This is a genomic window from Roseovarius pelagicus, from assembly GCF_025639885.1.
In the GTDB taxonomy this organism is placed as follows: domain Bacteria; phylum Pseudomonadota; class Alphaproteobacteria; order Rhodobacterales; family Rhodobacteraceae; genus Roseovarius; species Roseovarius pelagicus.
Map to the genome: position 1 here is coordinate 1,316,983 of NZ_CP106738.1, position 223,269 is coordinate 1,540,251.

The following is a 223,269-nucleotide window of genomic DNA, read 5'->3' on the forward strand; positions in this document are numbered from 1 at the left end:
CAGGCAGACGCGCGGTGAACAGATCCACGGTCGCATGGCCACCACTGATCTGGCAGATCGGAAGAAAGGCAAAGATCGCAAAGGCCACGCCCGCCTCGACCAATTCAAACGCACCCAGAACCGGGCCGAAACCTGCATCCAGCAGACGCTGGGCAACCTTGGCGAACACGTCGGATGTGACCGCGTTGTGCAGCAGCCCGTTCGCCAGCCGTCCGAGGATCGAAACGCAGGTCAGCGCAATGAGCAAGGTCAGGACCGCGCCACCCAGCACGGCCATGGCGCTGGCGACAAAAGTGACAATCCGGTGCATCAATGCAGGTCCCTGACTGGGTGGGCCGACATGGCATCGGCCCACTGCTGGATCACATAGAGTTCTTTTCGATCAATGACTTGGCCTGATCAACCAGAGCCTGCCCATCAAAACCCTTGGCATCCATGTCAGCGATCCAACCCGCCTCTACCGGGTCGGCGGCCTCTTTCCATTCTGCCACCTGTTCGGGGGTGAGGTCGATGATGTTGTTACCGCGATCCTCTGCCGCCTTGCGCGCGGGACCGTCCGATTCCGCCATTGTCTTGCCTGCCAGCGCCGAAAGGTCTGCACCTGACTGGCCGTCGATGGCCGCTTTCAGATCATCGGGCAGGCTGTCGTATTTGTCCTTGTTCATCGCGAAAATGAACGCGGTGGTATACAGCGCCTCATCACCAAACGTCGTGTGGTTGGTAACCAGTTCCGGCACTTTCAGCGCCGCCGTCACCTCCCACGGGATCACGGTGGCGTTGATCACACCCTTGGACAATGCCTCTGGGACGGCCGGGACGGGCATACCGACAGGGGTTGCGCCCAACTCTCCCAGCATACCAGTGATGATCCGCGTCGGGCCGCGCACGGTTTTACCATTTAGATCGGCGATGGAATTTACCGGATCCTTGGAATGGATCACGCCGGGGCCATGCACCCATACGCCGAGGATTTTCATCTCGGCAAAATCGGCGTCCATCATGTTTGCTTCGGCAAACTGCCAGAACGCGCGGCTCGTATCCTCGGCATTGGACATAATGAACGGCAATTCGAATACTTCGGCCTGCGGAAAACGGCCCGGCGTATATCCGGCGACGGTCCAGATTATATCTGCCACACCGTCCACGACCTGAGTGGCCAGTTCGGGCGGCTTGCCACCCAGCTGCATCGACGGGAAATGGTCGATCTTGATGCGCCCGCCAGACGCCTCCATCACGCGCTCGGCCCAAGGCACGAGGATCAGTTTGGGCACGTTGGCCTGTGGCGGCAGGAACTGGTGCATTTTCAGTGTCACATCCTGAGCGGCGGCAAAGGTTGCCCAGCAAGCGGCGATCGCAGTCAACGCCCCGGCACGCGCAGCACCGGTAAGGGTAAAGTGTTTCATGGTATTTTCCTCCCTTTAACACCGGGACCGCGCGGGCGATCCCGGACAGCGGGCTCTGGCCCGTCTTATCATGTACTACACATGCATGCGTACGAGTTTGCAACCATCAAGCGGCGCAAGACATTGGTGCAACAGGATCGTATCTCAGCGAGTGATGCCCAGCTCGACCGGGGACAGCCCGTCAATCTGGCCTTTCAACGTTGCGCCGGGCGCGACCGGGCCGACGCCTGCGGGCGTCCCTGTGTAGATCAAGTCACCGGGTGACAGATGATAAAACCGCGACAGATGCGCAATGATCTCTGGCGCAGACCATATCATATCACTCAGCGTCGCATCCTGCACACGCGTGCCATCCATATCCAGCGTGATTGCCTGATCCGCGATCAGACCAAACTCCGTCGCAGGGGTGATCGCGGCCATGATAGCCGCGTTCTCGAAATCCTTGCCCAGATCCCACGGACGACGCTTGTCCTTGGCTGCGGCCTGCAAATCGCGCCGCGTCAGGTCGATACCACATGCATACCCATAGACCGCCTGCATGGCATTTTCGACTGTCGCCTCAAAGGCTGCGGCCCCGAGGGCCATCACGAATTCCATTTCATAGTGGCAGTCCGACGTGCCCGGCGGATAGGCAATATCTGTCCCGGACAGAATCAGCGCATGTGCAGACTTGGTAAAGTAAAACGGCGCCTCACGGTCGACTTCGTTGCCCATCTCGGCGGCATGCGCTGCATAGTTCCGCCCGACACAAAAGATGCGGCGAACAGGAAAAAGAGCGTCCGATCCGGTGATCGGCACGGCAGGCGCGGCGGGCAAGTCAAAGAGCATGTTGGCGGGCATGGACGCACCTGTGTTATGGGAGTTATCGTGCCTTTATGCGGGGCACAAAGGGGGCTGTCAAAGCCTTGCATACGTATCAGCACAGCAGAACTTCAGCCCGCCGCACCAGTCGTCATTGGCGCCCGCACCAACCTATGCCAAGAACGAGCCTGCCCCATACGCACTGAAATGCCAGAGGATGCCCATGTTCCGCCGCTATGCCATCTATTATACGCCCCCCGACGGCGCGCTGGCAGATTTCGGCGCTGCGTGGCTGGGCTGGGACATCGCGCGCGGGGTGAGCGTGCCGCATCTGGTGATGGACGGACTGCCTGCCCCGGTGTGGGACATCACCGAACGTCCGCGCCGGTACGGGCTGCATGCGACAATCAAGCCGCCATTCACGTTGGCGAAAGCAAGACATGTCGAGGAATTGCAGGCGGCCTTTGACGCATTTTGCGCGACGCGTGCGCCCGTCACCCTGCCCGCTCTGACACTGGCGCCGCTTGGGCGGTTTCTGGCGCTGATCCCTTCGACCCCATGCGCTGCCGTCACGGATCTGGCTGCGCACGCCGTACGTCATCTCGATGACTTTCGCGCGCCGCCAGATCGTGAAACGTTAGATCGTTACCGAACAGGCCTGCTGACCGCTGCTCAGGAGCAGAACCTGCAAAACTGGGGATACCCGCATGTGATGGATGCCTTTCGGTTCCACATCACGCTCAGTGGCAAACTGCCAAAGCGACAGGTGGCCGTACTAACCGCTGCGCTCGCCGCGCATGTAGAGCCGCTCTTACCTGCGCCGTTCGTCCTTGACGCCCTGAGCCTCGTGGGCGAGGACGAGGATGGTCGTTTTCACCTCATCCGCCGCGTTGCATTGTCGAGATAGATCGGGTCGTTACCATAGCCAGATACATATCGCGGCCATCCAACGGGTCACCCTTTGGACAATCGCAACAAGGCCACCCCGATAAGCGTAAGAAACGTCGAAAAAACCTTGGCCAGATCGAGCCGTTCCTTCAGCTTGAACACCCCGATCAATAGTGCAAAGACGATGCTGGTCTCGCGCAGCGCCGTCACCAGCGCAATGGGAGCCAATGTAAAGGCGTAGACAACCAGCGCATACGCCGCAAAAGACGCGCCGCCGCCCACCACCATCAGCGTGCCGGACCGTGGCAGCGCGCTAAGTGCGCCGCGCTCCCAAAATGGAACAAACACGGCAAAAGCCGCCGCATTGAGCAGCGCCATCCAGCCATAGAACCCCAGCGGGCTGCCCGCCAGCCGCGCGCCCAACCCGTCATTGAGCGAATAGGCCGCGATGAAACACCCCGTGATCAGCGCCAACATCGTGCCCGCGCCACCGCGCGTTCCACCTGCGCTGCGCACCAGCCCAAGACTGATGATCCCGCAGACAATCAGCCCCACCGCCAGCAATTGCGGCAGATCGAAACTGACGCCCAGAACCGTGACAGAAACCACCGTGACAAGAACCGGCGCGATACCGCGGGCGATCGGGTAGACTTGGGTAAGGTCGCCCACCTTGTAGGCCGAGATCAGAAACATCTGATAGCCCAGATGCAGCGCGACGCCGATGAGCAGATAGGACCAGCTTTCAATTGCTGGAGCAGGTACAAACGACAACATCAGACCGCCAAATGCGCCCTGTCCGATGACGACCGCCGCCATGCTGCGGGTTTTGTCCAATCCGCCCTTGACGAGCGCGTTCCAGCCCGCGTGTAAAAGAGCCGCCAGCAGGACAATTCCGAAGACGCTGACATTCATCGTGCGCGTCTCAGATGCGTGATTTCAGAGCTATATCCTTGCATTGGCCGCTCCACCTCCACGCCCGCCTGCCATGCCTATGCATAGGCTGGTTTTTACGTGACGCGCAAGCGTATGCACCTGCAAAGACGCTAGTATGGCACAGCGTGTGCAACAGGTATTTGAAGAAAGATGAAAAGGTATTGGCTGATTGCCGCCACCGCACTTGAAGCGGCACTGACCCCACTCTAGGTAGCGACGCATGAACAAGCAACGAACACAACGTCTGACCAGACAGGACTGGCTTCGCACCGGATTGAACGCGCTGGCGTCGGACGGTTCCAGTGCGTTGCAGGCTGAACCCCTCGCGCGGCGGCTGGGCACGACAAAAGGTTCATTTTATTGGCATTTCGCAGATCTTCCTGCCTTTCAAGCCGAGCTGATCGAGCGCTGGGAAGATGAAGCAATCGAGATGGTGCACGCAGCGAAATCCAGCCCCCAAGGCGACGCCGCCCGGTTGCGGCATTATGCACAGACCATCATGGATATGTCGGCAAGCGATGCCGCAGCGATATTCCCGGTCGAACCTGCGATCCGGGCATGGGGGCTGAGCCATGATGGTGCGGCCGCCGCCATCCGCCGTGTAGATGCCAAACGGCTGGACCATCTGGGTTCCCTGCTGGGTGCCATCGGTGTCAGCAATCCTGAAATGGCCCGGATCATCTACAGCGCAAGCCTCGGGATGGAGGCGCTCGGCCCAGAGGAGGCAAACCGCAACAAGGGCGCAATCGGGTCTCTCGTCGATCTGGTGCTGGCCCTGCGGTGAAGGAACTGGCAGCGATCATCGCGGCGCTACTATCCCTGAATACCTGTCAAAAAGACGAAACCGTGACCGCCTATGGCGGCATGGGCAGCTGGCAGTTGAGCAAGGTCAGCAATACGCAGGTTCAGCAAAATATCGTACTGCAACTGGGTGCGCATGGCGACGTTTCGGTAATCACCCCTTGCACCGTCATGACGGCGCGGCAAATCGCACCGTACCCTTGGTTTCAACTGGATGATGTTCGGGAATATAGTCGGAATTGCCCGCCGACCTCAGTCGATACGCGCGCGGTGTCCACCATACGACGCGCGACACTGGTCGAAGTTGTGGGGGATGTATTGATCCTATCGACAGACAACGATTTTGATCTGGAGTTTTCGCGCCGGAACTAACCGTTAGCGCGTTGTCGAGACAGCAAATCGATCCACGAAACGCTGGCGCGCCTCGGGCAGTGGCCTGTTCCCAAGCTGCGGGGCAAGATGATTTCGCAGAAAGTGACCGGTGGTTCTGAAGCCGTCTGCGATCTCTGAATCTGATGCGTTGCCATGCCCCATCAGGCAGGGTGGCAACGGCAGAAGCCGATCGGCCCATTCGCCCGCACCCGCACGCGACACCGCCCGCCCGCTGCGCGGCGAGACATAGCTGAGGTCGTTGGCCTGCACGCCCATCACCGCGCATCCACTGAGATCAAGACCGAAGCCCAGCTCTTCGAGCAGCGCCAGTTCCCATTGCAGATAGGCCAAAGGCCAGATATCGCCCTGCCCCAGCAGGTCGAGCAGCGCCTCCGTGCGTCGGTAGAGATAGGGGTGCGCCTCGCGTTCCGGCAATGAAAACAATAACAAAGCTGTCACCGCATTGAGACCTGCCAATGCCATCCGGTCCCCCAGAGAGGCCGACGCCCGCGAGCGGACCGGTTCGACCTTATAGGCACCTATGTGATCCTCCAGCCGTGCCCGCCACACCAGATCCAGCTGCGCCCCCGGTTGCAGGATCGGAGCCATTCGTCGCGACGTTCCACCGCGCACAATGCCCGCGTGGCGACCGTGCGACGGCGTAAACGTCTCGATGATCGCGGCATTTTCGCCGTGGGTGCGGACGGACAACAAGATGCCCTCTTCGCGCCATTCCATGACCGTTATCCCCATCGGTAACACGTCGGTAATACGTCGGTAATGCGTCAGTATCGCATTGGCGCACAGGCAATGCCAGCCGTGCATCCTGCGGCGCGGTAGAGAATCAGCGCAAAGTATGGTTCACTTTGCTCAACCGTTTTGATGTGAGGATTTCCATGACCCGTTTTTCCGTACTGCTTGCGAGTATCTTGACCCTTGCCGCTCCTGCCGCACACGCCGACGAGGATGTAATGGTCGTTTTTGACGGGTCCAATTCGATGTGGGGCCAGATCGATGGCGTCGCCAAGATCGAGATTGCGCGCGATGTCATGGATAACCTGCTGGGTGAATGGACAACCTCGCGACAGGTCGGGCTAATGGCCTACGGTCACCGGCGACGCGGCGATTGCACCGATATCGAGACGTTGATTGCCCCCGCAACCGGAACAGCGGGTGACATTCAGGCACAAATCAACCAGATCACACCGACGGGCAAGACACCGCTGACCGACGCGGTCGAGATGGCCGCGCAGCAACTGGCGTATACAGATCGGCCCGCGACGGTCGTGCTGATATCAGACGGGCTGGAAAGCTGCGAACGCGATCCATGTGCGTTGGCGCGTGCGTTGGAAAAGGGCGGTGTCGGCTTTACCGCGCATGTGGTGGGTTTCGGTCTCGGCGGGTCCGAGGATGCCGCATCACTGGCGTGTATTGCCGAGGAAACTGGCGGACAGTTCATTCAGGCCAGCAATGCCGACGAGCTGGGCGCGGCACTGAGCACCGTGGGCACCGCCGTTGCGGCAGCGCCCGAGCCTGAACCTGAGCCGGAATTGCCCGAAGTGACGCTCACCGTGCCCGAGACGGCCGTGATCGGATCGCTCTTTGCCGTGGCTTGGGACAAAACCAACCATCCCGAAGATTTCATCACCATCGTACCTGTCGGCGCTGATGATCAGATTTATACTGACACAGTTCTGACCGGCGACACGCTGACGGCGCTGCTGCGCGCGCAGAGCAAGCCGGGCCTCTATGAAGTGCGCTATATGGACCGTGAAAGCTATGCCGCGCTGGGTCGTGCCGATATTGAACTGGTGGATGCCAATGTCACGATCAGCGGGCCCGAGTCGGTACTGGTCGGCACCACGTTCGATGTATCCTGGACCGGTGCGGTTCATCCCGAAGATTACGTCACGATCGTGCCCGCGGGAGCAGATGAAGGCTCTTACGCCGGTTACGAGTATGTCCGCGACGCCACGGATGGCAGCGGTACACTGTCCGCAGGCGCTGAACCGGGCCTGTATGAATTGCGCTACGTTCTGGACAAGGATGCCCGCACCCTCGCAACCCAACCGATCGAAGTCACCGACGCGCAGGTTACAGTTAGTGGCCCCGAAACCGCGCTGGCAGGTAGCAAGGTCAAGGTGAACTGGACCGGGGCCGTAGATGACAACGACTTCGTCACCGTCGTGCCGATGGGCGCGGATGAGGGCAAATACACCCGCTACATCCGGGTCAAGGACAAGTCCGAGGACATGTTGCAGATGCCCGCAGAAACCGGGCTCTATGAGTTGCGTTACGTGCTGTCGGAAGGTGCCCGTACATTGGCCTCGCAACCCATCGAAATCACTGCGCCTGAAGTCACCGTCGGCGGTCCAGACACCGCGCTGGCAGGCAGCAAGGTCAAGGTGAACTGGACCGGGGCCGTGGATGGCAACGACTTCGTCACCGTCGTGCCGATGGGCGCGGATGAGGGCAAATACACCCGTTATGTCCGGGTCAAGGACAAGTCCGAGGACATGTTGCAGATGCCCGCAGAAACCGGGCTCTATGAGTTGCGTTACGTGCTGTCGGAAGGTGCCCGTACATTGGCCTCGCACCCTATCGAGGTGGTTGCACCCGAAGTAACCGTTAGCGGTCCAGACACCGCGCTGGCAGGCAGCAAGGTCAAGGTGACCTGGACGGGGACCGTCAATAGTCGTGACTTTGTCACGATCGTCCCGATGGGCAGCGAAGAGGCGACCTATGCCGCCTATGTCCGCGTACAAGAGAAAACCGAAGGCATGCTACAGATGCCTGCCGACGCGGGCATGTATGAATTGCGTTACCTATTGGACGAAGGCCGCAAAACGATGGCGCGTCAAACCATCGAAATCACCGAGCCTGAAGTGACGGTCAGCGGCCCCGCATCAGCGGTGGCTGGCAGTAACGTCAAGATCGGCTGGACCGGTGCGGTAGATCGTCGGGACTATGTCACCATTGTTCCAATGGGTGCGGATGAAGGAACCAATGGCAGCTATGTCAGGGTGCAGGAGACAACCGAAGGCATGCTGCAGATTCCTGCCGATCCGGGCCTGTACGAGTTGCGCTACATCCTCGACGAGGGTCGTAAAACAATGGCGCGTCACACAATAGAGGTCACGGAACCAGAAGTAACCGTGACAGGCCCAGAAGAAATACGCGCGGGTGATAAGCTGCGGTTTTCATGGACTGGCGCAGTCGATTCACGAGACTATATCCGCGTAGTCCCAATGGGCAGTGACGATGACTATAACAAGGGCGATTATGCCCGCGTGGGCGACAAGTCAGAGGCCGAATTGACCGCGCCCGAACAAACCGGGTTCTACGAGTTGCGTTATACGCTGGATGAAGGGCGGCGCGTGATCGCACGACACCGGTTCGAGGTGCTGGCCGCAGATGCCGCGCTGAACACCGGGGCAAGCCTGACGGCCCCCGATACGGCCAAGCCGGGCAGCATCATCGATGTGGGCTGGAGCGTCGAGAGTGCGGGCGGCGACCAACGCATCACGCTGGCGCGGGGCGATCAGGCGATCTTTACCTGGATCACCGCGATCAAGACCGGGGATGGTCCGCCTGTTAAGATGCCTCTTCCGGATGAGCCGGGCAGCTACGAGTTGCGTTTCCTTGACGTGAGCAAACAAGAGGTGCTGGCGCGCAAAGTGATCGTGGTGGAATGATCCCATGCGACAGCCGCACAAACCCGAAGGGTATCCGGATGTGTCGGCCTATCTGATCGTGGATGACGCCGAGGCAGCGCTGGCTTTCATGGTGGCGGCGTTTGACGCAGAGCATCTGAGAGTGATGCGCCGCAACACCGGTGAGATCATGCATGCCGAAGCGCAGATAGGTGACAGCGTGGTGATGGTCGGGCAGATGCCGGGCGGACCAAACGCACATATGCACCTCTATCTGTCCGATCCGCAGGCAGCGTTCGACCGTGCCATCGCAGCGGGAGCCGAAGCAGTGCAGGAGCTAGAGGTGAAAGACGACGGCGAACGGCGCGGGGGAGTACGGGACACGAACGGCACCACATGGTGGATCGCAAGTGCTGCGGGTTAGTATGGCGAGACGTCACACCAAGCGAAGGTCATCGGTTGTACAGCTTTTTAGGACTGCGCACGTTTTCAGCCGCCAAGGCCGTCTTCGTCCAGCAGGTGCCGTCCGGCGCGGTCCTCTACTTCGATCACCCACAGATCGGGGTCAAAGCCACGCTGGCGAGTTATGGCGGCGTCCACGTCTGTCTCTGCTCCCGCGGTTAACTCTGCCCAGTGCCGGGCACCGGTCATCAGATCAAAACTGCGTTGATAGGCTGTGGCGCGACCATCAAGGGTATTGAGCTTAACCAGCACCGCGCCGGCGGTGTTGTCCCCATGCGCCACCACAAAGGCAGGGATCGCGACCGAACGCAGACGCGTGAGATAGGCCTGCACCCAGAATTCTGCGGTCAGGCGCGGCATAAGGCCCGTTCGGATTGAGTATTTGTAGAAAGATGAAAAACGGGTGCGGGCATCAGTTTCCGTCTTTGAAATCGAGGCCCATTTCCTTGTAGCGCTCGGCCTCTTCCAGCCAGTTGGGGCGCACTTTGACCTGCAGGAAAAGATGGACGCGGCGATCAAGGAACGCCTCCAATTCTTCGCGCGCGGCCTTGGACACGGCCTTGGCTGTTTCGCCGCCTTTGCCCAGCACGATGCCCTTGTGGCCGTCACGCATGACATAGACGATCTGATCAATCCGGGCTGATCCGTCCTGACGTTCTTCCCAATTCTCGGTTTCGACGGTCAGTTGGTAGGGCAGTTCCTGATGCAGCCGCAGCGTCAGCTTTTCGCGGGTGATCTCGGCAGCAATCATACGCATCGGCAGGTCAGCAATCTGATCCTCGGGATAGAGCCACGGACCCTCGGGCACCATCTCGGCGAGCCATTGGCGCAATGCATCAACGCCGTGGCCCTTCTCGGCGGAGATGAGATAGGTCTCGGTAAAATCAAAGCGTTCGTTCAGGTCCTTGGTCAGCGCCAGCAGCGCCTCGGACTTGACGCGGTCGATCTTGTTGATGACCAGCGCCACCTTACGGCCGCGGGTTACATCACCAAGGCCCTCAAGAATACGCTCGACGCCTTCGGTCACGCCGCGATGGGCCTCGACCAGAAGCAGCGTGATATCGGCGTCCGCCGCCCCGCCCCATGCGGCCGCGACCATCGCGCGATCCAGACGGCGGCGCGGTTTGAAAAGGCCCGGCGTATCGACAAACACCAACTGGCTATCGCCCTCGATCGCCACGCCGCGAATGCGCGCGCGCGTGGTCTGCACCTTATGCGTGACGATGCTGACCTTGGCCCCGACCATACGGTTGAGGAGCGTGGATTTGCCTGCGTTGGGCTCTCCGATCAGGGCGATAAAACCGGCGCGGATGGTCATATAGTTCTCTTTCCTTGCGAAGCCCAAGCCATTAGCGCATCGCGCGGCACTTTGCCAGCAATCTTGGGCCGTGGCGTGCTGTTGTCTGCGGCGTGCCGTGCGTGTGCGATCACTAGCTATGCGGATCGTTTTCCAACCGTTTGAGCAGCGCCTTGGCGGCGGCCTGTTCGGCCTGACGTTTTGAACCGGCGGTCGCGGCTTCGGACTGGCCGTTTTTCAGGGCAGCCAGTATCGTGAAATGCGGCGCGTGATCAGGTCCGGAACGGGCGGTTTCGGTGTAGCTGGGTGGCGGTAAACCGCGCGCCTGCGCCCATTCCTGAAGCGCGGTTTTCGCGTCGCGGGCATCGGCCTTGACTGCGCCGATCCGATCCCCCCAGAGCCGCAGCACCATGTCGCGGGCCGCATCGAATCCGGCATCCAGATAGACAGCGGCAATCACCGCCTCCATCGCATCACCCAGAAGCGCCTGTTTGCGCCGCCCGCCCGAGAGCATTTCAGAGCGGCCCAGTTTCAACACAACCCCAAGGTCAATTTGACGGGCCACATCGGCGCAGGTTTCCTTGCGCACCAGCGCGTTGTAGCGCGGGGCCAGCATCCCTTCGCTGGCTTCTGGATCACGGTCCAGCAGGGCCTCGGCCATTACCAGCCCCAGCACCCGGTCACCCAGAAATTCCAGCCGCTGATTGTCGCGGCGGGTGGTAGAGGACATTGACGCATGGGTGATCGACTGCACCAGCAGTGCGGGCTGGTCGAACTCATGGCCCAGCCGGTTAGCGAGGGCTTTCAGATCGGCAGAGAGTTTCACTCAAGCCTCTTGAAGAAGCGATCCCCCCGCCATGTCCAGAAATAGAACATCCGGCTGCCCGCAGAAGAGAAGATCACCCGGTTCGCGCGGCCGATCAGGTTCTCGTAGGGGACGAAACCGACGCCACCCACGGCCTGCGGGAAGCGGCTGTCGGTGGAATTATCGCGGTTATCACCCATAAAGAAGTAATGCCCCGCCGGAACGGTAAAGATACCGGTGTTGTCCGAGCGTTGATTGGTGATGTTGAGGATCGAATGGCTGTGCCCGCCCGGCAAAGTCTCGGTCTGGCGCGACTTGCTACACAACGCGCCCTCACCGACGACGCCGTTTTCGCAACGCGGACGCGAGCGCAGTGGGCCTTGGGCGGCAAACATCTCGTCAAAGCTGCCGGCATCTGCCAATTCAACGGGTGCGTCGTTGATGTGCAGAACGCCTGCTTTCATCTGGACCTTGTCACCCGGCAGGCCCACCAGACGCTTGATAAAGTCGGTGCCTTGCACCGGGTGGCGGAATACGACGATATCGCCGCGCTCTGGTTCGCTGCCCAGAATACGAGAGTTGTCACCGTCGAGAAAACCGCAAAGATCGGTCGCGTCGATGTCGATGCCCAGTGCGCCAATGCGAATCGAGGGACAGGACGCGTAGGAATAGCCATAGGCCATCTTGTTGACGAAGAGAAAATCACCGATTAGCAGCGTGTCCTTCATTGATCCTGAGGGAATCCAGAAAGGTTGGAAGAACAGCGTGCGGAATATCCCTGCAATCAGCAGAGCATAGACGACAGTCTTGATCGTCTCGACGATCGAATTGCTCTTTTTTTCGTCGCTGGCCATGCATGGTCTCCGCCTGAAATCGGTCGCCTGCTTCATGGTCGCGCCCGGCGCGGGAGTCAAGGTGGGTAGGCGTGTTACATCGCCGGGTTGGTCATCGGGCGGGCCTCTATCACGACAAAGGCCTGCGCCCAAGGATGATCGTCGGTCAGGGTGACGTGAATGATTGCCTCGAACCCGGCGGGCGTCATCTCGGCCAGACGTGTCGCGGCCCAGCCAGTCACCTGCATCACGGGCTGGCCGGTGTCGAGGTTGCTGACGGCCATATCCTTCCACGCGATGCCCATGCGCAGGCCGGTGCCCAGCGCCTTGGAACATGCCTCTTTGGCGGCCCAGCGTTTTGCATAGGTGCCCGGCGTGTCTGCGCGGCGTTCCGCCTTGCGCTGCTCAACATCGGTAAAGACCCGATTGCGGAAACGGTCGCCAAAGCGGTCAAGCGTTGCGGCGATGCGATCGATATTGGCCAGATCTGTGCCGATGCCAAGGATCATTTTGATCCTTCACCCAAGCCCACAAGCTCAAGGATGGAATTGCGCCCGTTTAACATCCATTCATATGTCGCCCCTGACGACCATTCGGGTAGGTCACTGTACATTGACCGCGCGCCATCCCAGACGTCGCGCGGACTTTCGCGAACGGCACGCCAGACCTCTTCCGCAGTCGGCGGCTTCATTCCGCACACGCCGTCATCATCAATCGCATTCTCTGGGTTGAACGCTACATCAAGCTCATAAAGATCTTTCATTAGTTCACAAGAATCTTTCAATTCCCATGCTGTCGCCCCAACGATCACTGAGATGCCTACGAACGGCATCGCCTCCGCCACAGCGGAACCGGCATTTCGGGCCGACGCAATTGCCACTCGACGAGAAATCCTCTGCGCAGCATCAGAGACAGCCTTTTCAGCCCGTCGTTTCTGACCACGGTATACAACAACCTGCCCAACAATCTTTTTCTGCAGCTTAGCGTTCTGAGATTTGAGGGAAGCTAATTCTTGTCTTGAGTTTAGGATCGTATTGCGCTGCTGACTGTTCGCCAGTTCTAGTTTCAACTTCTCATCAGACAAACTGGCTTTCGCGCTTTTCAGGGTTTCTATTTCCGCCGCCTTACTCTGCAACGCCACCGTCTGCCTGCCTTTCACACCAGCCATAGAGGTCGCAGTCGATACGATTTTTGATGCTATAGAAAAAGCAAAATCAAATGAAACAATTGAAAAGTTGATCAGTAACAAAGACAAGCAAATCAGCTGCAATGCGCCCTTGGAAAGAGACTGGACCGCTCGAAACGGAAGGGCCAAAAGATATGAAATGCGCCGCCATTTATTGTCATTATCTTTGATTGTTTTGTTTCTCATTTCAAGCGTGCACCGATTACACCGGTCGCTTGGTTCAGGGTGAAGCGCAACCAGCGCGGCACGAAGTCGATGCCGTCATAGACCCGGACGTTGAGATCAAAGATCAGCCCGACAGCAGGATCATATCCGGCGTCGAGGCTGCTCCAGTCCACATCGGAAAAGCCGACATTTTCCGACGCCCCCAATGTCCGGCATTGCCGCCCACCCATTTCATCGCTCGGAGGGGACAGGATCAGGATGTGAAACGCGCCAGCGGCGGGTTCGATCACGTCCATCAACGCAAGGCGCACCTTGCCATTGGCAAAGGTGGCGGTGTTATCCTCCCACGGCTCGACAATGGCATCCGCACGCGCGACCCAATCGCACGGTACCGCCTGTTGTGCAGCGGCAGGTGTGGCCAGCAGGCATAGCATCAGGGCTGTACGCAACATCGGTCAGACCTCCAGTCTGGTGGTGAGGATTTTCAATCCGGCCGCACCAAAAAGGACGGCGAACGCAGCATCGAATCCGCGGCGCAGGCGCGTGTAGCCGCGCGCGATGCGTGGCGCGGAAAAGAGCAGGCCGTAGCCGAAGAATACGACCGCAGAGGTTGCGATCAGCATGGCAAAGAGCCACCACACCGCTGCCGGGGTCGCGCCGGGTGGCAGCGCGATGGCATAGATCGCGCCCCATGACAGGATTGCCTTGGGGTTGGTGACGTGAATGAGCGCGCCCTTAAGCCAGAGACGACGCAAGCCGGAGGCCGCACGCATCCGAGCCGCAGCGGGTGGGTGCAGGGCGCGTTTGAACGCCTTGAACGCCAACCACATCAGATAGGCCGCACCAGCGTATCGGATCACCTCGAATACCCACGCATTGGCGAGCATGACAGCACTCATTCCCGCACCTGCCGCGATCCCCCAGAAGGCCGATCCGCAGAAAATTCCGGCGGCGATGCTCAGACCTGCAACACGCCCCTCATCCATAGCCGTGCCCGAGATCGCCAATGTTGCAGGCCCCGGGCTGCCCCCCGCAACGGCCCATGCGATCAATAACAAGACCGTCTCATAGCCGCTCATTTGTTATCCTTTTGCGCCTGCCGGCCCAGTTCGGTCGATGTGCCGATACCATAGAAAAACCGGTTCGAGATCAGGTAGGCTCCGGTATAGATGCCCAGCAGGATCAAAAACTGCTGCGAGCCAAAGCTGGCGATCGTCAGCTTGCCGAATTCCGGCAGCAACCCGCCCGCCAGATAGGCCAGCGCAAGGTTAAGCGCCGTCGCCAACGCGGTGGCAATCCAGACGAATCCCCACAACTCGGCGCGCGGGACCCTCTGCCGATGGGTGCGCGCATAACGGTGCCCCTCGATCAATGCCGCGACCATCGCAGGAACGATCAGTTGCGTGGAGGCCCCCAGTTCTGACACCCGCCCTTCAAGCAAACGCACCACCACCCCCGCCCCAAGGGCCACGGCCAGAAAAACGAGAGAGTAGCGCAGATAGATCATGCCGTGGATTTCAACGCATCACCGCGCGCCGCGTCCATCAGCCCGCGCATTTCAGCGATAGCCGGTTGCAAGCCGCGAAAGATGGCCTCGCCGATCAGGAAATGCCCGATATTGAGCTCGCGCACTTCGGGGAAGGCCGCGACTGGACCGACAGTATCATATGTCAGGCCGTGCCCGGCATGCACCTCAAGCCCGAGCGAATGGGCATAGGCCGACATTTCGCGCAAGCTTTGCAATTCAGCATCTCGGGCCATGTAGCGTTCTTCGGCATGGGCATCGCAATAGGCGCCGGTATGCAATTCGATCACCTCGGCCCCGATCCGGGCGGCAGCCTCGATCTGGGCCGGTTCGGCGGCGATAAAGATCGACACGCGGCAACCTGCCTCGCGCAGCGGCGCGATGTAATGCGCCAGTCGGTTTTCCTCGCGGGCCACTTCCAGCCCACCCTCTGTGGTGCGCTCTTCGCGTTTTTCCGGCACGATGCAAACCGCGTGGGGTTTGTGCCGCAGGGCGATCTGCATCATCTCATCAGTCGCAGCCATCTCAAAATTGAGTGGCACCGTCAGACTATCCATCAGTGCGTCAATATCGCGATCAGAAATGTGGCGGCGATCCTCGCGCAGGTGGGCGGTGATGCCATCAGCGCCGGCCTCCTCGGCCAGTTTGGCGGCGCGAAGTGGGTCAGGCGTGTCACCGCCACGGGCGTTGCGAACAGTCGCAACGTGGTCAATGTTGATGCCGAGGCGGAGGCGGTCGCTGAATGACATGGTAGGTTCCTTCGGGCAGAATGACGAGTCGGTGACAGACTAAGCCCATTGCCCGGCATGCGGAAAGGCGAAAGTCCGCCGCACCACCTATCCCTCTGGTTCCTGATCCACGTCAGAGCGATCCGCATCTTTGAGTGCGGCCTTCCTCTTGAGCTCGTCCCACTTCTTCTTCAGTCGTTTTTTGCGGCGATTCTGGTAGACGATCAACAAAGGCAGGCTGAAGTAATAACAAGCAATCCCCGCGATCAGCCCCGGAATGATCCCACCGATCATGTAGGGAAAGAACACGTCGTCATAGAAAACATGCAGCTTGCTCCAATGCGCCACGTCATCGTTGAAGAGCGCAAAGAGGTTTTGTTTGAAATCGTTGCCCGCATCGATGAATTTTCCGCCCAGAGATCGGTGCGATTCCTCTGGCAACGTCCCGCCCTTGCCAAGCATGAAGTGCCCGGTCTGAAGCGAGATGGTGGCAATGGCCAGAAAGGTCAGCGGGTTGCCAAAGAACGTCGCCAATAGTGACGCCAGAATATTACCGCGCATCACCCAAGCAACGAATGCCGCAGCAAAGAAGTGAAACCCGAAGAACGGTGTGAACGAGACAAAAACACCGGCAAAGATTCCGCGCGCTATACGGTGAGGAGGATCCGGCAGACGGCGCAAGCGGTGCTTAACGTAAAGTGCAGCGCGGCCCCAGCCGCCTTTTGGCCAAAAGAAACCGCCGACGGCTTTCCAAACAGGTCGCTTGTCTCGACGTTTGAAAACCACTTGGGTCGGCTCCTAGCGTTCGGTTCGTGTTGCGGCTGCACCTTGCGCCAAATCTCGGTGACGTACCACCTCGGCGACATCGCTTTCGGCTTCCAGTGTTGAAATGACACTGTGTAGCTGTTCGGCATCGCGCAGTTCCACCTCGACCAGCAGCCGATAGAAGTCCGGTTTTCGGTCAAGGAACGTCAGGTTGGAGATATTGGCGTTGCGTTCGCCGATCAAGGTGCAAATCCGTCCCATGACGCCGGCATCGTTGCCGATGGTCACATCAAGCGACACATTATAGGCTGCCTCGTGGGTGCCCGCATGCCATTGCAGATCAACCCAACGGTTCGGCTGATCCTCAAACGCGGCCAGACCCGCGCAATCGATGGCATGCAACACCACGCCGCGGCCACGATAGGTGATCCCCACGATCCGCTCGCCGGGGAGTGGCTGACAGCAATGGGCGCGATCGAAATGCTGATCGGCCTCCAGTCCGATCACCGCACGGTCGCGGCTGACCTCGTCGCCCTCGGCCGGGATCAGATCGGGATAAACCGCGTTCAGCACTTCGCGACCGGTCAGTTCGGCGCTGCCCATCCGAGCAAGCAGTTCATTGGCGCCGCCGATGCGCAGGGTGCGCGCGGCTGCCTCAAGCGCCTTGTCGGTGGCGCGTTTGCCCACATGCTCGAAAGCGGAACGTGCCAGTTCGCGCCCCAGTTTGATGAACCGCCCACGGTCCAATTCGCGCAGCGCACGGCGAATGGCCGATTTTGCCTTGCCCGTGGTGGCAATGTCCAGCCACGTCGCCTGTGGGGTCTGGCCGTCCGCGATGATTACCTCGACCGACTGGCCGTTCTTGACCCGCGTCCAGAGTGGCACCCGCATTCCGTCAATCTTGGCCCCAACGCAGGCATTGCCGATGCGGGTGTGGATCGCGTAGGCGAAATCAATCGGTGTCGCGCCGCGCGGCAGTTTGACCACATCGCCCTTGGGGGTGAAGCAGAACACTTGGTCGGCGTACATCTCAAGCTTGACCGCCTCGAGAAAATCCTCGTGATCCTCTTCGGCGTCGAATTGTTCGGTCAACGAATTGATCCATTTCGCCGGATCAACCGCGAACGGGTTTTCGGTGCGTACACCGTCACGGTATGACCAGTGTGCGGCAACGCCGGTTTCGGCAACATCATGCATCTGGCGGGTTCTGATCTGAACTTCGACGCGTTTGCCGTCACGGCCCGACACCGTGGTGTGGATCGAGCGGTAGCCGTTCGATTTGGGCTGACTGATGTAATCCTTGAACCGGCCCGGCACCGCGCGCCAGCGCTGATGGATCGCGCCAAGGACAGCATAGCAGTCCGCCTCGGTTTCGGTCACGATGCGAAAACCGTAAATGTCGGACAGACGGGAAAACCCCATCTCCTTTTCCTGCATCTTGCGCCAGATCGAGTAAGGTTTCTTGGCGCGGCCCAGAACCTCGGCAGTGATGCCGACCTTGCGCAGTTCCTTGCGCATATCGCCGGTAATCCGGTCAATCACGTCGCCCGATTCGCGTTGCAGCGTGATGAACCGACGCATGATAGAGGCGCGCGCATCAGGGTTGATCACGCGAAAGGCCAGATCCTCCAGCTCTTCGCGCATCCATTGCATGCCCATCCGGCCCGCGAGGGGGGCAAAGATGTCCATCGTCTCACGCGCCTTTTGCACCTGCTTGTCCGGGCGCATCGCCTTGATTGTGCGCATGTTGTGCAGCCGGTCGGCGAGTTTGACCAAAATCACGCGCAAATCCCGCGACATCGCCATAAACAGCTTGCGGAAATTCTCGGCCTGTTTGGTTTCGGAACTGGACAGTTGGAGATTGGTCAGTTTGGTCACGCCATCGACCAGATCGGCAACCTCGCGACCGAATTTTTCCGTGACGCTGGCATAAGAGGCGCGGGTGTCTTCGATCGTATCATGCAGCAGAGCTGTGACAATCGTCGCATCGTCCAGCCGCTGCTCGGCCAACACGGCGGCAACAGCGACGGGGTGCGAAAAATAAGGCTCGCCTGAATGGCGCACCTGACCTTCGTGCATGTCGCGACCATAGGCATAGGCCGCGCGCAGCATGTCTTCGTCGGTCTTGGGATTATAGGTGCGGACCAGATCAATCAGATCATCAACGGCGATCATGCAGTCCGCGCCTCCGGTCGCAGGGTTTGGGCTCAGCCCTGCCCCTGCGCCTCCATCAGAGCACGCAGCAGTTTCTCTTCGGACATATCATCGTCCTGAGGTTTATCCGCTTCGCCGCCCCCCATGAGCAGCGCCATGCTGTCTTCTTCGGGTTCGTCGACTTCGATTTCCGTCTGGTTCGACTCGATCAGGCGTTCACGCAATGCGTCCGCGCCTTGGGTCTCTTCCGCGATCTCGCGCAGGGCCACGACCGGGTTCTTGTCATTGTCACGGTCCACCGTCAGCGGCGCACCTGCAGAAATCTCGCGCGCGCGGTGCGCGGCAAGCATCACAAGGTCGAAACGGTTCGGGACTTTGTCAACGCAGTCTTCGGTTGTTACGCGGGCCATGAGACCTCCGGTCTAGTCATCCATCAGAAAGCCCGTATTTACGCGCTCGAATCAGGATTTACAAGCGTCGGATCTCGGCCCGACCCAAGCGCGACAACCTCGCTGCGCGCCTGCGCCGGAAGGGCGTTCAGCATCTCGCTTACGGTGCGGCGCAGGACGGGATGGCACCAGTCGGGCGCAATATCCGCCAATGGCACCAACACAAATGCGCGATCCTGCAAACGCGGGTGCGGCACGATCAGCTGATCCGGCGTGGCGCATATCTGATCCTCGGGTGGCAGATCGTGCCAATGGGCGAAAATCAGCGCATCGGGCAGCACCAAATCGCCGACTGCAATCAGGTCCAGATCCAGCGTGCGGCGGCCCCATCGCTGTACCCGTTCGCGGCCGAACTCCGCCTCGACCCGGTGCAACACTGCCAACAGCTCTGACGGGGTGCCATCATAGTCTATTCGCGCGGCCGCATTGACGTAGTCAGGGCCTGCGCCCTGCGGAAAACAGGGTGTTTGATAAAATTCGCTGACACAGACCACACTGCAGCCCCATTTGCCGAATATCGCCAAGGCGTCCCGAAGTGTCTGCTCGGGAGGGCCTGCCGATGACGGCAAATTTCCACCCAGTGCGATCAAGAATCCACTGCCTAACCCCACGTCAGCCTCCTTCGGGTCGACCTCTGGGTCTCTTGTCGCCAAGCACGATAGTGCTTAAATTCACACATCATCCCGCCCCTGTCCCCAACCACTCACCCACTCACGCAGATCGGGCGGATATTCATTCGAAAGGAATTTCAGATGTTTTACAAGGACGAACGGCTGGCGCTGTTCATCGATGGATCGAATCTGTATGCAGCCGGAAAGTCGCTTGGTTTCGACATCGATTACAAGCTGCTCAGAACCGAGTTCATGCGGCGCGGCAAGCTGCTCCGCGCGTTTTATTACACGGCATTGCTGGAAAACGACGAATATTCGCCGATTCGGCCTCTGGTCGACTGGCTGCACTACAACGGCTTTTCCATGGTGACCAAACCAGCCAAGGAATACACCGACAGTCAGGGCCGCCGTAAGGTCAAGGGCAACATGGATATCGAGCTGGCCGTTGATGCGATGGAGCTGGCTCCGCGCGTCGATCACATTGTTTTGTTCTCCGGTGACGGCGATTTCCGCCCGTTGGTCGAGAGTCTGCAACGTCAGGGCGTGCGCGTTTCAGTCGTGTCGACCATTCGCAGCCAGCCGCCGATGATCTCGGACGAGCTGCGCCGCCAAGCCGATAACTTTATCGAGCTGGACGACCTCAAGGACGTCATCGGCCGCCCGCAGCGCGAGGCATCCCCTGACCGCGACGACTAAGACCGGACACATATGACCCACCACAACCAGTGGTGGGTCAAGCCATGGTCAGGGTCGTCCCAGAACCGTGCCGATAACACCCTGCGCCACACTCAGGCCATGGGTCATGCCCTGCCCGTTGGTCATCGTTACCACCGTCACGCCGGACTGCGGATGCAGCACCAGTGCATCGCGCCCCGGCAGATGGGCATAGCACCCGATCCAACGATCCACAGCACCCGGCGTCGGCAACGTGACCAGCGCGGCCAGTTCGGTCAGCAGAAGGTCGTCGACCTCTTCCGATCTGGGCTGCACAGGATCATCGCCGTAATGGTGCGAGATCGCCGATGGTCAGGCTGCCGTCATCCTCCTGACAGGCGATCATGTGAATGCCATTCGCCAGATATGCCTCCTGCGCCGCCTGCTGGTGCGCTTTGAGTGCGGGCAATCCCGGGCAGTCAGCAAAAACACTGTAGCGCGTCATGCTGAGGCCGCCGAGCAGGAATGGCGCCAGTTGCCATGCCCCCGGCTGCGGCGCGGTGCGTAGCATCTGGAGCCGGCAGCGCGTTACACCGCTGGCCGCAAAGGCCTCTGGCAGAAGCGTGGCGAAATCGTCGCCCGCGCACAGAATGATATGGCCGGCGTCGATCTCAAAGGTATCAGTCTGCACCGTCTGGCCCGATATCGCACGCACCTCTGTGCCAAAATGGAAGACAACACCATGTTCACGCTGCAACCAAGCGGCCATTTTCGCCATCGCCTGCCGCTGATCCACTTTCCAGGCGTCGGGGCTCCAGATGCCGCCCAACAGGCCATCCGCCAGTGGAACGCCCGCCCGGCGTTCCAGATCGGCTTGGGTGATGCGCTCGAACGCGTGCCCCTGCGATCCGGCACATTCCTCCAATACTTGCATTTCCTCGGGAACACGCGCCGCAAAGAGACACCCGGCGCGACGCATTGAAATCCCGGCCCCGGCTGCGATTTTTTGCCAATCTGCGAGGGCCCGTTGAGCGCTCTGTAGTTCCGCCCCCGGTTTTTGTGCGACGATAGCCAGCATGCCGAAATTGCGCACCGATGCGCCGTTCGCTGTGTCGGAGCGCTCCAATACGGCAACGGTTAACCCAGCCTGCGCCGCGTGGTAGGCATGGGCGAGGCCCATCACGCCAGCCCCGATGATAACCAGATCGTATTGCTGCATTTTATCCCCCCACCGTGCCGATGGCACCCTGATCCGACGTGCTTCACCGTGTCAAGCGGCGCAATGTGGGCAAGTGGTGAAATCGGTGTAGAGTGAGCCCGACAGTCCTGATCAGCGGAGCCAACCACATGATTTCCTACAAAGCCGGCGACGATGTCGGTCCCTTGCAAAGCTGGCCATTGGACAACCCCGCCAGCGCCTACGTGGTGCGCGCAGGCGATCCGCGCACCTCGGGGCGGATTGACGCCGGTGGCCGGGGGCACAAGACACGCATGGGCCTCTGGCATTGTACGGTTGGTACATTTGACTGCACCGAACAGGGCGACGAGTTGATGACCATCCTCTCTGGCAGGTGTCGTCTGACGGACCATGCGAGCAATGTGACCTACGAACTGGGTCCGAATGACAGCCACTTTGTCATCGATGGCACCCGTGTGACATGGGAGATCGTCGAGGAGCTGACCAAGGTATTTTTCGGTTACAAGCGCGAGGGGTATTGACGCGCGCGACACGTCAACTGGCGACGATGACCGATAGGGTCGATAAATACCGAGTGCGCCAAGCGAGCATAGCCGGGGAAAATCCTGTCCGCATGGTTTACCTCGACCGGGGAAAACCTTACCTCTGCCCCAACAGGAGATGAATGATGACCAAGCCGCCTCTCACGCTCTATCTGGCCGCGCCGCGCGGGTTCTGCGCCGGTGTGGATCGGGCGATCAAGATCGTCGAGATGGCGTTGGAAAAATGGGGGGCGCCAGTCTATGTGCGCCACGAGATCGTGCACAACAAATACGTGGTCGACGATCTGCGCGCCAAGGGGGCTGTCTTTGTCGAAGAGTTGGACGATTGCCCAACGGACCGTCCGGTGATCTTTTCCGCGCATGGTGTGCCCAAGGCGGTGCCAGCCGAGGCCGCGCGGCGCGAGATGATTTATGTCGATGCCACCTGTCCGCTGGTCAGCAAGGTGCATGTTGAAGCAGAACGCCACCACGAGGCAGGACTACAGATCATTATGATCGGCCATGACGGCCACCCCGAAACCATCGGCACGATGGGACAGTTGCCGGAGGGCGCCGTGCTGTTGGTGGAAACAGCAGAGGATGTGGCGAATCTGAACGTGCGTGACGAATCCGAACTGGCCTATGTCACACAAACCACGCTGTCGGTGGACGACACTGCCGGGATCGTGGCCGCGCTCAAAACGCGGTTCCCGGATATTCGCGGGCCGCACAAGGAAGACATCTGTTACGCCACCACCAATCGGCAGGAGGCGGTCAAAGCGATGGCCGCGCAAGCCGATGCGATGCTGGTGGTGGGTGCGCCCAATTCGTCCAACTCGCGCCGTCTGGTCGAGGTCGGTGCGCGGGCCGGATGCACTTATGCGCAACTGGTGCAGCGCGCGAACGATATCGACTGGCGCGCACTGGAGGGGATGCGCAGTCTCGGGCTGACCGCTGGAGCGTCGGCACCCGAAGTGCTGGTAAACGAAGTGATCGACGCATTGCAGACCCGCTACGACGTGACCATCCAACAGGTCGAAACCGCAGTGGAAAATGTCGAGTTCAAGGTGCCCCGCGTCCTGCGGGTGCCCGCGTGAGCCTGCAATTCGTGATAACGGCGCTGGTGGTGGTGCTCGCCCCCGGCACGGGTGTGATCTACACACTGGCCATCGGGCTGGGTCAGGGGCGGCGTCCCGCGCTGATCGCGGCGGCCGGATGTACGATCGGCATTGTGCCGCATTTGATGGCGGCCACGTTTGGTCTTGCGGCGCTACTACATACCTCGGCACTGCTGTTTCAGATCGTAAAATTCTGCGGGGTGGCCTATCTGCTATACCTTGCGTGGCAGGCGCTGCGCACCGATGGCGCGCTCAGCGTCACCTCCGAACGCACGACACAACCCGGCTGGCACATTGCCCGGCGCGGCATGCTGCTGAACCTGCTCAATCCGAAGCTGTCGATCTTCTTTCTGGCGTTGCTGCCGCCATTTCTGTCCGGTGATCCCACACGGGCCACAGGCGAAATGCTGTTGATGGGTGGCGTCTTTATGGTGCTGACATTTGCGGTATTCGTCCTTTATGGACTGTTTGCTGCAACTGCGCGCGACTGGGTGCTGCGGTCAGAACCGGTGATGCGCTGGCTCAATCGTGGTTTTGCCGCGATCTTTGCCGCGCTGGCTGCCCGTCTGACGATGGAGCGCGCCGCGTGAACGTTCCGCGCCCTGCCCTGTTGCTCGGCCTCGCTGGCCTGATCCCATTTCTGTGGGGGGCTATGACCGTACTGTTGCCCGATCTGGCGCTCTGGACAGCGCAGACTGTCGGCGGTCGATTTGCCGGGCCGTACGTGATGCTGTTCTACGGCGCGATCATCCTGAGCTTCATGTCCGGGGTGCTCTGGGGCTTTGCCACCCGGCTGGAAGGCGCGCAGGCTGCGACTGGATACGCATTGTCGGTTATCCCCGCGCTCTGGGCGTTTTTCATGACCGGGGGCGGCCCAACAGGGGCGGGCATGTCGCTGATGGCGGGATTCGCCGGGTTGTTAGGGCTCGACTGGTTGTTCTGGCGCTATGACGCCGCACCGCCGTGGTGGATGGCGCTGCGGGTGCCGATGACGGCAGTGGTGTTGGCATGTCTGGGCATAGGAGTGTTTTTGTGAGCGCAGATGATGAAACTCTAAGCGTCTATGGCGCGCAGGCGGCGCGATACGCGGCGTTTACCGACGGCAGTGTGGATGACCCGCACCTGAGTCGGTTCATTGCGGATGTTGTACCCGGCGGACGCGTGCTGGATCTGGGGTGTGGACCCGGCGCCGCGGCGGCACAGATGGCACAGGCCGGGCTGGTCGTGGACGCGACCGATGCTGTGCCAGAGATGGTGGATATGGCGACAGCCGCCCATCCCGGCGTGACGGCATGGATCGCGACATTCGACGACATTGCGGGTGTCGATCTATACGATGGTATCTGGGCCAATTTCAGCCTGCTGCATGCACCCCGCACCCTGATGCCTGCCCATCTGGCAGCATTGCGGACAGCGCTGAAACCCGGCGGGCGATTTCACATCGGACTAAAGACGGGCAAAGGCGAGAAGCGCGATGCGATTGGCCGCCTCTATACCTATTACGAGGCTGACGAGCTGTCCGATCTGCTGACCGCCGCCGGGTTCAGCCCACGCGATCAGTGGACCGGTGCCGATCCGGGGCTGGATGGCACTGTGGCGCCTTGGGTGGTGATTGCCGCCAATGGTTAAGCTGATTGCGTATACAGACGGTGCCTGTTCCGGCAATCCCGGCCCCGGTGGCTGGGGTGTGCTGATGCGCGCCTTGCAGGGCGATGCCGTTGTCAAGGAACGCGAGCTGTCAGGCGGCGCACCGGACACCACCAACAACCAGATGGAACTGATGGCAGCCATCAGCGCGCTCGAAGTGCTGGAGCGCGCCAGCACCCTGACGATCGTGACCGACAGCCAATACGTTAAGAACGGCGTGACCGGATGGATTCACGGCTGGAAGCGCAACGGCTGGCGCACGGCGGCGAAAAAGCCAGTTAAGAATGCCGAACTATGGCAGCGGCTCGATGCGGCGCAGGCACGCCATGACGTGACATGGGAATGGGTCAAGGGCCATGCCGGTCACCCAGAGAACGAGCGCGCGGACGAATTGGCGCGTGCTGGCATGGCCCCGTACAAACCGGATGGAAAGACCACGACATGAGCGCGCTCACGTTTCTCGACTACGCTTCGGTTCTGGTCTTTGCGCTGACGGGCGCGCTGGTGGCGAGCAGGGCACAGCTTGATCTGGTGGGGTTCGCCTTTATCGCCTGTCTGACAGCGGTAGGCGGTGGCACGCTGCGCGACGTGATGCTGGACCGCAACCCGATCTTCTGGATCGCGGACCCGACCAATATCGGCGTTGCCGTCGGCGCGGCCGCGCTGGTGTTTTTCACCGCACATCTGGTCGAGAGCCGCTATCGCTGGTTGCTATGGTTGGACAGTTTCGCACTGGCCGTGGCGGTTCCCGCAGGCGTGGCAGTCGCGCTGCTGATGGCGCAATCACCGCTGGTGGTGGTGCTGATGGGCATGGTCACAGGCTGCATGGGCGGGCTGATGCGCGATGTGGTCGTCGGCCAAGTGCCACTGGTTCTGAAACAGGGCGAGCTATATGTCAGCGCCGCCTTTGCCGGGGCTGCACTGGCGGCTGGCATGGATCATCTGGGGTTTGAGCAGAACCTCGTGCTGATCGGCTGCGCCGCGCTTACCTGGACACTGCGGGCGGGATCACTGTTGTTCGGGTGGTCCTTGCCGGTTTATCGTGGTCGCCCGCCACGGGTCTGATCAGCTATCTGCGCCAGTAGGTTTGCCACAACCAGATCAGCAGAACCGCGCCAAGGACAGCCCCGACAAAGCCGCCCAGCATCCCGAAGACCGCTGCGACAAAGCGCAGGATCACCCCGCCGATGATTGCACCGATGATGCCGATGCCGATAGTGGTGACGACATTGGTATCGAGCCGCATCAATCGGGTGGCAAGAAACCCGGCGGCAGCACCGATGATGATCAGCGCAGCGATGGGCATCAGCGGCGCCCCCGGCCGCGCCAGTGGGTCGGCACGATAATCAGTGCCCCGATCGACGACAGGATCGCGTCAACGCCGGGCGCGCCAAAACGCAGGCCGAACATGATCCGCAGGAAATAGAACAGGAACGCGCCACCCACGCAGATGATGATCGACGCGACATATCCATTGCGGGTAAAGCCGGACCTTTCCGACAGGTAGCCGACGATACCCGCGATCACCACTGTGCCGATCAATACTGGAAACATCGTCGTCCCCTCGCCTATAACCGCGTGCCGCGTGGCACTGGATGACCGCGCAGGAATGCCTCGCAATCCTGCGCCCGCCCCCCGGCCCGTTGCAAGCGCAAAAGCTGTACCGCGCCCTGCCCGCAAGCGACGCTCAGTGCATTATCCAATACTTCACCCGGCGCGCCGCAACCTCGGCCCAGCCGGGAGGCCAGCAGTTTCACGCGCGCGCCGCCGATTTCGGTCCATGCACCGGGAAAGGGCGAGAGCCCGCGGATATGCCTGTCGACCTCTGTCGCGCGCCATGCCCAATCTATGCGGGCCTCTGATTTGTCGATCTTCTCGGCGTAGGTAACGCCATCCGGCGACTGCGGCTGCGGCGTCAGGCTGTTCAACTGCGCCAGCGCATCAATGATCAGTACGGCCCCCATCCGTGACAGCCGATCATGCAACGCACCGGTTGTTTCCTCATCCCCGATGCTAGTGATGTCGCGCAGCAGCACAGGGCCAGTGTCCAGCCCGGCCTCCATCTGCATGATGCAGATGCCGGTCTCCGCGTCCCCCGCCATAATCGCGCGGTGAATGGGCGCTGCACCACGCCAGCGTGGCAACAACGAGGCATGAATATTCAGACACCCGTGCCGAGGCATATCCAGCACTGCCTGTGGCAGAATCAGGCCATAGGCGACAACCACAGCAACATCGGCACCGAGCGCCGCAAAGTCTGCCTGCACATCCGGCGATTTCAGGCTGATCGGGTGGCGCACATCCAATCCCAACTCCAGCGCACGTGCGTGCACCGGTGTCGGGCGGTCCTTCTTGCCGCGCCCGGCGGGCCGGGGCGGCTGACAATAGACTGCCGCGATTTCGTGACCGCCTGCGACCAGTGCATCCAACACAGGTACGGAAAAATCCGGCGTTCCCATAAAGATGATCCGCATCGCATCCCTTTCGATTTTCGCTCGGGTTTCTGCCGTTAGCTGTGAGAGTTTAGAGAACGGTGAAAGGCATGCATTCAACTGTCATCGTTCTTCAAACACTCAATACCCGGATCAGAACCGGGCACACCGTCAGCCCTTTTTGCGTGCCCGGCGCAACAGCATGTCGCGTTTCACCTTGCTTAGCCGGTCGAAATACATCCGCCCGTTCAGATGATCGATCTGGTGTTGCACGGATGTCGCCCAAACACTGACAAAATCGCGCTCTTCAATCTCGCCCTCGGCATTCAGAAACCGCACGGTGACAGCACGGGGGCGTTCGACCGGGGCCGAAACACCGGGCAGGTTCGGGCTTGCCTCGACATGACGCCGCAACGTCACGCTGGCGTGCAGCACTTCGGGGTTGGCCATACGCACCGCTTGGCCGCGGGCTTCGGAGGCGTCCACCACGGCAAGGCGCAACATCACACCAATTTGCGGCGCGGCGAGACCAAGCCCCGGCATCGCCTCCATCGTGTCGATCATGTCATCCCAGTGACCGCGTATGTCATCTGTGATGCTCTCAATCGGTTCGGCGGCAGTGCGCAGGCGTTTGTCCGGCCACGGAAGGCAACGACGTACAGTCATCGGCTCAAACCCGCGCCTGTTCGCGCTTGAGCTTTTGCATGCGCCGCGTGATCAGTTGCCGTTTCATCGGGCCGAGATAATCAATGAACAGTTTGCCGTTCAGATGGTCAATCTCATGTTGCACGCAGGTGGCCCACAGGCCGTCGAATGTGGCGGTCTGCTCTGCCCCGTCGCGGTCGATCCAGCGCACGTCAACTTCGGCCGGGCGGGTCACTTCGGCAAACTGGTCGGGGATGGACAGGCAGCCTTCCTCGTAAACGTTGGTTGTGTCGGAGCGGGCGATAACCTCGGGATTGAACATCACCATCGGGCGTGGTGCCTCACCCTCTTCCTTGACGCAATCAAGCACGATCAGCCGCTCGATCACACCGACCTGCGGTGCCGCGAGGCCGATACCGGGCGCATCATACATTGTCTCCAGCATGTCATCCGCCAGCGCGCGCAAGGCATCGCTGAGATCGACAACAGGAGAACAGACCTTTTTCAGGCGCGGATCGGGATGGATGAGGATCGGCATTTTCATGGTGGTTCATGTAGGACATGGCGCGCAGGTCTGCAACGGGCTTGCACCTGCCCGGCAATCGGCTAGCGTGCGCCGCGTATGTACAAGAGGACCGTTTGCAAATGAGTTTCGACCAGATCATCGACCGCCGTGGCAGCAACAGCAGCAAATGGGACCTGATGGAGACCGCCACCGGCGTCAGCCCGGATGACGGAATCGCCATGTGGGTTGCCGATATGGATTTCGCCGCGCCTGATTTTCTGCAGGACGCGGTGCGGGGTTTGCTGGACAAGGCCAACTATGGCTATTTCAGCGGCGAGCCCGAAATGAAACAGGCCGTCGCATGGTGGATGCAAGAGCGCCACGGCTGGACGGTTTCGCCCGATGCGATGTTCTCGACCTTTGGTCTGGGCAATGCGATTGCTATGTGCCTGCAGGCGTTTACCGATCCGGGTGATGAAGTCATTATCTTTACCCCTGTCTACCACGAGTTCACCAACAAGATTAACAAGTGCGAACGCGTGGTGAAGGAAAGCCCGCTGGTGATCCGCGACGGCGTCTATCGCATGGACCTTGACGCGTTGGAGGCATCGCTCAGCGGGCGCGAGCGCGTGGTATTGTTTTGCTCACCGCACAACCCTGCGGGCCGCGTCTGGTCACGCGAAGAGTTGCGGGCGCTGGCCGCCTTTTGTGCGCGTCACGATCTGCTGCTGATCTCTGACGAGATTCATCACGATCTGGTCTATCCCGGACAAAAGCACATTCCGATGGCGGTCGCGGCCCCTGACGCCGTGAACCGTGTGATCATGCTGACTTCGGCCTCAAAGACGTTCAACATCGCGGGGGCGCGGCTCGGCATTGTGTCGGTGCCGGACGAGGCCCTGCGCACGCGCTTCGCGGCAGTTTTTCGGGCGCTGGACGTATCGCCCAACCTGCTGGGCGTGGTACTGACGCAGGCAGCCTATAGCCCGCGCGGGGCCGAATGGGTCGATGCGCTGGTGCGATATCTGGACGACAATCAGCATTTCTTCGTCAACGCCGTCGACGAGATTCCCGGACTGTCGGCGATGCCGATGCAATCGACCTATCTGGCATGGGTCGATTTCACCAATACCGGCATGTCGATGGACGAGGTCACGACGCGGGTAAAGCAAACGGCGCGACTCGCCCCCAGTATGGGCGTCGTGTTCGGCTCCGGTGGTGAAAACTGCCTGCGGTTCAATCTGGGCATGCCCCAAGCACAGGTCACAACTGCCGTCGAGCGTCTGCGCGCAGCGTTTTCCGATCTGCAATAACTGACGCTACCTTGTCGCGCTATCCGCCCTTGGTGATCAGCGCGACAGGGGCATCCGGCGCGCGCACGAAATCGAGCGGCTGTTCGCCCGACACATCTGACCGCTGCTTGAAATCAAACAGGATCTCGCCCGCCTCCTCGCCGGAGGCGAAGATCAGGCAATGAGCAAGGTGGCGGGGGCCGTCGTAAAGCTCGACCAGCCCACGCTGCGGCGGTGCATCCGCGGCCGCAATCGAGAACCCGCCGGGCCATGTGCGCAGGACCCGGTAGCTGACCTCGTCGGCGACGACCCTCAGGCGTTGCGATTTCATCAGCGCCGCCTTGCGCGCGGCGTCCAGCCCGGCCTGCACATCGGCTGGCAAATGCGTAATCATGGCGCTCCCCCTTGAGAACTGCGCCAAGGGTGGAGCAATTGTGGTTCTGATCAAGTTAAGTTTTTGCGAAACCTGCCAGAGTCACCCATTTGCCACCACTTTCGGGCGCAGCACGTGCGGGATTTGCGGATCATATAACGCACTGTCCTTGAAATCGCGTACTTCACCCAACACTGGCCCGACCAGTGTCAACGCGGTGCGGGTGATCTTCTCGGCGCGCACCTTGGCCTGAATGTCGCTTAGCGTGCCACGAATGAACATCTGGTCGGGCCAGCCAACACGGTAGGCCACCACCACCGGACAGTCCGCCCCATAATAGGGCGACAGCACGCGCGATATTTCGCGCAGGTTCCGCACCCCCAGATGGATCGCCAGTGTTGCGCCGGTTCGGGCAAAATTCTCCAGCGTTTCGCCATCGGGCATTGACGTTGACTTCATCGACACGCGCGTAAGGATGATCGACTGCGCCACTTCGGGCACGGTCAGTTCCTGTCCCAGTGCCGCCGCCGCCGCCGCATAAGCCGGCACGCCGGGGATGATCTGGTAATCGATCCCATCAGTGCGCAGGCGTCTGATCTGTTCGGCAATGGCCCCATAGAGCGACGGATCGCCTGAATGCACCCGCGCCACATCCTGTCCACGCGCATGGGCCGCGACGATCTCGGCGTGGGTGTCGTCCAGCGTCATCGGCGCGGTGTCCATCACCCGCGCACCTGCGGGTGCACAATCCACCACCTCTGGCGGCACCAGACTGCCAGCATAGAGGCACACGGGGCAGGCCCCGATGATGCGCTGCGCCTTGAGCGTCAGCAATTCCGGGTCACCCGGACCAGCACCGATGAAATAGACCGTCACCGCGCCCCTCCTTCTTTTTTGTGTAAAATGCTCAAATCGTCACCCTTGCCCTGCCAAATCGCCGTCGATCTTGCGCGCATAGCCCCGCGGGGTGAACATGCGCGGTCCCTCGCCCAGTTGCGCCAGCCGCGAGTTGCTAGACCCGATCAGAACGACGGTCAGCATATCAACCTCGTCGACCTCCAGCTGGTCCAGCCTGCGATAGCGAACGTTCTCCTCAGGGCGGCCCAGCGAACTGGCCAACATAACCGGCGTATCCGCCGGGCGGTGTTGCAGCAGAATGTCACGCGCCTCTGCCAACAGCGTCCGGCGGGTCTTGCTGACCGGGTTGTAGAAGGCGATGACAAAATCACCCTCAGCGGCGGCCTTCAGCCTGCGCAGGATGTCGGCGCGAGGCGTCAGCAGATCGCTGAGAGAAATCGTACAGAAATCGTGCCCCAGTGGTGCCCCGGCCCGCGCCGCGGCCCCTTGCAGCGCCGACACGCCCGGCGAGCAGATCACGTCGACCCGGTGGGCAGCATCACTGACGCCCATTTCCTGGGGAGCGCGATCCAACAGCTCGAACACCAGTGCTCCCATGGCGTAGATCCCCGCATCCCCGGAGCATACCAGCGCCACGTTCTTACCCAGCGCGGCCTGTTCCAAAGCATAGCGGCAGCGTGCTTCTTCACCACCCAGCGGGAAATCGCTGCGCGTTTTACCCGCAGCCAGCGGTCCCAGCAGATCGATGTAAAGGCCGTACCCCACCAGTTCTTCGGCATCCGCAATCAGGCGGCTGACCTCGGGCGTGCGCCACGCCGCCTGTCCGGGGCCAATGCCAACGACACTCAGCCGTCCACGCGCGCGGCCCGGCATGGTTGTGATGACAGTGTCGCTGCGGCAAACGGCGCAGGTCGTCGTCGCGGTCTTGTGTTTCTCTACGACCAGCGCGCCGCCTGCCGCCAGTGCCGCGCCCTCGGCCACGCCGTGACAGCCCACCTCGGCAAAGACCACATCAGACGGATTCGCCAGATGCGCCGACTGCGCCTCCAGCTCTGCCGCAGTGAACAGACGCAGCGGCACACCCAGCCGGGCAGCGACCACGTTCATCGCAGGCTCGTCCGCCTTGAGGTCAATGGTGGCGACGCAGGCAATCGCACCGGGTGCGATCCCGGCCTCCGCCAGTGTATCGTTCACATGTGCCCACATCTCTTCGGGATCAGCGTTGCGCGCGCATCCCAACCCCAGAACGTGACACTGGGGATGATAAATCAGCCGCTCTTCATCGCCTGATTGGGGGGCCTCGGTGGTGATCAGTTCAACCTGTCCACCCGTGTCCGCGATGTCGAAAATATTCTCTCCTGTCACACGGACACCTGCCCCCGACAACATCGCTGCCATCGCGCCTTTGGCATGTTCCGGGTTGGCCAGCCGATAGCCCGGTGGCGGTGCATCCAGCGCCGCCCCCATTGCCACGTCACCTGCTGTCGTGACTGCCGCAACCGCACCCAGACCCGCCGCGATTTCAGTCGCCAGCCGATTGGCGCCGCGATGCCCGCCCAGAAGCGGGATCACCACCGCGCCATCATCGCTAACCGACACCACCGGCGGTTCGGTCCGCTTGTCCGACAAAAGCGGTGCCACCGCACGGATAAGGATGCCTGACGCACAGACGCCCACGATGGGTACGCCCGCCGCAAAGAGATCGCGCGCGTGATCAAGCGCATTGGCAAAGTAAGCATCCGCCTGTGCAATACGGCCCTCACGGCCATGCACGGGCGCACCAATCAGGGTGGCGATACGGTGCGCGACCGCTTCGCCAGAGGCGCTGAGCGCCAGAACTACGGGGGTTACAGCCACGGGTCGGCCCCTTTCGTGAGCAGGATCATGGAAAAATAGGGCGCGTTTGTCGGCGCCTCGGCCAGTGGGCAAACCACCTCTTGGGGCAGGCTGGCGCGTTCGATATAGACAGCATGTTCGGTCAGGCCCAGCGTATCAATGACGGCGCGTATTTTGGGCAGGTGGCGGCCAACCTTCATGATAGCCACGCTTTCGGCCCCCTCGATGCGGGCGCGCAATTCCGCTTCGGGCAGCGGGCCGGGCAACACTGTCAGACGCTCATTGCGCGCTGCCAGCGGCAAGCCTGCGCGCGCCGCACAGGCGGTAATGGATGTTACGCCGGGTATGACCTGCACATTGAACCGGTCCTTGAGACGGGCAAAGAGATACATGAACGAGCCATAGAAAAACGGATCTCCCTCGCAGAGGCAAACCACATCCTCACCGGCCTCCAACGCCACAGCGATCTCCCGCGCGCCCTTGTCATAGGCAGTCTGCGCCGGGGCCCGCGCCGTGGTCATGGGCACATCCATCACAATCTCGCGCGTGCCCGGGGCAATCGCATCCGCCGCAATCGCGCGGGCAAAACTCTCGCCGCCCGCCAGCGCCGGATAGGCGACGACCCGAGCGCCCGAAATCAACCGGTGCGCGCGCAGGGTCATCAGATCCGGATCACCGGGGCCAAGGCCCACACCATAAAGCACCCCGGTCACGCGCGGCGCTCCACGAAGGGTTTCAATATTCCAACAATACTCGTCATCGCCGTCATCATCGCTTGATCAGGCTCCATTGGGTGACCGGCATCAACGGACGCCAGCCGGTGAGATTGCCGATCGGTTCGGCTCGGTTCACCTGTAGTTTCACCAATTGCCCGCCATGCGCCTTATGCAGCGCGATCAACACCGCTTCGCTCTCCAGCGTGACCGCATTGCACACCATTCTGCCCAACGGGCGCAGCGCCGCCCAGGCGGCATCAAAGGTCTCAACACTCAGCCCGCCACCGATGAACACAGCATCCGGTGCAACCAACCCTGTCAATGCCTCCGGTACATGCCCCTCGACCAGTTGCAATTGCGGTGTTCCCAGCGCCAGCGCGTTGGCGGCTGCCATCGCGCGACGATCCGCGCGCGGCTCGATCCCGATAGCGCGCGCATATCGTGCTGCGCGCATCCATTCGACTGCAACCGAGCCGCAACCAGTTCCGATATCCCACAGCAAGGCACCGCGCATCGGCATCAGCTTGGCCAGCGTCGCAGCCCGCACGTCCTGCTTGGTCATGGTCCCGTCGTGCTGAAACATGTCATCCGGCAGCCCCGGCACCCGTGGCAGTAACGCCGCATCCGGCGCGGCGATACAGTCCACCGCCAAGGTGTTGAACGCTGGCACTGAATGGTCCCAATCCTGCGCGATCCCGTCAAAACGGGCCTCTCGGTCGCCCCCCATGGCCGCCAAAACGGTCATGCGCGATGTCCCGAATCCACGTTGGGTCAAGAACCGCGCGATCTGCGCCGGGGTCTCTGCCCCCGTGGTCAGGATTAAGAGACGCGCACCCGGCTGAATGAAGGCAATCATCTGCTCAACCGGGCGACCATGCACAGTGAGTGTTTCGACATCCGCAATGCTCCACCCCATGCGGGCGGCAGCAAGCTGAAAGGCGCTGAGCTGCGGATGATAGACGATCTGCGCGGGATCGATGGCGCGCCCGATCCGTGCACCGACCGAGAACCAGAGCGGATCGCCGGTGGCGAGAACCACAACCCGCCGCCCCTTGTACCCACGCAGTACGTCGATCAGCGCATCGAACGGCGAAGGCCATGCGACACGCTCGGCGTCGATGGCGCTGGACAGATCATGGTGGCGGTCGCCGCCTATAATCACCTCGGCGGCGTCCACGATCGCGCGGGTCGCAGGGAGTAGACCGGCAAGCCCCTCTTCACCGATACCGACAATATGCAGCCACTGTTCAGACATGATGAATCCTCGGCGAAGCGTGCAGAAAATTCGGCGAATTTTCTGGTGGGAAATTTTTCGCGAAAAGTTTTGTCACTGTGCCGTGACCTCCGGCAATCCGGCGGCAAGCGCGTTAACCGCCGCAGATGCGATGGCCGAGCCACCGCGCCGACCGCGCAGGGCGATGAAGTCGCAACCACGGGGGTTGGCGGCCAACTCTGCCTTGCTCTCGGCGGCACCGACGAAGCCCACCGGGAAACCGAGAATCACTGCCGGGCGCGGAGCGCCCTGATCAATGAGTTCGAGCAGATGGAAGAGTGCCGTTGGGGCATTGCCGATTGCCACCACCGCGCCCTCCAGATGATCGGCCCAAAGCTCGACCGCCGCCGCCGAGCGGGTGTTACCGATACCCGCTGCGATGTCCGGCACACGGGGATCGTTCAAGGTAACGATGATCCGGTTATCGCGCGGCAGATACCGACGGATAATTCCCGCACCGACCATTTCGCAATCGCACAGCACCGGCGCGCCCGCCGCAAGCGCCGCGCTTCCGGCCTGATAGGCGTCGTCGGAATACGCCAGACGGTCGGCAACCTCGATCATGCCACAGGCATGGATCAGCCGTACCGCGAGCGCCTCCATTCCGGCGTCGAACCGGTCGAGTTGCGCCTCGCGGCGGACGGTCGCAAAGCTTTGGGCGTAGATCGCCGAAGGGGATTTTTCGTAGGGGCGCACAATCGGACTTTCAGGTTTTGGGCAGCCTTTGGATGCCTCCGGCGGGGATATTTTAAGCAAGAAGAAATTTTAGGCGTTTGTTTTTCGGGCGCTTTCCGGGCCGTGCGGGTGGTTAGCATGCGGGTAGTGGGCATGCGCATGGTCATGATCATGATGGTGGTGATGATCGTGGGCATGATCGTGGTGGTGATCATGGTGATGGTGGTGATGGTGGTGGTGGCCCACATTTTCCAGACGGCAGCGGCCCGTGCAAAATGTATCGCAGAGCGCACAATCGGCAACGTTGGATCCGGGGGCAGAGGCGCCCTGCCCTTCGACGTGGTGGTGGTGGCTTTCCTGCACCGCCCCCACTTCGGCCTCGAATCCCAGTACCTGAGTGCGGTATTTGCACAAGACACAAGTGGGCGGTGGCGTGGCACCGAAGGCCGGGTGACCGGTACCGTTGTCGCGGGCAATGGCAGCGCGCTCCGCCGGGCTGATCTTGCGCACTTCTTCGCCCTCGATGGCGAGGATTTGTGTACGGTATTGGCACGTTCCGCAATTCGGCGGTGGCACGTCGCCGATCTGCTCGGTCACGCGTTCGGCGAAGGTTTCCAAAACCTTTGGGTGATCGCCCAGATAACCGGCCTTGACGAATTGCATATCCGGGTGCTGCGACGCGACCTGATCGGTGAAGCCATAGATGCGGTCAATCAGGATGCCGGAAAACAGAAAATAGGGAAAGACGATGACGCGCTTATAACCCAGTCGTGCGACGTGTTGCAGGCACGGCTCCACCAGCGGGAACGTAACGCCGGAATAGCCCACTTCGCACCAGCCAAAGCCGATACCTTCGTGCAGCATGCGCGCGATTTTCGAGACGTTGCCATTGGCGTCGGGGTCGGATGCACCACGGCCGATCACAACGAGGCAGGTGTCGTGCAGCGCCACCTCGCCCAGTTCGGCATTGGCGCGGTCCACGGCCTCTTGCACCCGCGCGCCTGCGGCGGTGATCATCTTTGGATCGACACCCAGTTCGCGCCCATAGCGGACGTCGATTCCATGTCGGGCGGCGTAGGTGTTCAGCACTGTGGGGATGTCATTTTTGGAGTGCATCGCAGCAAAGAGCATGCCGGGCACTGCGAGGATCCGATCACAGCCCGAGGCCCGCAGACGATCCAGACCATCACGGATCACCGGGTTGGCGAATTCAAGATAACCATATTCCATTTCCCAGTCATCGGGCAGATAGGCAGGCAGTTTTTCCGCCAGAACGCTGAATTCATCCACGGCATCCTGACTGCGCGATCCGTGTCCGCAGATCATCACGCCCGTCTTGGTCATTGCGCTTCTGCTTCTTGCAGTTCTTCGTCCTGTTCGGCCTCTGCCGCGCGCGCCTTTGCCTTCTCGCGCAGACCGGCCCACAGGCCAATGGCGATGGCTGCACCGATTGCTGCCGCGCCAAGCCAATGGCCATGGCCTGCGGCCTCGGCCAAGTGTCCGGGATGTGCCTGAGCCATATCTGCGCCGACGCAAAGCGCGACAATCATAAAGGTTTGTTTCATCTGCGGGTCCCTTCTCTTACACGTTTTGCGAAAAGGGGTCGCGGGACGCCATGCCTAGTGGCAGCCGCCTCATTGACGATGCGGATCATGGTTCCCGATATGGGTCAACCGTTCCTCCGCGCACCTTTCCGGCCCGTTTCCGGGCGTCGTCGCCCCTTTCTATACCCAGCATAACGCGGGCTTGCAAACCAAGAAGCGACACGACGCGGTCCCTTTGCGTAGTCCAGACCGCCGATGGGACATGATGATACGGGTCGCGCTGGAAATGCTTGTGCCGCTCGTGGAAATCCGGTTGATAAGCACGAAACCGACGACCCACCAGCCAGACAGGGACCGCCCCGATGACCACTTGGATAACGATCTGCGACACCTGCAAGCGCGACGATTGGCATGAGCAGACCCATCAGCGCCCCCATGGCGAGGATCTGGCGGAACTGGTCGAGGTGGCGGCCCAAGGACGTGGCGTGCGTACCCGCCGGGTGTCATGCCTGATGGGGTGCAAGCATGGTTGCAATATCGCGATACAGGCGCAGGGCAAGCTCGCGTATACGTTGGGCGATTTCCTACCCGATAGAGAGGCCGCAGCGGCCATCGTCGATTATGCCGAAATGCACGCGGAGAGCGACACAGGTCGGGTGCCGTTTCGGGAATGGCCACAGGGGGTCAAAGGACATTTCGTGACCCGCCATCCACCCCTGCCGGATACGGACGACGCCTGAGAGATGGACGTCGAATGAGCGTTTTCACCTGTCTTGTCGTGGCGCTGGTCCTGGACGCCATGTTGGGCGAGCCGCGCTGGCTATGGTCACGCGTGCCCCACCCTGCGGTCGTAATGGGCCGTGCGGTTTCAGTGCTGGACCAGCATTGGAACACCGGCGCGGCCCGGCGGGCCAAGGGCGTCGCGGCTGTGGCGGTGTTATGCATCGGTGCGTGGATCATCGGGACGCTGCTGGGCGCATTGGGTGGGATGATCTCTGCTCTGATCGTGGCGGTTCTCGTCGCGCAACGCTCTCTCATGGATCATGTCGATGCCGTCGCGACCGCACTGCGCGTGTCGCTGGGGGATGGGCGTCGCGCCGTGGCGCAGATTGTCGGGCGCGATACGGCACCGATGAACCGTGCGGACATCTCACGTGCCGCCATCGAATCAGCGGCGGAAAATTTCAGCGACGGGGTGATTGCGCCGATCTTCTGGTTTCTGGTCGCAGGCGTGCCGGGCATCGTTCTGTACAAAGTAGTCAACACTGCCGACAGCATGATCGGCTACCGGACCGAACGGCACCGCGATTTCGGTTGGGCGGCGGCGCGGCTGGATGACGTGCTGAACTGGATACCTGCCCGGCTGACGGCACTTTTCATCGCGGCTCTGGGCGGCGGGCTGCGATCATGGTCGCAGATCACCGCAGAAGCGCAACTGCATCGCTCGCCCAACGCCGGTTGGCCAGAGGCGGCGCTGGCACGAGCGCTGGGTGTGGCGTTGGCCGGTCCACGATCCTATGACGGCGCGTTGCGCGACTACCCTTTTGTCAATCCGGTAGGCGTACATCAGATCGGCCCCAACGAGATCGACGCAGCCACCCGCATGTTATGGCGGGTTTGGGGCGCGGTTTTGCTGGCGGCACTGTTCTGCGCGCTCGTGCTCTGAGGCCCGGCGCGCTGGTGACAGCCGGCACTGCGCGGATCGCGAAAAGAGTCCAATCGCCGAATTCGATTCAAATTTTCGCTTTGCCCGTCTAGGCTGTTGAAAACACCATATGATGAGGCCCCAATGCGTTTATTCAAATGTCTTTCGACTGCCCTTCTGATCGGGACCGGCATGCCCGCTCTGGCCGCTGGCACCTGTGGCGGTTCATTTAACGGATTCGTGCAAAGCATGGCGAACGAGGCGGTATCGCGTGGGCACGATGCCGGTACGGTAAAGCAGTTCTTTGGGTCAGTACGACAGGACGGCAAGGTTCTGAAGGCGGACCGCGCGCAGGGCGTGTTCCAGAAACCTTTTACCGAGTTTGCACAACGCCTGATCAGTTCGAACCGGTTGACCACGGGGCGCGCCAAAGCCAAGCAATACAACAGCGTATTCAAACGGATCGAGCAGGAATATGGCGTCAGCCGGGGCGTATTACTGGCCTTTTGGGCGTTTGAGACCGATTTCGGCGGCTTTCAGGGTGATTTCAACACGCTGAATGCGCTGGTCACGTTGGCGCATGATTGCCGACGCCCGCATCTGTTCCGCCCACAGGTTTTTGCCGCGCTGGAGCTATACGAGAAGGGTGACTTTGATCCGCGCCGCACCACGGGCGCGTGGGCGGGCGAGATTGGGATGGTGCAGATGTTGCCACGCGACATTCTGGTAAATGGCGTGGATGGCGATGGCGACGGACATGTATCGCTGAAAACTTCGGCCCCCGACGCATTGCTGTCGGGGGGCAAGATGCTGTCGCATCTGGGCTGGCGCAAGGGCGAGCCGTGGTTGCAGGAGGTCGCGGTGCCTGCGAACCTCGACTGGTCACAAACCGGCCTGCGCACGACGAAGCGCGCATCGGACTGGGCCGCGCTGGGCGTGAAACCGCGCCATGGCAAACTCGCGGGGCATCTGCCCGCCAGCATCATTCTGCCAGAGGGGCGCAAGGGGCCGGCGTTCATCGCCTATCCGAATTTCAGTGTCTATTTCGAATGGAACCAAAGCTTTACCTACGTTCTGACCGCCGCTTATTTCGCCAATCGGCTAGAAGGGGCGCCGGTGATGACGCGTGGCAACCCTGAACCGGGGCTGAGCAGCAGCCAGATGAAGCAACTGCAACGCAAGCTGACGGCACGAGGTTACAACGTGGGCAAAGCCGACGGAATTTTGGGGGCTGGCACCCGCGCGGCAGTGCAGGACCTGCAGCAAAAGCTGGGCTTGCCCGCCGACGCGTGGCCGACCGGAGCGTTGCTGTCAAAGCTCTGACAGAACAACATAAAATCTGATATTCTGTAGCAAATTACAGTAGCGGCCCTGCACTCGCAAAACCTGTGATGCGGGGCCGCTTCACGCTGACGTGAACGCACGTTATCGCGCCAATCCGAAACTTTCCTGACCGGACCTGCGTGGCTCTGGGCAACACGCTTGAAACGGCACTCATGCCTCAAGCGCAAAACGGAAAGCGAAATCGATGCGCGATGCGATCCAGGCCAGCCCTCTTGCCCCCGTCGAAACGGCGGGTTTGCGGGCACGGCTGGCCCCCGCCACTGTTGGCGCATTGCTGGCGTGGGGAGCAGTCCTGATCTATGCTGCATCGAATTCCATCGTCACCCTGCTGGTCGGGATCGGGGCGCAGAACACGCTGCCCGGTGGGCACAATGCGATCACCTATGCCAATCTTCTCGTGCTCGGCTCGATCATCTCGCTCGGTCCGATCGCGCTACTCTATCGCCGCGATCTGACACGCGCCAACCTACGCCGCCTGACGCGCCGCGATTGGCGCATTCTGATGTTGTCTGCCGTGTTGTCCTCGGCCCTGACACCGGGGCTGTTTTTCTACGCGTTGGAGCATACGACCGTTACCAATGTGGTCCTGATTGGCCGGATTGAACCGCCGCTGTTCCTGCTCGCGACGTGGCTATTCCTCAAAGAACGGCTGAACCCCTATGCGCTGCTCGCCGGATTGATCGCTTTGGCTGGTGCGATCGTGATCATCGGGGCAGGCCACGAGGGCGGGTTTACCTTCGGCAAGGGTGAGATCGCGACCATCGCTGCAACTTTGTCGTTCATCGCCTCGACGCTGGTTACACGGGTCGGGTTGCGCGATGTTCCGGTCGGCATCTTTTCGACCTTTCGCACGGTGATCGGTACGGCCGTCTACGTGGCATTGACGCTATGGCTGCGGGGCAGCGCACCGTTTCAGGGCATCCTGTCGCCGGTGCTCTGGAACTGGGTCTGGCTCTATGCCGGGATTGTCATTGTCGTGGGCCAATTGGTCTGGACACTGGCGCTGAAACACGCCCGCGCGGATGATGTCTCGCTCGCCACATCGTTTTCGCCGCTGGCCGCGATCTTCTTTGCGATGCTGCTGCTGGGCGAGGTGCCCGGCCCCGGCCTGCTGCCCGGCGCAATGATCATCGTGCTGGCCATCGTGATCGGTCAGTATGGTCGGCGCGGCGAACCAACCCCAGCGCATCCCCAGCTCTTTGCCTCTCTGCCGGTCACGCCCCGCCCGGCACACCGCATTGCGACACGGCAAATCGAATTTAACTCAGACGAACCGACACGGGTTGATGCATGGCCAACATGGCGGGGCGGAACCGGCGATGCGGGGGGCGCCCCGCCAACGCAGCAGGTGCGCCGCGCGCGGTGGCGGCGCAGATAGATCGGTCCGATCTGGAAATGATCGTCGGAAGAGAACTCCGACGATTGTTGCGATTGCCTTCGGCAGGAATCAGGCGACCATCGCCTCGGCCTTGCGCAGATCCACTGACACCAATTGCGACACGCCCTGTTCAGCCATCGTAACGCCAAAGAGGCGGTCCATGCGGCTCATGGTGACGGCGTTGTGGGTGATGGTGAGAAAGCGGGTTTCGGTGCGGCGGCACATTTCATCCATCAGATCGCAGAACCGCGCCACGTTGGCATCATCGAGCGGCGCATCGACCTCGTCCAGAACACAAATCGGTGCGGGATTGGCAAGGAACACCGCGAAGATCAGCGCCAGCGCGGTCAGGGTCTGTTCCCCCCCGCTGAGCAGGCTGAGCACACTGAGTTTCTTGCCCGGCGGCTGACACATGATTTCCAGCCCGGCCTCCAGCGGATCATCGCTCTCGACCAGAACCAGATTGGCCTCGCCACCGCCAAAGAGATGCTTGAACAGCAGCGAAAAGTTGCTGTTAACCTGCTCGAAGGCCGTCAAGAGCCGCTCTCGACCCTCGCGGTTGAGGCCCGAAATGCCGCCACGCAATGCCTTGATCGCCTCTTCGAGGTCGGTCTTTTCGGCAACCAGCGCGTCATGCTCTTCCTGCACCTCCTTGGCGTCTTCTTCGGCGCGCAGGTTGACCGCGCCCAGCGCGTCGCGCTGACGCTTGAGACGGTTCACATCTGATTCGAGCGTGTCAGAGGCAGGCATGTTCTCAGGATCGGCATCGAGAGTTTCAAGCAGTGCCTCAGGCGTGCATTGCTGCTCTTCTTCGATGCGGTCGGCGGCAGTCTTGCGCGCCTCGCGGGCGGCATCCGTGCGAGCCTCTGACCGGGCGCGCGCCTCTCGCGCCTCGGAAGCGGCGCGTTCGGCATCGCGTTCGGCCAGACTGGCTGCGCGAGCAGCGGATTCACCCGCCGACAGGGCATCGGCGGCAGCGGCGCGGCGTGCTTCGGCAGTGCTGATGTTACCCGACATTTCGGCGCGGCTCTCGGCAATCTGGTCGGGCACTCCGGATGCATCCAGCAGTTCTGCCCCGGCGGCGTCCTTGCGCTCTGCCAGTTCGGCGCTGCGTTTTTCAGCAGTCTCAAGGCGATGGCGCCAACCGCTGATTTCCTTGGTCACTTCTTGCGTGCGGCGCAGACGCGCCTCGCCCTCTCGGCGCAGTTCGTCATGGGCAGAGCGGCGTGACATCATGGTGATGCGCGCGGCCTCGACCGTCAGCTTGATATCCTCGACGCGCGCGCGCTCTGCGTCCAGATCCCCCAGATCGGCCAGCCCTTTCTCGGCTTCTTTCAATTGCGTGCGGGCGGCCATCGCCTCTTCTTCGTGGCGGGTCACGGCCAGTCCCAGCGATTCCAGTTTCGATGCGGCGAGGTTGCGGTCAGCCTCGGCACGGCTTAGCGCGCGGTTGGCTTCGTTTACGGCCGTATCGGCCGCACGACGCGCGTTACGCGCATCCTTGTCCGCCTGCGTTCGCTCGGCCAGTTGCGTGCCCAGCAGTTCATGGGCACCACGGGCCCCATCCGCGCGGGCACTGGCATGTTCCAAGAGTTGTTTCAGCTCTTCCAGACGGTTGAGCTGTTCCAGCCGGAGGGCAGCGGCGGTCGGTGCGTCCTCGGCCCACGCCCGGAACCCGTCCCACCGCCACAAATCCCCCGCCAGTGACACCAGACGCTGGCCGGGCAGCAGATCCGCCTGCAGGCGCGGGCCATCCTCGGCCTCGATCAGGCCAATCTGGCCCATTCTGCGGGCCAGTACGCCGGGGGCCGTGACGTGGCGCGACAGCGGCGTCACACCGCCGGGCAATGCCTGCGGTGCTACGTATCCGGGCAGAATCGCCCAGCCGGACGGGCCGCTATCATCCACCTCAGGCGCGCGCAGATCATCCGACAATGCCGCGCCCAGCGCCTTTTCAAACCCCGGCTCGACCTGAAGACGGTCGAGTATCTGACCGCCATCGCCGGTGTCGCGATCCACAAGCCGCGCCAATGCCGATACTTCGGCGCTAAGCGCGTTCACTTCGCCCTCGGCCTCGGAACGTTCAGCGCGTGCGTCGGCCTCTCTCGACTGGGTTTCGGCGCGCGCTTCATCCGCGGCGATCAGGGCGGCTTCGGCTTCTTGCGCGGCTTGTGTTGCCGCGGCCTCGGCGGCCCCTGCGGCGGCGTGGTCGGTGCCAGCCTGCTCCAACGCTGTGCGCTGGGTTGCCGCGGCGCTGCGGGCGCGCTCGGCCTCTGCTTCGCTACGGGTCAGCAGGGTGCGGCTGTCCGATAGCAATCGCTGTGCGGACTGGTGGCGCGCGGCGAGGCGTGCCACGTCTTCGGTCAAGGTGCTGAGATCGCTCTCGCGATCCTGCAAGACACCGGCCGCATCGCGCGCCTCGGCGGCAGCGGCCTCTAGCCGCTGGTCGTGGCCTTCGCTGGCGCGTGCCAGTTCGCGCGCCTCCCATTCGAGCCGCTCTATGGTCTCGCCCGCGTCACGGTTCAGGCCGCTTTCGCGATCGATGTCACGGGCCAGTTGCTCGATACGCGAGCCAAGTGTTTCGATCCGTGTGCGGGCAGCTTTTTCCTGATCATCGAGCGCGCCACGCTGCACTTCCAGCCGTTGCAGAACGGCGGCGGCGATCGCCTCTTCTTCGCGCAGGGCGGGCAGCGCATCGTCGGCAGCAGTGCGCGCCTTGGACGCCTCGCGCGCGGCCCCCTCGGCGCGGGCTGTGGCGGTCGTGCGTTCGCGCAGTTCGGCTTGTGCAGCCGCCAGCGCCTCGTCCGCCTCTTTCCAGCGCCGGTACAGCAGCAACCCCTCGGCCTGCCGCAGTTCTTCGCCGATGGCACGATACCGGGCGGCCTGACGCGCCTGCCGACCCAGTTGTGCCAGTTGCGCCGCCAGTTGCTCGATCACGTCATCGACGCGGGTCAGGTTAGTCTCGGCACCTTTCAGCTTCAGCTCGGCCTCATGCCGACGCTGGTAGAGACCGGAAATGCCAGCTGCCTCTTCGAGGATGCGTCGCCGGGCCTTTGGCTTGGCGTTGATCAGTTCGGAAATCTGACCCTGTCTGACCAACGCGGGGGAATGTGCCCCGGTGGACGCATCGGCAAAGAGCATCTGCACGTCACGCGCGCGTACATCCTTGCCATTGACCTGATAGGCGCTGCCCACGTCGCGGGTGATGCGCCGGGTGATCTCGATATGATCGGAATCGTTGAACCCGGCAGGCGCAAGACGGTCGGCATTGTCGATATGTATCGTGACTTCGGCGAAGTTGCGCGCCGGACGCGAGGCCGCCCCGGCAAAGATCACGTCCTCCATCCCGCCGCCACGCATTGCAGTCGGGCGGTTTTCGCCCATGACCCAGCGCAATGCCTCCAGCAGATTCGATTTGCCACAGCCGTTCGGACCCACGACGCCTGTCCGCCCATCGGCGATAATCAGGTCAGTGGGATCAACGAAGCTCTTGAAGCCGGTCAGTCTGAGTTTAGAGAAGCGCAAATCGCCTGCCTGTCCTTTGCTGGATGTGTTTATGTCGCGTCGGAATTGGCGCCCAATGTGGCGAGCGTTCAAAGGGCATGTCAACGCAAAACCACTGGATATACCCCAAAGCCCGCACTTATCCACAAGATATTGCGCATCATATCCCGTTCCACACGCATCGCCGCAGTCTTCAGTCGCGAGAATAGACCAAATTCGGGAAATATCAGTACCTCGCGCGGAACGTCCCAGATCACTTGTGATTGCGCGACGGAGCGCCCATGCTGAGATTAACAAATCAGGAGGCCATCGGATGAAGATCATCGTTATGGGCGCAGGCGTCATTGGGGTCACAACGGCGTATTATCTGGCCAAGCAGGGTGCCGAGGTCGTCGTGCTCGACCGTCAGGCCGGGCCGGGGTTGGAGACCAGCTATGCCAACGCGGGCGAGCTGAGCTATGGCATGACATCGCCTTGGGCCGCGCCGGGCATTCCGATGAAGGCCGTAAAGTGGATGTTTATGAAGCGGCGACCGCTCTTTATCTGGCCATTGATCAGCCCGACCATGTGGAAATGGTGCGTGCAGATGGTCCGCAACTGCAACGAGGACGCCTACCGCCTGAACAAGGGGCGCATGGTCCGCGTCTCGAACTATTCGCGCGATGTAATGCCGGATCTGATTGCCGAGACAGGCATCGATTACGAGGGGCGCGAACAGGGTACACTGCAATTGTTTCGCACGAAGAAGCAACTGAAGGGGTCGAAGGCGGATCAGGACATTCTGGCTGAATACGATTCGCCATACGAAGTGCTGGACCGGGATGGCTGTATCGCCGTTGAGCCGGCCCTGGCCGAAGTGAAGGATAAATTCGTGGGCGGGTTGCGCCTGACCGCAGATCGCACCGGCGATTGCCGCCTTTTCACCATCGCGCTGGCCGAGAAATGCGCCGAAATGGGCGTCGAGTTCCAATACGGCCAGTCGATCCGATCCATCGCCATCGAAAATGATCAGGTAGCAGGCGTCGACACCGAGATCGCCGGACGGATTACCGGCGACGCCTATGTTTGTGCGTTGGGCAGTTATGGCCCGCGCGTGTTGAACCCGATCGGGGTCAAGCTGCCGGTCTATCCGGTCAAGGGATATTCCGTGACGCTGCCCGTGACCGAGGATCAATATGCGCCACAATCGACAATCATGGACGAGACCCACAAGGTCGCGATCACCCGGCTGGGCGACCGCATCCGTGTCGCCGGCACAGCAGAGATTGCAGGATTTTCCAACCGTCTGGGCCCGCACGCAACCGACACCGTCAAGCATGTGATCAGCGATCTGTTTCCACGCGGCGGCGACATCTCGCGCGCGGAAGGCTGGACCGGCCTGCGTCCGATGACACCCGATGGCACACCAGTGCTGGGTCCGTCAAAATACAGCAACCTGTTCCTGAATACTGGCCATGGCACACTGGGCTGGACGATGGCCTGCGGGTCGGGCCGGGCCGTGGCTGACGTGGTGCTGGGCCGCACGCCCGAAATCTCCTTCGACGGACTGACGGCGGACCGCTACGCGCGCTGATCAGGGTCGCTCCACACCCGCGCCGTGTCGGAATCGTCCTTGACGCATTCGCGGGGGCGGGTCATACCAGAGGAGCTAAGGTTCCCCAAAGACGCAAAGCGTCCGGGGATGAATTGGGAATGAAGTGACGGTGGACCCATGCAGGGCGCCCAGTCTTCAGCCGCCCCCGCGACTGTCAGCGGTGAGCCCCTGCCATATGCCACTGAACCCCACTCGGGGGTTTGGGAAGGCGGCAGTCAGGTGATGACCCGCAAGCCAGGACACCAGCCCTAGCTTGGTTCAAACGCGCCTCGGGTGAGAGGCGAGAAGGAGACGACAATATGACTGCACTGGTTCAATCCGCCGCAAAATCCACTGTCCTGCCCGCGATCATGGCGCTGGGTCTTGGGCTTGGCATCATCACAATCGCTGGTCACGTTCAGGCATCTGCCCTGCATGACGCAGCCCATGATGTGCGCCACGCCACCGGCTTCCCCTGCCACTGACAGAGATCCGCATTCTATCTGACGACAGATCGAATGCTGTGTGCAGATAACGTCTGAAATCCGTGCAGCAATTTTGCTGCCGATCAGCCGTTACTGCCAGCTAATGGGACTATTGAAACTATGTTTTCCAAGATTGTAACCAGCGCATTGTTCGCTGGTTTCTGTGCTGGGCTGATTGCCGCCCTCGTGCAGATTGTATTCGTGCAGCCTGTGCTGCTACATGCCGAACTCTACGAGGGCGGCGATCTGGTGCATTTTGGTGCTGATGCCGTCAGCGCGCATCCAGACCTTGGTGGTTTTGACGTCATGCGCAACGGGCTGTCTGTGTTGTTCATGGCGCTGACCTATGTGGGCTATGCGTTCATTCTGGTCGCCGTGATGAGCCTTGCGGCAGAGCGTGGCGCAGTGATCAACACGCGCACTGGTCTGATCTGGGGTATCGCGGGCTTTGTCACATGGCATTTTGCGCCGGCCTTCTCATTGCCCCCCGAAGTGCCGGGCGTGGCCGCAGCGGATGTGTTCGTTCGTCAAATCTGGTGGTGGGGCACAGTGGCGGCAACCGGCGTTGCGCTGGCGCTCATTGCATTCGGACGTTCCGCCCTTGCGTGGGGCGCTGCGATCGCGCTGCTTGTCGCACCGCATCTGATCGGCGCACCGCATCCCGACAGCTTTACCGGGCCGGTTCCTCCCGAGATCGCCGCACTCTTTGCGTCACGCGCGCTTGGCTTCGGCTTTGCCACATGGGTGGCGCTGGGGGGCCTCTGCGGGTACTTCTGGCAGCGCGAGAACGCGAACGCCTGAGCAATTAGTGTCCCGGCGGCCAGGCTGCCGGGACATGAACTTTGAGGGAGGCAGCCATGCCCAAGACCTTCATGTTTCTGATCATCGGCCTCTTTTTCGGTGCCGGGTTCGGGTTTCTTCTGGCCGCCACGTCGGGTGCGGAGCTGACAGGGCACGCGCATGGCACGGACGCCGCGCATGACCATAACGCCCATGACCACGGCGACGGGACGGGCGACATGGATGCTGACCACGCGATGCATGGCCAGTTGGTCGAGGCCGAAGCGCCGGTGCCCGACCTGATGCTACATGTGCTGCCCGACGGTCCGCAAAGCCGCAATCTGCATATCATGGTCAGCAACTTCGTCTTTGCGCCGCAAAACGTGAATGGCGGCCATGTGCCGGGTCAGGGACACGCCCATGTCTATGTGGACGGTGTAAAACAACCACGCGCCTATAGCCCCTACGTCCACCTACAGGCATTGCCCAAGGGCACACATGAGATTCGCGTCACGCTGAATGCCAACAATCACGGGCAGCTTGCGGTAGATGGCGTAGCTTTGACTGCCGAAACCACGATCACCATCGAATGACCGTTCAGGCAGGCACCCGGCCGATCAGGCAATGGCGCAACCGCCCTGCCCCGCGCGCATCCTCGATCCAGCCATCGGCGCTGGTGGCGTACATGCGAGCAAAGGCGACGAGATCGGCCAGATCAGTAGCAGGCGCGACATCACCAAACAGATATGTCGCCTTGGCCGGAGCTTTGAACGCAACGCTAAGCGGGCGGGCGCAATTCGACATGCACTCCCAATCGCGCACGTCATATACCAACTCTGCCGTCGCCAATGCACGGCGCACGGCCCCTGCAAACCCCTTGCCATCCGCTCCGTCGCACGTAGAACAGATCACGATCTGGTGCGTCATTGCCGCCTCTCCTTTGGGGTATGGCCTAGGCGATCCCCAAAACCCACGCAAGCCCCTCTGAGGAGCCACCCCATGCAAGCCAAAATTCCCGCCACAGTCGTCACCGGTTTTCTTGGTGCGGGCAAAACCACGCTGATCCGACACATGCTGGAAAATGCCAAGGGCCGCCGCATCGCGCTCATTATCAACGAGTTTGGCGATCTCGGCGTTGATGGGGATATCCTGAAAGGCTGCGGCGACGAAACTTGCAGCGAGGATGATGTGATGGAGTTGAGCAACGGCTGCATCTGCTGCACCGTGGCGGATGATTTTATCCCAACGATGCAAAAGCTGCTGGACCGAGAGAACGCCCCTGATCATATCGTGATCGAGACGTCGGGGCTGGCGCTGCCGCAGCCGTTGGTGCGCGCCTTTAACTGGCCCGAGATTTCGACCCGCGTGACGGTCGATGGCGTCGTCACCGTGGTCGACGGCAAGGCGGTGAGCGAAGGTCGCTTTGCCCATAACGTCGCCGCCGTCGACGCACAGCGCAAGCTGGACGAGAACCTGGACCATGAAACGCCCCTGTCAGAGCTGTTCGAGGATCAGATCGCCTGTGCCGACATGATCGTGGTCAACAAATCCGACCTGCTGGGCGCGGATGAGGCTGATGCGCTGGTTGCGCGGCTTAAGGGCGAAAGCCGCAAGGGCGTGCAGGTGGTCAAATCCACGATGGGCGCGTTGCCCGTCGATGTGCTGCTGGGGCAGGGAATCGGCGCCGAGGGTGATCTGGACGCGCGCCACGAGGTACACCACCATCACCACCATGACGACGACGATCATCACGACGATGAGGATCATCATCACGACCACGAACACACACATGGCCATGATGAATTCGAAAGCTTTGTCGTCACCCGCCCCGAGATCTCCGACCCGGCTGCCTTTGCCGCGCAAGTCGCGGATGTGATCCGCGCCCATGACATTTTGCGTCTCAAGGGATTTGCCGCCGTAGAAGGCAAACCGATGCGCCTGACCCTGCAAGCGGTCGGCCCGCGCGTCGATACCTATTTCGACCAACCGTTCGGCACGGCACCGCGCCAGACCCGGCTGGTGGTGATCGGTCAGTCGGGGCTGGATCGCGCCGCGATTGAAACCGCATTGTGCGCCTGATCCGATGCTGATCGTCGAACCTGCCCACCCGCTGGACGATGGCCCCCGTGCCCTGCTGGAGCAGAGCCATGACCTGATGACCACGTTGTTTGAGCCTGAGGAAAACTATTTCCTCGGGTTTGATGCGCTCTGTGCGCCCGAGGTTCACTTTATCGTCGCGCGCGAGGGCGATGCAGTGCTCGGCACCGCCGCCGTGGTGGACAAAGGCGACTACGGCGAGGTGAAATCCATGTTCACCAGCCCCGCCGCGCGCGGCAAGGGGGTCGGCGCGGCGCTGATGCGCGCGATTGAAGATCACGCCCGCACGGCGAAGCTGTCGGCGCTGAAACTGGAGACAGCGCGCGAACTGCCCGCCGCCATCCGCCTGTATGAGCGTCATGGCTTTACCGAATGTGACCGTTTTGGCGACTATATCCCCAACAGCACATCCTATTTCATGCAAAAGCAGATCGACTGATGCACTTGCTCGCTGCCACGCCCGGTGCCATCGACGACGGCAAAGAGCCCGTTGATCTGGGTCAGACACCTGCCGATCTGGTGGTGATCTCAGCCGCCGATACCGAGTTGGCCGCCCTCAGCACCGCCCGCGCAGAGATGGACGCGGCTCCGGGTTTGCGGTTGGCCAACCTCGCATATCTGCAACATCCCATGTCCGTCGATTTGCACATCGACGATTGCGCCGCCAAATCCCGTCTGGTGATTGCCCGCGTGTTGGGCGGCACCGGCTATTGGCGCTATGGCACAGAACAATACGCGGCCCGCCTGCGCGAGGCCGGTGTGCCGCTGGCTCTGCTGCCCGGCGATGACAAGCCCGACGGCGAGCTGCGCAATCTGTCAACGGTCTCGGATACGGATTATGATGCACTCTGGTCCTATCTGGTCGAGGGCGGACCAGAAAATTCGCAGAATTTTCTGAGCTACGCTCGCATGATGCTGGAGGGCGGCGAAGCCCCCGCCGCACCCGCACCACTGCTGCGCGCCGGTGTCTACTGGCCCGGTGCGGGCCTGTCGGATCTGGCTGCGGCCCAGGCGGCTTGGACGGACGGCGCGCCAGTCGTTCCGCTGGTTTTCTACCGCGCACTGGTACAGGGCGCGGGGCTGAACCCGATCAACCGGCTGGTCAAGTCGCTCTTGCGCGAAGGGCTGAACCCGCTGCCCATCTTCGTGGCGTCGCTGAAGGACCCAGTATCCGTCGCCACGCTGGATCATCTCTTTGCCGCCGTATCACCCGCCGTGATCCTCAACTGTACCGCTTTTGCTGTCGGGTCACCGCATGATGGCGACGACAGCCCGCAAAATCCGCTGACGATGCCCACCGCCAACGCCGCACCGGTGTTTCAGGTCGTATTGTCCGGCTCTTCCGAAGAAGCATGGGAAACCGGCCTGACCGGGCTATCGGCGCGCGATATCGCGATGAACGTGGCTCTGCCCGAGGTCGATGGCCGCATCCTGAGCCGCGCGGTCAGCTTCAAGGGTGAGGCATTCTATGACGAAGCCACCGAATGTCCGATCGCCACCTACCGCGCGCAGGGCGACCGCGTGGCCTTTGTCGCCGCGCTTACTGCCAACTGGGCACGCCTGCGCACCACCCCGGAGGCCGAACGCAAAGTGGCGCTGGTCCTTGCGAACTATCCCAACAAAGACGGACGTCTGGCCAACGGGGTCGGGCTGGATACGCCGGCCGCGACGGTCCACACGCTGGATCTGCTGCATCAAGCCGGCTACCGGATCGAAAATGCGCCGACGGACAGCGACAGTCTGATGCAGGCCGTTATGTCAGGCCCAACCAACTGGTTGACCGACCGGCGTGAAAAGGCAGGCGGCGAAACCCTGCCGCTCGACGTTTATCACGCCCATTTCGATGCTCTGCCATGGGCACTCAAGGAACAGATCGCTGACAGATGGGGGGCACCCGAAGACGACCCCTTTTACGATACCACCCCCTTGGCCAAAGACGCCGAGGCAGGGTTCAAATTGTCGATCCTGCGCTACGGCAATGCCGTCGTCGGCATTCAACCCGCGCGCGGGTACAATATTGACCCCACCGACACCTATCATTCGCCCGACCTTGTGCCGCCGCATCACTATCTGGCGTTCTATTTCTGGCTACGGCACCACTATGGCGCGCAGGCCATCGTGCACATGGGCAAACACGGCAACCTCGAATGGCTACCCGGCAAGGCGCTGGCGCTGAGCGCCGAATGCTGGCCCGAGGCCGTGCTGGGGCCAATGCCGCATATCTATCCCTTTATCGTCAACGATCCCGGCGAAGGCACGCAGGCCAAGCGGCGCGCGCAGGCCGTGATCATCGATCACCTGACTCCGCCCCTGACCCGCGCCGAAACCTATGGCCCCCTGCGCGATCTCGAGGCGTTGGTGGATGAGTATTACGAGGCTGCTGGCGTGGACCCGCGCCGTATCGCCCATCTGCGGCGCGAGATCCTGTCGCTGAGTGCCGCCACTGGGCTGGACAAGGATGTGGGCTTTAGCGGCGCTGACGAAGATGGCGATCTGGCAAAGCTCGACGCCTATCTGTGCGAATTGAAAGAAGCGCAGATCAGGGACGGGCTGCATATCTTTGGGCAATCGCCGAGCGGTCAACAGGAAATCGACCTTGCCATCGCGCTGGCCCGCGTGCCGCGCGAGCAGGGCAAGGGAAGAGATGCATCACTGATCCGGGCGCTGGCGACCGATGCCGGGCTGTCGATTGACCCGCTGGATTGCGACATGGCCGCCCCTGCGACCGAGCGACCAGAGATGCTGCAAGCGCTTTCATCCGATCCGTGGCGCAGCAACGGCGACACGGTGGAACGACTGGAGTTGTTAGCGCAAAGCCTGTTGCGGGACGGCGGGCGGGGCGATGCGGGCCGTGGCCCGCACGCGGCCGCCGTCCTACACGAGATCGAGACGCGTATCCGTCCGACCCTCGCGGCCTGCGGCCCCGACGAAGGGACGGGCCTTCTCACCGCCCTCTCCGGGCAGTTCGTCGCCCCGGCGCCATCCGGCGCACCCACGCGGGGACGGCTCGACACCCTTCCCACCGGGCGCAACTTTTACTCGGTCGACAGCCGCGCTGTGCCCACACCAACCGCATGGGCGTTGGGCTGGAAATCGGCAAACCTGCTGATTGAAAAACACCTGCAAACCCACGGTGACTGGCCACGCAGCATGTTGATCACCGCATGGGGCACCGCCAACATGCGCACCGGCGGCGATGATATTGCACAGGCGTTGGCCCTGATGGGGGTAAAACCCACATGGGACGCCGCCAACCGCCGCGTAACCGGATTCGAGGTCCTGCCTCAGGGCGTGTTGGGGCGCCCGCGCGTCGATGTCACCCTGCGCATTTCCGGGTTTTTCCGCGACGCTTTTCCACAGTTGATCGCATTGGTCGACAGCGCCGCACGGGCAGTGCAGGCGCTGGACGAATCCGAGGATTTGAACCCGGCCGCCGCCCGCGCGGGCCGGGGCGAAGCGCAGACCCGCGTCTACGGCTCGAAGCCGGGCGCGTATGGTGCTGGTCTTCAGGCGATGATCGACGAACGGCTCTGGGCGGATAAATCCGATCTGGCCGATGCCTATCTGACGTGGGGCAGCTACGCCTACGGCGCCGGCAGCGACGGTACCGCAGACCGCAAAGGTTTCGAGGCCCGGCTCAGCCAGACTGAGGCCATCGTGCAAAATCAAGACAACCGCGAGCATGATATTCTGGACAGCGACGATTATTATCAATTCGAGGGCGGCGCGGCAGCAGCAGTCAGCACGCTTCAGGGCCGCGACAGACCGATCTATCACAACGACCATTCCCGCCCCGAGCGCCCGCTGATCCGCACGCTGGAGGACGAGATAGGCCGCGTCGTGCGCAGCCGCGTTGTAAACCCCAAATGGATCGACGGCATAAAACGCCACGGCTACAAAGGCGCGTTCGAGATCGCGGCGACGGTCGACTACCTCTTTGCCTTCGCCGCCACCACGGGCGCGGTCAAGGGACACCATTTCGATCTGGTCGAAGCGGCGTTTCTAGAGGACGACGACACGCGCGACTTTATCGACGAACATAACGCCCCCGCCCTGCGCGAGATCGCGGAACGCCTGCAAGAAGCGATCGACCGTGGCCTCTGGTCACCGCGCTCGAACTCCGCGCACGCGCGGATCGAGGCGGCGCGTGCGGGTGCTCCTGCGCCCTGATGGTCTCATTGGTAAACAGGCTCGCAGATCAGATCGGCATAGTCATCGCCGAGATCAAGCAATCCACAATCCAGATAGCTCGGACGCGGGACAGGCAGCGGCCTAAGCGGCCCCCCGCAATTCAAATGCGCCGTCATCATCGCCTGATCCCCGCGCAGTTTGCGTACCTTGCACCCCGAGACAACCTCGATCGCGGCAACACCGCGCGGGGCCGTCGCGGCCATCCGTGGTGCCCATTCGGTATTGATCCTGATCGCCTCGGCGCGTGTGCCGCGCACCCGCACATCAAATGTGCTCTGCGCAATCTTCACACGCATCGGTGTGACACCGCGAAACTCGGGCGACGGCATGTCGCAGGCCGTCACCAACAGCGCAATGAACAAAAACAGTATTCGGACCATCGCCACAGCATCGCCGCAACGTGGTTAACAAAGCGTTTCACTCCCCCGATCGCTTGCACCCTGCCTGCCCCACGCCCTATGCTCCACATAACGCAGAAAAGGATACTTCCATGACCGAAGATGCCGACGCAGAACGCCACGCGATGAAGATGGCCAAGAAGAAAGCCGCCCGCGACAAAATCATGGCAACCAAGACCGACAAGAAAGGTCTGATCATCGTCCATACCGGCAAGGGCAAGGGCAAATCCTCGGCTGCTTTCGGAATGATCTTCCGCTGCATCGCGCATGACATGCAATGCGCCGTGGTACAGTTCATCAAAGGCGGGATGAGCACCGGCGAACGCGATATGATCCTGTCGAAATTCCCCGATATCTGCGCCTTTCACACCATGGGCGAAGGTTTCACCTGGGAGACACAGGACAAGACCCGCGATACCGAAATGGCCCAAGCGGCTTGGGGCAAAGCCAAGGAACTGATCCGCGACCCGAGCAACACCATGGTGCTGCTGGACGAGATCAATATCGCGCTGCGCTACGACTACATCGACATCAACGATGTGGTGACGTTCCTCGTCGAAGAAAAGCCCGAGATGACCCATGTCGTCCTGACCGGACGCAACGCCAAAGATGAGCTGATCGAAATCGCCGATCTCGTTACGGAAATGGAACTGATCAAGCACCCGTTCCGCTCCGGTATCAAGGCGCAGATCGGGGTGGAATTCTAGATCATGATCACCGCTTCTTCTTGCCGGAAATATCCCGGGGGAAACGTCGGATTTTCCACGAAAATTCGACGTCGGGGGCAGAGCCCCCTGAACAAGGATTGGAACTATGCCAAAACACCGCGTCCTGACCGAATTCGGCATGGGCACATCGCTGCGTCGTCAGGATTATACGCAGGCCGCGCGGCGCGCGTTGCAGGATGCGCTGTGGCACAATTCGATCAATATGGCAGAGCTTTTCGGCCAACCCAAAGAGGCAATGCTGATCGACGTGGAAATCGCCGTACAGCACCCCGAGCGCGTCGATGTCGACAGTCTGACGGATGTGTTCCCCTACGGTCAGGTCAGCATCGCCTGCGGGCACGGCGGGCTGGACATCCAGCGACCTGACTACGAACAGGGTGGCAACCCAACGGTGATCGCCAATGCGGCCATTTCCGTCAGTTTCGATATGGAGCACAGCAATGACTGATCAGCGCTTCATCATCGAAATGGGCATGGGAAACGATCTGCATGGCATGGACTATCAAAAGGCCGCACGCCGCGCGATAGAGGACGCCATCCGCCATTCGACACTACCGATCTTTGGAACAACCGGAATCGAGCCCACCCAAATGCGGGTAGATGTTACCGTGGGTGTACAAGCGCCAGAGAAACTCGACACTGACGCGTTGGCCCAAAAGCTACCGCGCGGGCGCGCGACGGTACGTGCTGTCATGGGGGGACAGAATGTCACCAATCCCGAAACCGGTGAAACCCTGGTAATCGCCACGGCGGCTGTCGAAGCGTTCCTGCCATATCAAGGTGATCTCTGGCAGCGGAAGCGGACCTGAGCCTCTTTGACCGTCCGCAAAACAGGAGACCGTGGTTTGAAACCTCTGCTTTTCGTTGTTCTCGTTTGTACGGCGCTGCTTCCGCGATCGGTCAATGCCAAAATGACATGCACCGTTGTTCTGGACATGGACACTGCTACCGTCTTGCATCGGCAAGGCGCATGCGACAAGCGCCTCACCCCTGCCTCGACATTCAAGGTCGCGCTGGCACTAATCGGATTTGAGTCTGGTTACCTTGTGTCAACCGATGCGCCGGAAATGCCATTCAAGGAAGGCTATCCAGATTGGCGCGGCGATTTATGGCGGCAGAACATCACGCCCAAAACATGGATCGAATATTCTGTCGTCTGGTATTCGCAGTTGATCACGCGCGCTATCGGCAAGGAAACGATCACTGAATATCTGCAAAAGTTCAGTTACGGCAACGCTGATTTCTCGGGGGATGCTGGATATGACAACGCGCTAGAGCGGGCATGGATTGCCTCATCGCTGAAAATTTCCGCCGATGATCAGATTCATTTTCTGCATCGGATGCTGACCCATCAACTACCTGTTTCAGCACAAGCTGTCCGCCTAACCACGTCGCTGATCGAAAAAACAACGGCTGAAAACGGCTGGATCGTGCACGGTAAGACGGGGCTTGCCTTTCCGCGGCGTGCGGATCGCAGCTTTGACCGGGACCGGGCGATTGGTTGGTTCGTCGGATGGGCCGAAAAAGACGACCGGCGCGTAGTATTTGCCAAAGTGATACAAGACGAGCTTGAGCAGGAGCAAACGCCCTCGAACCGCGCCCGCAACAGCCTGCTGCGCGAACTGCCGACCCTCATCGCCCCTTGATTGTCACCCCTCCTGATCTCGGCAATATGTCTGGCGACCATTGCCTCGCTCGCATTGCGGTCATATCATTTGACCAATCTGCGTATCGAGGCCTGCATGCCCTTTCGACCCGTCACCCCGGAAAAGCTGTCGACTGCCGTAACCCGGCAGATCGAGCAACTGATTTTGCGCGGCATCCTGCGCCCCGGCGAGCGCCTGCCACCCGAACGCGAGTTGGCAGAGCGGCTGGGCGTGTCGCGGCCATCCCTGCGAGAGGCGGTGGCTGATCTCTCGTCCAAGGGGCTGTTATGCGCCCGCGCGGGGGCAGGAATTTTCGTGGCGGATGTTCTGGGGAATGCCTTTTCAGACGCGCTGATCCGGCTGTTTTCCGAGCATGACGAGGCGGTATTCGACTATCTGGCCTTTCGCCGCGATCTAGAGGGATTGGCTGCCGAGCGCGCAGCACGCCATGCCTCGGACACCGACCTGAAGGTTATTCAGACCCTGCTGGAGAAGATGGAGCAGGCCCACCTCAAGCCTGATCCCGATACAGAGGCACGACTGGATGCCGAATTTCACCTGTCAATCATCGAGGCCAGCCATAACGTGGTCATGCTGCACATGATGCGTTCCATGTTTCAGCTGCTGCGCGAGGGCGTATTTTACAATCGTCAGGTCATGTTCCGGCAGCGCAGCACCCGCGACCTGCTGCTGGGGCAACACCGCGCGATCAACGCGGCACTTCAGGCCCGCGATCCCGCCGCGGCCCGCGCGGCGATTGAGGCACATCTGGGTTTTGTCGAATCCGCGTTGGCCGATCACAACAAGGTCGCAGCCAACGAGGCGATCGCACAACAACGGTTCGAGCACGAAATGCACCGCTGACGGACCGGTTTTCCATCACCACATCGCCTGTGCGTATCGCAGACGATGTGGCATCGGGTCCTAGCTGGTGGGACCTTGACCCGGATTTTTGGCCTTGTTTGCTTCGGCAGTTGCCTTGGCTTTGGCCTGCATGATCTTCTTGGCATGCGCCTCTGCAATGACCTGTGCCTGCGATTGCGGCTTGGAGAAATCAGCATGCACAGGGTTTGGCATATGCTCCAGTGTCGCGCCGGTCGAGGCGTCGACCGCGATACCCACGACACCCCCCGCGATCACATTCGCAGCACCAGTTGCCACACCACCACTGCCGATCTTGCTGGCGACAGCGATTGTTCGAGTCTCACTACCCTGTTGAAAGACAGCCGAGAACGCCTTTCGGCGTTTGATGTCAATTGTGCAGGGCGTGGTACAACCGACCCCCATCGACGTCGTCATTTGCGCGCCTGTCGGATCAGAAGTGAAAACAACATCTTCGGAATTGCCGCGCGTAACGGTGGCGCAGGCAGAGAGGAAAAGTGTTGCACATGTCAGTGCAGCAGAGACAACGAAACGGGGCATTTAGAGACTCCAGTAAGAAAATCAGAATTGACAGGTGCCAGACTGTGGCAACCCAGCGCCGCCTAAGTGGCTGGGTCAGGGAAGGCCACCACTGGATGGTCTGATATCTATGGTTGTGCGCAATTGTCGCGCAGTCGAACTGAATGTTTACAAGAGGTTGGCGCTTTCAAAATTTTACCAATTGATAAAATTTTTTTCTGTGTGATACTGATTCTCACTTATCCAGTAGCCAGAGGATCGCTCCCGTGACAGATAATGCCCTTACCCCCGGGATCATCTCGGGGCGTCTGACCTCCGAAGATTACGTCGAGAATTTTTCAGACCTGCATCCGCGCCTTGACGATCACGAGGCTCTGGTGGCCGCCGATCGGTGCTATTTCTGCCACGACGCACCATGCATCACTGCCTGCCCCACCGATATCGACATTCCGTTGTTCATCCGGCAGATCGCCACCGGCACGCCCGAGGCCGCCGCCAAGACGATCCTCAGCCAGAACATCATGGGCGGCATGTGCGCACGGGTCTGCCCCACCGAGACACTGTGCGAAGAAGTCTGCGTACGCGAGGTCGCCGAGGGCAAGCCCGTGCTGATCGGCCAATTGCAGCGCTATGCGACCGACACCCTGATGGAAGAAGGTGTGCACCCGTTCACCCGCGCGCCCGCCACGGGGAAAACCATCGCTGTCGTGGGCGCCGGACCGTCCGGCCTGTCATGCGCGCACCGTCTGGCGATGCGCGGCCATGATGTGACCCTCTATGATGCGCGCGCCAAGGCAGGTGGATTGAACGAATACGGTATCGCGACCTACAAAACGGTCGATGATTTCGCCGAGCGCGAAGTCGATTGGCTGCTACAGATCGGCGGCATCACCGTTGAAACCGGCAAAACGTTGGGCGCTGATCTGACCCTTGATGCGCTGCGCGACACCCATGACGCCGTTTTTCTGGGCATCGGTCTGGGCGGCGTGAATGCGCTGGGTCTGGAGGGCGAGGATAAAGACGGCCTGAGCGATGCAGTCGATTTCATTGCCGATCTGCGACAGGCCAGTGACGTGGCCGCCGTGCCTGTTGGACGCGATGTGGTGGTGATCGGGGGCGGCATGACCGCAGTAGACGCCGCTGTGCAGGCCAAACTGCTGGGCGCGCTCAATGTCAGCCTCGTCTATCGCCGAGGTCGCGACCGGATGAACGCCAGCGTGTTCGAACAGGATCTGGCGGCGTCCAAGGGCGTGCGGATCATCACCAATGCCAGCCCGCGTGCCGTCATCGGCAACGGTGCCGTGCGCGAGATCGAGTTTGAGTACACCGACGACGATCTAAAACCCACTGGCCAGAGCTTTCGACTGGCTGCCGATCAGGTGTTCAAGGCCATCGGCCAGACATTGGAGGGCACGGAACTGCCCGCGCTTGAGGGTCGCAAGATCGCCGTGACCGGTGCGGGCCGCACCAGCCTGACGGGTGTCTGGGCAGGCGGTGACTGCGCCGCAGGTGGCGACGACCTGACCGTAACTGCCGTCGCAGAAGGACGTGACGCCGCCGAAGATATTCATGCCAGCCTGACGGATGCGGCGGGCTAAAGCCCGCCCTACGCAGTACGCAAGGGAGCAAATACATGGCCGACCTGACCAGTACCTTCATCGGGATCAAATCCCCAAATCCATTCTGGCTGGCCTCTGCGCCGCCAACGGACAAAGAGTATAACGTGCGCCGGGCATTTGACGCGGGCTGGGGCGGCGTGGTGTGGAAGACGCTCGGCGAGGCCGGCCCACCCGTGGTCAATGTAAATGGACCGCGCTACGGCGCGATCTGGGGGGCCGATCGACGGCTTCTGGGATTGAACAACATCGAGTTGATCACCGACCGACCGTTGGAAGTGAATCTGGAGGAAATGAAGCGAGTCAAACGCGACTACCCTGATCGCGCACTGATCGCATCGCTGATGGTGCCGGTCAACGAAGACGCGTGGAAGGAAATCCTGCACCGGGTCGAGGATACCGGCTGCGACGGTGTTGAGTTGAACTTTGGCTGCCCCCACGGGATGAGCGAGCGCGGCATGGGCAGCGCCGTGGGGCAAGTCCCGGAATATGTGGGTCAGGTCGCGCATTGGTGCAAAAAACACAGTGACCTGCCGGTGATCGTAAAACTGACACCGAACATCACCGATGTCCGCAAACCGGCGCTGGCGGCCAAAGAAGGCGGTGCCGACGCGGTCAGTCTGATCAACACGATCAACTCGATCACAAGCGTGGATCTGGACATCTTTGCCCCGGAGCCGACGATTGACGGACTGGGTGCACATGGCGGCTATTGCGGCCCGGCAGTCAAACCGATCGCATTGAACATGGTGGCCGAGATTGCCCGCGACCCGGCCACACACGGCCTGCCAATCAGCGGCATAGGTGGCATCACTACATGGCGCGACGCGGCCGAGTTTATGACACTAGGGGCCGGCAACGTACAAGTCTGTACAGCGGCGATGACCTACGGCTTTAAGATCGTGCAAGAGATGATTTCCGGCCTGAGCCAGTGGATGGACGAAAAGGGCATGCAAAGCACCAGCGAGATCGTCGGTCGTGCAGTGCCCAATGTGGTCAACTGGCAAGACCTGAATCTGAACTACGTGGCCAAGGCGGTGATTGATCAGGATGCCTGCATCAACTGCGGTCGCTGCTATGCGGCCTGCGAGGACACATCCCATCAGGCGATTTCCATGTCCGAAGACCGGGTTTTTGAAGTGATCGATGAGGAATGCGTGGCCTGCAATCTCTGTGTGAATGTCTGCCCGGTGGAGGGCTGCATCACCATGGAACAGATGGCACCGGGCACCACCGATCCACGCACCGGCAAAGTGGTCGACAAGGAATATGCCAACTGGACCACACATCCCAACAATCCCGGAGCGTGCGCGGCGGAGTAACGCGGTAGATTTTTCGCGACAATCCTTACCTTGTGACATCTCGCGAATTTTCTCAGAACAGTATTCGGATCGGCCCATTGTGGCAGACCATGATCATTTGGTCTGCCTATCCAATCACGCGAAATCCGCGGCGGCGCACCTCCACCCCGAACCGCCGCTATGCTCCGCCGGTCTGCGCCGCTCGCGGCGCGAACGTTTGGCCAAGCTAGAATCCCGCATCGCGGTGGCGCGTAAGGGACTGCATGTTCGCAACGGAACCGCCCCTTGATTAACACGAACTTAGGGTGTGAGCAGCCGTCGGAACAGGACATCCAGATGCGCTTTTGCGCCGCTGTGAACCTGTGCGCTGTCCATCAGCACCCCGACCTGCGTCTCGAAATCGGCGTAATGCTGCGTGGTGGCCCAGATCGAAAAAATCAAATGCCGAGGGTCGACCGGAGCCAACGCACCTGCATCAACCCAACGCTGGATCAGAGCGGACGCCCAATCGACCAATGGTTGCAGATCACGTTCCAGATGAGGACCAATGCGCGGCGCGCCTTGCAGGATTTCATTCGCGAAGAGTCGGCTTTCACGCGGGAATTCCTGACTCATCTCCAGCTTGCGATGGACGTAACACATCAATTCCTCCAGCGGTTCCCCATCCGGATCAATTTCGCGCAGAGGGGCCAGCCAGCGATCCATCAACTGATCCAGCAGCGTGACGTGAATATCTTCCTTGCCGTCAAAGTAGTATAGGATATTCGGCTTGCTCAGCCCTGCCTCGACTGCAATCTGATCCAGCGTGGCCCCACGAAACCCCTGTTTCGAGAATACCTCGAGGGCAGCCTCTAGTATGAGTCCGCGATTGCGCAGTTGTATGCGGCTCATTGTCGTGTCTTCCTCGGGCGGTGCGTCGCCCGGTGCCTGCCGCATCTCAGCGCCTCCCCGGCTCTTGCGTGGGCCGAGGCCCGGAAACGGCCAAAAAACGGGCCGCTAGATTTAGCCTAGCCAGAAGCCCGGCAATCCCCAAGACTATTCTTGACACTGCTGGGCTGCTCCGCAATCGTATCTTTACCAAATGGTAAAAAAGCGGACCACCGCTCGAGCGACGCCGCGACGAGGATAGCAAGGGGAATTGGCATGGCTGCACCGGGTGAAAATCTGAGGATCAATGGCGATCGGCTATGGGACAGCCTGATGGAGATGGCCAAGATTGGACCGGGTATTGCAGGCGGGAACAACCGGCAGACGCTGACCGATGAGGATGCAGAAGGGCGCGCGCTGTTCCAACGCTGGTGCGAGGCTGCTGGCATGACGATGGGTCTGGATACCATGGGTAACATGTTCGCACGGCGCGAGGGCACCGACCCTGACGCCCTACCCGTCTACGTCGGCAGCCATCTCGATACACAGCCGACGGGCGGCAAATATGACGGCGTACTGGGTGTGCTCGCCGGGCTGGAACTGATCCGCACGCTGAACGATCTGGACATTAAGACCAAGCACCCAATCGTCGTCACCAACTGGACCAACGAAGAGGGTACGCGTTTTGCCCCTGCGATGCTGGCCTCCGGCGTGTTTGCCGGTGTCCACGAAGAGGATTGGGCCAAGGACCGCGAAGATGCGACGGGCAAGACATTCGGCAGCGAGCTGGATCGTATCGGCTGGAAGGGTGACGAGCCTGTGGGCGCGCGTAAGATGCATGCATTTTTCGAGCTGCACATCGAACAGGGGCCCATTCTGGAGGCCGAAGGCAAGGATATCGGCGTCGTCACCCATGGGCAGGGCCTGTCTTGGACCCAAGTGACCATCACCGGCAATGACAGCCACACCGGGTCGACCCCCATGCCAATGCGCAAAAACGCCGGGCTGGGCATGGCGCGCGTCTTGGAAAAGGTCGAGGAAATCGCGCTGAGCCACGCCCCGGATGCGGTGGGCGCGGCGGGTCATATCGACATCTACCCGAACTCGCGCAACGTGATCCCCGGCAAGGCGGTTTTTACCGTCGATTTCCGGTCGCCCAACCTTGATGTGATCGAGGATATGGTGCGCCGCATGAAAGCCGCCGCGCAGCAGATTTGCGATGACATGGGGCTGGGAATAGAATTCGAAGTGGCTGGCGGGTTCGATCCTGTCACCTTTGACGAGGGCTGCGTGACAGCCGTGCGCAACGCCGCCGAACGGCTGGGTTATTCCCACCGCAACCTGATTTCGGGCGCGGGGCATGATGCCTGCTGGATTAACCGCGTCGCCCCCACGGCGATGGTGATGTGCCCCTGCGTGGACGGGCTGAGCCACAACGAGGCAGAGGAAATTTCCAAGGAGTGGGCCACGGCGGGCACGGATGTATTGATGCATGCGGTGGTGGAGACGGCGGGAATCGTGGAATAAAGGGGGCCAGCCCCCAAACCCCCGGGATATTTCCAGCAAGAAGATGAAACCGGGACCAGCAATAAAGGGAGAGGCTCCATGACCACCAAAGTCATCAAGAACGGCACCGTCTGCACAGCCGATCGCACGTGGAAGGCCGATGTGCTGATCGAGGGCGAGACGATCAAGCAGATCGGCGAGGACCTGAAGGGCGATGAGTACATCGACGCCGAGGGTGCCTATGTCATCCCCGGCGGGATCGACCCGCATACCCATCTGGAAATGCCCTTTATGGGCACCACGGCGGCCGAGACGTTCGAGACCGGCACATGGGCAGCGGCCTGTGGCGGCACCACGATGTTGGTGGATTTCTGCCTGCCCGGCGCAGATGGCAGCATCAAGAACGCGATCAATGAGTGGCACCGAAAGTCCGCACCGCAGATTTGCAGCGATATCGGTTACCACATGGCGATCACCGGCTGGAATGAGAACATCTTTGACGAGATGAAAGACGCTGTCGATATGGGCGTCAATTCCTTCAAGCACTTTATGGCCTACAAGGGCGCGCTGATGATTGAGGACGACGAGATGTTTGCGTCGTTCAAGCGCTGCGCCGAATTGGGCGCGCTGCCGATGGTTCATGCCGAAAACGGCGATCTGGTCGCCGATATGCAGCAAAAGTATTTCGACGAGGGTATCACCGGGCCAGAGGGCCACGCCTATTCCCGGCCACCCGAGTTTGAGGGCGAAGCGGCGAACCGCGCGATCTGTATCGCCGATGCGGCGGGTGTGCCGCTGTATATTGTGCATGTCAGTTGCGAACAGGCGCACGAGGCGATCCGACGCGCGCGGCAAAAGGGCATGCGCGTTTATGGAGAGCCGCTGGCGCAGTTCCTGACACTGGATGAGAGCGTCTATTTCAACACCGACTGGGACTATGCCGCGCAGCGCGTCATGTCTCCACCCTTCCGCGATAAATCGCATCAGGACAGCCTGTGGGCGGGGCTGCAATCGGGATCACTGCAAGTGGTCGCGACCGATCATGCCGCATTTTCCACCGCGCAGAAACGCGCGGGCAAGGATGATTTCCGTATCATCCCCAACGGCTCGAACGGGTTGGAGGAACGGATGCCGGTGCTGTGGACGCATGGCGTGGAAACCGGCCGCCTGACACCTAATGAATTCGTTGCTGTCACCTCGACCAATGTGGCGAAAATCCTGAATATCTATCCCCGTAAGGGTGCCATCGTCGAAGGCGCGGATGCCGATATCGTTGTCTGGGACCCCAAGATCACCAAGACGATCTCGCATTCCAACCACCACTCGATCCTCGACTATAATGTGTTCGAAGGATTCGAAGTTACGGCCAACAGCCGCTACACGATCAGCCGAGGCGAAGTGATCTGGGGCTGGGGCCAGAACAGCCAGCCACAGCCCGGCCGCGGCAAGTTCGTCCCCCGTCCGGCATTCCCGTCGGCAATGACCGCGCTGAGCAAATGGAAGGCACTGACCGCGCCCAAGATGATCCAGCGCGACCCGCTGAATATTCCGGCGGGGATTTGATGGGGGAGCGCGCGCGCAAGCAATCCCACGTCCATACCGCGAAATGGAGAGCTAGGCATTGACCCAGGAAACCGTGATCAGCGCCCAAAACCTCTCGTTGACGTTCCAGACCAACGATGGCCCGGTCCACGCGCTCAAGGACGTGAGTCTTGACGTCGAGAAAGGCGACTTCGTCAGCTTCATCGGTCCGTCGGGCTGTGGCAAGACGACGTTCCTGCGGGTCATGGCCGACCTAGAACAACAAACCGCCGGGACGATCACGGTGAACGGCGTCAGCCCGGCTGAGGCGCGCCGCGCCCGCGCCTATGGGTATGTGTTTCAGGCGGCAGGCCTCTATCCGTGGCGCACCATCGGCGGCAATATTCGTCTGCCGCTGGAAATCATGGGTTATGACAAATCCGATCAGGCCAAGCGGGTGAAGCGCGTGCTGGAACTGGTTGAACTTGCCGGGTTTGAGAAGAAATTCCCATGGCAGTTATCGGGCGGGATGCAGCAGCGCGCGTCCATCGCCCGTGCGCTGGCATTCGATGCCGATATCCTGCTGATGGACGAGCCCTTTGGCGCGCTGGACGAGATCGTGCGCGATCACCTGAACGAACAGCTACTGCATCTTTGGGCCAGTACGCAAAAGACGATCTGCTTTGTCACCCACTCGATCCCCGAAGCGGTGTATCTGAGCACCAAGATCGTCGTCATGTCGCCACGCCCAGGACGGATTGCAGATGTGATCGACAGCCCCTTGCCCCGGGAACGGCCCCTCGACATTCGCGACACGCCGGAATTCATCGACATCGCCCACCGCGTACGCGACGGGTTGCGTGCGGGGCACGACGATGACTGATCACCGGTTTGGCCCGCCTGCCCCTGCCCTTTCAATCGGGCTGGGGCCTATCACCGTTCACGATCATCGGATCCTCAGCCTGTACCGTTCGCTCAAGAGACTCCAATATCCTTTCGCCTTTCTTAAAATACCTGAAAACTTCGCCCGCTATCGGCCCAGCAATTCAGGTATTTGTGGAAAGATGAAATCAGGGAGCCGGTGATGCGCAATGTCCTGCCCATACTTACAGTCGTGGCCGCGATCTTTGCGCTTTGGTATGGTGCGGCAGTGTCGCTGAACGCGCCTTGGGCCAAGGACAAGGCTGCACGCGCAGGCATAGAGCTGAGTTTCTCAGAACTGGTGGCAGATACGTGGAGCCAGAAAAAACCCAAGCTGCCCGCGCCGCATCAGGTTGGGGCGGAAATATGGAAAACAACCGGTGCGATGATCCTGAGCGGTCGGGGGTTTTCCAAGAGATCCTTGATTTACCACAGCTGGATCACCTTCAGCGCGACTGCGTTGGGGTTCGTGCTGGGCACCGCTCTGGGCACGTTGCTGGCCATCGGGATCGTCTACAACCGGACAATGGACATGAGCGTGATGCCATGGGTCATTGCCAGCCAGACCATTCCGATCATTGCCATTGCTCCGATGATCATCGTGGTGCTGAACGCTGTTGGTGTTTCCGGGTTGCTGCCCAAGGCGATGATTTCGATGTACCTGTCATTTTTCCCGGTCGTCGTGGGCATGGTCAAAGGGTTGCGCAGTCCCAGTGCCATACAACTGGACCAGATGCGCACGTGGAATGCCAGCGCGGCGCAGACCTTTTGGTGTCTGCGTTTGCCATCGTCGATGCCGTATCTGTTTACCTCGCTCAAGATCGGGATTGCCGCCAGTCTGGTGGGGGCCATCGTGGGTGAATTGCCGACCGGCGCCGTGGCTGGTCTGGGGGCGCGACTGCTGGCTGGCAGCTACTATGGGCAGACCATCCAGATCTGGAGCGCACTGCTGACAGCCGCCGCGTTGGCCGCGTTGATGGTCGGCCTCATCGGGCTGGTTCAGCGCTATACTCTGCGCCGTATGGGGATCGCGTGATGGGTTGGTTGCTTGCAGGGCTCACCACATGGATCGGTGGCTGGCTGTTAAACGTCTGGCTCGCTCGCCAACCGGCGACCCGCATGGTGCAGATCGCAGTTCCAATCATTTTTGGCCTGACACTGATCATTGTCTGGGAATGTGTGGTGCGGGGGTTTGGTATATCAAAGGTTCTGTTACCGGCGCCGTCGCTGATCGCACAGACATTTGTTGCCTCCTTAGGTCTCTTGTGGCGCGACTTTGTGCAGACCGTCGTCAAAGGGGCGTTGTCCGGCTATATCATGGGTTGCGGTTCCGCATTTCTGATGGCGATTGCGGTGGACCGGTTTGAGTTTCTGAAACGTGGATTGCTGCCGGTTGGAAATTTTGCAGCGGCATTGCCGATCATCGGGATGGCACCGATCATGGTCATGTGGTTCGGCTTTGGCTGGGAGTCCAAGGCTGCGGTGGTCGTGATGATGGTTTTTTTCCCGATGCTGGTAAACACCGTTCAGGGTTTGGATGACACCGATGCCATGCAGCGTGACCTGATGCGCACCTATGCCGCGGGCTACTGGAAAACCCTGCTGAAGCTGCGGCTGCCTGCCGCGATGCCGTTTATCTTTAACGGCCTGAAGATTGGCACAACGCTGGCCCTGATCGGCGCGATCATCGCGGAATTTTTCGGCTCGCCGACGCTGGGTATGGGCTTTCGCATCTCGATCTCGGTCGGGCAACTGGCGATAGATCTGGTCTGGGCCGAGATCGTTGTCGCCGCCCTTGCGGGCAGCGCGTTCTACGGCGGGGTTGCCATGCTGGAGAAAGCAGTGACATTCTGGCACCCATCACAACGGGGCCGATAATCAACCGTTCAAAAAACCGTAACAGGGAGAAAACACGATGAACAAACTTACAACCACATTCGGGGTCGCTGCACTGGGCGTCTGGGGGGCTGCCGCTGCGCAGGCCGCCGATGATGTCACATTGCAACTGAAATGGGTCACGCAGTCACAGTTTGCTGGCTATTATGTCGCGCAAGACAAAGGGTTCTATGACGAAGAAGATCTGAACGTCACGATCAAACCCGGCGGACCGGACATTGCCCCTGCACAGGTGATCGCGGGTGGCGGCGCTGATGTCGTTCTCGACTGGATGCCGTCGGCCATGGCGAGCCGTGAAAAGGGCCTGCCGCTGGTGAATATTGCGCAGCCCTATAAATCTTCGGGCATGATGCTGACCTGCCGCAAGGATGCCGGTGTGGAAACCCCGGCTGATTTCGCGGGCAAAACACTGGGCGTCTGGTTCGGAGGCAACGAGTATCCGTTCCTGAGCTGGATGAACAAACTGGGCTTGGCCACCGACGGCTCTGACGGGGGCGTGACCGTGCTCAAACAAGGATTCAACGTCGATCCGATCCTGCAGGGCCAGGCCGCCTGTGTGTCGACCATGACCTACAACGAATATTGGCAAATCATTGACGCCGGCCTGACGCCAGAAGAACTGGTGGTGTTCAAGTATGAGGATCAGGGCGTCGCGACGCTTGAAGACGGCATGTATGTGCTTGAGGAAAACCTCAATGATCCTGAATTCGTCGACCGCATGGTTCGTTTCGTCCGCGCCTCGATGAAAGGCTGGAAGTGGGCCGAGGAGAACCCCGAAGACGCCGCAATGATCGTTCTGGACAACGACGCCACAGGCGCACAGACCGAAGAACATCAAATCCGCATGATGAGCGAAGTGGCCAAACTGACCGCAGGCAGCAACGGCACGCTTGATCCCGCAGATTACGAGCGGACGATTGAATCGCTTCTGTCGGGCGGGTCGGATCCGGTCATCACGGCACATCCGGGTGATGCCGCGTGGACCCACGCGATCACCGACAAGGCGCTGAACTAACTCGGCATCGACCAAACGGCTGGGGGCCGCGCATCTGCAATGGATGTGCGGCCTCTTCATGTTTGCGACGTTCATCGACTGCCTACCCGGTAGCAGGCCACCCCGCATCAAACTTGCCAACTCATTATGTGTCCACCTAAGATAAAGGGTGTTCCTGCTCCTTTTATCGGTGACAGCCATGGTTATTGCATTGCCTGCCTTCATTCGGCGTATCAGTGTTGCTATTGCACTGACGCTTTGCTGCACATTGACTACGTCCTTTGCCGCAGGTGCCGACGACCAAGAGCAACCGATTGTACTGTGTGGGACTGACGCCGGGTTCGATCTGCAATCCCTCAACATTCTCAGCGGAACGGGCACGCTGGCCATTGATCGGGCGTTGGTGCAAGAGCTTATGGCGCAATCCCGTTTTTTCCGGGTGCGCCCCGCATTCTTTGTTTACTCGGGCGGCATACAGAACGCGCTGGCCACGCCGGAGGTGTTCCCACAGACGCCGGGCACGGATGGCACGATACTGTATCAACTGGACCTTTTGACCGAACATCTGAATTCGGCCTATTTCGGCGGCTCCATCGTCGCGGGCGTCATCGCGCATGAATTCACCCACATCATCCAGTTCTCTGATCGTGACCTCTATTCTCGATTGTCCAAGGCGCATTCGACTGTGAAGTTTCTAGAGCTGCATGCCGATTTCGTGGCAGGGTATTACATGGGAACCAAGTTCAGCCACAGGTCCGAGGATCTGGAGACGCTCGCGCGCAAAATCTTTGAGCTGGGCGACAACAATTTTACCAATATCGGCCATCACGGCACCCCGCAGGAGCGTCACGTCGCCTTGCGCGCCGGATTTCGGTACTACGTCAACAACCCAAACAGCAATATTACCGCCGCTCTGGTCGAAGGCGAAGCCTTCGTGACCAGCGTTTTCCCTGACTTTTAGAATGTGAACGTTATGAAATATCTCATCATACTGACCGCTGCCCTGTTTATGTCTGCTGCCGCCGCGCAAACCGGAGATGACTGTTATCCCGGTCTTGGGCTTTGCGAGGACGACGTGACCGCGCAAATGCCATTGCCCAGCAGGATCAACATCGGCACTCCCGATGAGAATGCCACATCGACCCAAAGCGGCCAGTCTTCGCAAAGCCAATCAACGCAACAACCCGCCGCGCCTGCGAACCCGATCTGTATCGTCTATGATGTGCGCCCGCCTGATGCGTGGCTTGCCCTGCGGACCGAACCCAGTTCTCGGACGGGCACCCGGCTATATAAGCTGCCATCGGGGACGCGGATCGAAATGATGGGGCCCAGAGACGGCGCGTGGCATCTCGTCCGGGTGCCGGATGGCACCATAGGCTGGGTATCGTGGCAACGGCAACGTTGGATCGCGTGCTAGTCGCGATTACGCGTCGCGGCTGATTTTTGCGCCCAAGCCTGCCATCAGCGGCTCGAAAATCGGGAACGATGTGGCGATCGGGCTGCCGTCATCGACGCGGACGGGCGCGTTGGTGCCCATACCCAACACCATAAAAGCCATTGCGATGCGGTGGTCCAAATGGCTGGCGCAAATGGCCCCGCCGGGCACATTGCCATGACCGCGTCCGTGAACGATCCACCAATCGTCTCCGTCCTCGACCTCGATCCCGTTGGCGCGCAGACCCGTGGCCATCGCATCAATCCGGTCGCTTTCCTTGACGCGAAGTTCCTTGACCCCGCGCATCACGGTTGGACCGTCGGCAAATGCGGCAACGACGGACAGCACCGGGTATTCGTCGATCATGCTGGCGGCGCGGGCGGGATCGACCTCGATCCCCTTGAGGTTCGGCGAAAAGCGTGCGCGCAGATCGGCGACCGGCTCTCCGCCTTCGAGGCGTTCGTTTTCATAGGTCAGGTCCGCGCCCATCTCGCGCAGCGTTGTAAAGAGACCTGCGCGCGTCGGGTTAAGGCCGATACCCGGCACCAGCACGTCGGATCCATCAGTAATCAGCGCCGCACAGACCGGAAACGCCGCAGAAGACGGATCACGCGGCACGGCAATGGTCTGCGGTTGCAGTTCCGGCTGACCGGTCAGGGTGATGATACGACCCTCGTCCGTGTCCTCGGTGGTAATCTGTGCGCCGAACCCCGCGAGCATCCGCTCGCTATGGTCGCGCGTTGCCTCGCGTTCGATCACGACGGTCTGGCCGGGGGCGTTCAGCCCTGCCAACAATACCGCCGATTTGACCTGTGCCGACGGCACCGGGACCGCGTAGCGGACCGGCACAGGGTTGTCGGCCCCAACGATGGTCATCGGCAGCCGCCCGCCACTGCGCCCGACTGTACGCGCCCCAAAGAGGGCAAGCGGATCAGTCACTCGCGCCATCGGGCGGCCATTCAGCGAGGCATCACCGGTAAAGGTCACAGTGATCGGTGAGGTCGCCATCGCTCCCATGATCAGCCGCACACCGGTACCGGAATTGCCGCAATCGATCACGCGGTCCGGTTCGGCAAACCCGCCGGTGCCGACACCGTGGACCGACCACGTACCGCCGCCATGATCGGTGACCTCTGCTCCAAAGGCGCGCATGGCGCGGGCCGTGTCCAGCACATCCTCGCCCTCCAGCAGGCCAGTGATGCGTGTCTCACCCACAGCCATTGCGCCCAGAATAAGCGATCGGTGCGAGATGGATTTGTCACCCGGAACCTCTGCTGTGCCGCTGAGTGGGCCGCATTTTGCAGACGTCATAGGGATGGGGATGCCGTGGCCGGACATATGCACGCACCTTTCAGAGAAACGGGAGGAGACAGGCCGGGACGCGCGCACCCCGACCGTTGATATGCGTGCGCTCAGCGACCGCTGGCTTGCGGGCCGTCACAGGCAGCGATGACCAGCACTTCTACTTTGTATTCGGGGGTGGCCAGCTTGGCCTCGCCACAGGCGCGGGCCGGGGCATGTCCCTCGGGCACCCACGCATCCCACACTTCGTTCATTTCTGCGAAATCGGCCATGTCGGCCATCCAGATGGTCGTTTGCAGGATGCGGGTGTTGTCGGTGCCAGCCTCAGCCAGCAGCGCATCCACGTTCGCCAGACAGGTGCGCGTCTGATCGGCGACACTCTCCCCGGGCTTGCCGACCTGACCGGCAAGATAGACAACCTCGCCATGCTTTACGCTCTGGCTCATGCGTTGGTTGGTTTGGCTACGGATGATCTTGGTCATGTCATGTATCCTTGGTTGAGGCCGGGTCATCGTCGCCCAGCGATAAAGTATGTTCACGCAGCCACGTCATAAAGCCGCGCGGATCGCTTTCCAGCATCTTCATGCGTTCGTCGCTGATCGGCGCGCCGACGACCGGCTTTTGCGGACGTTTGCAGCTGTGCACGACCTCGTGCAACAAAAGCCCCTGCCGCAGCGTTGCGGAAATACGGTTGGCCATCTGATACCAGCGACTGTTGGCGCCGGGGAAATAGATCGGCACCACAGCAGCGCCTGACCGACGTATCATCTGCGCAGTAAAGACGTTCCATTCCCGTTCGATCGCGGGGCCCATGAGAGTGTCCGAGTTGGCCACGACCCCCGAGGGAAAGACGCTGATCAATCCGCCTTCCTTGAGATGTGCCATCGCCTTGGCGCGCATTTCAACCGACTTGCGCTGCGCATCAGGTTCGTGCGGAAATGGCACCGAGATCATATAGCTGGCTGCCACCTCGTCGATCCCGGTCAACAAGGCGCGGGTGAGTATCTTGTAATCAGTCCGGCGGCGACCGATCAGATCGGCCAAAATCATTCCGTCCACCAACCCATGAGGATGGTTCGCCACTGCCACGACCGGCCCCTCAAGCGGAATATTCAGCAATTCCTCGTCCGGCGTCAGCAGATCAATACCCATCGTCCCCAACGCCGCGCGCCAGAACGGCTGTCCCATCGGCGCGCCACGTTTCTCGAATGCGCGGATCATGCGCAGGATCGTGATCTTGCCGGTGAACATCTCGATCGTACGGATGATGAAAGCAGTCAGGGGTTTGTCAAAGGAATTGGCATAGGTCAGGCTACGGCGGTCATACTTGGTGAAGTTGACCATCTCCGCGGGCGTCTCATCGCCCCGATCATCATGTTGCTTCACCAATTGGACAGTCCCACTTTGTCCGGCGCTCTGCTGGCGCTTACATGTCTTCGCCGAACCGGTTCGCGACGAGTGCCGTGATAGCATCCGTCAGCGCCTCGGCATCGGGGCCGCGCGTTTCAACGTCAATAGTGGTTCCATTGGCGGCTGCCAACATCAAAAGGCCCATTATACTGTCGCCACTCGCCGATTGGCCATCATGGGAAACCTCGGCACTGGCGTCAAATCCTTCGACCACTTCTACAAGTTTGGCAGCCGCGCGGGCATGCAATCCCTTCACATTCACGATTTCCAGCTGACGCCTGGTTGCACTCGTCATGGTCATTTCACCGATATGTTTTGGCTGTCTATATATTTGCGCCCCGCATCCAGCGCATAGCGTACCGCATCAGGCAGGGGCTTACCCCGGCTTTTGGCCAGTTTTATCAGCATTGGCAAGTTGGCACCGTAGAGGATCCGGCGATCATCCGGCTGACAGGCCTTCAGCGACAGGTTCGAGGGTGAGCCGCCAAACATATCCGTCACCACGACCACGCCCGCTCCGGTATCCACCTCATCGGCAGCCGCGCATATCTCGGCTTGCTTGGCGCCACGATCATGGTCGCCTTCGATGGTGATCGCACGGATTCCGGGTTGTGCGCCGACGACGTGCTCTATTGCGGCCAAATACTCGCGCGCGAGGCCGCCGTGTGCCACGATGACGATCCCGATCACGCCTACTTCCCCTTATCGCGCGTCCGCGACATCCATCTGGCCCGTTGGCCCGGCGGCGCGACGCTCCAGTTCCCGATGTCTAGTTGACACCTGCCACCCCCGCTCTGCAAGGGTCGCGGTCAAAGATTCTGCCATCGCCACCGACCGGTGTTGCCCCCCGGTACATCCCAGAGCGATAGACAGGTACGATTTGCCCTCATCTTCGTAGGCGGGCAACAACAAAAACGCCAGTTCACTCAATTGCCGCTGGAATGACGCGTATAACGGGTCTTCGGCCACATAGGCCGCAACCTCAGGGGCGCGTCCGTCGAGTGACCGCAATGACGGCTCCCAGTACGGATTTCGAAGGAAACGGCAATCCAGAACGATGTCGGCACTGCGTGGCAGACCACGTTTGTATGAAAACGACTGCACGGATACTGCCAGACGGCGTCCGGTCTTGGGTCCGAACCAATGCGCCAGTTCCGCGCGCAGATCATGCGGGCTGAAGCTGGAGGTATCGATCAGCAGATCGGCCCTAGCGCGGATCGGGCCCAGCAGATCCAGTTCACGCTCGATCCCTGCGCGCGGGCTTTCGTCCGGGGCCATAGGGTGACGCCGTCGCGTTTCGGAAAAACGCCGCAGCAACACATCAGCATTGCAGTCGATATAGAGCAGTTGAACCGGTACGCCGCTAAGCTTGTCCAAGCTGTCGATCGCTTCGATCAGTGCATGAGTGGAAAATTCTCGGTTGCGGGTGTCGACACCCAGCACCAGCGATTGCGTAGGCGCAGGTTCACCGATCAGGCGCGGCAACAGCGATAGCGGCAGGTTATCAATCGCCTCGTAACCCATATCCTCTAACGTGCGGATTGCTGTGGTTCTGCCTGCCCCCGATGGCCCGGTGACCAGAACGATGGTCCGTGCGTTCTGCATGTCAGACATTTGTCAGGCTCCACCAACAGAATTCTTTGGGCAGGTTGACCACACTCTGATGGCATGGGCAATCGTTTGCCAGTGCGTGTCAGTCCGTTCGACCATACTTTAGATAGAGTGTCAGTGCCGCAGCAAAATGGGCCTCGGTGATTTTCTTTACCAAAGGCAGCGTGATCCCGAGAATGTGATCGGTATGAAACGGCGGCAGACGCTCGGATTCCGTGCCATCCATATCCGCAATCAGCGCCAGTGGGCTGGGGGCAGCGACGGGTGCAGCCAGAATTCCCACGCCGCGCGCCTCGATCCTCCCCAGAATCGTCGGTGGGGATGCCGCCATCACCATATTACCCGCGCGCCACAGACAGGTTCTGTCATCAGCAACCAATTCGGCCCCAAGCGCGATCATTTGCAGGGCCAGCCCGGATTTACCGCTGCCGGCCTGCCCTCGGATCAACACCGCCAGACCGTCAAGGGCGACACAACTGGCATGTATCGTTACTGCATCATGCGGGATCGTAACAACGGACACGTCCCTGCCTAGACGGGCAGACCGACGACGAACCGCGCACCCAAAGGATCAGAGGTGATGTCGGCATCGGTAGGACGAATATTCTCGGCCCAGATCACGCCGCCATGCGCCTCGACAATCTGTTTCGAGATCGCAAGGCCAAGGCCGGAATTATTGCCGAAATCGCTGGCATCGCGTTGCGAATAGAACCGCTGGAAGATTTTGCTAAGCGCCTGATCGGGGATGCCGGGGCCGGTATCCTCGACCACCACCAACACGCGATTTTCGCGGCGGCGCGCCCAGATGCGGATCGCGTCGCCATCCTCGCAAAAGCTGGTTGCGTTCGAGATCAGGTTGACAAAGACCTGCGCCAGCCGCGCCTCCAACCCGTTGATCACGATCGAGTCTTTTGGCAAATCGGTGATAAAGTCGATACCCTTGCCTTTGGCCTCTTCGCCCAGATACTGACCAAGATTGCGCAGCATTGTCAGCAGATCGAAGGGTTCTTCCTCTTCCTTGACCAGTTCGCTGTCCAGCCGCGACGCATTCGAAATATCGCTCACCAGCCGGTCGAGGCGCCGCACGTCATGCTCGATGACATCCAGCAGCTTCTCGCGCTGGTCGTCGCGCTTGGCCACCCGCATGGTGCCCACGGCAGAGCGGAGCGAGGCCAATGGGTTCTTGATCTCGTGCGCCACGTCTGCGGCGAATTGTTCGTTGCCATCAATCCGGTTGTAAAGCGCGCCCACCATACCACGCAGCGCACCACTGAGACGTCCGATTTCATCGGGGCGTGCGGTAAGGTCTGGTATGCGGATACGACCATTGCCATGTTTTCCGCGGTTACGCGCGCCGCCAACCTCGGCGGCAGCCGCCAGATCAGCCAACGGATGTGCAATAGTCGAGGCCAGAATCAGGCTGAGGCCGATGGATACCAGCGTCGCGATGATAAACATCTGCAACACGCGCTCGCGTTCGGCCATCACCAGCTTGTCAATCTCGCCTGACGCGCTGACCAACGCCACGACCGCGATGGCACGCCCGTTATGTTCAATCGGCGTGGCGACGGAAAATACTGCACCATCGGCGACTTCGCCCGATGTAATCTGCGTGCCCGCCTTTAGAACCTTTGGCACCTGCGCGCGCACCGTGTCCTCGACACTGCGCGACACGGCAGGAGATTGCGAAATGAATGGTTTCGAGACCCAACCCCAAAGCACACTCAGCGCGTCAGTGATTAGCGTGGGTTGATCCTTTGAGCCGTTTTCGTTGCGCGACATCTGGCCAACAACATGCCCAGCGAGCGTACCGTTTTCGTCGAACACGAACACTTCGGCACCCTTGAGGATATCAAGCCCGGCCAATGTCTGTTCCACATCAATACCGTCGCCAGTCATCAGATTGACCGGTGCCGCTGTCGGCAACTGTGCCTCGAACACATCTGCCACCAGCTCTGCCTCGCCTACCAGACCGTTGGCACGTTGCAGCACCAGCCCGTCGCGCGAGGAGTTGAGATACAGAATTCCTGCAACAAGAATGTTGAGGGCGATCAGATTAAACGTGATAATCTTGCGCGTCAGAGGTGACGATCGTAGCGAAGAAATGCCGCGCCGCGCACGCCGTGCGCGAACTTCTTCTTCGACAACACCCTCCGGGGCGACAAAGTCATCGCCCAGAACTACATCGCCATCCTGCCCCTCGGCAGGCCCGTGTGCCGTGTCACGCACGCTGATCCCCTCGACCAAAGCCACGGTTATTCTTCGTTATATCTGTAGCCTATCCCGTAAAGCGTCTCAATCGCAGAGAATTCACTGTCGACCGAGCGCAGCTTCTTGCGTAGGCGCTTGATGTGGCTGTCGATGGTGCGGTCATCCACATACACCTGATCGTCGTAGGCTACATCCATCAGCTGATCACGCGACTTAACAAAACCGGGCCGCTGCGCAAGCGCCTGAAGCAGCAGGAATTCGGTCACGGTCAATGAAACGTCCTGCCCCTTCCACGCGACAGCGTGGCGGAGCGGGTCCATCCGCAATTCACCCCGTTCGATCACCTTGCCATCTTCGGACTCGGTTTCGGGCACGTTGCCCTCAATCGCGTCCTGTCGACGCAGAAGCGCGCGAATACGTTCCACTAAGAGACGCTGCGAGAACGGTTTTTTCACATAGTCGTCCGCGCCCATCCGCAGGCCGAGAACTTCGTCGATCTCATCATCTTTGGAAGTGAGGAAGATAACCGGCATGGATGATTTTTGCCGCAGACGTTGCAACAGATCCATCCCATCCATGCGCGGCATCTTGATATCCAAGACCGCCATATCGGGGAGTTTCTTGTTAAAAGCGTCAAAGGCCTGCTGGCCATCGTTGTAGGTTTCGACCTCGAAGCCTTCGGCCTCGAGTGTCATGGACACAGATGTCAGAATATTCCTGTCATCGTCCACAAGGGCGATTTTAGACATTATTGCTGTCCTTGTACTGCTCGTGTTGCCTGCTTTTTTCACCTTTATGCGCCCCTTTCTTCTTTACAATCAATCCTAAACTGCGAATCGGCCCATTTTCCCGTCTCATTTGGGCAAAAAAACCATGATGAATGGCTAAAATGCCGCGCCTTAATAGTTCGCATTTGTTCCATTCCGGCGCGGCGCCGCCTATGCAGGTGGCTGATTGCGCTAACGTTCTCTTGGTTGCGCTAACTGCGTAAAAGTGACCTGTTCATTTGCGGAAACGTCATGCTAAGACGCCGCTAATCGGGCATCGGCGGGCTGCGCATACCGGCATACCACCCGCGCCCATTACAGCCGCCGAACTCGGCGATGATCCAAATTGGAGAATATACGCGATGACAATGGGACGGGTAAATCCGAGCTTCCAGCTTGAAGATCAAGGCATCAGCGGACTTGGCGAAGTGCACTACAACCTGATCGAACCGGCGTTGATCGAGGCCGCATTGAAGAACGGCGAAGGCACGCTGGGGCGCGGCGGCGCGTTTCTCGTCTCGACCGGTAAATTCACTGGACGGTCCCCCAAGGACAAGCATGTGGTCAAGACTGACAGCGTTGCCGACAACATCTGGTGGGACAACAACGCCGAAATGTCACCCGAAGGTTTCGACGCGCTCTATGACGACATGATCGCCCATATGCAGGGCGGCAACTACTATGTGCAGGATTTGATCGGTGGCGCGGACCCGGCACATTCGATCAAGGTACGCATGGTGACGGAACTGGCTTGGCATGGTCTCTTTATTCGCCATTTGCTGCGCCGTCCCGAGCGCGACACGCTGGAACACTTCATCGCTGATTTCACGGTCATCAACTGCCCCAGCTTTCAGGCGGACCCGAAAAAGCACGATTGCCGCTCTGAAACTGTGATCGCGATGAACTTTGATCGCAAGATCATCCTGATCGGCGGCACCGAGTATGCAGGCGAGAACAAGAAATCGGTCTTTAGCTTGCTGAACTACCTGCTGCCGGAAAAGAACATCATGCCAATGCACTGTTCTGCCAACCACGCCAAGGGCAACCCCATCGACACCGCCGTGTTCTTTGGCCTCAGCGGTACCGGCAAAACCACCCTGTCGGCAGACCCGGACCGCACGCTGATCGGTGATGACGAACATGGCTGGTCTGATCGTGGCACCTTCAACTTTGAAGGCGGCTGCTATGCCAAGACGATCAACCTCAACGCCGAGGCCGAGCCGGAAATCTATGCCACGACCAGCAAATTCGGCACCGTAATCGAAAACATGGTCTACGACGAAGAGACCCGGAAACTGGATTTCGACGACGACAGCCTGACCGCGAACATGCGCTGCGCCTATCCGTTGGAATACATCTCGAACGCGTCGGCGACCGCAATCGGCGGCCACCCCAAGAACATCATCATGCTGACCTGCGATGCGTTCGGCGTGCTGCCCCCCATCGCACGGCTGACACCGGCGCAGGCGATGTATCATTTCCTGTCCGGCTTCACCTCCAAGGTGGCGGGCACCGAGCGCGGCATCACCGAACCAGAGCCAACCTTTTCCACCTGCTTTGGCGCACCGTTCATGCCGCGCCGCCCCGAGGTTTACGGCAACCTGCTTAAAGCCAAGATCGCCAAGCACGGAGCGACCTGCTGGTTGGTAAACACCGGCTGGACAGGCGGCGCCTACGGCACCGGTGCGCGGATGCCGATCAAGGCCACACGCGCGCTGCTGACGGCGGCTCTCGACGGGTCGCTCAGCAATGTGGAATTCCGCAAAGATCCGAACTTTGGCTTTGACGTGCCAAAGGACGCTCCGGGCGTACCAACCGTACTACTGGATCCGCGGCGCACATGGGACAACCCAGAGGCCTATGACCGTCAGGCGGCCAAATTGGTCGAAATGTTCTCGTCGAACTTCGAGCAATACGTGCCGTTTATTGACGACGACGTGAAAGCGGCCGCCATCGGCTAAACGTCGCACGACGTTAAGACAAAGAGCCCGCCGAAGAAGAAATCGGCGGGTTTTCGGATGAGCAGAACGCCTGAATGTCTCTGCCGATCTACATGTTTGCCGGATCTGCACTTGGGGGCATGCGTGGCATGTTGTCGCCACCTATTCCGAAAGCATTGATCTGTCATCGACGCTTGGGGCCGCCTTGGATCAAGCCTCCGCAGTGTTTTCGATGTGTTAGCGGTTGCACTCGGACGTGACCGCCGCTCCGGGACCAGACAAAATCAGAGATTCAACCCAGCCAGCCACAGCCCCAGATAGAGCGTCCCGCCCCCGGCGAGCACGGACCCGATCACACTGCGCGTTTTCCACGCGACGATAATCGCTGCCAACGCAGCAGCAAGCCGCGGCAGATCGATCTGCCCGCCCGTCGCAGGAGGCCACAGCACCATCGGCGCAATCAGCGCAGGCAGAACCGCCACGGCCGTGTAGCGCAGATGCCGCAGCAACCATGCGGGCAAAGGGCGGTCACCGACCAGTCCGATGAATACGAAGCGCAACAGATAGCTGCCCCCGCCCAGCGCCAGAATCACAAGCCAAAGGGTCGTCTTGTCTATCATGCCCTGTCTCCGCGCCGCTCAACCTCGGCCCCGACCATCATGCCAATCATTCCGGCCACGATGATGCCCAGCGAATATGGCAACCATGTCAGCATCAGTGACGCCACGATGCCCGCCAGCGCCGCAGCCCGGTGCGCGCCCGTGCGCATCATCGGCACGACCAGCGCGATAAAGGTGATCGGGATTGCGAAGTCGAGCGCGGCTTCCTCTGGAATCGCCTCGCCGACCAGCGCGCCAACGCAGGTGAATACCATCCAGTTCGGCATGATCGGTGTGGCGACCCCCCAAAAGAATGCCAGCCGCTGGCGCAGGGTCCAGTCCGGATTTTCTTCATAGGCTGCAATCGAACAGGCGCTGGTCTGATCAACGATGCAATAGGCCACGGATGCCCGCATCCACGGTGATGCCTGTCCCAGATGCGGTGTCAACGCGGCGGAATACATCGCCAGCCGCAAGTTCACCGTCAATGCGGCCAAGATCACGATCAGCGTCGGAACCTGCTCGTTCAGCAGTTGCAGCGCCGTGAACTGCGACGCGCCCGCGATGGTCAGCACGGACATAACCAGTGCTTCGAACAGATTCAGCCCCGACTCGGCGGCCACCACACCAAAGAGTGTGCCGAACGGCGCGAGAATCAGGATAAACGGCAGACCCGCGCGCACACCTTGCCAGTAGGGGGATTTGGTGCTTTGCATGGTTCCGACATTCCATTCCCTCAGTTCAGCTTTCCGACTACCGGGAAACGACAGGAGACACAATTGCCCCGTAGCACCCTGCCCGCCTCTGGTTACTTGATCGCTCCCAACCCTGCCGCGCCGGGGCTGACGCGGGCAGTGACAGGCACCGATCACAACGGCCAAGCCCAGACGATCAACGTGGTAGAAGAACGCCCGCTGACCATTTTCCTGAACGCGCAGGAAATCGTGACGGCGATGACCATCGGGGATTACCCCGAATATCTGGCGCTGGGATTCCTGCGCAATCAGGGCATGTTGCAGGACGGTGAAACCGTGCTGCGGGTCGACTATGACGACGATCTGGAAACCGTGGTGGTGCGCACAGACGGGCAGACCACCTACGAGGACAAGCTGCGCAAGAAGACCCGCACCAGCGGCTGCGCTGTCGGAACCGTCTTTGGCGATATGATGGAAGGGCTCGAGGGCGTGCAACTGCCGGGCAGTCAGGTGAAAACATCTGACCTCTATGCGTTGGCGCATCTGATCACCCTCACCCCGTCGCTCTACCTGGAGGCCGGTGCGATCCACGGCACTGTCCTGTGTGAGGGAGCACAGCCATTGGTCTATATGGAAGATGTCGGGCGTCATAACGCCGTGGACAAGATCGCCGGCTGGATGCTGTCGGAAAACATCAGCGCCGAGGGCAAGCTGCTCTATACCACCGGGCGGCTGACCTCGGAAATGGTGATTAAAACCGCATTGATGGGCATTCCGGTGCTGGCCTCACGCTCGGGCTTTACCGCTTGGGGGGTCGAGATCGCGCAGCAGGTCGGTCTGACATTGATCGGACGGATGCGCGGGCAGCGTTTCATCTGCCTCAGCGGCGAAGAACGGCTGGTACGGGACGCGGATCCGGCCGCCGTGCCCGCCGAATCGCCCAAGCATCGGCGCAAGGGGGCACCGGAATGAGCGCGCGACAGGTAACAGTGCGCTACACCTTGACCGAAGACTGGGAGAAGGAAATGCGCAACTACCGTAAGAACATGGGGTGGGATGCGTGGCTAATCAGATGCCTCGCCAGCATCGCGACCGCGACCTTTGCGCTTTTGGTCGGGTGGTTTGGTGCGGTGTCCGTGTCCAGATATTTCGGCTTGGGATTTGGTGCCGAAACCAGCCTCGGGATTGTGGGCGCGATCCTTGGGTTTTCAGCACTCTATCTGATCAACCAAAGAGTGAACCGGCGCATGGGCCTTGGCGAGCGTGATATATTCGGTGTCGGCTCTGAAGTGATCTACGATTTCGATGCGGCCGGGTTCCGAATGGTGACGTATGCGCAGGACTGGCGAACGCCATGGACGGTGGTACACGACATATCCATGACCGATCGCGCTGTCATTTTTCGCACGCCGTTTTTCGTGTCGGTTGTCCCGATTTCAGAGGTGCCGGAACCGCGCGATGAAACGCTGGCACGCCTCAGGGCGTGGCGTGATGACGCGAGGCGTGCGCGATGAAACAGCCGCTCGGCATCATCCTTGCCGGTGGGCGGGCGACGCGTATGGGTGGCGGCGACAAAGGGTTGCTGCCGCTGGGCGCTGGCACGCTGATCAGCCATGTCATCGACCGGATTGCGCCGCAGGTTGCCTCCGTCGCGCTCAACGCTAACGGCGATCCGGCGCGATTTTCCGCGTTCGGCCTACCCGTTCTGCCCGATCCGGTGGAAGGATTCGTCGGCCCATTGGCCGGTGTGCTGGCCGGGCTTGACTGGGCCGCCGCGCAAGGTGCGGAAACCGTGGTAAGCGTCGCCGCGGACACGCCGTTTTTCCCTTGCGATCTGGTGCCACGCCTGATGCTGGCCGCCGATGGCATGGACGCGCCACTGGCGCTGTCGGCCACGCCGGATGGCCGACAGCCGACATTCGGCATCTGGCCCGTCGCGCTACGCAACGATCTGCGCACTGCATTACAGGATGGGTTGCGCAAGGTGGTGATGTGGACGGAGCAGCACGGCGCACAGACCGCACTATTTGAAGAATGCGGCGATCCCTTTTTCAACGTCAACACGCCCGCGGATCTGAATCGCGCCCGCACCATGCTTGAGGGCGCGACATGAAGCTATTTGGCGTCACCGGGTGGAAAAACGCCGGCAAGACCGGACTGATGGAACGGCTGGTGGCAGAGATCACATCACGCGGCCTGAGTGTATCGACGGTCAAGCACGCGCATCACAGTTTTGACGTCGATCAGCCCGGCAAGGACAGCCATCGCCACCGGATCGCCGGCGCGACCGAAGTATTGCTGGCATCGCACAGCCGGATCGCGTTGATGCAGGAATTACGCGGCGCGGACGAGCCCCCCTCTCCGCACTGTTGGCACGGCTCTCTCCGGTCGATTTGGTGCTGGTAGAAGGTTACAAACGTGACGCCCACCCCAAGATCGAAGCATTTCGTGCGGTCACTGGCAATGCGCTGATTGCGCGCGACGACCCGACGATCCTTGCCGTGGCCAGCGATACGCCGCTCGATCTTGATCGTCCGGTGTTCAATCTGGATGACACCATCGCCATCGCTGACTTTATCCTTTCCGAGGTTGGATTGTGACCGGGTTCGACAGTTTTCTGGTGGTGGACTGGTCCGCCGCCAAACGCGCGCCCGTGAACCCATCCAAAGATGCGATATGGCTGGGATTCGTGCAGGACGGCGTAGCGCAAGAACCTATCTATTGCCGCAACCGGATCGATGCTGAAACGCGCCTCACAGAAATCATCCGCACCGAACAAGACGCCGGGCGACGTATGCTGATCGGGTTTGATTTTCCGTTTGGCTATCCAAAAGGATTTGCCCGGATCGTGACCGGAAAGGATGATCCTCTGGCGCTGTGGGACTGGCTCGCGGCGCAGATTACCGACACGCCCGAAGGGGTAAACAACCGGTTCGAGGTCGCCGAAACGATCAATGCGCTGTTTGCCGGACCGGGACCATTCTGGGGCAAGAGTCATCAGGACAGGTGGCCGGGTGTCCCATATCGTAAAATCGGCATCCCATTTGACCGGGTCGCCGAGAAACGCAGCTGCGACAGGGGGGCCAATACACCATCAAGCTGCTTTCAGCTCTTTTTCAATCCAACTGTGGGCAGCCAAGCCCTGATGGGCCTGCCGATGTTGTCACGCCTGCGCCGAATGAACGGCGTGGCGGTCTGGCCATTCGGGGCGTGGCACGATGCGCCTGTTGTGCTGGCGGAAATCTGGCCCGGTCTGATCGAGGCTGCCGTCAAAGCCCAGATCGCCCGCGATGGGACCGAGATACGTGACCGGGTGCAGGTTCGCCTGTTGGCAGGCGCGCTATCACGGCTGGCACCCGAGGCGCTGACCACAATGATGAAAGACATCCCCGCCGAGGCCCGCGAAGAGGCGTGGGTGTTGGGCACGGGTCACGCATCCGCGCTCTGCGCTCTGGCCCAAGGATCCCCGCTCGCGCCGCCGCCCCTGCGCGACGATTGCTTCGCCCTGCCTGCCGGTGTGGACTGGACCCCGGTGAATGATGCGCTCGAGGCGTTACGCGCACGACTGCATCCGGTGGTGGGACAAGGTCAAGTGGCGCTGAAGGCCGCCCTTGGTCGGGTGCTGGCCACGCCTGTCACTGCACGTCGGTCGAACCCACCTGCCCCGAATTCGGCTGTGGACGGTTATGGTTTTGCATTCGATAGCCTCGGCACCGGCGATCAAGTTTTGCCGCTCTGCGACGGCAGAGCCGCCGCAGGGGTGCCGTACGGTGGGAACGTGCCCCCCGGAACAGCAATCCGCATCCTGACGGGCGCAATCCTGCCTGATGGCGTCGACACCGTCATACTGCAAGAGGACGTACAGTGCGATGGTCGCCAGATCGCCTTTCGGGGCGGGGTCAAGCCCGGATCCAACGCTCGGAAGGCGGGCGAGGACGTATGCGGGGGCATGGAGATATTGCCCGCTGGCCGCGTACTAACCCCCGCCGATCTGGCCCTGCTGGCTGCAACGGGCACCGACCGCGTACCGGTCTATGATCGGTTGCAGGTCGCGATCCTGTCCACCGGCGATGAGTTACGCGAACCCGGAGAACCCGCAACGCCCGGCCAGATCTATGACGCGAACCGCCCGATGCTGCACGCGCTGATGACGCAGATGGGGTTCGCGTGCAATGATATGGGGCGCGCACCGGATGATCGCGACGCGCTGCGCGCAGCACTGGATCGCGCCGCCGATACCAGCGATGCAATCCTGACCTCCGGCGGCGCATCGGCGGGTGATGAGGACCATGTTTCGGCGTTACTGAAGGAAAGCGGCGCTCTTAGCCACTGGCGCATCGCGCTGAAGCCCGGCCGACCGCTGGCTTTGGGCATATGGCGGGGCACGCCAGTTTTTGGCCTGCCCGGCAATCCGGTTGCCGCGTTGGTCTGTACCTTGATTTTTGCGCGACCCGCGCTGGGACTGATGGCCGGGACAGGCTGGACGTTGCCGCAAGGCTTTGATGTGCCTGCCGGGTTTACCAAGCGCAAGAAACCCGGGCGGCGCGAATATCTGCGCGCACGCATACGCGACGGGCGCGCCGAGGTTTTTGCTTCAGAGGGATCGGGGCGGATCAGTGGGCTAAGCTGGGCGGAAGGGCTGGTTGAGCTGCCGGACGGCGCGGCAGAGATCGCGCCGGGGGATATGGTGCGCTACATCCCCTACGGCAGTTTCGGGCTGTAGCCATCTGCCATTGCAGTATTTGGGGCCTTTTGCATCAAATCTGTGGATCAGATTAAATACAAAACGCTTTAGAGAGCGATGAAAGTGGGGTGGTTTTTGCCCCTTAGTCGAAAGTACCTGCGATCCGTCCCAGCAACATAAAGGCGCGGGCAGTGCGCGTGTCTGACAGTTCCGATATTTCGGCATCGCTGGCGGTTTCGGCAAAACTGGCGAACATCCGGTCAAAGCGGCGCAGGAAGTGGTGCGCCGCATCGCGGAAGATCGGATCTTTCTTCATCCGCGCGGCGCTGAGCGCCAAAGACGATCGATCACGGATACCACCCAGTGCCGCAATTTCGCGGCCGCGCGCACCCGCACCGAAACGGCGCCATATTTCAGGGCGCGCCATGTCGGGGCGCAGGTCGTCCATATAGATGCCATCCTGACTGAGCAGCGTCAGAATATCCTGTGCCGCCTGTATCAGCAGGGCCGTTGGCCGGTCTTTCAGCGCCTTGCGCAGGGCGTCAAAGCCAACTTTGTCTTCGACGGTTTCGGGAAAATTAAGCGCACGAATGAAATCGTCGGTCGAGAGCGGCGGACGTATTTCTTCGGCTGATGTGCCCAAAGGCAGCGCGACCTGATCGCCGTCGGCGGCCGGTGGTGTGACGGCCCGTGCAGCAGCGCGCGGTGTCGCAGGCTGCCGCGACGTCGAGAACGTCGCGAGCGCGGTTTCCGTCTTGCGCTGTGCCGCTGCGATCTCGTCCAGTTTACGGGACACCGAGGCCCCCTCTGGGGTGCGTGTCCCGGACTGATTCTGGACCACATAGGCCTGACGGATCGCATCGATGGCGGCCTGCAAGCGTCGACTCTCTTCTCGCATGACCTTGGTCGAGCGCGCCGCCGTTGCGGCCACCCAGATCATCGCCACGGGCAGGAAAACCGCCAGCATCGTCAGCAGGAAATCGAACGCCCCCCCAGGGCCGCCCAACGCACCACGCGGGACCAGCACCAGAAAGAAAACCGCAGACCCGACCAACCACAGACCCGACAGCACAATCGCCGCCACCTCGATACCAGTGATCGGCGTTTGCGGTGTCTTGTCGTATATCCCCAGCGACGTGGGGCGGGTCGACTTGGGGTCAGGCATGATTAGCCACCTTGATCAGACGTATGCGATTTTCAGCACTTCATAGGCACGATCCCCACCCGGCGTACGCACCTCGACGCTGTCGCCCTCCTCCTTGCCGATGAGGGCACGGGCGATGGGGGATTTGATATTCAACAGGCCTTTTTCGATACTGGCCTCGTATTCACCGACGATCTGATAGGTTTTTTCTTCATCAGTATCTTCGTCCACCAGCGTCACTGTGGCTCCGAATTTGATCGTGCCGGACAATTTGGCCGGATCGATCACTTCGGCAAGGCCGAGCGCGCCTTCCAGTTCCTTGATGCGCCCTTCGATAAAGCTCTGCTTTTCCTTGGCGGAATGATATTCGGCGTTTTCCGACAGGTCGCCATGTTCGCGCGCCTCGGCGATGGCACGAATGATCGCCGGGCGTTCAACCGATTTCAGGTGTTTCAGCTCTGTTTCCAGCGCCGCGTGGCCCGCACGTGTCATCGGGATTTTTTCCATTTTCGCATCCCCCTAGTCGCAGACGCCATATGCGCACCTGCCCAAGCTTTTCAAGGTCGCATCAGACTGCCCTGACCTACCACGCATTTGCAATAGACGAAGCGGCAGAGCGGCGCAATCGCGCTGCACCTAGTAGAGATTTTGCCGTTTTCCAACCGGTTTAACGTCGTGTTTCAATTGACGCCTGCCCGCCCGCCGCGCTACGCACATGCGCAACTTTGTTGCTGGCCCGATCTACATGATCCGAGCCCATTTTTGAAAGGATGACCCGATGTCCGACACGGCGCGCGAAACGATGGAATACGATGTAGTGATCGTGGGCGCAGGCCCCGCCGGGCTGAGCGCCGCGATCCATCTCAAGCAATTGAACCCCGAACGCGAAGTCGTGGTGCTGGAAAAAGGCAGCGAGGTCGGTGCCCATATCCTATCGGGCGCGGTGCTGGATACCTGTGGTCTGGACAAGCTGATCCCGGACTGGAAGGAAAAGGGCGCGCCGGTGAATGTGCCTGTTAAGGATGACAACTTTTATATGCTGGGCGAAGCAGGTCAGATCCGCATTCCCAATTTCCCTATGCCGCCGCTGATGAACAACCACGGCAATTACATCGTTTCGATGGGTAATGTTTGTCGCTGGATGGCCGAACAGGCCGAGGCGCTGGGCGTCGAGATTTTCCCCGGCATGGCCTGCTCTGAACTGGTTTATGGCGACAATGGCGAGATCAAGGGCGTGGTCGCCGGCGAGTTTGGCATTGCCCCAGACGGCAGCAAGGGACCGAACTATGAGCCGGGCATGGAGTTGCATGGCAAGTATGTCTTTCTCTCCGAGGGCGTGCGCGGATCACTGGCCAAGGAAGTGATCGCAAAATACGACCTCAGCCAAGGCAAAGAGCCGCAAAAATTCGGGCTCGGCATGAAGGAAATCTGGGAAATCGACCCGGACAAGCACCGCGAGGGCAGTGTCACGCACACGATGGGCTGGCCATTGGGCGGCAATGCGGGTGGCGGCAGCTTTATTTATCATCTGGAGAATAATCAGGTCTATGTCGGCTTTGTCGTGCACCTGAACTATAAGAACCCGCACCTCTATCCCTATATGGAATTCCAACGGTTCAAGCATCATCCGATGGTCGCAGAGCTGCTGAAAGGCGGCAAACGTGTGGCCTACGGTGCGCGCGCCATCTCGGAGGGTGGATATCAGTCGATGCCCAAGATGGTGGCGCCCGGCGTGGCACTGCTGGGATGTTCGGTAGGCATGGTCAACGTGCCGCGTATCAAGGGCAACCATAACGCCATGCTCAGTGGGATGGCCGCAGCTCAGGCAGCGCATACCGCTATTGAGGGCGGGCGCACTGGTGACGAACTGAATGATTACGAGACCGAAGTGCGCACAGGCGCGATCGGCAAAGACCTGAAGAAAGTTCGCAACGTCAAACCTCTGTGGTCCAAATACGGCCTGCTGGCGTCGCTGGCTCTGGGCGGCATGGACATGTGGACGAACACGCTGGGCTTTTCACTGTTTGGGACGATCAAGCACGGCAAGAACGACGCCGATGCAACCGAACCCGCCGATAAGCACAAGCAAATCAGCTATCCCAAACCTGATGGTAAGCTCAGCTTTGATCGGCTGACCAATGTCAGCTTTTCGATGACCAACCACGACGAAAACCAGCCAGCGCATCTCAAGCTGAAGGACCCGAGTATTCCGGTCGCGGTAAACTTGCCGAAATTTGCCGGTCCTTCGGCACGTTACTGTCCGGCTGGTGTTTATGAATTTGTCGAGGAGGATGGCAAGGAGCCACGCTTTCAGATCAACTTTCAGAACTGCGTGCATTGCAAGACCTGCGACATCAAGGATCCTGCCCAGAATATCAACTGGACCACACCACAGGGCGGCGACGGGCCGAACTATCCCAATATGTAAAACTCCCGTGAATTTCATGCATCTGGTGGGCGGCGTATTGCCGCCCGGCATTGCCCTTGCGTGCCGCGCGGTCTAGGTTATGCGGCACTGAGGCAATCAAAACAGGCAAACCCGAGCGTGATTTTCCGATCCATGACCCTATTCGCTCTGGCTGCGGCGCTCGCGCTTCCGCCAGCACCCGCGCGTGCGGACGAGCCTTCGGGCGCATATCTGGCCGCCCGGCAGGCGCGCTATCAAAACGATTACGAGAACGCCGCGTTCTATTTCACGCGCGCTCTGGCCGAAGACCCCTCGAACCCCAGCATTCTAGAACATACCGTCGCGGCACAGTTGTCGCTGGGCTACGTTGATCGCGCCCTGCCGATCGCCCGCCGGATGGAGGACGGTGATATCCGCAGTCAGGTGGCGCAGATGGTTCTGCTCGCCGAAGAGGTTGAGCGCGGTGATTACGATGCCGTGCTGAAACGGATCGCGGATGAACGTGGCGTCGGCCCGCTGGCCGATGGTCTGATTGCAGCGTGGGCAACACTGGGACAGGGCGACATGGCCAGCGCGCTGGATCTGTTTGACGAGGTCGCAGGCGAACGTGGACTGCGCAGCTTTGCCATCTATCACAAGGCGCTGGCACTGGCCTCTGTGGGTGACTACGAATCCGCCGATGCGATCTATGCTGGTGAAACTGACGGTCCGATGCAGGCAACCCGGCGTGGCGCGATTGCATGGGCTGAAGTGCTGAGCCAACTGGAACGCAACGAAGACGCCATCAAGGTGATCGACGAGGCATTCGGTGGCGATCTTGATCCACAGATTGCCGCCCTGCGCGCCCGACTGGTCGCTGGAGAAAGATTGAACTTCAGCCGCATTGAAAGTGCTCGCGAAGGTGTCGCTGAAGTTTTTTATTCACTGGGACGTGCGCTGCTGGCGGATACCAGCGAGGACTACGTTCTGTTTTACACGCGCCTTGCCGAATATCTCAGCAAAGGTCACATTGACGCACGTATCATGGCCGCGGAACTGCTGGATGCGCTGGGTCAGTTTGAATTGGCGACAGACGCTTACAAGCGTGTGCCGCGGGATCATCCGGCCTTTCACGCCGCCGAACTGGGTCGCGCCGAGGCGTTGCGACGCGCAGGCAAGACAGATGCCGCCGTCGAAGTGCTGGAACAGTTGACCGAAAGCCATCCTGACTTGCCCATCGCACATGCGTCGCTGGGCGATCTGTTCCGTCAGATGGAACAGTTTGAAAAGGCCACGGCCGCCTATGATGCCGCGATCACGCTCTATGATGCGCGCGACAGCGCGCAATGGTTCGTCCATTACGCCCGCGCCATCACCCTAGAGCGCCAAGGCCTGTGGGATCAGGCCGAGGCAGATTTTCGCCGCGCGCTGGAGCTGAACCCGGAACAGCCGCAAGTGCTGAATTATCTGGGTTATTCGCTGGTCGAGAAAAAGACCAAGCTGGACGAGGCGCTGGACATGATCGAGCGCGCCGTTGCCGCGCAACCCGACAGTGGTTTCATCGTCGATTCACTGGGTTGGGGGCTATACCGTCTGGGCCGCTATGACGAGGCCATCGGCCATATGGAACGGGCGGCAGAACTGATGCCAGTCGATCCGGTGGTCAATGATCATCTGGGCGATGTCCTGTGGGCCGTAGGCCGCGTCATCGAGGCAAAATTTCAGTGGCGCCGTGCGTTGTCATTCGTGGACGAAGAAAACCCGGCCCCGGACGTGGATCCGGACCGTATCCGACGCAAGCTGGAAGTGGGTCTGGACAAGGTGCTTGCAGAAGAAGGCGCTCCGCCTCTTCGTGTAGCGGATGACGAGGGATAAAACACATGGGCGATACTATGCATCACGCGACTATGAGCCGGGTTGTCGAATCCTTTGCCCCTGCCAAGATTAACCTGACACTGCATGTGACGGGACAGCGGTCGGATGGCTATCACACGCTGGATTCGCTGGTCATGTTTGCCGATGTGGGCGATCATGTGCGCGCCAGTGCAGCAGAGCAGACCAGCCTGCGCGTCGTTGGGCCGACAGCGCATCGCGTGCCTAAAGGCGCCGATAACCTTGTTTACAGGGCAGCCACGCTGATGGGGGTGTCGGCGGCACTGACGCTGGAAAAACACCTGCCGATTGCCGCAGGCATCGGTGGTGGTTCTTCTGACGCTGCCGCCACCATTCGCGCACTTGCCGAACTCAGCGGGCGACCCATTCCTGCCGATGTGTTGGCTTTGGGTGCCGATGCTCCGGTATGTGCGGCTGGCGTTGGTGCGGCCCGGATGAGCGGCATTGGTGATCTGGTCACGCCTGTACGCGGTATGCCGACGCTTCATGCAGTGCTGGTGAACCCCAAGATTCCCGTACTGACGGCAGAAGTATTTCAAAGGTTGCGCAATCGGAACAATCCAGCGATGCCTGACGATCTTCCGATTGGAACAGATGCATCCGGTCTGATTGCATGGCTGGCTGGCATGCGAAACGATCTACAGGACGCCGCCATCGAATGCGAACCCGTCATCAGTCAGGTCTTTGCCTCGCTCGAAGTGACACCGGGGTGCCTGCTAACGCGGATGTCTGGCTCTGGTGGCACATGTTTCGGCCTCTATGGCGACGAAGAAACTGCTGCCTCTGCTGCTGGCCGCCTCAGCGAGGCATTCCCCAGTTGGTGGATCACGGCGACTCAGCTGAACAGCTGAAACACCTCAAAATCGGCGCAATGGTATTTACTTCAGCCGTCACGGAAGCCGCCTGTCTGAAAATGGCGTGTCAGGACACCCGCGCGACGACGTAATCCGCAAGGTCGGCCAGCATTTGGCGTACCGGATGATCGGGCAGAGGTGCCAACGCATCCTTGGCCCGCGCGATCCATGCCAGCGCATCGGCCTGCGTCGCATCCAATGTGCGGTGCGCGTGCATCAACGCGATGGCCTGTTCCAGATCACCGTCGCGCTGATCACCTTTCTCGATGGTGCGCTGCCAGAACGCGCGCTCGGTCGCGTCTGCGGCCGCGACCGCCTTGATGATTGGCAAGGTCAGCTTGCGCTCGCGAAAATCGTCACCGATATTTTTGCCCGTTGCCGCCGTATCGCCGCGAAAATCCAGCAGGTCGTCAACAATCTGAAACCCGATCCCCAGCGCATCGCCATAGTCGAATAGCGCGCGGGTCTGAACCTCTGGCGCAGCGGCGATCACACCGCCCACCTCGGTCGCCGCAGAAAAAAGGGCTGCCGTTTTGCCCCGCACCACCTGCAGGTAAATATCCTCGGTCGTGGCCAGATCGCGCGCGGCAGTCAACTGCAGCACTTCGCCCTCTGCGATCGTGGCAGAAGCATTCGCGAGAATGTCCAGCACCCGCAGGCTGCCGGTTTCGACCATCAACTGAAATGCGCGCGAAAACAGGTAGTCACCCACCAGAACGCTGGATTTATTGTCCCACAGCAGGTTCGCCGTGGCCCTGCCCCGCCGCTGTGCGCTTTCGTCCACGACGTCGTCATGCAAGAGCGTCGCAGTGTGAATGAACTCGACCGTGGCGGCCAATCGCACGTCGTGATCGCCCACATACCCGCTCAGGTCGGCGGCGGCGAGGGTCAGCATCGGGCGCAGACGCTTGCCGCCCGCTTCAACCAGATGCGCAGTCACTTGAGGGATCCGCGGCGCATGACGTGACGCCATCCGCTCGGCGATCAGCGCATTGACAGCCGTCAGCTTGCCGTCGAAACGCTCGGCCATCTGTTCATGCGGTTTTATGGCGGCGTGATCCAGTCCCATCCCAATCCTCGCGGGCGGCTCGACATTGCGGGCCGCGATCCCTAAATCAATCCCATGAAACAATTGCTACGTACCACGGATATGGCCACAATAGCGTTTGCTCAGGCTCTGCTTCAGGGCGAGGGTATAGACTGCTTTGAAATGGACGTAAATATGAGCGTTCTCGAAGGCGGCATCGGCATTTTCCCCCGTCGCCTGATGGTGCATCCGGATGATTTCACACCCGCCGCAAGGGCACTGCGTGACAATGGGATCGAGGTGCATGACGGCCCTTGATCTAAGCCATGATGCGTTTCTAGGGGGGCAACTGCACCTCTATCAGCCGCGCACCGGTTATCGTGCAGGCGTCGATCCGGTGCTCTTGGCCGCATCGGTCACCGCCAAACCCGGCCAATCCGTGCTGGAACTGGGCTGTGGCGCTGGGGCCGCGATCCTGTGCCTTGGCGCTCGGGTGCCGGGGCTACAGTTGACCGGGCTAGAGATGCAAGAGAACTACGCAGATCTGGCACGGCGCAACGCCACCGAGAACGACATCGCGCTAGACGTGGTCACCGGGGATCTGGCCGATATGCCGGGCGAAATCACGCAGCACCGTTTTGATCATGTGATTGCCAACCCCCCTATTTCGACCGGACCGCGGGTTTATCAGCCCGCGATCCCGGTCGCGAGGCGGCCTTGGGTGAGGTGACGCCACTCGCGCAATGGCTGCGCGCCGCGTCCCGCCGCGCCGCGCCGGGGGGCTTTGTGCATGTGATCCACCGCGCCGACAAGCTACCTGACTTGCTGGCCCATGCGATGGGCCATCTAGGCAGTATTGAGGTACAGCCGTTGGCCGCACGTACCGGACGCCCGGCGAGTTTGGTCCTGATGCGCGGGCGCAAAGGAGGCAGAGCGGCATTTCGCCTGTACGCCCCATGGATCCTACACGCGGGCGACAGCCATGACGGCGACCGTGAAAATTACTCTGATCGGACGGCACTGATCCTCCGCCACGGAGCGTCATTGCCCTTTGGCGGCTGAATTCAGATAAATTATCGGCAGTTTGCCACCGATATGCTGCGCGCGCGGCGTGACAGCATGACAGTTTTGTGATGCACTCGAATTGTTAGATGAAGCCAACCAACAAGGAGAACACGCATGAGCTTGAGTTCGCATGTCGAGGAGTTGAAGAAAAAACACCAGGTTCTCTCAAACCAAGTCGATGAGGCGCAGCGCGCGCCAGGGACCAATAACCTGCAAATCGCTGAGTTGAAGAAGCAAAAGCTGCGACTCAAGGAAGAAATCGCCCGCCTTTCAGCAGAGGCCTGAATTTTTCGTTTCGCGGATGGCTGAACATCGGTTTTTCGCGAAACGCCTTAGGCGCATGTGATGCGCTCAGGACCGCCCCGCGTCACATGCTGGGCGGCAGGGTTTATGCGGATCGGACCAGCCTTGGTTCAATTCGCCCCGCCCGCTTTGGCCGCCAGTAATGCTCCACCAGCAATCAACACTGCTGCGATCAGGAGGCTAGCACTCGGCGCGGCCACGCCAGCGAGGATCAGCACCAGCGTCGACAGCAGCGGTGCGGCATAGGATGCCACGCCGAGCAGTTGGATATCGCCCCGCTTGACCCCGATATCCCACACGTAGAAGGCTAGCCCGACAGGCCCGAGACCCAGAGCGAGAACTGACGCCCAGCCCAGTGCACCCACCGGCCAAACCGTCACTTCGAACAGCAAATGTGCAACCAGCGACAGTAACGCTGTGCCGGCGCAGAACACCGCCACACTGTTGGTTGGCACGTCGCCCAACCGTCGCGAAAGCACCGAATAGCTGGCCCATGTCAGCGCACAGAGCGCCGCCGCACCATATCCGGGCAGCGCATCCGCATCAAAGCTGGTGCCGCCACGGGCTATAATCAATGCCGCCCCGGCAAACGCAACCACCGCGCCGATCAGATGCCCTGCTCGCAACCGTTCGCCGGGCAGCAATCCCGAGAACAGCACGATCAGCAACGGCCATAGATAGGCAATCAGCCCGGCCTCGGCGGCCGGGGCTAGGCGCAATGCAGTAAAATAGAGCAGATGATACCCGAACAGCCCGGCGGTGCCGAAAGCATAAACTTTCCACGACACCTTGCGCAGATCACCCAGCCCACCACTGCGCCCGACCCAGATCAGGCCGATTAGCGTGGCGATGCCAAAGCACATCGCATTCAGTTGCAAGGGGGGTACCGGCGCAGATCCCACAGTAAAGAGCGCCAAAAGCGCCCACAGCAGAACCGCCGCAAACCCGATTCCCGTCGCTTTACCCCGTGACATCCCACACTCCAAAACGGAAACGGCTGCCCCGATTGGACAGCCGTCGAACGCTATGGCGTAAAACTATTTTTGCGTCAAACGAAGAATTGCGCACCGTTCGCCGAGATGGTCGATCCGTTAACAAAGCCCGCATCATCCGAGGCCAGAAAGGCCACACAGCGCGCGATCTCTTCCGGCTCGCCCAGACGGCCCGCCGGGATTTGGCTGATGATGGATTCGCGAACTTTTTCCGGCACGGCCATGACCATTTCGGTGGCGATGTAACCGGGGCAAACAGCGTTCGCAGTGATGCCCGCGCGCGCGCCCTCCTGGGCCAGCGATTTCACGATGCCCAGATCGCCCGCCTTGGTCGCGGCATAGTTGACTTGGGCGAACTGGCCCTTTTGTCCGTTGATCGAGCTGATGACGATCACGCGGCCGAATTTGCGTTCACGCATTCCCGGCCAGACAGGATGTACAGTGTTAAAAACGCCGGTCAGGTTGGTGTCGATGACCTGATGCCATTGCTCTGGCGTCATCTTGTGGAACGGGGCGTCGCGGGTGATGCCCGCGTTTGCGACCACGATATCAATCGGACCGACTTCTTCTTCGACTTGCGCGATGCCTGCCTTGCTGGCGTCGTAGTCAGCGGCGTTCCATTTGTAAGTCTTGATGCCGGTTTCGGCAGTAAAGGCAGCGGCGGCCTCGTCGTTGCCTGCATAGGTCGCGGCAACGTTGCAGCCTTGCGCCTTGAGGGCCTTGGAAATCGCCGCGCCAATACCACGCGAGCCGCCGGTGACGAGTGCTGTTCGTGCCATGATGTCTCTCCTTGATGTCAATGTCTTGTGTCAGTGTTGCAGATCGGACTGGTAACTCTGTTACTGTTTCGGTCAGTGATACGCAATATTATTGCGCGACAAAATCTTCGATTATCAAAGGTATCTTGCCAGCCGCACCATGTGCCAAAAAAAGGGCGCCGATTCGGGCGCCCTTTGAATATTATGCGGGCCGCAATCGTCAGGTCAGTCCCGCTCGACACACATGGCAACACCCATGCCGCCACCGATGCAGAGCGTGGCGAGACCTTTCTTGGCCCCCCGGCGCTTCATCTCGAAGAGCAGCGTGTTCAGTACCCGGCAACCCGACGCGCCAATCGGGTGGCCGATCGCGATCGCGCCGCCGTTGACGTTCACGATGCTGGGATCCCAGCCCATGTCCTTGTTCACGGCACAGGCCTGCGCGGCGAAAGCTTCGTTTGCCTCGACCAGATCCAGATCGCCGACGGACCAACCCGCCTTTTCCAGCGCCTTGCGGCTGGCATGGATTGGACCGACGCCCATGATCGAGGGGTCCAGACCCGCAGTCGCGTAGCTGGCAATGCGCGCCAGCGGCTCGATGCCACGTTTGTTGGCGTCATCGGCGCTCATCAGCAGGGTGGCTGCTGCACCATCATTCAGGCCTGACGCATTGGCGGCTGTTACGCTGCCATCCTTGGTAAAGGCCGGGCGCATCTTCTGCATTGCCTCGATATTCGCGCCGTGGCGGATATACTCATCCTTGTCCACGACGATATCACCCTTGCGTCCCTTGACGGTGAACGCGATCACCTCGTCGTCGAACTTGCCTGCCTTTTGCGCGGCTTCGGCCTTGTTCTGGCTGGCAACGGCGAATTCATCCTGCATATCACGGCTGATCTGCCACTGCTCGGCTACGTTTTCGGCGGTTTGGCCCATGTGGTAGCCATTAAATGCATCCCACAGACCATCGCGGATCATCGTGTCGATATACTTCATATCGCCCATCTTGTGACCTGCACGCAAATGCGCGGCATGAGGGCTAAGCGTCATGTTCTCCTGTCCACCCGCACAGATGATGGCGGCATCGCCCAATTGGATATGCTGCGCACCCAGCGCGACGGCCCGCAGACCAGAACCGCAAACCTGATTCAGACCCCAAGCCGAGCTTTCGATCGGCAGGCCAGCATTCACATGCGCCTGACGCGCAGGGTTCTGCCCTTGCGCGGCGGTCAAAACCTGACCAAGGATCGTTTCGGACACTTCGGATTTGTCGATCCCGGCACGTTCTACGACAGCCTCCAGCACTGCGGCGCCCAGATCATGTGCGGGCGTGTTTGCGAATGCGCCCCCGAACGAGCCAACAGCCGTGCGGGCTGCGGATGCGATAACGACATTGGTCATGTATGTGTCTCTCCACCAGAAAAAATTTCCAGATGGGGCATGATCCCAGTGTGCAACACTCCAGTGTTGCGCGCGACAACATCCCCACCATTTGCCACCCAGACATATCGCATGCACGGGGTCGCCACAACGGTTGCGTTGTCACATGCCGCGATGTCCGGTCACACAGCGACGCGCGCGACGCTCGTACTCAACCAAGCCGGTTTGACGGTTGGCGCGCCATAATAATAACCTTGAAGGCAATCAATTCCGATGGCGGTGAGATAGGCGGCATCCTCGGCCCGCTCGACGCTTTCCGCGACCGTGAACATATCGAACTGCCGCCCGATGGTCGCCAGCGCCGTGGTCATCACCTGATTGTCAGGGTCCTGCGCAATGCCCCGAATGAATTGCCCGTCGATCTTCAGGATGTCGAAATAGAATTGCTTGAGATAGCGAAACGACGTGAACCCCGCCCCGAAATCATCAAGCGCAAAGCTGACCTCCTGTTTTTGCAGATCCTTCATAAAATTGACGACCAGTTCCGGCACGATCATGGCCGAGCTTTCGGTAATCTCGAGGATCAGACGTTCGCCCACGGTTGGGCCCGCCTTCAACCCCTTGCGCAATGTGCGCATCCACGGCTCGTACCCGATAGAGCGCGCCGACATGTTGATCGACAGGCGCAAGTCGGGATGCCGCAAGAGTGCGCGCAGTCCCTTCTCCAGAGCCAGACAATCGATCACCCGACCCGTTTCGGTTGTCTCGATCACCTCGATGAAGTCCTTGGCCGGTATGATTCGCCCCGTTTCGTCCAGCACACGGATGAGCCCCTCATAGAAGGCCACACGCGTCGCCTGCCCTGCGGGCACAACCGGCTGGTAGGCCAACATGACCTGCTTGTGCCGCACAGCCTGCTGTACCATGGAAATCACCGACTGATCCCGCTTCGTTACTGCGTAGGATAGCGGGTCATGGTGGCCAGCCGGCACGTCAGCCCATATGCTTTTGTCGCGCGTGCCCATCGCACCCTCCGAATAGTCCTCGCTCAACCTCGGTGTTTGAGGATAAAGATTCCTTAAAGGAACAATTTGAATAATCCGGCGGGGTTCAGAATGAGCGAGCGATGTGACTGGGTAGGACATGAAGAGATCTACAAAACCTACCACGACACCGAATGGGGTGTACCCGAATATGACAGCCGCGCGTTGTGGGAAAAGCTGATCCTCGACGGGTTTCAAGCTGGGCTGAGCTGGATCACCATATTGAAAAAGCGCGATAATTTTCGCGCCGCATTCGAGGGCTTCGACCCCAACATTATCGCCGAATGGGGCGAGGCGGACGTCACGCGCCTGCTCGAGGATCCCGGCATTGTGCGCCATCGCGGAAAAATCGCCGCAACCATAAAAAATGCCCGCGCGTGGCAGCGGATTGAGGCCGAACAGGGGTTCGACACTTATCTGTGGGATTATCTGGGCGGTGTGCCGTTGCAAAATACCTGGGCCAGCATGGCCGACGTGCCCGCACATACGCCATTGTCCAATGCGATCTCAAAGGATCTCAAGAAACGCGGCTTCACCTTTTGCGGGCCGACCATTGTTTATGCCTTCATGCAGGCCTGCGGATTGGTCAACGATCATTTGATCACCTGCCCCCGCCACAGTGACGTTGCGAAACTTGTTAGACCAGCATCCTGAAATTCGGTCGCGAGGCCGCTCAACGCGGTCGAATATGTCAAATCACCGCTGCCATATTATCGCCCGGATTCGCCACATTTCTGCCACATTAGACAGTGTTGTGGTTGCAAATTCACCCTCCCCAACATGTGGATGTCGGAGTGTGTGAAAAGACATAAATTCTATTAAAATGAGACCTTTATCGGAAATGTATCATGTGTTAGCCTTTTAGCCATAATAAAAGCCAGTCGGATAACCGGCGGCACGAGGCAGTAAAAAAGAGTAGTTCCATGAAGGCTCGGAAAGCGCAGCCGATCAGGTGGGGTCTGTTGGCCCTAGCCACGGTCTGGATGTTCGTCATTGTCCCGCTCAGCGCAGCGGCGGCCCCCTACGCGGCACTGGTGATGGATGCGAGATCGGGCAAGGTCGTACATGCCGAGAACGCCGACACCCGCCTGCACCCAGCCTCTCTGACCAAGATGATGACGCTCTATATTGCGTTTGAAGCGATTGAGAACGGTGAAATCAGCCTTGACGACGACGTGTTGATTTCCAGCCACGCGGCGAGTGAACCACCCTCCAAGCTGGGACTTAAATCCGGGCAGCGGATCAAGCTGCGGTATCTGATCCGTGCAGCAGCGGTGAAATCCGCCAATGATGCTGCCACCGCGATCGGCGAAGCGATTGAGGGATCCGAAGCAAAGTTCGCGCGCCGGATGAACCGCACGGCCAAGGCGATGGGCATGACCCGTACCACGTTCAAAAACGCGCACGGTCTGACGGAGTCCGGTCACCTCAGCACCGCACGGGACATGACCAATCTGGGGCGGCACCTGTTCTATGACTACCCCGATTACTACAATCTGTTTTCCCGCCGCGAGGCCTATGCCGGCGTCCGTACAGTGCAACATACCAACCGGCGATTGCTGAACAGCTATCGTGGCGCGGACGGGATCAAAACCGGCTATACCCGCGCCGCAGGCTTCAATCTGGTGGCAAGTGCCGAACGCGGGCAGGAGCGGGTCATCGCCACAGTCTTTGGCGGGCGCTCTACCCATACCCGCAATGCACGGGTGGCCGAGTTGCTTGATCTCGGCTTTCGCCGTTCCCCCACCCGCGTGGCCGTCGCAAAACCCAAGGTTCCACCCTACATGGGCAAGGCAGGCTCCGGCACACCCGGCGGTGTCGGAAAAACCGTCCGTCTGGCCAGTGCCGCAGCGGTCAAGAAGAGCCTGCGACCACAGTCGCGACCCATCCCCGACGCGCCATCGGTCACGGCAGAGCCGGTGCTGGTCGCATCACAGGATGACATAGAAAAGGCGCTGATGGCCGCGCAGGCGACTGCCCTCGCCGCCAAGAGCGCCCCCGCCACTCAGCCGAAGGTCGCAGTCCAGACTGTGCTGGCCTCCGCATTGCCGACAGATACCGTAAAGCCAGTGAAGCGCCCTGCGGAACTGGTGGCAGCCGTTCAGACCGAGCCAGTACAAGAAGACCCCGTCCAAGAAGTTGTTACCCGTATTTCCACTTCTGGCGGTCGCAACTGGGGCATCAACGTAGGCCGCTATCCCAGCCAGTACAAAGCACGCAAGGTACTGCTAAAAACAGCATTGAGCGAAATCAGCACTCTGGACGGATCATTGCGCAAGGTTGTTCAGCGTTCCAATGGTTTCGACGCCAACTTCATGGGACTGTCGCGCGAAACAGCCGATCTGGCCTGCCGCCGCCTGCAGGCCAAGAAATTCACCTGCTTCATGGTCGAACCGGGCTGAACCAATTGGCCAGAGCCGGATATACACCGGCAACGAGCAACGACTACGGCTTGGGCCGGTCGTCCCATTCATCCGATAGAATGCGGCGGCTGTCGCCCTCTGGGTCGTCATACTGATTGCTGCGCACAGTGTAGATAAACGCAACCAGACCTACAGCCCCCAGAAACAGCGAAATCGGGATCAGGTAGACGAGGATATTCATCGTTGCCCCCCACGTAGCCTTAGTGCGTTCAGCGAAACCGTGATCGAACTGGTGGACATTGCCAGCGCCGCGATCAGTGGCGTCGCCAGTCCCGCCACCGCCAACGGCACCGCGATGATGTTATAGAGCGTGGCAATGCGGAAATTCTCGCGAATACGTTTGGTGGCGGACTTGGCGATTGTGCACGCCTCCGCCAAAACACTCAGATCCGATCCCAGCAATACCATGTCCGACGCCACACGCGCCGCATCCAGCGCGCTGGCGGGCGAGATCGACACATGCGCTGCCGCCAACGCAGCGGTATCGTTCAGACCGTCCCCGACCATCAGCACGTGCGCGCCGGACGCGCGCAATTCCTCGACCCTTGCAGCCTTGTCCGCAGGGAGTGTTTCGGCCATCCAACGGGTGATGCCCAATTTTTCGGCCATCGCTTCGACGCTGGGCGCACTGTCGCCCGAGAACAGGTACACCTTGAAGCCACGTGCTATGAACTGCGCGACCGTCTCTGCCGCGCCGTCCCGCAACCGATCCTCGAATGGCAGCGCGACCGGCGCATCCTCTCCCACTTGCAGGTAGCTTGCTGTCACCGCCAGCGGCGCGGCTCCGACCCAGGAGGCACGCCCCAGCCGGACCGTTTGCCCCTTCCAGACGCCCTTGGCCCCGTATCCCGGCACCTCCGTGATCTCACTCACCGATGCGGGCGTTATCTCCGCCGCCTGTCCCGCTTCCACGATCGCCCGCGACAGCGGATGCGATGACCCCAGCGCCAACGCCATAGCGATGCCTGCCTCGCGGTCGCCCAGCGCATCCAGCCCGGTCAGAGCCGGCGTGCCTGTGGTTAGAGTGCCGGTCTTGTCAAACACCACGGTATCGACCTCTGCCAACCGTTCCAGCGCCGTGGCGTGTTTGATCAGCATGCCCCGCCGAAACAGCCGCCCGCTGGCCGCTGTCGTCACCGCCGGCACCGCTAGGCCCAACGCGCAGGGGCAGGTGATAATCAGAACCGCCGCTGCGATGTTGATCGCGGTGCGCATGTCATAGGTCGCTAGATACCAGCCCAGAAACGCCAGCGCCGACAGGATATGTACACCCGGCGCGTATAGCTTGGCCGCCCGGTCCGCCAGTGAGGTGTAATTGGCGCGTCCGGCCTCGGCCACGGCCACCAGATCAGCCATGCGGTGCAGCGACGTGTCGCGCCCTACCGCCGTGGCGCGGATGGTCAACGGTCCGGTCAAGTTCATCTCGCCCGCTGATACCGTCTGCCCCGGCCCGGCAAAGACCGGCAGCGTCTCGCCCGTCAGCAGCGCGCGATCCAGTTCGGACACACCATCAGTGATCTCACCATCGACCGGCAGTCGTCCGCCGGGACGCACCACGACCCGATCACCCACCCGCAACTGCGCGATCGGTACCTCGCGTTCGGTTCCGCCCTCGGATAGCCATGCGCGCGGCACTTCGAGTGCGGTCAACTCTTCGGCGGCAGAGCGTGCAATCGCGCGTGTACGATGATCCAGATAGCGCCCCGCCAGCAGGAAGAATGTCAATGTCAGCGCGGCGTCAAAATAGGCGTGTTCACCACGCAATGCGGTTTCCCACAGCGATGTGCCGACGGCCAGCAGGATGGCCAGCGTGATCGGGACATCCATGTTCAACTGCCCCGCCCGCAGCGCGCGCCACGCATTGCGGAAAAACGGCTGCCCGGCAAAGACGATGGCGGGCAATGCGATCGCCGCCGATATCCAATGGAACAGGTCGCGTGTCGCATCCGTCGCCCCGGACCAGACCGCGACTGACAGCAGCATGACATTCATGCTGGCAAACCCCGCAACCGCCAACCGCATCAACAGCTCACGCCCTGCCCGATCCGCCGCCGTGGCACTCAGCGCGCTTGGGTCCAGTTCATGCGCCTCATAGCCCAGCGCAGTCACTGCCGCGATCATATCTGCCGCAGTTATGTCCGGCGCAGCATCAATGGTAGCGCGCTTCAGGGTCAGGTTCACGCGCGCAGTCTTGACCCCGTCATGCGCGGCCAGCCCTGCCTCGATCCGTGCAATACAGGCGGCACAGTGGATCGTCGGCAGAGACAAGACGATCTCGCCGGTCCGTGGTTCTGATGCGCCCGCCAGTTCCAACGCCGCCGGTGCGGCAGCGCAGGCCGGGCAGGCCGAGGCCGGAGGGCGCAGCACGGCGGTCATTTCTTGATCAGAACGACGCGCTGACGAAACTCGGTGCCGTCCGCAGCAGTGGCCACCATGCGAATGTTCCAGTTGCCAGCACCTAATGCCACAGGGGCAGTATAAGCCTGCCCATCATAGGTAAAATCCGGCGCCATATCGTCGCGTACATTCGTCGCACGGCCCAGCACCGCATCCAGCGATGCGACCTCTACCGATGTTCCGTCCTGCCCGGTGATGGACAATGTCAGCAGGCCGGCATGATGCGACGCCGCAACGTGCCACCCTAACGACTGTTGCGCCGCGCGACGTTCATCGAACTCTTGGCTGGCTATGTAGGAATTCTTAACCTCGAGGCCCGGAAATGTGCGGACCGCGTTGTAAGCCAGCAATAAATTTACGGCGATGATCACACCGAACGCCGCGACAAAGCCGACCAGCACGTGACGACCGGTGATTTGCCGCACCGTGGGGGACTGATCGGCATCCATCTGTTCGTTCATGACACTACTCTGCCTTCCCGTTGAAAACGGTTCCCTTACTGGCCCGTTCGCCATTCGCCGTATCCTCGACCCAGAGCCGCACATCGGTGCGTGCGCTCTGTGCAGCCTGCGACCCGGCAGGGGCCTCCAGATAGACACGCTGGTTGGTCGTGTCATCCGCCGGCACGACCAGTGTATCACCCTCAATGCCTTCCAGCGACAGACGAATCGCGGGATCGCCCTTGACCGTCAGGACAAACGGTCGCGCCTCTCCATGCTTGTTCAGCAGCCGCACTTCGTAGGTGTTACGAGATCGTGCCGTCCGACATAGTGACAAAGGTCGGGTTGCGCACCGGCGCCACAGTCATCTCGATCTCAGCACGGATAAAGAGCGCAAAGATCAGGCCGATGCCCACCAGCGCCCAGAGCGAGGTATAGAGGATCGTCCGGGGCCGCAGGATATGCTTGATAATCGGACGAGGTGCCATACCCGCACGTTCATTCTGCTCATCCGTCAGCGCCATATAGTCAATCAGGCCGCGGGGTTTGCCGATCTTGGCCATGATGTCATCACAGGCGTCAATACACAGCGCACAGGTGATACATTCCATCTGCTGACCATCGCGAATGTCGATGCCCATCGGACAAACATTGACACAGGCCATGCAGTCGATGCAGTCGCCCGGTTCGTCCTGCGCCGCCGCCGCGCCGAGATCGTTGAGCGGCACACCGGGATAGGGCGTGGGTGCATATTTTGCCGCCCCCGGCCCTGCGGCACGCGACGTTGCTTCGGCCGCAGCTGCCTTTGCCGCATCCCTGCGGCGCACGTTGCTCTTGCCGCGCGGTTCACCGCGCCACTCGCGATAGGCAACAGTAAGCGTGTCCTCGTCCAGCATCGCCGCCTGAATGCGCGGCCACGGGCAGGCATAGATGCAAATCTGCTCACGCGCGAAACCGCCAAAGACAAATGTCGTCGCAGTCAGGATCGCCACAGTCGTGTAGGCTATGGGATGCGCGTTCAGGGTGAAGAGATCGACAAACAAGGTCGGCGCATCGGCGAAGTAAAAGACCCACGCGCCCCCGGTGGCACCGGCGATCACCAGCCATGTAATCCACTTGGTTAACCGCAGTCGGGCCTTGCGCAAGTCCCATTTCTTTTGCCTGTGCAGCCGCAGCCGAGCATTCCTGTCGCCTTCGATCCAGCGCTCCACCAGAATGAAAAGATCCGTCCACACTGTCTGTGGGCAGGCATAGCCACACCAGACCCGTCCCAGCGCAGAGGTAAACAGAAACAGGCCCAGCCCTGCCATCACCAGCAGACCGGCAACGAAATAGAACTCATGCGGCCAGATTTCGATCCAGAAGAAATAGAACCGCCGGTTTGCCAGATCAATCAGCACCGCCTGATCCGGCAGGTTCGGCCCACGATCCCAGCGCAGCCATGGCGTCAGGTAATAGATACCCAGCGCAACCACCATGATCCCCCATTTGAGGTTTCGAAACTTGCCATAGACTTTCTTGGGGAAAATCGGCTCTTGGGCGGCATATAGGCTAGGCGGTGTGTCTTTGACGGAATCGGCCACGGGGAATCACTCCGATCTTGCGGCTATTTCTGAGTCACTTGTTGCAGCACACGCGCCAAGCAACTTTGACCTGCATCAATTTCCGAGTCTGAGAGTGATATTTATCAGAGTCAAACCGACATCTTGTCGCTCAACCGTGCAAACCCACGTCGTGACCGATCTCCAGCGCCCCGTCGTCACGATGGCGCCGCAACCAGCGGACAAAGGTTCTGGCGGGTGGGCGCATCACGCCGGGGCGCGTGACGATGAAGTAACCGGTATCGCCCTTGTCGCGAAAGAGGATGCGCAGCGTACCGGCGGCCACATCGCGCTCCACCCATTTGGCCGTCAACACGGCGATCCCCTGCCCGTCGCGTGCGCCCTCCAGCATCAGGTTACCGGGCAACATCGTCACCGACTTCGCGCGCCCCTCTGTCACTCCCGCGCTATAGAGCCAATCCTGCGCTTGCAGTGCTTCCAATTCGTCCAACCACGGAAACTCCAGCAGATCGCTGGCCCGCTCGAACACCCGGTCCCCCACCAGAGACGGTGCCGCCACCACGACGATATCCGTAGGCACCAACAGCTCGGCATCCAGTCCGGACCAGACACCCTTGCCAAATCGCACCCCAAGGTCGATTCCGCCGGGCGTCGGATCGGCCCGCACCGGTGACGGATTGACCATCAGATCAATCCCCGGATGCCGGGTCTGAAAGTCGCGCAAGCGCGGCATCAGCCAGTTGGCGGCAAATTGCGGCGTGGTGGACACCTGTAAAGGCCGTTCCGCATCTGCACCTGTTAGTTGCGCCACGGTTTGCGCGATGACGCCGAACCCGTCGGCCAGCGATACCGCCAGCGCCTCACCCTCGGCAGTCAGGGCCAGTGCGCGACCGGATCGATCCACCAGCGCCAGCCCGATATGTGATTCTAGAGCCTTAACTTGCTGGCTTATCGCCGCATGGCTGACATTCAGTCGCGCCCCTGCCGCACTGGCTGATCCGGCTTCTGCCAATGCTGCAAAAGCGCGCAGTGCCGTAAGAGGAGGAAGAGAGTGCCAGTCCATTATGTTAGATTTCCTTACACGTTGGAAATGTTCCTGTGTGGCATCATGGCAGGGTTCGTCCCATATTCAAGTCATCAACAGCGCAGCGGAAAGGACATCCCATGCTGAATATCTTCGCAAACTCCTTTTTGACCGCAACCCGGTCGGAACCCGTCAACCACTGGGGCGATCGCCAACGCTTCGATGCCCGCAAAGACGCAGAGATCGAAGCACACACAGTCGCGCGTCGTCGTGATTGATCCCGCAACCCGGCGGGCATGTGTCAGGACCGGCGGTCTCTCCCGCCGCTGGCCCTGGCGCGGCCAACGCTGGGCACGCCCGATATCGGATGACGCACGCCGGTAGACACAAGAAGGCTCAGCACCCCAGTGCTGAGCCTTTGGCGTGATACGGATACCGCATCCAGTTGAAGCGATCACAGAGGCGAACCCGTATGCACCCTCAAACGGCCTCCTCATCTGATGTTGGTCGCGCCAGGGTCCGGCCAACCTGATAGCTTCTTTCCAACAGGGATTGCCGCCTCTTTGCTGACCCCGTCGCGCCGTGGAGAACCTCGAGCCGGCGCGGGGAAAGCCCGAAATAGCCAAATGTTCCTTTTATCCACGCGGTGTCCAATGCGGCGCTATAACCCGCATCCGCCATTTCGTCCGACCGCGCACCGGCAGGTATCAACAGAACACCGGAGCGGGATCGTTGAAGGGATCGTTCCGGGTCATCCAGCTGATCGTAGGCCCATCCCCACGACCACACACGATCAACCCAGCCCTTCATCATGGACGGCATGCCCCACCAGAACAGCGGAAAAACAAGACATATCGCATCAGCACGCGCGATCCGCTCCTGCTCTTTCGCCACATCTGCCACTGCGGTTGCACCGCTATCTGCTGCAATATCTGCCAGCGACCAACGCGGATCGAAACCTTCTGCGTGCAGATCGGCAAGCTCGACCGAATGACCCGCCGATTCAGCGCCATCCATGAATTTTCGGGCAACAGCCGCGCTAAAAGAGGATGGGTCAGGGTGATCGAGAACAGTCAAGACATGCATAAACAAATTCCATAAAAATGACTGCGCCGCGTACAGGCAAGGTATCATATTCGCCAAGTGAGATTGATCTCTCGGCGCGGCAAAGAATCCCTCTGATCCTTGTCAAAAGTGTTTCTAAAGGTTCAAGGTAACTTGAGGTCAAGAAGAATTGTGTCACATCGCGCTGTCAACATTCGACCGAGACGTGGTTCTTGCACTGAGAATTTTCTTGTGTTGCGAGAAAATTGGCATCGACCCTCCCGGAAACGCGCGAACAGGACGGGAGGTCGATGCCTCCCCGCGGGCCGAGAACGGCCTGCGGGTATCTTGGTGTTCGGGTGTGGCTACTCGCCGCCGCCCAACTGATGAACATAGGCTGCGACTGCGCGCACTTCGGCCTCGGTCAGGCGCTGGTTCCACGATGGCATGACGCCATAACGGCTGTAGGTCACTGTCGCCTTCACCGCGTCATAATCCCCACCATAGAGCCAGATCGCGTCTTTCAGGTTTGGCGCGCCTTGGGTTTGGTCGCCCGACGCATCCTCGGCGTGACACGCCGTGCAGTTGTCGACAAAGACGGTCTCGCCCGCACTTACTAGACTTGCATCTTTTGGCGTGCCGGACAGAGACATCACATAGTTGACGACTTGCTCGATCTCTGCACGTTCCAGAATGTCGCCAAAGGCAGGCATCTCTGAATACCGCGCATCGTCATCCTCTTCGTTGCGGATACCATGCGCAATCGTGGTATGAATCGCCTCGATGTCGCCCCCCCACAGCCAATCGTTGTCCAGCAGGTTGGGATACCCCTTGGCCCCTGCCGCGCCAGAACCGTGGCATTGCGCGCACCACGTCTTGAACACCGCCGCGCCTGCCTTTGACGCATAGTTGTTCAACTCCGGGTCTTCCGCGAGACGCGTCAGGTCGACCGCAGCCAGCTGTGCCCAGTTTTCGGCGTTGGCTTCTTCGACGCGGGCGATTTCGGTGATCACGTCGCCGCGTGTCGACCAGCCCAGAACCCCGGCAGTGGCCCCATTGATCATCGGCCATGCCGGGTAGGCGATGACATAACCGATCCCCCAGATGATCGTGGCGTAAAAGGACCACAGCCACCAGCGCGGCATGGGATTATCAAATTCCTCGATCCCATCCCATGAATGGCCGGTGGTGTTGGGATCATCGTCCAGCTTTTTAGGTGTTTTCTTGGCCATGATCTCAGCCCTCCTTGGTATCGGCCCCGACGCGGCGCGGCGCGGGCTTATCTTCGTGGCGGAAGGGGATATTGCGTTGGTCTTCGTAGCTCTTTGTGCCGCCCGGCCGGAAGACCCACAGGATCATGCCGACAAAGAAGATAAAAAGCGCCAGAAGCATCCAGCTATCGGCAAATTCCCTGAGTAGCGAATAGGTGTCCATATCGCGATCCTCCCTCAGCGGCTGGCGTCAGGGGTGAAGGTCGAGAAATCGACCAGCGTGCCCAGCATTTGCAGATAGGCGATCAGCGCATCCATCTCGGAAATGCCCGCCTGTCCGTCGAAGTTACGCACCTGTGCGCCCGGATACCTCTCCACCATCGCGTCATAATCGCCGAACGGGTCGATCTGCACCTTGAAATCGGCCGCTGCGTTTTCGATCATCTCGTCGGTGTATGGCACCCCAACCAGCTTGTGCGTTTTCAGCAGATCGCCGATATACGTCGGCTCAATCATCGCCTTTTCAAGGTAGCCATAGGTCGGCATGATCGATTCCGGCACGACCGATTGCGGGTTGCGCAGGTGGTCCAGATGCCACTCGTCCGAATAACGCCCCCCGACACGCGCCAGATCAGGTCCCGTGCGCTTGGAACCCCATTGGAACGGGTGGTCGTACTTGCTCTCTGCGGCCAGCGAATAGTGCCCATAACGTTCGACCTCGTCGCGCATCGGACGGATCATCTGACTGTGGCAGGTGTAGCAGCCTTCGCGCACGTAGATGTCGCGCCCGGTCAGCTCCAGCGGGGTGTAGGGGCGCATGCCCTCTACGTCCTCGATGGTGTTTTCCAGCCAGAAAAGCGGAGCGATCTGCACGATGCCCCCAATCGTGACCACGAGGAAGGCAAAGATTGCCAGCAGCGTCACGTTTTTTTCGAGGATTGCGTGTTTGTCCAAGATTGCCATTTAACCGGTCCCTCTCTCTTATTCAGCCGGGACAGCGGAGTTGTCTGCAGTCACAGCAGGGCTCCGTCTGACGGTCATGTAAAGGTTGTAACACATGATGACGCCCCCCAGCAGGAACAGCACTCCGCCCAGTCCACGCACCACCAGCATCGGGAACTTGGCCGCCACGGTATCGGCGAAGGAGTTCACGAGGAAACCGTTGGCATCCACTTCGCGCCACATCAGCCCCTCCATGATGCCGGTCACCCACATGGACGCGGCGTAGAGGATGATCCCGATCGTGGCCAACCAGAAGTGCCAGCTGACCAAGCTCAGACTGTATAGCCTTTCACGATTCCACAGCTTCGGCACCAGGAAGTAGAGTGCGCCAAAGGTGATCATACCGTTCCAGCCCAATGCGCCGGAATGAACGTGCCCGATGGTCCAGTCAGTATAATGCGACAGCGCGTTCACCGCACGGATCGACATCATTGGACCCTCGAATGTGGACATACCGTAGAACCCGATGGAAATGACCATCATGCGGATGATCGGATCGGTCCGCAGTTTGTCCCAGGCACCGCTCAGCGTCATCAGACCGTTGATCATGCCACCCCAGCTGGGCATCCACAGAATAACCGAGAACACCATGCCCAGCGTCGTCGCCCAATCGGGCAGCGCAGTGTAGTGCAGGTGGTGCGGGCCGGCCCAGATATAGAGGAAGATCAGCGCCCAGAAGTGAATGATCGACAGCTTGTAACTAAACACTGGGCGTTCGGCCTGCTTTGGCACAAAGTAATACATCATGCCCAGAAACCCTGCGGTCAGGAAGAAGCCCACCGCGTTATGGCCGTACCACCATTGCACCATGGCATCCTGCACCCCCGAAAAGACCTGAACGGATTTGGATCCGAAAATGCTGACTGGAATGCTGAGGTTGTTGAACACATGCAGCATCGCAACCGTGATGATGAACGACAGGTAGAACCAGTTGGCCACATAGATGTGCGGTTCTTTACGTTTGACCAGCGTGCCGATAAAAATTGCCAGATATGCCAGCCAGACAACCGTCAGCCACAAATCCACATACCACTCGGGCTCGGCGTATTCCTTGGACTGGGTCGCGCCCAACAGGTATCCGGTCGCGGCCAGAACGATGAACAGCTGATAGCCCCAGAATACGAACCACGCCAGATTGCCACCCCACAGGCGCGCTGCACTCGTACGCTGCACCACATAGAGGGACGTCGCGATCAAGGCATTGCCACCAAAGGCAAAAATCACCGCCGACGTATGCAGCGGCCGCAACCGGCCAAAGTTCGCATAGCCTTCAGCCCAATCGAAATTAAGTTGGGGAAAGGCTAACTGGAATGCGATGAACGTGCCGGCCAGAAATCCGACCACCCCCCAGAATGCCGTTGCGATCACGCCGGCGCGAATGACGCCATCCATGTATTCGCCTGACATATCAACCGCTTCGTATGGTTCATCGGTATTGCGCAGCACCCACAGGAACGTTCCCGCAGAGGCCAGCGCAATGGTCAGAGCATTTACCAGATAGGCCAGATCGCGAGCATAGTTGGCTGCGATCAACGCAAATAGCGTAATCAGACCAAGCGTGAGAAGCTTGATATAGTTCGACATGGTATGTCCCTTCGTCCTGTTCCACGCGATTCGACCAGAATCGCGCGTGCGCGTTTAGGCTTTGCCCCTTGATGCCGCAGTGCAGCGGCATACACTTTGATCTGCATCAAGGATTCAAATTGCTTTCCTTGACTCGCATCAAGGTCGGAAGGGTAGATTCCCGCCAACCTGCGGGAGAAAAACCCGGTCGGGGTAGTTTTCCCGACCTGTAACCACACTGCAAGGAGCTTATCATGGCTTACAAAACGATCGCCTCAGTTCTAACCGATGAAAGTCTCATGTTTCCGGCGCTCGAATGTGCGATTGACGCATCGCGCGCACATGATGCGCATCTTGATGTTCTTGCACTCGGCGTTGATCGGTCCTCCGTCGGGTATTATTACTCTGGTGCTTCGGCGATGATGTTGGAGCAATCAATTGGCCGCACAGAGGAAGAGTCCCGGCAAATCGAGGCGGCGGCCCGATCGCAGTTGACCAAAAGCGATTTGCGCTGGTCCTGCGAATCCGATGTGGCACAGCTTGTCGATCTGGCGCGTAGGGTTGCCCAGAGGGTGCGATTTTCCGATTTGGCCATCCTGCCACAGCCCTACGGAAAAGAACGCGGCGCAGAGTTGGAACCCGTGACCGAAGCGTGCCTGTTTGATGCACAGGTTCCGGTGATGATCATACCCGACGATGCACAATCTGTTGCACGCCCCAAGAGGATCGCGATCGGCTGGAATGACAGTGCCGAGGCGATGACAGCGGCGCGTGCGGCATTGCCACTGCTGAAAGAGGCGGAAAAGGTACATGTGGTGATCATTGATCCCCCCGCCCACAGCGCCAGCCGCTCAGACCCCGGCGGATTGCTGTCGCAGTTTCTGGCCCGTCACGGTGTCCGGGTTGAAATTGACGTTTTGTCCAAGACATTGCCGCGCGTATCGGACGTGTTGATGCGCCACTGCGCGGACATGGATGCCGATCTGATGGTGCTCGGGGCCTACGGTCATTCGCGATTCCGCGAGGCGGTCTTTGGTGGGGCGACGCGCGACTTGCTGGAACAAACGACTGTTCCATTGCTGATGGCGCATTAGGGGGTTTTTTCACGGCGCGCAGCTTTGACTTGACCCAACGGCCATACCTCTCGCACGCTCACTGCGGGAGGCATGGCAATGCAGATAGCAGCAGGGCTGAGTGGCATGGCCATGGGTATGGGCATGGTCGCCATGCTTTTTCTGACCATGCCAGTTTTTCAGCGGTCACCCACTGCGCAAACCCTGCCCGAGCTTGAGTTGCATCTGGTGCTGGCCTTCGATGTGTCGGCCAGCGTGAACGATGTGGAGTTTGCCCGCCAGCGCCGAGGCACTGCCGCCGCACTGCGAGCCCCCTCTGTCATGCGCGCGATCCGCAACGCACCCGGCGGCGTCGCAATGTCTGTCGTGCAATGGTCCAGTATCAGACGGCAGGCGTCCGGTCTGGGCTGGGCATGGATACAAACGGACGAGGAGACCGTGGCATTTGCCCGCGCGGTCGACGCGATGCCGCGCCGACTGGAAGGTGGCGGAACGATGATCCACGCGGGCCTTAGCTATGCGGCAGAGCAATTCGACACCGCACCGCATGTAGCCCGGCGGCAGGTGATCGATTTGTCGGGCAATGGCCAGACAGATGACGCGATCAAACTGCGCGAAGTGCGAGACAGCCTCTTGCGGCGCGGTATCGTGATCAACGCGCTCGCGATCGAAGAGGACACCGACGATCTGACCGATTACTTTCATGCCGAGGTCATAGGCGGGCGGCAGTCCTTTGTTATCACGGCAGATGATTGGAACGATTTCAGCCGCGCCATGCAGATCAAACTGTTACGTGAGATCCGCGGCGCGGTATTTTCCAGTACCCCCACGGTAACACAACGGGCATCACGTTGAGCGCCCCGCAGATCAGACCAGCATGCCGCCGTCGCTGTCATCCCCGGCGATGGCCTGCAGCCCGTCGAAATCCGGGACCGTAACGCGACGCTTGCCTTCGAGATGGATAATCCCCTCGCGTTTAAGCGCCGAAATCTGGCGGCTGACCGTCTCCAGCGTCAGACCCAGATAATCGGCCATTGCCTCTCGGGTCAGCGGCAGGTCGAACACCATCGGACCAGACCCGGCGACCAGTTTCAGCGTTGCATTGCGCCGCCCGATGATCAGCAGAAGTGATGCGATCTTTTCACGTGCAGTCTTGCGCCCCAGTACCAGCATCCATTCACGCGCGGCATCCAGTTCATCCAACGTCATTTCCAGCAGCCGCTGCGAGACGGCAGGCGTTTCACGCAGCAACTCCTCGAAGGGTTTCTTGCGAAAACAGCACATCACCAGATCACTGGTCGCAACCACGTCATACGCCGCGGCACTGCGTCCCGGACGACCGACGAAATCGCTGGGCAACAGCAAACCGACCATCTGCCGGCGGCCATCCTCCATCGTCTGGGTCAACGTGGCGATACCCGATACGACCGAGCCAACAAAATCCATCCGGTCCCCGGACCAGACGACGGTCTGCCCAGCCTGAAAGCTGCGATAGTATTTGATCCCATCGAGACGCTCCAACTCTTCGGCCTCGCACCGAGCACAAACGGCACGGTGTCGGATTGGGCATCCGTCGCAATCTTGTGGAAGCACCGGAGGGGAAGTGGAAGTCATTGCCATTTCTGGTCTGTGCCCTTCGCTCTTGATCTGGGTCAAAGTTGACGCCATCGGCACTCCATAAACTATGCGCATGGATAGCAAAGCACAACTGGCCAGGTTTGGGCTCTTTGATGCCGACGTGCCCCGTTACACCAGCTATCCCACAACCGCGCAGTTCACTGATACGATCGGCCCGGATGATCACTCAGCATGGGTCAGGGCCATCCCGGATGGCAATAAAATCTCGATATATGTGCACGTTCCCTTCTGTCGGCGGTTGTGCTGGTTCTGCGCGTACCGGACCCAAGGCACCCGGAACGATCACCCCATCGCCGCTTATCTGAACGTGATAAAAGCTGAACTGGCATTGCTCAGTGCGGATTTGCCGCAGGGCGTCACACTTTCGCGGCTCTACTGGGGCGGGGGCACGCCGACCCTGCTGACACCATCGATGATTGCCGATTTGACGGAGACTATTCGCGCGGTTGTACCCTTTGCCGAAGATACAGAATTCTCGGTGGAAATTGACCCGACCGAAATCGACTCTACACGTCTGGACGCGTTGATGCATGCGGGCCTAAGCCATGCTGTGATCGGAATTCAGGATTTTGATCCGTTGGTTCAGGCCGCCATTGGCCGCATCCAAAGCTTTGATGCCACCCGCGATGTCGTCGCGGAGTTACGGGCGCGCAGCATCGAACACATCAGCGTGGGCATCCTCTACGGCCTACCACACCAGACGCCGGTTCGAATTGCGCAGAGCGTGCAACATCTGCTGTCTCTCAATCCCGATCGTATCGCACTATATGGCTATGCCCATGTGCCGGGGATTGCCAAACGTCAGCAACTCATCCCTTCAGCGGACTTGCCAACGCCCCAAGAACGCCTCGCTCTCTTTCAGGCCGCACAGGAACTTCTTGTGTGGGATGGATATAGTCAGATCGGCATCGACCATTTCTGTGGTGTTGCCGACGGCCTGCCACAGGCACAGCAGACGGGGCAACTGCGGCGCAGCTTTCAGGGGTATACTGACGATCCCGCGGACGTGCTGATCGGCATCGGCGCGTCGGCCATTTCGCATTTTCCACAGGGTTATACGCAAAACGCGCCAGCAACCGGAGCATACGCCGCCGCCATTCAGGCCGGGCAATATGCAACGCAGCGCGGCCATGCCTACCGGGGCGACGACCTGATGCGCGCCCGGGTCATTCAGGCGCTAATGTGTGATTTCACCGTATGCCGCGCCAGATTGTGCAGGGACTTAGACATCTCGGCAGATGCATTGCACCGCCTGTTGGCCGAGGTCGCAGCCCGTTTCCCCAACCTGTTGCAGCTGGACGAAGAGGGCCTGACCATCCCGACAGAGGCACGATTGCTGACGCGGGTGATCGCGCGAGCGTTCGACGGCTATGCCGTCGACATGTCCGGGCACTGGTCGCCATTTTGACCCGTAGCCCAGCGAACGCCAGACAGGATCAAATGTCGCGCGCCAACTCTGCCTGCAATGCTGCGTAATCAGCCAACCCGAATTCGGCCCCCATCACCGCATCCCATTTGTCAGCAAAGGCCCCGCGCACCGCGTTCGGCAGGGCAACGCGCCCCTGCCCGGTCTTGCCCGACGACACTTTGGTCGCCTCTCCATCGGGCGGCAGCCCCATCGCACGATCTGTAACGCGTCGCAGGAAATGATCGTCGAAATGACCTGCATGCGTCTTCATAAATGCAAAATTCGCCTGTTCGATGGCAATACGGCGCGCCTCTGGATCATCGACACCGATGAAATCCGCGACACGGGTGACGACGCCCGGCAAATCCCGCTTCAATCCCTCGAAACTGAGCAGCAACACATTGTCATCAGAGCGCCGCCGCCACCACGAGCGCGCGTGCTCCCAATAGCTGTCACTCGCATCGCGTTGCAGAAAATACGCCGCGAAGTCCTCTACCGAAATCGCGCCACGCTCGATCATCCAACCGTCCATGAAACGATAGAGCGACAGCATCGCATCCACCGGATCGCGCATCACCACGATATAGCGGCCCCCCTTGGGAATTTCGTCCCAACGCTGATGGCTCTTGAATGCGCGCGGCCGCGCTACCTGCGGCGCATCCAAGGTCTGGCCCAGATCATGTGCCAGTTCCAGCCAAGGCATGACTTCGGTGATTTCTCCAAACGCCATCGACCCGCCCGTGCGCAGTCCATGGACGATCTGCTGCATCCAGGTGGTGCCGCATTTGGAATAGGGGGTGATGATCACATCCGATGGCCGCGGCCTGAACCGCGCGGCCATCTCCAGCGATGCATCTGTCACGAAATAACGTAACCGCGCCTGCAATTCGCCAATCGTGGTTGGCCTGCTGCCTGTCACCCCGCGCGCTCCGCCTTCAGGTCGAGCGCGGCGCGCAGCAGGGTTTGCGCGTATTCCGTCCGCGGTGCGTCAAAGAGCGTCTGCGCCTCACCCGTCTCGATGATATCTCCATGGCGCATCACCACGACGCGGTGACTCATCGCGCGCACCACGTTGAGGTCATGGCTGATAAAGAGATAGGCCAGCCCGTACTTGACCTGCAACCGGCGCAACAGATCCACGATCTGCACCTGCACCGTCATGTCCAGCGCACTGGTCGGTTCGTCCAGAACCAGCAGGCGCGGGCGCAGGATCATCGCCCGGGCAATAGCGATCCGCTGGCGTTGCCCACCCGAAAACTCGTGCGGATAGCGATCCATCGCGCTGGCGGGCAATTCGACCTCTTCCAGTACCTCGGCCACCAGATCGCGCACCGGCCGCCCCTCGGGATTGCCATGCACACCCAGCCCCTCGGCGATGATCTGCCCGCAGGTCATGCGTGGGCTCAGGCTGCCGAACGGATCCTGAAACACGATCTGCATATCGGCGCGGTGACGCCGCAGCGCACGGGTGGACCAGCCATGCACATCCTCTCCCATGAAGGTGATTTTGCCCTCGGAACCGATCAACCGCATGATTGCCAGTGCCAGAGTAGTCTTGCCCGACCCGCTTTCGCCGACGATGCCTAGCGTCTCACCTGCGCGGACCTCTATGCTGGCGTCATTCACCGCCTTCACATGGCCAACCGTGCGCTTCAAAAACCCCTTGGTGATCGGGAACCAGACCCGCAGGTTTTCGGTCTTGACCACCACGGGCGCGTCGTGGGGCACCGGGGCAGGCACACCTGCGGCACGCGCGCCCAGCAGCTTGCGGGTGTACTCGTGTTGCGGATTGCCGAAAATCCGCGTTGTCGGCCCGGCCTCGACGATCTGGCCATCCTTCATCACACAGACTTTGTCAGCAATGCGCTGCACCACCCCCAGATCATGGGTGATGAACAACAGCCCCATATTCTCGCGTGCTTTCAGATCGGCCAACAGCTCGAGGATTTGCGCCTGAATGGTGACATCCAGCGCCGTCGTCGGCTCGTCCGCGATCAGGATATCCGGCCTGTTGGCCAGTGCCATGGCGATCATCACGCGCTGGCGCTGCCCACCGGACAACTCGTGCGGATAGGCACTCAGTCGGGATTCCGCGTCGCGGATACCGACCTTTTCCATCAGTTCCAGCACCGTCCCACGGGCCGGGCTCGACATGATCCAGCCGCGCGATGTGCCCCCCAGAACCACACGCCCCAGCCATAGCGCCAGCGTCAGTCCCGCCGCCCAGATCAACGCCCGGGTGGCACGCGGCACCAGATCAGCCAGATACGCCTCCATGAAATTCAGGCTCGGCTTGTCCGGTGCAGTGACGACGAATGACGCATAGGCAGCAATCGCGACAAAAACCACCGCACACCAGATCAGACATTTCACCGGATTGAAATTCAGCCAGCTTTCCAACAGCCGCTTTGTTCCACTGCGCCCCTTCAGGTTCTGATGCAACTCCAGCGATTCCGACAACTGCTTTTCGATCGTATGCAGCGGGTTGAGCGACGTCATCGGCTCCTGAAAGATAAAGCTGATGTCATTGCCGCGCACCTTGCGCAGCATTTTTTCATCCGCCCCGATCATCTGCTGCCCGTCATAGGTCACGCTACCGCCGACCTCGGCAGAACTGCCTAGCAGCGATACGGTACTCAACGCCGTGATAGATTTGCCCGAGCCGGATTCACCAACCAGCGCCACCGTTTCGCCCCGATCGACGGTAAAGCTGACGCCGTGGACACAAGGCACAATCTGCCCATCCTGCCGAAACGCTATCTTCAGGTCCTTGACGTCCAGCAGGCTCATTCAAACGTCTTTCTGGGATCAAACGCGTCGCGCACGCCCTCAAAGATAAAGACCAGCAGCGACAGCATGATGGCAAAGGCGAAAAACGCGGTAAACGCCAGCCACGGTGCCTGCAAGTTGCGCTTGGCCTGCAATGTCAGTTCGCCCAGTGACGGAGCCGAGGATGGAAGGCCAAAGCCCAGAAAATCCAACTGTGCCAGCAAAGAAATCGTGCCGGTAATCAAAAACGGCAGCATCGTTAGCGTCGCCACCATCGCGTTGGGCAGCATGTGGCGGAACATGATCTTAAGGTTACTCACGCCCAGCGCCTTGGCCGCGCGGACATATTCCAGATTGCGCGCCCGCAGGAACTCGGCCCGCACCACGCCCACCAAAGCCATCCAGCCGAAGAAGACTGTGATGGCCACCAGCAGCCAGAAACTGCGCGGTAGCACCGCGAACAGGATGATGATCACATATAGCTGCGGGGTCGCACTCCAAATCTCAATGATGCGCTGGAAAATCAGATCAGTCAGCCCACCGAAATACCCCTGCACAGCACCTGCGACAATTCCGATGATCGACGCCGACGCGGTCACTATCAGCGTAAACAATACCGACAGGCGAAAGCCGTAAATCACCCGCGCCATCACGTCGCGCTTGGTATCGTCCGTGCCCAGCCAGTTCTGCGGATTGGGCGGCAACGGCGCCGCGCCGGGCCGGTCCACGGCAGTGTCATAGCTATAGGGGATGATCGGCCACAGCGCCCAGCCGGCCTCGATCGCTTCGCCCTCCACGACACCATCCTCAGCATCGGCGATCACGCCTTCGGGATCGTCAAAGCAGATGTCCAGCCCCCCCGACACGATCAGGCAGTGCACTTCCGGGTCGCGGTAGACGGCTTCGGTTTCGAAATCACCGCCAAAGGCTGTCTCAGGATAAAAGCGGAAAATCGGCATGTAATACCCGCCCCGATATTCGATCAGGATTGGCTTGTCGTTGGCCACAAATTCTGCGCAAGCGGTGACGCCAAACACGATCGTAAACAGGATCAACGACCAGAACGCACGCCGATTGCGTCGAAAATTGTGCCACCGGCGCTGATTAAGCGGCGACATCGCCATCAGACATGTCCCCTTGCATCTTCTGGCCCCAAATACTCTGCGAGGGGCAGCATTCCCATTCCGAAAAGAGTACCAAAGCTGAAAGCAGAGATGTTGATACGCACCCTCACCCCTCCCGCTTTTCAAAATCAATGCGCGGATCGACCAGCACATACATCAGATCCGATATGATCCCGACCACCAGCCCAATGAGGCCAAACAGAAAGAGCGTTCCGAACATCACCGGGTAATCGCGCCCGACGGCGGCCTCGAACCCAAGCCGTCCCAGCCCGTCGAGCGAGAAAATCGTCTCGATCAACACCGATCCGCCAAAGAACACGCCGATGAATACCGCAGGAAACCCCGCGATCACGATCAGCATCGCATTGCGGAACACGTGGCCATAGAGCACGCGTTTTTCGCTCAGTCCCTTGGCGCGGGCGGTCATAACGTAGTGCTTCTTGATCTCATCGAGAAAACTGTTCTTGGTTAGCAGCGTCAGCGTTGCAAAGGCTGAAATCGTGCTGGCTAGAACCGGCAGCGTGATGTGCCACAAATAATCGCCGACTTTGCCCAGTGCGCTCAGCTGGTCGAAATCATCCGATGTGAGACCGCGCAACGGGAACCATTTCCAGTATGAGCCCCCCGCAAACAGCACCAGCAGCATGATCGCAAACAGGAATGCAGGGATCGCATAGGCGATGATGATCGCCCCGCTGGTCCAAGTGTCGAAGGGGCTGCCGTCGCGCACTGCTTTGGAAATGCCCAGTGGGATCGAAATCAGATAGGCGATCACCGTCGACCACAGACCCAGAGTGATCGACACCGGCATTTTCTCCAGCACCAGATCGGTCACGTCGATCTTGCGAAAATAGCTTTCGCCGAAATCGAACCGCGCATAGTTCCACATCATCCCGATGAAGCGTTCCACCGGAGGCTTATCAAGGCCGAACTGCTCTTCCAGTTCTTTGATCAATTCCGGCGGCAGGCCGCGCGCGCCGACATATTTCTCGCTGCCCTGACTCAGCATTTCGCCGCCCGCATCGGCCCCGCCGCCCGAGAACCCCTCGAACACGTCGCCCTCGCCCTGCATCTTGGCGATGATCTGCTCGACCGGTCCACCCGGCACGAACTGCACCAGCGCAAAGTTGATGATCATAATCCCCAGAAGCGTCGGAATGATCAGCAACAGCCGCCGCAGGATATAGGCACCCATACGCGGTTTACCTCAATGCACCCGCCGCCTTGAGCGCGGCGGCCTTTTCCGCATCGAACCACCAGAAATCCAGCACACCCAACTGATAGGGCGGCTGATCCTTGGGGTGATCGAACACATCCCAATAGGCGACCCAATGCTTGTCATTATACCACACTGGCACCATGGCGAACTCGTAACGCAATGCGCGATCCAGCGCGCGCATGGCTGCGTCCTCTTCTGCTTGGCTTTGTGTCTCCAGCGACGCGTCGATGATCGCATCAATCAACGGGCTGGCGATCCCGGCGGGGTTAAAGACAGAGTAGGACGCCGCCTCTGACCCATACATCTGGCGCAGTCCGGTGCCCGCACCGGTCAGCGGGTAGTAAGAGGCAAACAGCATGTCATAATCACGCTCGCGTCGCCGCAGGGTGAATTGCGACACATCAATCGTCTCATATCTCGGCGTGATTCCCAGCTGTTCGATATTGCTCATAAAGTTTTCGATGATCCCGCCCAGCGTCGCCGCACTTGGTGCCGGGATCGGAAAGTTCAGCGTCAGCAACTCGCCCTTGGCATTGCGGCGTTTGCCGTCATCGCCCACGGGCCAACCCGCGTCGTCCAGCAGTTTCATCGCCTGCCGGCGGTTGCGCCGATCCGACAGCCCGTCTGCGCGCGAACTGTGCGCCATAACCGCAGGATCACTCAGCATCTCGGCGGGCACCACATCGCCCAGCGATTTCAACAGATCCAGCTCCAGTCCCTCAGGTGGTCCCTTGGCTTCTAAGTCGGTGTCCTGTGTGTAGGAATGGCGCTGCTTGAACAGCCCGTATTGCAGTGACTCGTTGGTCCATTCAAAGTTGAACGCCAACGCAATCGCCTGCCGCACACGCTTGTCCTGTAGTTTTTCCCGGCCAAGGTTGAACACAAAACCAGAGGCACCGGGCGGCAGCCCGTCCGGCAGTTCTTCCAGCTTGACCCAATCGTTTTGCACGGCAGGGAAATCATACGACCGTGCCCATTTTTTCGAACTGGTCTCGGACCGGAACAGGTATTCGCCCGCCTTGAACGACTCGAAGGTGGCCGCGTCGTCCAGAAAATACTCGATACGGATGCGGTCAAAGTTGAACCGCCCCTGATTGACCGGCAAATCCCAGCCCCAATAATCGGGGTTGCGTCGATAGACGATCCGGCGGCCCACATCAAAACTGTCCAGAACATACGGGCCCGACCCGATCGCGGGATCAAGCCGCGATTCGTTCAGCTTGGCCCCAGTGCGTTCGTACCACGCCTTAGAGAACACCGGGGTCGATCCGACCTGATCAATCATCGACCGCCGTGACGGATCATCGGCAAAGGTGAACTTTACCCGGTGATCATCCAGCGCCTCGGCCGTCAGAATGCGTTTTTTCACGGCCTCGGCGTAGGACGGAATCCCCTGTGTGATGAACAGGTTATGTGAAAACACCACATCATGCGCGGTCACTGGCGTTCCGTCGGAGAATCGCGCTTCGGGGCGCATGTGGAAAATGACCCAAGTTTTGCCCTCGTCATATTCCAGTCGCTCGGCCAGCAATCCGTAACTCTCGCCATAGGCGTCGGCAGGCACCCAGTTGGTGTTGCTCAACGGATCCTCGGCCAGCAGCGACTCGTATAGTATCGGGGTGCCCGACCCCGGCACACCCTTCAGCGCATAAGGGTTGAGCGTATCGAAAGTGCCGGATGCCGCCAGCGAGATTTCTCCGCCCTTGGGCGCGTCGGGATTCACATAGTTGAAATGCGGAAAATCGGCAGGGTAGCTCAGGTCGCCGAAATAGGAATATCCGTGGGTGCTGATGATCTTGTCTTCAGCCAGAGCGGCCTGCGCCATCAACGCGGCGATGCCAAGGCCCAGCATTGCGGTCCAGAACGACCGGCGTCTGCTGCGGTGCGGTGCCCGCGCGATAGCGCGACCTTGCGCGGTGCGTGCCTTCTGGTGATCTGTGCGTACGATCATCCTGACCTCCCTGTTGCTGCCCCATTTATCTGGGGCGCGTTTTGCCTGCTGCAAGCTAATGGAGGCTCACTGCGAGTTTCAAGCGTTGATCGGCGGTCATTCCGTGAAACCCGGCCCGCCAAATGCACCGCGCAGCAAAAAGCCGCCAGACCCTGCTGATCTGGCGGCTATTTGTAATCAAAACGACCCAGTATCAATTGTCGAGGCTGTCGAGATACGCAATCACATTCGCGCGATCTTCTGCCTTGCCAAGCCCGGAAAAGCCCATCGACGTGCCCGGTGCGTAGCTGGCCGGTTTCGTCAGGAACCCGTCCAGATGCTCGGGCGTCCAGACATCGGCAACGGCTTTGAGGCTGCCGGAATACCCGAAACCCTCGGCTGCGCCCACATCGCGACCCACAACGCCATAGAGCGAAGGACCAGTTGAATTCTCACCTGCCTCCAGCTTGTGACAAGCCTTGCATTTGTTAAAGACGCGTTCGCCCTTGCCGATATCAGCCGACGCAAGAAGCTCTTCGATGGACGGGCCTTCTTCTTCCACCGCATCGGTGTCGCCACCTGTTTCAATCACATAGCCTTGGGCGTGATCGCCGCCATGGCTGCCGCCACCGTGATAGATGGTTTCAGCCGCAAATTTTCCCAGAAGGAACACCAGAAAGGCCCCGCAAAAGCCGCCCAGAATCTTGGTCAGTGTCATCGTGTCGAACATAGGCCCGTTTCCATTTGAGTTTTAGAAGTCTCTTGGCCGCGTATCTATCCGCTTCCCCTAGGCGGGCGCAAGGTATAGTTTCCGCGACCAAATGCCCAAGGGCCGAGCAAGGTGACAGGATAACAACACCATGACCAATCGTATTGCCTTTCAAGGCGAACCCGGTGCCTATTCACATCAGGCCTGCGTCGACACCTATCCGGACCTTGATCCGCTGCCCTGCCGCACATTCGAGGACGCGATGGAGGCCGTCCGCGCGGGGGCGGCCGTATTGGCGATGTTACCGGTCGAAAATTCGACCTTTGGCCGGGTTGCGGACATCCACCATCTGATGCCCAACAGTGGACTGCACATCATCAACGAGGCGTTCGTGCGCGTGCATATCAACCTGTTGGCGCTGCCCGGAACGGCGCTGGCTGATGTAAAACAGGCGATGAGCCATACCATGCTGCTGGGCCAGTGCCGCGCCTATCTTGAGGCGCACAACATCGCTCGCGTGACCGGTGCGGACACCGCCGGGTCCGCCCGGCAGGTCGCGCAGGACGGCGATCCAACGACTGCCGCTCTGGCCAGCGAACTGGCGGGACAGATCTATGGCCTCGACGTTTTGGCGCGCCATATCGAGGATGAAGGCAACAACACCACCCGTTTTCTAGTTATGTCGCCCGAACCGGACATGTCGCGGCGTGGCGATGATGGGATGATCACCAGTTTCGTCTTTACCGTCCGCAACATTCCTGCGGCTCTGTACAAGGCGATGGGCGGGTTCGCCACCAACGGCGTGAATATGACCAAGCTGGAATCCTACATGGTGGGCGGGTCGTTTTCGGCCACGCAATTCTATGCCGATATCGAAGGCCACCCCAAGGATCCCGGTGTCGCGCTGGCGTTGGAAGAGTTGCGGTATTTCACCTCGCAGCTCGATATTCTGGGGGTCTACCCGCGCGACCCTGCACGCGAATAGCACGGCCGCCCGCCGCCTCGCGTCGGTGGGGCATGGCCGATCACGATACCATCATGCCCAGATCACAGCGCCGTGCGGCGCAGTGACCGGTTTTTCACGTCGCGGCGACTGCCCATTTCCATTACGTTGCGCGCCCCCACTTCAGGGTCATGCAAGGCAGGCATACCGCCCGCCCCAGCACCAACTGACACCTGACGTGAAAGGATCACAATATGCGACTGTTCAGCCTTATCGCCCTCATCACCGCCACCGCATCCCCCGCGCTGGCCAACACGCCGCCGATCAACATTGCGACCGATAGCACATACAGCGCCCGTGACACGGGCGATCGTCTGGAGCGGGCCAAAATATTCGAGACCAGCGAACTCTTTGGTAGCGAGCGGGCGGGCGATCCACGCACCCGTGCTCGCGACACTGGCGACCGCAAGGAAAACGCAAAAACCTTCGACCTGAGCGAACTGAGCGCGCAAGAGCGCCACGGCCTCACATAAGCGCAACCGAACGCCTGTCGCGGCGCAGTTTCACTTCGTCTTCTCCATGCACCGCGCAGACGAGAGGCGTCCGGGCCAGTCAGCCGGGCGCCTCGCTATATCGTCACAAAGTATCAAAATGGCTCAGCCGCAGCGAGAATATTTATCTTCCATGTCGCGCGCAAAAGATGCCGCGCGCGCCTCGAAACGCTTAGTCATGTTCGATTTCGCCAGCTTAAGCGACTGAACCATCAGCCGTGATGACAGGGTCTGCGGTTTCAGCTCCATCTCCATCGACATTCGTGTGCGTCCACGCGACAGCGCCACCAGATCCAGCACCATTTCGCAGTTCAGAGCCGATGACGTTGCAACAAAGCACATCCCGCTCGGCGGGTCGTACTCGGTCAGTTCCAACTGCATTTTCCTGCGTTTTCCGCGCAATTCGAACGCAGTATTCCACAACATGCCGGCACCATTCTGCGGCTTGTCGTCGACGCGCTGCACTTCGGCTCCACGCCGCAGCGCCAAGCGTTCCAACATTGCGAAATCTGACACCTGATCAAAAACAAACTCAATAGGTGCTTCGACGTCTTCTCTGGTCGAGAATTTCATTGCTCAGCCTCTTTCGTGCTTTTCCGCCTATTGTCACCTCAATCCAGCGTATCCGCAAGCCAGTTGCGCAGCAAAAAATGCGCAATCGCACCCTTTCGTGCCGGGGCAATATCCGGGTGCTGCCCGGCAAAGACTTGCGCCATCTCTTCACGCGTGACCCATATCGCGTCCTCAATCTCGACCGGATCGACAGTGATTTCCGTGCTGGTGGCGATTCCTTCGCATCCTATCATCAACGACGTGGGAAAGGCCCAAGGCTGACTGGCCAGATACCGGACAGCACCGACCTGCACCTGTGTCTCTTCCATAACTTCACGCCGTACCGCGGCCTCGATCGTCTCGCCCGGCTCGACAAAGCCGGCCAGCAGCGAGTACATCCCATCCGGCCACCCCGGAGATCGTCCCATCAGAACCGAATTGCCATTCAGGATCAGCATGATAACCACAGGATCGGTGCGCGGAAAATGTTGCGCGTTGCAGCTGGGACAGCCCCGCTGCCATCCCGCCTGCGCGATCTCGCTAGCAACGCCACAACAGGCACAGAACCCGTGGCTCGCGTGCCAAGAATAGAGCGCCTTCGCCGTCGCCGCCAGTTCGGCATCCCGCGCGTTCAGGCTGGTCATGATCCGGCGCAGCTCGGCAAAAACCGCATCCTGCGGCAGGTCCGGGTGTTGCTGTTCAGAGGCATCAAGGAACGTGTTCAGCGATGTCGCCTCCAGCCCTGCAGGTAGCCAACTCGACATGTCATGAGCAAAGACCAGCGTGCCATCCGCTTCACGACCGAGCAGAATCTCGCTATCTGCATCAACGTGTCGGCCGCTCTTAATAATCGGATGATCCATCGGCAATCGCACCAGTTGATCCAGACTGCCCGCCTGCACCAACGGCTTGCCGCGCCACAAAAGAATGCTCAGCGCGGTGCCTTCACGTCTGGCGCGATCCATCAGGTCCGGCATGCTGCGCAATGCGGCCGCCCGATCCAGCCCAGAACCGCCAAACGTCACCGTTTCTGCGTGCCGCATTGTTCTCTCCTTAGATTTGTTGCTCAGGTGCCACGATCTTTGATCAAGGACAAGCCGGGGCCGTCCGGAACGCCGCATTTCTTGCGAACCTCGAGAAAGGCAACTTAGGGTTGATGGTATAGAAGCTATTAAATTTTAAGGCGTTCTCCTTCGCCAACCCAAATATTTTGATCATGCCCACGCCAGTAATGACCCCACATAGAACATCCGCAGCGCGCACCAAGCAGATCCAAACTCCGGCCATACAGGCGACACTTCGTCTGTTGTCCACCACTGACCTGCACGCCAATCTGCTGCCTTATGACTATTATGCGGACAAAGGCGATCAGCCTTACGGGCTGGCTCGTACTGCCACCCTGATCCGCGCCGCGCGGGCCGAGGCGTCCAACGTCATGCTGTTCGACAATGGCGATGCATGCAGGGCACGCCACTTAGCGACATCACTGCGCAGGCCGACAGCGGCTGGACCGGGGACCACCCGATGATTACGGCGATGAATCATCTGGGGTATGACGCGGCAGGATTGGGCAACCATGAATTCAATTTCGGCCTTGATTGGCTGACGCAGACGCTTTCCGCCGCCCGGTTCCCCATCACCTGCGCAAATGTGACCATCGGACCGGGCCCGATGGGCGCCCCTTTGCTGCCGCCTTATCTGTTGCTTCCACGACAGATCATCGACACCCAAGGGCAATCCCATACGCTGATATTAGGTGTGATCGGTCTGGTGCCAACCCAGATCACGGTTTGGGACACCTGTCACCTGAGCGGACAGGCAACGGCGCAGGATATGGTTCAAACCGCCCGCCGCCTGATCCCGCAGATGCGGCACCAAGGGGCCGATCTGGTGCTGATGCTGGCCCATACCGGGATAGAGTCGGGGCCCTATCGCCCCGGGATGGAAAATGCGGCCCTATCGCTTGCTGCGGTGCCGGGAGTTGATGCGCTGATAGCCGGCCACAGCCACCAAGTCTTTCCGCAGACGGGCGGAATAACGCAGTCCGGGGTCGACCCGGACGCCGGAACATTTAGCGGCACACCAGCCGTCATGGCAGGTTTTCGCGGTTCCCATCTGGGGGTGCTGGATTTGAACCTAGAGCGGCAGGCGGGGACATGGCGGATTCAAAACCACCACGCCGAAGCCCGGCCCGTCGCGCCCGCTTCAGATCGGCCCGCGGTCACTCCGGATCGCTCACTCGGCGCAGCAATTGACGCGGCTCACAATGCCACACTCACGCTTGTCGCGCGACCCGCAGGCCATAGCGCCGCGCCGCTTCATACATTTCTGGCGTTGGCTGAATGCTCTGCCGCCGTCCGCGTCGTCACTCAGGCGCAACGCGCCGCACTGCGTTGTGCGATGACCGGAACGGCCTATGAAACGCTACCAATCCTGTCGGCCTCGGCCCCGTTCAAGACCGGAGGGCGCGGCGGACCGCTTCATTTCACCGACATCCCTGCAGGCCCGCTCAGCCTGCGCCACATCGCCGATCTTTGCGGATTTCCCAACACGCTTTGCGGGCTCCATCTCAGCGGCGCCGACCTGCGCGACTGGCTCGAACGCGCGGCCATCTGCTTTCGCCAGATCAGACCCGGCGGTGCCGACCAACCGTTGTGCGACCCCGATGTGCCCGGCCATAATTTCGACCTGATCGACGGGCTCAGCTACTGCATCGACCTCAGTGTACCGCCTCGCTACTCCATGGCCGGTGCCCTCGCCAATCCGGGCGCACACCGCATTCGCGACCTGCTCCACGCCGGGCAACCCGTCGAGGATGAGGCAATGTTCCTGCTGGCCACGAACAGCTATCGCGCCGCAGGTTCCGGCCCCTATCGCAGTTGGCCCGCTTCGGTCTATGTGCATCAGGGTAGGACCATCATGCGCGATCTGGTCGCCGACCACCTGCGCAGCACCGGCACCACCTCACCCACGACAGAACCCGTCTGGCGTTTCGCGCCTTTGCCCGGCACGTCGGTCTTGCTGAACACCGGGCCGGGGGTGCGCCATGTGCCCGGGGCGCTCGAACAAATACAGGCCGAAGATCTGGGCCAGACCCCCCTGGGGTTTGCGCGGTTGCGCCTCGGACTCTGATCCCGTGTAAACGGCATAACGCGCAACCCGCCTTTCAATGTTCTGAAAATGCCCATTCTACCCTGCGCGCGACGTATCTCCGCCAACGCGCGTAATCCAACCTCGCGCCTTGCGAATCCTCCGTTGGCGACCTATATCAACATTCGAGAGGTTGGCGCGGGCAGGCACCTCGCCAACCCGGTCAGATCCGGAAGGAAGCAGCCGTAACGAGCCCCGCTTGGGTCGTTGTCCAGCCTCTCACCCTCCACACCCCATCACAATCGTTGGCGCAACCCACTGTATGGCAGGGGTGTTCTCATTTCTTGACTGCAAGCTATCCGCCACGGCCGCCGATCAGGATGCGGCTACCCGCCTCTGCCAATAGGCAAATCCATGTTGACGTGATCCGCGAACCTATTCGAAACCGCCCTTTGCCATGAGGAAACGGGTCAGCCCACCATGCGACAGCATTTCGAGCATGAAAGCTGGCATAGTGCCCGCCTTGATCCGCTCGTCTGCATTTGTGTCGATAGTGAGTGTTCCGTTTTCCAACCCTACCGTCACAGCGTCGTTATCGTTGAGGTGCGTGGCATCCGCCTGACACAGCAACAATCCATTGTTCAGTGCATTCCGCCGAAACGTACGGGAAAAGCTCTTGGCAATGACAGCCTTGACCCCGGCCGCTTGCAGAACGGTTACGGCGACCTCCATGGCCGAACCGCAACCGAAATTCGTGCCTGCAACCAGAATTGTCTCGGCGCCCATCGCTTCATAGAATCCGGGATGGATATCCTCAAAGACAAACGCACGCAGAACCTGCGGGTCTATCGTTTCCTTCTTGCGGTGCGAGGGAACGATGTAATCGGTATTGATATCGTCACCGAGAAGCCGTGCGCTGCCCGAGGCAAGAACTTCGTTCATCTCAACATCCTTTAGTTTATTGGCCAAAGCCGCCGCGTACAGCGGCGTGAGCGCATGATAGGGACGAAGCAAGGTAAATTTCCGCCGTAGCATTTCCCATCCGACCCCGGAAATTTCGATTGGCGCTCGAAATGATCTTCTGCCCATTCGCTGGTATCGTTCCGCATGTGCCACAGCACGCACCGCATCCGGGCAGTTCAACCTGTGCCCCCAACGCACGAAAGCGGCCCAGCATACCAGTGCTCTGCATCTCGGTATAAATTTGCCCCGACGCGGGTGTGACAACGACCTGAACCTCGTCGCTGATCCGGCCCGCTCGGGTGATAACCTCCAGTGCCTCGTGATAGTCGCGCATCCGCCCGCCGGTACATGTGCCCAGATAGACGACATCGACCGGCGTAAAGGGCTGTGCCTCCAGATCAGTAACGTTGTCCACACGGTGCGGAAGTGCGATTTGTGGCCTCAAAGCGGAAAGATCGACCTCGACCACCTGCTCGATCTGCGCGCCTTCATCCGCCGCAATAGGGGTGTAGTCGCCAACACCCACCCTTTGCAGCCAGTCCTCAAGAACGCTGTCGCATGGGAAAATCCCGGCTTTCGCACCGATCTCTACCGCCATGTTGGACAACACAATCCGGTCATCCATATCCAGTGTTGCAACACCCGGCCCTGCGAATTCAAGGGCCATGTAATTTGCGCCATCTGCCCCCATCCGTCGGGCAAGAACCAGCGCAATATCTTTTGCCGACACGCCCTCCGGCAACCGGCCCAGCAGGTGGACGCGAATGGTACGCGGCACCTCTAACCACATCTGTCCGCAGAACATCACCCCCGCCAGATCAGACGATCCGATCCCCGTGCCAAAGCAATTCAACGCCCCATAAGAAGTAGCATGAGAATCCGCACCGACGACAAGCCGCCCTGGTGCGGCGATACCCTTCTCGATCAACAACTGATGACCGATGCCATCGCCCACATCAAAAAGCTGAATGTCGTTCTCATGAGCGAACTTGCGCGCTTTCGCCTGTAGTGCCAGCGCATTCGGGCCGGAACTTATACCATAATGATCCATCGCAAAGAGCAGCTGTCCGGCGTCTGCAACCCTGGTGCGCCCCATTCCCGCCAGATAATCAATCGCCATTGGTATCGATCCATCGGTCCCCATGGCATAGCTTGGCCGGCAGACGGCAATATCACCGGCCCGCACGTTTGCATCTGCAGCCCGACTTAACAATTTCTCTGCGATCGTTTTGGGATTATCCAAGGCCGTGCCTTTCACGTCTGGTTGCGGCGCAATGCCAATCAGGTGGCGACTGCGCGCCCTATGAGGGTGACAATACTATAACACTATTATACGAGTTTGACCGAGCAAGATGACCCAGTTGGAGTAAGCACGAAAATGGCCAAGAAATTGGACGCCGAGCAGGTTGAAAGACCGGTTGCCGCCGCCGAACGGTCCCTTCGCATTCTCGATGCTTTTGCTGCCGCGCATCATCCGCTCACGCTGGGCGATCTCGCCGAGGCGACCGGATTGTTCAAAAGCGTAATCCTGCGTTACATGATTTCCTTCGAGAAGCTTTCGTATGTGCGCAAGCTGCCGGATGGCAGATACCAGCTGTCGGTCAAGGCGTTTCAACTGGGCCGCGCATTTGAAAGCTCGCTGGATCAGCGCGAGTTGATCGAAACCACGATGACGCAGCTTCGGGATTCGACCAACGAGAGCGTTTTCTTTTATGTCCGCGAGGGCGACAACCGCATGTGCATGATGGGCGTGGATTCGCCCCAATCCTTGCGGGTTAATCGCAAGATCGGGATGCCGATTCCCATGGACACCACGTCGATTTGTCAGGTGTTGCGCGACTACGAGGATGGTGCGCCGCAAGCTGTGGAGAATACCGCCGATTTGGCACGGTTTTCCGTCGGGGTATTTGACCCTTTGACCGCATCTGTCTCGGCTCCGGTTTTTGACCGCAACGGCGCGCTGATCGGCGTGATTGCCGTGTCGGGACCGATCGGCCGGTTCGACGCGCAAAATCCAGAGGTTCTGGACCATATCGCATCGAAGGTGCATCGGTTGTCGACCATGCTGGGATATGGAGGAGGAGCCTGACATCCGGCCAGCTGTCATCTCAGCTATGCGGCTTGGTGGGATGGTTTTGCCGCATGATAGGCGACGACACCAGATCGCTGATGTGAAAATCCCAGAGCGCACTGCCAGAACCTTCGTTGAATTGCTTCAGGTCGTCTGCCAAGGTTGAAAGATCGCCAAAAACCTTACCGCCCAGACCAAAACCCCGCGCAACCGCCCCCAGATCACCCCGGCCATGCACAGCCCCGCCATCGCGCAATCCCTCGCTGCGCAGTTTGTGAATCTCGGACCCATAGGCCCCGTCATTCAGGATACAGATCAGGATCTTCAATCCATGGCGGCGGATTGTCTCTAATTCCTGCGCATGCATGAGCAGGCTTCCGTCCCCGTCGATCAGAACGACCGTGTTGTCGGGCCGCGCGGCAGCAACACCGATGGCATAGGACAGACCGTTGCCAATGGCACCGAACTCTCTGATGACGTGAAAGTTTTGCGCGTGCCAGCCACGCATCTGGGCAGAGAAATACGAACAATGGCCCGAGGAGTTAACCATCTCCCAGCTCTTGGGAAGCACCTCTTGCAAACCTGCGATGACATCCCTCGGATCAAGGTATCCATCATCAGGAAATTCTGTGCTGTCCGCAGGGGCGCTGGCGATACGGGTGCGCAGGTCGTCACTGCGCCAGTTGGATTTTTCCGCAATATGTTCAGCCAGCCGTTCGGCGCAGACCTTGGCATCGCCCCGTAGGAAGTGTTCGGCGACGACGGCACCTTGATTGATCCCAGTGGGCGCGAGGTCGATCTGTAGCACCTTGGCCTGTCCAAAGAGCTTGTCAGCGTCGCGCATGTGCTGCGTGAGACTAGCGCCGACAGCGATGACCAGATCGGCCTCGGCAAAAAGTTCTCTTGCCAGTGGCGAGGAGAAGCCTCCCGCCACGCCCAGATCAAAGGGGTGATCCAGAAACAGGCCGCGCACCGGAAGCGTTGTCGCCAGTAACGCGCCACACCGATCGGCGAGTTGCATACAGGCGTCCGCGGCTCCGGCCTTCATTGCACCTTTTCCTGCGACCAGAACGATCTTGTTGGCGTTCCGGATAAGTTGCGCAGCCTCGGCGATGGCCTCTGGCGCGGGATGCAGCGGTGCGGTTTTCGGAATTATACGATGCGACGGTGCATAGTCGTCACCCCCTGTCCATTCCATATGCTGCAAATCCATCGGGATGCCGACGACCACAGGTTTTTGATGCAATCGTGCCGACAAGAACGCCTCGCGCAACTTGCCAGCGATCTGGCTCCGGGTATGGATCGGGATGTAATCAACGCCCAAGGCACGTACCAACGGCGCTTGTTCCAGTTGCTGGTTGTACCATGCCTTGTTCAGAGGACTCTCGCCTGCAAATACGACCATCGGGATTGATGCCCGCACGGCTGCGGGCAGTGCGGTCGCAAGCTGCGTCAGGCCCGGCCCGCAAGTAACCGAACAAAAACCGATATCGCCCGTGGCCCGCGCATAGGACATCGCCATGGAGCAGGCACAATGTTCGTGTCGGACGTGGATCGACCTGACGCCGAGTGTATCAAGACTGTCGGCAAAATACATATTGGCATCGCCAAGCAGCGTGAAGTGGCACGATACCTCTTCGGCAGCGACCATCCGCGCAAGCTGTTCATGAATCAGCATGGTATTCCCTTTCTGGGTGCGTATTCCGGTTATTCAGTCCAGCTTGGGATCGATCCGCGCACGCCGTCCCATCATCATCCGCACAACCGGCAAGAGAAGCACGACACAGATCAGCGCAATCAGGATCATCGACACGGTGCTGCTGGCAATCACCGCAACATCCCCACGCGATATGATGAGCGCAAGGCGCAACTGCTGCTCGGCCATCGGGCCAAGGATAACGCCCAACACGATCGGAGCGAGCGGAAAGCCCGTACGCTGCAACAGATACCCCAGCAGACCGAACCCGATGAGTGCGTAAATATCAAAAATGCTGTTCTGGATCGAATAGACGCCGATCACTGACAGACTGACTACGATGGGCGCGATCAACGATTGTGGCAACCGCAATACAGGCGCAAATATCCGCACAGCGATCGAACCACCAAGGATCGGCAGAATAGCGGCGGTCAGGATCATCTGAAGTATGAAGGCATAGACCAGCACAGGTTCTGACCGAAAAAGCCCCGGCCCCGGCTGCAAACCATGAACCAGAAAGGCCCCCATGATCACCGCTGCGACAGCATTCCCCGGCACGCCAAGCGTCAGCGTCGGAATGAGAGCCGAGGCGTTATCGGCGTTGTTACCACATTCAGAGGCGGCCACCCCCTTGTAGTTGCCCTTGCCGAAGCTCTCGGGGTCCTTATCCGCGCGCTTGGTCTCGTTATAGCTGAGGAATGCGGCCATCGTGCCCCCGACACCCGGCAGGATGCCGATGACGATACCGATCAACGAGGATCGCGCCCATGTCGGATACAGGCTGCGCCAATCGGTAAAACGGTTTCCCGATTTGCGGATCGCCGTGCGCGCCGCGTCGATCTGGTGCGAAATCGCCGTTTGGGCCAGATCAATGGCAGGCGGCAGACCATATAGCCCGGCCAGCAGGACGATGAAGTTGAACCCGCCTGTCAGGTAGTAGATATCGAGTGTAAATCGTTCGTGCCCGGAAACGCTGTCAATGCCGATCGTTCCGATCAGCAGGCCGAGACCGCTGGAAATAAGCCCCTTTAACGGGTCCGCTCCCAGCAGGATGGCGATGCTGCACATGCCAAACAATGCGACCCAGAAATACTCTGCCGGGCCGAATAGAAGCGTGACGGTCGCCAACGGCGGCGCCAGCAGCAGCAGCGAAAACCCACTTGCCACGCCCCCCACAGCCGAGGACCATGCAGAGATCCGCAGCGCGTTTTCCGCCTCGCCACGTTTCGCGAGAGGAACACCGTCAAAGGTCGTCGGGATCGAAGACGATGTGCCGGGAATGCCTAGCAGGATTGCCGGGATCGCTCCGCCATAGATGCCGCCGTTGTAAATGCCCGCGACCATGCCGAGGGCGACCATCGGCTCCATCGTAAAGGTCAGCGGGATCAGGATGGCGATGCCCATCGTGGCGGTCAGCCCCGGTAACGCTCCGATCAGAATGCCGCCCGCAACGCCAACCACCATGGCAAGGACGTTCTGCCACATGAGGACTTCGCGGATCGCAGCAAACAGAATTTCAATGATCGACATCGCTAACCCCAGAAAATTTCTTGTGGGAGGGGACGCGCAAAGAGCGCGACAAAGACAAGCCATGTGGCAAGAAGAAATATAAGCGTTACCAATGCGTTGAGCCAATGCTGTCGCAAACCGATCAGGAAAGCGACGAGCGGAATATAGAAGATACTGGAGGTAAAGAACCCGATCGTACCGACGGCCACGGCATAAATAATGGTCGGGATGAGAAAGGCCAGAAATGCGACCCAGGAGGTGATGACAGGCGCGGTCGCCATCTGGCTACCCAGCCGTATGCCACGAATGAACAGAAGCACGGACAAAGCACCGAGAACCCCCAGAACGAGACGCGGGTACATCTGCGCCTCAACAGCATTGATCGCGTTGGCATCCCACCAGAACACCGCGACCACGGCCATCAATAGACAAGCCGAAACCTGATCCCTCAGGCCTTCGCGCCCCCCGGATTCTACCTCCGGGGGGGTGTTGGTTTGTTCTTCGGTCATACCAGGGTTACCGCCACGGGTTGGTTTCCCAAAGGTTGCCGATCCGCGTGTTCAGATCCTTGAGGTATGCCGTGTAGTCAGCTTGGTTCATGTAGTTCAGGGGCAACTTCTGCTCTTCCGCTGCCTTCAGGAACTCGGGATCTTCCAGCGTCTTTTCGATGGCGGATCCGATGGTCGCAATGATGTCCTCGGATGTGCCTTTGGGGGCGGCAAAACCGCGATCCGATCCGCTATAGATTTCATAACCCTGCTCGGCAAAGGTCGGGATATCAGGGAAAAGCTCCATGCGTTCGCGTGACATGACACCGAGAATGCTGATCGGGTTATCATCCGAGCCGATGTTCGACGCCTCGCCAGCACCGACGACCAGACCCGCGATATGGCCACCCAGTAGCGCCGTCGCCGCCGGTGGAATGCCCGGGAATGGCACTTGGGTCACTTCGGTTTCGGTCATGTCCAGGAAACCCTCGAGGCTAAGGTGCATTGACCCGCCATAACCCTGATGACCGATGGTCAGCGCATTGGGCGCGGCCTTGGCCTCGGCAACGAATTCATCCAACGACTCGATCGAACTGCCATCCGGCACGCTCAGCGTTGCGGGCGCGGTGACGAGGTTGGCGATCGGCGCGAACATGTCGAAATTATACCGCGTCTCGCGCTCGTAGGGCAGCGTGATGAAGGCGGGCGCGTTCATAAAGCCGATCGTATACCCGTCCGGGTCCGCGTTGGCAGTTTCGGTAAATCCATATTCACCACCCGGTCCCGGCTTGTTGATCACAACAAAGCTGGCCCCTTCGATGTATTTCTCCAGAAACGGTGCCATCGTCCGCGCCAGAATGTCTGTGCCGCCTCCGGCAGAGTAGCCGACAACCAGCGTGATTGGCTTGTCCGACGGCCACTCAGCCAGTGCGACGCTCGGTGCCAGCGCAAGCGCGGCAGCAAGTACATATGTCTTTTTCATTTCCTTAACTTCCTGTTGTTGTGGTTCAAGAGTCGACTTCGATGATGCACCCCTTGTCGCGGAGCGTCTTATCCACCCACGATCGGTCCATCGCGCCGATCAGGGTCTGCTGCATCTGCTTATCTTCGGCGGCGGCTTTTTTTATGGCCGCATCGTGGATGGCCTGCGCATCGCTTTTGGGGACAGCGACGATACCATCTTCATCCCCAAGGATCAGATCACCGGGCGCGATAATCATACCACTCAGCGCAATCTGTGCGTTCACGGTGCCCGGCCCGTCCTTGTAAGGTCCGCGATGGCTGATTCCGGTCGAAAAAATCGGGAAGTCGCCTGCGCGGATGGCGGCCGCATCCCGGATCGCGCCATAGATTACCATGCCTGCGATACGTCGGTATCGAGCATGGGCGACCATCAGTTCGCCGACCACCGCGTTCGTGGTGTCGCCATCGGCATCAACCACGATGACATCGCCCGGCTCTGCGATATCAAGCGCCTTGTGGATCATCAGATTGTCACCGGGCCGTGTCTTGACAGTTACCGCCGGCCCAGACAGCACTCCGCCACCGTGGCGTTGCTGAAGCAGTGGTCCGCCGCCCGGCAGGCGGCTCATCACGTCAGAGACATTCGCCACCGGCAACGCTCTGAACGCCTCGACCAGCGCCGGGGTGACGCGACCGGGATGGGCATGAACATGAAAACCAATCATCTCGTTGCGTCCTCTATGCCAGACCGTTGCAGAATGTCTGAATACGGGCGCAGGCGTCTCGCAGCTGCGATTCCGATGCCGCATAGGACACACGGAAATGTCCGGGCAGCCCAAACGCCGCGCCGTATACAACAGCAACGCCTTCTTCTTCGAGCAGCGCCTCGGAAAAATCCTGATCACTGTCGATCTTGCGTCCGCCGGGCGTTGTTTTGCCAAAGGTGCCGGTACAGGCCGGATAAACGTAGAATGCACCATCAGGAACGAGGCACTCCAACCCGCTAGCATCGCGCAACATCTCCACGACCAGATCACGGCGCGCCCGGAAAGACTCGCGGCGCTTCGCCAGAAAATCCTGAGGTCCGGTCAGCGCGGCGACAGCCGCCCATTGCGCAATCGAATTCGCACCAGACGTCATCTGCCCCTGAATCTTGGACATCGCCTTGATGAGATGCGCAGGCCCTCCGCAATATCCGATGCGCCAGCCCGTCATAGCGTAGGCTTTGGACACCCCGTTCATCGTCAGGATGCGGTCCTTCAGTTGTGGCGCGACCTCGGCAAGCGTCGAAAAGGCTGTGTCGGAATAGATGAGATGCTCATAAATATCGTCGCTGAGAACATGAATTTTTGGGTGGCGCTCCAGTGTATCGGCGATCTGGAGCAGCACCTCGCGCGAGTATACCGCGCCAGAGGGGTTGCAGGGCGAATTCAGGATTACCCACTTCGTCCTGGGGGTGATCGCCGCCTCCAGATCCTCCGCAGTCAGCAAGAACCCGGTTTCGGCCTGTGCCTGCACGATGACCGGCGTCCCGCCGCAAAAAGAGACCAGTTCGGGATACGATACCCAATACGGTGCTGGGATAATGACCTCGTCGCCTGCGTCGATGGTAGCCATCATCGCATTTGCGATGACTTGCTTGCCGCCCGTCGACACCATGACTTCGTCATCAGCGTATTCCAGCCCGTTTTCGGCGCTGAACTTATCCCGGATCGCGCGCTTCAGTTCAGGAATCCCCGCCACCGGTGCATATTTGGTCTGGCCAGATTTCATCGCTTCGATTGCTGCGGCAACAACGTTTTCAGGCGTATCGAAATCCGGCTCGCCGGCACTGAGCGCCACGATGTCGCGGCCCATCGCCTTGAGGTCGCGCGCCTTCTGTGAGGTCGAGTTCGTCGCCGAAGGTTTCAGCCGCATGGCCGCTGTGGAAAGCAGCTCTTGCGTTTCGGACACAGCGCCCGAACGAGGTTCGATATTTATTGCCGTCGACATGTTTCAACCCGTCTTGAATTCATTGGAAAGCTCTAATTCATGCTGAATTGAAGTTATCATTATATCGTTATGATTTTTACATCATAGGATTATGATTTTCAGCGTGTCAACACTTTATCCGCCCCGCCACCCCGCCTCGCACACGCCAGATTGGCGCTTCCGCGAAGCGCGGCAAGGAGAGCGAATAAGCGCAACCTCTATCTTTTATTACTTTTAATCAGCATCCTAGCCGCGATCGGTGCGCAGGTGATGACCAGAAAGATGCGCGCCAGATGGTGAACGACCACAAAACCAAGATCCACGTCTGCAACGATTGCCAGAACGGTCATTTCCGCTTGTCCGCCGGGGGCGAAAGCGAGGAATCCCTCAATCGGCGGGGCCAGTCCGAAAATGACCACCACCTCTGTGAGGATCGCAGCCAACGCCGCCAGAACCAGCACGAAAGCGACCCCCGACAGGACGTCCTTGCGGAACTCGGCAAGTGTGATCCCCACGTAACCGACACCGATCGAGATCCCGATCATAAATTGCGCAAAGAGGATGCCCTCGGACGGTGGACGACTATGGATAAGCCCGCTCAGAGACAGGATGCCGGTTACGATCATCGGCCCCAGGATCGACGCCCCGAACAGGCCGATCCGCTCCCCTCCCTTCCAGCCAACCAGCGCGGCGATCACCATCAGGAGGATCTCCCACAATGGCAGGTTACTGGCGGGTGGCCCGATTGGACCGGACAGATCCGCGCCCATCCCGAATGTCAGGATCAGCGGGGCCAATGACACCACGATCAGCAAGCGTGTCGCATGGATGAGCGACAGCGCCCGAGGGTCGCCTCCGGCCTCGGTGCCAAAGATCACCATGTCCTGTAACCCGCCCGGCATTGCTGCGTACCATGCCGTCGTCCTGTCGAATCCACAGACCCGGTGAAAGAACGGGACGCCAATCATTGCAATGACGGCGATGTAGATCGGGATGAGAGCCACAGACGCGGCCATCTGCGGTATGGTTCCGACCAGCGCAGGCGTGAGGGACGCCCCCACCGCAACACCCAAGATCGTGCGCGCCGCAGTAGACACCCACCCAAAGCGCTTGAGAGGCACACCTATCATCGCAGCGATCAAACAAGCCCCGAGAGGCCCGAACAGAAATGGAAGCGGCAGACCCAAGACCCACGCTACCGCCGTCCCCGATCCAGCCACTCCAAGAGTTAGCAGCCGCGCGCGGGTAGTAGATTGATCGGGTATCTTTAACATCGGCGACAACTCCACTCTTGCATCCAAGTGTATACAAATGTATCCACAAGTGACGCAAGAGGACATGACCGTGGCCAAGACAAAAGACAGTGGTGATGAAACAGTGCGGGCGGACACCCCTCCCGGACAGGACGCCTATTATCAGATCGTTCGGGATATCCGTTCGGGCCAGTTGCTGCCCGGCGACCGGCTGACCGAAGTGGACCTTGCCAAACGTTTCGGGATGTCGCGCACTCCGATACGCGAGGCCATCCGCCAACTGGAAGCGGATGGTCTGGTCGTTCACACGCCTCGCCTCGGTGCGACGATTCACACGCTGGATCACGCCGAAATCTCTGAACTGTACGATATGCGTGCCGTACTCGAGAGCACCGCCGCCCGCTTTGCCGCGCGCGCGGCGTCGACTGTTGAGCTTGGCGAGATAGAGGCGATTCAGGCCGCGATGAGCACCGCCTGGTCGTCAGAGGATCGCTTTGTGCAAAACCAGAACTTCCACGCGGCCATCCTTGATGCCGCGCGCAACAGATACCTTCTGCGCGCTGTGCTGGCGGTTCAAAAGACCTTGTTGATCCTTGGGCGCTCGACCATGGATCAACCTGACCGCGCCGAGGCCGCGGTGGCGGAACATTCGGCCATCGTCGCGGCGCTGCAAGCGCGTGATGAAGAGGCCGCAGAGCGCGCGATGCGTCTGCACATCCAGCGCGCCCATGCCGCCCGCCTGCGCCAGATACGCAATGCAAGACCGCGGGACACCGACTTCCATGATATCTGATCACTATGATCTGATCGTTGTCGGCGGCGGCAACGCCGCCCTCTGCGCTGCAATCGAGGCCGCCGAGAAAGGGTGCAAGGTCGTCCTGTTGGAAGGCGCACCCAAGGCCTATCGAGGCGGCAATTCACGTCACACGCGAAATTTTCGCTGCATGCACGAGGGGCCGCTTTCTGTTTTGACAGACAGTTACGGTGAGGACGAATATTTCGACGACCTCATGCGCGTGGTCAAAGGCAAGACTGACGAAAGCCTTGCCCGGATGTGCATCCGCGCGTCCGAAGCATGCCTGCCGTGGATGGAAGCGCACGGGGTGCGCTTTCAGCCCTCGCTTTCGGGCACTTTGTCCCTCAGTCGAACGAATGCCTTCTTTTTGGGCGGAGGCAAGGCGCTTGTGAATGCCTATTACCGGACTGCCGAGGCGCTCGGCGTAACCGTCCTGTACAATACCGAAGTCACGCACATCCATATAGAAGGCCGCACCGTGACCGGCGTCGAACTGCGCCATGACGATGTCACCACCACCTTGCCGGGCAGTGCTGTCGTGCTGGCATCGGGCGGTTTTCAAGGGGACATTGATTGGCTCGCCCGTGCGTGGGGGCCGTCCGCACGCAATTTCCTGATCCGCGGCACGCCTTACAATCGCGGCGTCGTACTAAAAGACATGTTGGATCAGGGCGCGCAGAGCGTCGGTGATCCGACCCAATGCCATGCCGTCGCCATCGACGGACGTGCGCCGAAATATGACGGCGGCATCGTCACCCGGCTGGACTGCGTACCCTTCTCGGTCGTGGTGAACAAGAAAGGCGAGCGGTTCTATGACGAAGGCGAAGATGTCTGGCCCAAGCGCTATGCCATCTGGGGTCGTCTCGTTGCCGCGCAGCCCGATCAGGTCGGCTATTCGATCATCGACTCAAAATCACTTGAACTCTTCATGCCGTCAGTCTTTCCACCGATCAAGGCAGACACGATTGAGGACCTCGCCCGGCAACTGGGCCTGCCTGAAACCAAGCTGCGAAAGACCATCGATGCGTTCAATGCCGCCTGCCCCAGCGATCCCGATGGCCTCTTCCACGCGACCGAACTCGACGGGCTGGCAACAACCGATCTAACCCCGGCCAAGACCAACTGGGCGCGCCCGATCACCACGCCACCGTTTTATGGCTATAGCCTGCGCCCCGGTGTGACCTTCACATATCTGGGCCTGAAGGTGGACGAAACGGCGCGTGTTCACGGTGCCGACGGTCCCTACAACAATCTCTGGGCAGCCGGAGAAATGATGGCCGGATCCATTCTGGGCCAAGGCTATCTGGCGGGGTTTGGCATGACCATCGGCACGGTATTTGGCCGCATCGCAGGGCAGGAGGCCGCATCACATGTCGCTTGATACACCAAAACTGGCAGAAGCCGCGCGCCAAGTCGAAATCTGCAACGCCTGCCGCTATTGCGAGGGGTATTGTTCGGTCTTTCCAGCAATGTTCAAAGAGCGCAGCTTTGCCTCCGGGGATCTGACGCAACTCGCCAATCTTTGCCATAACTGTCGAGGCTGTTACTACGCCTGCCAATATACCGAACCGCATGAATTTGCCCTCAACCTTCCTGCGGCGCTGGCCGAGGTCAGACAGGAATCGTGGGAACGCTTTGCATGGCCAGCCGCCCCGGCGCTGCTATTCCAACGGTCTGGCGTGGCGATGGCGCTTGCGCTTGTCATCGGCATTGCCTGCCTGTTCTGGGCTATGGCAACGCTTGTTCCTGCCAGCGGCGAGGGGTTCTATGCGGTGCTCTCCCACGTCACGCTTGTGGCGATCTTTCTGCCTGCCTTCATGCTGCCACTGGCGGCGATCGCCATCGGGCTGAGCCGTTACTGGCGCGAAGTCGGGGGCGGGCGTGTGCGCATTGCCCATCTAAGGGATGCCATGCATAGCGCCGTTACCATGCGCAATCTGTCTGGCGGTCAGGGCCAAGGCTGCAATTTCGAGGCAGAAGACCGTTTCTCTAACGCGCGCCGCCATGCGCATCAGGCGGTGATGTGGGGCTTCTTGTTGTGTTTTGCGTCCACATGCACTGGCACGGTGTTGCATTACGGCTTTGCCATCGAGGCGCCGTATGCGCTGCTTTCCTTGCCTAAACTCCTCGGTGTCCCGGGCGGCCTGCTACTGACGATCGGGAGCGCGGCACTCATCTGGCTCAAATTGCAGGCAGACCCCAAACTGGGCGCGCCCTCTGCGTGGGGTGCGGAGATGGCCTTTGTCCTGCTGCTGGGATTGACCGGGCTCACCGGCCTTCTGCTCTTTGCGGCGACCGGGACAGGCGCAGTACCGGCTCTGCTGGCCATCCATCTTGGTGCGGTTTTGGCGCTCTTTCTCAGTATGCCCTACTCCAAGATGGTCCACGGGTTCTACCGTATGGCAGCCTTGGTCCGGGATGCTCAGAACAAAGACGTCAAACTCTGAGGCATATCGTCGGCCTTCGCTCTTGCGAGCGAGTTCCATTCGCTTGTCGGCGGATACCAGTGATGCAAGCGGTGTCTTCGCCGGACACCGCATGATCTCGGGGGGCGTTCTCGCACCTTTTCCTATGAGAACGTCCAACCACCGCTGCTTGCGGCAACAAGGGATCGCCACGGTTGCGCGTGGTGCGCAGTAGTGATTGAGAACAGCATCACATATCGTCCTCACGTCTTGCGGCTACTAGTCCACGGCACCATGGCCTCGCCGCCTTGCGCCCAGGCTTCCTGCGCGGCAGTCTCGACAGCACAGGACCTGACTGCGCGCAACCGTGCCAGCGCGGCATCCGGCGTCTCGCCTGCCTCAATCATCAATCGCAGCGCGACCATACCCGACCGCCCACAGCCACCCCGGCAATGGATCAGGACACGACCACCACCAGAAAGCGCAGCCAGTGCTGCGCGGCTCGCCGCTTGCCACGCCTCTTGCTGGTCCCGGTTCGGCGTGCCGAAATCCTCGACCGGCAGATGCACCCAACGCGACCCCATATCTTGTACATCCTGACCGAAATCGCCCGCCCCCTCGGCCTGCATCTCGGCCATAGTGGTCATGGAGATGACCAAGGCTGGCCGCCAATCGCGCAGATGCGCCAAGTCAGCTGCATAGTCATCCGAGCGCCCCGGCAGAGGGGCGAGGGCCAATATCCCCCCCGCGACCGGCAACGCGTAGATAACAAACCCGGTCATCCGCTCAGCCGCGCATCACAACCGCGCCGCGCCGAACGTATCGCATTGCTGCACCTGCCCGCTCTCGTAGCCGGTGGCGAACCAATGCGCCCGCTGCTGTGACGTGCCGTGGGTAAAGGTATGCGGCTGTGGCACGCGTCCCGCGCTCTTTTGCAGATGGTCATCGCCGATCTTGCGCGCCGCGTTCAGCGCCTCCTCAATATCACCCGGTTCCAGCAGGCCCTCGACATGGCTCGCCCAGACACCTGACAGGCAATCGGCCTGCAACTCCAACCGCACTGTCAGCGCATTGGCCTGCGTTTGGCTCGCGGCCTGCCTGCGTGCGTTCACCTCGGGCAGAATGCCCAGCTCGTTCTGGACGTGATGCGCAACCTCATGAGCGATCACGTAGGCAGCAGCAAAGTCCCCGCGCGCACCCAGACGGCGTGACAGGGTCACGAAAAAGTCTGTGTCCAAATAGGCTTTGCTGTCCGCCGGACAGTAGAATGGTCCCGTCGCGCCAGAGGCACCACCACACGGGCTGCGCGTCGCACCAGAAAACAGAACCAGCACCGGCGGGTCGTATTCCAGCCCCAGCTGTTCGGCAAAGACATTCTCCCAGACCGTTTCCGTTGTCGCCAACACGCGCGAGGCAAATTGCGCGGCCTGTTCTTCTTCAGCAGTCAACTCACGCGGCGCGCTGCTCTCGTTAGTCGGTGCGGTGCCCTGCAACAGCGGAGTGACGTCAATCCCGGCGAAGTAGCCGATTGCCAGTACCACCAGCAATCCGACACCACCGATCCCGCCTGCGGCACGTCCACCTCCGCGCGCACCAGAGCGGCGTCTGTCCTCTACATTCCGGCTGCCGCGCACCCCCTTAACCGCATCATTCATTCCCTTCGCTGTACAATCGAGACGACTATACCGACCGCCACATCAAAGACAAAAGCAATTGCAGCAGCGATCGGTTCCCAGTTGTGCGTGATGGCGCCCGACCTGCCGTCAGGCAACCATACCAAGGGTTCAGCCGTCGCCCTCCACCACTTGTCCGGGATGCGCCTCGGCCCAGCCAGCCAGAAAATCGGCCATCGCTTCGTCCCCGACTTCCCGCAACGCCCAACGTGGCAGGGCGACGCCCTCTTCCAATGCCATCCGTGCGCAGGCGACATGATCGCGATCCGCAGGCTTGGCCGGCTTTTCCGATCCATGCAGAATCGCGCCCAGCAACTTGCCGCCATAATCGTTCACATGGCTCAGATCGGGTTTGAGCGACAGAAGATAGCCCATCACTTCAGGCAGACCTTCCCATCCCGCGATCTGCACCGGCGTGACGCCCAGCGCTGCTGGCTTGTCATACTCCACCCCCAGCGCCACAAGGCGCCGGATATGGCCCAGCACGTCGGGAAAGGCGATAATCTCGCGGATGATATCACGGTAAAGCATCGGCAGACCGGCGGGATCAATAAATTCGCCCGGACTATCCTGCCCCTCGGCGGCGGCGGCCATCAGTTGCTCGTCACGGCTCAGAGGTGGCATAGGTCCGGCTGCCTCGATCGCGGCCTTCAACGCGGCATTGCCATAGACACAGGCTGCGCCATAGGCACTGGCACCATCCTGTACATGCGCGGGATCGGCCCCAGCCTCCAGCAAAGCTGCGATCACGCCCTTGCCACAACGTCGTATCGCCGCATGGTGCAACGCCCGGTCGATCTGATCATCAGCCCCCGCCGCCAGAATCATGCGCACAGCCTCTGGATCGTCGAAATCCATCGCCCGCAACAACGCATTCGTGCCGCGCGGGTCCGCCCCGTGCGCCAGCAACATCTCCAGCCCCTCGCAGTGTCCCAGTTCCGTCGCATGGTAGAGGGATTCGCCGTCATTGGGGTCCGCGCCCTGCTCCAGCAACCAACGCGCCAGCGGCATGTTTCGCGCATGGCTCAATGCGCCGTAGAGTGCGGACAGCGGATGATCGACGCCTTCTTGCACCGGAACCGCGTCATTCACATCCGCACCATGCGCGACCAGCATCTCGGCAATGGCGAACATATCCACCGCCTTGTCAGGGGCGGCGACGATATGGCGCGAAAATGTCAGGTGCAGGATCGGCGTGCGGGGACCACTGGGCCAGACGGCCAGCGTTGGATCATCAACCAGCGCCGCCGCAACCGCCGCGCGATCATAGAGGGCGATTTGCGCCCCCAGATCGCCATCCGCCAGATCGGGCGTCGCTTCCAGCAATTGCTGAACGATCCAGTGCTGACCCTGCATCAACGCTGCGCGCAGTCGTGCCTGACGCTGCGCACGGCTCAACCCGATCGTCTCATCTGCCCATTTCAGCTTGGGCCAACTGGGAAAGCCCTGCTCGCGTGCAATCACATGCAGAAAATCAGCATGTTTCAAATCACCTGTGCCGCGCGGTACAGCGGCACGTAGCCGGGCAATCGCCGCTGGCGCACCTGCCTCATAGGCGCGGCGCAGCACTTTGGCCCGGCGTCGCAACGCATCCAGCGTGGATGCAGGTGTATCGGGGATATTGCTCATCGGTTTCTCCTCATGCGCCCGGCGGTCCGCTATGCTGGGCAGAGAAATCCGAAAAGATCGGTTTCTGAAGTGATATCGAGATGTGCCATGCACTTTCCGCGGACCCGGATGCCCTCTCGTCAGGCGCGCTCCGCCTACATGACCGCGCGCACGATCACAAGACCATTGCCCCTCGCCAAGCTGGCTCAATGTTCTATATTTTCGTCATGAGTGACAAAAAAGACAACGGTGAGAACCGCACAGATTGGGCCGAAACGCGCACAGACTGGGCCGAGGATCGTACCATCATGGCCAACGAGCGTACGTTCAATTCCTGGATGGGGCTCGGATTGGGGTCTGTCGGCGTGGCCATCGCACTCAAGGCAGTCTTTGGTGATTTTGAACCGACATGGGCGGCCAAGCTCGTGGCATCACTTTTTCTGGCAATCGCCATCATCATCTACTGGATCGCGCGTCGACAATCGCAAAAGACCCAGAAGCGGCTTAATGGATGTGACGCCGAACCATTGCCCAGCGCCCATTTCACCTATCTGGTCATCATTACCACAACGGCAACGATCGCGGTGGGTGCAGTGCTTTGGGGGCTTTAGCCAGAGCCGATGGACAGCACCGCGCATTTGGTGGACCTCGGGGCGCGCGCCGATTACTCTTTGGCTTCTGATTTGATTCCTCCCACGCGCAGGTACACATGACCGACACCCCAACAACCGGCTACCGCGTTCTGGCCCGCAAGTACCGGCCAGAAACCTTCGCCGATCTGGTCGGGCAGGACGCAATGGTGCGCACGCTGAAAAACGCGTTCGAGGCCGATCGCATCGCGCAGGCATTTATCATGACCGGCATCCGTGGCACCGGCAAAACCACCACCGCGCGGATCATCGCCAAAGGGATCAACTGTATTGGCCCGGACGGCAACGGCGGCCCCACGACCGAACCCTGCGGCGTGTGCGAACATTGCACCGCGATCATGGAAGGCCGCCACGTCGACGTGCTGGAAATGGACGCCGCGTCGCGTACCGGCGTCGGTGACATCCGCGAAATCATCGACTCGGTCGCGTATCGCGCCGCTTCTGCGCGCTACAAAATATACATCATCGACGAAGTGCATATGCTCAGCACGTCAGCCTTCAACGCGCTGCTGAAAACCCTTGAAGAGCCACCGGAACACGTCAAATTCATCTTTGCCACGACCGAGATTCGCAAAGTGCCCGTGACCGTTCTCAGTCGGTGCCAGCGCTTCGACCTGCGCCGGATCGAACCCGAGGTGATGATCGCATTGATGCGCAAGATTGCGGCATCTGAAGGCGCCGACATCACCGATGACGCCCTCGCCCTGATCACTCGCGCCGCCGAAGGGTCGGCCCGTGATGCAACCTCACTGCTGGATCAAGCGATCAGCCACGGCGCAGGAGAGACCACCGCCGATCAGGTTCGCGCCATGCTGGGACTGGCGGATCGGGGTCGCGTGCTCGATCTCTTTGATCTGATCATGAAGGGCGATGCCGCCGGCGCGCTGACCGAACTGGGCGCGCAGTATGCCGAAGGCGCTGACCCGGTCGCAGTGCTGCGCGATCTGGCCGAGATCACCCACTGGATCAGCGTCGTCAAAATCACGCCCGAAGCCGCCGAAGACCCCACCATCAGCCCTGATGAGCGTATGCGCGGCACACAAATGGCGGAAACGCTGCCAATGCGGATTATGAGCCGCATGTGGCAAATGCTGCTAAAGGCGCTGGAGGAAGTGTCGGATGCGCCCAACGCGATGATGGCTGCCGAGATGGCCGTCATCCGCCTGACCCATGTCGCCGACCTGCCCAGCCCGGACGAACTGCTGCGCAAATTGCAGGACACTCCGCCACCGCCCTCATCCGCCGGTCCCGCGCCAAGACAAGGCGGCAATGGCACATCCTCCACCTCGGCCCACGCAACGTCATCTCTGTCAGCAACGCAGAACCATCCCGCAGGTGGTCAGCCCGGCGCTGGTCAGACACTGGCGCTGGCCGCAGATCAGGCATTGGCGCATTATCCGACCTTCACGCATGTCGTTGACCTGATCCGCGCCAACCGCGACGTGAAACTGCTGGTCGAGGTTGAAACCTGCCTGCGTCTGGCCGCCTACCAACCGGGCCGGATTGAATTCGTACCAGCCGAGAATGCTCCCGCCGACCTCGCCCATCGGCTTGGCAGCGCGCTGCAACGATGGACCGGCAACCGCTGGGCCGTCAGTATCGTGAACGAGGGCGGTGCCGACACAATCGCAGAAACCCGCGATTCAGCTGATCTCGCGCTCAAGACCCAAGCCCAGGAACACCCCTTGGTGCAGGCGGTGATGTCTGTCTTTCCCAGCGCGCAAATCCTTAGCATCCGCACGCCAGAGGATCTGGTGCAACAGGCCAGCGCCGAAGCCCTGCCCGAAGTGGACGAGGAGTGGGATCCATTCGAAGAGGATTGATCGCCGCCGCACTCGGCTCCCTGCCCGGTGCCGCACTGGCAGAGGTTTGCGCCAACGAACGCCCCGACTGGACCGGCGTGCCCGTCTCTGCGTGGGCAGAGGCACTGGCGCTCTTCTCCACCCCTGCCGCGCTCTTTTTGCTGGCCGCGTCGGCAGTCGCGGTGATGTTGCGCCATCAATGGGGGGCTTTGGCGGTCTGCGTACTCTGGTCGTTCCTGACAATGGCCGTCACGATGTTCGACACGGATATGCGCGCCAGCGCCATGACAGAGGGCTGCATCGGCACACCGATCGTCTTTATCGTGGCCATCGCATCACTTTGCGTCGCGATGATCCTATATACCGGCCGCCCGACATCCGACAACTGACACAAATCCGCTTTCAATGTTCCTAAAATATTCCGGCGCAACGGTCCGGCGCCACAGGGTCCGCCCCTTGTACGTGTCCCCTGCCCCACGTATCTAGAACAGCAACACACACACCACCCAACCGGAGTAGACACATGTTCAAGGGACTGGGCCAAATGGGCGACATGGCCAAGATGATGAAGGCCGCGCAGGAAATGCAGGGCAAGATGGCCGCACTGCAAGAAGAAATGCACATTCTCACTGTCACCGGCGAAAGCGGCGCAGGTCTGGTCAAGGCCGTCGCCACCTGCAAGGGCGAGTTGAAAAGTCTCGACATCGACCCCAGCATCTTTTCCAGCGACGACAAGGAAGTGGTGGAAGACCTGATTCTGGCCGCGATCAAGGACGCCCAGGGCAAAGCATCTGACCGCGCCCAGGAAGAGATGGGCAAACTGACCGAAGGCATGGGGCTACCGAAAGACATGAAGCTGCCCTTCTGATCTTCTTCTTTGTGAAAATACTCTCGCCGAAGGCGTTTCTGACGCCCCAGACCGGACATTGCCCTTGAGTTCAACCCGCGACATCGATTCCCTGATCGAGATGATGGCAAAGCTGCCCGGCCTTGGGCCGCGCTCGGCACGGCGTGCGGTGCTGCATCTGATCCGTAAGCGAGAATTGAAGCTGATGCCGCTGGCCGACCTGATGCAGAATGTCGCGGCCACCGCCCGCGAATGCACCCGTTGCGGTAATGTCGGCAGCGCCGAGGTCTGCGATATCTGTCTCGCGCCCAAACGTGCGAACGGCATGCTGTGCGTCGTAGAGGATGTGGCGGATCTCTGGGCGATGGAACGCGCGGGCGTTTTCAAAGGCCGTTATCACGTGCTTGGCGGCAACCTCAGCGCGCTGGATCAGGTTGGCCCCGAACAGCTTCGTATCCCGCATCTCATCGCCCGGATCGCCGAGGAGCAGATCACCGAAGTGATCCTCGCCCTCGGCACAACCGTCGATGGCCAGACCACCGCGCATTACATCGCCGATCAGATCGAGAATACCGTGCGCCTCACCTCGCTCGCTCAGGGTGTGCCCATCGGCGGCGAACTGGATTATCTGGACGAAGGCACGATCACTGCCGCCCTGAACGCTCGTAAAGAGCTTTGACACGCGGAAACGGCCCGGCGAAACCCGCGCGGTCCGAATATACTGGAAAACCACGCACAATGGCGGGCTACTCGGGTCCGGCCTAACGCATATCCCCCAAAGGCCGTGACGACCTGCCGGACCATGACCCTACGGGACAAGGCAGGCCGTCACTCCTCGTGCTGGTCACGCGCGCCTCCCCACGCGGGCAACCAGATTCCTGATCCGTCAGAGGACGATCACATCCAGCGGCGGGAACCCGTTAAAACCAACCGACGAATAACTGCTAGTATAGGCACCACAGGTACGGATCGTCACCTTGTCCCCGCATTGCAACGCCAGCGGCAGCATCACCGGGCGTTGCTCATATAGGATGTCGGCGCTGTCGCAGCTTGGCCCGGCCAATACGCAGGGTCCAACCTCACCGCCATCGCGAGGCGTGGTGATGACATAACGGATCGCCTCGCCCATGGTTTCAGCCAGACCCGAGAACATGCCGATATCTAGATACACCCAGCGGTGCAGATCATCAGGTGATTTACGCGATACCAGCATGACTTCGGCGGCAATGTGCCCTGCCTCGGCCACCAGTCCGCGGCCCGGCTCTGCCATGATATAGGGAACATCACCGAACCGCTCGGCCACGGCCTGCATGACAGCGGCGGCATAGGGTGTCGCGCCCTCGACCGTGTTCTCGTAGCTGGCGGGAAACCCGCCGCCAAGGTTCAGCACGGTCAGGTCGTGCCCCGCCGCGCGGGCGGCATGCCACAGCTCTGCAATCTGATCCAGCACAGGTGTCCAGAATTCGGCCCGGCGGGTCTGACTGCCAACGTGGAACGACAGGCCGGCAACCTTGACGCCCTGCCCGCAGGCATAATCCAGCAGCCCGGGCAGCGCCGAACGCGCGCAGCCGAACTTGCGGCTCAGCGGCCAGTCGGCCGATGAATTTTCAACAATCACCCGCAGGTACACCCGCGCTTCGGGCGCGTGGTCGCGGATTTTGTCAATCTCGGCCTCGCTGTCGGCGGCAAAGAGGGTAACACCCGCATCATAGGCAAACGCGATATCCGCCGGACGCTTGACCGTATTGCCAAACGATATGTCCCGCCCCTTGGCGCCTTGGCTCAGGCACAGCTCGATCTCGCCCCGGCTGGCGGCGTCGAAACGTGACCCGCGCTTGACCAGCATGCGGATGATTTCCGGCGCCGGGTTCGCCTTGACGGCATAGTGGATGCGGGCGCGGCCCAGCCCGGCGGCCAACGCATCGTACTGCGCAGCAACGCGCGCGCGGCTGATCACCAGCGTCGGTTTGTCAAAGGTGGATGCCGCGATGAAATCAGCAACTTCGTCAAAGGCAATGGGGGCGGCGGGCGCAATTGCGCCGGGGAACATAGCGGTCATGGTCATCTCCAAAAGAAACCCCCGGACTCATCCGGGTTGGGTCAACAGTCAGAGACGTTACCGTCGCTACATAAACGCGGGTCAGTCAGAGTGGGAGCTGACCGGCCAGAGGCGCGTGCGTTGGCGTCTTGAATTGCGCATTTATACCGATTGCAGATTCGCGCAAGTGGAAATCGTACTTTGGACAACGAAAAATCCACAGCCCACATCGACCCCGCTCATCGGACGCGCCGAATCACTCGAATCGCCATACAGCACATTCAGGTCTTTCCTGCACGCCTACGCGCTAAAAACCACACGATCGTGAATCTAATAGCCTACAAAACGCCCCCCAATACACTTAACTTTGCGTTACGCCTTGACCTAAATCCTGTCGTAAAGTGGTTAGATGTAACCATCGGCGAAATCGACGCCGATACGCCAAAGCATATCTCGGGAGCGCACCACCAATGTTGACCAGACGGCATTTTGTAAAAACGACAGCCGCGCTGTTTTCCACCGCAATCCCAGCGGCCTCGCTCGCAACATCTGCATCAGCACAAAGCAATTGGTCCTCATGGGACGCACGGGTGACGCCGCCGAATTACGACCCCGCCACGTCGAACCCATGGGGCCTGCATCCACGCTTTCTGCCTGTGCGTGTCGAGGCCAATGATGGGCTGACACCGGGCGACATCCATGTGGATGCAGTGGCCCGCTACCTGTACCATATCCAAGACGACGGAACGGCAATGCGCTACGGTGTCGCCATCGCCCGCGGGAACCTCTATGAGCCCGGAACATACATCATCCGGCGCAAGGCAAAATGGCCGAAATGGACCCCCACAGCAGCGATGGTCAAACGCGACCCAGAGTATGCACAGTTCGAAGATGGAGTGCCCGGCGGGCCGACGAACCCGCTGGGGTCACGCGCGTTCTACCTCTATGTGGGCAATCGCGACACCTATCTGCGCATTCACGGAACGCCCAGCCCACGTTCAATCGGGGGCCGCGCCAGCTCTGGCTGTGTACGGATGGTGATGGCACATATCATCGGTCTCTACGATCATGTGAACACCGGCGCGACCGCGCATCTCTATGCAGCCGAGAGTTATACCACCGCGACCAGCTGACCTTTAGCCGCTACCGGATGACGGCTGCGGGCTGAATGCCCGCGCCAAACGGCGTGGATCAGGATGCCACCTTGGTGCAGATTGGTCGACCATCCTTGGTGCGCAGCGGCAGCATTGTCGTCTCGACCGGCCCGGCATACCGATACCAAAGGCATCCGTCCTCGCGCACCCGCACAGACGCAAGGTCCTGATTCGGTGCAGCCATCTCCACGATGCTGTCGGGCAGCTTCACAACGGGTTCCTTGCTCACCGACGAATCGACTTCCACACAAGCCCCGAGTACTAGCAACGGGATAAAGATCAGGCTGATATGGATTTTCATCGTTGGTTCCACTGAATGATCATCGACTGTAGCCATTTTTCTGGCACACGGGCTAGGGATACAAGACCCACCTGCGAATACGCCTGAAAAATCATTATTGTGGTGCATGCCGCAGACAGTCTCGCGATCTACAACGGCAGATCAGCCTCCACAACCAGCCCTGTTTCCGGCCATTTGAACTCTATGGAGCCGCCCGTAGATGCAATCAGATCGGATACGATGCGTGATCCATTCCAGCGTTTCGGGCGCGTCACTTTCGGCCCCCCTGCTCGACCCATTTACAAACAACACGTCGCCCCCTGTCATCCTCATGGACCGTCCAACTGAAATCAACGCTGCCCCTCGGTGCGCTGAGCGCCCCGTATTTAACCGAGTTTGTCGCCAACTCGTGCAATCCCAGCGTCAATGGCGAAACAAGCCCCACTGCCAGCTCAACCTCCGGCCCGCTCAGCATGAATTGCTGCTCGCCGCCGGGTGCGTACGCGCTCAGAATGGTCCGGGCCATGTTACCCAATCCTATCCCCGCCGTCCCTGTCGGATCAAATGTCTGAAAGTGAACTTTGCTCAACGTCATCAGCCGTTCGCTGATAATGGCCCCCAATCGGTTCGCATCAGATTCCTCGCGGGTGGACATCTTGATGATGACATTCATAACATTCATAATGTTGCGCAAGCGGTGCAACATTTCGTCGTCAGCCAACTTGCGTGCCTGAATTTCCATGTTGCGTTTGGCGGTCACGTCCAGCTGCGAACCAAAGAAATAAACGGTTTTCCCAGCCTCATCAGTGATCGGGCCGATCTGCAATGCGTTGATGAAACTCGACCCATCTTTTCGATAGTTCAGGATCTCAATAGTGCCGACACGCCCCTCATCTATCATCTGACGGATCGCTTGGATGCTTGCTTGCGTGGTGTCAGGGCCCTGTAGAAACCTGCAATTGCGGCCAACAACTTCAGACAATGCATAGCCGGTCAGATCACAGAACGCAGTGTTCGCAAAAACTATCGGGTTGTCTGGCAATGCCGGGTCGGTGATGCACAATGGGACTCGCGTCTGCCGCACAGCCTGAGCCATCGCTGTGTCGCCCTCGATGTCCCAACGTGCCCGAGCCAGATCTCTATTCAAATGCCTCTCCGATAAAAACGCTACGGCAAACTAGGTTAGTAGAACGGGCAGCACACCAAGCCTCGCCAGACGGCTATGACCACGCGCTTAGGCAGTCGTGTTTTACCACCGTAACCTTGTTTGCCGTGCGTTACCAAGCGATCTGCTTGGTCTTACTTATCGTCATCCTCATCATCGTCGCCACTGTCAGGCAGGTTGAACAGGCTGTCGGCGTCGAATTCCTTTTCTTTCTCTTCCGGCTCAGGATCGCTCAGGCTGAATGTTTCCAACCCTTCGATTGCCGTCGGAATGCGCGATTCTGCGTCCATACCAAGGCTCTGTTCAGTGCTCAGCAGCTTGCGGCGCTCATCGTCGCTCATCGCTTCGCCTTCACGGGCTTTCTTGGCAGCGGCCTTTTGCACGGCGGCGTCCAGCTCTGTCTGCTTGCACAGACCCAGCGCGACCGGATCAATCGGCTGAATGTTGGCGATGTTCCAGTGTGTGCGCTCGCGGATTGCCTGAATCGTCGGCTTGGTCGTGCCCACCAACCTGCTGATCTGGCTGTCTGCCAGCTCGGGGTGGAACTTGACCAGCCACAGAATCGACGCCGGACGGTCCTGCCGTTTGCTTAGCGGAGTATAGCGCGGGCCACGGCGCTTTTCCTCACCCACGGCAGAGGCGTTGAACTTCAGCTTCAGCTTGTGCAGCGGATTCTTTTCTGCGGAATCGATTTCTTCCTGCGTCAGCTGGTTGTTGGCAACGGGATCGAACCCCTTGACGCCAGCCGCCACATCACCATCGGCGATGCCCTGCACTTCCAGCTCGTGCATCTCGGTAAAATCCGCGATCTGCTTGAAGCTGAGCGTTGTGTTGTCCACCAGCCAGACAGCGGTGGCCTTGGCCATTAGCGGTTTTGCCATTGTCATATCTCCTACACATTTTATCCCGCACACATTTTTCCCGTCTCCTGTCTCCAGGAGGTCCTGAACCTAGGCTCGGGACGGGTTTCCGTTGTGGGGGAACTTGGGCGCTGTATAGTGGCCCCTGCGACAAAAAGAAAGACCAAAGAATGCGCCCTTTACTGGCCCTTATCCTCAGCACAATCGCACTATACGCCACGCCGACCGCCGCAGACGCTGATCGGCCCGGCGCATTTGATTACTACGTTCTGGCGCTCAGCTGGTCGCCCACGTGGTGCGCCATCGAGGGTGATGCACGCGACGCGGCGCAATGCGATCCGGCAGCCGATACAGGCTGGATCCTGCATGGGCTGTGGCCGCAATATCACCGTGGCTGGCCAGCACATTGCCAATCAGCAGAACGTCCGCCAAATCGCACGATGACCTCTGACATGGCCGATATTATGGGCAGTTCGGGACTGGCTTGGTATCAGTGGAAAAAACACGGCACCTGCTCGGGCCTCAGCGCACCGGCCTATTACGCTCTGGCCCGCGAGGCTTATGACCGGGTCAATCGCCCCGCGGTATTTCGCAAGCTGACCCAGCCGGTGAAGCTACCTGCCTCTGTGGTCGAAGAAGCGTTTCTAAAGGCCAATCCGGGCTGGGAACGCGACATGTTGACCATCACCTGCCGCAACGGGCGCATTCAGGAGGCGCGACTGTGCCTGTCCAAATCGCTGGACCCGGTGCCCTGTGGGCGCGACGTTATACGCGATTGCACGGCGACGGACGCGCTCTTTGACCCGATCCGCTGAAACGCGGTATCCAGTTTGAGTATTGTCACACAGAAGAAGGGCCGCGCGCGCGTCACACAGCCCGCGTGAGCAGAACGATAACGAGGATCGGCACAAGCGTTGCATGTGTCACCTCGTCGAACCAGTTGCTGCTGCCCCAGCCCATGACCCAGACGCCCTGCCCCAGTACCGCGACGAGCGGCAGAAAGACGCTGCCGCTGGCAGCCCCATAGGCACAGATGACAAGCACCATGATCGCCACCGGAATCGGTGCATAACCCAGACGGTAGATGTCGACCGGAATCACCCCCATCGCAGCGGCCAGAAAGCCGACGTAAACCAGTAAGATCACAACCAGTTCTGCCGTGGCAAACGGCTGAACCGGCAGACCCAGTTGCGCGCCCATATGGCGCAGCGCCAGAGCGGGCAAAAGGATACCGAAGGGCGCCAGCAGCGCCAGCAGCGCACCCGAAACCAGACTGTTCTGGAACAGCGTCACGGCCGCGATCCCCACCACTGCCCCCAGCATCAGCGACACCGGAGTGCCCATGACAAGCCCCGATATCATGCAAACAGCCCAGGTGATCAGAATACCCAACGCCACAGAGGAGAGTGCCGCACTCATTTCGTCGCCAGCCATGCGGTGTTGAATACATGCGCCTTGATCCCGCGCTTGGTCCCCTGCGAATAGGTCAGCGCGAATTCCCCGCCATGCAGGTCGCGCAGCATCGGGTAGCGCAGCGCGCCCTCTTCGGGTGTAAAACTGTGCAGCAGCCGCCATGTCTCGCCGCCATCCTCGCTCAGCGACAGACGCAGATCGTCGGGGCGCGCCGGGTCATCGTTCATCGCGATCAAGATGCGCTCGCCCCCCAACGGCAATGCCGCGACCGGCGCGCTGGGGTTGGCGATCTCGGTCGCGCGTACGCTGCTCCAGCTTTGGCCGCCATCGCGCGTGTGACTGATCAGCAGCTTGCCGAGCGCGATATCGAAATCGCGCAGGAACGCGACGGCATGTGTGGCGCTGAGCGGAACGATCATCGGTTGAATCGGATGCAGGTTCGGCCCGTCGATCCGCGCGGTATCGCGGACCCGGCCATCACGGCCAAAGCGGGCGAGGACGCCGTGCATCTGCCCCATCTCGAAATAGACCGGCAGGGCATAGGAGCCATCGGCATATTCAACCATTGGCGACTTCACCAGATGCGACCGGTTCAGCAGCGGCGACAGGTTCAGCTTGCGGGCCTGCTGGGGCATGTCGCCATCCATGCGGATCGCCGCGATCGAGGCCATGGCCCAGCCCCCGACCGACACCACCGTGCTATAGAGCGCGCCGCGCAAGGACTCGTTCTCTATCGTGTTGCCCAGCGTCACGACCAACTGACGCGGGGCGAACGCCGCGCCCAGAGCGCCGCGCGTGACAATGCGGCGGGGCGTATCAGATTCCCACGTACCGTCGCCGCCCGTAACCGACGCGGCAAAGATGTCCACATCTGCCTGTGCCTCCTTGGAGCCTTCGAACCACAGCACGTCAAAGCCATCGTCGGTCCGCGCAATACTGGGTGAATGCGCCTGCCCGGTCGCGGCCTTATAGTCCAGAACTGTCTGGAAAAAAGGCGCGGCTTCGGTCCCGACCACCTGCGGCACCGCAAATCGCCAGTCCAGCGGCGTGTCGCGCCGGATCGCCCACGCGCTGAGGCAAATGCTGATCGCGGCGAGGCCGAGAGCCGCGTATTGCACCACGCCCAGCACCAGATCAGACCTCCAGAACGATCTTGCCGATATGGGTGCTGCTTTCCATATGCGCATGGGCCGCAGCGGCATCGGCCAGCGCATAGCTGCTGTCCATGACCGGTGCCACGCGCCCTGCATCCAGCAACGGCCAGACATCTCGGCGCAGGGCGGCCGCGATATCGGCCTTGGCTTGCACGCTCTGCGGGCGCAGGGTGCTGCCGGTGATCGTCAGGCGGCGCATCATCATCTGGGCAAAATTCAGCGTTACCTTCGGGCCCTGCAGAAAGGCGATCTGAACCAGTCGTCCATCATCAGCCAGCGCCTTGACGTTGCGCGGAAGGTAGTCGCCACCGACCATATCGAGGATCAGGTTCGCACCGCCCTCGCCGCGCAGAACCTCGACGAAATCATCATTACGATAGTTGATCGCCCGCTCTGCGCCCAGATCTGTGCAAACGGCGCATTTCTCATCCGAGCCAGCGGTGGTGAAAACCCGCGCGCCAAAGACATTGGCCAGCTGGATCGCCGTCGTGCCGATACCAGACGAGCCACCATGCACCAGAAACCGCTCGCCGGCCTTCAGCCCGCCGCGCTGGAAAACGTTGGACCACACGGTGAAAAACGTCTCGGGCAGGCATGCGGCCTCTTTCAGGTCCATCCCCGCGGGCACCGGCAGACAATGCGCGGCCGATGTGGCCACATATTCGGCATAGCCACCTCCCGGCAGCAATGCGCAGACCGCATCGCCCACAGCCCATTCGCTGACACCCGCGCCGATCGCGGCGATCTCTCCCGACGCTTCCAACCCCGGCAGATCGCTGGCACCGACGGGCGGCGCGTAGGCACCCGCGCGCTGTAAAGCATCAGGGCGGTTCACACCGGCATAGGCCACCTTGATCACCACCTCGCCGACACGCGGCTGTGGGACGGGGCGCTGCGTCATTTGCAGAACTTCAGGGCCGCCGGGTTGGGTGATCTCAACGGCGTTCATCGTCTTGGTCATCGTATATTCCTAAGTCTGATCTTGCTTGCCATGTTTTTCCGAGGCGACGTTCCAATGGCCCGGCATGTTCGGCATCGGCCCGGCCTGCGGCGCGCGTATCCGCGACAACAGGTCCAGCGGCCCGGCCAGCACACGGGTCAGCACCGGGTTTTCGCGCATTTTCGCCTTGGTCTTCTCAAACTGCATCACGTTATCAATCCGCCGATCCAGAAACGCCCATGTCGCCGCGTGCCCGTCGCTGTCATCGCCCAGCCAGTAAAGAACGGTACTGCCATAAACGCCTGATAATGTTGCGCGTTTTGTATACCAGTTGATATCGTCGGACGTGTCGCCCAGCGCCGTCCAGATGTGATCGCAGGTCTGCCAGATCGCGCGCGCACCATCGGCGGCGTGATGCGGCAGGGCAAACAGCGCCATACCCCGTCGCACCATCTCTCGGTCTTCGACGGCCTCCAGCCGAAACCGCACCGCTGCGGCGATCCGGTCACGAAACCGCATGTCAGCTAAATCCGCCTCTTCCAGACGCGCCAGCATCGCAGCGTCCCCCGCCGCATGATACGCCAGCGCAAGGTCAACCGCACCACGCGGGAACAGCGCCCGCGCGACGCCCGGTGCCACCCCGGCATCACGCGCCGCCGCGTCAAAACTGATCTGGCTCCAGCCGTCGAACGGCACATGGGTCGCGGCGGCCTTCAGCATCTCGGTGGTCAGATCCGGTTCGGTCATATTGTCTCTCCCAGGCTCGGGTCGCACCCTAGACAAATCCGCCGGGCTTTGCTATAGACCCGCTTCCTGCAATCTCTTGCAACTCAAACTTAGAAAGGTGGTGAAAACCACATGCAGGTTAGTGTACGCGACAACAACGTCGATCAGGCGCTCCGCGCCCTGAAGAAAAAGCTACAGCGCGAAGGTGTGTTTCGGGAAATGAAGCTCAAGCAACATTTCGAGAAACCATCCGAGAAAAAAGCGCGCGAAAAAGCTGAAGCTATCCGTCGTGCCCGTAAACTGGCACGTAAGAAAGCCCAGCGCGAAGGTATGCTCTAAGCAGCCTTTGACGGCTTGATCCGCACCAAAAGATGCGTGCATCCCGAAAAATGAAATATCGGTTTTCGGGCCAAGATGCGCGAATGACAAAAGTGACGACCCCCGAGGCTTTGCCGCGGGGGTTTGTCGTTCCCCGAAGTCAGCGAATCGCACCGCCCCGGATCGGCGCCAGATCGCCATCGAAGCGTTTGCACTTGATGGAACCGGGGCGCTCGCATATCTCAGCGACAGATTTCGATTGCTGGAAAGAAGTTTGAATGACACTGCTGAGCCAGATTGACCGCGCCCTGATGGCGCTGATTGCGGCGGTTCTGGCCGCATCCGTGGTCATCGCATTCGTGAATCCCACATATTTCTGGGCCACATTCGCCGCCGAAGATGGCTTGGTCGAATACGGCACTGCGATCTGCCTGTTTGCCTCCAGCGTGGTTCTGGCCTTCAACGCGCGCGGGACTTCCGCCCGTGGCCTGCGATTGGCCGCCGTATTGACGATGCTCTATGCGCTGATGTTCTTTCTCGCTGCGGGCGAAGAAGTATCGTGGGGCCAGCGCGTGTTCGGCTGGGAATCCGGCGAGTTTTTCCAGAACAACAACAAGCAGGATGAAACCAATTTTCACAACCTGATGATTGGTGACATTCATCTGACCAAAACGCTGTTTGGCCCAATCCTGACGTTCTGCATCCTGCTCTATCTGGTGGTTTTGCCGCTGCTCTATACCCGCAGCCCGCGCATCGCAGCCCTTGCAGACCGGTTCGCGGTGCCGGTGCCATGGCTGCGGCATGGTCTGATCGCGCTGGTGGCCAGCATCATCATCACGGTGATTGACGTGCAGCGTAAATGGGAAGTGTATGAACTGGTGTTCAGCCTGCTGACCGTGTCGATCTTCCTGTTGCCGCAGAACCGCGACAAGGTTACGTGATCGTCAGATGATCTCGTCCTCATCATAGAGCGGTGCCGCGTCCATATGCGCGCTGACCCCTTCGGCGGCGGCCTCGGCGCGCGCGGTTTCAGCGATGTGAAACAGCGCCTCGCCCTCATAGACCACCGGCATGTTGGTGCGCCCGATGATGATACCTTCCTCGTCGGCGATCACCTCGGTCTCGACCTCGCCGAACGGATCTGACACGGCACCCAGTACTGTGCCGGGTGCCACCGTGGCCCCGGTCGGCAGGTACCCGCGAAACAGCCCTCCCGCCGGGGCGCGATACCAGCTTGACCCGCCACACATCACGCTGCGCGCCTTTGTGCGCGGCACCGCGCGGGCGGCCAGCATCCCCAGTTCGTGCATCACGCGCAGGATGCCCGCAACTCCCGCCCGCGCCGCCAGTTCGTCAAAGCGCAGCCCCTCGCCACCCTCGTACAGCAGCACGTCGATGCCCGCCTCTTCGGCCGCCATCCGCAGCGATCCCTCGCGCAGCTTCGAATTCAGCATCACTGGCGCGCCAAAGGCCCGGCCCAAGGCCGCCAATCGCGCGTTTCCCGGTGACAGACGTATCTGCGGCAGGTTGGTGCGGTGGATCGCAGCGGAATGCAGATCAATCCCCACCTGCGCGCGCAACACCACCTCGGTCATAAAAATATGCGCCAGCCGCGACGCCATCGACCCCTCTGGCCCGCCGGGAAAACAGCGGTTCAAATCACGCCGGTCCGGCAGATAGCGCGCATTGTTGAGAAATCCGTAAGTATTCACGATCGGCACCGCCAGCAGCGTCCCCGCCATCGACTTCAGCGCCTTGGCCTTTAGCAGCCTGCGCACGATCTCGACCCCGATCACCTCGTCGCCATGCACCGCCGCCGAGACGAACATCACCGGCCCCGGTTTGCGCCCATGTGCCACATGCACCGATAAATTGACCGGCGTATGGTCCGACAATGTGCTAACGGGTATGTCCACCGTCGCTCGTGTTCCCGGCGCGATGCTCTGCCCGCCAATCTCGAACGCCTCGCGTTTGGCCATATCGGTGCCTTTCTTTGCTCCCTCAGCGATAGGCAAGTTCCGCTCTGGTGTCTATCAGGTAGGCAGGAAGGCTGCCTCGGTCCCGGCCCCCGGCATATTTCGCCGTCGACGCACGGCGTCCGAAATTACGCCCATCCGCAACGGTCGCGATGACAGATATGCACTTTTCGTTCTGCGTGGCGATCCGATATTGACGCAGGACGCCAAATCGCTAGAAGCAGCGTGCATTATCCGCATGGTCCACCCCGGACCAGTGCAGACCGGGATGCCGCTGTAGCTCAGATGGTAGAGCACGTCATTCGTAATGATGGGGTCGGGGGTTCGAGTCCCTTCAGCGGCACCAAAGGGCTTTCGCAAAGCGAAAGACCGGGAACACTCACCGCACTGCATGGCGTGGCAGTCGTTTTGTGAGAACGACAAGAACTTTGACGGCTCTGGGTCACGCCAGCCACCTGCATCACAGGTTTTCCCGGACCATCCCCTGATACGCGTCGTCGCAACTGATCATGTGACCGCTCAAAGCCGGATACCGGCGCAAAGACGATCACGTTCTGGTCACCTCTCATCCACCCGGCTATAGCAAGGGCATGACCGATACCCTGCCCCCGTGCCCCGAATGTGCCTCGACATACACCTATCCTGTGGATGCCTTGCTCAACTGCCCTGAATGCGGCCATGAATGGTCCCCCGAGACAGCAGATAGTGCTGACGAAATACGCGATAGCGTCGGCAACGTGCTGGCGGATGGCGACACTGTCACCGTCATTAAGGATCTGAAGGTCAAGGGATCATCATCCGTTGTAAAGGTCGGCACCAAGGTTCGCGGCATTCGTCTGGTCGACGGCGATCACGACATTGATTGCAAGATTCCGGGCTTTGGCCAGATGAGCCTGAAATCCCAGTTCGTCAAGAAAGTCTCTGACTGACGTTTCGCACGACAGCGACGCAACCTTTAGGCCACCATCAAATGCCCAGCCAGCCCCAGCGCAAATCCCGCCACTGCCCCCAGCGGCGGTGCCCAGGCACGTTCCAGCCGGACACCCGGTGCGATATCCTCGAATAGCAAATACAGGATCCCACCCGCAGCAAAGAGCATGATCGCCCCCAACACCTCGGGTTGATCGCCCAGCACGGTCAGGCCGAACCACGCGGATATCGGCCCCAGTGCGACAATCATGACGAACAGGATCAGAATGCGCGCCGTTCGACGCCCGGCGTCCTGCATTTCGCGAAACGCGTTGAACCCTTCGGGCAGGTTTTGCAGCGCAATCAACCCGGCCATCAACACCGCGACCCCCGGATCACCGGCGATCAGCGCACCAAGCGCCATCGCCTCTGGCACAAAGTCCAGCAGCATCGCCATCAGTTGCGCACCCGTGCCGCCCCGGTTCTGAATCGCCCGGTCGACGCAGCAGAAAAACGCGCCCCCTGCCACAAACCAGAACAGCACAGCCAGCGGTGCCAGCCGGTCCGCCCCTTCAGGCACCAGAACCAATGCGATAGCTGAGAAAAGCGCGCCACCGCCAAAGGCGATGACACTATGGCGAAACTCGTCTTCCAGCCAGCCGGGCAGACACTTCTCCTGCGTTGCCAGCAACGCGCCCACCGGGATCGTCGCTCCCGCCATCCCCGCCAGCAACAGCGCCTGTGTCAGCGTCTCGGCCATCCGCTAATCAAACGACGCGTTCGACCATCATCTTCTTGATCTCTGCGATCGCCTTGGCCGGGTTCAGACCCTTGGGGCATGTCTTGGTGCAGTTCATGATCGTGTGACAACGGTACAGCTTGAACGGATCTTCCAAATCATCCAGCCGTTCGCCGGTCGCCTCGTCGCGGCTGTCGATGATCCAGCGATAGGCGTGCAGCAGCGCGGCGGGCCCGAGGTACTTGTCACCATTCCACCAATAACTTGGGCAGGCGGTCGAGCAACTGGCGCACATGACGCACTCATATAGACCATCCAGCTTGGCCCGGTCCTCGATGGATTGTTTCCACTCCTTCGCGGGACGGTTTGTCTTGGTTTCCAGCCACGGCATAATGCTGGCGTGCTGAGCATAGAAATGCGTCAGGTCGGGGATCAGATCACGCACCACCGGCATGTGCGGCAGCGGATAGATTTTCACATCGCCCTTGATCTCGTCCATGCCATAGATGCAGGCCAGCGTGTTGATCCCGTCGATGTTCATCGCGCAGGACCCACAGATACCCTCGCGGCACGAGCGGCGGAAACTCAGCGTCGGGTCAATCTCTGTCTTGATCTTGATCAGCGCGTCCAGAACCATCGGCCCGCAGGTATCCATATCGACAAAATACGTGTCCACGCTGGGATTTTTGCCGTCATCTGGCGTCCAGCGGTAGATGCTGAACTTGCGCAAGTTCTTGGCGCCAGCCGGTTTGGGCCACGTCTTGCCGGTGGTAATCCGGCTGTTCTTGGGCAGGGTGAGTTGAACCATGTGCGTCTACTCCGTTCAGCCGCCCAACAGCGCGATGCTGTTCTGGGCAATACATTCTATGGCCTCGGGACGTTGTGCTATTTCCAGCACGTCCCGCGCCGTTTCTTCTGTGACGCCGGTGACGGATGCCCCGGCGATGGAAATAATCTCTCCGGCGCTGGCCGCATCGATGATGCAATCGGTCACCGGGGCTGCGTTCACACCGGGAAACCGCTGCTGCACAACGCCGTTCACCACCCTTTTGGCCCGATCCTGCGCCAGCGTGTCGGCGGCTTCATTGGCTGCGGTGCAACCGCTCAGCGTCAGCGCCACAATAACACCCGCACCAACGAGGTTCGCACCGCGATATCTCGCCCCGCGTTCCACCTTAGCTTAGCCCCTGCGCCACGCAGTTGCGCACAGTGTCCTTTTCGGCAGAGCTCAGGCCCATGCGATTGTCAAACTTGATGGCAATCGCGCCGCTCTCCCGCTTTTCGGTCGAAAAGATGATCTGCGTCGCCTCTGTATGGCTAAAGATACACTGTGAAATCAGCGCATTCACCTGATCCTGCGTCTGTGCCAGTGTCGGCGTAGCCGCCAACCCCGCGATAAGGCCCAGCACCACCCGCATCAGAATGTCCGTTCCTTGGGGGCGATTTTCTTCAGGCTGATCCCACCCTCTTTCTCGGTGGTCAGCGGATCCTCAACAATCGGGCGATAGCTCAGACCGACCTTGTTGCCCTCCACCCGTGCAATCGTATGCACACGCCATTTTTCGTCGTCGCGGGTGCTGAAATCCTCATGCGCATGTGCGCCGCGGCTCTCTTGGCGCGCCTCGGCACCGTGGATCGTGGCCAGCGCATTGGGCATCAGGTTGGTCAGTTCCAGCGATTCCATCAGATCGGTGTTCCAGACCAAGGAGCGATCCGTCACATGCAGATCATCCAGCTTGGCCGCAATCGCGGTCATCTTGTCCACGCCTTCCTTCAGTGTCTTGGAGGTGCGGAATACAGCCGCATCCGCCTGCATGGTTTTCTGCATCTCCAGCCGCAGATCGGCCGTCGGCGTTCCGCCATTTGCATTGCGTACACTGTCGAACCGGTCAAACGCCTTGTCCACCTGACCCTGATTGGTGCCCGGCACGGCGCTCTCGGCATCCACGACCTTGCCCGCGCGGATTGCCGCCGCACGACCAAAGACCACCAGATCAATCAGCGAATTCGATCCCAGCCGGTTCGCGCCATGCACCGACGCACAGCCCGCTTCGCCCACGGCCATCAGCCCCGGAACCACAGCCTTGGGGTCTTTCTTGGTCGGGTTCAGAACTTCACCCCAATAGTTGGTCGGAATGCCGCCCATGTTGTAGTGCACGGTCGGAATGACCGGGATCGGCTCTTTGGTGACGTCCACACCTGCGAAAATCTTGGCGCTCTCGGAAATGCCGGGCAGCCGGAGGTTCAACGCCTCAGGCGGCAGGTGCGACAGGTTCAGGTGAATGTGATCTCCAGCCTCGCCGACACCGCGTCCTTCGCGGATTTCCATCGTCATCGACCGGCTGACATAGTCGCGCGGCGCCAGATCCTTGTAGTTCGGCGCATAGCGTTCCATGAACCGCTCGCCCTCGGAATTGGTCAGATAGCCACCTTCACCACGCGCGCCCTCGGTGATCAGACACCCCGAGCCGTAAATACCCGTCGGGTGAAACTGCACGAACTCCATGTCCTGCAATGGCAACCCGGCCCGTGCCACCATCCCGCCGCCGTCACCGGTGCAGGTGTGGGCCGATGTGGCGCTGAAATACGCGCGGCCATAGCCACCCGTTGCCAGCACCACCATCTTGGCGTTGAACACATGCATCGTGCCATCGTCCAGCTTCCAGCAGACAACGCCGGTACAGGCACCATCATCCGACATGATCAGATCAATGGCAAAATACTCGATGTAAAACTCGGCGTTGTTTTTCAGGCTTTGGCCATACAAGGTGTGCAGAATCGCATGCCCGGTCCGGTCCGCTGCCGCACAGGTGCGCTGTACGGCCGGACCTTCACCGAATTCGGTCGTGTGCCCACCAAAGGGGCGCTGGTAAATCTTGCCCTCTTCGGTGCGCGAAAACGGCACGCCGTAATGCTCCAATTCGTAAACCGCCTTGGGTGCCTCGCGGGCCAGATACTCCATCGCGTCCGTGTCACCCAGCCAGTCCGATCCCTTGACCGTGTCATACATATGCCACTGCCAATGATCCGGCCCCATGTTGCTGAGGCTCGCCGCAATCCCGCCCTGCGCCGCCACCGTGTGCGAACGTGTCGGAAACACCTTGGTCACGCAGGCGGTGCGCAACCCTTGTTCAGCCATGCCCAACGTGGCCCGCAAGCCCGCGCCACCGGCACCGACCACAACCACATCATATTCATGCGTTTCATATTCATAAGCAGCCATCGGGTCAGATCCTTAAATCGCGATTTTGGCAAGGGCGAACAGCCCGGTGGCCGTCAGCCCATAACACAGCGCCGTCATACCGATGATCAGCGCCTTGCGCGTGGTGCCATGCGAATAGTCCTCCAGCATGGTCTGCGCTCCTTTGCGGAAATGCTGCAATCCCACAAACAGGATCAACCCGGTCAGGATCGCGACGGCGGGATGCGCAAAAGTGGCCAGAACATCCTGATGGCTGGCACCAAGCGTGCTGCCGAAGATATACAAAAACGTCGGCACGATCAGCGCCAGGCCAACACCGCTGACGGTCATATACCAGTGGTGCTCGGTCCCGGAATGGGCAGCGCCTTTGCCTTCGGCGCGCTTGCGGGCGGTCAGATAACGCATGGCTTGCCTCCCTTAGATGATAATGATTGTCAGGATCGTCAGCACAACCGACCCGATAACGCAGATCCAGCCGAGCGTCTCAGCAGTCTTGATGTCCAGACCACGGCCCGCATCCCAGATCAGATGCCGCAACCCGGCCAGATAATGATACCAGACCGCCCATAGTGACAGTGTCAGCACCAGATCCCCGAACCACGAAGTGATGAACGCATTCGCCGTCTCAAAGTACTGCGGCCCCGCAGCAGCGGCCAGCAACCACCAGACGATCAGCAGCGCCGTCACGATCAGCGCGTTCCCGGTGATCCGCGTCAGGATCGACGAAATCGCGGTCAATTGCGGGCGGTAGATTGTCAGGTGCGGTGACAGCGGGCGATCGCCCCGGTTCACATCGGCCATATTACATGTCCCCTTAGTTTGGCGCATGACCCGGCCCCCGCAGGAGCGATGCCATGACTGGCTAGCCTTTTGTGACGTGTTTTAGCGCGACTGTCACCGGTGCACAGCCCCAAATGCCATTCAGACCAAGGTTTTTGCTACATAACCGCTCTTTGTGATCACATGAATTTCGCCGTGATCACAAATTCGATTCTCGCCACGTTTTCGTGATCACGAATCACGCAACCAGTCGGCAGCATCAGCCAGATGCGCCGAAAGCAGACCGGCCACGCCTATTTGGCGGTTCCCTGCGCGCACATCCACTGCCGCACCGCCTCGACCGCCGGATCGCGCCGTGGGTTGCGCTCTGCCAGCAGATAGAAATCCTGCGCGCCCACCATCGTCTCGGACATGACCTGAACCAGATGCCCCGCCTCCAGATCACGGGCAACCAGAAACCGCGGAACCAGCGCGACCCCCTGCCCGGAAAGCGCTGCATCAATTGCCAATGCCGTCTGATTCAGACGCAGATCGCGTCCGTCATGCCCTCGAATATTCAGCATCTTCTCGAAGTCTGACCAGAACCCATGCGCGTCATGCAGTTTCGGCAATCGTGTCAACACGGCAGGATCAAGCGGCAGGTCATCTCCCGCCACCAATCCCGGCGCGGCCACTGCGATGATCTCCTGCTCAAAAAGACGCACCGCCTCCAGCGCCGCGCCAAAGGGTGGCTTAGCCTGCCGCACAGCCAGATCAATGCCATCACCATGAAAACTGGATACATTCTCCGTTGCCAGAATCCGCAGGTCGATCTCGGGATGCGCCTCGGACAAGCTAGGCAAATTCGGAATCAGCCATTTCGCGGCAAAGGTCGGCGTGACACTGATCAACACTTTTCCCGGCTCCGGGCGCACAGTGTTCGTCGCATCCCGCAAATCGCCAAATGCGGCAGCAACCTGCGCGTGATAACTACGCCCCACTGCGGTAAAGGCCAGCCCCTTCGGCAATCGTTCGAACAGTGGCATACCCAGATGCGCTTCCAATCGCCGGACATGCTGCGCCACCGCTCCTTGCGTGACACCCAACTCATCTGCCGCCGCGCGAAAGTTCAGATGCCGCCCCGCCGCGTCAAAGGCATGCAACGCGTTCAAAGGAGGAAGATGAGCCATTTGCCGATAGTTATCCTACAGTCTGATCGCGCCCTTTCTAGCGCGAAATCCCCCCTGACCCCAAGTACAAATACCCAAACGCAACCTGAAACACCGATATCGGAGCAGTCCTATGACGACGCACACACTCTCATGCCCCCCCGTCGATACGACCCCTGCCGTCGCCCCGGCGCGGGACCGCCTGACCTTTGCCATCAAATGGGCCGCCTCCATGATCCAGATCTTCGGCTACACCGCCACTGCATTTGGCTGGACACCGCTGAACCTCTATCTTTTTCTCGTTGGGGTCTTGGGATGGTTCATTGTTGGCGTGCTCTGGAACGACCGCGCGATCATGCTGATCCACGTCGTCGCACTCGGCGCAATGCTCGCCGGGATGAGCGCGGGTTGACCCTGACCCTGCATTTTACACCTTTGCATAAATGCTCTCGCCGGAGGCGGCACATCCCCGCCTCCACACTCCGCCTATGTGACGCGGACCGCTGCCCTCCGCACCCGCCCGATGCCATCGGCCCGCAGGGCCGGGGGCAGAGATATCCAGCGTGCGCGCCAGCGCACTCAATGATCTCAGAGCGGCACCAACGCCCAGTAATCCAAATCCAGCAGCACATCCGGCAGATACTTGCCATCGTCGCCCTTCAACGCAAAGGGATCGCCCCCCTTTGTTGCCACCAGCCGCAGACGCAGCGCGCCGACACCCGGCGCGGATGTCTCCGCTCGGTCCAGCACTTCGCTCCATGCTCGGACGGTATCGCCCGCATAGCACGGGTTGGCATGTGCCCCGCCATTCAGTCCGACAACCATCTGCGCATTGGCCAGACCATTGAAACTTAGCGCGCGGGCCATTGATATGACATGCCCGCCATAGATCAGCCGCCGCCCATCCGGGCGCGCGCCGGAATCGAAATGCACCTTGGCCGTGTTCTGCCACAGCCGGGTGGCCAGCATATGTTCGGCTTCCTCGATCGTAACACCGTCCACATGGTCAATCGTTTCGCCAACGGCGTAATCGCCCCAGCGATGCGGCTCGCCCGCCAGCCCAAAGTCATAATTGGTAAAATCTAGTCCCTCGGGCACCACCAGTTGATCCGCTTTCAGTACCGACGCCAGTTCGGGGATCACCACCTCCGGCGCATCGCTGCCCGGTTCACGTTTGCGCACCATCACCCAGCGCACATAATCCAGTACTGTCTCGCCGCGCTGATTATGCCCCTTGGTCCGCACCCAGACGACACCGGATTTGCCGTTCGAATTCTGCTTCAGCCCGATCACGTCAGAGGTCGAACTGATGGTATCACCGGGATAGACCGGGCGCAGCCAGCGGCCCTCGGCATAGCCCAGATTGGCCAACGCATTCAGCGATACATCCGGCACTGTTTTGCCAAACACGACGTGGAACGCCGCCATGTCATCCAGCGGCGCGGCAGGCAGGCCGCACTCGCGCGCAAATTCATCCGATGAGTACAGCGCATGGCGCGCCGGATAGAGCGCATGATAGAGCGCGCGTTCCCCCCCCGACACTGTGCGCGGCACCGCGTGGCGGATGGTTTCGCCAACGCTGTAATCCTCGAAAAATCGGCCCGGATTGGTCTTGGCCATGCTCACTGTTCCCCCAGCTTGGTCTCGGGGGTGTAGTCCCCCGGCGCATCCTTGGTCACGGCCTGCCCGCACCGCATCACACCATTGGCGTGGTCCCAGGCATAGGTCGGGCTGCCATGCAGTGCCCACCCCTTGTTCAGCGCCAGCGTGACCTTGTGACAGAATGCCGACGTGTCATCGGCGGTAAGCAAACGATAAAGCTTCATCAGACCCTCATCCAAATGTCGGATAGCCCAGCGCATAATGCACACCGGCGATCCCTGCGTAGACGATCAAAGTCGCAATGACCGTCGTGATTTCCTTGCGCCGTGGTGCGGGCGGCGGCGGGGTCCAGTCGCGCTCGGACCGGTTGATGACGATGACCTCGATCACCGCCCACGCCATCAATCCGCCAAACAGGACGAACGATGGCACATCGCCATTGACCAACAGATGCGCCAACGCCCACACCTTGACCGCGGTTAACATCGGATGACGCATGCGCCGCGCCAATGCGGTTTTCGCCCCCGACACCGCGAACAGGTAGATCGACAGCAACATCAGCAGGTTGTTGATGCCCACCATCGCCGGGCTGCGCCCCCAATAGACCGCACCATCGGCCATCCGGTAACCCAGCACCATCAGCACCACACCTGCGAGGATTGTCAGCGCAATCGGCCCGCGCCCCTTGGCCCCCATGGCCGCGCGCCGTGCAGGCGCCATGCGTTTGAACAGATGCGCACCGATCCACAGCGCCAACCCGACAATCAACAGGATCATACCCATCACACCACCGCCATTTCAGTAACCGCATCCGCACGTGCCAACAGCCGCTTGGCTGCCACCACATGCAGGTTCTCTACGATCATGCCATCAACCACCGCGACCCCCTGCCCCGAGGCTTCGCTTGCCACGAACGCCTCGATTTGCCGTCGCGCCAGATCGATCTCTGAACTGGTCGGTGCGAAGGCGATGTTCGCGCCCTCGATCTGGGCGGGGTGGATCAAGGTCTTGCCGTCAAATCCCAGATCGCGGCCCTGCTCGCATTCCGCGCGCAACCCTTCGCCATCGCGAAACCGGTTGTAAACCCCGTCAATCGCCACGATCCGCGCCGCGCGCGCCGCCATAACGATCATCTGCAACGCGGTCATCAGCGGCAGGCGGTCGGCACGGGTGCGGCTACCCAGATCCTTGGTCAGGTCGTTGGTGCCTGTGACCAGTCCCGTCACCCGGCCGTGCGCCGCAATATCGCGCGCGTTGAACACACTGACGGGGGTTTCCATCATCGTCCAGATCGGCATGTCGGCAGGCAGCAGATCGGCCAGATTGTCCACGTCCGAGCGGGTATTGACCTTGGGCAGCAGGATCGCATCCGCGCCCGCATCGCCCAGCACGCGCACATCTTCCAGCCCCCATGCGGTTGTCAGCGCATTGATGCGCACGATCTTGGCTCGCTTGCCATACCCGCCTTCCTTCAACGCGGCCGCCAGCGTCTGACGCGCCTCGGCCTTGGCATCGGGGGCGACGGCATCTTCCAGATCAAAAATGATCGCATCGGTGGGCAGGCTGCGCGCCTTGTCCAGCGCGCGGTCCTTGGAACCGGGGATATATAGAACTGATCGGTACGGGTGGCTGGCAGCGTCCATGGACCTCTCCTGCATTGAGTGCGGGCAATATTCTTGCGCATTCAATGCCATTTTTGATGTGATTTGTTCAAGCCCTTATGTGCCGCAGCGCAGCATTACGCACGACACGCCCCCCCGCGTACGGGTTGTTAACCGTGTTTAGATACACTGTTGCCCATGCTGATCGGCACACATGGACAGGGAGCCTGCAACAAAAAAGGGTAGACCCATGATAAACCGAATGATCGGCGGCACCGCACTCGCCGCATGTCTCACAGGCAGTTTTCCGGCACTGGCCGCACCCAACTGCGCGCCGCGTGACATCGTCGTGTCGCGCCTCGCCGACACCTATGGCGAAACACGGCACTCCATCGGTCTGGGCGCCAATAACGCCGTGGTCGAGGTTTTCGCCTCCGACGCCTCGGGCAGTTGGACAATCACTGTCACGTCGCCGACCGGCGTGACCTGCCTTGTCGCCAGCGGCATGGCGTTCGAAACGCTGGCCGAAGCGTTGCCAGCACAGGGGAGCGATGCGTGACCACCTCTTGCCCCAGCCTCAGGTCAAACCAGCGCATCCCAGATCAGCTTGGCCCCCGTCGCCGTCAACAACACATAGGTTAACGCAAAGAATGCGCGCTCCGGGACAGCCCGGTGCGCGATCACGCCCAGCCACGCACCCAACAGGGCAAAGGGTGCTAGTACGATGTCGATCAGTAATGTCTGCGTGGTGAATATCCCCAGAAACCCATAGGGCACGGCCTTGGCGATGTTCACCATCCAGAACAGCAGCACCGTGGTCGCTTGGTATTCAGTCTTGGTCAGCCCGCGCGACAGCAGATAAATCGCGGCAGGTGGTCCGCCCGCGTGGCTGACAAAGCTGGTGAACCCGGCCACCAGCCCGGCAACCGCCCCGCCCCATGCAGGGATTTCCCCGCGCACGCGGCGCGCGGTGCCCAGTCGCCCCCATAGCTGCCAGCCCACGAACAGCAGACAAATCGCCCCGATCAGCAATCGCAGCGCATCTGCGTCCGCCACCTGATACAACGCAGCCCCCAGTGCGACCCCCGGCATCCCGCCCAGCACCAACAGCCGCGCATCCGGCCAGCTCCATTGCCGCCAATAGGGGCGTAGCGTCGCCAAATCGATCAGCATCAATACTGGCAGCATGATTCCCAGCGCCTGTCCCGGCGTCAGCGCGATCGCCAGCATACTTGCCCCGGCAAAGGCCGCACCCGATCCGAAGCCCCCTTTTGAGATTCCGGCAAAAATCGCCGCCAATGCCGCGAGCAGCCAGACACCCGGCGTCAACCCGAGCAGAGTGTTGATCTCAAGGGCCATCGTGGGGTGATTCCTATCTGCTCAGCTAAAAAATTTCACGTCTGGATGAATCGCCGGGAACCGACAGGGCGCATCCACGTTGATGTATCACACGGCGGCTCACGCCGTAAGCAGACAAAAATAGTGATTAAGGAGATGAAAATGAAACGTTTTCTGACAACGACCGCGCTCGCCCTGACGCTAGGCACTTCGGCTCTGGCAGAGGCACATGGCCCCATCGACTGGAGCGCCGAAATGGAACCGACCATGGGTCAGTTCTATGGTTCGGATCTGATCGGCATGCGTATTTACCGCGCCGAAAAGGATTATGAAACCGGCGGCGAAATCGCCCGCAGTGCCACGGATCAATGGGATGACATCGGTGAAATCAACGACCTGATCATCAGCCAAGACGGCGAAGTTGACGCCGTGATCCTCGGGATCGGTGGTTTTCTAGGGATCGGTGAACGTGACGTTGCCATCCAGATGGATGCAATCCGCGTCCTGAATGAAACCGGCGACTCGGGTGATCGCTTCCTCGTGGTTAACGCCACCAAGGAGCAGCTTGAGACCGTGCCCGAATATGATCGTAGCGCTGCAATGACCGGTGCCCATGACGGCAACATGAAGACCGAAGCCGACATGGAAACCGATACAGCCATGGGCGCAGACACTGCCGACGCGAACAAGCCAGAGGCCGAAATCTCGCAGGAAAATGCGACGGCTGCGGACATGGACACGGATACGATGGCAAATGTGCCCACACTCAACCGGCCTGCAGTCGAACGTGAAGGTTATGCAGAGGTTGAACTGGTCGACGCCCGCAACTTTAGCGTCGACGACCTGCAAGGCGCCCGTGTCTATGGCATCAACGATGAGAATCTTGGCGAAATCTCCGAGCTTCTTGTCGAAGACGGCAAGTTGACCCGCGCTGTGGTCGATGTTGGCGGCTTCCTCGGAATGGGGGAAAAGCCGGTGGCCGTAGACTTTGAAACGCTGCAAATCCTGCAAAGTAGCAATGACGGATCACTGCTGATCTATCTCGACGCAACCGAGGAAAGCCTCGAAGCGCAACCAGAATATGAAGCCAGCTAACCGTCTGGACTATCACATCAGGGCCGTCCCAATCGGGGCGGCCTTTTTGCGTTGTGCGCACGCGCCGCAGCATGCTGGCTTGCACGTGCGCCAGCGATTGGATAGCACAGGGCGCAAATTCACCCACCGGAGACTATTCTCATGGCCAGACCCAAGATCGCCCTCATCGGCGCAGGACAGATCGGCGGAACGCTCGCCCATCTCGCAGCACTCAAGGAACTGGGCGACGTCGTCCTCTTTGACATCGCCGAAGGCATCCCCGAGGGCAAAGCCCTCGATATCGCCGAATCCGGCCCTTCCGAGGGCTTTGACGCAAACATGAGCGGCACACAATCCTACGCCGACATCGCTGGCGCCGACGTCTGCATCGTCACCGCCGGTGTCGCCCGCAAACCGGGCATGAGCCGTGATGACCTCTTGGGCATCAACCTCAAGGTTATGAAATCGGTCGGCGAAGGCATCCGCGATCACGCGCCGAACGCATTCGTCATCTGCATCACCAACCCGCTGGATGCGATGGTCTGGGCGCTGCGCGAATTTTCCGGCCTGCCCCACGAGAAAGTCTGCGGCATGGCCGGCGTGTTGGACAGCGCCCGCTTCCGCCACTTCCTCAGCCTCGAATTTGGCGTCTCGATGAAGGACGTGACCGCGTTCGTCCTGGGCGGACACGGCGACACGATGGTGCCACTGGTGCGCTATTCCACCGTTGCGGGCATTCCTCTGCCTGACCTGATCGACATGGGCTGGACCACTCAGGACAAGATGGACGCCATCGTTCAGCGTACCCGCGACGGCGGTGCCGAAATCGTCGGTCTGCTGAAAACCGGCTCTGCCTTCTACGCGCCCGCCACTTCGGCGATCGAGATGGCCGAGATCGTATCTCAAGGACCAAAAGCGCGTCCTGCCCTGCGCGGCCCACGTGGACGGCGCTTATGGCCTCAAGGGCTTTTACGTCGGCGTTCCCACCGTGATTGGTGCTGGCGGCATCGAAAAAGTCGTCGAGATCAAGATGAACAAGGACGAACAGGCGATGTTCGACAAATCCGTTGATGCGGTCAAAGGCTTGGTCAAAGCCTGCAAAGACATCGACGGCTCGCTGGCCTGATCCGAGTTTACGTGACTGAAAAGGCCCCGGTAGATACTCCGGGGCCTTTTTGGTATCAGGCGGTTGGTTGCCTGTGCGTCGTTAACCGGGCGATCTGGCCCTCTAATTATCTGGGATAGAATGATGATCAAGCTTGGCTCATGGTTCCTGATTGTGGCAGCGTTTTTGACGATTGCAGGCTGCGGCGCAACGCCCACCATTGAACCGGTTGAACAAAACGACATCACCAAACTGGCGACTCAGATTCAGGGATTGGGGTCGGGCGTGGCCCCCGCAGAGGCCGAACGCGCCGCCGAAATCGCCTACAGGTATTCGCTCCAGCTGGCACAGGAATATCAGGTCACCGATCCGCCGCTTGTCCACAATGCCAAGGTGATTCACGGCTATCGCCCGCGTGGTCTATGCAATCATTGGACCGAAGACCTGAACAAGCGTCTGAAACAAGAACACTTTCGCACGCTGTCACTCCATTGGGCGATCTCGCCCCCGACCCCGTTCCGGATCATCCATCACACGGTCATCATCAGCGCGCGGGGCGACACACTTGACGACGGCATTGTTCTGGATCCCTGGCGCAACAGCGGCGCTCTCTTTTGGTCAAAAACCAAAGCAGACGATCATTACAATTGGCGGCCCCGCATGGAAGTCCGCGAAGAATTGCTAAACGGGTAAAACACGTCAGACGCAAGCTAGGGCGCCGCTCTAGTACACTCATCGCCCGCCCACTGTCACAAGATAGTCGGCGGGTCACTGGACGGGCGCGCACTACTGCGGGAACCTTTCCAGATTTCCTGCATCAAAGGGATCGAGTGCCAACAAATGGCACTGCTATCCCTATGAAAGGAAATCAGATGATCAAACCCCTGTTCTTGAGCGCAGCATTCTTGGCTACATCAGTCACATTCGCGGTTGCCCATGACGAGAAAGCATTACTTCAATCCCCTCCCGGTGACCCTTTTGTTCAGGTGAGTAAGGTCTTGCCTCTGCCCGACTTTCTGCCCGGTTTGGGGACATTGTTCGTGGACCCCGAAAAACTGCCAGCCGGTCCGTTCCTTGCCTATGACCATGATGGCAAACTGTCCGCGTCTGTATACATGACACCGCTGGAAGATCTTCAGAACGGCACCGCCTACGACGACCTCGCGATCGGGATGCATAACGTTAGTTCCGTTGATGTTTACTACAACGCAGGGCATCCCGGCGTCGAGAAACCTCATGCTCATGTCGTGCTGTATCATGATCCCGAGGCCAAGGAGCGGCTGGCAAAATGATCCTCGCCCGACGCAGATTTCTGAAGATGGGAGGTGGCTTCATTGCCACTCTCTCGCTCTCGACGCCGATGCGTGCTGCAACAGTGCAGACCATCAAGATGGAAGGCTCTGCACGAGGCGAGCGCATTTGGTTTTCACCAAACGGTTTGGCGATCTCGCCCGGCACGACCCTCCGCTTTGTAAACCGCGATCAGGGGAATGCACATACAGCCACCGCATATTGCCCCGAACTTTACGATCGGGCACGCCGCATTCCAAAGGCTGCCGCACCATGGGACAGTGGCTTTCTCTTGCCTGACGAAAGTTTTGAAGTCACGCTGACGGTACCCGGTGTCTACGATTACTACTGCATTCCGCACGAAATGGCCGCCATGGTCGGGCGCATCGTCGTCGGCCAACCGGGCGACCCCGGTTGGCAGTACCCCAACCCGGACACTGACGACATAGCGCCGGAGGCATTGACTGCCCTGCCGACGGTCGAAACTATTCTGACCTATGGACGGGTCGAACCAGAGGACGCCACATGAATGTCCGACCAAACCATCAAGCCATCGCACCTGCCGAAACAACCATTCCGGAGGCCGAGTTGGTCCGCGCCGCCAGAGAAGGTAGCGAAAGCGCTGTGCGAGAATTGATTCGGCGGATGAATCCGCGCCTCTTCAGGATTGCCCGTGGCATCACCGCCAGCAACACCGAGGCAGAGGATGTGGTGCAGGAAACCTACCTCAAGGCTTTCACCCGGTTGGATACATTTCGTGGTGACGCGCAATTTGCCACTTGGGTGACAAGCATCGCGATCAATACCGCCCGAATGCATGTTCGCTCTGCCCGACCACAAGAGGAATACAACACCGTGGCCGAAGATGATAACAGCACCAACTCCGTTCTTACCTTTCCCGGTCAGGCTCCGGATCGACCAGAGGCCGCACTTGGACGTGCGCAAATGCGCGTTCTCTTAGAGCAAACGGTTGCGGATTTGCCTGCGCATTTGCGCCTTCCCTTTTTGATGCGCGAAGCCGAAGGCATGAGTGTGCTCACCATCGCAAGGGACCTGTCCCTTAATCCGGTCACGGTAAAGACACGTCTGTTTCGCGCGCGACGCCGGTTGCGCAACGCTCTACAGGAAAACATCCAAGGCGGGTTTGACGCTATATTTCCATTTGATGGGGCACGCTGCGTGGGTATGGCGAACCGGGTCGTGGCAGAATTGAAGTCCAAGCGGCATATATGATGCAGCCAGACATTAACGCTCCGCGATAACGCGCCGCCGATACGCCTTTTCCGCTTCGGCGGCGCAGTTACATGATCCTGATCGGGTCATTTGATTCTATCGAACTCTGGTTCACCGGCCATTTGTGATCACACGATTTATCCGTGTGATCACAAAATGGCATTATTCACCAAAATTGCGCGAAACTCGCACAAAGCCGTTTAAACTATGTCCATCCTTGTGGGTATAACTGTGCCAACACCAGCAACACGGGGACTGCCCACATGAACATCCACGAGTATCAGGCCAAATCTCTTTTGCGCTCCTACGGCGCACCGGTCTCGGACGGGCGCGTCGTGCTCCGCGCCGAAGAGGCCAAGACCGCAGCAGGCGAGATGGATGGCCCGCTTTGGGTGGTCAAGGCGCAGATTCACGCCGGCGGGCGCGGCAAGGGCAAATTCAAGGAACCCGGCGCTGGCGAAGCAGGCGGCGTGCGTCTGGCCAAATCGGTCGAAGAGGCCGCCGATGAGGCGAAAAAGATGCTGGGTCGCACCCTCGTAACCAAACAGACCGGCCCGGCGGGCAAACAGGTCAACCGCATCTATATCGAGGATGGCTCGGGCATCGAAACCGAGATGTACCTCGCCATTCTGGTCGACCGCCAAACCAGCCGCGTCAGCTTTGTCTGCTCGACAGAGGGCGGCATGGACATCGAGGAAGTCGCAGAAAAGACGCCCGAAAAAATCCTCAGCTTCTCGGTCGACCCGGCCACGGGCTATCAGCCCTATCACGGCCGCCGCATCGCCTTTAACCTCGGTCTGGAGGGCGCGCAGGTCAAACAATGCGTCAAGCTGATGGGCACGCTCTACAAGCTGTTCCTCGACAAGGACATGGAGATGCTGGAGATCAACCCGCTGATCGTGACCGACAAGGGTGATCTGAAATGTCTTGATGCCAAGATGGGTTTTGACAGTAACGCGGTCTACCGCCACGCCGACATCGCCGAGCTGCGCGACGTGACCGAAGAAGACCCCAAGGAACTGGAAGCGTCGAAATACGACCTGAACTATATCGCGCTGGATGGCGAAATCGGCTGCATGGTTAACGGCGCGGGTCTTGCCATGGCCACGATGGATATCATCAAACTTTACGGCGCAGAGCCTGCCAACTTCCTCGACGTCGGCGGCGGTGCCACCAAGGAGAAGGTTACCGAGGCGTTCAAGATCATCACCTCTGATCCGCAAGTCAAAGGCATCCTCGTGAACATTTTCGGCGGCATCATGCGCTGCGACGTCATCGCCGAGGGCGTTGTCGCTGCTGTGAAAGAGGTCGGTCTGAAGGTGCCGCTGGTCGTGCGTCTTGAGGGCACCAACGTCGAAAAGGGCAAGGAGATCATCAACAACTCCGACGTCGACGTGATCGCCGCGGATAACCTGAAGGATGGTGCCGAGAAGATCGTGAAGGCAGTTAAGGGTTAAGCGCGCAGGGTGGGTGTTCTGCCCACCCGACGCAACAGGCCCGCAAACGCCCGCAACCGACAGAAAGGTGACGCCAATGCGCAGAAATACGATGCTCGCCGCAGTCCTCATCGTCGTCGCTCCATGGCCCGCCTCCGCACAGGTGCTGGAGGAACTGACTATGCAAATGCGGGGCAGCGATGCTGTGTGGCGCATGCAGGGCGGTTTTGCCGCCTGTCTCGGGGGCTTTGACGGCCCTTCAGAGCCCGCGCAGACCGTCAACAACTTCACGTTTATGGAATGGACCGCAGGCGGCGCCTATGGCGGCCTCACCGAATACAACTACAAGGACAGTACCGCGATCATCGCCGACGATGGGACATTCTGCGAGATTGCCGATTTCTCCGTCACTCAGTCACAGGCCGCCGAGATCGTGCGCCGGACGTTCGCCGAAATGGGTCAATCACTCTGGCCGGAATCCAAAACCGCAGCAGGCTGTACCGCATTCACCTCGCCCCAAGGTCGCGTGATCGAGGTAACGAGCGGCGGACAGGATCCGATCTGTGGCGACACCCCGACCAGCGCCATCCGCGTCTGGAACGAAGGACAGAACCAATGACCTCAACAACGATCAAGGTAGGTCTTGCCGGCCTCGGGCTTCTGGCTCTCAGCGCCTGCAACGACCCGTCCAACGACGGCATTCGCAACCATCCGCAATCCGAACCGCACATCACCTACATCTATTCTCAGGCGACCCCGCAACCTTGCGGCACACACGTCGCCGGACACAGCTGCACCGCATTCACCTAAACCGTGACACAGACCAAGCGGGCCACCCGGCCCACCGAAGGAGAAAAGACACAATGGCAGTCCTTATCGACGAAAATACGCGCGTGATCTGTCAGGGCCTTACCGGCTCTCAGGGCACGTTCCATACGGAGCAGGCCATCGCCTATGGCACCAAGATGGTCGGCGGCGTAACTCCGGGCAAAGGCGGCCAGACGCACCTGGATCTGCCAGTCTATAACTCGGTCCACGAGGCACGGCACGAAACGCAGGCCAATGCGTCTGTGATCTACGTCCCGCCCCCCTTTGCCGCCGATTCAATTCTGGAGGCGATCGACGCCGAAATGGAAGTGATCATCTGCATCACCGAAGGGATCCCGGTCCTCGACATGATGCGCGTCAAACGCGCGCTCGAAGGATCGAAATCCCGGCTCGTCGGGCCAAACTGCCCCGGTGTCATCACACCCGACGCCTGCAAGATCGGCATCATGCCCGGCCACATCCACAAACGCGGCTCCTGCGGCGTGCTGTCACGTTCGGGCACGCTGACCTACGAGGCGGTCAAACAGACCACCGATCTGGGTCTGGGTCAGTCCACTGCCGTGGGTATCGGCGGCGACCCGATCAAAGGGACCGAGCATATCGACGTGCTGGAATGGTTCTTGGCCGACGACGAAACCCAGTCAATCATCATGATTGGCGAAATCGGCGGCAGCGCCGAAGAAGAAGCCGCACAATTCCTGATTGATGAAAAGAAGAAAGGTCGCTGGAAACCCACCGCAGGGTTCATCGCCGGTCGCACCGCCCCTCCGGGCCGCCGCATGGGCCATGCTGGCGCCATCGTCGCCGGCGGCAAAGGCGGCGCCGAAGACAAGATCGAAGCGATGCGCGCCGCTGGCATCGTTGTCGCCGACAGCCCCGCCGGTCTGGGCGAGGCCGTGATGGAAGCAATCGGGTGATGCGCTTGCGTGTCCTGCCACTGATGGTGGCGGCAACATTGTTTGCCGCGCCATTGCATGCTCAGTCCATGTCGCGCGTGGCCGAGATCTGCAGCGACCCGATGACCACCGGCCCGCAAAAGGGCATCGTGCTAGAGGCAGACGGCTGGACCAAGCAACCCAAGAGCAGCCTGCCCGCCGTCACCGCCATCGCCAACGCCCATATTGCCAGCTTTACAGCCGGGATGAAGGACTGGACCAACCGCTACGCGGCCATCCCGCAACTGGCAGGCAATTTCACCACCATGATCGACGCCGGTGATGTCGCACTCTGGACCAAGGGCGATGCCTTCCTCGCTGTCTCGATCCAGCAGACACCAGAAGGCACAGAACATCTGGCCTGCTACTTTGCTGGCCCGGAAAATCCCGAAACGCCAGAGGTCATGGCACGCTATGGCACCCCCGAGGAATTCCCCGAACAGGGCCTGACGGCCATACGCTTTGACGAAACCGCCATGGTGATGGACCCAGAGCGCAACTACCAGATGTACAGTTTTTTCAGCCGTCACAAGGTGCATCCCGATTTTGCCACCCCCGACGGCTACCGTCTGGAACGGATCGAGAAGCCAAAATCAGAATAGGACCGCAACACGCGCAGAAAGGACAGCATCATGGGATTTAGCGAAGCCGTCAAAACCTGCCTTGGCAAATACGTCACCTTTTCCGGACGCGCCCGGCGCTCGGAATACTGGTGGTTCATGCTCTTTGCTTTCGGTGTGATGCTGATCGCCGGGCTGATTGATGCGGCACTCTTTGGCACGGGCAACCCACCGTTGGACCCGCCCACGCGCATTTTTCAACCGCTGGCACAACTTGCCCTGCTGCTGCCCATCCTTGCGGCCGGCTGGCGGCGTATGCATGACAGTGGACGGCCCGGCTGGCTGCTGCTTTTGCCACTTATTGCGGGATTGGTGACCGGCCTGCTCTTCTTTGGTGGCGTGATGAGTTCGATGACCTTCGATGCCTCAGGCATGCCCACGGGTGTCGATGGCGGCATGGCCTTCGGAATTGGCATGATCGGCGCGGCCTTCAGCGGATTCGTCCAGATCATCCTCGCGATTGTCATGATCTGGTGGCTCACCCGCCCGACCCAACCTGACGCAAACGAATATGGCCCAGTGCCCGATGGCATTGCCCCGCCCCCATCCACCAGCGCCCAGTAGAAAGGTGCCCTAATGACCGACCAATCGCCCAATGACGTGTTTCACGCCTCCAGCTTCATGCAGGGGCATAACGCCGAATACCTCGAACAGCTTTATGCGCGCTATGCCAATGATCCCGGCGCGGTAGACGAGGCATGGCAGGCGTTCTTCTCGCAGCTCGGCGATGGTGAGGTTGAGGTCAAGAACGAGGCGACCGGCCCCTCTTGGGCCCGCAATGACTGGCCCCCCGTGCCCAATGACGATCTGACTGCCGCGCTAACCGGCGAATGGCCGGACGAGCCGAGCCCGCGTGACGTCGGTAAGAAAATCGCCGGTAAGGCACAGGAAAAAGGCGTCGAAGTCAGCGACGAGGTGATCCAGCGCGCGGTTCTCGATTCCGTGCGCGCGCTGATGCTGATCCGCGCCTACCGCATCCGTGGTCACCTGATTGCCGATCTCGATCCACTCGGTCTGCGTGATCAGCCTTTCCGCCCCGAGCTTGATCCGAAATCCTACGGCTTCACCAGTCAGGACATGGACCGCCCGATCTTTATCGACAATGTACTCGGCCTCCAGATCGCCTCGGTGCGTGAAATCCTCGACATCGTGCGTCGCACCTATTGCGGCACGTTCGCGTTGCAATACATGCATATCTCCGACCCGGATGAGGCCAATTGGCTCAAAGAACGCATCGAAGGGTATGGCAAGGAAATCTCCTTTACCCGCGAAGGACGCAAAGCGATCCTGAAAAAGATGGTCGAGGCCGAAGGGATCGAAAAATACCTGCACGTCAAATACATGGGCACCAAGCGTTTCGGCCTTGATGGCGGTGAAAGCCTGATCCCGGCGATGGAACAGGTGATCAAGCGCGGCGGTCAACTGGGCGTGCGCGACATCATCATCGGCATGCCCCACCGTGGCCGCCTGTCCGTGCTGGCCAACGTGATGGGCAAACCCTATCGCGCGATCTTCAACGAATTTCAGGGTGGCAGCTTCAAGCCCGAGGATGTGGATGGCTCGGGCGATGTAAAATATCACCTCGGCGCGTCCTCTGACCGTGAATTTGACGGTAACTCGGTCCACCTGTCGCTGACCGCCAACCCCAGCCACCTGGAGGCGGTCAACCCCGTCGTTCTGGGCAAGGCGCGCGCCAAGCAGGACCAGCTCAACGATGAGGACCGCACCAAGGTGCTGCCCGTGCTACTGCATGGTGACGCGGCCTTTGCCGGTCAGGGCGTCGTGGCTGAATGCTTTGGCCTCAGTGGCCTCAAAGGGCATAAAACCGGCGGCACGATGCACATTGTGGTGAACAACCAGATCGGCTTTACCACCGCGCCGCACTTCTCGCGCTCCTCGCCCTATCCCACCGATATCGCCCTGATGGTCGAAGCGCCGATCTTCCACGTCAATGGCGACGATCCCGAGGCGGTGGTGCATGCCGCCAAGGTCGCGACGGAATTCCGCCAGAAATTCCACAAGGACGTGGTGATTGATATCATCTGCTACCGTCGGTTTGGCCATAACGAGGGCGACGAGCCCATGTTCACCAATCCGATCATGTACAAGAAAATCAAGAAGCAGAAGACCACGCTCAGCCTCTATACCGAGCGACTGGTCAAGGATGGCCTGATCCCCGAGGGCGAAGTCGACGACATGAAAGCGTCGTTTCAGTCCTATCTGGCCGATGAATTCGAGGCTGGCACCAACTACAAACCGAACAAGGCCGACTGGCTGGACGGCAAATGGTCCCATCTCGACCACAAGGAAGACGACTATCAGCGCGGCTCGACCGCGATCAAGGAAGAAACTTTTGCCGAAATCGGTCGTGCGCTCAGCACACCGCCAGCGGACTTCCCACTGCACAAGACCGTCAGCCGCCTGCTGGAAAGCAAGGCCACGATGTTCGAAACCGGAGAGGGCTTTGACTGGGCCACCGGCGAGGCGTTGGCCTTTGGCTCCCTTCTGACCGAGGGCTTTGGCGTGCGCCTGTCGGGTCAGGACGCCACGCGCGGCACATTCAGCCAGCGTCATTCCGGCCTGATCAATCAGGACACCGAAGAACGCTACTATCCGCTCAACAACATCCGCGAGGGTCAGGCCGGGTACGAGGTCATCGACTCGATGCTCAGCGAATACGCCGTTCTGGGGTTCGAATATGGCTATACGCTGGCCGAGCCGAACGCTCTGACCCTGTGGGAGGCGCAGTTTGGCGATTTCGCCAACGGCGCGCAGATCATGTTCGATCAGTTCATCTCTTCGGGCGAAAGCAAATGGCTGCGCATGTCCGGCCTCGTCTGCCTGCTGCCCCACGGGTACGAGGGCCAAGGCCCCGAACACTCGTCGGCCCGGCTGGAACGGTTCCTGACCATGTGCGGACAGGACAACTGGATCGTCGCCAACTGCACCACGCCAGCGAACTACTTCCACATCCTGCGCCGCCAGTTGCACCGTACCTTCCGCAAGCCGCTGATCCTGATGACCCCGAAATCGCTCTTGCGCCACAAGATGGCCGTATCCAAGGCTGAAGAATTTACCACCGGGTCCAGCTTTCACCGCGTACTGTGGGACGACGCCGAATGGGGCAACTCTGACACCAAGCTGGTCAAGGATGACAAGATCAAGCGCGTGGTCATGTGTTCAGGCAAGGTCTACTTCGACCTGCTCGCAGAACGCGACGAGCGCGGCATCGACGATGTCTACCTGATGCGGTTCGAACAATTCTATCCCTTCCCCGCACAATCCGCGGTCAAGGAACTGGAGCGGTTCACAAACGCCGAAATGGTCTGGTGTCAGGAAGAACCCAAAAATCAGGGACCGTGGTCCTTTATCGAGCCGAACATCGAATGGGTGCTTGGCCGAATTGGCGCAAAACACACCCGTCCCGAATATGCCGGCCGCCCTGCTGCCGCCTCGCCTGCCACGGGCCTTGCCTCGATGCACAAAGCACAACAATCCGCGCTGGTCGACGCCGCGCTGACGATCAAAGGGAAGTAAATCATGTCCACCGAAGTCCGCGTACCCACTCTGGGCGAATCCGTTACCGAGGCCACCGTCGCGACCTGGTTCAAGAAACCCGGCGATGCCGTTCAGGCCGACGAAATGCTCTGCGAACTGGAAACCGACAAGGTCACAGTCGAGGTGCCCGCCCCTGCCGCCGGCACGATGGGCGAAATCGTCGCCGCCGAGGGCGAAACCGTCGGCGTCAATGCCCTGCTCGCCACCATCTCCGAAGGCGAAAGTGCAGGCAGCAGCGAGCCCAAATCGGACGACAGCGCGAAGAAACCGGACGCGGCCCCAGCTAAACCCGGCGGCGGCGACAGCAGCAGCGGCAATGTCGATGTCATGGTCCCCACTCTGGGCGAGAGCGTGACAGAGGCCACCGTCAGCACATGGTTCAAGAAAGTCGGCGATGACGTTTCTCAGGACGAAATGCTGTGCGAACTGGAAACCGACAAAGTCTCGGTCGAGGTGCCCTCGCCTGCCGCCGGAACTCTGACCGAGATCCTCGCCGCTGAAGGCGACACAGTGCAGGCCAATGGCAAACTGGCCGTGCTGTCTGGCTCCGCCGATGGATCAGTCGAGCCGTCCAAGCGTCCTATATCCGACGGCAGCGCCGAGGACGCGCCCAAATCCGGCGACGACTCCGGCACATCGCGCAAGGGCGAAGATGCCCCCGCCGCCAAGAAAGCGATGGCAGAGGCCGGGCTTAGCCCCGATCAGGTCAAGGGCACCGGCAAGGATGGCCGCATCATGAAGGACGACGTGGCCCGCGCGATCGCCGCCGGGACTTCTGCCTCGTCCGCGACCACCTCAGCCTCCGCCGCGCCGGCCCCGGCCCCACGCGCGCCCAGCTCCGCTGACGACGCCGCCCGCGAGGAACGGGTCAAGATGACCCGCCTGCGCCAGACCATCGCGCGCCGCCTGAAGGAAAGCCAGAACACCGCCGCCATGCTGACCACCTATAACGAGGTCGACATGACCGAGGTGATGGCGCTGCGTAATCAGTACAAGGAAGAGTTTGCCAAGAAACATGGCGTGAAACTCGGCTTCATGTCCTTCTTCACCAAGGCCTGCTGCCATGCGCTGAAAGAGGTGCCAGAGGTCAACGCCGAGATCGACGGTACCGATGTTGTCTATAAAAACTTCGTGCATATGGGCATCGCGGCAGGCACCCCCACCGGCCTCGTTGTGCCGGTCATCCGCGACGCCGACGCGATGAGCTTTGCCGAGATCGAAAAGGCCATCGCCGAAAAAGGCGCGCGCGCCCGTGATGGTAAGCTGAGCATGGCCGAAATGCAGGGCGGCACCTTCACCATCTCGAATGGCGGCGTCTACGGTTCGCTGATGTCCTCCCCCATCCTGAACCCACCGCAATCCGGCATTCTGGGCATGCACAAGATTCAGGACCGCCCCATGGCCATCGGCGGAGAGGTCAAAATCCGCCCGATGATGTATCTGGCCCTCAGCTATGACCACCGGATCGTCGACGGCAAGGGCGCGGTGACCTTCCTGGTGCGGGTCAAGGACGCGCTGGAAGATCCCCGCCGGTTGCTGATGGATTTATGAGCGGTGCCGGGCTGAAGCCCGGCCTACCCAACCTGTAGGGCGGGCTTCAGCCCGCCTTCAAACAGAGAGGTCAAAATGAAAGCGCAGGAATTAAGTGCTGAGTATGGGCGGCGCTATCATGGCGCAACTGATGGCGCGACGGTCGTCACGATCGATCTGGTCGGAATCGAATATGCAGACGCGCTGCAAGGGCACAATCTCAAGGAAATTTGTGCCGGTGCCGATGTACCCACATCGTACGGCACCGAGATTCGAAAAGGCATGCGTCTAGCCGAGTTCGTAAATCTGAAATGACCCCGGAACTCACCGTTCTCACTCTCGCCGCGTTGCTTCAGGTCATCCAGTTCGTCCTGATGTCCGTCCCCGCCAATCTTGAACTTGGCCCCGGCAAGACGACGTCGCCCCGTGACCCGGACCGCTTGGGCAAACCACTGGCCGAACAGGTCAGCCCCCGCACCGGTCGGCTGTTCCGCGCGTTTGCGAACCATTTCGAGGGACTGATCCTCTTTACCATCGCCTGCACCGTGATCACACTCAGCGACCAGTCCACACCCTTCACCGCCGCCTGTGCATGGACCTACCTCGCGGCGCGCATCCTTTATGTACCGGCCTATGCCTTCGGCCTCTCGCCGTGGCGCTCCTATATCTGGCTGATAGGCTTCGGTGCCACCACCCTGATGCTGATCGCCGCCCTTCTCTGATCCTTTCATCTTTCCAGAAATACCCGAATGCCCCGCCACAGGCGCAAAGCCCCGCCATCCGGTTGACCCCGGCCCCAAATCAGGGTCAGCTTGACCTAACCACACCGCACCGACGCGGTACCGATGTAATACCGACGTGATACCGACGTCCCAAAACCAGAGGATTTCCCAAAATGGCTTCCTATGATGTGATCATTATCGGCGCAGGCCCCGGCGGCTATGTCGCCGCCATCCGCTGTGCCCAGCTGGGCCTGAAAACCGCCTGCGTCGAAGGACGCGAAACACTGGGCGGCACCTGCCTGAACGTGGGCTGCATCCCGTCCAAGGCCCTGCTGCACGCCACGCATATGCTGCACGAAGCCGAGCATAACTTCACCAAGATGGGCCTAAAGGGCAAAAGCCCTTCGGTCGACTGGAAACAGATGATTTCCTACAAGGAAGACGTGATCGGCCAGAACACCAAGGGCATTGAATTTTTGTTCAAAAAGAACAAGATAGACTGGCTCAAGGGCTGGGGGTCCATCCCCGAGGCAGGCAAGGTCAAAGTCGGCGACGAGGTCCACGAGACCAAAAATATCATCATCGCCACCGGCTCTGAATCCAGCAGCCTGCCCGGCGTTGAGATTGACGAAAAAGTGGTCGTCACCTCCACCGGCGCGCTGGAACTGGGCAAGGTGCCAAAGAAGATGGTGGTAATCGGCGCGGGCGTGATCGGTTTGGAAATGGGCAGCGTCTATGCCCGGCTCGGGACAGAGGTCACAGTGGTCGAATTCCTCGACGCGATCACCCCCGGCATGGACGCTGAAGTACAAAAAACCCTTCAGAGAATGCTGAAAAAACAGGGCCTTACCTTCATCATGGGCGCGGCTGTGCAAAAGACAGAAGCCACCAAGACCAAGGCCAAAGTGCATTACAAACTGCGCAAGGACGATAGCGAACATGTGCTGGATGCTGATGTCGTTCTGGTGGCGACAGGCCGCAAACCCTACACCGACGGGCTGGGCCTCGACGCGCTTGGGATCGATCTGAGCAAACGTGGTCAGATCCCCGTGGACAAGCATTGGCAGACATCGACCAAAGGCATTTACGCCATCGGTGACGCCATCGACGGTCCAATGCTGGCCCACAAGGCCGAAGACGAAGGCATGGCCTGTGCCGAAGTGCTGGCAGGCAACCATGGCCACGTCAATTACGGCGTCATTCCGGGCGTGATCTATACCCACCCCGAGGTTGCCAGCGTCGGCAAGACCGAAGCCGATCTGAAGGACGAAGGCGTCGCCTATAAGGTCGGTAAATTCAGCTTCATGGGCAACGCCCGCGCCAAGGCTGTCTTTGCCGGTGAAGGCTTCGTCAAGTTGCTGGCCGACAAGGAAACCGACCGCATTCTGGGCTGTCACATCATTGGCCCCGCAGCGGGTGATCTGATCCACGAAGTTTGCGTTGCGATGGAATTCGGCGCCTCTGCCGAGGATCTGGCCCTGACCTGCCACGCTCATCCGACCTATTCCGAGGCGGTGCGCGAGGCGGCGCTGGCCTGCGGGGATGGTCCGATCCACGCCTGATCCAAGACATCCGGAACTGGGTGGTCGGCACAGAGAAACGGTGGCGGCCACCGCACTGGTCAGAACGCAATATTGGTATTTGTTCTCGGAGCACCAAAAGACTGCTTCAAGATCAAAATGCGTGATGCTGCGCTGCTATGTCGGTTTTTGCTGATATGGTCGAAAACTTGAAAAATGCGACTGTTCTTAGCACATACCTTTCTGAAATTTTTGATATGTAGCCACATGCCGATTGTAGTTTCGCCAGTTCATAAGAACCTACTTGCCGAGTAGATGTTCGCTCAAACTAACCTTGCGATTAAGCCCTATCGGTCAGCCAAACGTGCTGAATGGTTGACGATCAGCAGTCATTGACTCAGGTGCGGCGAAAGCCCTCTTGCAACCCCGCTACGCACTCCAACTCACCACAACGACGATTTCGCCCGCGCGCCCCACGCCGCGTCATACTCCGCGCCGCCAACTTCGCCATTGGTCTGTTCGGCGAGTATCTGCCCCACCGTGGGCAGGCCCGCGCTGTCGTCGCGGCCCCACAAACCGGCACGCATCGGTGCGCGCGAACATTGTGTATAGACCTCGGAGATCTTGATCACGATAACCGACCGCGGCAGACGCCCACGGTCATCGAACCGCGCCAGCAGGTCCTTATCCACCGACACCCGCGCCATGCCGTTTACACGCACGACCGTGTTCGACCCCGGCACCATGAACATCAATGATACGCGCCCATCCGCTACGATATTGCGCAGGCTGTCCATCCGGTTATTGCCGCGCCAGTCCGGCATTGCCAGCGTCTGCGGGTCAAGCTCTGTCACCACCGGTCCGTCATCGCCGCGTGGGCTGCCATCCGTGCCGTTCGGGCCGACCGTACTCAGCACGCAAAACCGCGATGCCATGATCCATTGCCGATATAGCGGCGTCAGGTGTGGTGCCACTTTGCGCAGGCTGGCCTCGGCCGGTGCGCCATAGATCGCCTCCAGCGCCGCAATATCCTCAACCCATTCCATCGTTCGACCCCTCCAGTTGAAACCCCGCCTCGCGCAGCAATGCATCCGATGCAGTTTCGACCTCACGCTCCAGACGCGCCATAAACGTGTCCTTACGCTCGCCCGCCGGAATACGGGGCAGAAACTCGACGACGGCAAGGCCCGGCTTGCGGTAAATCCCGCGCCGCGGCCAGAACACGCCGACATTGGTTGCCGCCGGCACACAATCCTGCCCCAGTTCCTGATAGAGCACACTAGAGCCGACTTTGTACGGGGCTTTGACGCCGGGCGCGATACGCGTGCCCTGACTGTATATGATCAGTTGGCCGGGTTCCTGCGCACCACGCGCCACGTCGCTGACCATCTTTCGGATTGCCGCACTCCGCTTGCCGCGGTTGACGGGCACACAGCCGATCCTCAGCGCGTATTGTCCGATTATCGGCGCATACATCAGCTCGCGTTTCATGATGAATTTACCCGCAGGCACAGCGCCGAAAATCAGAATAATATCCAGGAACGACTGGTGCTTGGCCGCGATCAGCACCTCGTCAGTCGGCACCGTGCCCCGCACCTCGGTGCGCAGGCCGACCATCCACCGCGCGCTCCACCGCACCCACTTGCAATAGGCTTTGCAAGCGGCCAATGCGCCACGGCGACTGAATACCGCCCAAGGGAAGAAGACGATGCCGAGCACCAGCATCATCACATACATCAGCACGATGAATATCAGCGAGCGCAGCCATTGAAATGCGTACATTATGACATTTCTCCCAAAGTGCGATGGGCGGCAGCGCGAGTCGCCAAAAACGCCACCATTGCAGCCAGGGGCGGGATCAGCAGCGGCCACAGCCAATGCCACCCTTGAAACCCGAGCCCAGAGAGAAATCCGCCGCCGACCTCTGCGCTCGGCAGGGCGAGAATGGCCAAAGTGCCCAGCACCATGCCCACTGCGGCACCAGTAAGCCCGCGTAGCGTAAAGCGCCTGACAAAAGCCTGCGCGATATAACCGTCGCGCGCACCAACGAGACGCAATACGCTGATCACCTGCGCATTGGCAGCGAGTGCCGCCCCCGCTGCCAACGTGATCATCGCGCCCATCGCTCCGCCGATCAAAGCCAGCGAAATCCATCCCAGTAGTCGCAACCGCGAAGCTGCCCGCACCAACGGTTCGCGCCAACGGGTATGATCGTCCAGCACTGCACCCGGTACTTCTGCGGCCAGCCGCAGGCGCAGTCCTGCAGCGTCAAAGCCGCTGCCCTCTTCGATCACCTCGATCAGTTGCGGAATCGGCAAACTCTCGATCGGCAGATCGGGGCCGAACCACGGTTCCAGCAATGCGCGCTGTTCCGCCGTGGTCAGCGCCCGCGCTGATGCAACCCCGGCGGTCGTCTCCAACACGCGCAGCGCGGCGTCGGTCTGGGCTGCCATCTGTCCTTCGGGGGCCGATATGCGCAAGGTAGAGCTGCGCGCCAGTTCCTCTCCCCAGCGGTCCGCCAATCGCGTCGTGGCCAGCGACAGAGCCAGTGCAAACACCGCAAGAAACGCCATTGCAGCAGAGGCAAACAGCGTCAGCCATGCCGTAAAGCCCGTAGGTGGCACAACCCGGTCGGCCTGTGCGTCGCCCGCCAGAAAACTGCGTAACCCGTCGATGTTCAACATCATAGATCCGCCCCCGCCAGTTGCAATCGTCGGTTCGAGATGCGCAGCACGCGGGCCTGTACATGCGGTTTGGCCGCGCGGATCAACGCCAGATCATGGGTGGCAATCATAATCGTCTTGCCCATGCGGTTCAGTTCTATCAGCAGGCGCATCAGACGCTGCGACATTTCCCAATCGACGTTACCCGTCGGCTCGTCAGCAAGCACCACATCAGGCGACATGATAACGGCGCGCGCCAGCGCCGCGCGCTGCCGCTCTCCCCCGGACAGTTCGGGGGGCAAGGCATCCGCCCGCGCCGTCAGACCGACCCAGCCGGTCAGTTCCTTGAGGTTCTCCAACTCACCTGTGTCATCGCGCCCTGATACGGTCAGCGGCAGCGCGATGTTATCCGCCACACTCAGATGATCCAGAAACTGGCAGTCCTGATGCACGACCCCCACGCGCCGCCGCATCATTGCGATATCGTCGCGCGCCATCGCCCGCACATCCGTATCGAACAGCCGCACATACCCCGCAGTGGGTATAAGTGCGCCGTAGCACAGCTTCATCAGCGTGGTTTTCCCCGACCCTGACGGACCGGTTAGAAAATGAAATGACCCCGGTTGAAGCTTGAGCGAAATATCACTCAGTAGCTCGGCACCGCCATAGCTGTACGCTACATTTTCCAGCTCGATCACGGCTGCCCCTTTTCCGCTTTGCTACTTAAATGCCCCACCCAGCATGCGCATGCAATCGGCGGGGTGCAAATCCTTTGCTCTTTTCCGCCAGTCCTTTACAGCTTATGCTAACTGCCAGATCACGGGCGTCACAGTTGCGCCCGGCAAAAAATCGACGGTACTGGTGCTCAACGGGGTGATCTAATGCGGCTGACTTGCCCGAATTGCGGGGCGCAATACGAAATACCAGAAGACGTGATCCCCCATGATGGTCGGGACGTGCAGTGTTCGAATTGCGGCGATACTTGGTTTCAGCAACATCCGGATCATCGGGTCGAGGATGACGAGGCCAGCGTTCAATACACCGCTGATGTCAGTTATGACGACTCCGGCGACGACGCGGAACTCGCCGAGGACATCGACGAAGATGCGGACACCGACCCTGATCCCGTACACGCCCAGCGGCGCCGTCTGGATCCCGATGTAACAAGCGTTCTGCGCGAAGAGGCCGAACGCGAAACGCAGGCCAGAGCCCGCGAGTCCAGCAGTCTGGAATCGCAGCCCGATCTGGGCCTCGACAGCAGCGAAGACGGTGCCGACCGCCGCAGCCGCGAGGCGCAGGCACGAATGGCACGTCTGCGTGGCAGGCCCGACATAGATGAGGCCGAGGACACGTCAGAGATTGATCCGACGTCTCGGCGTGGACTGCTGCCCGACATCGAGGAAATCAATTCTTCCCTGCGCAACGACACCGGCAGTTCCGACCAGACCAACCCCGAAGATATGTACCCCGAGGCCGACAGCGGCGTGCGCGGCGGTGGCGGATTCCGACGTGGGTTTGTGCTGGTTGTGCTACTGGCTGCGATCCTGACACTCCTCTATGTCTTTGCGCCGCAGATCGGCGGGGCTGTACCCGCGCTTGCCGATGTACTGGGCGAGTATGTCGAGACCGTGAACCGTGCACGGGTCTGGCTCAACGATCTGATTGCATCGCTGATGCGCTGGCTCGACAGCATGGCATCCTCCGCCCCCAGCGGTGACGCAAACTGAATCTGCCCACCTCACGAACCTCAAAGTGACCCGTTCAATGGCCCTGACGCCCCCCGGACAAACCCTTGCCCCGGTTCTGATGACCTTTTTCGCCGCGATCCTGTGGGGTCTGTGGTGGATTCCGATTCGGTATCTGGAGGGGTTGGGTCTGTCAGAGGGCCAGGTTGCCATCGCAGGCAATCTGGGGGCCATGCTGGCAACCGCGTTTTATCTGATCCTCACACGGCAAATGCCGCGACTGGACCGCCGCGCGCTCTGCGGCGCTGTCCTGGTCGGCGTGGCGGTGTCCAGTTACTCTATTGCGATCGTGCTTACCGATGTGATGCGCGCGGTGTTGTTGTTCTACCTCGCCCCCGCGTGGAGCAAAATCATCGAATGGGCGTTTCTCGGTCAACGCTGGCGGCACAGTTCCACCCTCACGTTATTGCTGTCGCTCTGCGGGGCGTTTCTGGTGTTGGGGGGAGAAGTTTCAGTGTCACAAATCGGCCCAGGAGATATCCTTGCGATTGTCTCCGGCATCGCTTGGGCAATTGGCGCGGCGCTGGTCTTTACCGGTGGCGCGGCGCATGCGATGTCTGTGACGTTGGCAACGATGACCTCGGCCACGCTGGTTGCAGCCGGGTACATGCTGGCGATCGGGGACAGCCTGCCGCAGGCAGGCATGATGCCTGCAATCGGGCTTAGTCTCGCCTTGGGTGCATTCTTTGTCCTGCCGGTGATGGCGCTGACAATGTGGAGTGCGCAGCGCCTGACGCCAGCATTGCTCAGCTTTCTCTTTACCCTCGAAATTCTATCAGGGGTCATTTCGGGTGCATTCCTGCTGGACGAAGTGTTCGGAGTGGTTCAACTGCTGGGCGCAATCCTGATCGTAGGCGCAGCACTGGTCGAAGTGGCGATTGCTCTGCGCGCACGGCCACGGCACGCGCCGGGCTTGCTCTGATCCAGCGGTCGGTTTAGCCATTGAAGGATGGATCACAAGGCATTCATCGCCACCCTACCGCGTGAAGCACTGGCACAGCTTAACACGACTGCGGATGCGCCCGGCCTGCGGCATCTGGCAGGGCATGTCGGGCTGATCGTCTTGTTCGGCAGTTGGATCGTGTTTGGACTTCCGCTGTGGCAAGTGGCGCTGGTGGCACAGGGGATCGCGATCTGCTTTCTCTTTACGCTACAACATGAATGCACCCACAAGACACCGTTTGCCTCGCTTGCCGTGAATGAATGGACTGGCCGCGTTGTCGGCGTTCTGATCCTGCAACCGTTCGAATGGTTTCGCTACCTGCATCTGGCGCATCACCGTCACACCAACATCCCCGACAAGGATCCCGAACTGACCGGCGGTGGCAAACCCGAAACACCGTGGCAGTACATTCGCCACATCTCGGGGCTGCCGACCTGGATCGCGATGGCCCGGATCACATGGGACAATGCGCGCGGGCAAATCAGGGATGATTTCACGCCTGGCCGCGCAAAACCGCGTCTGATCCGCGAGGCGCGGGTGATGCTGGCGCTCTATGCCGCCACCCTTGTCAGTCTGTTTTTCACGCCGCTGCTCTTCTGGGTTTGGCTGTTGCCGGTCCTGCTGGGTCAGCCGTTCCTGCGGCTCTACCTGCTGGCCGAACATGGCCGCTGCCCCTTTGTCGTCAATATGTTCGAAAACACCCGCACCACCTATACAAACCGGATCATCCGGTTTTTGGCGTGGAACATGCCCTATCATACCGAACATCACACTCTGCCGATGGTACCCTTCCACCGCCTGCCCGCGTTGCACGATCTGATGCAGGATAAGCTCGGCGTCACTGCCGACGGATATGCCACCTTCCATGCAGAGTATGTCGCGAACCTGCGCTGAGGCTTGCACGGAGGGGCGCAGCGCGCTAACTCGCAGTCAGGAATGACGATAGGTGCCCCGATGGATGATCTGCGCGACAAATATATTGACCTGATTGCTACCGCTGGCAGTGAATCCGCGCTGGAGGACCTACGCGTGCAGGCGATCGGCAAAAAGGGTGAGATCAGCCTTCAGATGCGTGAACTGGGCCGCATGACGCCCGAAGAACGGCAGATCGCCGGCCCAAAGCTGAACGCGCTCAAGGACGAGATCGCGAGCGCGCTGGCCGCCAAGAAAGAAGCGTTGGGCGATGCCGCGCTGGACGAACGACTGCGCAGCGAATGGCTGGATGTAACGCTGCCTGTGCGCCCGCATCGTCAGGGCACGATCCACCCCGTCAGCCAAGTCACCGAAGAAGTCACCGCAATTTTCGCTGACATGGGCTTTGCCGTGGCCGAAGGTCCGCAGATCGAAAGTGACTGGTACAATTTCGACGCGCTCAACATCCCCGGCCACCACCCCGCGCGGGCCGAGATGGACACGTTCTATACGCATCGCGCGACAGGCGACGACCGCCCACCGCATGTTTTGCGCACGCATACGTCGCCGGTGCAGATCCGCACCATGCAGGAACAGGGCGCACCCATCCGCATCATCGCGCCGGGCCGCGTCTATCGCGCCGACTACGACATGACGCACACGCCAATGTTCCACCAGATCGAAGGGCTGGCCATCGACAAGGACATCAGCATGGCCAACCTGAAATGGGTGCTGGAGGAATTCGTCAAATCCTTCTTTGAAGTGGACGATGTCGAACTGCGCTTTCGCGCGTCGCATTTTCCGTTCACCGAACCGTCGGCAGAGGTCGATATCCGCTGCTCGTGGGAGGGCGGCACATTGAAGGTCGGCGAGGGCGACGACTGGCTGGAGATTTTGGGCTCCGGCATGGTCCACCCGCATGTGCTGCGCGCGGGCAACGTGGACCCGGACGAATGGCAGGGCTTTGCCTTTGGCATGGGGATCGACCGGATCGCAATGCTGAAATACGGGATACCGGATTTGCGCGCGTTCTTTGATTCCGACCTGCGCTGGCTACGGCATTACGGGTTCGCAAGTCTGGATGTGCCGACGCTGCGGGGTGGTTTGAGTAGGTGAAAAGGGACCAAGATTTCATTAGGCAGCTCCTGCTTAAGTACGAAGCTGAAGATGATTGGGTCTTGATGACGGTGGGTGACATTTTCGGCTCTTCCGAAGAAGAGCGCCGAGAAAACTACCATATGCATCTGATGATGGATGAGGGCTTCCTCACCCCTATAGGCAACGGAACCTTTCGTATCACGTCTTACGGACACGACTACTTGGAAGCGATACGTGATGATACAGTTTGGGCCAAAACTAAACGCGGCGCGTTGAGTGCGGGTGGCGCATCGCTTCGATTGATGTTTGAGATTGCTTCGAGCATTGTGAAGCAAAAAGCGGCAGAGGCACTCGGCCTACCACTCTGACATAAGCCGGACGCGCGCCTGCCCGTGGGGCGGCGCTGCAACATTCCTGTCAGGCACTTTATACCCGCCAAGCCCCTCCGCCCCATCAGCGATGCACACCATATCCAAAGCGCCAGCCCGCCCATACGGGCAGGCGCTCGCCCGGCGGCTTCGCCTTGATTCCGGGCGCAGAGGCGCATCTTATCTGAGCAAAGCACCCGAGAGGAGCCGGCCCATGAACCTTTTCCGACACGAGAACCGCCAGCAAAGCGCCGACAGCCGCCGCATCTACGCCCTCTATGAGGTCGCCTACACCATCGTCGATTTCACCGCTGCAATCTCTTTCCTGATCGGCTCCATCCTGTTTTTCTGGGCCGAATACGAAACAGCCGCCATCTGGCTCTTTATCATCGGCTCTGCCTGTTTCTGCCTCAAGCCAACAATCCGCATGGCCCGCGAGGTCAAGTTGCTGAGAATGGGTGACACCGAGACCCTCGCGGACCGCTACAAACCCTAAGCGGCCTTCCCCCCCGGCCCTCTATCCGTTAGATGCAGGGCAACCCGAAATGACTTGCGGATGACGGCACATGAAATTCACCCTCTCCTGGCTCAAAGACCACCTCGACACCACCGCCACCGTGGACGAGATCACCTACGCCCTCACTGATCTGGGACTGGAGGTCGAGGAGGTCTTGAACCCCGCCGCGCGCCTTGCCGACTTTACCATTGGCAAGGTCATCCACGCCGAACAGCACCCTGATGCGGACCGGTTGCGCGTGTGTCAGGTCGAAACCGACGAGGGCCAGTTGCAGATCATCTGCGGCGCGCCCAATGCCCGCACCGGGATCACCGTCGTGGTCGCCAAGCCGGGCGTCTACGTCCCCGGCATCGACACCACCATCGGCGTCGGTAAAATCCGTGGCATCGAAAGCTTTGGCATGATGGCGTCAGAACGTGAGATGGAGCTGTCCGACGAACATGACGGCATCATCGAATTGCCTTCCGGCGAGGTGGGCGACCGTTTCATCGACTGGCTGGCACAGAATGACCCGGCCAAGGTCGATCCGGTGATCGACATCGCCATCACCCCCAACCGCCCTGATGCGCTGGGTGTGCGCGGCATCGCCCGTGATCTGGCCGCGCGCGGTCTGGGCCGGATGAAACCCGCGCCCGAGGCACAGGTGCAGGGCCAGTTTCCCTGCCCCATCAACGTGACCATCGACGATGATGCCCGCGAGAACGGTTGCGAGGTCTTTGCCGGTCGCCTTATTCGCGGCGTCACCAACGGCCCATCGCCTGACTGGCTTCAGACGCGGCTGCGCGCCATCGGGTTGCGCCCGATCTCGGCGCTGGTGGATATCACGAACTTCTTTACCTATGACCGCAACCGTCCGCTGCACGTCTTTGACGCAGGCAAGGTCACCGGCGACCTGCGCATTCACCGCGCCAAGGGCTGCGAGACACTGATCGGTCTGGATGAGAAAGAATACACCTTCTCAGAAGGCATGGTTGTGATCTCGGACGACAACGGCGTTGAGAGCATCGGCGGCATCATGGGCGGGCTGCAAACCGGATGTACCGCAGACACCACCGATGTGTTTCTGGAGGCCGCATTCTGGGACACTGTCCAGATCGCCACCACGGGCCGTGCGCTCAAGATCAACTCGGATGCACGCTATCGCAATGAACGCGGCATTGATCCGGCGTTCAACATGGAGGCAATTGAGCTGGCGACCCAGATGATCCTCGATCTCTGTGGTGGCGAGCCTTCCAAAGTCGTGGTTGCGGGCAAAGTCCCCGATGTATCGCGCGCCTACAAACTGGTGCCAGCGCGCGTCCAAAGCCTTGTCGGCATGGACATCCCAGAGAGCGAGCAGCGCCAGACGCTGACAGCACTGGGTTTCCGGCTCGAAGGCAACATGGCGCAGGTCCCATCCTGGCGTCCCGACGTGCAGGGCGAGGCCGATTTGGTCGAAGAGGTGGCGCGCATCGCGTCTCTGACCAAGCTACAAGGCCGCCCACTGCCCCGCGCGCAGGCAGGCGTGCCCAAACCGGTCCTGTCGGTCCCGCAACGTCGCGAGCAGATTGCACGTCGTACCGCTGCCGCACTAGGTTACAACGAATGTGTGACCTACAGCTTCATCGACCATGCAAGTGCCGCGCTCTTTGGCGGCGGCGACGACGCGACCATGTTGGCCAACCCAATCAGCACCGACCTGAGCCATATGCGCCCCGCGCTGCTGCCGGGCCTGTTGCAGGCCGCCGCCCGAAATCAGGCCCGCGGCCAGATGGACATGGCGCTGTTCGAGGCCGGTCACGCCTTTCACGGTGGCGAGCCGGGTGAACAGCATATGCAGGTTGCCGGCATCCTCATCGGTCGCACCGGCCCCAAGGATGTGCACGGCACGTCGCGGGCGGTCGACCTCTATGACGCCAAGGCCGATGTCGAGGCGCTGCTTGCGGCCATCGGCGCCCCCGCCAAGGTTCAGATTCTGCGCGGCGCACGCGAATGGTGGCATCCGGGCCGTCACGGCATGATCTGTCTCGGTCCGAAAAAGGTACTTGGCGTCTTTGGCGAATTGCATCCAAAGGTGCTGCGCGCAATGGATGTCAAAGGCCCCGCCGTCGGCTTTACCCTTTGGCCCGCCGAGGTGCCGCTGCCGCGCAACGCCACTGCCAATCGCGGCACCCTCACCATCAGCGACCTGCAGGCGGTCGAGCGTGATTTTGCCTTTGTCGTGAACGCGGATGTCGAGGCGCTGACGCTGGTCAACGCGGCTGCTGGTGCCGATAAGGCGCTGATCACCGATGTGCGCGTCTTTGACGAATTCATCGGCGGCAGTGTCGGAGAGGGCAAGAAATCTCTCGCTGTCACAGTCCGCCTGCAACCAACCGATGCCACGCTGAAGGACGCTGATATCGAGGCTGTCTCGACCAAGATCGTGGAAAAGGTCGCCAAAGCGACAGGCGGCACGCTGCGCGGTTAAACCTGCGCCGGGCTGAAGCCCGGCCTACGCCACCCGCCATGTAGGCCGGGCTTCAGCCCGGCCCTCACCTCATCAAAAGGAAGCCCACTATGCTCAGCGTTTATCTGTCCGGCGAAATCCACACCGACTGGCGCGACGAAATCGCCCAAGGGGCCGACGGAATGGGCATCGTGTTCAACGCGCCTGTCACCGACCACGGCGCGAGTGATGATTGCGGCGTGAACATTCTCGGCGCTGAGGACGACAAGTACTGGCACGACCACAAGGGCGCGATGGTCAACGCCATCCGCACCCGCAAGGGGATCGAAGAGGCTGATGTTGTCGTTGTCCGCTTCGGTGACAAGTACAAGCAATGGAACGCGGCGTTTGACGCGGGCTATGCTGCGGCTTTGGGCAAATCGCTGATCATCCTGCAACCAGCCGAGCATGACCATGCGCTCAAGGAAGTGAACGCCGCCGCCCTCGCGGTGGCCCGCACCCCCGATCAGGTGGTCGCGATCCTGCGCTACGTGGTTGAGGGAACGCTGCCGGGCTGATCTGATGCCCGAGCGAGCCCACCGAGGATCACGCCCCCCATCACCAGCGCGCCCCCTATCCATGTGGCCACGACGGGAACCTCCGACAGGATAAGCCACGCCAGCAGAATGGCGAAGGGGGTTTCGGCTGTGCTCAGCAATCCGGCCTGCCCCGAGGGCAACCGCTTGGCGGCGTTCAGCATCATCACCGATGCCAGCGCGAAAACAAGTCCGAAACATGCCAGAATGCCAATCTCTGCGCTGCTCACCTCCAACGGTGGTGCCATTAGCCCGGCCACCGGCAGCAACAACACCGACGACAGCGCGGTGGGGCCTGCGGCGGGCACATCCGGCCACACCCGGTAAAGCACAAACAACAGGGCCAGGCCCAGCGCCATCGTCAGCGCCAGAAGATCGCCCGCCAGATGTCCGTGGCCCACACTGCCGCCCATGATCACTGCGATCCCGACCATGCCGATGGCAGCGCCCAGCACCATCATCCGCCCCGGTGCCTCGCGGATCACCCACCATGCCAGAGCCGCCGCCACCAGCGGCGAGGCGCTATAGATCAGTGCCACGTTGGCCACACTGGTCATTTTGAACGCACTCAAGAACGCTGCTGTTGCCGTGGCCCCGATCGCGGCTATCAGCAGCCCGCGCCAACCCATCTGCATCACTTCGCGCCGCCAATGCCCGCGCAGCGCAATCGCCCCGAATGTCAGGACTGCACTGAACACACCGCGCCAGAAAATCACCTGCCACGCGCTGGCCTCGACACCCTTGGTAAACAAGCCCGCCGTACTGAACAGCATGGCAGAGCCAAGCATCAATGCAATTCCCGCGTGGCGGGCAGTATCAGTCGTGGCGGTCATGGCATCACTCCTCAAATCGGTCAGCCCGAGGATTAGCGCCCCGCTCCTGACATCTAGCTGTCAGGGGTGTTGCGGTATAGCGTGAAAGCGAAAGGAACAGCCATGCTGCGCACGGACCGGCTCTTTGAGGTGATTGATCTGCTCAGGCAGGCCCGCGGGCCGGTGACGGCACGACAGATCGCACAATCCATCGAAGTGTCGGACCGAACGGTTTACCGCTACATCGCGCATTTGCAATCGTTGCGCGTGCCGATCGACGGTGCGGCGGGTGTGGGGTACATCCTGCGTCCGGGATACGACCTGCCCCCGCTTAATTTCGACGCAGCCGAGCAGGAGGCGCTAATCGTCGGCATGTCGTTGCTGGCGCGGACCGGCGACGCCGAATTGCAACGCGCCGCGCGCCGGGTGTTGGCCAAGGTCGAGACCGGCCAAACCGTCCCCGGCGGGCTTGGTGTCTCGGATTGGGGCATCGCGTTCGATGCGCCACAGATCGGCAGCCAGTTGCGCAGCGCCATCCGCGATGAGGCGGTGCTGCGCCTCACCTACCTGTCGCTGGCAGGCGACACCACGCTGCGAGAGGTCAAGCCGTTGGTGCTGACATATTATGTCGAGGTCGCCGTGCTGTCAGGTTGGTGCGCCCTGCGCAGCGACTTCCGTGCCTTCCGGTTGGACCGGATCGAGGCGCTGGAACACACAGGCGAACATTTCACCGGCGAAGGGGCCACGTTGCGGGCGATGATGAGCTCGAACAATGGGTCGAGGTAACGGATGGTTCGCGCAGACTGGCACGGTTCATCCCAGACATCACAGTAAGCCCCCCCTTGAGCTAGGCTGCTACCGGGGCGTCTATCTCCGGTACGATCGGATCTCGTCTGCTGACAAGACATATCCAATATCTGCCAGTTGTGTCGACGTCGATGCCGTGCCGAACATTCCGGTAACGGCCACAGCTTCGAACATACCGGAGCTTTCGTAAGGGACCTCGGTGGTCACAAAGACCAGTTGATTGGACGGCGGCGGGGGAACATGAACGCAGGCCCCGACATAGGGAACAAGAATAAACGCCGTGACACCGGTGCCGCGATGGTCGATTGGCACGATAAATCCGGCAAGGCGCACAATCTGCCCGTTCCAGTCAGTTCGAATTCCGGTCGACATGGGTTGTCGGGATGCCATGCTGCTTTCGTCATGCCGGACAATCCCCTGCAAGTTGCCGGGGAGGGAATGGTCGTCCTCGGGCAGGAGATCTCTCCATGCCAGCTCAATAACCGTTTCGGCAACGCTGCGACCGGCGACCGTCAGCATCGACAGCCCGAGCAGGACCTCTCGGCGGGACGGCATTGCGCTTACCATTCGTAAAGTTCGATCTTGTCTGCCTCGATCTGATAACCAACATCTGCGATCTGCGTTGACATGGCCTTGGCTGACAAGCGACCCGAGACCCAGACCGCATCCCACATTGAATCGCTCGGCCATGGCGTTTGTGTCGTCACGAACACCAACTGGTTCGGCGGCGGCGGAGGCGTATGGATACAGGCGCCGACATAGGGCGCCAGCATGAAGCTCGTCACTCCGTCGGAATCCATGTCAAATGGGATGATGTAACCCGGCAGCTTCACCGGCTTGCCATCGAGGCCAGTGTTCACCAGCTTCGCGTTTTCGTCAAACTCCGGCAACCAAGTGTCGTTAGCCTCGTCAAACTGACCTTCCCCGATGATCTCGCCATAAGGCACACCTTGGGGGATCAGGTCTTCCCAAGTGATCTCACGGAATGGATTCGCAAAGGCCCGCCCCGGAAGGAACGTCGCCGAAAGGATGCCAAGGAACATCCGTCTTGAAGGGTGCAAGTCTCTCATATTCTCACCATCATACCATCGGCCAGAGACAGGCGGTAGGCCCTCAGGGCCGGCACCAGACTGGCAATTCCTGCCGCAACGATCACACCCGCGAGCACGGCCACTTCCCGCGCTGTCGGTGGATCGATCGGCAGCCAGAGGCCATAGGCACTGTCCACCAGTGGCTGTGCGACGGCCAACCCGATATAGAGCAGCGCGAGGCCCAGTGCGGCACCAATGGCTGCCATCAGCGCGGCCTCAAGAACCAGCAACCCCAGAATTGTCGCAGGCCGCGCGCCCATGGCCCGCCAGATCGCCATCTCGCGGCGACGTTCGTTCAAGGACGCGAAAATCATCGCCATCATCCCCAGCAGCGCCGTCACTACCACCATGGCCGACACCGCCGTAAGCGCGGTCTCGGCGACACCGACGATCTGCCATAGTTCCTGAAGCGCGACGCCGGGAAGGATCGCCAAAAGCGGCTCCTCTGGATATTCATTGATCCGACGTTGCAAGCCAAAGACCTGAAGACGAGAATGGACGCCGACCAGCGCGGCGGTGATGCCCCCCGGGGTCAGGTCCATCTGTCGGATGCGTTCGACCGGCGTTGACTGACCGGGGACATGTGCGCCTGACTGCCAGTCAACATGGATCGCCTCGATCGCCTCAAGACTGACAATAACCGTGCGGTCCACCGGGGTACCCGTGCGGGCCACAATGCCAGCCACACGAAAGGGCTGATCGTCATGGTCGGTAAATGACGCCAGCCCGTGCGACACGACGATAGGATCGCCGACGCTGTAGCCCAGTGTCGCGGCGACCTCGGCCCCGATCACCGCATCATAAAGATCGTCGAGCCCGTGGCCCTCGGCCATCTCAAGCGACCGGTCGCCGCGATATTTGTAATGTTTGAAAAAGGCGTCTGTCGTACCCATCACCCGGAACTGTCGATGACTGTCCCCCAGAGAGATCGGTACGATCCAGTCGACCTCCTTCTGGCTTGCGATGTCCTGATAGCTTTCCCACGTCACATTGTTCGTGGCATTGCCAATCCGAAACACTGAATAGAGCAACAGTTGCACGGACCCCGACCGCGCGCCAACGATCAGATCGGTCCCCGATATCGTATCCGCGAAACTCGCGCGCGCGCCGGTACGTACCTTTTCTACGCCCAGAAACAGGGCGACCGACAGCGCAATGGCAAGGATCGTCATTCCGACGGTCAGGGCACGCGCCAAGAGCGAGCCAAAGGCAAGCCGCAGGATCATGCTGCGTGCCTTTCAATCTGTGCGATGTCTGTCAGCCGCACGACCCTGTCAAAGCGTTCTCCCAACCGTTCGTCGTGACTGACCATCAACAACGACGACCGCGTTGCCGCGATCCGGTCAAACAGCAGCCTCAGGAACGTGTCTTGCGTGGCGGCATCCAGCGCCGAAGTCGGTTCATCCGCCACAATCAGCGGAGGCTGACCGATCAACGCGCGAGCCACCGCAACCCTCTGTTGCTGGCCGACCGAAAGCCGCCCGGCACTGGCCGTCAGAATATCCTTGGGCAGCCCCAAAGCGGTACACAGCACCGCCGCCTCGTTCACCGCCGCGCGTTTGCGCCGTTCAGGGGCGAAACACAGCGGCAACAGGATATTGTCGGACACGCTGGCATAGGGCAGCAGGTTGAATTGTTGAAAGATCACGCCGATCCCTTCGGCACGTAGCCGATCCCGCGCCCCGGCGTTCAGGCTGCTAACGTCGGTTCCCCCGATCGTCACCTGCCCGGCATCCGCCGTCACAATCCCGCAGATCAGCGACAGCAGCGTGGATTTCCCCGATCCGCTTTCGCCCAGCAGCAGTACGCTTTCGCCCGGTTGCACAGCAAATTCCGACACCGACAGGCCAAACGACGCCTGCCCCGGCCAGCGGAAACGGACATTATCCAGTATCAGTGCCGGCTCTGTCATCCTTACTCCAATGTCAGCTCGGGGGCTTCGGGGGTCAGTTCCGCCGTGCCAGCGCCGGTTTCGGTAACGTATTGCACCTCAACTTCCCGCGCATTGGCGAAATACTCAAAAAACGGGAAGCTGACGGAAGCCAGTGCATCTTCGTCGTCGCAGGCATAGGCATAGGTGGCGTGGAATTCGCTGTGCTTGGCATCATCGTGTTCGTCGTGCTCGTCGTCATGCTCGTCCCCGTGCTCGTCTTCATGCCCATCCTCATGCGCGTGATCTCCCGAATGAAGATGCACCAGAACTTCGGTCAGCCGACATCCCGCAGCTTCCGGCAGGCTCACGATGTTTTCAGGCATGAGCATGGTTCGGATGGCTGCCTCGACTGTGTTTTTATCTTCGGCCGAACTTGCCGCATATTCGAAACCGACAATATCCATACCGGGCGACAGCAGATTGATCTCGACCTTACCATGTTCGATCGCGATTTCGACCGCCGAAACACCATGCACATGCGCATCCATTTCACGTGTTTCCTGCGCCGATACCGAAGCGGAAAAAGAGACGGCAGCAAGGGCCAGAAGGAAGGGTTTCATGTTAGGTCCTTTCAGTTGGGGTTAATGCAGAGGTAGGCGAAATATTGCAACGCCCCGACACCAGTCAGGGGGAGGACGGTGACCGGAAGCCGTGTGTCGGTCATGCGCTAGCGTCCTTCTGTTCTGATTGGCGAACGCGGCCGCTGGACATGCGGGCGCGAAGCATGTCGAGGCTGGCTTGGATTTCGGGGCGGGACATGTCGCGGGCGATGACAACGATACGCGAACGCCTGTCGTCGCCAGACCAGTTGGACAGTGGCACTGGGCGCTCAAAAATATGCTGAACACCGTGAAAGACGAAGGGTTTTTCCATATCCGTCAGAAAGACGATCCCCTTTACCCGCAGAATGTCAGGGCCTCGGAGTGTGATGAGGGTATCGAGCCAGATATCAAACACCTCGTCCGGGATGGGATCATCCAGAACGATCGAGGCCGATCCGATGCGGGCGTCATGGTGCGCCGATCGCAATGGCGTGGGCGTTGCCGGAGACAGGCCAGATAGGTTCATCAACGGATCGACAGACGGCGCCGGACCCTTGGCCCATGCCATCGCTCTGGCTGGCGCGACATCAGTTCTGTTCCCGGCCAAACCCCAAAGGCGGGCTGCGATGCCCTCACCCCGCACGGCCTTCAGGATCGGTACACCCGGATTCAGATGATGCAGGCGAGCTTTAAACCCCTCGACCTCATCGGGCGACACGAGATCAGTCTTGCTCAGCACGATCAGGTCAGCCATCGCCACCTGCGAGACAGCTTCGAACTGGGCATCCAGCGTGGCAGGGCCGTTGGCGGCGTCAGTAACGGTGATCAACCCATCCATCCGCACGGTCCGCGACAGCACAGTATCGATCACTAGCGTCTGGAGGATCGGCCCCGGGTCGGCCAGACCAGTCGTTTCGATTACCAAGCGGTCAAATGCGATTTCGCCCTTGCTCTTTCTCTCTAACAACCCGGCGATGGTCCGTGACAGGTCGCCCCGGATCGAGCAGCATAAACATCCCGACTGCATCAGCACGACATCTTCGCGTACTGCCTCGATCAGGTCGTGATCCAACCCGGCCTCGCCGAACTCATTCACGATGATGGCGATCCGGCCAGCAGAGCTATCTGCAAGCATGGCATTCAACAAGGTCGTCTTTCCAGCACCAAGGAAGCCAGTCAACAGCGTCGCCGGAAGGCGTGCGTCAGTCATGCCCCGTCCTTTTCGAATGGCGACACGAAATCGGGGAACAGCGACGGCTGATGGGACGCCGCTACGGGTGAGGTGCGGTCGCGCGGCTTGTCATCGCCGCCCCCCACGACCGACCGACTGGCCCGGCGGAATTGCGACGCGGTGCTGAGGTTCACAAATCTTCCTTTGATACCGGCGACGTCCGACATGGCACGAGTTCTCCGTTCCCGGACGCGCATTGCGCCGGGTTGTTTCGCTTTACTTAACTTTCGGTCAGGTCAGGCTGCGCAAGCCCCGCAAAGTCCGTGCACCTCGACCACATGACGCCGAGCATCAAAGCCGGTCGCCGCCGTGATCTGGGTCAGGCGCTCCGTTACCGCGTGATCGGCGTGCTCCTCCACCGCGCCACAGTCGTCACAGATGGCCAGGACCGGCGTGTGATCCGCATGGTCGCATTGGCACGAGACGAAAGCGTTCATCGACTCTAATTTGTGCGCGGCTCCGGTGCCTGTCAGCGCGGACAAAGCGCGATAGATCGTCGGCGGCGCCAGCTTGGTCTCCTTGCCCTTAAGCGCATCCAGAACCTCATAGGCGGACATCGGACGCCCACGATCCCGCAGCACCTTCAGGATATCCCTCTGGCGTTCTTTGCCTTGTTTTCTCATCAAACCTCCTCGCATCGGGCGATTCTTGATACTTTATAACATACTAATGTTATCATGTAACATGACGACTGATGCAAGCGGTCAAAATGTCTGGCTGGCAGAAAACCACCGATTGGTTGACAGGCCAGAGTTGTCGACGAACCATTTGCGCCAGCCTGACGTGGGTTTCTTACGCTGCCAAAGCGCCTTGTCACCCGAACCGCTTCATCTGCCTGTGGGCCACGGCGTCATCCAGTCACAACAGATCAAACAGCGCGCCCGCATGCTGTACCCCACGCGGTAGGCCCAGATCCTGCATCAGCGCGAACACCATCGCCTGATTGGATGTGACCACCGGTTTGCCCAGCGCCGCCTCGACGCGGCCTATCACCTCGACACTGCGCATGTCGGTACAGCTGAGCACGATGGCCTGCGCGTCGGGATGATCGGCGGCCACAGCCAGCGCGTAGACCTCATCCGGCGTCAGCTCTCCCTGTCCGTAATTGCTCAGACTGCGCCCGATATCGTGACAGCGTACTGTCTGGAAACCCGCGCCCGACAGAAACGCCACCGCCTCGGCGTTGATCTGCCCGACATAGGGCGACGCAAACCCCACCCGGGCGACGCCCAGCGCGCCCAGCCCCCGCACCAGCGATTCCGCAGCAGTCAGCGACAACGCCCCCGACCGTCGCTTAATCCGCGCCGCCAGATCGCGGTCAAACGCGCGCCCATGGGTCAGAGTCGCCGACGTACAGCCATAGAGCACCACCGCCGGGCGCACGCCTGAAATCATCGTCAGGTCATGGTCGATATCGGACGCCCCCAGCCCCGCCATCTGGTCACTGTCGGGCACCTTGTCCACGTCATAACCACCCAACCGCTGGAAATGCATCGTACAACCATCGGGGCAGAGCCGCATCATGTCCGGTTCCAGATTGGTGTTGCTGTAAGGCACCAGAACGCCGATTTTTTTCTTGCGACTGTCCATCACACTACGCCCTCCATGAATCGTTCCAGCACATCGCACATGCGCTCCATCGCGTCTGCCCTGCCGACGGTCGCGCGTAGACACTGCGGCAATCCGTAACCCGCCATGCCACGCAACAGCAGACCTGCCGACCGCAGGGCCTGATCCGCTTGCGCCGCCGTGGCGTCGTTCTCAAACGGGATCAGGATAAAGTTTGTATGGCTTTGCGGCACATCCAATCCAATTGCCCGCAACCGCCCAGCCGCGCGCTCGCGCAACGCGGCCGTGTGTGCCACGACGTCCAGCATATGCGCCTGATCACGCACCGCAGCAGCAGCCATTGCCTGTGCTACGCCAGAAATGTTGTTGGGATTCATCAGCTTGCGCATCTCTAACGCCACACCGGGCGGAAACAGCCCCCATCCCACCCGACACCCGGCCAGCCCATACGCTTTCGAAAAGGTACGCAAAACGGCAGTATCGCCGTTCCCCACAAGGTCGAAAACGCTGGCAGGGTCTTGCGGATCAAACTCGGCGTAGGCCTGATCGACGACCAGCAGAATATCACTCCGCAGATTCTTCCGCAGCCGGATCAACTCTGCCCCCGGCAGGCGCGTGCCGGTGGGATTGCCCGGATTGCAGACGAACACGATTTTGGTCGCGGTCGTAACCGCCTCCAGCAACAGCCGTACCGACACGGTATAGTCGGGTTCCGGCACGCTCACGAAACATGCGCCCGCCTGCTGTGCCGCCGTGCGAGCAAAGAGGTAACCATGCGCAGTGCCCAACACCTCGTCACCCTGCGCGGTAAAGGCACGGATCAAGCAACCGATCAGTTCCATCGATCCGGCGCCGCACAGAATGTCACCTGCCGGCAGTTCATGCGCCTCGGCGATCGCCGCGCACAGATCGCCCCAGTCAGGATCAGGATAGAGCGGCGCGTCCCGCAGTGCCGCCTCACCCGCCGCAAGCGCCGTTGGGCTGGGGGCAAAGGCGCTCTCGTTCTGCGCCAGCGACGTTACCGTGGCACCCCCCAGATTTGCCAGCGCGTAGGGCGCCATGGTACGCACATGGTCAACCGCTTGGATCATGCCACGTCTCCATAAACCTTCGCGCCCGCCGGACTGACGATACCGCATGTCAAATCACGCGCCAGCGCCACATCGTCGCGCGCCTGTGGTGGACCAAAGCCGCCGCCCCCCGGTGTCTGGAAAATCAGGCGTTCTCCCGGTGCCACCCGCAATTCGCCCTTGCCCGGAACATCCTCCGCACGCCCGGTGACCTGCACCCGGCCCGGCGCGCCCGGTAAGCCACCCGCGCGCCCCCGCGCCGGGTTCTTCAACCGTTCCAGCGACAGGAACACCAGAAACGGCTGATCAATCGCCGAAGTCATCTCGATGCGTTGGCCCAATCCGCCGCGATATTGCCCCGCGCCACCGCTATCCGCGCGCAACTCGCGCCGCCAGATGATGACCGGTGCCACCGCTTCGGTGATCTCTACCTGACTGCCATAGACACCGGATGGATAGGCCGTGGCCGACAACCCGTCGGCACCGGGCCGCGCACCTGTACCCCCGTTGTGCACCAACTCGACTGCAAAGAGCCGCCCACCAGTTCGTGCCGCCTCGGCCGTGTGCCGCAAGGGCAGGTCGAACATGCATGACGCCCCTTCGGCCGGTACGCGATCCGGGACCGCCTGACAGAGGCAGCCCAGCACCAGATCGGGTGTCATCTGCCCCAAAGTGTGTCGCATCGCCACCGGCGCGGGATGTTGCGCGTTCAGAATACATCCCGGCGGACCACTGACCGTGAAAGGCGCGAGCGATCCTGCATTGTTCGGAATGTCATTTCCGATGATGCAGCGCATCGCAAACACCGCATAGGCCGTGGCGTAGTTAAGCGGCACATTGATCCCCTTGTCCGAACAGTCGGACGTGCCGGTGAAATCCAGATGCAACGCTTCGTCGGTAATGGTCAGCGTTCCATGAAGCTCTATCTCAGCCTCATAGCCATCGACGCACAACATGTTGGTATAGACGCCATTGGGCACTTCGGCGATCGCCGCGATTGTGCCGCGCAGAGACGTGTCGATGATGAAATCCGACAACGCGTCCAGATCATCCAGCCCGAATTCATCCATCATCCCGACCAAGCGCGCCGCACCCGCCTCGCAACACGCGATCAGCGCATAGATGTCGCCCTCATTCGCGATCGGCTCGCGGCTGTTGGCCCGCACGATATCCATCAGCAATGTGTTGATTTCGCCCCCGTCTACCAGCTTGCAGGGTGGGATCAGCAACCCCTCGTCGTAGATGTCCGATCCTTCCGGCCCCATACCCAGCCCCCCAAGGTCCACCAGATGCGACGTGCAGGAGGTAAAGCCGACGACGCGATCCTCCTTGAACGCAGGCATCAACAGCAGAAAATCATTCAGGTGCCCCGACGCCAGCCACGGATCGTTAGTCATGTAGATGTCGCCCGGCTGCATATCCTGCACCGCAAAGCGCGCGCGCAGGGCCATCACCGCTTCGGCCATCGTGTTGATATGGCCCGGCGTCCCGGTCACCGCCTGCGCCATCATCCGCCCGTTCACGTCAAAGATCCCGGCGGAAATATCCCCGCATTCCCTCACAATCGGGCTAAAGGCGGCACGGATCAGGATTTGTCCCTGTTCCTCGACCACGGCCAGAAGCCGGTTCCACATGACTTGCAATCGGGCAGAGGACAGATCGGTCATGCGTCGGCTCCTGCGTGTTGAAGTTCGAGCACCAGATTACCTGCGACATCCACGGTACAGGTGAAATCACGGCTGACCAGCGTCGTCGTCTGCGGTTCGGTGATCAGCGCGGGCCCCGCGATCCGGTCGCCGGGGCGCAGCGCCCTGCGGTCGATCACGGACGCCTGCCGCGGGCTGCCGTTCACATCGCAAATGATTAGCACACGCGCATCGCCAGTGCGGTCGCGCGGGGTGATGGATTGCTGCACATCAGACATCATCTCCGTCGGTGTGCTGACGGACACCGACCAATTCAGGATCTCGATCTGCATACCCGGTACGGGCCGCGAGAACTGCACCCGATAGGCATCCTCGAACGCGTTCTGCAAAGCCGAAATATCGTTCGCAGCCAGCGCCCGGCCCGGCAATGCAATCTCGATCTCGTGCCCCTGCCCGTGATAGCGCATGAACGCTGCGCGCCGCGTTTCCAGCGCGACCTCTGCCGCGCTCAGCCGTACCAGCGCCTCAGCCTCGGCGCACATCATCTCCAAAAGTGTATTTACGCCTGCCACATCGAGGCTCGCCAGCGTTGTGTAACGACTGCGCACGATCTCGAACGACACCGGCGCATAAAGGAACCCAACCGCAGATCCGACACTTGGGTTGGGCGGCACCAATACACGGGTCACCCCGGCACTGCGCGCCACCCGCGTCGCATGCAGCGGGCCGTTGCCACCAAAGGCGATCATCGTCCGTGCACCAAGATCCTTGCCCGACTCAACAGCATGCATCCGGCCCGCGCTCGCCATGCTTTCATCCACGATCCGGCTGACCCCGTCCGCCGCCGCCCCCGCATCCAATCCCAGCAGCCCGCCAATTTCGGACGCTAGCGCCGCCTCAGCCGCATCAACGTCGATCTGAAACTGCCCTTCAGCGAACGTCTCTGGCTGGATATAGCCCAGCACGATATCGGCATCCGTCACCGTCGGACACACCCCACCGTTTCCAAAAGCGACCGGCCCCGGCTCTGATCCGGCGCTTTGTGGACCCACTGTCAACCGGCCCAACCGGTCGACCGCCGCGATCGACCCGCCCCCAGCTCCGATCTCGATCATCTCGATCACCGGGATGCGCACCGGCATGCCGCTGCCCTTGATGAACCGCGCCGCACGCGCGATCTCGAACTGGCGCGAGGTCTGTGGACGTGCGCCGTCGATCAGGCACAGCTTGGCGGTGGTTCCACCCATGTCGAACGACAGCACTTCGTCCAGCCCCGCCGCGGCGGCAACGCGCGCAGCCAATATCGCGCCACCCGCCGGCCCCGATTCCACCAACCGGATGGGAAAGCGCATGGCCGTCTGAATCGTCGTCATGCCGCCACCCGCCGTCATCATCAGGATTGGGCACTCCACGCCACTCTGCGCGAATGTACGGCGAAATCCATTCAGGTATCGGCTCATCAGCGGCTGGATGTAGGCGTTCGCAACCGTCGTGCACAACCGATCAAATTCGCGGGCTTCCGGGCTCACCTCGGAACTCAGCGAAATTGCGAGGTCAGGGAATGCCGCCTGCATCGCGTCGCGCAACGCGATTTCGTGGGCAGGGTTGGCATAGGCATGCATCAGGCAGATCGCCAGCGCCTCGACCCCGGCGGCGCGGACATGCTCGATCACCTCCGATACCGCTGCCGGGTCAAGCGGGATCAGCACATCGCCTGCCGCATCCATCCGTTCCAGAACCGTAAAGCTCAGATCGCGCGGCACCAGCAGGTCAGGCTTTTGCAGCATGATGTCATACTGATCATATCGCCGTTCATAAGCGATCTCCAGAATATCGCGAAACCCTGCCGTTGTAATCGTCGCGACGCGCGCGCCGCGGCGTTCTATCAACGCGTTGGTCGCCAATGTAGTGCCATGTACAAACCCGGTCACCTGCCCAAGGTCGCGCCCCGCATGCCCAAGCGCACGCGCCGCACCAGCCAGCGCCGCCTCGGACGGATCGGTATGGGTCGTCAGGGTTTTGGCCGAAGACAGGATTTCACCCGCATCGCCCATCAAAACGGTGTCGGTAAAAGTGCCACCGATATCAATGGCGAGGCGCAATTGCGAATTGGTCATGGGTCGTATCCGTCAGATGGGACAAAGGGCAGCACACGCGCGCAAGCGCATCATGCCCTATCCCGGCACCACATCGGATTTCAGCGCGCGACGGTCAGTCCGTGCCAGATCAAAACGATTGTCCATACCGCTCAGAGTACCTCACACGCGCCGCGCGTCTGTCGTGTTTCGACATGAGACTGCGCAAAAACGACCGCTCTGAGGGCTGCCGGAGAGTTGCAGAGGCGTCCGCGTTGGCGCAATCAACTGCGGAGCGGGAAAATCTCATGTGCATTCCCATGTGTCCCCACATGATTTCGTGCAAAATATAGGCATCCGCGCGCCGAATCGCAGCGAGGACAGGAAACGCGAAACGCTATAAAGGGACAGATATGATTAAAGAATTCAAAGACTTCATTGCCAAGGGCAACGTCATGGACATGGCCGTCGGCATTATCATCGGCGCAGCCTTTACCGCGATCGTCAGCTCGCTCGTGGCCGATCTGATCAATCCGATCATCGGTCTGTTCATGGGAGGCGTCGATTTTACTGAACTGTTCTTTGTTCTGGGCAGCGGCGAATACGCAACTCTGGCCGAGGCCGAAGAGGCCGGCGCGGCGGTCTTTGCCATCGGGCGGTTCATCATGGCCGTGATCAATTTCCTGATCATCGCCTTTGTCGTGTTCATGCTGGTCAAGGCCGTGAACAGCGTCAAGCGCAAGGAAGAAGAGGCCGCACCAGCCCCCGCACCCGGCCCGTCCGAGCTGGATATCCTGAAAGAAATCCGCGATTCTCTGAAAAAGTAACGCCACGACCATCGTTTCTAAAGGTCCGGGGGAACCTCGGACCTTTTTCATGCGTTGCAGGTGCAACGCGCCGTCGCGTGGCGCAACGATAAAAACTGAAGGGACATAACGAACCAATGGAAGAATTCTTTGAAGAAGCGGCACTGTATGGTCCGCTGGTGATCAATGCCATCAAAGCGCTGATCGTCCTCGTGATCGGCTGGATCGTTGCCGGATTTATCGGGCGTTTTGTCCGTCGGCAGGTCAACAGCCACGAACGCATTGACAATATGCTCGGTAATTTTGCCGCCACGATTGTGACGTGGGTTATCCGCCTGATGGTGCTGATGGCCGTATTGGGCCTGTTCGGGATCGAAGCCACTAGCCTCGTGGCGGTGATGGGCGCCGCGACACTGGCTATCGGGATGGCGCTTCAGGGGACGTTGTCGGATCTGGCAGCGGGGATCATGCTGGTGATTTTTCAGCCTTACAAACAGGGACAATACGTGGATATCGGCGGCACTGGCGGCACCGTGACTGAGGTGACGCTGTTCTTTACGGAGCTGACCACACCCGACAATGTGCAGGTCATCGTCCCCAACGGTCAGGCATGGGGGTCCGTGATCACCAACTATTCTCACCACAAGACACGACGCCTCGATCTGACCTTTGGCATCGACTACGATGATGACGCCGACACCGCGATGCAGATCATTCTGGATCGGGCTCGCGCTGACGGCCGCATTCACACCGACCCCGAACCTTGGGTGCGGGTGACAAACCTCGGGGACAGTTCGGTTGATATCACTGCGCGCCTCTGGTGCGATGCTGCCGAATACTGGGATCTGAAATTCGGACTGACCAAGCAGATCAAAGAGGCGTTTGACAAGGGCGGCATCTCGATCCCCTATCCGCATCAGGTGAATGTGGCCAAAGAGGACTGACGCAGGGCCGACAGACCAAAGACCCGCGAGAGCATCATTGCTCTCGCTGGTTTGCAACTGTGCACCGACCAACCGCGCGCCGTGACGCGGCCTATCGCGGCGTCTGTGACACCACCCGCCGCAGGACATATTGATAGCTGCTTGCATCCGCAGGACATGTGGTGCCCGTTTCTGCCCCACAAACCGACTGCCGCTCGATCTCCAACACAGAGGTGACGCCGGGTCGATGCGTGAACCCCTTGATCGGATCGTAGAAATAGCTGCCATCGACGATCAGGCAGGTTTGCGGCGCGACCCCGACGCAATCGACCGTTTCAGGCCCGACCGTAACCGTCTGGATCACGCTTGGTGGCGTGTCCGCAGGCACGCAGCCAGCCAGAAACGGCATTGTGACGCTCGCCAGAATATACTTCATCATCCTTTCGCCTCCCCCCACGACTGCGCTTAGTCGACAACGCGCAGCGTCAGATTGATCCGACCACCCTGCGGCAAGAGCGTGCTGCTGGCAAACTTGATCCGGTCCACCCCGTGATAGGTCAATCGCGCATCTCCGCCCATCACGACCACATCCCCCGAACGCAGCCAGATCGATTCCGATCGGCCCCCACGTGTCCTGTTGCCGATCCGCAGCAGCCCTTCGTCGCCCAGCGAGACCGACAGAACGGGCCAGCTGAAATCGGCCTCGTCCCGGTCCTGATGCATGCCCATGCGCGCGCCTTCGCCATAATAATTGATCAAACAGCAATCCGGATCGCGCTCGACGCTCACCAGATCACGCCATAGCGCCAGCACATGATCGGGGATCGGCGGCCACGCCATGCCTTCGGGGTGCCGCTCTGCGTAGCGATACCCACTGCGATCCGCCACCCAACCATAACGCCCGGCCGACGTCATCCGCACGGTCATCGGCTTGCCATATGGCGTTTGCGGCGAGAAAACCGGCGCAGCCTGCACCACTTCGCGCAACGCTTTGACCATCGCCTCTTGCGCCGCGCGATCCAGCAGCCCCGGCAGAATACGAAAGCCGCGCAGATCAAGCTCTGGTGCCGTCATTTGAATGCCTCCCGCTCTGAATTCGCACGCTCTGCCCGATTTTAGTGCAAATCTATCATATCCCCCCTGCCACGACGCTTGCAGGGCGCAGGTGCGCTCCCTATATACGCCACGAAGCGCCGCCAGCACCAGCGCAGGCGGATCTCATAACCATCGGGGCCGGGATGCCGTAACGGGTCGGGCCTCGCATCATCGCCTGAAGAGAAAGGGATAAAATATGTCCAAAGTCATTGGTATTGACCTCGGAACCACAAATAGCTGCATCGCCATCATGGATGGCAGCCAAGCACGAGTCATCGAGAACGCCGAAGGCGCGCGCACAACGCCGTCGATCGTCGCCTTCACCGAGAGCGAACGCCTCGTCGGTCAGCCTGCAAAACGGCAGGCCGTGACCAACCCCGAAAACACCGTCTTTGGTGTCAAACGTCTGATCGGTCGCCGTGCGGACGATCCGTATCTGGCCAAAGACAAGAAAAACATGCCGTTCAACGTCATCGATGGTGGCAATGGCGACGCATGGGTCGAAGCACGCGGCGAGAAATACTCGCCCAGCCAGATTTCGGCATTCATCCTCGGCAAGATGAAAGAAACCGCAGAGAGCTATCTGGGCGAGGACGTGACCCAAGCCGTCATCACTGTGCCTGCCTATTTCAACGACGCCCAGCGTCAGGCGACCAAAGATGCTGGCAAAATCGCCGGTCTCGAAGTGCTGCGCATCATCAACGAGCCGACAGCGGCTGCGCTGGCCTATGGTCTGGACAAGCAGGAAACGCACACCATCGCGGTCTATGACCTTGGCGGCGGTACGTTCGACGTGACCATTCTGGAAATCGACGATGGCCTCTTCGAAGTGAAATCGACCAACGGCGACACGTTCCTCGGCGGTGAAGATTTCGACATGCGCATCGTCAACTATCTGGCCGATGCGTTCAAAAAGGAACACGGCGTCGATCTGACCAAGGACAAGATGGCCCTGCAGCGTCTGAAAGAGGCCGCGGAAAAAGCCAAGATCGAACTCAGCTCCTCCAGCCAGACCGAGATTAACCAACCCTTCATTTCGATGGGGTCGGATGGCTCGCCGCTGCACATGGTCATGAAACTGACCCGCGCCAAGCTGGAAAGCCTCGTGAACGATCTGATCAAGGCGTCGATCAAACCCTGCCAAGCGGCGCTCAAGGACGCGGGCATGTCAGCCAACGAGATCGACGAAGTCGTTCTGGTCGGCGGGATGACCCGGATGCCGAAGGTGATCGAAGAGGTCACGAAATTCTTTGGCAAAGAGCCGCACAAGGGTGTGAACCCGGATGAGGTCGTGGCGATGGGTGCCGCCATTCAGGCTGGCGTTCTGCAAGGCGACGTCAAGGATGTGGTCCTGCTTGACGTGACTCCGCTGAGCTTGGGAATCGAAACGCTGGGTGGTGTGTTCACCCGTCTGATCGATCGCAACACCACGATCCCGACCAACAAGGGTCAGGTCTTCTCAACCGCCGAGGACAACCAGAACGCCGTGACGATCCGGGTGTTCCAGGGCGAGCGTGAAATGGCTGCGGACAACAAGATGCTCGGCCAGTTCAATCTGGAGAACATCCCGCCCGCACCACGCGGCATGCCACAGATCGAAGTGACCTTTGACATCGACGCCAACGGCATCGTGTCGGTTCAGGCCAAAGACAAGGGCACCGGCAAAGAGCACAAGATCACCATTCAGGCATCGGGTGGCCTTAGCGATGAGGACATCGAACAGATGGTTCGCGACGCCGAGGAGAATGCCGAGGCCGACAAGGAACGCCGTGAACTGGTCGAGGCCAAGAATCAGGCCGAAAGCCTGATCAACTCGACCGAGAAGTCGATGGAAGAGCATTCCGACAAAGTGGATCCGACCACCATCGAAGCGATCGAGCTGGCCATTGTCGCACTCAAGGACGAACTGGAAACCGACAATACGGCCAAGATCAAGTCGGGCATCCAGAACGTAACCGAAGCTGCGATGAAACTGGGCGAGGCGATCTACAAGGCCAGCGCCGAAGAGGCCGAAGACGGACCGACCGCTGCCGATGAGGCCACCGGACCGGGCGATGACGATATCGTCGACGCCGACTTCGAGGACCTTGACGATAACAAACGCGGCTAAGCGCCTCGTAGAACCCAAACGGGGGTCGGGCCCAGTGCCCGGCCCCCGAACGGTTCGAGGAAAGGAGTTCTCGAATGGCCAAACGTGACTATTACGACGTACTCGGCATTTCCAAAGGTGCCTCGGCGGACGAGATCAAGAAAGCCTACCGGCAAAAGGCCAAGGCGCTACATCCCGACCGCAACAAGGATAATCCCGACTCCGAGAAACAGTTCAAGGAAGCGGGCGAGGCGTATGACGTCCTGAAAGATGCCGAGAAGAAAGCCGCTTATGATCGGTTCGGCCACGCTGCCTTTGAGGGCGGCATGGGCGGCGGCCAGCGCCCCGGTGGTGCCGGCGGCGCTCATGGTGATTTCTCGTCAGCCTTCTCAGACGTGTTCGACGATCTGTTCGGCGATTTTATGGGCGCACGCGGTGGCGGCGGAGGACGACGTGCCGCACGCGGCTCTGACCTGCGCTACAACATGCGTGTCGCACTGGAAGAGGCATTTTCCGGACTGCAAAAGACGATCAACGTGCCGACGTCCATCGCTTGCGGGTCTTGCGACGGTTCCGGGGCCGAAGGCGGTGCGGAACCGACCACTTGCCCGACCTGTTCGGGCATGGGCAAAGTGCGCGCTCAGCAGGGTTTCTTTACCGTTGAACGGGGTTGCCCCACGTGTTCGGGCATGGGACAGATCATCAAGAACCCATGCAAGACCTGCGGTGGCCAAGGCCGGGTCGAAAAGGATCGCGCGCTCAGCGTGAACATCCCCGCAGGGGTAGAGACCGGCACACGCATCCGTCTGTCTGGCGAAGGTGAAGCCGGTATGCGCGGCGGCCCTCCGGGCGATCTCTACATCTTCATCGAGGTGGCCAAGCACAAGCTCTTTGAGCGCGAAGAGGTCAATCTCTTTTGCAACGTGCCCGTGTCCGTTGCCACAGCGGCGCTGGGTGGCGATATCGAAGTGCCCACCATCGACGGTGGCCGCAGCCGGGTCAAAATTCCGGCAGGCAGCCAATCGGGCCGCCAGATGCGCCTGCGCAACAAGGGCATGCCAGCCCTGCGCGGTGGCGGGTCGGGGGATATGTTCATAGAACTGGCGGTAGAGACACCGGTGAACCTGACGTCGAAGCAAAAAGAACTGCTGCGCGAATTCGAGGCGCTGTCCGAGGACAACAACCCCGAAAGCAAAAGCTTCTTCTCGTCGGTGAAATCCTTCTGGGACAGCATGAAAAGCTGATCAAATCACGGGCCGGTCACATCGCTGACCGGCCCGTTTTCTTTCGGAGTGAACGCCTTGCACTCATGGTCGGACATCAGGGATGGCATCGAGGCACTTGCCCGGATGGACCGGACGTTTCAGGTCTTTGGCGCACGGCAACACCGCTACCGGATCGGCCCATCGCTGTCCGATGATGCCATCGCGGCATGGGAGGCCACGCAACGCTGCGCCATGCCCGTACCGCTGCGGGCAGCGTATCAAACCCTCGGAACCGCCGGGGTGGGGCCGCACTACGGCCTGCGCCCGCCACATCTGATCCGCCTGCACCGCCCTGCCGATCCGTTCCGCAGCGGCACCACGCTGATGGAGTTGGCCAGAGCGCGCGATCCGGGAGAGGGTGCAGCGGACGACCATCCCGATATCGACTATATCTTCAGCGCCGAGGATGATTGGAGTGTCCCGGACCATGCTCTGACCGGCCTTGCCGTGATCCTGAACGCGGGCTGCGAGACCGAACTTGCCATCGTCACCGCCGGGCCCGAGGCCGGCAGCTGCGTCTGGCTGACCACAGGCGTCAGACCCTCACCTGCCCCGCCGCTGATCACGCTTTTCACAGAATGGGTCGCGACCGAGACCGCCAATTTTGCCTGCATCGCCGCATTGCTTGATACCGCGCCCAGCGCCGCTGCCCTGCGCGATGCCGCCGTGGCGCAGCGCGGTCTATATCGGGCGCTCGACTACATGGTAAGTGCCCTCGGGATCGACAAACCGGCTTACCTCTTTGGCGAGACCGAAAACCGCTTTCACGGCGCGACACAACTGCCGTGGTTCGAGGCGCAGTTTGCCGCGTCGAAAAACCTCCGCTGACGCGCGTCTTGTCCCTGCCGCCCTTCCCAAATGCTGCGGCGCAGGATACTGTGCGCCCCAAGCGCCGCAGATGACGGCGCAGCATAAGGGGTGCGGGATATGGCGCATATCATTGTCGTCGGGAACGAAAAGGGTGGCGCGGGAAAATCGACCGTGTCGATGCATGTGGCGACCGCACTGGCGCGGATGGGCCATCAGATCAGCGCGCTTGACCTCGATCTGCGGCAAAAGACGTTTGGCCGATATGTCGACAACCGTCAGGCATTCATCCAGAAATCTGGGCTTGACCTGCCCAGCCCGCATTACCACGACTTGCCCGAAGTCGATCAGTCGAACCTCAAACCCGGCGAAAACGTCTATGACCGCCGCCTTTCCGAAGCTGTAGCCCAGTTGGAGCCTGACAGCGATTTCATCGTGATTGATTGCCCCGGCTCACACACACGTCTCAGCCAAGTGGCGCACAGTCTGGCCGATACGCTGATCACGCCACTGAACGACAGCTTCGTTGATTTTGACCTGCTCGCGCATGTCGATGCCGAGGCGACCAAGGTTCTCAAACCATCCGTCTACTCAGAAATGGTCTGGAACGCGCGACAACTGCGCGCGCAGGCCGGGCTAAAGCCGATCGACTGGATCGTGGTGCGTAACCGTTTGGGCGCACAGCAAATGGTCAACAAGAAGAAGATGGGCGCGGCACTCGACAACCTTGCCAAGCGGATCGGCTTTCGCATCGCCCCCGGCTTTAACGAGCGGGTGATTTTCCGCGAATTATTCCCGCGCGGATTGACCCTGCTCGACCTCAAGGACGTGGGCGTCAAACAGCTCAACATCTCGAACGTCGCCGCCCGACAAGAGTTGCGTGATTTGATGAAGGCGCTGAAGCTACCTGGAGTCGACGTCAACTTCTGATCATGCGTGCCCGCCTTCGGCGCAGCGCCACGATATTGGACACAAACAGCGCCCCGATGACCACGCCTCCGCCTATGATCGCCCAGCGGCCGGGATCCTCTCCGATCACCGCCCACACCAGCAGCGGTGCTAACACAGATTCCAGCAGTATCAGCAGCGACACTTCGGCAGAACTGATATAGCGCGGCCCCAACGTCAGCAGCGGACTTGAGAGCGCGATGAACATCCCGTGCGGCACGAACAAATGCCATTGCCCCGATATCGCTGCGCCGGGATCGGTAAAAAACAACATCGCAACAGCCGTGCCGAGATAAGCAACCGGAATGGCCGGGATCATCGAGGTTGCCTTGACCTTGCGCACCGCCGTCAACGCCCCCGCAAAAGCCACCGAAACCAGCACCGCCACCAAATCGCCCTTCCACGAGGAAATCTGACTCTCGTGCGATCCATAAGCGATCAGGCCAAGACCAAAGAGCACCGGAATCATCGTTAGCACCATGCGGCGCTGAATTGGTTCGCCCAGAAAAATGCGACTCATCACTGCGGAAAAGATCGGGATCGAGGCAAAGATAAAGACCACATTCGCGACGCTCGTCAGACTGACCGCGAACACGAACCCCGGTGCGGTACTGCCCATCAGCACGGTATAGATCAACCCCGGCCAACCGGTTCGTGCCGCAGCACGAAACGCTCCAACTCCTTGAAAAATAAGTACTCCCAGAGCGATCAGCGCCCCTGCCACGGCACTGCGCCAGAAAATTATGGTGAACGGATCAGCCTCGATCAGCCGTACAAACAGGCTGTCAGGTACAACCATCAGAACGCCGAGCGTCGTAATCAATATGCCCTTGAGGTGCTCGTTCATTCGCCGGAGTTTGGCCATAGCCGCGACGATGTAAAGCCCTCAGTCGCCCGGCGGATACCATGATCAGACCGGCAGGCTCTCAGGTCGCGTGTGATCCTTGGCAAATTATGTCGCAAACAGGATCGCGCGTCCTTTCGCCCCAAAATTTACCTGATACAGTCGTACTCATCTCTCTGCCTTTCCGGAGGTCCGATGCCTGCCCTGTCAATCTTCTGGTTTGCTCTCACCGGGCTGATATTTGCGATCTGGGCCATGCAGATGTTTCGCGGTCTTTCGCGCCTGTTTCAGGCTGCACGGGCGCGTGCGGATGCACGTGGCGCGATGTGGCCCACACCTATCGAGCAGCTAACCAGTTTCCGCGATTTTCTGACCGAGCCCGAATATCGCCGCGATCGACGCCGCCTACTGATCCTGACTTTGTTGATGTTCGCCGCAATCAGCGGGCAAATGATGCTGAACCCGCCCACCTGACCCCAAGGAGCCGTAATGCCCGCCCCCGAAAACCGTTTTAAAGCTGCGCTTTCCCGTGGTGAAACACAATATGGCTGCTGGGCCGGTTTCGCCGATCCGTACCCAACCGAAATGCTGGCCACAGCCGGTTTCGACTGGCTGGTGATCGACGGCGAGCACGCGCCAAACGACTTGCGCACGATCATGGCGCAGCTTCAGGTGCTCGAAGGACACCACAGCGCCCCCGTTGTGCGCCTCCCGATGGGCGAGGCATGGATGATCAAGCAGGTGTTGGATATCGGCGCGCAAACCCTGTTAATCCCGATGGTCGAAAGCGCCGAGCAAGCACAGCAAATCTCCCGCGCCATGTGCTATCCCCCACGGGGAATACGCGGCTCTGGTGCGGCCCTCGCACGCGCCTCACGGTTCTCGGAAATCCCAGATTACATCGGCACTGCCAATGACCAGATGTGTCTGCTGGTGCAGGTTGAGACGCAGGCAGGCATTGATGCGCTGGACGACATTCTGGCCGTAGAAGGCGTCGATGGCGTCTTTATCGGTCCCTCGGATCTGGCCGCCGATATGGGCCATGCTGGCGACAGCAACGCGCCTGAAGTGCGGCGTGTGATAAAGGATGCACTGTCCCGCATCGCGGCATCAAGCAAGGCTGCGGGAATCCTTGCGCTGGATCACGACACTGCGCAAATCTATCGCGACTGGGGTGCGCAGTTTTTGGCGGTGGGGATAGACGTCGTTCTACTGGCACAGGCTGCGCGCGGTCTGATGGCCCGTTGGCGCAGCGATGACTGAAACCTGGTTGCTGGCCGACGTGGGGGCCAGCAACACCCGCTTTGGCCTGACCCGCAACGGAACTCTTCTGGCAAGCACTGTTCGCAGTTACCGCAATGCTCTGGCGGATGATTTCACCGCCTTGGCAAAGACCTACCTGAGCGAGCAAAACGCAGGTCCGATTGCTGCGCTTTGTGCCGGGGTCGCAGGCCCGGTGCAGGACGGGACTGCGCAGTTAACCAATCTCGATTGGCATCTGGTCAGCGCTGACCTCTCACGCAGTCTGGGCATTGAACAAATACATCTGCTCAATGATCTACAGGCTCAGGGCCATGCACTCGATGATCTCTGTGATGATGATGTGGAATGCCTGATCGCTGGCCGCGCTGCCACCCCGGACACCACGCGGCTGGTGCTGGGTCTCGGGACCGGGTGCAACATTGCAGCGGTTCACCGGCGGGGCGACGCCCTGTTTGTACCGCCATCTGAGACGGGCCATACCCGTCTGCCGTTTCTGCCTGACCTGCCCGGCCCGGTGAGCCGCGTACTGGGCTGGCATGGAGCGCATCTACCAATCGAAGCGGCGCTATGCGGTCGCGGCTTACTTCAGATTGCCAGCGCTTGCGGGTCGGATGCCAGCACGACCGACAGTGTCGTGGCCCGTGGTGTCCATGCCGGCCCAGAGGCCGAGGCGCTGCACCACTACATGCAGCTTCTTGGCACAATCACCGGGGACATCGCATTGGCACATCTACCGATGGGGGGGATTTACCTGATCGGCGGGTTGGCGCGTGCCATCGCCCCATTCGTCGCGAGCTCAGCCTTTTGCGATGCCTTCTTGGACAAAGGACCTTACCGGCACATAGTGGAAGCCATCCCGGTCCATATCGTGTCGGATGATAGTGCCGCGCTGCTGGGTTGCGCGCGTGTTTTACGGGGCACTTGAATTCAGCGACCAAGACACCCCGACAGGCGACAGGTAGAGCACCCGGTTTCGGCACTCGCCCGGACGTATCATTTTTTCAGCGGAATGACCGTCCTGATCCGTGGTGTCACTTCGTTCACTGAATCTCCGTATTTCTTGCGGGCCGTGGCGGTGCTGACGGTGGGCGGAACGATGGCCGGCTCACCCGCGATCCAGTCCATCGGCGTCCCCAGTTCCTGCGTATCAAACAATTGCAAGGCATCAAGCACCCGCAGAATCTCTTCGACGCTGCGCCCCACATTTGACGGATACTCCGACACCCAGCGAAGC

General features: G+C 60.3%; 243 protein-coding genes, 1 tRNA gene, 1 other RNA gene, 3 pseudogenes and 1 riboswitch (2 of these 249 cut by a window edge). Of the genes and pseudogenes, 114 read left to right on the forward strand and 134 right to left on the reverse strand.

The features are described from left to right. The 3 genes from N7U68_RS07485 to N7U68_RS07495 form a co-directional block, all read right to left on the reverse strand. Positions 1 to 310: the 5' portion of a TRAP transporter small permease gene (locus N7U68_RS07485; protein ID WP_263048713.1), read on the reverse strand. It extends 275 nt beyond the left edge of the window; 310 of the gene's 585 nt are visible here — the first part of the coding sequence; it begins with the start codon at positions 308 to 310; the stop codon falls past the left edge of the window. 52 nt (positions 311 to 362) lie between these two features. Next, entirely contained in the window at positions 363 to 1,403 is a 1,041-nt protein-coding gene (locus tag N7U68_RS07490) for a TRAP transporter substrate-binding protein (protein WP_263048714.1), read from the reverse strand. 144 nt (positions 1,404 to 1,547) lie between these two features. Beyond that, complete coding sequence (locus N7U68_RS07495; protein ID WP_263048715.1) at positions 1,548 to 2,243, reverse strand: fumarylacetoacetate hydrolase family protein; 696 nt, start codon at positions 2,241 to 2,243, stop codon at positions 1,548 to 1,550. Positions 2,244 to 2,427: 184 nt separating this feature from the next. On the opposite strand from N7U68_RS07495, the gene N7U68_RS07500 reads away from it, so the two are divergent. After that, positions 2,428 to 3,111: a DUF1045 domain-containing protein gene (locus tag N7U68_RS07500; RefSeq protein ID WP_263048716.1), complete on the forward strand. Its 684-nt coding sequence runs from the start codon at positions 2,428 to 2,430 to the stop codon at positions 3,109 to 3,111. Between the two features lie 47 nt (positions 3,112 to 3,158). On the opposite strand, the gene N7U68_RS07505 is transcribed toward N7U68_RS07500, so the two are convergent. Next, the gene (locus N7U68_RS07505) at positions 3,159 to 4,004 is read right to left on the reverse strand and encodes an EamA family transporter (protein WP_263048717.1); all 846 of its coding nucleotides are present in this window, start codon (positions 4,002 to 4,004) and stop codon (positions 3,159 to 3,161) included. Positions 4,005 to 4,245: 241 nt separating this feature from the next. On the opposite strand from N7U68_RS07505, the gene N7U68_RS07510 reads away from it, so the two are divergent. Both N7U68_RS07510 and N7U68_RS07515 read left to right on the forward strand, forming a co-directional pair. Further along, the gene (locus N7U68_RS07510; protein ID WP_263048718.1) at positions 4,246 to 4,809 is read left to right on the forward strand and encodes a TetR/AcrR family transcriptional regulator; all 564 of its coding nucleotides are present in this window, start codon (positions 4,246 to 4,248) and stop codon (positions 4,807 to 4,809) included. Continuing rightward, positions 4,806 to 5,198: an META domain-containing protein gene (locus tag N7U68_RS07515; RefSeq protein ID WP_263048719.1), complete on the forward strand. Its 393-nt coding sequence runs from the start codon at positions 4,806 to 4,808 to the stop codon at positions 5,196 to 5,198. The genes N7U68_RS07510 and N7U68_RS07515 overlap by 4 nt, the downstream gene beginning before the upstream one ends. A 3-nt stretch (positions 5,199 to 5,201) precedes the next feature. Here N7U68_RS07515 and recO read toward each other — a convergent pair whose 3' ends face one another. After that, positions 5,202 to 5,936 carry a DNA repair protein RecO gene (recO, locus tag N7U68_RS07520; protein WP_263048720.1) on the reverse strand — a complete coding sequence of 245 codons (735 nt, stop codon included), beginning with the start codon at positions 5,934 to 5,936 and terminating at the stop codon, positions 5,202 to 5,204. 158 nt (positions 5,937 to 6,094) lie between these two features. Between recO and N7U68_RS07525 the strand changes: the two genes are divergently transcribed. Next, on the forward strand, positions 6,095 to 8,893 hold the full coding sequence (locus N7U68_RS07525) for a VWA domain-containing protein (protein ID WP_263048721.1): 2,799 nt from the start codon (positions 6,095 to 6,097) through the stop codon (positions 8,891 to 8,893). A gap of 4 nt (positions 8,894 to 8,897) precedes the next feature. Next, on the forward strand, positions 8,898 to 9,275 hold the full coding sequence (locus N7U68_RS07530; RefSeq protein ID WP_263048722.1) for a VOC family protein: 378 nt from the start codon (positions 8,898 to 8,900) through the stop codon (positions 9,273 to 9,275). Positions 9,276 to 9,340: 65 nt separating this feature from the next. On the opposite strand, the gene N7U68_RS07535 is transcribed toward N7U68_RS07530, so the two are convergent. The 14 genes from N7U68_RS07535 to folK all read right to left on the reverse strand — a co-directional run bounded on the left by N7U68_RS07535 (position 9,341) and on the right by folK (position 19,831). After that, positions 9,341 to 9,673 (reverse strand): DUF1491 family protein, encoded by a 333-nt coding sequence (locus N7U68_RS07535; protein ID WP_165196782.1) that lies wholly within the window; start codon positions 9,671 to 9,673, stop codon positions 9,341 to 9,343. 52 nt (positions 9,674 to 9,725) lie between these two features. Continuing rightward, positions 9,726 to 10,631, reverse strand: a complete 906-nt coding sequence (gene era, locus N7U68_RS07540) for a GTPase Era (RefSeq protein WP_263048723.1) — start codon at positions 10,629 to 10,631, stop codon at positions 9,726 to 9,728. 112 nt (positions 10,632 to 10,743) lie between these two features. Beyond that, complete coding sequence (gene rnc, locus N7U68_RS07545; protein WP_263048724.1) at positions 10,744 to 11,436, reverse strand: ribonuclease III; 693 nt, start codon at positions 11,434 to 11,436, stop codon at positions 10,744 to 10,746. Then, positions 11,433 to 12,269: a signal peptidase I gene (gene lepB / locus N7U68_RS07550; protein WP_165196776.1), complete on the reverse strand. Its 837-nt coding sequence runs from the start codon at positions 12,267 to 12,269 to the stop codon at positions 11,433 to 11,435. Before lepB ends, rnc begins: the two co-directional genes overlap by 4 nt. Before the next feature lie 74 nt (positions 12,270 to 12,343). Further along, a complete protein-coding gene (gene acpS, locus N7U68_RS07555; protein WP_263048725.1) occupies positions 12,344 to 12,757 on the reverse strand; it encodes a holo-ACP synthase in 414 nt (137 codons plus the stop codon). Then, positions 12,754 to 13,620, reverse strand: coding sequence for a hypothetical protein (locus N7U68_RS07560; protein WP_263048726.1), 867 nt, complete (start codon positions 13,618 to 13,620; stop codon positions 12,754 to 12,756). Before N7U68_RS07560 ends, acpS begins: the two co-directional genes overlap by 4 nt. Further along, positions 13,617 to 14,051 carry a hypothetical protein gene (locus N7U68_RS07565; RefSeq protein WP_263048727.1) on the reverse strand — a complete coding sequence of 145 codons (435 nt, stop codon included), beginning with the start codon at positions 14,049 to 14,051 and terminating at the stop codon, positions 13,617 to 13,619. The genes N7U68_RS07560 and N7U68_RS07565 overlap by 4 nt, the downstream gene beginning before the upstream one ends. Before the next feature lie 3 nt (positions 14,052 to 14,054). Next, the gene (locus N7U68_RS07570; protein ID WP_263048728.1) at positions 14,055 to 14,678 is read right to left on the reverse strand and encodes a LysE family translocator; all 624 of its coding nucleotides are present in this window, start codon (positions 14,676 to 14,678) and stop codon (positions 14,055 to 14,057) included. Continuing rightward, on the reverse strand, positions 14,675 to 15,106 hold the full coding sequence (locus tag N7U68_RS07575) for an ABZJ_00895 family protein (RefSeq protein ID WP_263048729.1): 432 nt from the start codon (positions 15,104 to 15,106) through the stop codon (positions 14,675 to 14,677). The genes N7U68_RS07570 and N7U68_RS07575 overlap by 4 nt, the downstream gene beginning before the upstream one ends. After that, entirely contained in the window at positions 15,103 to 15,873 is a 771-nt protein-coding gene (locus N7U68_RS07580; RefSeq protein ID WP_165196764.1) for a pyridoxine 5'-phosphate synthase, read from the reverse strand. Before N7U68_RS07580 ends, N7U68_RS07575 begins: the two co-directional genes overlap by 4 nt. Before the next feature lie 87 nt (positions 15,874 to 15,960). Further along, complete coding sequence (locus N7U68_RS07585; protein WP_263048730.1) at positions 15,961 to 16,638, reverse strand: DUF2062 domain-containing protein; 678 nt, start codon at positions 16,636 to 16,638, stop codon at positions 15,961 to 15,963. A 12-nt stretch (positions 16,639 to 16,650) separates the two neighbouring features. After that, the gene (locus N7U68_RS07590) at positions 16,651 to 18,792 is read right to left on the reverse strand and encodes a RelA/SpoT family protein (RefSeq protein ID WP_165196760.1); all 2,142 of its coding nucleotides are present in this window, start codon (positions 18,790 to 18,792) and stop codon (positions 16,651 to 16,653) included. A 32-nt stretch (positions 18,793 to 18,824) separates the two neighbouring features. Beyond that, a complete protein-coding gene (rpoZ, locus tag N7U68_RS07595; protein ID WP_165196758.1) occupies positions 18,825 to 19,181 on the reverse strand; it encodes a DNA-directed RNA polymerase subunit omega in 357 nt (118 codons plus the stop codon). A 38-nt stretch (positions 19,182 to 19,219) separates the two neighbouring features. After that, on the reverse strand, positions 19,220 to 19,831 hold the full coding sequence (folK, locus tag N7U68_RS07600; RefSeq protein WP_263048731.1) for a 2-amino-4-hydroxy-6-hydroxymethyldihydropteridine diphosphokinase: 612 nt from the start codon (positions 19,829 to 19,831) through the stop codon (positions 19,220 to 19,222). A gap of 141 nt (positions 19,832 to 19,972) precedes the next feature. Between folK and N7U68_RS07605 the strand changes: the two genes are divergently transcribed. Continuing rightward, positions 19,973 to 20,527 carry a LabA-like NYN domain-containing protein gene (locus N7U68_RS07605; protein WP_263048732.1) on the forward strand — a complete coding sequence of 185 codons (555 nt, stop codon included), beginning with the start codon at positions 19,973 to 19,975 and terminating at the stop codon, positions 20,525 to 20,527. Positions 20,528 to 20,575: 48 nt separating this feature from the next. On the opposite strand, the gene N7U68_RS07610 is transcribed toward N7U68_RS07605, so the two are convergent. Further along, positions 20,576 to 20,821 carry a hypothetical protein gene (locus N7U68_RS07610; protein WP_263048733.1) on the reverse strand — a complete coding sequence of 82 codons (246 nt, stop codon included), beginning with the start codon at positions 20,819 to 20,821 and terminating at the stop codon, positions 20,576 to 20,578. Positions 20,822 to 20,825: 4 nt separating this feature from the next. Then, positions 20,826 to 21,704: a TIGR03364 family FAD-dependent oxidoreductase gene (locus N7U68_RS07615; protein WP_263048734.1), complete on the reverse strand. Its 879-nt coding sequence runs from the start codon at positions 21,702 to 21,704 to the stop codon at positions 20,826 to 20,828. A 128-nt stretch (positions 21,705 to 21,832) separates the two neighbouring features. Here N7U68_RS07615 and N7U68_RS07620 point away from each other — a divergent pair, with 128 nt between their 5' ends. The 7 genes from N7U68_RS07620 (at position 21,833) to N7U68_RS07650 (ending at position 26,034) form a co-directional block, all read left to right on the forward strand. Continuing rightward, positions 21,833 to 22,204, forward strand: a complete 372-nt coding sequence (locus N7U68_RS07620; protein ID WP_263048735.1) for a cupin domain-containing protein — start codon at positions 21,833 to 21,835, stop codon at positions 22,202 to 22,204. A 146-nt stretch (positions 22,205 to 22,350) separates the two neighbouring features. Further along, positions 22,351 to 23,301 (forward strand): 4-hydroxy-3-methylbut-2-enyl diphosphate reductase, encoded by a 951-nt coding sequence (ispH, locus tag N7U68_RS07625; RefSeq protein ID WP_263048736.1) that lies wholly within the window; start codon positions 22,351 to 22,353, stop codon positions 23,299 to 23,301. Then, positions 23,298 to 23,912: a LysE family translocator gene (locus N7U68_RS07630; RefSeq protein ID WP_263048737.1), complete on the forward strand. Its 615-nt coding sequence runs from the start codon at positions 23,298 to 23,300 to the stop codon at positions 23,910 to 23,912. Before ispH ends, N7U68_RS07630 begins: the two co-directional genes overlap by 4 nt. Beyond that, on the forward strand, positions 23,909 to 24,358 hold the full coding sequence (locus tag N7U68_RS07635) for a DUF3429 domain-containing protein (RefSeq protein WP_263048738.1): 450 nt from the start codon (positions 23,909 to 23,911) through the stop codon (positions 24,356 to 24,358). The genes N7U68_RS07630 and N7U68_RS07635 overlap by 4 nt, the downstream gene beginning before the upstream one ends. Then, positions 24,331 to 24,951 carry a class I SAM-dependent methyltransferase gene (locus N7U68_RS07640; protein WP_263048739.1) on the forward strand — a complete coding sequence of 207 codons (621 nt, stop codon included), beginning with the start codon at positions 24,331 to 24,333 and terminating at the stop codon, positions 24,949 to 24,951. Before N7U68_RS07635 ends, N7U68_RS07640 begins: the two co-directional genes overlap by 28 nt. Beyond that, positions 24,944 to 25,414, forward strand: a complete 471-nt coding sequence (rnhA, locus tag N7U68_RS07645) for a ribonuclease HI (RefSeq protein ID WP_263048740.1) — start codon at positions 24,944 to 24,946, stop codon at positions 25,412 to 25,414. The genes N7U68_RS07640 and rnhA overlap by 8 nt, the downstream gene beginning before the upstream one ends. Then, positions 25,411 to 26,034, forward strand: coding sequence for a trimeric intracellular cation channel family protein (locus tag N7U68_RS07650; protein WP_165196738.1), 624 nt, complete (start codon positions 25,411 to 25,413; stop codon positions 26,032 to 26,034). Before rnhA ends, N7U68_RS07650 begins: the two co-directional genes overlap by 4 nt. 4 nt (positions 26,035 to 26,038) lie before the next feature. On the opposite strand, the gene N7U68_RS07655 is transcribed toward N7U68_RS07650, so the two are convergent. The 5 genes from N7U68_RS07655 to def (N7U68_RS07675) all read right to left on the reverse strand — a co-directional run bounded on the left by N7U68_RS07655 (position 26,039) and on the right by def (N7U68_RS07675) (position 28,590). Beyond that, positions 26,039 to 26,275 carry a GlsB/YeaQ/YmgE family stress response membrane protein gene (locus N7U68_RS07655; RefSeq protein WP_165196736.1) on the reverse strand — a complete coding sequence of 79 codons (237 nt, stop codon included), beginning with the start codon at positions 26,273 to 26,275 and terminating at the stop codon, positions 26,039 to 26,041. After that, positions 26,275 to 26,523, reverse strand: coding sequence for a hypothetical protein (locus N7U68_RS07660; protein WP_165196734.1), 249 nt, complete (start codon positions 26,521 to 26,523; stop codon positions 26,275 to 26,277). The genes N7U68_RS07655 and N7U68_RS07660 overlap by 1 nt, the downstream gene beginning before the upstream one ends. Before the next feature lie 14 nt (positions 26,524 to 26,537). Beyond that, positions 26,538 to 27,443 carry a methionyl-tRNA formyltransferase gene (gene fmt, locus N7U68_RS07665; protein ID WP_263048741.1) on the reverse strand — a complete coding sequence of 302 codons (906 nt, stop codon included), beginning with the start codon at positions 27,441 to 27,443 and terminating at the stop codon, positions 26,538 to 26,540. A 129-nt stretch (positions 27,444 to 27,572) separates the two neighbouring features. Further along, on the reverse strand, positions 27,573 to 28,067 hold the full coding sequence (gene def / locus N7U68_RS07670; protein WP_263048742.1) for a peptide deformylase: 495 nt from the start codon (positions 28,065 to 28,067) through the stop codon (positions 27,573 to 27,575). A 4-nt stretch (positions 28,068 to 28,071) separates the two neighbouring features. Then, on the reverse strand, positions 28,072 to 28,590 hold the full coding sequence (gene def, locus N7U68_RS07675; protein WP_165196728.1) for a peptide deformylase: 519 nt from the start codon (positions 28,588 to 28,590) through the stop codon (positions 28,072 to 28,074). A 101-nt stretch (positions 28,591 to 28,691) separates the two neighbouring features. On the opposite strand from def (N7U68_RS07675), the gene N7U68_RS07680 reads away from it, so the two are divergent. Continuing rightward, the gene (locus N7U68_RS07680; protein WP_263048743.1) at positions 28,692 to 29,864 is read left to right on the forward strand and encodes a MalY/PatB family protein; all 1,173 of its coding nucleotides are present in this window, start codon (positions 28,692 to 28,694) and stop codon (positions 29,862 to 29,864) included. Between the two features lie 19 nt (positions 29,865 to 29,883). Here N7U68_RS07680 and N7U68_RS07685 read toward each other — a convergent pair whose 3' ends face one another. From N7U68_RS07685 to N7U68_RS07720, 8 genes are all read right to left on the reverse strand, one after another. Then, entirely contained in the window at positions 29,884 to 30,237 is a 354-nt protein-coding gene (locus N7U68_RS07685) for a hypothetical protein (RefSeq protein ID WP_165196724.1), read from the reverse strand. Between the two features lie 81 nt (positions 30,238 to 30,318). Then, on the reverse strand, positions 30,319 to 31,092 hold the full coding sequence (cobM, locus tag N7U68_RS07690; protein ID WP_165196722.1) for a precorrin-4 C(11)-methyltransferase: 774 nt from the start codon (positions 31,090 to 31,092) through the stop codon (positions 30,319 to 30,321). A 39-nt stretch (positions 31,093 to 31,131) separates the two neighbouring features. Next, entirely contained in the window at positions 31,132 to 32,931 is a 1,800-nt protein-coding gene (gene cobJ / locus N7U68_RS07695) for a precorrin-3B C(17)-methyltransferase (protein WP_263048744.1), read from the reverse strand. Next, complete coding sequence (cobI, locus tag N7U68_RS07700) at positions 32,922 to 33,623, reverse strand: precorrin-2 C(20)-methyltransferase (protein WP_263048745.1); 702 nt, start codon at positions 33,621 to 33,623, stop codon at positions 32,922 to 32,924. The genes cobJ and cobI overlap by 10 nt, the downstream gene beginning before the upstream one ends. Before the next feature lie 55 nt (positions 33,624 to 33,678). Continuing rightward, positions 33,679 to 34,881, reverse strand: a complete 1,203-nt coding sequence (gene cbiE / locus N7U68_RS07705) for a precorrin-6y C5,15-methyltransferase (decarboxylating) subunit CbiE (RefSeq protein ID WP_263048746.1) — start codon at positions 34,879 to 34,881, stop codon at positions 33,679 to 33,681. 72 nt (positions 34,882 to 34,953) lie between these two features. Further along, complete coding sequence (locus N7U68_RS07710) at positions 34,954 to 35,595, reverse strand: precorrin-8X methylmutase (RefSeq protein WP_263048747.1); 642 nt, start codon at positions 35,593 to 35,595, stop codon at positions 34,954 to 34,956. Positions 35,596 to 35,664: 69 nt separating this feature from the next. Then, the gene (locus N7U68_RS07715) at positions 35,665 to 36,918 is read right to left on the reverse strand and encodes a sirohydrochlorin chelatase (RefSeq protein WP_263048748.1); all 1,254 of its coding nucleotides are present in this window, start codon (positions 36,916 to 36,918) and stop codon (positions 35,665 to 35,667) included. Further along, positions 36,915 to 37,139: a DUF6732 family protein gene (locus tag N7U68_RS07720; RefSeq protein WP_165196712.1), complete on the reverse strand. Its 225-nt coding sequence runs from the start codon at positions 37,137 to 37,139 to the stop codon at positions 36,915 to 36,917. The genes N7U68_RS07715 and N7U68_RS07720 overlap by 4 nt, the downstream gene beginning before the upstream one ends. Positions 37,140 to 37,480: 341 nt before the next feature. On the opposite strand from N7U68_RS07720, the gene N7U68_RS07725 reads away from it, so the two are divergent. The 4 genes from N7U68_RS07725 (at position 37,481) to N7U68_RS07740 (ending at position 41,485) form a co-directional block, all read left to right on the forward strand. Beyond that, entirely contained in the window at positions 37,481 to 37,858 is a 378-nt protein-coding gene (locus N7U68_RS07725; protein WP_165196710.1) for a DUF1636 family protein, read from the forward strand. Positions 37,859 to 37,872: 14 nt separating this feature from the next. Beyond that, positions 37,873 to 38,784, forward strand: coding sequence for an adenosylcobinamide-phosphate synthase CbiB (gene cbiB, locus N7U68_RS07730; RefSeq protein WP_263048749.1), 912 nt, complete (start codon positions 37,873 to 37,875; stop codon positions 38,782 to 38,784). A 123-nt stretch (positions 38,785 to 38,907) separates the two neighbouring features. Next, on the forward strand, positions 38,908 to 40,086 hold the full coding sequence (locus tag N7U68_RS07735) for a lytic murein transglycosylase (RefSeq protein WP_263048750.1): 1,179 nt from the start codon (positions 38,908 to 38,910) through the stop codon (positions 40,084 to 40,086). Between the two features lie 205 nt (positions 40,087 to 40,291). Further along, positions 40,292 to 41,485 carry a DMT family transporter gene (locus N7U68_RS07740; protein WP_165196704.1) on the forward strand — a complete coding sequence of 398 codons (1,194 nt, stop codon included), beginning with the start codon at positions 40,292 to 40,294 and terminating at the stop codon, positions 41,483 to 41,485. 69 nt (positions 41,486 to 41,554) lie between these two features. Here the strand turns inward: N7U68_RS07740 and smc are convergent, their stop codons facing one another. Beyond that, positions 41,555 to 45,010 (reverse strand): chromosome segregation protein SMC, encoded by a 3,456-nt coding sequence (gene smc, locus N7U68_RS07745; RefSeq protein WP_263048751.1) that lies wholly within the window; start codon positions 45,008 to 45,010, stop codon positions 41,555 to 41,557. A gap of 292 nt (positions 45,011 to 45,302) precedes the next feature. Here smc and N7U68_RS07750 point away from each other — a divergent pair, with 292 nt between their 5' ends. The 4 genes from N7U68_RS07750 to N7U68_RS07765 all read left to right on the forward strand — a co-directional run bounded on the left by N7U68_RS07750 (position 45,303) and on the right by N7U68_RS07765 (position 48,420). After that, positions 45,303 to 46,562 (forward strand): D-amino acid dehydrogenase, encoded by a 1,260-nt coding sequence (locus N7U68_RS07750; protein ID WP_165196700.1) that lies wholly within the window; start codon positions 45,303 to 45,305, stop codon positions 46,560 to 46,562. A 61-nt stretch (positions 46,563 to 46,623) separates the two neighbouring features. Then, a riboswitch (cobalamin riboswitch) is annotated at positions 46,624 to 46,848 on the forward strand. A gap of 34 nt (positions 46,849 to 46,882) precedes the next feature. After that, positions 46,883 to 47,047 carry a CbtB domain-containing protein gene (locus tag N7U68_RS07755; RefSeq protein WP_165196698.1) on the forward strand — a complete coding sequence of 55 codons (165 nt, stop codon included), beginning with the start codon at positions 46,883 to 46,885 and terminating at the stop codon, positions 47,045 to 47,047. Between the two features lie 120 nt (positions 47,048 to 47,167). Beyond that, positions 47,168 to 47,848, forward strand: coding sequence for a CbtA family protein (locus N7U68_RS07760; RefSeq protein ID WP_263048752.1), 681 nt, complete (start codon positions 47,168 to 47,170; stop codon positions 47,846 to 47,848). 56 nt (positions 47,849 to 47,904) lie between these two features. Further along, positions 47,905 to 48,420 carry a hypothetical protein gene (locus N7U68_RS07765; protein WP_263048753.1) on the forward strand — a complete coding sequence of 172 codons (516 nt, stop codon included), beginning with the start codon at positions 47,905 to 47,907 and terminating at the stop codon, positions 48,418 to 48,420. Positions 48,421 to 48,424: 4 nt separating this feature from the next. On the opposite strand, the gene N7U68_RS07770 is transcribed toward N7U68_RS07765, so the two are convergent. Beyond that, the gene (locus N7U68_RS07770) at positions 48,425 to 48,754 is read right to left on the reverse strand and encodes a DUF1636 family protein (RefSeq protein WP_263048754.1); all 330 of its coding nucleotides are present in this window, start codon (positions 48,752 to 48,754) and stop codon (positions 48,425 to 48,427) included. A 72-nt stretch (positions 48,755 to 48,826) separates the two neighbouring features. Between N7U68_RS07770 and cobW the strand changes: the two genes are divergently transcribed. Genes cobW through cobN form a run of 3 tightly spaced genes read left to right on the forward strand, consistent with a single transcriptional unit; the run spans position 48,827 to position 54,094 of the window. Beyond that, positions 48,827 to 49,906, forward strand: coding sequence for a cobalamin biosynthesis protein CobW (gene cobW / locus N7U68_RS07775; RefSeq protein WP_263048755.1), 1,080 nt, complete (start codon positions 48,827 to 48,829; stop codon positions 49,904 to 49,906). Then, the gene (locus tag N7U68_RS07780; RefSeq protein WP_308446176.1) at positions 49,884 to 50,363 is read left to right on the forward strand and encodes a GNAT family N-acetyltransferase; all 480 of its coding nucleotides are present in this window, start codon (positions 49,884 to 49,886) and stop codon (positions 50,361 to 50,363) included. Before cobW ends, N7U68_RS07780 begins: the two co-directional genes overlap by 23 nt. Further along, entirely contained in the window at positions 50,363 to 54,094 is a 3,732-nt protein-coding gene (gene cobN / locus N7U68_RS07785) for a cobaltochelatase subunit CobN (RefSeq protein ID WP_263048756.1), read from the forward strand. Before N7U68_RS07780 ends, cobN begins: the two co-directional genes overlap by 1 nt. A 5-nt stretch (positions 54,095 to 54,099) precedes the next feature. Here the strand turns inward: cobN and N7U68_RS07790 are convergent, their stop codons facing one another. Continuing rightward, positions 54,100 to 54,495 (reverse strand): hypothetical protein, encoded by a 396-nt coding sequence (locus N7U68_RS07790; protein ID WP_263048757.1) that lies wholly within the window; start codon positions 54,493 to 54,495, stop codon positions 54,100 to 54,102. A gap of 110 nt (positions 54,496 to 54,605) precedes the next feature. On the opposite strand from N7U68_RS07790, the gene cobO reads away from it, so the two are divergent. The 5 genes from cobO to N7U68_RS07815 all read left to right on the forward strand — a co-directional run bounded on the left by cobO (position 54,606) and on the right by N7U68_RS07815 (position 57,751). Then, the gene (cobO, locus tag N7U68_RS07795; RefSeq protein ID WP_263048758.1) at positions 54,606 to 55,220 is read left to right on the forward strand and encodes a cob(I)yrinic acid a,c-diamide adenosyltransferase; all 615 of its coding nucleotides are present in this window, start codon (positions 54,606 to 54,608) and stop codon (positions 55,218 to 55,220) included. A gap of 106 nt (positions 55,221 to 55,326) precedes the next feature. Next, complete coding sequence (locus N7U68_RS07800; protein ID WP_263048759.1) at positions 55,327 to 55,689, forward strand: Lin0512 family protein; 363 nt, start codon at positions 55,327 to 55,329, stop codon at positions 55,687 to 55,689. Then, entirely contained in the window at positions 55,682 to 56,050 is a 369-nt protein-coding gene (locus N7U68_RS07805) for a Lin0512 family protein (protein WP_263048760.1), read from the forward strand. The genes N7U68_RS07800 and N7U68_RS07805 overlap by 8 nt, the downstream gene beginning before the upstream one ends. A gap of 36 nt (positions 56,051 to 56,086) precedes the next feature. After that, positions 56,087 to 56,887: a class D beta-lactamase gene (gene blaOXA, locus N7U68_RS07810; protein ID WP_263048761.1), complete on the forward strand. Its 801-nt coding sequence runs from the start codon at positions 56,087 to 56,089 to the stop codon at positions 56,885 to 56,887. 96 nt (positions 56,888 to 56,983) lie between these two features. After that, positions 56,984 to 57,751 carry an FCD domain-containing protein gene (locus N7U68_RS07815; protein ID WP_165198000.1) on the forward strand — a complete coding sequence of 256 codons (768 nt, stop codon included), beginning with the start codon at positions 56,984 to 56,986 and terminating at the stop codon, positions 57,749 to 57,751. A 60-nt stretch (positions 57,752 to 57,811) separates the two neighbouring features. Here the strand turns inward: N7U68_RS07815 and N7U68_RS07820 are convergent, their stop codons facing one another. After that, complete coding sequence (locus N7U68_RS07820; protein WP_263048762.1) at positions 57,812 to 58,309, reverse strand: hypothetical protein; 498 nt, start codon at positions 58,307 to 58,309, stop codon at positions 57,812 to 57,814. Positions 58,310 to 58,554: 245 nt separating this feature from the next. Here N7U68_RS07820 and N7U68_RS07825 point away from each other — a divergent pair, with 245 nt between their 5' ends. Together N7U68_RS07825 and preA are read left to right on the forward strand one after the other, a co-directional pair. Then, entirely contained in the window at positions 58,555 to 59,886 is a 1,332-nt protein-coding gene (locus N7U68_RS07825) for an NAD(P)-dependent oxidoreductase (protein WP_165196676.1), read from the forward strand. A 35-nt stretch (positions 59,887 to 59,921) separates the two neighbouring features. After that, positions 59,922 to 61,226 (forward strand): NAD-dependent dihydropyrimidine dehydrogenase subunit PreA, encoded by a 1,305-nt coding sequence (gene preA / locus N7U68_RS07830; protein WP_263048763.1) that lies wholly within the window; start codon positions 59,922 to 59,924, stop codon positions 61,224 to 61,226. A gap of 279 nt (positions 61,227 to 61,505) precedes the next feature. Here preA and N7U68_RS07835 read toward each other — a convergent pair whose 3' ends face one another. After that, a complete protein-coding gene (locus tag N7U68_RS07835; RefSeq protein ID WP_263048764.1) occupies positions 61,506 to 62,141 on the reverse strand; it encodes a TetR family transcriptional regulator C-terminal domain-containing protein in 636 nt (211 codons plus the stop codon). A 207-nt stretch (positions 62,142 to 62,348) separates the two neighbouring features. On the opposite strand from N7U68_RS07835, the gene N7U68_RS07840 reads away from it, so the two are divergent. The 8 genes from N7U68_RS07840 (at position 62,349) to N7U68_RS07875 (ending at position 70,327) form a co-directional block, all read left to right on the forward strand. Further along, positions 62,349 to 63,599, forward strand: a complete 1,251-nt coding sequence (locus tag N7U68_RS07840; protein WP_263048765.1) for a Zn-dependent hydrolase — start codon at positions 62,349 to 62,351, stop codon at positions 63,597 to 63,599. A gap of 78 nt (positions 63,600 to 63,677) precedes the next feature. Then, complete coding sequence (gene hydA / locus N7U68_RS07845; protein ID WP_263048766.1) at positions 63,678 to 65,141, forward strand: dihydropyrimidinase; 1,464 nt, start codon at positions 63,678 to 63,680, stop codon at positions 65,139 to 65,141. A gap of 58 nt (positions 65,142 to 65,199) precedes the next feature. Next, the gene (locus tag N7U68_RS07850; RefSeq protein WP_165196668.1) at positions 65,200 to 65,982 is read left to right on the forward strand and encodes an ABC transporter ATP-binding protein; all 783 of its coding nucleotides are present in this window, start codon (positions 65,200 to 65,202) and stop codon (positions 65,980 to 65,982) included. 201 nt (positions 65,983 to 66,183) lie between these two features. Continuing rightward, positions 66,184 to 67,056 (forward strand): ABC transporter permease, encoded by an 873-nt coding sequence (locus N7U68_RS07855; protein ID WP_373322976.1) that lies wholly within the window; start codon positions 66,184 to 66,186, stop codon positions 67,054 to 67,056. Continuing rightward, positions 67,056 to 67,898, forward strand: a complete 843-nt coding sequence (locus tag N7U68_RS07860) for an ABC transporter permease (protein ID WP_165196664.1) — start codon at positions 67,056 to 67,058, stop codon at positions 67,896 to 67,898. Before N7U68_RS07855 ends, N7U68_RS07860 begins: the two co-directional genes overlap by 1 nt. 37 nt (positions 67,899 to 67,935) lie before the next feature. Continuing rightward, positions 67,936 to 68,931 carry an ABC transporter substrate-binding protein gene (locus tag N7U68_RS07865; RefSeq protein WP_165196662.1) on the forward strand — a complete coding sequence of 332 codons (996 nt, stop codon included), beginning with the start codon at positions 67,936 to 67,938 and terminating at the stop codon, positions 68,929 to 68,931. A gap of 178 nt (positions 68,932 to 69,109) precedes the next feature. Then, positions 69,110 to 69,871 (forward strand): hypothetical protein, encoded by a 762-nt coding sequence (locus N7U68_RS07870; protein ID WP_263048768.1) that lies wholly within the window; start codon positions 69,110 to 69,112, stop codon positions 69,869 to 69,871. Positions 69,872 to 69,883: 12 nt separating this feature from the next. Beyond that, on the forward strand, positions 69,884 to 70,327 hold the full coding sequence (locus N7U68_RS07875) for an SH3 domain-containing protein (RefSeq protein WP_165196658.1): 444 nt from the start codon (positions 69,884 to 69,886) through the stop codon (positions 70,325 to 70,327). A 6-nt stretch (positions 70,328 to 70,333) separates the two neighbouring features. Here N7U68_RS07875 and aroA read toward each other — a convergent pair whose 3' ends face one another. From aroA to N7U68_RS07920, 9 genes are all read right to left on the reverse strand, one after another. Next, the gene (gene aroA / locus N7U68_RS07880; RefSeq protein ID WP_165196656.1) at positions 70,334 to 71,683 is read right to left on the reverse strand and encodes a 3-phosphoshikimate 1-carboxyvinyltransferase; all 1,350 of its coding nucleotides are present in this window, start codon (positions 71,681 to 71,683) and stop codon (positions 70,334 to 70,336) included. 74 nt (positions 71,684 to 71,757) lie between these two features. After that, a complete protein-coding gene (locus N7U68_RS07885) occupies positions 71,758 to 72,129 on the reverse strand; it encodes a RidA family protein (protein ID WP_165196654.1) in 372 nt (123 codons plus the stop codon). A 1-nt stretch (position 72,130) separates the two neighbouring features. Then, positions 72,131 to 72,991 (reverse strand): lysophospholipid acyltransferase family protein, encoded by an 861-nt coding sequence (locus tag N7U68_RS07890; RefSeq protein WP_165197996.1) that lies wholly within the window; start codon positions 72,989 to 72,991, stop codon positions 72,131 to 72,133. A gap of 82 nt (positions 72,992 to 73,073) precedes the next feature. Next, on the reverse strand, positions 73,074 to 73,352 hold the full coding sequence (locus N7U68_RS07895) for an HPr family phosphocarrier protein (protein ID WP_165196652.1): 279 nt from the start codon (positions 73,350 to 73,352) through the stop codon (positions 73,074 to 73,076). A gap of 2 nt (positions 73,353 to 73,354) precedes the next feature. After that, positions 73,355 to 73,747 (reverse strand): PTS sugar transporter subunit IIA, encoded by a 393-nt coding sequence (locus N7U68_RS07900; protein ID WP_263048769.1) that lies wholly within the window; start codon positions 73,745 to 73,747, stop codon positions 73,355 to 73,357. Between the two features lie 12 nt (positions 73,748 to 73,759). After that, positions 73,760 to 74,671 carry an RNase adapter RapZ gene (rapZ, locus tag N7U68_RS07905; RefSeq protein WP_373322977.1) on the reverse strand — a complete coding sequence of 304 codons (912 nt, stop codon included), beginning with the start codon at positions 74,669 to 74,671 and terminating at the stop codon, positions 73,760 to 73,762. Positions 74,672 to 74,750: 79 nt separating this feature from the next. Beyond that, positions 74,751 to 75,191, reverse strand: a complete 441-nt coding sequence (locus tag N7U68_RS07910; protein WP_263048770.1) for an HPr kinase/phosphorylase — start codon at positions 75,189 to 75,191, stop codon at positions 74,751 to 74,753. Positions 75,192 to 75,199: 8 nt separating this feature from the next. After that, a complete protein-coding gene (locus tag N7U68_RS07915; RefSeq protein WP_165196646.1) occupies positions 75,200 to 76,897 on the reverse strand; it encodes a sensor histidine kinase in 1,698 nt (565 codons plus the stop codon). A 26-nt stretch (positions 76,898 to 76,923) separates the two neighbouring features. Further along, complete coding sequence (locus N7U68_RS07920; RefSeq protein ID WP_165196644.1) at positions 76,924 to 77,628, reverse strand: response regulator transcription factor; 705 nt, start codon at positions 77,626 to 77,628, stop codon at positions 76,924 to 76,926. A 380-nt stretch (positions 77,629 to 78,008) separates the two neighbouring features. On the opposite strand from N7U68_RS07920, the gene N7U68_RS07925 reads away from it, so the two are divergent. Then, a complete protein-coding gene (locus tag N7U68_RS07925; protein ID WP_165196642.1) occupies positions 78,009 to 79,607 on the forward strand; it encodes a phosphoenolpyruvate carboxykinase in 1,599 nt (532 codons plus the stop codon). Between the two features lie 263 nt (positions 79,608 to 79,870). Here the strand turns inward: N7U68_RS07925 and N7U68_RS07930 are convergent, their stop codons facing one another. After that, a complete protein-coding gene (locus N7U68_RS07930) occupies positions 79,871 to 80,206 on the reverse strand; it encodes an AzlD domain-containing protein (protein WP_263048771.1) in 336 nt (111 codons plus the stop codon). Further along, positions 80,203 to 80,901 (reverse strand): AzlC family ABC transporter permease, encoded by a 699-nt coding sequence (locus N7U68_RS07935; RefSeq protein WP_165196638.1) that lies wholly within the window; start codon positions 80,899 to 80,901, stop codon positions 80,203 to 80,205. Before N7U68_RS07935 ends, N7U68_RS07930 begins: the two co-directional genes overlap by 4 nt. Before the next feature lie 63 nt (positions 80,902 to 80,964). On the opposite strand from N7U68_RS07935, the gene N7U68_RS07940 reads away from it, so the two are divergent. The 5 genes and pseudogenes from N7U68_RS07940 to N7U68_RS07960 all read left to right on the forward strand — a co-directional run bounded on the left by N7U68_RS07940 (position 80,965) and on the right by N7U68_RS07960 (position 85,603). After that, entirely contained in the window at positions 80,965 to 81,852 is an 888-nt protein-coding gene (locus N7U68_RS07940) for a formate dehydrogenase accessory sulfurtransferase FdhD (RefSeq protein ID WP_263048772.1), read from the forward strand. Beyond that, the gene (locus tag N7U68_RS07945) at positions 81,849 to 82,394 is read left to right on the forward strand and encodes a hypothetical protein (protein ID WP_165196634.1); all 546 of its coding nucleotides are present in this window, start codon (positions 81,849 to 81,851) and stop codon (positions 82,392 to 82,394) included. Before N7U68_RS07940 ends, N7U68_RS07945 begins: the two co-directional genes overlap by 4 nt. Beyond that, positions 82,391 to 82,993 carry a molybdenum cofactor guanylyltransferase MobA gene (mobA, locus tag N7U68_RS07950; RefSeq protein ID WP_165196632.1) on the forward strand — a complete coding sequence of 201 codons (603 nt, stop codon included), beginning with the start codon at positions 82,391 to 82,393 and terminating at the stop codon, positions 82,991 to 82,993. The genes N7U68_RS07945 and mobA overlap by 4 nt, the downstream gene beginning before the upstream one ends. Continuing rightward, positions 82,990 to 83,480 (forward strand): annotated as a pseudogene (mobB, locus tag N7U68_RS07955) (molybdopterin-guanine dinucleotide biosynthesis protein B). Before mobA ends, mobB begins: the two are co-directional and overlap by 4 nt. Further along, a complete protein-coding gene (locus tag N7U68_RS07960; RefSeq protein ID WP_263048773.1) occupies positions 83,477 to 85,603 on the forward strand; it encodes a molybdopterin-binding protein in 2,127 nt (708 codons plus the stop codon). The pseudogene mobB and the gene N7U68_RS07960 overlap by 4 nt, the downstream one beginning before the upstream one ends. 103 nt (positions 85,604 to 85,706) lie before the next feature. Here N7U68_RS07960 and N7U68_RS07965 read toward each other — a convergent pair whose 3' ends face one another. Continuing rightward, positions 85,707 to 86,729: a hypothetical protein gene (locus N7U68_RS07965; RefSeq protein ID WP_165196626.1), complete on the reverse strand. Its 1,023-nt coding sequence runs from the start codon at positions 86,727 to 86,729 to the stop codon at positions 85,707 to 85,709. Between the two features lie 15 nt (positions 86,730 to 86,744). After that, the gene (greA, locus tag N7U68_RS07970) at positions 86,745 to 87,215 is read right to left on the reverse strand and encodes a transcription elongation factor GreA (RefSeq protein ID WP_165196624.1); all 471 of its coding nucleotides are present in this window, start codon (positions 87,213 to 87,215) and stop codon (positions 86,745 to 86,747) included. Positions 87,216 to 87,486: 271 nt separating this feature from the next. Between greA and N7U68_RS07975 the strand changes: the two genes are divergently transcribed. From N7U68_RS07975 to N7U68_RS07985, 3 genes are all read left to right on the forward strand, one after another. After that, positions 87,487 to 89,136, forward strand: a complete 1,650-nt coding sequence (locus N7U68_RS07975; RefSeq protein ID WP_165196622.1) for an electron transfer flavoprotein-ubiquinone oxidoreductase — start codon at positions 87,487 to 87,489, stop codon at positions 89,134 to 89,136. A gap of 132 nt (positions 89,137 to 89,268) precedes the next feature. After that, positions 89,269 to 90,969 carry a tetratricopeptide repeat protein gene (locus N7U68_RS07980; protein ID WP_263048774.1) on the forward strand — a complete coding sequence of 567 codons (1,701 nt, stop codon included), beginning with the start codon at positions 89,269 to 89,271 and terminating at the stop codon, positions 90,967 to 90,969. A 5-nt stretch (positions 90,970 to 90,974) separates the two neighbouring features. Continuing rightward, positions 90,975 to 91,838 carry a 4-(cytidine 5'-diphospho)-2-C-methyl-D-erythritol kinase gene (locus tag N7U68_RS07985; RefSeq protein WP_241188122.1) on the forward strand — a complete coding sequence of 288 codons (864 nt, stop codon included), beginning with the start codon at positions 90,975 to 90,977 and terminating at the stop codon, positions 91,836 to 91,838. Between the two features lie 70 nt (positions 91,839 to 91,908). On the opposite strand, the gene N7U68_RS07990 is transcribed toward N7U68_RS07985, so the two are convergent. Further along, positions 91,909 to 92,910 carry a polyprenyl synthetase family protein gene (locus N7U68_RS07990; protein WP_263048775.1) on the reverse strand — a complete coding sequence of 334 codons (1,002 nt, stop codon included), beginning with the start codon at positions 92,908 to 92,910 and terminating at the stop codon, positions 91,909 to 91,911. 54 nt (positions 92,911 to 92,964) lie between these two features. On the opposite strand from N7U68_RS07990, the gene N7U68_RS07995 reads away from it, so the two are divergent. From N7U68_RS07995 to N7U68_RS08005, 3 genes and pseudogenes are all read left to right on the forward strand, one after another. Beyond that, entirely contained in the window at positions 92,965 to 93,186 is a 222-nt protein-coding gene (locus N7U68_RS07995; protein WP_165196616.1) for a putative signal transducing protein, read from the forward strand. Continuing rightward, positions 93,173 to 93,930 (forward strand): annotated as a pseudogene (locus N7U68_RS08000) (tRNA1(Val) (adenine(37)-N6)-methyltransferase). The gene N7U68_RS07995 and the pseudogene N7U68_RS08000 overlap by 14 nt, the downstream one beginning before the upstream one ends. A gap of 117 nt (positions 93,931 to 94,047) precedes the next feature. Continuing rightward, positions 94,048 to 94,218 (forward strand): YdcH family protein, encoded by a 171-nt coding sequence (locus tag N7U68_RS08005; protein ID WP_165196612.1) that lies wholly within the window; start codon positions 94,048 to 94,050, stop codon positions 94,216 to 94,218. Between the two features lie 128 nt (positions 94,219 to 94,346). Here N7U68_RS08005 and yddG read toward each other — a convergent pair whose 3' ends face one another. The 4 genes from yddG to N7U68_RS08025 all read right to left on the reverse strand — a co-directional run bounded on the left by yddG (position 94,347) and on the right by N7U68_RS08025 (position 98,391). After that, positions 94,347 to 95,210 (reverse strand): aromatic amino acid exporter YddG, encoded by an 864-nt coding sequence (gene yddG / locus N7U68_RS08010; protein WP_165196610.1) that lies wholly within the window; start codon positions 95,208 to 95,210, stop codon positions 94,347 to 94,349. A 74-nt stretch (positions 95,211 to 95,284) separates the two neighbouring features. Next, the gene (gene phbB / locus N7U68_RS08015; RefSeq protein WP_263048776.1) at positions 95,285 to 96,007 is read right to left on the reverse strand and encodes an acetoacetyl-CoA reductase; all 723 of its coding nucleotides are present in this window, start codon (positions 96,005 to 96,007) and stop codon (positions 95,285 to 95,287) included. A 204-nt stretch (positions 96,008 to 96,211) separates the two neighbouring features. Continuing rightward, positions 96,212 to 97,387, reverse strand: coding sequence for an acetyl-CoA C-acetyltransferase (locus tag N7U68_RS08020; protein ID WP_263048777.1), 1,176 nt, complete (start codon positions 97,385 to 97,387; stop codon positions 96,212 to 96,214). Between the two features lie 161 nt (positions 97,388 to 97,548). Further along, complete coding sequence (locus tag N7U68_RS08025) at positions 97,549 to 98,391, reverse strand: EAL domain-containing protein (protein ID WP_263048778.1); 843 nt, start codon at positions 98,389 to 98,391, stop codon at positions 97,549 to 97,551. A gap of 90 nt (positions 98,392 to 98,481) precedes the next feature. Here N7U68_RS08025 and N7U68_RS08030 point away from each other — a divergent pair, with 90 nt between their 5' ends. Further along, positions 98,482 to 99,063 (forward strand): DNA-3-methyladenine glycosylase I, encoded by a 582-nt coding sequence (locus N7U68_RS08030; protein WP_165196602.1) that lies wholly within the window; start codon positions 98,482 to 98,484, stop codon positions 99,061 to 99,063. 269 nt (positions 99,064 to 99,332) lie between these two features. After that, positions 99,333 to 100,811 (forward strand): D-alanyl-D-alanine carboxypeptidase family protein, encoded by a 1,479-nt coding sequence (locus N7U68_RS08035; RefSeq protein ID WP_263048779.1) that lies wholly within the window; start codon positions 99,333 to 99,335, stop codon positions 100,809 to 100,811. Between the two features lie 43 nt (positions 100,812 to 100,854). On the opposite strand, the gene ccoS is transcribed toward N7U68_RS08035, so the two are convergent. The 11 genes from ccoS to ccoN all read right to left on the reverse strand — a co-directional run bounded on the left by ccoS (position 100,855) and on the right by ccoN (position 111,096). Beyond that, the gene (ccoS, locus tag N7U68_RS08040) at positions 100,855 to 101,013 is read right to left on the reverse strand and encodes a cbb3-type cytochrome oxidase assembly protein CcoS (protein ID WP_165196598.1); all 159 of its coding nucleotides are present in this window, start codon (positions 101,011 to 101,013) and stop codon (positions 100,855 to 100,857) included. Next, positions 101,010 to 103,208, reverse strand: coding sequence for a heavy metal translocating P-type ATPase (locus N7U68_RS08045; protein WP_263048780.1), 2,199 nt, complete (start codon positions 103,206 to 103,208; stop codon positions 101,010 to 101,012). Before N7U68_RS08045 ends, ccoS begins: the two co-directional genes overlap by 4 nt. Next, positions 103,205 to 103,690: a FixH family protein gene (locus N7U68_RS08050; protein ID WP_263048781.1), complete on the reverse strand. Its 486-nt coding sequence runs from the start codon at positions 103,688 to 103,690 to the stop codon at positions 103,205 to 103,207. Before N7U68_RS08050 ends, N7U68_RS08045 begins: the two co-directional genes overlap by 4 nt. A gap of 4 nt (positions 103,691 to 103,694) precedes the next feature. Next, the gene (locus tag N7U68_RS21050) at positions 103,695 to 103,964 is read right to left on the reverse strand and encodes a FixG Ig-like domain-containing protein (RefSeq protein WP_373322978.1); all 270 of its coding nucleotides are present in this window, start codon (positions 103,962 to 103,964) and stop codon (positions 103,695 to 103,697) included. A 10-nt stretch (positions 103,965 to 103,974) separates the two neighbouring features. After that, positions 103,975 to 105,147, reverse strand: a complete 1,173-nt coding sequence (locus N7U68_RS08055; protein ID WP_373322996.1) for a 4Fe-4S dicluster domain-containing protein — start codon at positions 105,145 to 105,147, stop codon at positions 103,975 to 103,977. Between the two features lie 235 nt (positions 105,148 to 105,382). Beyond that, positions 105,383 to 106,294 (reverse strand): LysR family transcriptional regulator, encoded by a 912-nt coding sequence (locus N7U68_RS08060; protein ID WP_165196592.1) that lies wholly within the window; start codon positions 106,292 to 106,294, stop codon positions 105,383 to 105,385. 441 nt (positions 106,295 to 106,735) lie between these two features. Further along, positions 106,736 to 107,341, reverse strand: coding sequence for an NAD(P)H-dependent oxidoreductase (locus N7U68_RS08065; protein ID WP_263048782.1), 606 nt, complete (start codon positions 107,339 to 107,341; stop codon positions 106,736 to 106,738). A gap of 323 nt (positions 107,342 to 107,664) precedes the next feature. Next, the gene (gene ccoP / locus N7U68_RS08070; RefSeq protein WP_263048783.1) at positions 107,665 to 108,531 is read right to left on the reverse strand and encodes a cytochrome-c oxidase, cbb3-type subunit III; all 867 of its coding nucleotides are present in this window, start codon (positions 108,529 to 108,531) and stop codon (positions 107,665 to 107,667) included. A gap of 4 nt (positions 108,532 to 108,535) precedes the next feature. After that, positions 108,536 to 108,733 carry a cbb3-type cytochrome c oxidase subunit 3 gene (locus N7U68_RS08075; RefSeq protein ID WP_165196586.1) on the reverse strand — a complete coding sequence of 66 codons (198 nt, stop codon included), beginning with the start codon at positions 108,731 to 108,733 and terminating at the stop codon, positions 108,536 to 108,538. Positions 108,734 to 108,747: 14 nt separating this feature from the next. Further along, positions 108,748 to 109,473 (reverse strand): cytochrome-c oxidase, cbb3-type subunit II, encoded by a 726-nt coding sequence (ccoO, locus tag N7U68_RS08080; RefSeq protein ID WP_165196584.1) that lies wholly within the window; start codon positions 109,471 to 109,473, stop codon positions 108,748 to 108,750. Positions 109,474 to 109,491: 18 nt separating this feature from the next. Further along, the gene (ccoN, locus tag N7U68_RS08085; RefSeq protein ID WP_165196582.1) at positions 109,492 to 111,096 is read right to left on the reverse strand and encodes a cytochrome-c oxidase, cbb3-type subunit I; all 1,605 of its coding nucleotides are present in this window, start codon (positions 111,094 to 111,096) and stop codon (positions 109,492 to 109,494) included. 233 nt (positions 111,097 to 111,329) lie between these two features. On the opposite strand from ccoN, the gene N7U68_RS08090 reads away from it, so the two are divergent. Together N7U68_RS08090 and N7U68_RS08095 are read left to right on the forward strand one after the other, a co-directional pair. After that, a complete protein-coding gene (locus N7U68_RS08090) occupies positions 111,330 to 112,169 on the forward strand; it encodes a universal stress protein (protein ID WP_263048784.1) in 840 nt (279 codons plus the stop codon). 78 nt (positions 112,170 to 112,247) lie between these two features. Then, entirely contained in the window at positions 112,248 to 113,003 is a 756-nt protein-coding gene (locus N7U68_RS08095; protein WP_263048785.1) for a DUF1194 domain-containing protein, read from the forward strand. Positions 113,004 to 113,015: 12 nt separating this feature from the next. Here N7U68_RS08095 and fnrL read toward each other — a convergent pair whose 3' ends face one another. Then, positions 113,016 to 113,762, reverse strand: coding sequence for a transcriptional regulator FnrL (gene fnrL, locus N7U68_RS08100; protein WP_165196576.1), 747 nt, complete (start codon positions 113,760 to 113,762; stop codon positions 113,016 to 113,018). A gap of 76 nt (positions 113,763 to 113,838) precedes the next feature. On the opposite strand from fnrL, the gene hemN reads away from it, so the two are divergent. Next, complete coding sequence (gene hemN, locus N7U68_RS08105; RefSeq protein ID WP_263048786.1) at positions 113,839 to 115,194, forward strand: oxygen-independent coproporphyrinogen III oxidase; 1,356 nt, start codon at positions 113,839 to 113,841, stop codon at positions 115,192 to 115,194. Between the two features lie 28 nt (positions 115,195 to 115,222). Here the strand turns inward: hemN and N7U68_RS08110 are convergent, their stop codons facing one another. From N7U68_RS08110 to N7U68_RS08135, 6 genes are all read right to left on the reverse strand, one after another. Then, the gene (locus N7U68_RS08110; protein ID WP_263048787.1) at positions 115,223 to 116,113 is read right to left on the reverse strand and encodes a sulfotransferase domain-containing protein; all 891 of its coding nucleotides are present in this window, start codon (positions 116,111 to 116,113) and stop codon (positions 115,223 to 115,225) included. Beyond that, positions 116,110 to 117,984: an ABC transporter ATP-binding protein gene (locus N7U68_RS08115; RefSeq protein ID WP_263048788.1), complete on the reverse strand. Its 1,875-nt coding sequence runs from the start codon at positions 117,982 to 117,984 to the stop codon at positions 116,110 to 116,112. The genes N7U68_RS08110 and N7U68_RS08115 overlap by 4 nt, the downstream gene beginning before the upstream one ends. Next, entirely contained in the window at positions 117,981 to 119,087 is a 1,107-nt protein-coding gene (locus tag N7U68_RS08120) for an ABC transporter permease (RefSeq protein WP_263048789.1), read from the reverse strand. The genes N7U68_RS08115 and N7U68_RS08120 overlap by 4 nt, the downstream gene beginning before the upstream one ends. 106 nt (positions 119,088 to 119,193) lie before the next feature. Then, complete coding sequence (locus N7U68_RS08125; protein ID WP_263048790.1) at positions 119,194 to 120,282, reverse strand: microcin C ABC transporter permease YejB; 1,089 nt, start codon at positions 120,280 to 120,282, stop codon at positions 119,194 to 119,196. A gap of 7 nt (positions 120,283 to 120,289) precedes the next feature. Continuing rightward, positions 120,290 to 122,158: an extracellular solute-binding protein gene (locus tag N7U68_RS08130; RefSeq protein WP_263049128.1), complete on the reverse strand. Its 1,869-nt coding sequence runs from the start codon at positions 122,156 to 122,158 to the stop codon at positions 120,290 to 120,292. Between the two features lie 292 nt (positions 122,159 to 122,450). Beyond that, positions 122,451 to 122,966: a c-type cytochrome gene (locus tag N7U68_RS08135; RefSeq protein ID WP_165196565.1), complete on the reverse strand. Its 516-nt coding sequence runs from the start codon at positions 122,964 to 122,966 to the stop codon at positions 122,451 to 122,453. Between the two features lie 130 nt (positions 122,967 to 123,096). On the opposite strand from N7U68_RS08135, the gene N7U68_RS08140 reads away from it, so the two are divergent. After that, a complete protein-coding gene (locus N7U68_RS08140; RefSeq protein WP_263048791.1) occupies positions 123,097 to 123,930 on the forward strand; it encodes a prephenate dehydratase in 834 nt (277 codons plus the stop codon). Positions 123,931 to 123,992: 62 nt separating this feature from the next. Here the strand turns inward: N7U68_RS08140 and N7U68_RS08145 are convergent, their stop codons facing one another. Further along, positions 123,993 to 124,139: a hypothetical protein gene (locus tag N7U68_RS08145; protein ID WP_263048792.1), complete on the reverse strand. Its 147-nt coding sequence runs from the start codon at positions 124,137 to 124,139 to the stop codon at positions 123,993 to 123,995. A 3-nt stretch (positions 124,140 to 124,142) separates the two neighbouring features. Here N7U68_RS08145 and N7U68_RS08150 point away from each other — a divergent pair, with 3 nt between their 5' ends. Next, on the forward strand, positions 124,143 to 124,421 hold the full coding sequence (locus N7U68_RS08150; protein ID WP_165196561.1) for a hypothetical protein: 279 nt from the start codon (positions 124,143 to 124,145) through the stop codon (positions 124,419 to 124,421). A 123-nt stretch (positions 124,422 to 124,544) separates the two neighbouring features. On the opposite strand, the gene N7U68_RS08155 is transcribed toward N7U68_RS08150, so the two are convergent. Beyond that, positions 124,545 to 125,012: an SRPBCC family protein gene (locus N7U68_RS08155; RefSeq protein WP_263048793.1), complete on the reverse strand. Its 468-nt coding sequence runs from the start codon at positions 125,010 to 125,012 to the stop codon at positions 124,545 to 124,547. A gap of 38 nt (positions 125,013 to 125,050) precedes the next feature. Then, entirely contained in the window at positions 125,051 to 126,034 is a 984-nt protein-coding gene (gene nudC, locus N7U68_RS08160) for an NAD(+) diphosphatase (protein WP_263048794.1), read from the reverse strand. A gap of 263 nt (positions 126,035 to 126,297) precedes the next feature. Here nudC and N7U68_RS08165 point away from each other — a divergent pair, with 263 nt between their 5' ends. From N7U68_RS08165 to ffs, 3 genes are all read left to right on the forward strand, one after another. After that, positions 126,298 to 126,519 carry a hypothetical protein gene (locus N7U68_RS08165; RefSeq protein WP_263048795.1) on the forward strand — a complete coding sequence of 74 codons (222 nt, stop codon included), beginning with the start codon at positions 126,298 to 126,300 and terminating at the stop codon, positions 126,517 to 126,519. Continuing rightward, complete coding sequence (locus tag N7U68_RS08170) at positions 126,450 to 128,123, forward strand: bifunctional 2',3'-cyclic-nucleotide 2'-phosphodiesterase/3'-nucleotidase (RefSeq protein WP_263048796.1); 1,674 nt, start codon at positions 126,450 to 126,452, stop codon at positions 128,121 to 128,123. The genes N7U68_RS08165 and N7U68_RS08170 overlap by 70 nt, the downstream gene beginning before the upstream one ends. Before the next feature lie 145 nt (positions 128,124 to 128,268). Continuing rightward, positions 128,269 to 128,365: signal recognition particle sRNA small type (gene ffs / locus N7U68_RS08175), an RNA gene on the forward strand. Positions 128,366 to 128,516: 151 nt separating this feature from the next. Here the strand turns inward: ffs and N7U68_RS08180 are convergent. Continuing rightward, entirely contained in the window at positions 128,517 to 129,023 is a 507-nt protein-coding gene (locus N7U68_RS08180) for a LeuD/DmdB family oxidoreductase small subunit (protein WP_165196554.1), read from the reverse strand. A gap of 16 nt (positions 129,024 to 129,039) precedes the next feature. Beyond that, positions 129,040 to 130,302: a 3-isopropylmalate dehydratase large subunit gene (locus tag N7U68_RS08185; RefSeq protein ID WP_263048797.1), complete on the reverse strand. Its 1,263-nt coding sequence runs from the start codon at positions 130,300 to 130,302 to the stop codon at positions 129,040 to 129,042. Between the two features lie 120 nt (positions 130,303 to 130,422). On the opposite strand from N7U68_RS08185, the gene N7U68_RS08190 reads away from it, so the two are divergent. Then, the gene (locus tag N7U68_RS08190) at positions 130,423 to 131,133 is read left to right on the forward strand and encodes an IclR family transcriptional regulator (protein WP_165196552.1); all 711 of its coding nucleotides are present in this window, start codon (positions 130,423 to 130,425) and stop codon (positions 131,131 to 131,133) included. Between the two features lie 19 nt (positions 131,134 to 131,152). Here the strand turns inward: N7U68_RS08190 and N7U68_RS08195 are convergent, their stop codons facing one another. From N7U68_RS08195 to N7U68_RS08225, 7 genes are all read right to left on the reverse strand, one after another. After that, positions 131,153 to 132,793 carry a thiamine pyrophosphate-binding protein gene (locus N7U68_RS08195; protein WP_263048798.1) on the reverse strand — a complete coding sequence of 547 codons (1,641 nt, stop codon included), beginning with the start codon at positions 132,791 to 132,793 and terminating at the stop codon, positions 131,153 to 131,155. 33 nt (positions 132,794 to 132,826) lie between these two features. After that, entirely contained in the window at positions 132,827 to 134,341 is a 1,515-nt protein-coding gene (locus N7U68_RS08200) for a tripartite tricarboxylate transporter permease (RefSeq protein WP_165196548.1), read from the reverse strand. Positions 134,342 to 134,343: 2 nt separating this feature from the next. Then, entirely contained in the window at positions 134,344 to 134,829 is a 486-nt protein-coding gene (locus N7U68_RS08205; protein ID WP_165196546.1) for a tripartite tricarboxylate transporter TctB family protein, read from the reverse strand. Positions 134,830 to 134,836: 7 nt separating this feature from the next. Beyond that, positions 134,837 to 135,790: a tripartite tricarboxylate transporter substrate binding protein gene (locus tag N7U68_RS08210; protein WP_263048799.1), complete on the reverse strand. Its 954-nt coding sequence runs from the start codon at positions 135,788 to 135,790 to the stop codon at positions 134,837 to 134,839. Positions 135,791 to 135,815: 25 nt separating this feature from the next. Continuing rightward, positions 135,816 to 136,496 carry an RraA family protein gene (locus tag N7U68_RS08215; protein WP_165196542.1) on the reverse strand — a complete coding sequence of 227 codons (681 nt, stop codon included), beginning with the start codon at positions 136,494 to 136,496 and terminating at the stop codon, positions 135,816 to 135,818. Positions 136,497 to 136,509: 13 nt separating this feature from the next. Further along, the gene (locus tag N7U68_RS08220) at positions 136,510 to 137,763 is read right to left on the reverse strand and encodes a pyridoxal phosphate-dependent aminotransferase (RefSeq protein WP_373322979.1); all 1,254 of its coding nucleotides are present in this window, start codon (positions 137,761 to 137,763) and stop codon (positions 136,510 to 136,512) included. A 197-nt stretch (positions 137,764 to 137,960) separates the two neighbouring features. Continuing rightward, on the reverse strand, positions 137,961 to 139,016 hold the full coding sequence (locus tag N7U68_RS08225; RefSeq protein ID WP_263048800.1) for an AbrB family transcriptional regulator: 1,056 nt from the start codon (positions 139,014 to 139,016) through the stop codon (positions 137,961 to 137,963). 70 nt (positions 139,017 to 139,086) lie between these two features. Between N7U68_RS08225 and N7U68_RS08230 the strand changes: the two genes are divergently transcribed. Genes N7U68_RS08230 through tcuB form a run of 3 tightly spaced genes read left to right on the forward strand, consistent with a single transcriptional unit; the run spans position 139,087 to position 142,238 of the window. Beyond that, complete coding sequence (locus N7U68_RS08230; protein WP_263048801.1) at positions 139,087 to 139,788, forward strand: GntR family transcriptional regulator; 702 nt, start codon at positions 139,087 to 139,089, stop codon at positions 139,786 to 139,788. Continuing rightward, positions 139,778 to 141,172: an FAD-dependent tricarballylate dehydrogenase TcuA gene (gene tcuA, locus N7U68_RS08235; RefSeq protein ID WP_263048802.1), complete on the forward strand. Its 1,395-nt coding sequence runs from the start codon at positions 139,778 to 139,780 to the stop codon at positions 141,170 to 141,172. Before N7U68_RS08230 ends, tcuA begins: the two co-directional genes overlap by 11 nt. Then, complete coding sequence (gene tcuB, locus N7U68_RS08240) at positions 141,162 to 142,238, forward strand: tricarballylate utilization 4Fe-4S protein TcuB (protein ID WP_263048803.1); 1,077 nt, start codon at positions 141,162 to 141,164, stop codon at positions 142,236 to 142,238. Before tcuA ends, tcuB begins: the two co-directional genes overlap by 11 nt. Positions 142,239 to 142,459: 221 nt before the next feature. Here the strand turns inward: tcuB and N7U68_RS08245 are convergent, their stop codons facing one another. From N7U68_RS08245 to N7U68_RS08255, 3 genes are all read right to left on the reverse strand, one after another. Next, a complete protein-coding gene (locus N7U68_RS08245; RefSeq protein ID WP_165196532.1) occupies positions 142,460 to 142,978 on the reverse strand; it encodes a phosphatase domain-containing protein in 519 nt (172 codons plus the stop codon). A 15-nt stretch (positions 142,979 to 142,993) separates the two neighbouring features. Continuing rightward, entirely contained in the window at positions 142,994 to 143,851 is an 858-nt protein-coding gene (gene ypfJ, locus N7U68_RS08250; protein ID WP_263048804.1) for a KPN_02809 family neutral zinc metallopeptidase, read from the reverse strand. A 129-nt stretch (positions 143,852 to 143,980) separates the two neighbouring features. Beyond that, positions 143,981 to 145,498, reverse strand: coding sequence for an ankyrin repeat domain-containing protein (locus N7U68_RS08255; RefSeq protein ID WP_263048805.1), 1,518 nt, complete (start codon positions 145,496 to 145,498; stop codon positions 143,981 to 143,983). A gap of 206 nt (positions 145,499 to 145,704) precedes the next feature. Between N7U68_RS08255 and N7U68_RS08260 the strand changes: the two genes are divergently transcribed. The 5 genes from N7U68_RS08260 (at position 145,705) to recR (ending at position 149,455) form a co-directional block, all read left to right on the forward strand. Next, the gene (locus N7U68_RS08260) at positions 145,705 to 146,088 is read left to right on the forward strand and encodes a DUF202 domain-containing protein (RefSeq protein ID WP_165196528.1); all 384 of its coding nucleotides are present in this window, start codon (positions 145,705 to 145,707) and stop codon (positions 146,086 to 146,088) included. A 98-nt stretch (positions 146,089 to 146,186) separates the two neighbouring features. Beyond that, positions 146,187 to 147,950, forward strand: coding sequence for a DNA polymerase III subunit gamma/tau (locus N7U68_RS08265; RefSeq protein WP_165196526.1), 1,764 nt, complete (start codon positions 146,187 to 146,189; stop codon positions 147,948 to 147,950). Continuing rightward, on the forward strand, positions 147,947 to 148,318 hold the full coding sequence (locus N7U68_RS08270; RefSeq protein ID WP_165196524.1) for a hypothetical protein: 372 nt from the start codon (positions 147,947 to 147,949) through the stop codon (positions 148,316 to 148,318). The genes N7U68_RS08265 and N7U68_RS08270 overlap by 4 nt, the downstream gene beginning before the upstream one ends. 134 nt (positions 148,319 to 148,452) lie before the next feature. Beyond that, the gene (locus tag N7U68_RS08275) at positions 148,453 to 148,797 is read left to right on the forward strand and encodes a YbaB/EbfC family nucleoid-associated protein (protein WP_165196522.1); all 345 of its coding nucleotides are present in this window, start codon (positions 148,453 to 148,455) and stop codon (positions 148,795 to 148,797) included. Between the two features lie 64 nt (positions 148,798 to 148,861). Beyond that, entirely contained in the window at positions 148,862 to 149,455 is a 594-nt protein-coding gene (recR, locus tag N7U68_RS08280) for a recombination mediator RecR (RefSeq protein ID WP_263048806.1), read from the forward strand. A 207-nt stretch (positions 149,456 to 149,662) separates the two neighbouring features. Here recR and N7U68_RS08285 read toward each other — a convergent pair whose 3' ends face one another. Continuing rightward, on the reverse strand, positions 149,663 to 150,841 hold the full coding sequence (locus tag N7U68_RS08285) for a type III PLP-dependent enzyme (RefSeq protein ID WP_373322980.1): 1,179 nt from the start codon (positions 150,839 to 150,841) through the stop codon (positions 149,663 to 149,665). Positions 150,842 to 151,284: 443 nt separating this feature from the next. On the opposite strand from N7U68_RS08285, the gene N7U68_RS08290 reads away from it, so the two are divergent. After that, on the forward strand, positions 151,285 to 151,947 hold the full coding sequence (locus N7U68_RS08290; protein WP_263048807.1) for a L,D-transpeptidase: 663 nt from the start codon (positions 151,285 to 151,287) through the stop codon (positions 151,945 to 151,947). A 58-nt stretch (positions 151,948 to 152,005) separates the two neighbouring features. Here the strand turns inward: N7U68_RS08290 and N7U68_RS08295 are convergent, their stop codons facing one another. The 4 genes from N7U68_RS08295 to N7U68_RS08310 form a co-directional block, all read right to left on the reverse strand. Beyond that, the gene (locus N7U68_RS08295; protein ID WP_165196514.1) at positions 152,006 to 152,269 is read right to left on the reverse strand and encodes a hypothetical protein; all 264 of its coding nucleotides are present in this window, start codon (positions 152,267 to 152,269) and stop codon (positions 152,006 to 152,008) included. A gap of 128 nt (positions 152,270 to 152,397) precedes the next feature. Next, the gene (locus N7U68_RS08300) at positions 152,398 to 152,523 is read right to left on the reverse strand and encodes a hypothetical protein (protein ID WP_263048808.1); all 126 of its coding nucleotides are present in this window, start codon (positions 152,521 to 152,523) and stop codon (positions 152,398 to 152,400) included. Further along, positions 152,520 to 153,395 (reverse strand): PAS domain-containing protein, encoded by an 876-nt coding sequence (locus tag N7U68_RS08305; protein WP_263048809.1) that lies wholly within the window; start codon positions 153,393 to 153,395, stop codon positions 152,520 to 152,522. Before N7U68_RS08305 ends, N7U68_RS08300 begins: the two co-directional genes overlap by 4 nt. A 152-nt stretch (positions 153,396 to 153,547) precedes the next feature. Continuing rightward, a complete protein-coding gene (locus N7U68_RS08310; RefSeq protein ID WP_165196512.1) occupies positions 153,548 to 154,294 on the reverse strand; it encodes a DUF1013 domain-containing protein in 747 nt (248 codons plus the stop codon). A gap of 149 nt (positions 154,295 to 154,443) precedes the next feature. Between N7U68_RS08310 and N7U68_RS08315 the strand changes: the two genes are divergently transcribed. After that, on the forward strand, positions 154,444 to 155,088 hold the full coding sequence (locus N7U68_RS08315; protein ID WP_263048810.1) for a ribonuclease T2 family protein: 645 nt from the start codon (positions 154,444 to 154,446) through the stop codon (positions 155,086 to 155,088). A gap of 52 nt (positions 155,089 to 155,140) precedes the next feature. On the opposite strand, the gene N7U68_RS08320 is transcribed toward N7U68_RS08315, so the two are convergent. Genes N7U68_RS08320 through N7U68_RS08335 form a run of 4 tightly spaced genes read right to left on the reverse strand, consistent with a single transcriptional unit; the run spans position 155,141 to position 158,527 of the window. Further along, positions 155,141 to 155,692: a hypothetical protein gene (locus N7U68_RS08320; protein WP_263048811.1), complete on the reverse strand. Its 552-nt coding sequence runs from the start codon at positions 155,690 to 155,692 to the stop codon at positions 155,141 to 155,143. Next, the gene (locus N7U68_RS08325; protein WP_263048812.1) at positions 155,689 to 156,816 is read right to left on the reverse strand and encodes an exo-alpha-sialidase; all 1,128 of its coding nucleotides are present in this window, start codon (positions 156,814 to 156,816) and stop codon (positions 155,689 to 155,691) included. The genes N7U68_RS08320 and N7U68_RS08325 overlap by 4 nt, the downstream gene beginning before the upstream one ends. 4 nt (positions 156,817 to 156,820) lie before the next feature. Further along, positions 156,821 to 157,801, reverse strand: a complete 981-nt coding sequence (locus N7U68_RS08330) for an NAD(P)H-quinone oxidoreductase (RefSeq protein ID WP_263048813.1) — start codon at positions 157,799 to 157,801, stop codon at positions 156,821 to 156,823. Between the two features lie 9 nt (positions 157,802 to 157,810). Continuing rightward, entirely contained in the window at positions 157,811 to 158,527 is a 717-nt protein-coding gene (locus N7U68_RS08335; RefSeq protein ID WP_263048814.1) for a COQ9 family protein, read from the reverse strand. A 111-nt stretch (positions 158,528 to 158,638) separates the two neighbouring features. Here N7U68_RS08335 and rpsU point away from each other — a divergent pair, with 111 nt between their 5' ends. Beyond that, positions 158,639 to 158,845: a 30S ribosomal protein S21 gene (gene rpsU, locus N7U68_RS08340; RefSeq protein WP_008207378.1), complete on the forward strand. Its 207-nt coding sequence runs from the start codon at positions 158,639 to 158,641 to the stop codon at positions 158,843 to 158,845. 257 nt (positions 158,846 to 159,102) lie between these two features. Further along, a complete protein-coding gene (locus N7U68_RS08345) occupies positions 159,103 to 159,765 on the forward strand; it encodes a hypothetical protein (RefSeq protein ID WP_165196500.1) in 663 nt (220 codons plus the stop codon). A gap of 3 nt (positions 159,766 to 159,768) precedes the next feature. On the opposite strand, the gene N7U68_RS08350 is transcribed toward N7U68_RS08345, so the two are convergent. Further along, positions 159,769 to 160,803 carry a succinylglutamate desuccinylase/aspartoacylase family protein gene (locus tag N7U68_RS08350; RefSeq protein ID WP_263049131.1) on the reverse strand — a complete coding sequence of 345 codons (1,035 nt, stop codon included), beginning with the start codon at positions 160,801 to 160,803 and terminating at the stop codon, positions 159,769 to 159,771. A 267-nt stretch (positions 160,804 to 161,070) separates the two neighbouring features. Here N7U68_RS08350 and N7U68_RS08355 point away from each other — a divergent pair. Together N7U68_RS08355 and N7U68_RS08360 are read left to right on the forward strand one after the other, a co-directional pair. After that, positions 161,071 to 161,146 (forward strand) — tRNA-Thr (locus tag N7U68_RS08355). Between the two features lie 244 nt (positions 161,147 to 161,390). Further along, the gene (locus N7U68_RS08360) at positions 161,391 to 161,729 is read left to right on the forward strand and encodes a zinc ribbon domain-containing protein YjdM (protein WP_263048815.1); all 339 of its coding nucleotides are present in this window, start codon (positions 161,391 to 161,393) and stop codon (positions 161,727 to 161,729) included. A 26-nt stretch (positions 161,730 to 161,755) separates the two neighbouring features. Here N7U68_RS08360 and N7U68_RS08365 read toward each other — a convergent pair whose 3' ends face one another. From N7U68_RS08365 to N7U68_RS08400, 8 genes are all read right to left on the reverse strand, one after another. Then, entirely contained in the window at positions 161,756 to 162,469 is a 714-nt protein-coding gene (locus tag N7U68_RS08365) for a ZIP family metal transporter (protein WP_263048816.1), read from the reverse strand. A gap of 7 nt (positions 162,470 to 162,476) precedes the next feature. After that, positions 162,477 to 163,256, reverse strand: coding sequence for a succinate dehydrogenase iron-sulfur subunit (locus tag N7U68_RS08370; RefSeq protein WP_165196494.1), 780 nt, complete (start codon positions 163,254 to 163,256; stop codon positions 162,477 to 162,479). Positions 163,257 to 163,271: 15 nt separating this feature from the next. After that, positions 163,272 to 163,622 (reverse strand): succinate dehydrogenase, encoded by a 351-nt coding sequence (locus N7U68_RS08375; RefSeq protein WP_241188118.1) that lies wholly within the window; start codon positions 163,620 to 163,622, stop codon positions 163,272 to 163,274. A 1-nt stretch (position 163,623) separates the two neighbouring features. Beyond that, positions 163,624 to 163,866 (reverse strand): hypothetical protein, encoded by a 243-nt coding sequence (locus tag N7U68_RS08380; RefSeq protein ID WP_165196474.1) that lies wholly within the window; start codon positions 163,864 to 163,866, stop codon positions 163,624 to 163,626. Next, complete coding sequence (gene sdhA / locus N7U68_RS08385) at positions 163,866 to 165,671, reverse strand: succinate dehydrogenase flavoprotein subunit (protein WP_165196472.1); 1,806 nt, start codon at positions 165,669 to 165,671, stop codon at positions 163,866 to 163,868. Before sdhA ends, N7U68_RS08380 begins: the two co-directional genes overlap by 1 nt. Before the next feature lie 12 nt (positions 165,672 to 165,683). Further along, positions 165,684 to 166,055 carry a succinate dehydrogenase, hydrophobic membrane anchor protein gene (gene sdhD / locus N7U68_RS08390; protein WP_263048817.1) on the reverse strand — a complete coding sequence of 124 codons (372 nt, stop codon included), beginning with the start codon at positions 166,053 to 166,055 and terminating at the stop codon, positions 165,684 to 165,686. A gap of 12 nt (positions 166,056 to 166,067) precedes the next feature. Further along, positions 166,068 to 166,451 carry a succinate dehydrogenase, cytochrome b556 subunit gene (gene sdhC, locus N7U68_RS08395; RefSeq protein WP_165196468.1) on the reverse strand — a complete coding sequence of 128 codons (384 nt, stop codon included), beginning with the start codon at positions 166,449 to 166,451 and terminating at the stop codon, positions 166,068 to 166,070. Between the two features lie 272 nt (positions 166,452 to 166,723). Next, a complete protein-coding gene (locus tag N7U68_RS08400; RefSeq protein ID WP_263048818.1) occupies positions 166,724 to 167,599 on the reverse strand; it encodes a LysR substrate-binding domain-containing protein in 876 nt (291 codons plus the stop codon). A 112-nt stretch (positions 167,600 to 167,711) separates the two neighbouring features. On the opposite strand from N7U68_RS08400, the gene N7U68_RS08405 reads away from it, so the two are divergent. Further along, positions 167,712 to 167,990: a DUF6552 family protein gene (locus N7U68_RS08405; RefSeq protein WP_263048819.1), complete on the forward strand. Its 279-nt coding sequence runs from the start codon at positions 167,712 to 167,714 to the stop codon at positions 167,988 to 167,990. 176 nt (positions 167,991 to 168,166) lie between these two features. On the opposite strand, the gene N7U68_RS08410 is transcribed toward N7U68_RS08405, so the two are convergent. Genes N7U68_RS08410 through N7U68_RS08425 form a run of 4 tightly spaced genes read right to left on the reverse strand, consistent with a single transcriptional unit; the run spans position 168,167 to position 170,823 of the window. Next, positions 168,167 to 169,198 (reverse strand): MaoC family dehydratase, encoded by a 1,032-nt coding sequence (locus N7U68_RS08410; RefSeq protein ID WP_263048820.1) that lies wholly within the window; start codon positions 169,196 to 169,198, stop codon positions 168,167 to 168,169. Between the two features lie 2 nt (positions 169,199 to 169,200). Next, positions 169,201 to 169,404: a DUF1737 domain-containing protein gene (locus N7U68_RS08415; protein ID WP_165196462.1), complete on the reverse strand. Its 204-nt coding sequence runs from the start codon at positions 169,402 to 169,404 to the stop codon at positions 169,201 to 169,203. 7 nt (positions 169,405 to 169,411) lie between these two features. Beyond that, positions 169,412 to 169,957: an NnrU family protein gene (locus tag N7U68_RS08420; protein WP_263048821.1), complete on the reverse strand. Its 546-nt coding sequence runs from the start codon at positions 169,955 to 169,957 to the stop codon at positions 169,412 to 169,414. Between the two features lie 5 nt (positions 169,958 to 169,962). Next, entirely contained in the window at positions 169,963 to 170,823 is an 861-nt protein-coding gene (locus N7U68_RS08425) for an HpcH/HpaI aldolase/citrate lyase family protein (RefSeq protein ID WP_165196460.1), read from the reverse strand. A 208-nt stretch (positions 170,824 to 171,031) separates the two neighbouring features. Here N7U68_RS08425 and N7U68_RS08430 point away from each other — a divergent pair, with 208 nt between their 5' ends. Beyond that, positions 171,032 to 171,340 carry a hypothetical protein gene (locus tag N7U68_RS08430; protein ID WP_165196458.1) on the forward strand — a complete coding sequence of 103 codons (309 nt, stop codon included), beginning with the start codon at positions 171,032 to 171,034 and terminating at the stop codon, positions 171,338 to 171,340. 23 nt (positions 171,341 to 171,363) lie between these two features. Here the strand turns inward: N7U68_RS08430 and N7U68_RS08435 are convergent, their stop codons facing one another. Beyond that, positions 171,364 to 172,140, reverse strand: a complete 777-nt coding sequence (locus N7U68_RS08435) for a sulfite exporter TauE/SafE family protein (protein WP_263048822.1) — start codon at positions 172,138 to 172,140, stop codon at positions 171,364 to 171,366. A 141-nt stretch (positions 172,141 to 172,281) separates the two neighbouring features. Here N7U68_RS08435 and N7U68_RS08440 point away from each other — a divergent pair, with 141 nt between their 5' ends. The 17 genes and pseudogenes from N7U68_RS08440 to lpdA all read left to right on the forward strand — a co-directional run bounded on the left by N7U68_RS08440 (position 172,282) and on the right by lpdA (position 188,012). Then, positions 172,282 to 173,214 (forward strand): PRC-barrel domain-containing protein, encoded by a 933-nt coding sequence (locus tag N7U68_RS08440; RefSeq protein WP_165196454.1) that lies wholly within the window; start codon positions 172,282 to 172,284, stop codon positions 173,212 to 173,214. Between the two features lie 141 nt (positions 173,215 to 173,355). Continuing rightward, a pseudogene (mdh, locus tag N7U68_RS08445) lies at positions 173,356 to 174,319 on the forward strand (malate dehydrogenase). 123 nt (positions 174,320 to 174,442) lie between these two features. After that, positions 174,443 to 174,991, forward strand: a complete 549-nt coding sequence (locus N7U68_RS08450; RefSeq protein WP_263048823.1) for a hypothetical protein — start codon at positions 174,443 to 174,445, stop codon at positions 174,989 to 174,991. Between the two features lie 179 nt (positions 174,992 to 175,170). Beyond that, a complete protein-coding gene (locus N7U68_RS08455; protein WP_263048824.1) occupies positions 175,171 to 175,590 on the forward strand; it encodes a hypothetical protein in 420 nt (139 codons plus the stop codon). Continuing rightward, the gene (locus N7U68_RS08460) at positions 175,587 to 176,117 is read left to right on the forward strand and encodes a cupredoxin domain-containing protein (protein ID WP_263048825.1); all 531 of its coding nucleotides are present in this window, start codon (positions 175,587 to 175,589) and stop codon (positions 176,115 to 176,117) included. The genes N7U68_RS08455 and N7U68_RS08460 overlap by 4 nt, the downstream gene beginning before the upstream one ends. Continuing rightward, positions 176,114 to 176,821, forward strand: a complete 708-nt coding sequence (locus tag N7U68_RS08465; protein WP_263048826.1) for an RNA polymerase sigma factor — start codon at positions 176,114 to 176,116, stop codon at positions 176,819 to 176,821. Before N7U68_RS08460 ends, N7U68_RS08465 begins: the two co-directional genes overlap by 4 nt. Positions 176,822 to 177,084: 263 nt before the next feature. Further along, positions 177,085 to 178,278 carry an ADP-forming succinate--CoA ligase subunit beta gene (sucC, locus tag N7U68_RS08470; protein WP_165196442.1) on the forward strand — a complete coding sequence of 398 codons (1,194 nt, stop codon included), beginning with the start codon at positions 177,085 to 177,087 and terminating at the stop codon, positions 178,276 to 178,278. 76 nt (positions 178,279 to 178,354) lie between these two features. After that, on the forward strand, positions 178,355 to 178,876 hold the full coding sequence (locus N7U68_RS08475; RefSeq protein WP_263048827.1) for a hypothetical protein: 522 nt from the start codon (positions 178,355 to 178,357) through the stop codon (positions 178,874 to 178,876). Further along, a complete protein-coding gene (locus N7U68_RS08480) occupies positions 178,873 to 179,067 on the forward strand; it encodes a hypothetical protein (RefSeq protein WP_263048828.1) in 195 nt (64 codons plus the stop codon). Before N7U68_RS08475 ends, N7U68_RS08480 begins: the two co-directional genes overlap by 4 nt. Before the next feature lie 53 nt (positions 179,068 to 179,120). Further along, positions 179,121 to 180,002 carry a succinate--CoA ligase subunit alpha gene (sucD, locus tag N7U68_RS08485; protein WP_165196436.1) on the forward strand — a complete coding sequence of 294 codons (882 nt, stop codon included), beginning with the start codon at positions 179,121 to 179,123 and terminating at the stop codon, positions 180,000 to 180,002. Then, positions 179,999 to 180,622, forward strand: coding sequence for a cupin domain-containing protein (locus tag N7U68_RS08490; protein WP_263048829.1), 624 nt, complete (start codon positions 179,999 to 180,001; stop codon positions 180,620 to 180,622). The genes sucD and N7U68_RS08490 overlap by 4 nt, the downstream gene beginning before the upstream one ends. 30 nt (positions 180,623 to 180,652) lie before the next feature. Further along, on the forward strand, positions 180,653 to 181,204 hold the full coding sequence (locus tag N7U68_RS08495) for a DUF805 domain-containing protein (protein ID WP_165196432.1): 552 nt from the start codon (positions 180,653 to 180,655) through the stop codon (positions 181,202 to 181,204). Positions 181,205 to 181,216: 12 nt separating this feature from the next. Further along, complete coding sequence (locus N7U68_RS08500; protein WP_263048830.1) at positions 181,217 to 184,177, forward strand: 2-oxoglutarate dehydrogenase E1 component; 2,961 nt, start codon at positions 181,217 to 181,219, stop codon at positions 184,175 to 184,177. Between the two features lie 3 nt (positions 184,178 to 184,180). Continuing rightward, positions 184,181 to 185,749, forward strand: a complete 1,569-nt coding sequence (odhB, locus tag N7U68_RS08505; protein ID WP_263048831.1) for a 2-oxoglutarate dehydrogenase complex dihydrolipoyllysine-residue succinyltransferase — start codon at positions 184,181 to 184,183, stop codon at positions 185,747 to 185,749. Between the two features lie 75 nt (positions 185,750 to 185,824). Continuing rightward, positions 185,825 to 186,043 carry an HTH-like domain-containing protein gene (locus N7U68_RS08510; protein WP_263048832.1) on the forward strand — a complete coding sequence of 73 codons (219 nt, stop codon included), beginning with the start codon at positions 185,825 to 185,827 and terminating at the stop codon, positions 186,041 to 186,043. Continuing rightward, positions 186,040 to 186,450: an MAPEG family protein gene (locus tag N7U68_RS08515; RefSeq protein WP_263048833.1), complete on the forward strand. Its 411-nt coding sequence runs from the start codon at positions 186,040 to 186,042 to the stop codon at positions 186,448 to 186,450. The genes N7U68_RS08510 and N7U68_RS08515 overlap by 4 nt, the downstream gene beginning before the upstream one ends. A 173-nt stretch (positions 186,451 to 186,623) precedes the next feature. Beyond that, positions 186,624 to 188,012, forward strand: a complete 1,389-nt coding sequence (lpdA, locus tag N7U68_RS08520) for a dihydrolipoyl dehydrogenase (protein ID WP_263048834.1) — start codon at positions 186,624 to 186,626, stop codon at positions 188,010 to 188,012. 401 nt (positions 188,013 to 188,413) lie between these two features. Here lpdA and N7U68_RS08525 read toward each other — a convergent pair whose 3' ends face one another. From N7U68_RS08525 to N7U68_RS08540, 4 genes are read right to left on the reverse strand one after another with little or no spacing between them, the layout of a single operon-like run. Next, positions 188,414 to 189,016, reverse strand: coding sequence for a pyridoxamine 5'-phosphate oxidase family protein (locus N7U68_RS08525; RefSeq protein WP_263048835.1), 603 nt, complete (start codon positions 189,014 to 189,016; stop codon positions 188,414 to 188,416). Continuing rightward, entirely contained in the window at positions 189,003 to 189,752 is a 750-nt protein-coding gene (locus N7U68_RS08530; RefSeq protein ID WP_373322981.1) for a lysophospholipid acyltransferase family protein, read from the reverse strand. The genes N7U68_RS08525 and N7U68_RS08530 overlap by 14 nt, the downstream gene beginning before the upstream one ends. Next, on the reverse strand, positions 189,752 to 190,657 hold the full coding sequence (locus tag N7U68_RS08535; RefSeq protein ID WP_165196418.1) for a cell division protein FtsX: 906 nt from the start codon (positions 190,655 to 190,657) through the stop codon (positions 189,752 to 189,754). The genes N7U68_RS08530 and N7U68_RS08535 overlap by 1 nt, the downstream gene beginning before the upstream one ends. Beyond that, the gene (locus tag N7U68_RS08540; RefSeq protein ID WP_165196416.1) at positions 190,654 to 191,331 is read right to left on the reverse strand and encodes a cell division ATP-binding protein FtsE; all 678 of its coding nucleotides are present in this window, start codon (positions 191,329 to 191,331) and stop codon (positions 190,654 to 190,656) included. Before N7U68_RS08540 ends, N7U68_RS08535 begins: the two co-directional genes overlap by 4 nt. A gap of 183 nt (positions 191,332 to 191,514) precedes the next feature. Between N7U68_RS08540 and N7U68_RS08545 the strand changes: the two genes are divergently transcribed. From N7U68_RS08545 to N7U68_RS08580, 8 genes are all read left to right on the forward strand, one after another. Continuing rightward, entirely contained in the window at positions 191,515 to 192,360 is an 846-nt protein-coding gene (locus N7U68_RS08545; RefSeq protein ID WP_165196414.1) for a zinc-ribbon domain-containing protein, read from the forward strand. 37 nt (positions 192,361 to 192,397) lie between these two features. Then, complete coding sequence (locus N7U68_RS08550; protein ID WP_165196412.1) at positions 192,398 to 193,300, forward strand: DMT family transporter; 903 nt, start codon at positions 192,398 to 192,400, stop codon at positions 193,298 to 193,300. A 27-nt stretch (positions 193,301 to 193,327) separates the two neighbouring features. Continuing rightward, positions 193,328 to 194,215, forward strand: a complete 888-nt coding sequence (locus tag N7U68_RS08555; protein ID WP_263048836.1) for a fatty acid desaturase — start codon at positions 193,328 to 193,330, stop codon at positions 194,213 to 194,215. A gap of 60 nt (positions 194,216 to 194,275) precedes the next feature. Next, positions 194,276 to 195,349, forward strand: coding sequence for a phenylalanine--tRNA ligase subunit alpha (pheS, locus tag N7U68_RS08560; protein WP_263049133.1), 1,074 nt, complete (start codon positions 194,276 to 194,278; stop codon positions 195,347 to 195,349). Continuing rightward, entirely contained in the window at positions 195,346 to 195,699 is a 354-nt protein-coding gene (locus tag N7U68_RS08565) for a DUF2513 domain-containing protein (RefSeq protein ID WP_263048837.1), read from the forward strand. Before pheS ends, N7U68_RS08565 begins: the two co-directional genes overlap by 4 nt. A gap of 214 nt (positions 195,700 to 195,913) precedes the next feature. Beyond that, entirely contained in the window at positions 195,914 to 196,195 is a 282-nt protein-coding gene (locus N7U68_RS08570; protein ID WP_263048838.1) for a YrhK family protein, read from the forward strand. A gap of 70 nt (positions 196,196 to 196,265) precedes the next feature. Further along, on the forward strand, positions 196,266 to 198,665 hold the full coding sequence (gene pheT / locus N7U68_RS08575; protein WP_263048839.1) for a phenylalanine--tRNA ligase subunit beta: 2,400 nt from the start codon (positions 196,266 to 196,268) through the stop codon (positions 198,663 to 198,665). Positions 198,666 to 198,754: 89 nt separating this feature from the next. Continuing rightward, positions 198,755 to 199,201, forward strand: a complete 447-nt coding sequence (locus N7U68_RS08580) for a YtoQ family protein (protein WP_165196402.1) — start codon at positions 198,755 to 198,757, stop codon at positions 199,199 to 199,201. Here N7U68_RS08580 and N7U68_RS08585 read toward each other — a convergent pair. Continuing rightward, positions 199,171 to 200,052 carry a DMT family transporter gene (locus N7U68_RS08585; RefSeq protein WP_263048840.1) on the reverse strand — a complete coding sequence of 294 codons (882 nt, stop codon included), beginning with the start codon at positions 200,050 to 200,052 and terminating at the stop codon, positions 199,171 to 199,173. The two genes, N7U68_RS08580 and N7U68_RS08585, sit on opposite strands and share 31 nt — an antisense overlap. Before the next feature lie 102 nt (positions 200,053 to 200,154). On the opposite strand from N7U68_RS08585, the gene N7U68_RS08590 reads away from it, so the two are divergent. Continuing rightward, positions 200,155 to 200,817, forward strand: coding sequence for a helix-turn-helix transcriptional regulator (locus N7U68_RS08590; RefSeq protein ID WP_263048841.1), 663 nt, complete (start codon positions 200,155 to 200,157; stop codon positions 200,815 to 200,817). Between the two features lie 81 nt (positions 200,818 to 200,898). On the opposite strand, the gene N7U68_RS08595 is transcribed toward N7U68_RS08590, so the two are convergent. The 12 genes from N7U68_RS08595 to N7U68_RS08650 form a co-directional block, all read right to left on the reverse strand. Beyond that, positions 200,899 to 201,405 carry a DUF3299 domain-containing protein gene (locus N7U68_RS08595; protein ID WP_263048842.1) on the reverse strand — a complete coding sequence of 169 codons (507 nt, stop codon included), beginning with the start codon at positions 201,403 to 201,405 and terminating at the stop codon, positions 200,899 to 200,901. Continuing rightward, positions 201,399 to 201,881, reverse strand: a complete 483-nt coding sequence (locus N7U68_RS08600) for a DUF3299 domain-containing protein (RefSeq protein ID WP_165197966.1) — start codon at positions 201,879 to 201,881, stop codon at positions 201,399 to 201,401. Before N7U68_RS08600 ends, N7U68_RS08595 begins: the two co-directional genes overlap by 7 nt. Positions 201,882 to 201,904: 23 nt before the next feature. Next, positions 201,905 to 203,155: an ABC transporter permease gene (locus N7U68_RS08605; protein WP_263048843.1), complete on the reverse strand. Its 1,251-nt coding sequence runs from the start codon at positions 203,153 to 203,155 to the stop codon at positions 201,905 to 201,907. Then, positions 203,152 to 203,841, reverse strand: a complete 690-nt coding sequence (locus tag N7U68_RS08610) for an ABC transporter ATP-binding protein (protein WP_263048844.1) — start codon at positions 203,839 to 203,841, stop codon at positions 203,152 to 203,154. The genes N7U68_RS08605 and N7U68_RS08610 overlap by 4 nt, the downstream gene beginning before the upstream one ends. 2 nt (positions 203,842 to 203,843) lie before the next feature. Next, positions 203,844 to 204,422 (reverse strand): DUF2796 domain-containing protein, encoded by a 579-nt coding sequence (locus N7U68_RS08615; RefSeq protein ID WP_263048845.1) that lies wholly within the window; start codon positions 204,420 to 204,422, stop codon positions 203,844 to 203,846. A gap of 100 nt (positions 204,423 to 204,522) precedes the next feature. Further along, a complete protein-coding gene (locus N7U68_RS08620) occupies positions 204,523 to 205,614 on the reverse strand; it encodes a CobW family GTP-binding protein (RefSeq protein ID WP_263048846.1) in 1,092 nt (363 codons plus the stop codon). Continuing rightward, on the reverse strand, positions 205,611 to 205,802 hold the full coding sequence (locus N7U68_RS08625; RefSeq protein ID WP_263048847.1) for a hypothetical protein: 192 nt from the start codon (positions 205,800 to 205,802) through the stop codon (positions 205,611 to 205,613). Before N7U68_RS08625 ends, N7U68_RS08620 begins: the two co-directional genes overlap by 4 nt. Positions 205,803 to 205,871: 69 nt before the next feature. Further along, positions 205,872 to 206,258 carry a Fur family transcriptional regulator gene (locus N7U68_RS08630; RefSeq protein WP_165196384.1) on the reverse strand — a complete coding sequence of 129 codons (387 nt, stop codon included), beginning with the start codon at positions 206,256 to 206,258 and terminating at the stop codon, positions 205,872 to 205,874. A gap of 235 nt (positions 206,259 to 206,493) precedes the next feature. Then, positions 206,494 to 207,225 carry a maleate cis-trans isomerase family protein gene (locus N7U68_RS08635; RefSeq protein WP_263049134.1) on the reverse strand — a complete coding sequence of 244 codons (732 nt, stop codon included), beginning with the start codon at positions 207,223 to 207,225 and terminating at the stop codon, positions 206,494 to 206,496. After that, the gene (locus N7U68_RS08640; protein WP_263048848.1) at positions 207,225 to 208,295 is read right to left on the reverse strand and encodes a pyridoxal phosphate-dependent aminotransferase; all 1,071 of its coding nucleotides are present in this window, start codon (positions 208,293 to 208,295) and stop codon (positions 207,225 to 207,227) included. Before N7U68_RS08640 ends, N7U68_RS08635 begins: the two co-directional genes overlap by 1 nt. Then, the gene (locus tag N7U68_RS08645; RefSeq protein WP_263048849.1) at positions 208,292 to 209,941 is read right to left on the reverse strand and encodes a hydantoinase B/oxoprolinase family protein; all 1,650 of its coding nucleotides are present in this window, start codon (positions 209,939 to 209,941) and stop codon (positions 208,292 to 208,294) included. The genes N7U68_RS08640 and N7U68_RS08645 overlap by 4 nt, the downstream gene beginning before the upstream one ends. Next, entirely contained in the window at positions 209,938 to 212,037 is a 2,100-nt protein-coding gene (locus N7U68_RS08650) for a hydantoinase/oxoprolinase family protein (RefSeq protein ID WP_263048850.1), read from the reverse strand. The genes N7U68_RS08645 and N7U68_RS08650 overlap by 4 nt, the downstream gene beginning before the upstream one ends. A gap of 371 nt (positions 212,038 to 212,408) precedes the next feature. Here N7U68_RS08650 and mscL point away from each other — a divergent pair, with 371 nt between their 5' ends. Both mscL and N7U68_RS08660 read left to right on the forward strand, forming a co-directional pair. Beyond that, a complete protein-coding gene (gene mscL / locus N7U68_RS08655) occupies positions 212,409 to 212,822 on the forward strand; it encodes a large conductance mechanosensitive channel protein MscL (RefSeq protein ID WP_165196374.1) in 414 nt (137 codons plus the stop codon). 116 nt (positions 212,823 to 212,938) lie between these two features. Then, entirely contained in the window at positions 212,939 to 213,745 is an 807-nt protein-coding gene (locus N7U68_RS08660; RefSeq protein ID WP_165196372.1) for a mechanosensitive ion channel family protein, read from the forward strand. Between the two features lie 91 nt (positions 213,746 to 213,836). Here N7U68_RS08660 and N7U68_RS08665 read toward each other — a convergent pair whose 3' ends face one another. Together N7U68_RS08665 and N7U68_RS08670 are read right to left on the reverse strand one after the other, a co-directional pair. Further along, positions 213,837 to 214,163, reverse strand: coding sequence for a DUF4377 domain-containing protein (locus tag N7U68_RS08665; protein ID WP_263048851.1), 327 nt, complete (start codon positions 214,161 to 214,163; stop codon positions 213,837 to 213,839). A 26-nt stretch (positions 214,164 to 214,189) separates the two neighbouring features. Beyond that, positions 214,190 to 214,798 carry an alpha-ketoglutarate-dependent dioxygenase AlkB family protein gene (locus tag N7U68_RS08670; protein ID WP_263048852.1) on the reverse strand — a complete coding sequence of 203 codons (609 nt, stop codon included), beginning with the start codon at positions 214,796 to 214,798 and terminating at the stop codon, positions 214,190 to 214,192. Positions 214,799 to 215,015: 217 nt separating this feature from the next. Between N7U68_RS08670 and dnaK the strand changes: the two genes are divergently transcribed. From dnaK to N7U68_RS08690, 4 genes are all read left to right on the forward strand, one after another. Next, positions 215,016 to 216,929, forward strand: coding sequence for a molecular chaperone DnaK (gene dnaK / locus N7U68_RS08675; RefSeq protein WP_165196366.1), 1,914 nt, complete (start codon positions 215,016 to 215,018; stop codon positions 216,927 to 216,929). 74 nt (positions 216,930 to 217,003) lie between these two features. After that, positions 217,004 to 218,152 carry a molecular chaperone DnaJ gene (dnaJ, locus tag N7U68_RS08680; RefSeq protein WP_263048853.1) on the forward strand — a complete coding sequence of 383 codons (1,149 nt, stop codon included), beginning with the start codon at positions 217,004 to 217,006 and terminating at the stop codon, positions 218,150 to 218,152. A 57-nt stretch (positions 218,153 to 218,209) separates the two neighbouring features. Then, positions 218,210 to 219,001, forward strand: a complete 792-nt coding sequence (locus tag N7U68_RS08685) for a hypothetical protein (protein ID WP_263048854.1) — start codon at positions 218,210 to 218,212, stop codon at positions 218,999 to 219,001. Positions 219,002 to 219,100: 99 nt separating this feature from the next. Then, positions 219,101 to 219,910, forward strand: coding sequence for a division plane positioning ATPase MipZ (locus tag N7U68_RS08690; RefSeq protein WP_263048855.1), 810 nt, complete (start codon positions 219,101 to 219,103; stop codon positions 219,908 to 219,910). On the opposite strand, the gene N7U68_RS08695 is transcribed toward N7U68_RS08690, so the two are convergent. Continuing rightward, positions 219,900 to 220,775, reverse strand: coding sequence for a DMT family transporter (locus N7U68_RS08695; RefSeq protein ID WP_263048856.1), 876 nt, complete (start codon positions 220,773 to 220,775; stop codon positions 219,900 to 219,902). The two genes, N7U68_RS08690 and N7U68_RS08695, sit on opposite strands and share 11 nt — an antisense overlap. A 192-nt stretch (positions 220,776 to 220,967) precedes the next feature. Between N7U68_RS08695 and N7U68_RS08700 the strand changes: the two genes are divergently transcribed. From N7U68_RS08700 to N7U68_RS08710, 3 genes are read left to right on the forward strand one after another with little or no spacing between them, the layout of a single operon-like run. Further along, positions 220,968 to 221,246: a hypothetical protein gene (locus N7U68_RS08700; RefSeq protein ID WP_165196356.1), complete on the forward strand. Its 279-nt coding sequence runs from the start codon at positions 220,968 to 220,970 to the stop codon at positions 221,244 to 221,246. 15 nt (positions 221,247 to 221,261) lie between these two features. Then, entirely contained in the window at positions 221,262 to 222,035 is a 774-nt protein-coding gene (locus N7U68_RS08705) for an aldolase/citrate lyase family protein (protein WP_263048857.1), read from the forward strand. Then, entirely contained in the window at positions 222,028 to 222,960 is a 933-nt protein-coding gene (locus N7U68_RS08710; RefSeq protein WP_263048858.1) for a glucokinase, read from the forward strand. Before N7U68_RS08705 ends, N7U68_RS08710 begins: the two co-directional genes overlap by 8 nt. 68 nt (positions 222,961 to 223,028) lie before the next feature. On the opposite strand, the gene N7U68_RS08715 is transcribed toward N7U68_RS08710, so the two are convergent. Further along, positions 223,029 to 223,269, reverse strand: partial view of a redoxin domain-containing protein gene (locus N7U68_RS08715; protein WP_263048859.1) — the 3' end only. Its footprint extends 491 nt past the window's final position; 241 of the gene's 732 nt are visible here — the last part of the coding sequence; its start codon lies off the right edge, out of view; its stop codon occupies positions 223,029 to 223,031.

Bases quoted from the DNA above. Each gene is read 5' to 3' on its own strand.
- N7U68_RS07490 (WP_263048714.1), bottom strand. From the start codon at position 1,403: ATGAAACACTTTACCCTTACCGGTGCTGCGCGTGCCGGGGCGTTGACT.
- N7U68_RS07495 (WP_263048715.1), bottom strand. From the start codon at position 2,243: ATGCCCGCCAACATGCTCTTTGACTTGCCCGCCGCGCCTGCCGTGCCG.
- N7U68_RS07500 (WP_263048716.1), top strand. From the start codon at position 2,428: ATGTTCCGCCGCTATGCCATCTATTATACGCCCCCCGACGGCGCGCTG.
- N7U68_RS07505 (WP_263048717.1), bottom strand. From the start codon at position 4,004: ATGAATGTCAGCGTCTTCGGAATTGTCCTGCTGGCGGCTCTTTTACAC.
- N7U68_RS07510 (WP_263048718.1), top strand. From the start codon at position 4,246: ATGAACAAGCAACGAACACAACGTCTGACCAGACAGGACTGGCTTCGC.
- recO (WP_263048720.1), bottom strand. From the start codon at position 5,936: ATGGAATGGCGCGAAGAGGGCATCTTGTTGTCCGTCCGCACCCACGGC.
- N7U68_RS07525 (WP_263048721.1), top strand. From the start codon at position 6,095: ATGACCCGTTTTTCCGTACTGCTTGCGAGTATCTTGACCCTTGCCGCT.
- N7U68_RS07530 (WP_263048722.1), top strand. From the start codon at position 8,898: ATGCGACAGCCGCACAAACCCGAAGGGTATCCGGATGTGTCGGCCTAT.
- N7U68_RS07535 (WP_165196782.1), bottom strand. From the start codon at position 9,673: ATGCCGCGCCTGACCGCAGAATTCTGGGTGCAGGCCTATCTCACGCGT.
- era (WP_263048723.1), bottom strand. From the start codon at position 10,631: ATGACCATCCGCGCCGGTTTTATCGCCCTGATCGGAGAGCCCAACGCA.
- lepB (WP_165196776.1), bottom strand. From the start codon at position 12,269: ATGGCCAGCGACGAAAAAAAGAGCAATTCGATCGTCGAGACGATCAAG.
- acpS (WP_263048725.1), bottom strand. From the start codon at position 12,757: ATGATCCTTGGCATCGGCACAGATCTGGCCAATATCGATCGCATCGCC.
- N7U68_RS07560 (WP_263048726.1), bottom strand. From the start codon at position 13,620: ATGAGAAACAAAACAATCAAAGATAATGACAATAAATGGCGGCGCATT.
- N7U68_RS07565 (WP_263048727.1), bottom strand. From the start codon at position 14,051: ATGTTGCGTACAGCCCTGATGCTATGCCTGCTGGCCACACCTGCCGCT.
- N7U68_RS07570 (WP_263048728.1), bottom strand. From the start codon at position 14,678: ATGAGCGGCTATGAGACGGTCTTGTTATTGATCGCATGGGCCGTTGCG.
- N7U68_RS07575 (WP_263048729.1), bottom strand. From the start codon at position 15,106: ATGATCTATCTGCGCTACTCTCTCGTTTTTCTGGCCGTGGCCCTTGGG.
- N7U68_RS07580 (WP_165196764.1), bottom strand. From the start codon at position 15,873: ATGTCATTCAGCGACCGCCTCCGCCTCGGCATCAACATTGACCACGTT.
- N7U68_RS07590 (WP_165196760.1), bottom strand. From the start codon at position 18,792: ATGATCGCCGTTGATGATCTGATTGATCTGGTCCGCACCTATAATCCC.
- rpoZ (WP_165196758.1), bottom strand. From the start codon at position 19,181: ATGGCCCGCGTAACAACCGAAGACTGCGTTGACAAAGTCCCGAACCGT.
- N7U68_RS07605 (WP_263048732.1), top strand. From the start codon at position 19,973: ATGTTTTACAAGGACGAACGGCTGGCGCTGTTCATCGATGGATCGAAT.
- N7U68_RS07615 (WP_263048734.1), bottom strand. From the start codon at position 21,704: ATGCAGCAATACGATCTGGTTATCATCGGGGCTGGCGTGATGGGCCTC.
- N7U68_RS07620 (WP_263048735.1), top strand. From the start codon at position 21,833: ATGATTTCCTACAAAGCCGGCGACGATGTCGGTCCCTTGCAAAGCTGG.
- ispH (WP_263048736.1), top strand. From the start codon at position 22,351: ATGACCAAGCCGCCTCTCACGCTCTATCTGGCCGCGCCGCGCGGGTTC.
- N7U68_RS07640 (WP_263048739.1), top strand. From the start codon at position 24,331: ATGTCTGGGCATAGGAGTGTTTTTGTGAGCGCAGATGATGAAACTCTA.
- rnhA (WP_263048740.1), top strand. From the start codon at position 24,944: ATGGTTAAGCTGATTGCGTATACAGACGGTGCCTGTTCCGGCAATCCC.
- N7U68_RS07650 (WP_165196738.1), top strand. From the start codon at position 25,411: ATGAGCGCGCTCACGTTTCTCGACTACGCTTCGGTTCTGGTCTTTGCG.
- N7U68_RS07655 (WP_165196736.1), bottom strand. From the start codon at position 26,275: ATGCCCATCGCTGCGCTGATCATCATCGGTGCTGCCGCCGGGTTTCTT.
- N7U68_RS07660 (WP_165196734.1), bottom strand. From the start codon at position 26,523: ATGTTTCCAGTATTGATCGGCACAGTGGTGATCGCGGGTATCGTCGGC.
- fmt (WP_263048741.1), bottom strand. From the start codon at position 27,443: ATGCGGATCATCTTTATGGGAACGCCGGATTTTTCCGTACCTGTGTTG.
- def (WP_263048742.1), bottom strand. From the start codon at position 28,067: ATGACTGTACGTCGTTGCCTTCCGTGGCCGGACAAACGCCTGCGCACT.
- def (WP_165196728.1), bottom strand. From the start codon at position 28,590: ATGAAAATGCCGATCCTCATCCATCCCGATCCGCGCCTGAAAAAGGTC.
- N7U68_RS07680 (WP_263048743.1), top strand. From the start codon at position 28,692: ATGAGTTTCGACCAGATCATCGACCGCCGTGGCAGCAACAGCAGCAAA.
- N7U68_RS07685 (WP_165196724.1), bottom strand. From the start codon at position 30,237: ATGATTACGCATTTGCCAGCCGATGTGCAGGCCGGGCTGGACGCCGCG.
- cbiE (WP_263048746.1), bottom strand. From the start codon at position 34,881: ATGTCTGAACAGTGGCTGCATATTGTCGGTATCGGTGAAGAGGGGCTT.
- N7U68_RS07715 (WP_263048748.1), bottom strand. From the start codon at position 36,918: ATGACCAAGACGGGCGTGATGATCTGCGGACACGGATCGCGCAGTCAG.
- N7U68_RS07720 (WP_165196712.1), bottom strand. From the start codon at position 37,139: ATGAAACAAACCTTTATGATTGTCGCGCTTTGCGTCGGCGCAGATATG.
- N7U68_RS07725 (WP_165196710.1), top strand. From the start codon at position 37,481: ATGACCACTTGGATAACGATCTGCGACACCTGCAAGCGCGACGATTGG.
- cbiB (WP_263048749.1), top strand. From the start codon at position 37,873: ATGAGCGTTTTCACCTGTCTTGTCGTGGCGCTGGTCCTGGACGCCATG.
- N7U68_RS07735 (WP_263048750.1), top strand. From the start codon at position 38,908: ATGCGTTTATTCAAATGTCTTTCGACTGCCCTTCTGATCGGGACCGGC.
- N7U68_RS07740 (WP_165196704.1), top strand. From the start codon at position 40,292: ATGCGCGATGCGATCCAGGCCAGCCCTCTTGCCCCCGTCGAAACGGCG.
- N7U68_RS07750 (WP_165196700.1), top strand. From the start codon at position 45,303: ATGAAGATCATCGTTATGGGCGCAGGCGTCATTGGGGTCACAACGGCG.
- N7U68_RS07755 (WP_165196698.1), top strand. From the start codon at position 46,883: ATGACTGCACTGGTTCAATCCGCCGCAAAATCCACTGTCCTGCCCGCG.
- N7U68_RS07760 (WP_263048752.1), top strand. From the start codon at position 47,168: ATGTTTTCCAAGATTGTAACCAGCGCATTGTTCGCTGGTTTCTGTGCT.
- N7U68_RS07765 (WP_263048753.1), top strand. From the start codon at position 47,905: ATGCCCAAGACCTTCATGTTTCTGATCATCGGCCTCTTTTTCGGTGCC.
- N7U68_RS07770 (WP_263048754.1), bottom strand. From the start codon at position 48,754: ATGACGCACCAGATCGTGATCTGTTCTACGTGCGACGGAGCGGATGGC.
- cobW (WP_263048755.1), top strand. From the start codon at position 48,827: ATGCAAGCCAAAATTCCCGCCACAGTCGTCACCGGTTTTCTTGGTGCG.
- cobN (WP_263048756.1), top strand. From the start codon at position 50,363: ATGCACTTGCTCGCTGCCACGCCCGGTGCCATCGACGACGGCAAAGAG.
- N7U68_RS07790 (WP_263048757.1), bottom strand. From the start codon at position 54,495: ATGGTCCGAATACTGTTTTTGTTCATTGCGCTGTTGGTGACGGCCTGC.
- cobO (WP_263048758.1), top strand. From the start codon at position 54,606: ATGACCGAAGATGCCGACGCAGAACGCCACGCGATGAAGATGGCCAAG.
- N7U68_RS07800 (WP_263048759.1), top strand. From the start codon at position 55,327: ATGCCAAAACACCGCGTCCTGACCGAATTCGGCATGGGCACATCGCTG.
- N7U68_RS07805 (WP_263048760.1), top strand. From the start codon at position 55,682: ATGACTGATCAGCGCTTCATCATCGAAATGGGCATGGGAAACGATCTG.
- N7U68_RS07815 (WP_165198000.1), top strand. From the start codon at position 56,984: ATGCCCTTTCGACCCGTCACCCCGGAAAAGCTGTCGACTGCCGTAACC.
- N7U68_RS07820 (WP_263048762.1), bottom strand. From the start codon at position 58,309: ATGCCCCGTTTCGTTGTCTCTGCTGCACTGACATGTGCAACACTTTTC.
- preA (WP_263048763.1), top strand. From the start codon at position 59,922: ATGGCCGACCTGACCAGTACCTTCATCGGGATCAAATCCCCAAATCCA.
- N7U68_RS07835 (WP_263048764.1), bottom strand. From the start codon at position 62,141: ATGCGGCAGGCACCGGGCGACGCACCGCCCGAGGAAGACACGACAATG.
- N7U68_RS07840 (WP_263048765.1), top strand. From the start codon at position 62,349: ATGGCTGCACCGGGTGAAAATCTGAGGATCAATGGCGATCGGCTATGG.
- hydA (WP_263048766.1), top strand. From the start codon at position 63,678: ATGACCACCAAAGTCATCAAGAACGGCACCGTCTGCACAGCCGATCGC.
- N7U68_RS07855 (WP_373322976.1), top strand. From the start codon at position 66,184: ATGCGCAATGTCCTGCCCATACTTACAGTCGTGGCCGCGATCTTTGCG.
- N7U68_RS07860 (WP_165196664.1), top strand. From the start codon at position 67,056: ATGGGTTGGTTGCTTGCAGGGCTCACCACATGGATCGGTGGCTGGCTG.
- N7U68_RS07865 (WP_165196662.1), top strand. From the start codon at position 67,936: ATGAACAAACTTACAACCACATTCGGGGTCGCTGCACTGGGCGTCTGG.
- N7U68_RS07870 (WP_263048768.1), top strand. From the start codon at position 69,110: ATGGTTATTGCATTGCCTGCCTTCATTCGGCGTATCAGTGTTGCTATT.
- N7U68_RS07875 (WP_165196658.1), top strand. From the start codon at position 69,884: ATGAAATATCTCATCATACTGACCGCTGCCCTGTTTATGTCTGCTGCC.
- aroA (WP_165196656.1), bottom strand. From the start codon at position 71,683: ATGTCCGGCCACGGCATCCCCATCCCTATGACGTCTGCAAAATGCGGC.
- N7U68_RS07885 (WP_165196654.1), bottom strand. From the start codon at position 72,129: ATGACCAAGATCATCCGTAGCCAAACCAACCAACGCATGAGCCAGAGC.
- N7U68_RS07890 (WP_165197996.1), bottom strand. From the start codon at position 72,991: ATGGTCAACTTCACCAAGTATGACCGCCGTAGCCTGACCTATGCCAAT.
- N7U68_RS07895 (WP_165196652.1), bottom strand. From the start codon at position 73,352: ATGACGAGTGCAACCAGGCGTCAGCTGGAAATCGTGAATGTGAAGGGA.
- rapZ (WP_373322977.1), bottom strand. From the start codon at position 74,671: ATGTCTGACATGCAGAACGCACGGACCATCGTTCTGGTCACCGGGCCA.
- N7U68_RS07920 (WP_165196644.1), bottom strand. From the start codon at position 77,628: ATGTCTAAAATCGCCCTTGTGGACGATGACAGGAATATTCTGACATCT.
- N7U68_RS07925 (WP_165196642.1), top strand. From the start codon at position 78,009: ATGACAATGGGACGGGTAAATCCGAGCTTCCAGCTTGAAGATCAAGGC.
- N7U68_RS07930 (WP_263048771.1), bottom strand. From the start codon at position 80,206: ATGATAGACAAGACGACCCTTTGGCTTGTGATTCTGGCGCTGGGCGGG.
- N7U68_RS07935 (WP_165196638.1), bottom strand. From the start codon at position 80,901: ATGCAAAGCACCAAATCCCCCTACTGGCAAGGTGTGCGCGCGGGTCTG.
- N7U68_RS07945 (WP_165196634.1), top strand. From the start codon at position 81,849: ATGAGCGCGCGACAGGTAACAGTGCGCTACACCTTGACCGAAGACTGG.
- mobA (WP_165196632.1), top strand. From the start codon at position 82,391: ATGAAACAGCCGCTCGGCATCATCCTTGCCGGTGGGCGGGCGACGCGT.
- N7U68_RS07965 (WP_165196626.1), bottom strand. From the start codon at position 86,729: ATGCCTGACCCCAAGTCGACCCGCCCCACGTCGCTGGGGATATACGAC.
- greA (WP_165196624.1), bottom strand. From the start codon at position 87,215: ATGGAAAAAATCCCGATGACACGTGCGGGCCACGCGGCGCTGGAAACA.
- N7U68_RS07975 (WP_165196622.1), top strand. From the start codon at position 87,487: ATGTCCGACACGGCGCGCGAAACGATGGAATACGATGTAGTGATCGTG.
- N7U68_RS07980 (WP_263048774.1), top strand. From the start codon at position 89,269: ATGACCCTATTCGCTCTGGCTGCGGCGCTCGCGCTTCCGCCAGCACCC.
- N7U68_RS07985 (WP_241188122.1), top strand. From the start codon at position 90,975: ATGGGCGATACTATGCATCACGCGACTATGAGCCGGGTTGTCGAATCC.
- N7U68_RS07990 (WP_263048775.1), bottom strand. From the start codon at position 92,910: ATGGGACTGGATCACGCCGCCATAAAACCGCATGAACAGATGGCCGAG.
- N7U68_RS07995 (WP_165196616.1), top strand. From the start codon at position 92,965: ATGAAACAATTGCTACGTACCACGGATATGGCCACAATAGCGTTTGCT.
- N7U68_RS08005 (WP_165196612.1), top strand. From the start codon at position 94,048: ATGAGCTTGAGTTCGCATGTCGAGGAGTTGAAGAAAAAACACCAGGTT.
- yddG (WP_165196610.1), bottom strand. From the start codon at position 95,210: ATGTCACGGGGTAAAGCGACGGGAATCGGGTTTGCGGCGGTTCTGCTG.
- phbB (WP_263048776.1), bottom strand. From the start codon at position 96,007: ATGGCACGAACAGCACTCGTCACCGGCGGCTCGCGTGGTATTGGCGCG.
- N7U68_RS08020 (WP_263048777.1), bottom strand. From the start codon at position 97,387: ATGACCAATGTCGTTATCGCATCCGCAGCCCGCACGGCTGTTGGCTCG.
- N7U68_RS08025 (WP_263048778.1), bottom strand. From the start codon at position 98,391: ATGGGCACGCGCGACAAAAGCATATGGGCTGACGTGCCGGCTGGCCAC.
- N7U68_RS08030 (WP_165196602.1), top strand. From the start codon at position 98,482: ATGAGCGAGCGATGTGACTGGGTAGGACATGAAGAGATCTACAAAACC.
- N7U68_RS08035 (WP_263048779.1), top strand. From the start codon at position 99,333: ATGAAGGCTCGGAAAGCGCAGCCGATCAGGTGGGGTCTGTTGGCCCTA.
- ccoS (WP_165196598.1), bottom strand. From the start codon at position 101,013: ATGAATATCCTCGTCTACCTGATCCCGATTTCGCTGTTTCTGGGGGCT.
- N7U68_RS08045 (WP_263048780.1), bottom strand. From the start codon at position 103,208: ATGACCGCCGTGCTGCGCCCTCCGGCCTCGGCCTGCCCGGCCTGCGCT.
- N7U68_RS08050 (WP_263048781.1), bottom strand. From the start codon at position 103,690: ATGAACGAACAGATGGATGCCGATCAGTCCCCCACGGTGCGGCAAATC.
- N7U68_RS08055 (WP_373322996.1), bottom strand. From the start codon at position 105,147: ATGGTGGTTGCGCTGGGTATCTATTACCTGACGCCATGGCTGCGCTGG.
- N7U68_RS08060 (WP_165196592.1), bottom strand. From the start codon at position 106,294: ATGGACTGGCACTCTCTTCCTCCTCTTACGGCACTGCGCGCTTTTGCA.
- N7U68_RS08065 (WP_263048782.1), bottom strand. From the start codon at position 107,341: ATGCATGTCTTGACTGTTCTCGATCACCCTGACCCATCCTCTTTTAGC.
- ccoP (WP_263048783.1), bottom strand. From the start codon at position 108,531: ATGGCCAAGAAAACACCTAAAAAGCTGGACGATGATCCCAACACCACC.
- N7U68_RS08075 (WP_165196586.1), bottom strand. From the start codon at position 108,733: ATGGACACCTATTCGCTACTCAGGGAATTTGCCGATAGCTGGATGCTT.
- ccoO (WP_165196584.1), bottom strand. From the start codon at position 109,473: ATGGCAATCTTGGACAAACACGCAATCCTCGAAAAAAACGTGACGCTG.
- ccoN (WP_165196582.1), bottom strand. From the start codon at position 111,096: ATGTCGAACTATATCAAGCTTCTCACGCTTGGTCTGATTACGCTATTT.
- N7U68_RS08090 (WP_263048784.1), top strand. From the start codon at position 111,330: ATGGCTTACAAAACGATCGCCTCAGTTCTAACCGATGAAAGTCTCATG.
- N7U68_RS08095 (WP_263048785.1), top strand. From the start codon at position 112,248: ATGCAGATAGCAGCAGGGCTGAGTGGCATGGCCATGGGTATGGGCATG.
- fnrL (WP_165196576.1), bottom strand. From the start codon at position 113,762: ATGACTTCCACTTCCCCTCCGGTGCTTCCACAAGATTGCGACGGATGC.
- hemN (WP_263048786.1), top strand. From the start codon at position 113,839: ATGGATAGCAAAGCACAACTGGCCAGGTTTGGGCTCTTTGATGCCGAC.
- N7U68_RS08115 (WP_263048788.1), bottom strand. From the start codon at position 117,984: ATGAGCCTGCTGGACGTCAAGGACCTGAAGATAGCGTTTCGGCAGGAT.
- N7U68_RS08120 (WP_263048789.1), bottom strand. From the start codon at position 119,087: ATGGCGATGTCGCCGCTTAATCAGCGCCGGTGGCACAATTTTCGACGC.
- N7U68_RS08125 (WP_263048790.1), bottom strand. From the start codon at position 120,282: ATGGGTGCCTATATCCTGCGGCGGCTGTTGCTGATCATTCCGACGCTT.
- N7U68_RS08130 (WP_263049128.1), bottom strand. From the start codon at position 122,158: ATGCTGGGCCTTGGCATCGCCGCGTTGATGGCGCAGGCCGCTCTGGCT.
- N7U68_RS08135 (WP_165196565.1), bottom strand. From the start codon at position 122,966: ATGTTCGACACGATGACACTGACCAAGATTCTGGGCGGCTTTTGCGGG.
- N7U68_RS08140 (WP_263048791.1), top strand. From the start codon at position 123,097: ATGACCAATCGTATTGCCTTTCAAGGCGAACCCGGTGCCTATTCACAT.
- N7U68_RS08150 (WP_165196561.1), top strand. From the start codon at position 124,143: ATGCGACTGTTCAGCCTTATCGCCCTCATCACCGCCACCGCATCCCCC.
- N7U68_RS08155 (WP_263048793.1), bottom strand. From the start codon at position 125,012: ATGAAATTCTCGACCAGAGAAGACGTCGAAGCACCTATTGAGTTTGTT.
- nudC (WP_263048794.1), bottom strand. From the start codon at position 126,034: ATGCGGCACGCAGAAACGGTGACGTTTGGCGGTTCTGGGCTGGATCGG.
- N7U68_RS08170 (WP_263048796.1), top strand. From the start codon at position 126,450: ATGCAGGGCACGCCACTTAGCGACATCACTGCGCAGGCCGACAGCGGC.
- N7U68_RS08180 (WP_165196554.1), bottom strand. From the start codon at position 129,023: ATGAACGAAGTTCTTGCCTCGGGCAGCGCACGGCTTCTCGGTGACGAT.
- N7U68_RS08190 (WP_165196552.1), top strand. From the start codon at position 130,423: ATGGCCAAGAAATTGGACGCCGAGCAGGTTGAAAGACCGGTTGCCGCC.
- N7U68_RS08195 (WP_263048798.1), bottom strand. From the start codon at position 132,793: ATGCTGATTCATGAACAGCTTGCGCGGATGGTCGCTGCCGAAGAGGTA.
- N7U68_RS08200 (WP_165196548.1), bottom strand. From the start codon at position 134,341: ATGTCGATCATTGAAATTCTGTTTGCTGCGATCCGCGAAGTCCTCATG.
- N7U68_RS08205 (WP_165196546.1), bottom strand. From the start codon at position 134,829: ATGACCGAAGAACAAACCAACACCCCCCCGGAGGTAGAATCCGGGGGG.
- N7U68_RS08210 (WP_263048799.1), bottom strand. From the start codon at position 135,790: ATGAAAAAGACATATGTACTTGCTGCCGCGCTTGCGCTGGCACCGAGC.
- N7U68_RS08215 (WP_165196542.1), bottom strand. From the start codon at position 136,496: ATGATTGGTTTTCATGTTCATGCCCATCCCGGTCGCGTCACCCCGGCG.
- N7U68_RS08220 (WP_373322979.1), bottom strand. From the start codon at position 137,763: ATGTCGACGGCAATAAATATCGAACCTCGTTCGGGCGCTGTGTCCGAA.
- N7U68_RS08225 (WP_263048800.1), bottom strand. From the start codon at position 139,016: ATGTTAAAGATACCCGATCAATCTACTACCCGCGCGCGGCTGCTAACT.
- tcuA (WP_263048802.1), top strand. From the start codon at position 139,778: ATGATATCTGATCACTATGATCTGATCGTTGTCGGCGGCGGCAACGCC.
- tcuB (WP_263048803.1), top strand. From the start codon at position 141,162: ATGTCGCTTGATACACCAAAACTGGCAGAAGCCGCGCGCCAAGTCGAA.
- N7U68_RS08245 (WP_165196532.1), bottom strand. From the start codon at position 142,978: ATGACCGGGTTTGTTATCTACGCGTTGCCGGTCGCGGGGGGGATATTG.
- ypfJ (WP_263048804.1), bottom strand. From the start codon at position 143,851: ATGAATGATGCGGTTAAGGGGGTGCGCGGCAGCCGGAATGTAGAGGAC.
- N7U68_RS08255 (WP_263048805.1), bottom strand. From the start codon at position 145,498: ATGAGCAATATCCCCGATACACCTGCATCCACGCTGGATGCGTTGCGA.
- N7U68_RS08260 (WP_165196528.1), top strand. From the start codon at position 145,705: ATGAGTGACAAAAAAGACAACGGTGAGAACCGCACAGATTGGGCCGAA.
- N7U68_RS08265 (WP_165196526.1), top strand. From the start codon at position 146,187: ATGACCGACACCCCAACAACCGGCTACCGCGTTCTGGCCCGCAAGTAC.
- N7U68_RS08275 (WP_165196522.1), top strand. From the start codon at position 148,453: ATGTTCAAGGGACTGGGCCAAATGGGCGACATGGCCAAGATGATGAAG.
- N7U68_RS08285 (WP_373322980.1), bottom strand. From the start codon at position 150,841: ATGACCATGACCGCTATGTTCCCCGGCGCAATTGCGCCCGCCGCCCCC.
- N7U68_RS08290 (WP_263048807.1), top strand. From the start codon at position 151,285: ATGTTGACCAGACGGCATTTTGTAAAAACGACAGCCGCGCTGTTTTCC.
- N7U68_RS08295 (WP_165196514.1), bottom strand. From the start codon at position 152,269: ATGAAAATCCATATCAGCCTGATCTTTATCCCGTTGCTAGTACTCGGG.
- N7U68_RS08310 (WP_165196512.1), bottom strand. From the start codon at position 154,294: ATGGCAAAACCGCTAATGGCCAAGGCCACCGCTGTCTGGCTGGTGGAC.
- N7U68_RS08315 (WP_263048810.1), top strand. From the start codon at position 154,444: ATGCGCCCTTTACTGGCCCTTATCCTCAGCACAATCGCACTATACGCC.
- N7U68_RS08320 (WP_263048811.1), bottom strand. From the start codon at position 155,692: ATGAGTGCGGCACTCTCCTCTGTGGCGTTGGGTATTCTGATCACCTGG.
- N7U68_RS08330 (WP_263048813.1), bottom strand. From the start codon at position 157,801: ATGACCAAGACGATGAACGCCGTTGAGATCACCCAACCCGGCGGCCCT.
- N7U68_RS08335 (WP_263048814.1), bottom strand. From the start codon at position 158,527: ATGACCGAACCGGATCTGACCACCGAGATGCTGAAGGCCGCCGCGACC.
- rpsU (WP_008207378.1), top strand. From the start codon at position 158,639: ATGCAGGTTAGTGTACGCGACAACAACGTCGATCAGGCGCTCCGCGCC.
- N7U68_RS08345 (WP_165196500.1), top strand. From the start codon at position 159,103: ATGACACTGCTGAGCCAGATTGACCGCGCCCTGATGGCGCTGATTGCG.
- N7U68_RS08350 (WP_263049131.1), bottom strand. From the start codon at position 160,803: ATGGCCAAACGCGAGGCGTTCGAGATTGGCGGGCAGAGCATCGCGCCG.
- N7U68_RS08360 (WP_263048815.1), top strand. From the start codon at position 161,391: ATGACCGATACCCTGCCCCCGTGCCCCGAATGTGCCTCGACATACACC.
- N7U68_RS08365 (WP_263048816.1), bottom strand. From the start codon at position 162,469: ATGGCCGAGACGCTGACACAGGCGCTGTTGCTGGCGGGGATGGCGGGA.
- N7U68_RS08370 (WP_165196494.1), bottom strand. From the start codon at position 163,256: ATGGTTCAACTCACCCTGCCCAAGAACAGCCGGATTACCACCGGCAAG.
- N7U68_RS08380 (WP_165196474.1), bottom strand. From the start codon at position 163,866: ATGCGGGTGGTGCTGGGCCTTATCGCGGGGTTGGCGGCTACGCCGACA.
- sdhA (WP_165196472.1), bottom strand. From the start codon at position 165,671: ATGGCTGCTTATGAATATGAAACGCATGAATATGATGTGGTTGTGGTC.
- sdhD (WP_263048817.1), bottom strand. From the start codon at position 166,055: ATGCGTTATCTGACCGCCCGCAAGCGCGCCGAAGGCAAAGGCGCTGCC.
- sdhC (WP_165196468.1), bottom strand. From the start codon at position 166,451: ATGGCCGATGTGAACCGGGGCGATCGCCCGCTGTCACCGCACCTGACA.
- N7U68_RS08400 (WP_263048818.1), bottom strand. From the start codon at position 167,599: ATGGCTCATCTTCCTCCTTTGAACGCGTTGCATGCCTTTGACGCGGCG.
- N7U68_RS08405 (WP_263048819.1), top strand. From the start codon at position 167,712: ATGACGACGCACACACTCTCATGCCCCCCCGTCGATACGACCCCTGCC.
- N7U68_RS08410 (WP_263048820.1), bottom strand. From the start codon at position 169,198: ATGGCCAAGACCAATCCGGGCCGATTTTTCGAGGATTACAGCGTTGGC.
- N7U68_RS08415 (WP_165196462.1), bottom strand. From the start codon at position 169,404: ATGAAGCTTTATCGTTTGCTTACCGCCGATGACACGTCGGCATTCTGT.
- N7U68_RS08420 (WP_263048821.1), bottom strand. From the start codon at position 169,957: ATGATCCTGTTGATTGTCGGGTTGGCGCTGTGGATCGGTGCGCATCTG.
- N7U68_RS08425 (WP_165196460.1), bottom strand. From the start codon at position 170,823: ATGGACGCTGCCAGCCACCCGTACCGATCAGTTCTATATATCCCCGGT.
- N7U68_RS08430 (WP_165196458.1), top strand. From the start codon at position 171,032: ATGATAAACCGAATGATCGGCGGCACCGCACTCGCCGCATGTCTCACA.
- N7U68_RS08435 (WP_263048822.1), bottom strand. From the start codon at position 172,140: ATGGCCCTTGAGATCAACACTCTGCTCGGGTTGACGCCGGGTGTCTGG.
- N7U68_RS08440 (WP_165196454.1), top strand. From the start codon at position 172,282: ATGAAACGTTTTCTGACAACGACCGCGCTCGCCCTGACGCTAGGCACT.
- N7U68_RS08450 (WP_263048823.1), top strand. From the start codon at position 174,443: ATGATCAAGCTTGGCTCATGGTTCCTGATTGTGGCAGCGTTTTTGACG.
- N7U68_RS08455 (WP_263048824.1), top strand. From the start codon at position 175,171: ATGATCAAACCCCTGTTCTTGAGCGCAGCATTCTTGGCTACATCAGTC.
- N7U68_RS08460 (WP_263048825.1), top strand. From the start codon at position 175,587: ATGATCCTCGCCCGACGCAGATTTCTGAAGATGGGAGGTGGCTTCATT.
- N7U68_RS08465 (WP_263048826.1), top strand. From the start codon at position 176,114: ATGAATGTCCGACCAAACCATCAAGCCATCGCACCTGCCGAAACAACC.
- sucC (WP_165196442.1), top strand. From the start codon at position 177,085: ATGAACATCCACGAGTATCAGGCCAAATCTCTTTTGCGCTCCTACGGC.
- N7U68_RS08475 (WP_263048827.1), top strand. From the start codon at position 178,355: ATGCGCAGAAATACGATGCTCGCCGCAGTCCTCATCGTCGTCGCTCCA.
- N7U68_RS08480 (WP_263048828.1), top strand. From the start codon at position 178,873: ATGACCTCAACAACGATCAAGGTAGGTCTTGCCGGCCTCGGGCTTCTG.
- sucD (WP_165196436.1), top strand. From the start codon at position 179,121: ATGGCAGTCCTTATCGACGAAAATACGCGCGTGATCTGTCAGGGCCTT.
- N7U68_RS08495 (WP_165196432.1), top strand. From the start codon at position 180,653: ATGGGATTTAGCGAAGCCGTCAAAACCTGCCTTGGCAAATACGTCACC.
- N7U68_RS08500 (WP_263048830.1), top strand. From the start codon at position 181,217: ATGACCGACCAATCGCCCAATGACGTGTTTCACGCCTCCAGCTTCATG.
- odhB (WP_263048831.1), top strand. From the start codon at position 184,181: ATGTCCACCGAAGTCCGCGTACCCACTCTGGGCGAATCCGTTACCGAG.
- N7U68_RS08510 (WP_263048832.1), top strand. From the start codon at position 185,825: ATGAAAGCGCAGGAATTAAGTGCTGAGTATGGGCGGCGCTATCATGGC.
- N7U68_RS08515 (WP_263048833.1), top strand. From the start codon at position 186,040: ATGACCCCGGAACTCACCGTTCTCACTCTCGCCGCGTTGCTTCAGGTC.
- lpdA (WP_263048834.1), top strand. From the start codon at position 186,624: ATGGCTTCCTATGATGTGATCATTATCGGCGCAGGCCCCGGCGGCTAT.
- N7U68_RS08525 (WP_263048835.1), bottom strand. From the start codon at position 189,016: ATGGAATGGGTTGAGGATATTGCGGCGCTGGAGGCGATCTATGGCGCA.
- N7U68_RS08530 (WP_373322981.1), bottom strand. From the start codon at position 189,752: ATGTACGCATTTCAATGGCTGCGCTCGCTGATATTCATCGTGCTGATG.
- N7U68_RS08535 (WP_165196418.1), bottom strand. From the start codon at position 190,657: ATGATGTTGAACATCGACGGGTTACGCAGTTTTCTGGCGGGCGACGCA.
- N7U68_RS08545 (WP_165196414.1), top strand. From the start codon at position 191,515: ATGCGGCTGACTTGCCCGAATTGCGGGGCGCAATACGAAATACCAGAA.
- N7U68_RS08550 (WP_165196412.1), top strand. From the start codon at position 192,398: ATGGCCCTGACGCCCCCCGGACAAACCCTTGCCCCGGTTCTGATGACC.
- N7U68_RS08555 (WP_263048836.1), top strand. From the start codon at position 193,328: ATGGATCACAAGGCATTCATCGCCACCCTACCGCGTGAAGCACTGGCA.
- pheS (WP_263049133.1), top strand. From the start codon at position 194,276: ATGGATGATCTGCGCGACAAATATATTGACCTGATTGCTACCGCTGGC.
- N7U68_RS08570 (WP_263048838.1), top strand. From the start codon at position 195,914: ATGAACCTTTTCCGACACGAGAACCGCCAGCAAAGCGCCGACAGCCGC.
- pheT (WP_263048839.1), top strand. From the start codon at position 196,266: ATGAAATTCACCCTCTCCTGGCTCAAAGACCACCTCGACACCACCGCC.
- N7U68_RS08580 (WP_165196402.1), top strand. From the start codon at position 198,755: ATGCTCAGCGTTTATCTGTCCGGCGAAATCCACACCGACTGGCGCGAC.
- N7U68_RS08585 (WP_263048840.1), bottom strand. From the start codon at position 200,052: ATGACCGCCACGACTGATACTGCCCGCCACGCGGGAATTGCATTGATG.
- N7U68_RS08590 (WP_263048841.1), top strand. From the start codon at position 200,155: ATGCTGCGCACGGACCGGCTCTTTGAGGTGATTGATCTGCTCAGGCAG.
- N7U68_RS08595 (WP_263048842.1), bottom strand. From the start codon at position 201,405: ATGGTAAGCGCAATGCCGTCCCGCCGAGAGGTCCTGCTCGGGCTGTCG.
- N7U68_RS08600 (WP_165197966.1), bottom strand. From the start codon at position 201,881: ATGTTCCTTGGCATCCTTTCGGCGACGTTCCTTCCGGGGCGGGCCTTT.
- N7U68_RS08605 (WP_263048843.1), bottom strand. From the start codon at position 203,155: ATGATCCTGCGGCTTGCCTTTGGCTCGCTCTTGGCGCGTGCCCTGACC.
- N7U68_RS08610 (WP_263048844.1), bottom strand. From the start codon at position 203,841: ATGACAGAGCCGGCACTGATACTGGATAATGTCCGTTTCCGCTGGCCG.
- N7U68_RS08615 (WP_263048845.1), bottom strand. From the start codon at position 204,422: ATGAAACCCTTCCTTCTGGCCCTTGCTGCCGTCTCTTTTTCCGCTTCG.
- N7U68_RS08620 (WP_263048846.1), bottom strand. From the start codon at position 205,614: ATGACTGACGCACGCCTTCCGGCGACGCTGTTGACTGGCTTCCTTGGT.
- N7U68_RS08625 (WP_263048847.1), bottom strand. From the start codon at position 205,802: ATGTCGGACGTCGCCGGTATCAAAGGAAGATTTGTGAACCTCAGCACC.
- N7U68_RS08630 (WP_165196384.1), bottom strand. From the start codon at position 206,258: ATGAGAAAACAAGGCAAAGAACGCCAGAGGGATATCCTGAAGGTGCTG.
- N7U68_RS08635 (WP_263049134.1), bottom strand. From the start codon at position 207,225: ATGGACAGTCGCAAGAAAAAAATCGGCGTTCTGGTGCCTTACAGCAAC.
- N7U68_RS08640 (WP_263048848.1), bottom strand. From the start codon at position 208,295: ATGATCCAAGCGGTTGACCATGTGCGTACCATGGCGCCCTACGCGCTG.
- N7U68_RS08645 (WP_263048849.1), bottom strand. From the start codon at position 209,941: ATGACCGATCTGTCCTCTGCCCGATTGCAAGTCATGTGGAACCGGCTT.
- N7U68_RS08650 (WP_263048850.1), bottom strand. From the start codon at position 212,037: ATGACCAATTCGCAATTGCGCCTCGCCATTGATATCGGTGGCACTTTT.
- mscL (WP_165196374.1), top strand. From the start codon at position 212,409: ATGATTAAAGAATTCAAAGACTTCATTGCCAAGGGCAACGTCATGGAC.
- N7U68_RS08660 (WP_165196372.1), top strand. From the start codon at position 212,939: ATGGAAGAATTCTTTGAAGAAGCGGCACTGTATGGTCCGCTGGTGATC.
- N7U68_RS08665 (WP_263048851.1), bottom strand. From the start codon at position 214,163: ATGATGAAGTATATTCTGGCGAGCGTCACAATGCCGTTTCTGGCTGGC.
- N7U68_RS08670 (WP_263048852.1), bottom strand. From the start codon at position 214,798: ATGACGGCACCAGAGCTTGATCTGCGCGGCTTTCGTATTCTGCCGGGG.
- dnaK (WP_165196366.1), top strand. From the start codon at position 215,016: ATGTCCAAAGTCATTGGTATTGACCTCGGAACCACAAATAGCTGCATC.
- dnaJ (WP_263048853.1), top strand. From the start codon at position 217,004: ATGGCCAAACGTGACTATTACGACGTACTCGGCATTTCCAAAGGTGCC.
- N7U68_RS08690 (WP_263048855.1), top strand. From the start codon at position 219,101: ATGGCGCATATCATTGTCGTCGGGAACGAAAAGGGTGGCGCGGGAAAA.
- N7U68_RS08695 (WP_263048856.1), bottom strand. From the start codon at position 220,775: ATGAACGAGCACCTCAAGGGCATATTGATTACGACGCTCGGCGTTCTG.
- N7U68_RS08700 (WP_165196356.1), top strand. From the start codon at position 220,968: ATGCCTGCCCTGTCAATCTTCTGGTTTGCTCTCACCGGGCTGATATTT.
- N7U68_RS08705 (WP_263048857.1), top strand. From the start codon at position 221,262: ATGCCCGCCCCCGAAAACCGTTTTAAAGCTGCGCTTTCCCGTGGTGAA.
- N7U68_RS08710 (WP_263048858.1), top strand. From the start codon at position 222,028: ATGACTGAAACCTGGTTGCTGGCCGACGTGGGGGCCAGCAACACCCGC.